This is a genomic window from Paraburkholderia polaris, assembly GCF_012927345.1.
Lineage (GTDB): Bacteria > Pseudomonadota > Gammaproteobacteria > Burkholderiales > Burkholderiaceae > Paraburkholderia > Paraburkholderia polaris.
In genome coordinates this window covers 1-230686 of record NZ_JABBGJ010000003.1, presented here as the reverse complement: position 1 = coordinate 230686, position 230686 = coordinate 1, and the positions used below count along the sequence as shown (strand labels likewise).

General features: G+C 62.4%; 195 protein-coding genes, 8 tRNA genes and 3 pseudogenes (1 of these 206 cut by a window edge). 68 read left to right on the top strand and 138 right to left on the bottom strand.

Annotated elements, in window-relative coordinates:
• Both smc and HHL24_RS03605 read right to left on the bottom strand, forming a co-directional pair.
• Window positions 1–2110 carry the 5' portion of a chromosome segregation protein SMC gene (gene smc / locus HHL24_RS03610; protein ID WP_169484012.1) on the bottom strand. The gene continues 1409 nt to the left of window position 1, outside the view, so the window shows 2110 of its 3519 coding nt (coding positions 1–2110); its start codon is at window positions 2108–2110; its stop codon lies beyond the left edge, outside the window.
• A gap of 149 nt (window positions 2111–2259) precedes the next feature.
• Window positions 2260–3246 (bottom strand): DMT family transporter, encoded by a 987-nt coding sequence (locus HHL24_RS03605; protein WP_169484011.1) that lies wholly within the window; start codon window positions 3244–3246, stop codon window positions 2260–2262.
• A 577-nt stretch (window positions 3247–3823) separates the two neighbouring features.
• Between HHL24_RS03605 and dapC the strand changes: the two genes are divergently transcribed.
• The 6 genes from dapC to cls all read left to right on the top strand — a co-directional run bounded on the left by dapC (window position 3824) and on the right by cls (window position 10338).
• A complete protein-coding gene (gene dapC, locus HHL24_RS03600; protein WP_169484009.1) occupies window positions 3824–5065 on the top strand; it encodes a succinyldiaminopimelate transaminase in 1242 nt (413 codons plus the stop codon).
• A 68-nt stretch (window positions 5066–5133) separates the two neighbouring features.
• Window positions 5134–5961: a 2,3,4,5-tetrahydropyridine-2,6-dicarboxylate N-succinyltransferase gene (gene dapD, locus HHL24_RS03595; protein WP_105507141.1), complete on the top strand. Its 828-nt coding sequence runs from the start codon at window positions 5134–5136 to the stop codon at window positions 5959–5961.
• Window positions 5961–6326 carry an ArsC family reductase gene (locus tag HHL24_RS03590; RefSeq protein ID WP_074283086.1) on the top strand — a complete coding sequence of 122 codons (366 nt, stop codon included), beginning with the start codon at window positions 5961–5963 and terminating at the stop codon, window positions 6324–6326. Before dapD ends, HHL24_RS03590 begins: the two co-directional genes overlap by 1 nt.
• A gap of 231 nt (window positions 6327–6557) precedes the next feature.
• On the top strand, window positions 6558–7697 hold the full coding sequence (gene dapE / locus HHL24_RS03585; protein ID WP_169484007.1) for a succinyl-diaminopimelate desuccinylase: 1140 nt from the start codon (window positions 6558–6560) through the stop codon (window positions 7695–7697).
• A gap of 16 nt (window positions 7698–7713) precedes the next feature.
• Window positions 7714–8598, top strand: a complete 885-nt coding sequence (prmB, locus tag HHL24_RS03580) for a 50S ribosomal protein L3 N(5)-glutamine methyltransferase (RefSeq protein ID WP_169484005.1) — start codon at window positions 7714–7716, stop codon at window positions 8596–8598.
• Window positions 8599–8898: 300 nt separating this feature from the next.
• On the top strand, window positions 8899–10338 hold the full coding sequence (gene cls / locus HHL24_RS03575) for a cardiolipin synthase (RefSeq protein WP_169484003.1): 1440 nt from the start codon (window positions 8899–8901) through the stop codon (window positions 10336–10338).
• A gap of 131 nt (window positions 10339–10469) precedes the next feature.
• Here the strand turns inward: cls and HHL24_RS03570 are convergent, their stop codons facing one another.
• A complete protein-coding gene (locus HHL24_RS03570; RefSeq protein WP_054041016.1) occupies window positions 10470–10949 on the bottom strand; it encodes a glutathione peroxidase in 480 nt (159 codons plus the stop codon).
• 135 nt (window positions 10950–11084) lie between these two features.
• Here HHL24_RS03570 and HHL24_RS03565 point away from each other — a divergent pair, with 135 nt between their 5' ends.
• The gene (locus tag HHL24_RS03565; RefSeq protein ID WP_169484002.1) at window positions 11085–13028 is read left to right on the top strand and encodes an ATP-binding cassette domain-containing protein; all 1944 of its coding nucleotides are present in this window, start codon (window positions 11085–11087) and stop codon (window positions 13026–13028) included.
• A gap of 145 nt (window positions 13029–13173) precedes the next feature.
• Window positions 13174–14244 (top strand): CaiB/BaiF CoA transferase family protein, encoded by a 1071-nt coding sequence (locus tag HHL24_RS03560; protein ID WP_169484094.1) that lies wholly within the window; start codon window positions 13174–13176, stop codon window positions 14242–14244.
• 59 nt (window positions 14245–14303) lie between these two features.
• Here the strand turns inward: HHL24_RS03560 and HHL24_RS03555 are convergent, their stop codons facing one another.
• From HHL24_RS03555 to alr, 3 genes are all read right to left on the bottom strand, one after another.
• Window positions 14304–14582: a DUF2866 domain-containing protein gene (locus tag HHL24_RS03555; RefSeq protein WP_169484000.1), complete on the bottom strand. Its 279-nt coding sequence runs from the start codon at window positions 14580–14582 to the stop codon at window positions 14304–14306.
• 143 nt (window positions 14583–14725) lie between these two features.
• Complete coding sequence (gene radA / locus HHL24_RS03550; RefSeq protein WP_169483999.1) at window positions 14726–16102, bottom strand: DNA repair protein RadA; 1377 nt, start codon at window positions 16100–16102, stop codon at window positions 14726–14728.
• A gap of 151 nt (window positions 16103–16253) precedes the next feature.
• Entirely contained in the window at window positions 16254–17324 is a 1071-nt protein-coding gene (gene alr / locus HHL24_RS03545; RefSeq protein ID WP_169483997.1) for an alanine racemase, read from the bottom strand.
• Window positions 17325–17542: 218 nt separating this feature from the next.
• Here alr and lplT (HHL24_RS03540) point away from each other — a divergent pair, with 218 nt between their 5' ends.
• On the top strand, window positions 17543–18850 hold the full coding sequence (gene lplT, locus HHL24_RS03540) for a lysophospholipid transporter LplT (RefSeq protein WP_169483996.1): 1308 nt from the start codon (window positions 17543–17545) through the stop codon (window positions 18848–18850).
• A 55-nt stretch (window positions 18851–18905) separates the two neighbouring features.
• Complete coding sequence (thiD, locus tag HHL24_RS03535) at window positions 18906–19712, top strand: bifunctional hydroxymethylpyrimidine kinase/phosphomethylpyrimidine kinase (protein WP_169483995.1); 807 nt, start codon at window positions 18906–18908, stop codon at window positions 19710–19712.
• Window positions 19713–19858: 146 nt separating this feature from the next.
• Here thiD and HHL24_RS03530 read toward each other — a convergent pair whose 3' ends face one another.
• The 4 genes from HHL24_RS03530 to tsaB are packed head-to-tail and all read right to left on the bottom strand — an operon-like array spanning window position 19859 to window position 23391.
• Complete coding sequence (locus HHL24_RS03530) at window positions 19859–20896, bottom strand: DUF1853 family protein (protein ID WP_169483994.1); 1038 nt, start codon at window positions 20894–20896, stop codon at window positions 19859–19861.
• On the bottom strand, window positions 20893–22101 hold the full coding sequence (locus HHL24_RS03525) for a uracil-DNA glycosylase family protein (protein ID WP_169483993.1): 1209 nt from the start codon (window positions 22099–22101) through the stop codon (window positions 20893–20895). Before HHL24_RS03525 ends, HHL24_RS03530 begins: the two co-directional genes overlap by 4 nt.
• Window positions 22088–22582 (bottom strand): ribosomal protein S18-alanine N-acetyltransferase, encoded by a 495-nt coding sequence (gene rimI, locus HHL24_RS03520; RefSeq protein WP_064266022.1) that lies wholly within the window; start codon window positions 22580–22582, stop codon window positions 22088–22090. Before rimI ends, HHL24_RS03525 begins: the two co-directional genes overlap by 14 nt.
• Window positions 22579–23391: a tRNA (adenosine(37)-N6)-threonylcarbamoyltransferase complex dimerization subunit type 1 TsaB gene (gene tsaB / locus HHL24_RS03515; protein WP_169484092.1), complete on the bottom strand. Its 813-nt coding sequence runs from the start codon at window positions 23389–23391 to the stop codon at window positions 22579–22581. Before tsaB ends, rimI begins: the two co-directional genes overlap by 4 nt.
• A gap of 161 nt (window positions 23392–23552) precedes the next feature.
• On the opposite strand from tsaB, the gene HHL24_RS03510 reads away from it, so the two are divergent.
• The 3 genes from HHL24_RS03510 (at window position 23553) to aceA (ending at window position 27830) form a co-directional block, all read left to right on the top strand.
• Window positions 23553–23822, top strand: coding sequence for an acyl-CoA-binding protein (locus HHL24_RS03510; protein WP_169483992.1), 270 nt, complete (start codon window positions 23553–23555; stop codon window positions 23820–23822).
• 577 nt (window positions 23823–24399) lie between these two features.
• Window positions 24400–26073, top strand: a complete 1674-nt coding sequence (locus HHL24_RS03505) for a DEAD/DEAH box helicase (RefSeq protein ID WP_169483991.1) — start codon at window positions 24400–24402, stop codon at window positions 26071–26073.
• Between the two features lie 452 nt (window positions 26074–26525).
• Entirely contained in the window at window positions 26526–27830 is a 1305-nt protein-coding gene (aceA, locus tag HHL24_RS03500; protein ID WP_054041024.1) for an isocitrate lyase, read from the top strand.
• A gap of 318 nt (window positions 27831–28148) precedes the next feature.
• Here the strand turns inward: aceA and HHL24_RS03495 are convergent, their stop codons facing one another.
• Window positions 28149–28583: a universal stress protein gene (locus HHL24_RS03495; protein WP_169483989.1), complete on the bottom strand. Its 435-nt coding sequence runs from the start codon at window positions 28581–28583 to the stop codon at window positions 28149–28151.
• 245 nt (window positions 28584–28828) lie between these two features.
• A complete protein-coding gene (locus tag HHL24_RS03490; RefSeq protein ID WP_169483988.1) occupies window positions 28829–29731 on the bottom strand; it encodes a LysR family transcriptional regulator in 903 nt (300 codons plus the stop codon).
• 178 nt (window positions 29732–29909) lie between these two features.
• On the opposite strand from HHL24_RS03490, the gene HHL24_RS03485 reads away from it, so the two are divergent.
• Both HHL24_RS03485 and aceB read left to right on the top strand, forming a co-directional pair.
• Window positions 29910–30773: a (S)-2-haloacid dehalogenase gene (locus tag HHL24_RS03485; RefSeq protein WP_169483987.1), complete on the top strand. Its 864-nt coding sequence runs from the start codon at window positions 29910–29912 to the stop codon at window positions 30771–30773.
• A gap of 83 nt (window positions 30774–30856) precedes the next feature.
• The gene (aceB, locus tag HHL24_RS03480; RefSeq protein WP_169483986.1) at window positions 30857–32467 is read left to right on the top strand and encodes a malate synthase A; all 1611 of its coding nucleotides are present in this window, start codon (window positions 30857–30859) and stop codon (window positions 32465–32467) included.
• Between the two features lie 235 nt (window positions 32468–32702).
• Here aceB and HHL24_RS03475 read toward each other — a convergent pair whose 3' ends face one another.
• Both HHL24_RS03475 and rraA read right to left on the bottom strand, forming a co-directional pair.
• Entirely contained in the window at window positions 32703–33104 is a 402-nt protein-coding gene (locus tag HHL24_RS03475; protein WP_169483985.1) for a gamma-glutamylcyclotransferase family protein, read from the bottom strand.
• Between the two features lie 55 nt (window positions 33105–33159).
• Window positions 33160–33654, bottom strand: coding sequence for a ribonuclease E activity regulator RraA (gene rraA, locus HHL24_RS03470; RefSeq protein ID WP_169483984.1), 495 nt, complete (start codon window positions 33652–33654; stop codon window positions 33160–33162).
• Between the two features lie 222 nt (window positions 33655–33876).
• On the opposite strand from rraA, the gene HHL24_RS03465 reads away from it, so the two are divergent.
• On the top strand, window positions 33877–34746 hold the full coding sequence (locus HHL24_RS03465) for an AraC family transcriptional regulator (protein WP_169483983.1): 870 nt from the start codon (window positions 33877–33879) through the stop codon (window positions 34744–34746).
• Between the two features lie 32 nt (window positions 34747–34778).
• Here the strand turns inward: HHL24_RS03465 and HHL24_RS03460 are convergent, their stop codons facing one another.
• The 7 genes from HHL24_RS03460 to gltX all read right to left on the bottom strand — a co-directional run bounded on the left by HHL24_RS03460 (window position 34779) and on the right by gltX (window position 37725).
• On the bottom strand, window positions 34779–35243 hold the full coding sequence (locus HHL24_RS03460; RefSeq protein ID WP_169483982.1) for a GNAT family N-acetyltransferase: 465 nt from the start codon (window positions 35241–35243) through the stop codon (window positions 34779–34781).
• 153 nt (window positions 35244–35396) lie between these two features.
• Window positions 35397–35473 (bottom strand) — tRNA-Asp (locus tag HHL24_RS03455).
• 95 nt (window positions 35474–35568) lie between these two features.
• Window positions 35569–35644: transfer RNA gene (locus HHL24_RS03450), tRNA-Glu, on the bottom strand.
• A gap of 61 nt (window positions 35645–35705) precedes the next feature.
• A tRNA-Asp gene (locus tag HHL24_RS03445) sits at window positions 35706–35782 on the bottom strand.
• A gap of 94 nt (window positions 35783–35876) precedes the next feature.
• Window positions 35877–35952 (bottom strand) — tRNA-Glu (locus tag HHL24_RS03440).
• A gap of 165 nt (window positions 35953–36117) precedes the next feature.
• A tRNA-Ala gene (locus tag HHL24_RS03435) sits at window positions 36118–36193 on the bottom strand.
• Window positions 36194–36315: 122 nt separating this feature from the next.
• The gene (gene gltX / locus HHL24_RS03430; RefSeq protein WP_169483981.1) at window positions 36316–37725 is read right to left on the bottom strand and encodes a glutamate--tRNA ligase; all 1410 of its coding nucleotides are present in this window, start codon (window positions 37723–37725) and stop codon (window positions 36316–36318) included.
• A 389-nt stretch (window positions 37726–38114) separates the two neighbouring features.
• On the opposite strand from gltX, the gene HHL24_RS03425 reads away from it, so the two are divergent.
• Window positions 38115–39107, top strand: coding sequence for a patatin-like phospholipase family protein (locus tag HHL24_RS03425; RefSeq protein ID WP_407947469.1), 993 nt, complete (start codon window positions 38115–38117; stop codon window positions 39105–39107).
• A 301-nt stretch (window positions 39108–39408) separates the two neighbouring features.
• On the opposite strand, the gene HHL24_RS03420 is transcribed toward HHL24_RS03425, so the two are convergent.
• The 5 genes from HHL24_RS03420 to HHL24_RS03400 all read right to left on the bottom strand — a co-directional run bounded on the left by HHL24_RS03420 (window position 39409) and on the right by HHL24_RS03400 (window position 45871).
• Window positions 39409–40074 carry a C40 family peptidase gene (locus HHL24_RS03420; RefSeq protein WP_169483980.1) on the bottom strand — a complete coding sequence of 222 codons (666 nt, stop codon included), beginning with the start codon at window positions 40072–40074 and terminating at the stop codon, window positions 39409–39411.
• A 137-nt stretch (window positions 40075–40211) separates the two neighbouring features.
• Complete coding sequence (locus HHL24_RS03415; protein ID WP_169483979.1) at window positions 40212–41846, bottom strand: ABC transporter ATP-binding protein; 1635 nt, start codon at window positions 41844–41846, stop codon at window positions 40212–40214.
• The gene (locus HHL24_RS03410) at window positions 41843–42949 is read right to left on the bottom strand and encodes an ABC transporter permease (protein WP_169483977.1); all 1107 of its coding nucleotides are present in this window, start codon (window positions 42947–42949) and stop codon (window positions 41843–41845) included. The genes HHL24_RS03415 and HHL24_RS03410 overlap by 4 nt, the downstream gene beginning before the upstream one ends.
• A complete protein-coding gene (locus HHL24_RS03405; protein WP_169483976.1) occupies window positions 42949–43986 on the bottom strand; it encodes a microcin C ABC transporter permease YejB in 1038 nt (345 codons plus the stop codon). Before HHL24_RS03405 ends, HHL24_RS03410 begins: the two co-directional genes overlap by 1 nt.
• A 40-nt stretch (window positions 43987–44026) precedes the next feature.
• Window positions 44027–45871: an extracellular solute-binding protein gene (locus tag HHL24_RS03400; RefSeq protein ID WP_230417322.1), complete on the bottom strand. Its 1845-nt coding sequence runs from the start codon at window positions 45869–45871 to the stop codon at window positions 44027–44029.
• 237 nt (window positions 45872–46108) lie between these two features.
• Between HHL24_RS03400 and HHL24_RS03395 the strand changes: the two are divergent.
• Window positions 46109–46435: pseudogene (locus tag HHL24_RS03395) on the top strand (SDR family oxidoreductase); the annotation flags it as partial.
• Window positions 46436–46562: 127 nt separating this feature from the next.
• Here HHL24_RS03395 and HHL24_RS03390 read toward each other — a convergent pair.
• The 7 genes from HHL24_RS03390 to cysS all read right to left on the bottom strand — a co-directional run bounded on the left by HHL24_RS03390 (window position 46563) and on the right by cysS (window position 54393).
• The gene (locus tag HHL24_RS03390) at window positions 46563–46910 is read right to left on the bottom strand and encodes a hypothetical protein (protein WP_169483973.1); all 348 of its coding nucleotides are present in this window, start codon (window positions 46908–46910) and stop codon (window positions 46563–46565) included.
• 361 nt (window positions 46911–47271) lie between these two features.
• Window positions 47272–47365: transfer RNA gene (locus tag HHL24_RS03385), tRNA-Ser, on the bottom strand.
• 208 nt (window positions 47366–47573) lie between these two features.
• Window positions 47574–48824, bottom strand: coding sequence for an aspartate kinase (locus HHL24_RS03380; protein WP_169483972.1), 1251 nt, complete (start codon window positions 48822–48824; stop codon window positions 47574–47576).
• 384 nt (window positions 48825–49208) lie between these two features.
• The gene (gene tilS, locus HHL24_RS03375) at window positions 49209–50729 is read right to left on the bottom strand and encodes a tRNA lysidine(34) synthetase TilS (RefSeq protein WP_169483971.1); all 1521 of its coding nucleotides are present in this window, start codon (window positions 50727–50729) and stop codon (window positions 49209–49211) included.
• 48 nt (window positions 50730–50777) lie between these two features.
• Window positions 50778–51749 carry an acetyl-CoA carboxylase carboxyltransferase subunit alpha gene (locus HHL24_RS03370; RefSeq protein WP_027799587.1) on the bottom strand — a complete coding sequence of 324 codons (972 nt, stop codon included), beginning with the start codon at window positions 51747–51749 and terminating at the stop codon, window positions 50778–50780.
• A gap of 125 nt (window positions 51750–51874) precedes the next feature.
• Window positions 51875–52948 carry a DNA-3-methyladenine glycosylase family protein gene (locus tag HHL24_RS03365; protein ID WP_169483970.1) on the bottom strand — a complete coding sequence of 358 codons (1074 nt, stop codon included), beginning with the start codon at window positions 52946–52948 and terminating at the stop codon, window positions 51875–51877.
• A 47-nt stretch (window positions 52949–52995) separates the two neighbouring features.
• Window positions 52996–54393, bottom strand: coding sequence for a cysteine--tRNA ligase (gene cysS, locus HHL24_RS03360; RefSeq protein WP_169483969.1), 1398 nt, complete (start codon window positions 54391–54393; stop codon window positions 52996–52998).
• A 269-nt stretch (window positions 54394–54662) separates the two neighbouring features.
• Between cysS and HHL24_RS03355 the strand changes: the two genes are divergently transcribed.
• The 4 genes from HHL24_RS03355 (at window position 54663) to HHL24_RS03340 (ending at window position 57543) form a co-directional block, all read left to right on the top strand.
• Entirely contained in the window at window positions 54663–55394 is a 732-nt protein-coding gene (locus HHL24_RS03355; RefSeq protein WP_169483968.1) for a tetratricopeptide repeat protein, read from the top strand.
• A 49-nt stretch (window positions 55395–55443) separates the two neighbouring features.
• A complete protein-coding gene (locus HHL24_RS03350; protein ID WP_169483967.1) occupies window positions 55444–56025 on the top strand; it encodes a peptidylprolyl isomerase in 582 nt (193 codons plus the stop codon).
• A gap of 178 nt (window positions 56026–56203) precedes the next feature.
• Window positions 56204–56698 carry a peptidylprolyl isomerase gene (locus HHL24_RS03345; RefSeq protein WP_169483965.1) on the top strand — a complete coding sequence of 165 codons (495 nt, stop codon included), beginning with the start codon at window positions 56204–56206 and terminating at the stop codon, window positions 56696–56698.
• 47 nt (window positions 56699–56745) lie between these two features.
• A complete protein-coding gene (locus HHL24_RS03340) occupies window positions 56746–57543 on the top strand; it encodes a UDP-2,3-diacylglucosamine diphosphatase (RefSeq protein ID WP_169483964.1) in 798 nt (265 codons plus the stop codon).
• Window positions 57544–57745: 202 nt separating this feature from the next.
• Here HHL24_RS03340 and cysE read toward each other — a convergent pair whose 3' ends face one another.
• Together cysE and HHL24_RS03330 are read right to left on the bottom strand one after the other, a co-directional pair.
• Window positions 57746–58591, bottom strand: coding sequence for a serine O-acetyltransferase (gene cysE, locus HHL24_RS03335; protein WP_169483963.1), 846 nt, complete (start codon window positions 58589–58591; stop codon window positions 57746–57748).
• Window positions 58592–58898: 307 nt separating this feature from the next.
• Window positions 58899–59735: an RNA methyltransferase gene (locus HHL24_RS03330; RefSeq protein ID WP_169483962.1), complete on the bottom strand. Its 837-nt coding sequence runs from the start codon at window positions 59733–59735 to the stop codon at window positions 58899–58901.
• A gap of 374 nt (window positions 59736–60109) precedes the next feature.
• Between HHL24_RS03330 and HHL24_RS03325 the strand changes: the two genes are divergently transcribed.
• From HHL24_RS03325 to HHL24_RS03310, 4 genes are all read left to right on the top strand, one after another.
• Window positions 60110–60913 (top strand): inositol monophosphatase family protein, encoded by an 804-nt coding sequence (locus HHL24_RS03325; protein WP_169483961.1) that lies wholly within the window; start codon window positions 60110–60112, stop codon window positions 60911–60913.
• 275 nt (window positions 60914–61188) lie between these two features.
• A complete protein-coding gene (lplT, locus tag HHL24_RS03320; RefSeq protein ID WP_169483960.1) occupies window positions 61189–62487 on the top strand; it encodes a lysophospholipid transporter LplT in 1299 nt (432 codons plus the stop codon).
• A 146-nt stretch (window positions 62488–62633) separates the two neighbouring features.
• On the top strand, window positions 62634–65333 hold the full coding sequence (gene mutS, locus HHL24_RS03315) for a DNA mismatch repair protein MutS (protein ID WP_169483959.1): 2700 nt from the start codon (window positions 62634–62636) through the stop codon (window positions 65331–65333).
• Entirely contained in the window at window positions 65320–66708 is a 1389-nt protein-coding gene (locus HHL24_RS03310) for a hypothetical protein (RefSeq protein WP_169483958.1), read from the top strand. The genes mutS and HHL24_RS03310 overlap by 14 nt, the downstream gene beginning before the upstream one ends.
• Here the strand turns inward: HHL24_RS03310 and HHL24_RS03305 are convergent.
• Window positions 66688–67230, bottom strand: a complete 543-nt coding sequence (locus tag HHL24_RS03305) for an FKBP-type peptidyl-prolyl cis-trans isomerase (RefSeq protein ID WP_169483957.1) — start codon at window positions 67228–67230, stop codon at window positions 66688–66690. The genes HHL24_RS03310 and HHL24_RS03305 overlap by 21 nt on opposite strands.
• A 32-nt stretch (window positions 67231–67262) precedes the next feature.
• On the opposite strand from HHL24_RS03305, the gene HHL24_RS03300 reads away from it, so the two are divergent.
• Both HHL24_RS03300 and HHL24_RS03295 read left to right on the top strand, forming a co-directional pair.
• Window positions 67263–68513, top strand: coding sequence for a cupin domain-containing protein (locus tag HHL24_RS03300; RefSeq protein WP_169483956.1), 1251 nt, complete (start codon window positions 67263–67265; stop codon window positions 68511–68513).
• 231 nt (window positions 68514–68744) lie between these two features.
• A complete protein-coding gene (locus HHL24_RS03295; protein WP_093633513.1) occupies window positions 68745–69005 on the top strand; it encodes a hypothetical protein in 261 nt (86 codons plus the stop codon).
• 150 nt (window positions 69006–69155) lie between these two features.
• Here HHL24_RS03295 and HHL24_RS03290 read toward each other — a convergent pair whose 3' ends face one another.
• From HHL24_RS03290 to HHL24_RS03280, 3 genes are all read right to left on the bottom strand, one after another.
• A complete protein-coding gene (locus tag HHL24_RS03290; RefSeq protein ID WP_169483955.1) occupies window positions 69156–71438 on the bottom strand; it encodes an ATP-dependent DNA helicase in 2283 nt (760 codons plus the stop codon).
• Between the two features lie 63 nt (window positions 71439–71501).
• Window positions 71502–71720: a DUF465 domain-containing protein gene (locus tag HHL24_RS03285; protein WP_169483954.1), complete on the bottom strand. Its 219-nt coding sequence runs from the start codon at window positions 71718–71720 to the stop codon at window positions 71502–71504.
• Window positions 71721–71848: 128 nt separating this feature from the next.
• Window positions 71849–72796: a hypothetical protein gene (locus HHL24_RS03280; RefSeq protein WP_169484088.1), complete on the bottom strand. Its 948-nt coding sequence runs from the start codon at window positions 72794–72796 to the stop codon at window positions 71849–71851.
• Between the two features lie 346 nt (window positions 72797–73142).
• Between HHL24_RS03280 and HHL24_RS03275 the strand changes: the two genes are divergently transcribed.
• Window positions 73143–75485, top strand: a complete 2343-nt coding sequence (locus tag HHL24_RS03275; protein ID WP_169483953.1) for a Tex family protein — start codon at window positions 73143–73145, stop codon at window positions 75483–75485.
• Window positions 75486–75636: 151 nt separating this feature from the next.
• On the opposite strand, the gene HHL24_RS03270 is transcribed toward HHL24_RS03275, so the two are convergent.
• From HHL24_RS03270 to ndk, 17 genes are all read right to left on the bottom strand, one after another.
• Entirely contained in the window at window positions 75637–77523 is a 1887-nt protein-coding gene (locus HHL24_RS03270) for a potassium transporter Kup (protein ID WP_169483952.1), read from the bottom strand.
• A 304-nt stretch (window positions 77524–77827) separates the two neighbouring features.
• A complete protein-coding gene (locus HHL24_RS03265) occupies window positions 77828–78418 on the bottom strand; it encodes a phosphoribosyltransferase (protein ID WP_097389666.1) in 591 nt (196 codons plus the stop codon).
• 3 nt (window positions 78419–78421) lie between these two features.
• Window positions 78422–79768, bottom strand: a complete 1347-nt coding sequence (locus HHL24_RS03260; RefSeq protein ID WP_169483951.1) for an adenylosuccinate synthase — start codon at window positions 79766–79768, stop codon at window positions 78422–78424.
• Between the two features lie 203 nt (window positions 79769–79971).
• Window positions 79972–81123, bottom strand: coding sequence for an ATP phosphoribosyltransferase regulatory subunit (locus HHL24_RS03255; protein ID WP_169483950.1), 1152 nt, complete (start codon window positions 81121–81123; stop codon window positions 79972–79974).
• A gap of 211 nt (window positions 81124–81334) precedes the next feature.
• The gene (locus HHL24_RS03250) at window positions 81335–81526 is read right to left on the bottom strand and encodes a DUF2065 domain-containing protein (protein ID WP_054041860.1); all 192 of its coding nucleotides are present in this window, start codon (window positions 81524–81526) and stop codon (window positions 81335–81337) included.
• A gap of 45 nt (window positions 81527–81571) precedes the next feature.
• Window positions 81572–82477 (bottom strand): protease modulator HflC, encoded by a 906-nt coding sequence (hflC, locus tag HHL24_RS03245; protein ID WP_169483949.1) that lies wholly within the window; start codon window positions 82475–82477, stop codon window positions 81572–81574.
• Window positions 82478–82489: 12 nt separating this feature from the next.
• Window positions 82490–83881 (bottom strand): FtsH protease activity modulator HflK, encoded by a 1392-nt coding sequence (hflK, locus tag HHL24_RS03240; protein ID WP_169483948.1) that lies wholly within the window; start codon window positions 83879–83881, stop codon window positions 82490–82492.
• A gap of 49 nt (window positions 83882–83930) precedes the next feature.
• The gene (hflX, locus tag HHL24_RS03235) at window positions 83931–85118 is read right to left on the bottom strand and encodes a GTPase HflX (protein ID WP_169483947.1); all 1188 of its coding nucleotides are present in this window, start codon (window positions 85116–85118) and stop codon (window positions 83931–83933) included.
• Window positions 85119–85175: 57 nt separating this feature from the next.
• The gene (hfq, locus tag HHL24_RS03230) at window positions 85176–85412 is read right to left on the bottom strand and encodes an RNA chaperone Hfq (RefSeq protein ID WP_006051315.1); all 237 of its coding nucleotides are present in this window, start codon (window positions 85410–85412) and stop codon (window positions 85176–85178) included.
• 153 nt (window positions 85413–85565) lie between these two features.
• Window positions 85566–86903 (bottom strand): ribosome biogenesis GTPase Der, encoded by a 1338-nt coding sequence (gene der / locus HHL24_RS03225; protein WP_169483946.1) that lies wholly within the window; start codon window positions 86901–86903, stop codon window positions 85566–85568.
• Window positions 86904–87331: 428 nt separating this feature from the next.
• On the bottom strand, window positions 87332–88477 hold the full coding sequence (bamB, locus tag HHL24_RS03220; RefSeq protein ID WP_169483945.1) for an outer membrane protein assembly factor BamB: 1146 nt from the start codon (window positions 88475–88477) through the stop codon (window positions 87332–87334).
• A 75-nt stretch (window positions 88478–88552) separates the two neighbouring features.
• Complete coding sequence (locus tag HHL24_RS03215) at window positions 88553–89182, bottom strand: YfgM family protein (protein WP_169483944.1); 630 nt, start codon at window positions 89180–89182, stop codon at window positions 88553–88555.
• Window positions 89183–89248: 66 nt separating this feature from the next.
• Window positions 89249–90589, bottom strand: a complete 1341-nt coding sequence (gene hisS, locus HHL24_RS03210) for a histidine--tRNA ligase (protein WP_169483943.1) — start codon at window positions 90587–90589, stop codon at window positions 89249–89251.
• Between the two features lie 20 nt (window positions 90590–90609).
• Complete coding sequence (gene ispG / locus HHL24_RS03205) at window positions 90610–91941, bottom strand: flavodoxin-dependent (E)-4-hydroxy-3-methylbut-2-enyl-diphosphate synthase (RefSeq protein ID WP_169483942.1); 1332 nt, start codon at window positions 91939–91941, stop codon at window positions 90610–90612.
• Between the two features lie 87 nt (window positions 91942–92028).
• Complete coding sequence (locus tag HHL24_RS03200) at window positions 92029–93150, bottom strand: helix-turn-helix domain-containing protein (protein WP_169483941.1); 1122 nt, start codon at window positions 93148–93150, stop codon at window positions 92029–92031.
• A gap of 216 nt (window positions 93151–93366) precedes the next feature.
• Window positions 93367–94518: a 23S rRNA (adenine(2503)-C(2))-methyltransferase RlmN gene (gene rlmN / locus HHL24_RS03195; protein WP_063497997.1), complete on the bottom strand. Its 1152-nt coding sequence runs from the start codon at window positions 94516–94518 to the stop codon at window positions 93367–93369.
• Between the two features lie 206 nt (window positions 94519–94724).
• Window positions 94725–95150: a nucleoside-diphosphate kinase gene (ndk, locus tag HHL24_RS03190; protein ID WP_012433533.1), complete on the bottom strand. Its 426-nt coding sequence runs from the start codon at window positions 95148–95150 to the stop codon at window positions 94725–94727.
• A gap of 298 nt (window positions 95151–95448) precedes the next feature.
• Here ndk and HHL24_RS03185 point away from each other — a divergent pair, with 298 nt between their 5' ends.
• Window positions 95449–96147 carry a Bax inhibitor-1/YccA family protein gene (locus HHL24_RS03185; RefSeq protein ID WP_169483940.1) on the top strand — a complete coding sequence of 233 codons (699 nt, stop codon included), beginning with the start codon at window positions 95449–95451 and terminating at the stop codon, window positions 96145–96147.
• Window positions 96148–96317: 170 nt separating this feature from the next.
• On the opposite strand, the gene HHL24_RS03180 is transcribed toward HHL24_RS03185, so the two are convergent.
• The 10 genes from HHL24_RS03180 to HHL24_RS03135 form a co-directional block, all read right to left on the bottom strand.
• Entirely contained in the window at window positions 96318–97091 is a 774-nt protein-coding gene (locus HHL24_RS03180; protein WP_169483939.1) for an MBL fold metallo-hydrolase, read from the bottom strand.
• 7 nt (window positions 97092–97098) lie between these two features.
• On the bottom strand, window positions 97099–98238 hold the full coding sequence (gene bamC / locus HHL24_RS03175; RefSeq protein ID WP_169483938.1) for an outer membrane protein assembly factor BamC: 1140 nt from the start codon (window positions 98236–98238) through the stop codon (window positions 97099–97101).
• Window positions 98239–98365: 127 nt separating this feature from the next.
• Complete coding sequence (dapA, locus tag HHL24_RS03170; RefSeq protein ID WP_169483937.1) at window positions 98366–99277, bottom strand: 4-hydroxy-tetrahydrodipicolinate synthase; 912 nt, start codon at window positions 99275–99277, stop codon at window positions 98366–98368.
• A 43-nt stretch (window positions 99278–99320) separates the two neighbouring features.
• The gene (locus tag HHL24_RS03165; RefSeq protein WP_169483936.1) at window positions 99321–99932 is read right to left on the bottom strand and encodes a class I SAM-dependent methyltransferase; all 612 of its coding nucleotides are present in this window, start codon (window positions 99930–99932) and stop codon (window positions 99321–99323) included.
• Window positions 99933–99945: 13 nt separating this feature from the next.
• Window positions 99946–101148: a tryptophan--tRNA ligase gene (locus HHL24_RS03160; protein ID WP_169483935.1), complete on the bottom strand. Its 1203-nt coding sequence runs from the start codon at window positions 101146–101148 to the stop codon at window positions 99946–99948.
• Between the two features lie 6 nt (window positions 101149–101154).
• Entirely contained in the window at window positions 101155–101817 is a 663-nt protein-coding gene (locus tag HHL24_RS03155) for a site-2 protease family protein (RefSeq protein WP_169483934.1), read from the bottom strand.
• Between the two features lie 47 nt (window positions 101818–101864).
• Entirely contained in the window at window positions 101865–102500 is a 636-nt protein-coding gene (locus HHL24_RS03150; protein ID WP_169483933.1) for an L-threonylcarbamoyladenylate synthase, read from the bottom strand.
• A 137-nt stretch (window positions 102501–102637) separates the two neighbouring features.
• Window positions 102638–103468 carry a 3',5'-nucleoside bisphosphate phosphatase gene (locus HHL24_RS03145; RefSeq protein ID WP_169483932.1) on the bottom strand — a complete coding sequence of 277 codons (831 nt, stop codon included), beginning with the start codon at window positions 103466–103468 and terminating at the stop codon, window positions 102638–102640.
• 103 nt (window positions 103469–103571) lie between these two features.
• Window positions 103572–104456: an alpha/beta fold hydrolase gene (locus tag HHL24_RS03140; protein WP_169483931.1), complete on the bottom strand. Its 885-nt coding sequence runs from the start codon at window positions 104454–104456 to the stop codon at window positions 103572–103574.
• Window positions 104457–104540: 84 nt separating this feature from the next.
• The gene (locus HHL24_RS03135; RefSeq protein WP_169483930.1) at window positions 104541–105461 is read right to left on the bottom strand and encodes a ferritin-like domain-containing protein; all 921 of its coding nucleotides are present in this window, start codon (window positions 105459–105461) and stop codon (window positions 104541–104543) included.
• A gap of 306 nt (window positions 105462–105767) precedes the next feature.
• On the opposite strand from HHL24_RS03135, the gene HHL24_RS03130 reads away from it, so the two are divergent.
• From HHL24_RS03130 to HHL24_RS03120, 3 genes are all read left to right on the top strand, one after another.
• On the top strand, window positions 105768–106292 hold the full coding sequence (locus HHL24_RS03130; RefSeq protein ID WP_169483929.1) for a gamma carbonic anhydrase family protein: 525 nt from the start codon (window positions 105768–105770) through the stop codon (window positions 106290–106292).
• A 63-nt stretch (window positions 106293–106355) separates the two neighbouring features.
• Window positions 106356–107306, top strand: a complete 951-nt coding sequence (hslO, locus tag HHL24_RS03125; RefSeq protein ID WP_169483928.1) for an Hsp33 family molecular chaperone HslO — start codon at window positions 106356–106358, stop codon at window positions 107304–107306.
• A 166-nt stretch (window positions 107307–107472) separates the two neighbouring features.
• Window positions 107473–107853, top strand: a complete 381-nt coding sequence (locus tag HHL24_RS03120; protein WP_169483927.1) for a hypothetical protein — start codon at window positions 107473–107475, stop codon at window positions 107851–107853.
• A 186-nt stretch (window positions 107854–108039) separates the two neighbouring features.
• On the opposite strand, the gene ftsB is transcribed toward HHL24_RS03120, so the two are convergent.
• The 10 genes from ftsB to HHL24_RS03070 all read right to left on the bottom strand — a co-directional run bounded on the left by ftsB (window position 108040) and on the right by HHL24_RS03070 (window position 120374).
• Window positions 108040–108471 carry a cell division protein FtsB gene (gene ftsB / locus HHL24_RS03115; protein WP_169483926.1) on the bottom strand — a complete coding sequence of 144 codons (432 nt, stop codon included), beginning with the start codon at window positions 108469–108471 and terminating at the stop codon, window positions 108040–108042.
• A 107-nt stretch (window positions 108472–108578) separates the two neighbouring features.
• On the bottom strand, window positions 108579–109862 hold the full coding sequence (eno, locus tag HHL24_RS03110; RefSeq protein ID WP_169483925.1) for a phosphopyruvate hydratase: 1284 nt from the start codon (window positions 109860–109862) through the stop codon (window positions 108579–108581).
• A gap of 273 nt (window positions 109863–110135) precedes the next feature.
• On the bottom strand, window positions 110136–110990 hold the full coding sequence (gene kdsA, locus HHL24_RS03105) for a 3-deoxy-8-phosphooctulonate synthase (RefSeq protein WP_097389693.1): 855 nt from the start codon (window positions 110988–110990) through the stop codon (window positions 110136–110138).
• Window positions 110987–112654 carry a CTP synthase gene (locus HHL24_RS03100; protein WP_169483924.1) on the bottom strand — a complete coding sequence of 556 codons (1668 nt, stop codon included), beginning with the start codon at window positions 112652–112654 and terminating at the stop codon, window positions 110987–110989. The genes kdsA and HHL24_RS03100 overlap by 4 nt, the downstream gene beginning before the upstream one ends.
• Before the next feature lie 255 nt (window positions 112655–112909).
• On the bottom strand, window positions 112910–113713 hold the full coding sequence (locus tag HHL24_RS03095) for an alpha/beta fold hydrolase (RefSeq protein ID WP_169483923.1): 804 nt from the start codon (window positions 113711–113713) through the stop codon (window positions 112910–112912).
• A gap of 109 nt (window positions 113714–113822) precedes the next feature.
• On the bottom strand, window positions 113823–116639 hold the full coding sequence (locus tag HHL24_RS03090) for a DNA internalization-related competence protein ComEC/Rec2 (RefSeq protein WP_169483922.1): 2817 nt from the start codon (window positions 116637–116639) through the stop codon (window positions 113823–113825).
• Window positions 116640–116760: 121 nt separating this feature from the next.
• On the bottom strand, window positions 116761–117549 hold the full coding sequence (locus tag HHL24_RS03085; protein WP_169483921.1) for a TatD family hydrolase: 789 nt from the start codon (window positions 117547–117549) through the stop codon (window positions 116761–116763).
• 47 nt (window positions 117550–117596) lie between these two features.
• On the bottom strand, window positions 117597–118340 hold the full coding sequence (lolD, locus tag HHL24_RS03080) for a lipoprotein-releasing ABC transporter ATP-binding protein LolD (RefSeq protein ID WP_169483920.1): 744 nt from the start codon (window positions 118338–118340) through the stop codon (window positions 117597–117599).
• Entirely contained in the window at window positions 118333–119586 is a 1254-nt protein-coding gene (locus HHL24_RS03075) for a lipoprotein-releasing ABC transporter permease subunit (RefSeq protein ID WP_169483919.1), read from the bottom strand. Before HHL24_RS03075 ends, lolD begins: the two co-directional genes overlap by 8 nt.
• A gap of 491 nt (window positions 119587–120077) precedes the next feature.
• Window positions 120078–120374, bottom strand: coding sequence for a hypothetical protein (locus tag HHL24_RS03070; RefSeq protein WP_169483918.1), 297 nt, complete (start codon window positions 120372–120374; stop codon window positions 120078–120080).
• A gap of 69 nt (window positions 120375–120443) precedes the next feature.
• Between HHL24_RS03070 and HHL24_RS03065 the strand changes: the two genes are divergently transcribed.
• The 5 genes from HHL24_RS03065 to HHL24_RS03045 all read left to right on the top strand — a co-directional run bounded on the left by HHL24_RS03065 (window position 120444) and on the right by HHL24_RS03045 (window position 127399).
• The gene (locus HHL24_RS03065) at window positions 120444–121598 is read left to right on the top strand and encodes a regulator (RefSeq protein ID WP_169483917.1); all 1155 of its coding nucleotides are present in this window, start codon (window positions 120444–120446) and stop codon (window positions 121596–121598) included.
• Between the two features lie 28 nt (window positions 121599–121626).
• Window positions 121627–123333 (top strand): single-stranded-DNA-specific exonuclease RecJ, encoded by a 1707-nt coding sequence (gene recJ / locus HHL24_RS03060; protein ID WP_169483916.1) that lies wholly within the window; start codon window positions 121627–121629, stop codon window positions 123331–123333.
• 225 nt (window positions 123334–123558) lie between these two features.
• Window positions 123559–124663, top strand: a protein-coding gene (prfB, locus tag HHL24_RS03055) for a peptide chain release factor 2 (protein ID WP_169483915.1) whose coding sequence is annotated in 2 segments (ribosomal slippage) — window positions 123559–123639 and window positions 123641–124663 — 1104 coding nt in all. Because the reading frame shifts where the segments join, the coding sequence is not laid out codon by codon here.
• A gap of 123 nt (window positions 124664–124786) precedes the next feature.
• Entirely contained in the window at window positions 124787–126343 is a 1557-nt protein-coding gene (gene lysS / locus HHL24_RS03050; RefSeq protein ID WP_169483914.1) for a lysine--tRNA ligase, read from the top strand.
• 333 nt (window positions 126344–126676) lie between these two features.
• Window positions 126677–127399 carry a glycine zipper 2TM domain-containing protein gene (locus tag HHL24_RS03045; protein WP_169483913.1) on the top strand — a complete coding sequence of 241 codons (723 nt, stop codon included), beginning with the start codon at window positions 126677–126679 and terminating at the stop codon, window positions 127397–127399.
• A 126-nt stretch (window positions 127400–127525) separates the two neighbouring features.
• Here HHL24_RS03045 and iscX read toward each other — a convergent pair whose 3' ends face one another.
• The 10 genes from iscX to HHL24_RS02995 form a co-directional block, all read right to left on the bottom strand.
• Window positions 127526–127723: a Fe-S cluster assembly protein IscX gene (gene iscX, locus HHL24_RS03040; protein WP_169483912.1), complete on the bottom strand. Its 198-nt coding sequence runs from the start codon at window positions 127721–127723 to the stop codon at window positions 127526–127528.
• A 15-nt stretch (window positions 127724–127738) separates the two neighbouring features.
• On the bottom strand, window positions 127739–128080 hold the full coding sequence (fdx, locus tag HHL24_RS03035; protein WP_028199497.1) for an ISC system 2Fe-2S type ferredoxin: 342 nt from the start codon (window positions 128078–128080) through the stop codon (window positions 127739–127741).
• 143 nt (window positions 128081–128223) lie between these two features.
• Complete coding sequence (hscA, locus tag HHL24_RS03030; RefSeq protein ID WP_169483911.1) at window positions 128224–130095, bottom strand: Fe-S protein assembly chaperone HscA; 1872 nt, start codon at window positions 130093–130095, stop codon at window positions 128224–128226.
• Between the two features lie 118 nt (window positions 130096–130213).
• On the bottom strand, window positions 130214–130741 hold the full coding sequence (gene hscB / locus HHL24_RS03025) for a Fe-S protein assembly co-chaperone HscB (RefSeq protein WP_169483910.1): 528 nt from the start codon (window positions 130739–130741) through the stop codon (window positions 130214–130216).
• A gap of 177 nt (window positions 130742–130918) precedes the next feature.
• Window positions 130919–131242 (bottom strand): iron-sulfur cluster assembly protein IscA, encoded by a 324-nt coding sequence (gene iscA / locus HHL24_RS03020; protein ID WP_028199494.1) that lies wholly within the window; start codon window positions 131240–131242, stop codon window positions 130919–130921.
• Window positions 131243–131416: 174 nt separating this feature from the next.
• Window positions 131417–131830, bottom strand: a complete 414-nt coding sequence (gene iscU / locus HHL24_RS03015; RefSeq protein WP_169483909.1) for a Fe-S cluster assembly scaffold IscU — start codon at window positions 131828–131830, stop codon at window positions 131417–131419.
• 64 nt (window positions 131831–131894) lie between these two features.
• Window positions 131895–133118 (bottom strand): IscS subfamily cysteine desulfurase, encoded by a 1224-nt coding sequence (locus HHL24_RS03010; RefSeq protein ID WP_169483908.1) that lies wholly within the window; start codon window positions 133116–133118, stop codon window positions 131895–131897.
• 74 nt (window positions 133119–133192) lie between these two features.
• Window positions 133193–133723: a Fe-S cluster assembly transcriptional regulator IscR gene (gene iscR / locus HHL24_RS03005; RefSeq protein ID WP_028199491.1), complete on the bottom strand. Its 531-nt coding sequence runs from the start codon at window positions 133721–133723 to the stop codon at window positions 133193–133195.
• A 145-nt stretch (window positions 133724–133868) separates the two neighbouring features.
• Window positions 133869–134366: a low molecular weight protein-tyrosine-phosphatase gene (locus tag HHL24_RS03000; protein WP_169483907.1), complete on the bottom strand. Its 498-nt coding sequence runs from the start codon at window positions 134364–134366 to the stop codon at window positions 133869–133871.
• A 324-nt stretch (window positions 134367–134690) separates the two neighbouring features.
• Window positions 134691–134930: a hypothetical protein gene (locus HHL24_RS02995; protein WP_169483906.1), complete on the bottom strand. Its 240-nt coding sequence runs from the start codon at window positions 134928–134930 to the stop codon at window positions 134691–134693.
• A gap of 269 nt (window positions 134931–135199) precedes the next feature.
• Between HHL24_RS02995 and HHL24_RS02990 the strand changes: the two genes are divergently transcribed.
• A complete protein-coding gene (locus HHL24_RS02990; protein WP_169483905.1) occupies window positions 135200–135763 on the top strand; it encodes a hypothetical protein in 564 nt (187 codons plus the stop codon).
• A 307-nt stretch (window positions 135764–136070) separates the two neighbouring features.
• On the opposite strand, the gene HHL24_RS02985 is transcribed toward HHL24_RS02990, so the two are convergent.
• Both HHL24_RS02985 and HHL24_RS02980 read right to left on the bottom strand, forming a co-directional pair.
• Entirely contained in the window at window positions 136071–137486 is a 1416-nt protein-coding gene (locus HHL24_RS02985) for a lactate utilization protein B (RefSeq protein ID WP_169483904.1), read from the bottom strand.
• A 93-nt stretch (window positions 137487–137579) separates the two neighbouring features.
• Window positions 137580–138302, bottom strand: coding sequence for a (Fe-S)-binding protein (locus HHL24_RS02980; RefSeq protein WP_169483903.1), 723 nt, complete (start codon window positions 138300–138302; stop codon window positions 137580–137582).
• A 179-nt stretch (window positions 138303–138481) separates the two neighbouring features.
• On the opposite strand from HHL24_RS02980, the gene HHL24_RS02975 reads away from it, so the two are divergent.
• The gene (locus tag HHL24_RS02975) at window positions 138482–139288 is read left to right on the top strand and encodes an IclR family transcriptional regulator (RefSeq protein WP_169483902.1); all 807 of its coding nucleotides are present in this window, start codon (window positions 138482–138484) and stop codon (window positions 139286–139288) included.
• Between the two features lie 103 nt (window positions 139289–139391).
• On the opposite strand, the gene pbpG is transcribed toward HHL24_RS02975, so the two are convergent.
• Window positions 139392–140579, bottom strand: a complete 1188-nt coding sequence (gene pbpG, locus HHL24_RS02970) for a D-alanyl-D-alanine endopeptidase (RefSeq protein WP_169483901.1) — start codon at window positions 140577–140579, stop codon at window positions 139392–139394.
• Between the two features lie 777 nt (window positions 140580–141356).
• Between pbpG and HHL24_RS02965 the strand changes: the two genes are divergently transcribed.
• Entirely contained in the window at window positions 141357–141929 is a 573-nt protein-coding gene (locus HHL24_RS02965) for a phasin family protein (protein WP_028199484.1), read from the top strand.
• Window positions 141930–142244: 315 nt separating this feature from the next.
• Here the strand turns inward: HHL24_RS02965 and lpdA are convergent, their stop codons facing one another.
• The 3 genes from lpdA to aceE all read right to left on the bottom strand — a co-directional run bounded on the left by lpdA (window position 142245) and on the right by aceE (window position 148769).
• Window positions 142245–144032 carry a dihydrolipoyl dehydrogenase gene (gene lpdA, locus HHL24_RS02960; RefSeq protein ID WP_169483900.1) on the bottom strand — a complete coding sequence of 596 codons (1788 nt, stop codon included), beginning with the start codon at window positions 144030–144032 and terminating at the stop codon, window positions 142245–142247.
• Window positions 144033–144333: 301 nt separating this feature from the next.
• Window positions 144334–145986 (bottom strand): dihydrolipoyllysine-residue acetyltransferase, encoded by a 1653-nt coding sequence (gene aceF, locus HHL24_RS02955; RefSeq protein WP_169483899.1) that lies wholly within the window; start codon window positions 145984–145986, stop codon window positions 144334–144336.
• 86 nt (window positions 145987–146072) lie between these two features.
• Window positions 146073–148769: a pyruvate dehydrogenase (acetyl-transferring), homodimeric type gene (gene aceE / locus HHL24_RS02950; RefSeq protein WP_169483898.1), complete on the bottom strand. Its 2697-nt coding sequence runs from the start codon at window positions 148767–148769 to the stop codon at window positions 146073–146075.
• 275 nt (window positions 148770–149044) lie between these two features.
• Here aceE and fixL point away from each other — a divergent pair, with 275 nt between their 5' ends.
• From fixL to folD, 5 genes are all read left to right on the top strand, one after another.
• Complete coding sequence (gene fixL, locus HHL24_RS02945; protein ID WP_169483897.1) at window positions 149045–151561, top strand: oxygen sensor histidine kinase FixL; 2517 nt, start codon at window positions 149045–149047, stop codon at window positions 151559–151561.
• Window positions 151558–152202, top strand: a complete 645-nt coding sequence (fixJ, locus tag HHL24_RS02940) for an oxygen response regulator transcription factor FixJ (protein WP_011488992.1) — start codon at window positions 151558–151560, stop codon at window positions 152200–152202. Before fixL ends, fixJ begins: the two co-directional genes overlap by 4 nt.
• A 593-nt stretch (window positions 152203–152795) precedes the next feature.
• A complete protein-coding gene (locus HHL24_RS02935) occupies window positions 152796–154115 on the top strand; it encodes a DUF3300 domain-containing protein (RefSeq protein ID WP_169483896.1) in 1320 nt (439 codons plus the stop codon).
• A 20-nt stretch (window positions 154116–154135) separates the two neighbouring features.
• Entirely contained in the window at window positions 154136–155077 is a 942-nt protein-coding gene (locus tag HHL24_RS02930; RefSeq protein WP_169483895.1) for a DUF2950 domain-containing protein, read from the top strand.
• A 260-nt stretch (window positions 155078–155337) separates the two neighbouring features.
• Entirely contained in the window at window positions 155338–156195 is an 858-nt protein-coding gene (folD, locus tag HHL24_RS02925; protein WP_169483894.1) for a bifunctional methylenetetrahydrofolate dehydrogenase/methenyltetrahydrofolate cyclohydrolase FolD, read from the top strand.
• A gap of 74 nt (window positions 156196–156269) precedes the next feature.
• Here the strand turns inward: folD and HHL24_RS02920 are convergent, their stop codons facing one another.
• Window positions 156270–157385 carry an acyltransferase family protein gene (locus HHL24_RS02920; RefSeq protein WP_169483893.1) on the bottom strand — a complete coding sequence of 372 codons (1116 nt, stop codon included), beginning with the start codon at window positions 157383–157385 and terminating at the stop codon, window positions 156270–156272.
• Between the two features lie 344 nt (window positions 157386–157729).
• Between HHL24_RS02920 and HHL24_RS02915 the strand changes: the two genes are divergently transcribed.
• Entirely contained in the window at window positions 157730–159838 is a 2109-nt protein-coding gene (locus HHL24_RS02915; RefSeq protein WP_169483892.1) for a M3 family metallopeptidase, read from the top strand.
• A gap of 164 nt (window positions 159839–160002) precedes the next feature.
• Here the strand turns inward: HHL24_RS02915 and HHL24_RS02910 are convergent, their stop codons facing one another.
• The 3 genes from HHL24_RS02910 to HHL24_RS02900 form a co-directional block, all read right to left on the bottom strand.
• The gene (locus HHL24_RS02910; protein WP_169483891.1) at window positions 160003–160707 is read right to left on the bottom strand and encodes a hypothetical protein; all 705 of its coding nucleotides are present in this window, start codon (window positions 160705–160707) and stop codon (window positions 160003–160005) included.
• A gap of 100 nt (window positions 160708–160807) precedes the next feature.
• Entirely contained in the window at window positions 160808–161503 is a 696-nt protein-coding gene (locus HHL24_RS02905) for a hypothetical protein (protein ID WP_169483890.1), read from the bottom strand.
• 389 nt (window positions 161504–161892) lie between these two features.
• Window positions 161893–163194: an amidohydrolase family protein gene (locus HHL24_RS02900; protein WP_169483889.1), complete on the bottom strand. Its 1302-nt coding sequence runs from the start codon at window positions 163192–163194 to the stop codon at window positions 161893–161895.
• 239 nt (window positions 163195–163433) lie between these two features.
• Between HHL24_RS02900 and HHL24_RS02895 the strand changes: the two genes are divergently transcribed.
• The 4 genes from HHL24_RS02895 to imm45 all read left to right on the top strand — a co-directional run bounded on the left by HHL24_RS02895 (window position 163434) and on the right by imm45 (window position 167115).
• Complete coding sequence (locus tag HHL24_RS02895) at window positions 163434–164132, top strand: aspartate/glutamate racemase family protein (RefSeq protein ID WP_169483888.1); 699 nt, start codon at window positions 163434–163436, stop codon at window positions 164130–164132.
• A 613-nt stretch (window positions 164133–164745) separates the two neighbouring features.
• A complete protein-coding gene (locus HHL24_RS02890) occupies window positions 164746–165174 on the top strand; it encodes a polymorphic toxin type 22 domain-containing protein (RefSeq protein WP_169484087.1) in 429 nt (142 codons plus the stop codon).
• Window positions 165175–165540: 366 nt separating this feature from the next.
• Complete coding sequence (locus HHL24_RS43570) at window positions 165541–166467, top strand: hypothetical protein (protein WP_206002690.1); 927 nt, start codon at window positions 165541–165543, stop codon at window positions 166465–166467.
• 321 nt (window positions 166468–166788) lie between these two features.
• Window positions 166789–167115 carry an Imm45 family immunity protein gene (gene imm45, locus HHL24_RS02880; RefSeq protein ID WP_169483886.1) on the top strand — a complete coding sequence of 109 codons (327 nt, stop codon included), beginning with the start codon at window positions 166789–166791 and terminating at the stop codon, window positions 167113–167115.
• 43 nt (window positions 167116–167158) lie between these two features.
• Here imm45 and HHL24_RS02875 read toward each other — a convergent pair whose 3' ends face one another.
• From HHL24_RS02875 to HHL24_RS02860, 4 genes are all read right to left on the bottom strand, one after another.
• Window positions 167159–167389, bottom strand: a complete 231-nt coding sequence (locus HHL24_RS02875; protein WP_169484086.1) for a SymE family type I addiction module toxin — start codon at window positions 167387–167389, stop codon at window positions 167159–167161.
• Window positions 167390–167484: 95 nt separating this feature from the next.
• Window positions 167485–167871, bottom strand: a complete 387-nt coding sequence (locus HHL24_RS02870; RefSeq protein WP_169483885.1) for a helix-turn-helix domain-containing protein — start codon at window positions 167869–167871, stop codon at window positions 167485–167487.
• A gap of 680 nt (window positions 167872–168551) precedes the next feature.
• Window positions 168552–168628, bottom strand: a tRNA-Met gene (locus HHL24_RS02865).
• A gap of 127 nt (window positions 168629–168755) precedes the next feature.
• Window positions 168756–169043, bottom strand: a complete 288-nt coding sequence (locus HHL24_RS02860; RefSeq protein ID WP_169483884.1) for a hypothetical protein — start codon at window positions 169041–169043, stop codon at window positions 168756–168758.
• A gap of 255 nt (window positions 169044–169298) precedes the next feature.
• On the opposite strand from HHL24_RS02860, the gene xth reads away from it, so the two are divergent.
• Complete coding sequence (xth, locus tag HHL24_RS02855; protein ID WP_169483883.1) at window positions 169299–170075, top strand: exodeoxyribonuclease III; 777 nt, start codon at window positions 169299–169301, stop codon at window positions 170073–170075.
• 18 nt (window positions 170076–170093) lie between these two features.
• On the opposite strand, the gene HHL24_RS02850 is transcribed toward xth, so the two are convergent.
• From HHL24_RS02850 to glnA, 4 genes are all read right to left on the bottom strand, one after another.
• Window positions 170094–172370, bottom strand: coding sequence for a prolyl oligopeptidase family serine peptidase (locus HHL24_RS02850; RefSeq protein ID WP_169483882.1), 2277 nt, complete (start codon window positions 172368–172370; stop codon window positions 170094–170096).
• Between the two features lie 205 nt (window positions 172371–172575).
• Window positions 172576–174093, bottom strand: coding sequence for a nitrogen regulation protein NR(I) (gene ntrC / locus HHL24_RS02845; RefSeq protein WP_169483881.1), 1518 nt, complete (start codon window positions 174091–174093; stop codon window positions 172576–172578).
• A 115-nt stretch (window positions 174094–174208) separates the two neighbouring features.
• Complete coding sequence (gene glnL / locus HHL24_RS02840) at window positions 174209–175351, bottom strand: nitrogen regulation protein NR(II) (RefSeq protein ID WP_169483880.1); 1143 nt, start codon at window positions 175349–175351, stop codon at window positions 174209–174211.
• A 210-nt stretch (window positions 175352–175561) separates the two neighbouring features.
• Window positions 175562–176977: a type I glutamate--ammonia ligase gene (gene glnA / locus HHL24_RS02835; protein ID WP_169483879.1), complete on the bottom strand. Its 1416-nt coding sequence runs from the start codon at window positions 176975–176977 to the stop codon at window positions 175562–175564.
• A gap of 439 nt (window positions 176978–177416) precedes the next feature.
• Between glnA and HHL24_RS02830 the strand changes: the two genes are divergently transcribed.
• Entirely contained in the window at window positions 177417–177881 is a 465-nt protein-coding gene (locus HHL24_RS02830; protein WP_169483878.1) for a rhodanese-like domain-containing protein, read from the top strand.
• Between the two features lie 110 nt (window positions 177882–177991).
• Here HHL24_RS02830 and HHL24_RS02825 read toward each other — a convergent pair whose 3' ends face one another.
• The 4 genes from HHL24_RS02825 to HHL24_RS02810 all read right to left on the bottom strand — a co-directional run bounded on the left by HHL24_RS02825 (window position 177992) and on the right by HHL24_RS02810 (window position 181929).
• Window positions 177992–178822: a competence/damage-inducible protein A gene (locus HHL24_RS02825; protein WP_169483877.1), complete on the bottom strand. Its 831-nt coding sequence runs from the start codon at window positions 178820–178822 to the stop codon at window positions 177992–177994.
• Between the two features lie 31 nt (window positions 178823–178853).
• Entirely contained in the window at window positions 178854–179684 is an 831-nt protein-coding gene (locus HHL24_RS02820; protein WP_169483876.1) for an EI24 domain-containing protein, read from the bottom strand.
• Between the two features lie 195 nt (window positions 179685–179879).
• Window positions 179880–180878 carry a sterol desaturase family protein gene (locus HHL24_RS02815; RefSeq protein WP_169483875.1) on the bottom strand — a complete coding sequence of 333 codons (999 nt, stop codon included), beginning with the start codon at window positions 180876–180878 and terminating at the stop codon, window positions 179880–179882.
• A gap of 31 nt (window positions 180879–180909) precedes the next feature.
• Window positions 180910–181929 carry a YVTN family beta-propeller repeat protein gene (locus HHL24_RS02810; RefSeq protein ID WP_169483874.1) on the bottom strand — a complete coding sequence of 340 codons (1020 nt, stop codon included), beginning with the start codon at window positions 181927–181929 and terminating at the stop codon, window positions 180910–180912.
• Window positions 181930–182535: 606 nt separating this feature from the next.
• Here HHL24_RS02810 and HHL24_RS02805 point away from each other — a divergent pair.
• The gene (locus tag HHL24_RS02805) at window positions 182536–185280 is read left to right on the top strand and encodes a YadA-like family protein (protein ID WP_169483873.1); all 2745 of its coding nucleotides are present in this window, start codon (window positions 182536–182538) and stop codon (window positions 185278–185280) included.
• A 229-nt stretch (window positions 185281–185509) separates the two neighbouring features.
• Here HHL24_RS02805 and hrpA read toward each other — a convergent pair whose 3' ends face one another.
• Entirely contained in the window at window positions 185510–189901 is a 4392-nt protein-coding gene (gene hrpA, locus HHL24_RS02800; protein ID WP_169483872.1) for an ATP-dependent RNA helicase HrpA, read from the bottom strand.
• 23 nt (window positions 189902–189924) lie between these two features.
• On the opposite strand from hrpA, the gene argA reads away from it, so the two are divergent.
• The 3 genes from argA (at window position 189925) to proP (ending at window position 193974) form a co-directional block, all read left to right on the top strand.
• Window positions 189925–191313, top strand: a complete 1389-nt coding sequence (gene argA, locus HHL24_RS02795; protein ID WP_169483871.1) for an amino-acid N-acetyltransferase — start codon at window positions 189925–189927, stop codon at window positions 191311–191313.
• Window positions 191314–191369: 56 nt separating this feature from the next.
• Window positions 191370–191645: an oxidative damage protection protein gene (locus HHL24_RS02790; protein WP_035546551.1), complete on the top strand. Its 276-nt coding sequence runs from the start codon at window positions 191370–191372 to the stop codon at window positions 191643–191645.
• A gap of 826 nt (window positions 191646–192471) precedes the next feature.
• Entirely contained in the window at window positions 192472–193974 is a 1503-nt protein-coding gene (proP, locus tag HHL24_RS02785; protein WP_230417320.1) for a glycine betaine/L-proline transporter ProP, read from the top strand.
• A gap of 225 nt (window positions 193975–194199) precedes the next feature.
• On the opposite strand, the gene HHL24_RS02775 is transcribed toward proP, so the two are convergent.
• The 11 genes from HHL24_RS02775 to HHL24_RS02720 form a co-directional block, all read right to left on the bottom strand.
• Window positions 194200–194688, bottom strand: a complete 489-nt coding sequence (locus tag HHL24_RS02775) for a metallophosphoesterase family protein (RefSeq protein ID WP_169483868.1) — start codon at window positions 194686–194688, stop codon at window positions 194200–194202.
• Window positions 194689–194943: 255 nt separating this feature from the next.
• Complete coding sequence (locus tag HHL24_RS02770) at window positions 194944–195738, bottom strand: hypothetical protein (RefSeq protein ID WP_169483867.1); 795 nt, start codon at window positions 195736–195738, stop codon at window positions 194944–194946.
• Between the two features lie 2 nt (window positions 195739–195740).
• Entirely contained in the window at window positions 195741–196316 is a 576-nt protein-coding gene (locus tag HHL24_RS02765) for a TMEM175 family protein (RefSeq protein ID WP_169483866.1), read from the bottom strand.
• Between the two features lie 175 nt (window positions 196317–196491).
• The gene (locus HHL24_RS02760) at window positions 196492–196878 is read right to left on the bottom strand and encodes a DUF488 domain-containing protein (protein WP_169483865.1); all 387 of its coding nucleotides are present in this window, start codon (window positions 196876–196878) and stop codon (window positions 196492–196494) included.
• An 85-nt stretch (window positions 196879–196963) separates the two neighbouring features.
• The gene (locus HHL24_RS02755) at window positions 196964–197281 is read right to left on the bottom strand and encodes a hypothetical protein (protein WP_169483864.1); all 318 of its coding nucleotides are present in this window, start codon (window positions 197279–197281) and stop codon (window positions 196964–196966) included.
• Window positions 197282–197409: 128 nt separating this feature from the next.
• The gene (locus HHL24_RS02750; protein ID WP_169483863.1) at window positions 197410–197757 is read right to left on the bottom strand and encodes a cupin domain-containing protein; all 348 of its coding nucleotides are present in this window, start codon (window positions 197755–197757) and stop codon (window positions 197410–197412) included.
• Window positions 197758–197848: 91 nt separating this feature from the next.
• The gene (locus HHL24_RS02745; RefSeq protein WP_169483862.1) at window positions 197849–199249 is read right to left on the bottom strand and encodes an FAD-containing oxidoreductase; all 1401 of its coding nucleotides are present in this window, start codon (window positions 199247–199249) and stop codon (window positions 197849–197851) included.
• A gap of 184 nt (window positions 199250–199433) precedes the next feature.
• Window positions 199434–199622 (bottom strand): hypothetical protein, encoded by a 189-nt coding sequence (locus HHL24_RS02740; protein ID WP_169483861.1) that lies wholly within the window; start codon window positions 199620–199622, stop codon window positions 199434–199436.
• Window positions 199623–199902: 280 nt separating this feature from the next.
• Window positions 199903–202212, bottom strand: coding sequence for a putative bifunctional diguanylate cyclase/phosphodiesterase (locus HHL24_RS02730; protein WP_169483860.1), 2310 nt, complete (start codon window positions 202210–202212; stop codon window positions 199903–199905).
• 116 nt (window positions 202213–202328) lie between these two features.
• A complete protein-coding gene (locus HHL24_RS02725; protein WP_169483859.1) occupies window positions 202329–202535 on the bottom strand; it encodes a hypothetical protein in 207 nt (68 codons plus the stop codon).
• The gene (locus HHL24_RS02720) at window positions 202532–203098 is read right to left on the bottom strand and encodes a DUF4865 family protein (protein WP_169483858.1); all 567 of its coding nucleotides are present in this window, start codon (window positions 203096–203098) and stop codon (window positions 202532–202534) included. The genes HHL24_RS02725 and HHL24_RS02720 overlap by 4 nt, the downstream gene beginning before the upstream one ends.
• A 95-nt stretch (window positions 203099–203193) precedes the next feature.
• On the opposite strand from HHL24_RS02720, the gene HHL24_RS02715 reads away from it, so the two are divergent.
• Window positions 203194–204057 (top strand): LysR family transcriptional regulator, encoded by an 864-nt coding sequence (locus HHL24_RS02715; RefSeq protein WP_169483857.1) that lies wholly within the window; start codon window positions 203194–203196, stop codon window positions 204055–204057.
• A 160-nt stretch (window positions 204058–204217) separates the two neighbouring features.
• Here the strand turns inward: HHL24_RS02715 and HHL24_RS02710 are convergent, their stop codons facing one another.
• The 6 genes from HHL24_RS02710 to HHL24_RS02690 all read right to left on the bottom strand — a co-directional run bounded on the left by HHL24_RS02710 (window position 204218) and on the right by HHL24_RS02690 (window position 209860).
• The gene (locus HHL24_RS02710) at window positions 204218–205147 is read right to left on the bottom strand and encodes an SH3 domain-containing protein (protein WP_169483856.1); all 930 of its coding nucleotides are present in this window, start codon (window positions 205145–205147) and stop codon (window positions 204218–204220) included.
• A gap of 268 nt (window positions 205148–205415) precedes the next feature.
• Entirely contained in the window at window positions 205416–205544 is a 129-nt protein-coding gene (locus HHL24_RS44750) for a hypothetical protein (RefSeq protein WP_329606582.1), read from the bottom strand.
• Window positions 205545–206044: 500 nt separating this feature from the next.
• Window positions 206045–206593: a nucleoside deaminase gene (locus HHL24_RS02705; RefSeq protein WP_169483855.1), complete on the bottom strand. Its 549-nt coding sequence runs from the start codon at window positions 206591–206593 to the stop codon at window positions 206045–206047.
• Between the two features lie 50 nt (window positions 206594–206643).
• Window positions 206644–207783, bottom strand: a complete 1140-nt coding sequence (locus tag HHL24_RS02700) for a BMP family ABC transporter substrate-binding protein (RefSeq protein WP_169483854.1) — start codon at window positions 207781–207783, stop codon at window positions 206644–206646.
• Window positions 207784–208065: 282 nt separating this feature from the next.
• The gene (locus tag HHL24_RS02695) at window positions 208066–208374 is read right to left on the bottom strand and encodes a winged helix-turn-helix domain-containing protein (RefSeq protein WP_169483853.1); all 309 of its coding nucleotides are present in this window, start codon (window positions 208372–208374) and stop codon (window positions 208066–208068) included.
• A 49-nt stretch (window positions 208375–208423) separates the two neighbouring features.
• Window positions 208424–209860, bottom strand: coding sequence for an aminotransferase-like domain-containing protein (locus HHL24_RS02690; RefSeq protein ID WP_169483852.1), 1437 nt, complete (start codon window positions 209858–209860; stop codon window positions 208424–208426).
• 170 nt (window positions 209861–210030) lie between these two features.
• Between HHL24_RS02690 and HHL24_RS02685 the strand changes: the two genes are divergently transcribed.
• Window positions 210031–212349, top strand: a complete 2319-nt coding sequence (locus HHL24_RS02685; protein ID WP_169483851.1) for an FdhF/YdeP family oxidoreductase — start codon at window positions 210031–210033, stop codon at window positions 212347–212349.
• A 65-nt stretch (window positions 212350–212414) separates the two neighbouring features.
• Here HHL24_RS02685 and HHL24_RS02680 read toward each other — a convergent pair whose 3' ends face one another.
• The 7 genes from HHL24_RS02680 to HHL24_RS02650 form a co-directional block, all read right to left on the bottom strand.
• On the bottom strand, window positions 212415–212918 hold the full coding sequence (locus tag HHL24_RS02680) for a M48 metallopeptidase family protein (RefSeq protein WP_169484085.1): 504 nt from the start codon (window positions 212916–212918) through the stop codon (window positions 212415–212417).
• 83 nt (window positions 212919–213001) lie between these two features.
• On the bottom strand, window positions 213002–213646 hold the full coding sequence (locus HHL24_RS02675) for a hypothetical protein (protein WP_169483850.1): 645 nt from the start codon (window positions 213644–213646) through the stop codon (window positions 213002–213004).
• 70 nt (window positions 213647–213716) lie between these two features.
• On the bottom strand, window positions 213717–214706 hold the full coding sequence (locus tag HHL24_RS02670; protein WP_169483849.1) for an alpha/beta hydrolase: 990 nt from the start codon (window positions 214704–214706) through the stop codon (window positions 213717–213719).
• Window positions 214703–216043 carry an amidohydrolase family protein gene (locus HHL24_RS02665; protein ID WP_230417319.1) on the bottom strand — a complete coding sequence of 447 codons (1341 nt, stop codon included), beginning with the start codon at window positions 216041–216043 and terminating at the stop codon, window positions 214703–214705. The genes HHL24_RS02670 and HHL24_RS02665 overlap by 4 nt, the downstream gene beginning before the upstream one ends.
• 1 nt (window position 216044) lies before the next feature.
• Window positions 216045–217598: an FAD-dependent monooxygenase gene (locus HHL24_RS02660; protein ID WP_329606584.1), complete on the bottom strand. Its 1554-nt coding sequence runs from the start codon at window positions 217596–217598 to the stop codon at window positions 216045–216047.
• A 68-nt stretch (window positions 217599–217666) separates the two neighbouring features.
• Window positions 217667–218737 (bottom strand): porin, encoded by a 1071-nt coding sequence (locus tag HHL24_RS02655; RefSeq protein WP_329606581.1) that lies wholly within the window; start codon window positions 218735–218737, stop codon window positions 217667–217669.
• A 134-nt stretch (window positions 218738–218871) separates the two neighbouring features.
• Complete coding sequence (locus tag HHL24_RS02650; protein ID WP_230417318.1) at window positions 218872–220218, bottom strand: MFS transporter; 1347 nt, start codon at window positions 220216–220218, stop codon at window positions 218872–218874.
• A 130-nt stretch (window positions 220219–220348) separates the two neighbouring features.
• Here HHL24_RS02650 and HHL24_RS02645 point away from each other — a divergent pair, with 130 nt between their 5' ends.
• Window positions 220349–221329, top strand: coding sequence for a LysR family transcriptional regulator (locus tag HHL24_RS02645; protein ID WP_169483847.1), 981 nt, complete (start codon window positions 220349–220351; stop codon window positions 221327–221329).
• Window positions 221330–221362: 33 nt separating this feature from the next.
• Here the strand turns inward: HHL24_RS02645 and HHL24_RS02640 are convergent, their stop codons facing one another.
• Together HHL24_RS02640 and HHL24_RS43795 are read right to left on the bottom strand one after the other, a co-directional pair.
• Window positions 221363–221635, bottom strand: coding sequence for a DUF1488 family protein (locus HHL24_RS02640; protein WP_169483846.1), 273 nt, complete (start codon window positions 221633–221635; stop codon window positions 221363–221365).
• A 294-nt stretch (window positions 221636–221929) separates the two neighbouring features.
• Window positions 221930–222049 (bottom strand): annotated as a pseudogene (locus HHL24_RS43795) (DDE-type integrase/transposase/recombinase); the annotation flags it as partial.
• Between HHL24_RS43795 and HHL24_RS44975 the strand changes: the two are divergent.
• On the top strand, window positions 221996–222130 hold the full coding sequence (locus tag HHL24_RS44975) for a hypothetical protein (RefSeq protein ID WP_407947468.1): 135 nt from the start codon (window positions 221996–221998) through the stop codon (window positions 222128–222130). The pseudogene HHL24_RS43795 and the gene HHL24_RS44975 sit on opposite strands and share 54 nt — an antisense overlap.
• Window positions 222131–222192: 62 nt before the next feature.
• Here HHL24_RS44975 and HHL24_RS02630 read toward each other — a convergent pair.
• Window positions 222193–222277, bottom strand: a tRNA-Leu gene (locus HHL24_RS02630).
• A 180-nt stretch (window positions 222278–222457) separates the two neighbouring features.
• Here HHL24_RS02630 and HHL24_RS02625 point away from each other — a divergent pair.
• The 6 genes from HHL24_RS02625 to HHL24_RS02600 all read left to right on the top strand — a co-directional run bounded on the left by HHL24_RS02625 (window position 222458) and on the right by HHL24_RS02600 (window position 228343).
• Window positions 222458–223513 carry a substrate-binding domain-containing protein gene (locus HHL24_RS02625; RefSeq protein WP_169483845.1) on the top strand — a complete coding sequence of 352 codons (1056 nt, stop codon included), beginning with the start codon at window positions 222458–222460 and terminating at the stop codon, window positions 223511–223513.
• A gap of 66 nt (window positions 223514–223579) precedes the next feature.
• Complete coding sequence (locus HHL24_RS02620; RefSeq protein ID WP_169483844.1) at window positions 223580–224659, top strand: ABC transporter substrate-binding protein; 1080 nt, start codon at window positions 223580–223582, stop codon at window positions 224657–224659.
• Window positions 224656–225480 (top strand): ABC transporter permease, encoded by an 825-nt coding sequence (locus HHL24_RS02615; RefSeq protein ID WP_169483843.1) that lies wholly within the window; start codon window positions 224656–224658, stop codon window positions 225478–225480. The genes HHL24_RS02620 and HHL24_RS02615 overlap by 4 nt, the downstream gene beginning before the upstream one ends.
• Before the next feature lie 32 nt (window positions 225481–225512).
• Complete coding sequence (locus HHL24_RS02610; protein ID WP_169483842.1) at window positions 225513–226427, top strand: ABC transporter permease; 915 nt, start codon at window positions 225513–225515, stop codon at window positions 226425–226427.
• Entirely contained in the window at window positions 226424–227470 is a 1047-nt protein-coding gene (locus HHL24_RS02605) for an ABC transporter ATP-binding protein (protein WP_169483841.1), read from the top strand. The genes HHL24_RS02610 and HHL24_RS02605 overlap by 4 nt, the downstream gene beginning before the upstream one ends.
• Before the next feature lie 45 nt (window positions 227471–227515).
• Window positions 227516–228343 carry a phosphodiesterase gene (locus HHL24_RS02600; protein ID WP_169483840.1) on the top strand — a complete coding sequence of 276 codons (828 nt, stop codon included), beginning with the start codon at window positions 227516–227518 and terminating at the stop codon, window positions 228341–228343.
• An 18-nt stretch (window positions 228344–228361) separates the two neighbouring features.
• Here the strand turns inward: HHL24_RS02600 and HHL24_RS02595 are convergent, their stop codons facing one another.
• A complete protein-coding gene (locus HHL24_RS02595; protein ID WP_169484080.1) occupies window positions 228362–228847 on the bottom strand; it encodes a DUF2569 domain-containing protein in 486 nt (161 codons plus the stop codon).
• A 176-nt stretch (window positions 228848–229023) separates the two neighbouring features.
• On the opposite strand from HHL24_RS02595, the gene HHL24_RS02590 reads away from it, so the two are divergent.
• Complete coding sequence (locus HHL24_RS02590) at window positions 229024–230223, top strand: MFS transporter (RefSeq protein ID WP_169483839.1); 1200 nt, start codon at window positions 229024–229026, stop codon at window positions 230221–230223.
• Window positions 230224–230462: 239 nt separating this feature from the next.
• Here HHL24_RS02590 and HHL24_RS43560 read toward each other — a convergent pair.
• Window positions 230463–230686, bottom strand: a pseudogene (locus HHL24_RS43560) (IS3 family transposase); the annotation flags it as partial.

Genomic DNA, 230686 nt, shown 5'->3' with positions numbered 1-230686 from the left:
CATCGTTCAAAGCTTGCGCGGCTTGCGTGTGCGCGGCCTCGGCACGGATCGCGGCAGCCTTCGCCTCATCGGCAAGCAAGGCTTGCGCACGCACCTGACGGCCCAGATTTTCGATTTCCTGCTGACGGGCCAGCATGCCGGCCTGTTCGGAATCGGCGGCATACAACTGGACGCCGACACGCGTCACCACGTGGCCAGCCTTGACGACGAACGAACCGCCTTCCGGCAATTGCGCGCGCATGGCGAGCGCCTGTTGCAGATCGTCAGCGACGAAGGCGAGGCCGAGCCAGTCGTTCAGCACGGCACGAATGCCTGCGTCGTCGATACGAACCAGCGACAGCAGCGGACGCAAAGCCGGCGGCGTAGCGACCGGCTGACCGGCTGCCGGCGGTGAGTAGAACGCGAGCTTGGCGGGCGGCGCGTCAGTGGCGAACGCCTTGACCCAGTCGAGGTTCGACACTTCCAGAGCGGCGAGCCGCTCACGCAGCACCGCTTCGAGCGCGGCTTCCCAACCTGCTTCAACGTGCAGTTTCTTCCACAGACGCGGCAAGCCGCTCAGCTCGTGCTTTTCAAGCCACGGCTGGATCTTGCCTTCGGTCTGGACGTTTTCCTGCAATTGCTTGAGCGCGCCAAGGCGTGCGTCGAGCTGATGAATCTGTGCGCTTTCCGACTGCACGCGTTCCTGGGCAGCGCGCCGTTCGCCGTCGAGACGCGGTAGCGTTTCCTGCGCGTCGGTGAGACGGGCCTGCGCGTCGTGCAGGATTTCTTCGTGCTCGGCGAGCTGCATGCGCAGGTCTTCGAGTTGCGCTTCGTCGGGGGCATCGAGACCGCCCGCTTCCGACTTCAGTCGCTCGTGACGCTGCTGCAATTGCTGCAGTTGCTGATCGGCATTGCGCTGATGCGCGGCTTCGAGCTTGAGTGCCTGTTCGGTCTGCGCAATACCGCCGCGCTCGGCATTCAGCTCAGTCTGCGCATCACGCCAGCGCGCTTCGAGCGCCGGCATCGCATCATGCTTGGCGGCGGCTTCGTCTTCGGCCAGCGCGGCTTTTTCTTCAGCAACAGCGAGTTGTTCTTCAGCGTCTTCGAGATCGTCTTGCGCTTTTTGGGCCTGCGACTGCCACTGTTCACGCTGCGCGGTCAAGGCAGCGATCTGCGCCTGCACGCGGTTGCGCGATTCGACGATGAACTTGATCTCGGCCTCGAGACGGCTGACTTCGGCATTCGCCTCGTACAACGCACCTTGCGCACCCTGCATCGCGTCGCTGGCGGAATAGTGCGCGACGCGCAGCGTTTCGAGTTGCGCTTCGACTTCGCGCAGCTTCGCGGTTTGCGCTTCGAGGTCGATCTGCGCCTGTTCGATCGCGCGTTGCTGGCGTTCCTGCTCACCGCCAGCTTCGTTCTTGCGCAACAGCCACAACAGACGCTGCTTCTCTTCGCCGTCAGCCTGCAAATCCTTGTACTTGGTCGCGACGATCGCCTGCGCCTCGAGCTTCTCGAGGTTCGCACTGAGTTCGCGGACGATGTCTTCGACGCGGATCAGATTCTCACGCGTGTCGTGCAGACGGTTCTCGGTTTCGCGGCGGCGTTCCTTGTACTTCGACACGCCCGCGGCCTCTTCGAGGAACACGCGCAGCTCTTCCGGCTTCGCCTCGATCAGGCGCGCGATCATGCCCTGCCCGATGATCGCGTACGCACGCGGCCCGAGGCCGGTGCCGAGGAAGATGTCCTGAATGTCGCGGCGGCGCGCCGGCAGGTTGTTGATGTAGTAGCTCGAGGTGCCGTCGCGCGTGAGCACGCGCTTGACAGCGATTTCGGCATACTGGCCCCACTGCCCGGCGGCGCGGCCGTCGGCGTTGTCGAACACGAGTTCGACGCTGGCGCGGCTACCCGGCTTGCGCGCGGTCGAGCCATTGAAGATCACGTCCTGCATCGACTCGCCGCGCAGCTCGGAAGCGCGCGATTCGCCGAGTACCCAGCGCACGGCGTCGATAATGTTGGACTTGCCGCACCCATTCGGTCCGACCACGCCAACGAGCTGGCCCGGGACCTGAAAATGCGTGGGATCGACGAATGACTTGAAGCCAGCGAGTTTGATCGAGGTCAGACGCACGGCGATTTCGCTGTTTGAAAAGGGAAAATAAAACGTGGCTCGTGAGGGCCGCGCCAGCCGTTCGCCGATGCAGCGAAACGGCCCGCGAAACCCCGCGATACGGGCGCCAACTACACGCGGTGAAGCGTGCGCCAGCTAATGAGGGGCAATCATACCATCGCGCGCGAGCGGTTCTTACCGTCCTTACGGTCTGCGCTACCGTCGGCGTCGGGACCCGCGTCCTGGATGGCCGGATCAGGCGGCAACGCACGGGTCCGGTGTACCCAACTGGATAGTGCCGACGCCAACACGATGCACGCGCCACCGGCCCATTCGCGCGGGCCCGGCGTCTCGCCGGCGAAAAGCCACGCGGACAAGGCCGTGACCACGATCTCGAACAGCATGATGATCGAGGCCCGATTGGCCGGCACCCGCGCGAGTCCGTACTGCACGAGCATATTGTTCGACGCGAGCAGAAAACCGAGGCCGAGCACCAGTAGCGCCGCCGTGCCGAGATGCGCGCCGGTGGGTGGTGCGGGCATCGCCTCGAACAGCGATGCAAAGGCGCTGAAAATCGCCGCGCCGCCGAAGATCGTCGCGGTGCGCATTTCCGGTTTCATTTCCGGCAGCACGCGACTCGTCTTGAGGATCAGCACGTTGCTCATCGCGAAGCCCATGCCGCCCGCAAGCCCTGCCCATTCGGCGAGGTTGCCGGGCACCGGGATGCCCAGTTGCGGCGACCACAGCATGGTCATCGCACCGGCCAGCGATAGTGCGGCGAGGCCTGCGCCCGCCCAGGTCAGCCGTTCGTGCAGGATGAAGTGTGCAAAGAGCGCGGTCCAGGCGGGGGTGAGATAGAACAGCAGCAACACGCGCATCACCTCGCCGTGGATCGAGCCCCACACGAAGCCGAGATTGGTGATGCCCGCTGCCAGCGCCAGGGCCGGCAGCAGCCAGTGCCAGCGCACGGTTCTGAGCGCGCGATAGCGCACCAGCAGGACGAACAGGCAACCGGCGCCGCTCGTCAGCGCGCTTGCCGCTGTGCCGGTCACGCCGAGCGCATTCAGCATGCGCAGCGGGTACCAGATCATCCCCCACACCGAGGCGCCCAGCATGATCGCGAGCGTCGGCCAGCCATTGCGAAGCCAGTTGGTCATGATGCGAGACTCCCGCGACGGCTGCTGCTCCTGCGGGCGGTGTGGCTGACTTTGCCGACGGCGGCGTTCTTGCGCCCTCTTCGTCCGAATCGTCGGGATGTATCCGTTGCTGCTTCGTACATTGCTGCTCCTGCTTCCTTTTTGCGCGAACCGTCTGCGGCTCGCGTCGTTCCCGCTGCGTCGCATTGCCTGCGCTGCCTGGCGGGTTGCGCCGCGTCTTAACACGCCTGGCGCCGCTGCAATGTGCCCCCTGGTGCTTAGGGCGGCGGCACATTGCGTGCGTTCGGGCCATTGCGGCCCTGAGTCGTCCTCGATCCTACCGTCTGTGCTCTCTCTGTTGCATGCGTTCTGGGTGGTTTTCGATGACTTTGGCTTGCTTCGGCCCGCGCCGCCATGGATTTCCTGCCCCCGCCGCCGCGCCACGCTGGCCCGCGAACGGCTGCATGCCACGCTATAATCATCCGCTCGCCGCCGCTGCCACCGTTTTCGCGTCTTTCAGGCGTTTCGCCGTCAGCGCGCGGGCCCGGCATTTCCCTGCATCCGTCTGCGCCCTCTTCGATCAGGCTCGATCCGCCCAGTGAACCCGCTACTCGACTCCCTTCAGCCCTATCCGTTCGAAAAGCTGCGTGCGCTTTTCAAGGACGTCACGCCGCCCGCCGGCCTCGCGCACATCAGCTTCGGCATCGGCGAACCGAAACATCCCACGCCGGCGCTGATTCGCGACGCGGTGATCGCCTCGCTCGGCGGTTTGTCGGCTTATCCGGCCACCATCGGTTCGCCCGCACTGCGCGAGTCGATCGCGAAATGGGTGACGCAGCGCTACAACCTGCCCCCGGTCGATCCGGCTACCCAGGTGCTGCCAGTGGCGGGCTCGCGTGAGGCGCTTTTTGCGCTCGCACAAACGGTCATCGACCCTGAACGGGACAATGCGCGGGACAACGCGCGTAATGCTGACGGCGAACCTGCGATCGTACTCTGTCCGAACCCGTTCTACCAAATCTATGAAGGCGCGGCGATTCTCGCCGGCGCAGAGCCGTACTTCGTCAATAGCGACCCGGCGCGTAACTTCGCCTGCGACTATTCGGCGGTCCCGCCCGACATCTGGGCGCGCACGCAGCTGCTGTACGTATGCTCGCCGGGCAATCCCACCGGCGCGGTGCTCACGCTGGACGACTGGCGCGAACTGTTCGCGTTGTCGGACCGCTACGGTTTCGTGATTGCCTCGGACGAGTGCTACTCCGAAATCTACTTCGACGAAGCCAATCCGCCGCTCGGCGGCCTGGAAGCGGCCCACAAACTCGGCCGCGGCTTCGAGCGCCTCGTGATGCTGTCGAGCCTGTCCAAGCGCTCGAACGTGCCGGGCATGCGCTCGGGCTTCGTGGCGGGCGACGCGGCGATCCTGAAAGACTTCCTGCTATACCGGACATACCACGGCGCGGCCTTGTCGACGGTGTTCCAGAGTGCCAGCATCGCGGCCTGGAATGACGAAACGCACGTGCGCGAGAACCGCGCGAAGTACGTGCAGAAGTTTTCCACCGTGACGCCGATGCTCGCCGCGGTGCTCGACGTGCGCCTGCCGGACGCCGCGTTCTACCTGTGGGCGGACGTCTCGCGCACGGGCCTGTCGGACACCGAGTTCGCCCAGCGCCTCTACGCCGACTATAATGTGACGGTTCTGCCGGGCTCGTTCCTCGCGCGCACTGCGCACGGTGTGAACCCCGGCCGCAATTTCGTGCGCATGGCGCTCGTCGCCGATGTCGACGAATGCACGCAAGGCGCACAACGGATCGTCGATTTTTGCCGCGCGCTCGCGGGCTGAGTTTTTCATATTCGGCAACCCCGCGCACCGCATCCCTTCTTCAGACTTCAACTCTTCAGAGCACGCATATGTCGCAACAACTTCAGCAGATCATTGATACCGCCTGGGAAAACCGCGCCGAACTGTCGCCGAAGGCCGCTCCGGCCGACGTGCGCGAAGCCGTCGCCCACGCCATCGAGCAACTGGACAAGGGCGCGCTGCGCGTGGCCGAAAAGAAAGACGGCGACTGGATCGTCAATCAATGGCTGAAGAAAGCCGTGCTGCTGTCGTTCCGCCTGGAAGACAACGCGCCGATGCCGGCCGGTGGTTACTCGCAGTTCTACGACAAGGTGCCGTCGAAGTTCGCCAACTACACCGCTGAAGATTTCGCCGCCGGCGGCTTCCGCGTGGTGCCGCCCGCCATCGCGCGCCGCGGCTCGTTCATCGCGAAGAACGTCGTGCTGATGCCGTCGTACACCAACATCGGTGCGTATGTGGACGAAGGCACGATGGTCGACACGTGGGCGACCGTCGGTTCGTGCGCGCAGATCGGCAAGAACGTCCACCTGTCGGGTGGCGTGGGCATCGGCGGCGTGCTGGAGCCGCTGCAGGCCAACCCGGTCATCATCGAAGACAACTGCTTCATCGGCGCGCGTTCGGAAGTGGTGGAAGGCGTAATCGTCGAAGAAAACTCGGTGATCTCGATGGGCGTGTACCTCGGCCAAAGCACCAAGATTTATGACCGCGAAACCGGCGAAGTCACGTACGGCCGCATTCCGGCGGGCTCGGTGGTGGTGGCGGGCAACCTGCCGTCGAAGGACGGTTCGCACAGCCTGTACTGCGCCGTGATCGTCAAGAAGGTCGACGCCAAGACGCGTGCGAAGGTCGGCCTGAACGAGCTGCTGCGAGGCGACTGATGGCTCGCGGCACCAAGACCGTCGTCTACGGCATCCCCAACTGCGACACCGTGAAGAAGGCCCGTGTGTGGCTCGAAGAGCATGACGTCGAGTTCGAATTCCACGACTTCAAGAAACACGGCGTGACCGAGCCGCTGGTGCAGGACTGGCTGAAGGACGTGAAGCTCGACGCATTGCTGAACCGCCGCGGCACGACCTGGCGCGGCCTGTCCGACGACATGAAGGCGGCGGCGGACACGCAGTCCGGCGCGATCGCGTTGATGATCCACAAGCCGTCGGTGATCAAGCGGCCGGTGCTGGTGGTCAACGGAAAGGTCAAGTCGCTCGGTTTCTCCGCGGACGAATACGCGGCGCTGTTTGCCTGATCGACGGATTTGACGCGCAAGATCGGAAGCAAAGGTCGAGCGCGAAGGTCAAACGCAGCACCAGGCACCAGGCACCAGGCACCAGGCACCAGGCACTAGGTCCGGGTGCGAAGATCGAACGCAACAAGCGGTAAAACGTGGCCTCGCCGCGTTGCTTAAAAGCTGTTGCCGGCTGCGGTGTCCAACCGCCAGCCGGCATTTTTTCATTTCAAAGTGGCTTGTACTGAATCCATGTCCGGCACCCTCGCCCTTACCGAACAACTGATCGCCCGCGCCTCCGTGACGCCCGACGACCAGCATTGCCAGCGCCTCTTAATCGAGCGCCTGTCCGCGCTCGGCTTCGAGCACGAGACGATCGAATCGAACGGCGTGACCAACCTGTGGGCCGTCAAACGCGGCGTCGACGGCACGCGCGGCAAGCTGCTCGCGTTCGCCGGCCACACGGACGTCGTGCCGACCGGTCCGCTCGAACAATGGCACTCGGCGCCGTTCGAGCCGACCCATCGCGACGGCAAGCTCTACGGCCGCGGCGCGGCGGACATGAAGGCATCGATCGCCGGCTTCGTGGTGGCAAGCGAGGAATTCGTCGCGGCGCACCCCGCGCATCGTGGCTCGATCGCATTCCTGATTACGAGCGACGAAGAAGGTCCCGCTACCGACGGCACCGTCAAGGTCGTCGAAGCGCTGCAGGCACGCGGCGAGCGCATGGACTACTGCATCGTCGGCGAACCGACGTCGAGCGCGCAGTTCGGCGACATGGTGAAAAATGGCCGGCGCGGTTCCATGTCGGGCAAGCTGATCGTCAAGGGCGTGCAAGGTCATATCGCCTACCCGCATCTGGCGAAAAATCCGGTGCATCTGCTCGCGCCCGCGTTGGCCGAACTGGTCGCCGAACGCTGGGACGACGGCAACGAATACTTCCCACCCACCACCTGGCAGGTTTCGAACATCCATAGCGGCGCCGGCGCGACGAACGTGATTCCCGGCCATGCGGACGTGATGTTCAATTTCCGCTTCTCGACGGCGAGCACGGTGGAAGGCCTGCAGGCTCGCGTCCATGCAATCCTCGACAAGCACGGTCTCGAATACGACCTGCAATGGACCGTGAGCGGGCTGCCGTTCCTCACGCCGCGCGGCGATCTGTCGACCGCGCTGGCTAAAGCGATCAAGGACGAAACCGGCGTCACGACTGAACTGTCGACCACCGGCGGCACCTCGGATGGCCGCTTCATTGCACGCATCTGCGAGCAGGTGATCGAATTCGGCCCGCTGAACGCCAGCATCCACAAGATCGACGAACATATCGAAGTCGCACACATCGAGCCGCTGAAGAACGTGTATCGCCGCGTGCTCGAACAACTGATCGCCTGACCAAGGAATTTCTGCGATGACGCTCCCGTTTTCCACTGTCCGCGACCTGCTGCGTTTCGCGGTGTCGCGCTTCAACCAGGCCGAGTTGTCGTTCGGCCACGGCTCGGCCAACGCCTACGACGAAGCCGCTTATCTGATACTGCAGACGCTGCATCTGCCGCTCGATCTGCTGGAGCCGTTCCTCGACGCGCGTCTCTCCGCGGCTGAAATCGACGCCGTGCTGAACGTGATCGAGCGCCGCGCCGGCCAGCGCGTGCCGGCGGCCTACATCACGCAGGAAGCGTGGATGCACGGCTTCCGCTTCTACGTGGATGAACGCGTGATCGTGCCGCGCTCGTTCATCGGCGAGTTGCTGCAGGACGGCCTCCAGCCGTACGTGGAAGATCCCGAGCAGGTGGGCGCCGTGCTGGAACTGTGCACCGGCTCCGGCTGCCTTGCGATCCTCGCGGCGCACGCATTCCCGAACGCGGATATCGACGCAGTCGATCTCTCCGCACCTGCTCTCGAAGTCGCCACGCGCAACGTGACGGACTACAAGCTCGATGACCGCGTCGCCCTCTTCGAAGGCGATCTGTACGCGCCGCTCGCCGAGCGCCGCTACGACGTGATCATCAGCAATCCGCCGTATGTGAACGCCGCCTCGATGCAGGAACTGCCCGCCGAATACAAGCACGAGCCCGACATGGCCTTGGCAGGCGGCGCGGACGGCATGGATATCGTGCGCCGGATCATCGCTGAAGCGCGCAACTGGCTGACCGAAGACGGCGTGCTGGTGGTCGAGATCGGCAACGAGCGCGCGAACGTCGAAGCGGCATTCGGCGGCCTCGATCTGGTCTGGCTGTCGACCAGTGCCGGCGACGACAACGTGTTCCTGATTCAGGCCGCAGATCTGCCGGTCTGACGCTGTATTGCCGGACCACCGGATCGCCGGTTCGCCGGTTCGCCGGTTCGCCGGTTCGCTTTATTGCGCGACGCGCGCGGCAGACGTTCATTGCTTGCCGTGCGTGTTGCAGCGCATAGCCGCACACACCGGCAACCTCCGCCTCTCCCCCGCCAGCACACCCCGCATTCGCGGAATCCCCGAAGAAGCTGAACCGTCACACCACCTCAACGCACTCACGTTCGGTAAGATGAGCGCGGTCAGCTGTCCGCTACGCCGTTAGGCAGCCGCGGCGGTGCCTTGCCAACCCTTCGTCCGCCTATGGAATTCGACCTGCTTCATATTGGCACGCTGGTCGCCCTCGCCCATATTCTCGGCGTGGTTGCGGCGTGCCACGCCATTCTGAACACCCGCACATCGCAAGGCGCGATCGCATGGGCCGTGTCGCTGGTCGCCATGCCGTATCTGACGCTGGTGCCGTACCTGTTCCTCGGCCGCAGCAAATTCGAGGGTTACGCGGACGCTCGCCGCATCGAAAACGAATTGCTGCGCTCGCGCGCGCATCCTCAGGAATGGGACACGCGCGCCTCCTCGGCCGGGCTGCCTACCCAGGAGCTTGGCGCGAGGCTTGTGCACTCGCTCACTCGCCTGGGCGGCATGCCGTTCCTGCCGGGCAACTCCGTGCGCACGCTTGTGAACGGAGCAGCGACTTTCGAGGCGATCTTCGAAGCGATCGAAGGCGCACGCAATTACGTAATCGTGCAGTTCTTCATCGTCCGCGACGACGCGCTCGGCGAGATGCTCAAAGACGCGCTGATCGCGAAAGCGCAGCAAGGCGTGCGCGTCTACTTCCTGTACGACAGCATCGGCAGTTTCGATCTGCCCCATCGCTACGTGGCGGCGCTGCGCGCGGGCGGCGTAGAGACGCACCCGTTCGCCACCAATCGCCGCTTCGTCAACCGCCTGCAGTTGAACTTCCGCAATCACCGCAAGATCGTCTCGGTGGACGGTGAGCGCGCATTTGTCGGCGGACACAACGTCGGTGTTGAATATCTCGGTGGCAAGCCCCCACTGTCGCCGTGGCGCGATACGCATATCGAAGTGCGCGGCCCGGCCGTCGCCAGCATCCAGTTCGTGTTCACCGAGGACTGGCACTGGGCGACCCAGCAGCTGCCCGAGTTCGTCATGCCGGCTTTCCAGCCAACCGACGAGGGCATGCACTGCCTCGTCGTGCCGAGTGGTCCAGCCGACAAGCAGGAGACCTGCTCGCTCTTCTTTGTCGAGGCGATCAACGCGGCACGCGAGCGGATCTGGATCACCACGCCTTATCTCATACCCGACGAAGCCGTGTTCTCCGCGTTGCGACTGGCGGCGCTCCGTGGCGTGGATGTGCGCATCCTGATTCCGTGCCGGCGCGATCACCGCGTGGTGTTCACCGCCTCGAAACTGTATGCGTACGACTCGCTGCGCGCGGGCATCCGGATCTTCCGCTACCAGCCGGGCTTCCTGCACCAGAAGGTCGTGCTGATCGACAGCGTGGCGGCGGCAATCGGCAGCGCCAATCTCGACAACCGCTCGTTCCGGCTGAACTTCGAGATCATGGTGCTCACCGTGGACCGCGGCTTTGCCAAAGATGTCGAAGCGATGCTGCTCAAAGACTTCGCGGAGTCGCTCGAAATCGACCGCAACGAGTACCGCGAGGCGAGCGCGCTGCGGCGCGTGCTGATGCACGTGGCGCGGTTGTTCTCGCCGATCCTGTAGCGCTCCTGCTGCCGCGCCACCGCGACCGGCAGGGGCTTCAACATCAGCTCGGGTTCGAGCACTGGCTCGTGCCCGGTCTCCCACTCCAGCACCCGCCCCAGCCCGTGCCGAACCTCCGGCTGCGCGACGCGTTACAACTGCTTTTCGATGTCCTCGACAATCGCCTCGGGCTTGGTCAGCGGCGCATAGCGTTTCACCACATTGCCGTCGCGACCGATCAGGAACTTGGTGAAGTTCCATTTGATCGCTTCGAGCCCTAGCAAGCCCGGCGCCTCGCCCGTCAGATAGCGGAACAACGGATGCGCATTGGCGCCGTTCACATCGATCTTGTCGAACATCGGGAAGGTCACGCCGTAATTCTTTTCGCAGAAACTCCCGATCTGGGTGGCGTCACCCGGTTCCTGCTTGCCGAACTGGTTGCACGGAAAACCGAGCACCGCGAGTCCACGCGCCGCGTAAGTGTCATAGACCTTTTGCAGGCCCGCGTACTGCGGCGTGAACCCGCATTCGCTCGCCGTATTGACGATCAGCAAGACCTTGCCTTGATAGCGCTCGAGGCTCACTTCCTCGCCGCCGAGCGTACGTGCAGAAAACGAATAAATTGATGTCATATGCTCTCCCCGTGAAAGCCGTCAGTCTATGCCAAAAGCTGCGCCGGTACAGTCGGCCGAATGGCCGATCCTGGCTGAGCGCCCGGTGTCAGCCCCGGCAGTCTAAAATAGCGTTTTTCTTCGACCGGCCTCTTCGTGATCCGCTTTAACCAGTTCAGCCTCGCGCGCGGCACCAAGCCGCTCTTCGAAAACACCACGTTCACCCTCAACCCCGGCGAGAAGGCCGGCCTGGTGGGGGCGAACGGCGCGGGCAAGTCGACGCTGTTTGCCGTGCTGCTCGGCGAACTGCACGCCGACGGCGGCGATTTCTCTATCCCGCCAAACTGGCAGATCGCCCATGTCGCGCAGGAAACGCCAGCGGCGGACAAAACCGCCCTCGCTTATACGCTCGACGGCGACGCCGCGTTGCGCGCGATCGAAAGGTGCATCGCCGAAGCGTCGGCCGCACATGACGGCGCCGCCGAAGGCGAAGCGCACGCCGCGTTCGCCGACGCCGACGGCTATACCGCGCCCGCTCGCGCCGAGGCATTGCTGCTCGGCCTCGGCTTCACGCTCGATCAGACCCGCGAGCCGGTCAGCAGCTTCTCGGGCGGCTGGCGCATGCGGCTGAATCTGGCGCAGGCGCTGATGTGCCGCTCCGACCTGCTGCTGCTCGACGAACCGACCAACCACCTAGATCTCGACGCGATCGTCTGGCTCGAAGACTGGTTGAACCGATATCCCGGCACGCTGATCGTGATCTCCCACGACCGCGAGTTTCTCGATTCGGTCTGCAACGTCACGCTGCATCTGGAGCATCAGCAGATCAAGCGTTACGGCGGCAACTACTCGCAGTTCGAAATCCTGCGCGCGCAGCAGATCGCGTTGCAGCAAAGCGCGTACGAGAAGCAGCAACGCACGGTCGAGCATCTGCAGAGCTACATCAACCGTTTCAAGGCGCAGGCCACCAAGGCGCGTCAGGCGCAGAGCCGCGTGAAGGCGCTCGAAAAGATGGAATTGATCGCGCCGGCGCATGCGTCCTCACCGTTCACGTTCGAATTCCGCACGCCCGATTCCGCACCGAACCCGATGATGGTGATGGAAGACGTGCGCTGCGGATATCGCAGTGAAGATGGCGAAATTCCAATCGTCGACCATGTGATGCTGTCGATCCAGAACGGTCAGCGCATCGGCCTGCTCGGCGCGAACGGTCAGGGCAAATCGACGCTGATCAAAACACTCGCCGGCACGCTCGAAGCCCTCGGCGGGCATGTACGCGAGGGCAAGGGGCTGCGCATCGGCTACTTCGCGCAGCATCAGCTCGAAACCCTGCGTCCGGACGACACACCGCTGCAGCATCTCGCGCGTCTTGCACCGGATACGCGTGAGCAGGAATTGCGCGACTTCCTCGGCAGTTTCAACTTTTCCGGCGAGATGGCGACCGCGAAAATCGCGCCCTTCTCGGGCGGCGAAAAAGCACGTTTGGCACTCGCACTGATCATCTGGCAAAAGCCGAATCTGCTGCTGCTCGACGAGCCGACCAACCACCTGGATCTCGAAACGCGTCACGCGCTGACCATGGCGCTCGCGCAATTCGAGGGCACGCTGATTCTGGTGTCGCACGACCGGCATCTGCTGCGCGCCACCACCGACGTGTTCATGCTCGTCGCGAAGCACCGTCTGCAGGAGTTCGACGGCGATCTCGACGACTACCGCGACTGGCTGCTCCAACATGCCGCGGAACAACGCGCGGCGCTGAAAGCAGGCGCGGCGTCGAACGCCGCGGATAGCGCGAATGGCGCAGACAGCGGCGTCAATCGCAAGGAGCAACGCCGCCTCGAGGCAGAAACGCGGCAGAAGCTCGCGCACCTTAAAAAGCCGCTGCAAAGCCGCATCACGAAGATCGAAAAGGAAATGGACGCGCTCAACGCGGAAAAGGCAACGCTCGATGCGTTTGTCGTCGATCCGGCCAGTTACGAGCCTGAGCAGAAGAGCAAACTGACGGAGGCAATCCGCCGTCAGGCAGATGTAAACGCGCGCCTCGAAACACTCGAAGCCCAATGGCTCGAGACTCACGAGGAACTCGAACAAATCGGCTAGCGGCAGGCTGTTCCTCGTCCGCGCCGGCATCGATCGGAGGTAGCCCTTGTCACCCGTGAGCTCGTCTGCGTCTTCACCGGAATCTTTATCTGAGTCTTCAACCACGCCGTCAGCTGCGTCGTCATCAGTGGCAGTGCCTGCTCCGCTGCAAGGCCTGCGCGTGCTGGACCTGACGCGCCTGCTGCCCGGTCCGGTGGCCGCCTTGCGGCTTGCAGAACTCGGCGCCGACGTGCTGAAGATCGAAGCGCCCGGTGCGGGCGACCCCACCCGCACGATGATGCAATCGTCGAGCGACCGCGTAGCCGGCCGCCCCGGCGCGTTTTACCGGCTGGTGAATCGCGGCAAGCGTGAAACGCGGCTCGACCTCAAATCGGAAGCGGGACGCAATGTATTGCGCGCACTCGCGGCCGAAGCGGATGTGCTGATCGAGAGTTTCCGGCCCGGCGTGATGGAGCGCCTCGGCATCGGCTACGAAACCCTGCGTGCGGTCAATCCGAGGTTGGTCTACTGCGCGATCAGCGGTTACGGTGCGAGCGGTCCGTTTGTCGACCATGCCGGTCACGATCTGAACTACATCGGCTACGCGGGCGTGCTCGACCAGCTGGCGGGCCGCGACGGCGCGCCGATTCTGCCAAATTTCCAGATTGCCGACCTGCTCGGCGGCGCGTTAAGTGCGGTGACGCAAATTCTCGCCGCGCTATGGCACGTGTCGCGCGGCGGCATTGGCCGCTTCGTCGACGTCTCTATGACGCACGTCACCCACGCGCACAACGTCGTCGCGCAAGTGGCGCTCGCCAATGAGGGCGCCGCGCCGGCCGCCGGCGCCGGTCTGCTGAACGGCGGCGTGCCCTGCTACAACCTGTATCGGACGCTCGACAATCGCTGGCTCGCGGTCGGCGCGCTCGAGCTGAAGTTCTGGGAAACGCTGTGCATGGCGCTGGACCGCCCCGAATGGGCGACGCGGCACTGGAGCCTCGGCCAGGCGATCGGCGGCCCGGACGCCGCCGCGTTGACGCAGGAGTTGGCTGACCTGATCGTCAAGCGTCCGCTGGAAGAATGGGTATTGCTGCTGGAGTCGCTGGACTGCTGCGTCTCGCCGGTGCTGACCCCGGCGGAAGCTGCGCAGCACCCACTGTTCAACCGTGAGGCGTACGCGGCGATGAACCACGATAAAGACGGAAACGATGCCAGCGACGACGAGCGTCTGATCGGCTAAACCGCCGCCGGGCCGCGAGGTTAAGCCGGTGTTGAACCAAGCCCTGGCGCGCCCCAGCCTCAGCGCCGCGCGGCCGTCTGTCGCGGCAATACCTGGCGCGGCGTTTTTTCGTCGTCGTACAGGAAATGCTTGCGGCCTTCCACGTGACGGTTGATCGTCGCGCGTACTTCGGCGGCAGTGACATCTTCGGCCACCACCCGGCGCGAAATCTGCCCGGTCGTGTCGATCCACTCGACAATCCGGCAAGCGCCGCCCCAAGGCTGGCGAATGGGCTCGGAGACGCGGCAGCCGCGCACCTGCATCGGCCGCTCGGCCACGGTTTCATATGACTGTTTCAAGGCGCGATCCTTTTTTCGGCATCAGAAGGGATGCAATACTTCCGCAGCTTAGAAAAAAGGAACGTCGGGTAGGTTACAGCCAATATGGAGATATTTACCGCCCATTACGGCGCCGACAGCGCTCGCGGACGGCAAAACCCCGTCTATTCAAGCATGCGGACCTGATCGATGGCCTGCTCGATCCTTTCGACTGCAACAACCTGTAAGCCTTCAATCGGCTGTTTCGGTGCATTGGCCTTCGGAATGACCGCGACCGAGAAGCCCAGTTTGGCCGCCTCCTTAAGACGGTCCTGACCGCGGGGCGACGGCCGGATTTCGCCGGCGAGGCCCACTTCGCCGAATACGACCAGCCCCTTGGGCAGCGGCTTGTTGCGCATAGAAGAGTGGATCGCGAGCAGCACGGCGAGGTCGGCCGCGGGCTCGGTGATCTTCACGCCGCCCACCGCGTTCAGGAACACGTCCTGGTCGAAACAGGCGATGCCGGCGTGCCGATGCAGCACCGCCAGCAGCATCGCCAGACGATTCTGTTCCAGCCCCACGGCAAGGCGCCGTGGATTCGGCGCGTTGGCCGCATCGACTAGCGCCTGCACTTCGACCAGCAGCGGCCGCGTGCCTTCCTGCGTCACGAGCACGCAAGACCCCGGAACGGATTGCTCGTGCTGCGACAGAAATAGCGCCGACGGATTGGCGACACCGCGCAGACCGCGCTCGGTCATCGCGAACACGCCGAGTTCGTTGACCGCGCCGAAGCGGTTCTTGATCGCGCGCACCAACCGGTACGACGAATGCGTGTCGCCCTCGAAGTACAACACGGTGTCGACGATGTGCTCGAGCACGCGCGGCCCGGCGAGCGCACCTTCCTTGGTGACGTGGCCGACCATGATGATCGTGGTGCCCGACTGTTTGGCGATACGCGTCAATTGCGCAGCGCACTCGCGCACCTGTGCGACCGAACCGGGTGCGGAGGTGAGCGCGTCGGAATAAACGGTTTGAATCGAGTCGATCACCGCGACGTCTGGCCGCTGCTCGGCGATCGTCGCCTGGATCTTCTCGAGCTGAATTTCCGCCAGCAGTTGCAGCTCGCTGGCCTTCGAGCCAGGTTCGAGCAACGAAAGTCGTTGCGCACGCAACGCAATCTGCGCAGCCGATTCTTCGCCGCTGATATAAAGCGCGCGCTTGTCCGCGGCAATTTCCGCGAGCGATTGCAGCAGCAGCGTCGATTTGCCGATACCCGGGTCCCCGCCGATCAGCACCACGCCGCCCGGCACAAGACCGCCGCCCAGCACACGGTCGAACTCGCTGACGCCGGTCGAAAAGCGCGGCACGTCGGACGCGTCAATATCGGCGAGACGCCGCACCGGCGCGCTCTTCGCAAGCGACTGGAAGCGATGCGTGGACGGCGCCTCCGCGACCGATTCCACCAGCGTATTCCACGCATTGCATGACGGGCATTGCCCGGCCCACTTCGGCGATTGGCCGCCGCATTCACTGCAGATGTACAACGTCTTCTGTTTAGCCACGCGCCCTTGCCTGTGTTGCTGTTCTTTGGATTGATACGTTCGCTGGGCGCTTCTTATCGAGGCGCTCACTGCAACCGTCATTGGGACCCTCTTCGCGACGGCCATCGAGGCCGCCATCGGCGGCTCTCACCCGGCCTGTCGGCGCGGCGCCTTACTCGGCACGCATCGGCACGCGTGGCGCTACCGCGCACATCAGCTCGTAGCCGATTGTGCCGCACGCTTGCGCGACGTCGTCGATCGGTAACGACGTACCCCATAGCTCGACACGCGAGCCGACGTTGGCCGTCGGGATCGGCGTCAGGTCGACGGTCAGCATGTCCATCGACACCCGCCCGACGATCCGCGTACGCACGCCGTCGACGATCACTGGCGTGCCTTCCGGCGCAACGCGCGGATAACCGTCCGCGTAACCGCAGGCCACCACGCCGATGCGCATCGCCCCGCGCGCCTTGAACGCCGAACCGTAGCCGACCGTATTGCCTTCGGTGAGCGTCTGCACGGCGATCAGTTCGGAGGCGAGCGTCATGGCCGGTTGCAGGCCGGTGCCCTGGATCGCGGCCGTCACGCCCGAGGGCGACGCGCCGTACAGCATGATGCCCGGGCGCACCCAGTCGAAGTGCGCTGCGGGATGCCACAGCGTCGCCGCCGAGTTCGAGAGGCTGCGCGCGCCGGCAATGCCTTGCGCGCCGCGCTCGAACGCTTCCATCTGATGAGCGACGCCGCGTTCGCCGTCGGCATCCGAGAAATGGGTCATCAACGTGATCTGGCCGACGCCCTGGCAAGCCCGCGCACGCTCCCACGCGGAGCGGAATTTTTCCACCGTGTAACCGAGGCGGTTCATGCCGGTGTTCATCTTCAGCTGGATATTGACGGGCTTGGACAGGCGCGCCATTTCCAGCATGCGCAGCTGTTCGTCCGAGTGCAGCGCCGTGGTCAGGCTGTAGCGGTCGATCACGTCGATATCGGTCGGACGAAAGAAGCCTTCGAGCAACAGAATCGGGCCGGCCCAGCCCAATTCACGCAACTTCACGGCTTCTTCGAGGTCCAGCAGACCGAAGCCGTCGGTTGCGCGCAAGCCGGGAAAAACGCGCGCGAGGCCGTGTCCGTAGGCGTTCGCCTTGACGACGGCCCAGATCTTGGATTTTGGTGCGTAACGCCGGGCGACGGCAAGATTATTGGCGAGTGCGGCAGTATGAATCGTGGCTGAGAGCGGGCGCGGCATAGGTAATTTTCGTAAAGACGCTTGCGAATCAGGAGCTTACAGGGCGTTTTCAGTGCTCGGCAGCCCGCTGGGCGGTGCGATCAAGGATTTTGCTAGTCCGAATCCAGCTATTTTCGTGATATAAAGCCGTGCGCACAACCCATTTCGAACGGCATAAGCCCGGACGCTTTGCACACGGCCGGGGCGGATAGACCGCAGCGAGGACAGCATCGCATCAGATGAAAAAAGGTTTTTACACCATCATGGCCGCGCAGTTTTTTTCGTCGCTGGCCGACAATGCGCTTCTGATCGCTGCTATCGCACTGCTGAAAGATCTTCACGCCCCAAACTGGATGACGCCGCTGCTCAAGTTGTTCTTTGTGCTGTCGTACGTCGTTCTCGCTGCTTTCGTGGGCGCCTTCGCCGACTCCCGGCCGAAGGGACACGTGATGTTCGTCACCAATACCATCAAGGTAGTCGGCTGCATCACGATGCTGGTCGGCGCGCACCCGTTGATCGCCTATGGCATCGTGGGCTTCGGCGCGGCGGCCTACTCGCCCGCCAAATACGGCATTCTCACCGAGCTGCTGCCGCCTGACCGGTTGGTCGCGGCGAACGGCTGGATCGAAGGCACCACGGTCGGCTCGATCATTCTCGGCACCGTGCTCGGCGGCGCGCTCATCAGCCCACACATTGCCGCACCGATCCTCAGGCACCACATCCCCACGGTCAACACGCCCGCTGAAGCGGCGATGCTGGTGATCATGGCAATCTACGTGATCGCGGCGCTGTTCAATCTGCGCATACCGGACACCGGCGCGCGCTATCCGAAACAGGAACGCGGGCCGATCAAACTGGTCACCGATTTCGCCGACTGCTTTCTCGTGCTGTGGCGCGACAAGCTTGGCCAGATCTCGCTCGCCGTCACCACGCTTTTTTGGGGCGCCGGCGCGACGCTGCAATTCATCGTGCTGAAGTGGGCCGAGGTGTCGCTGAGCATGTCGCTTTCGGAAGCCGCGATTCTGCAAGCGGTGGTTGCAGTGGGCGTGGCGGCCGGCGCGATTTTCGCAGCCTCGCGCGTGCCGTTGAAGAAGTCGCTGACGGTACTTCCGGTCGGCATCATGATGGGCATCGCCGTGATGTTGATGGCCTTCTACACACGCGACCTGTTCCCCACGCATTGGGGCCTGTACTTCGGCCGCGTGCATGTGCCGGGCTATCTGATCGTCGCGTATATCTTCCTGATGATCGTCGGCGGCCTGTCGGGCTTTTTCGTCGTACCGATGAACGCGCTGCTCCAGCATCGCGGCCACGTGCTGCTGTCGGCGGGTCACTCGATCGCCGTGCAGAACTTCAACGAAAATCTCTCGGTGCTCGTCATGCTGTGCCTGTACGCTGTGCTGGTGTGGCTCGACGTGCCGGTCACGGCGGTGATCGTGCTATTCGGCACCTTCGTCTGCGTGATGATGTGGTTCGTGATGCGGCGCCACCAGGCGAATCAGCGCGCCTTCGACTCGGTCGCGCTGATCGGCGAAGTCAAGCACTGACCCGCAGCGGGCACTGCGCTTGCTGCCCGCGCCTTCCCCCTTTCCTCGCTTTGCCATGACTCAACCCATTCCCAATGTGCTGACGATCGCCGGTTCCGATTCCGGCGGCGGCGCTGGCATTCAGGCCGATCTGAAGGCTTTCTCGGCGCTCGGCGTCTACGGCGCGAGCGTGATCACCGCGCTCACCGCACAGAACACGCGCGGCGTCACGGCGATTCATGCGCCGGAGCCCGCCTTCATTACCGCGCAACTCGATGCGGTGTTCGACGACATCCGTATCGATGCCGTGAAAATCGGCATGCTGGCGAATGCGCAGATCGCGCGCGCGGTCGCCGATGCGCTACGGCGGCATAAGCCGAAGCACATCGTGCTCGACACGGTGATGATTTCGAAGAGCAATCACGCGCTGTTGCTGCCGGATGCGGTTGCTGCCGTGCGTGACGAGTTGCTGCCGCTGGCCGATCTGCTGACGCCCAATCTGCCAGAAGCCGCGGCCTTGCTAGGCGTGCAAGCTGCTACCGATGAAGCCGGCATGGTCGAACAAGGCGAAGCGCTGCGCGCGCTTGGCGCGCGGGCGGTGCTGATGAAGGGCGGCCATCTGAGCGCGGCGGACAGTCCCGACTGGCTCGTACAGGACAGCGGCACGTTGCGCCTGGGTGGCCCGCGCGTGCCGGTGAAGAATACGCACGGGACGGGCTGCACGCTGTCGTCGGCGATTGCGGCACTGATTCCGCAGCGCGCCGATCTGGCGAGTGCGGTCGCCGACGCCAAGCTGTATCTAACCGGTGCGTTGCAGGCGAGCGATCGGCTCGACGTCGGCAGCGGCGTGGGACCGGTGCATCATTTTTATCGGTGGTGGTGAGAGGCTGAACGGGGCATCTCATGGCTATGCCGGGCGATGCCCTAGGCCATTCGACCCGGATGCCGGGTTCAACGGTGACTTGGGTCGAAAGTCGGCGGCCGCGCGTTGGGACAGCCCCACGCCGATGTCACCCACCACGAATCCTGCTAGTGCCGCGCGTAGGTCTGCGCCAGCTCCGGCCAATCGTCCGGCACGATGAAGCCGCGCGAACGTTCTATCAGGTTGCCGGCGCCATCGGCAGCGAACGCCGCGACCATCGTCGGTCCATGCTGATGTGAGGTTTGTTCGGCAAGCGTCTGCTGATCGACGAAGGCCAACCCCAGGGCCTGCGCTTCCCCCTTTTCATGACGCCGCGGTGCAAGCCATTCCAACCGCGGCAGCACGCGCCACGTCTGCGCATGCGCCGCAGCAAAGTCCGGCCAGTTGTTGCGCGTGACCCACCAGCCACGTCCGTGCGACGGATCGAGCTCGGCAGGATCGACAGGCGTTTCGCCCGCACGATAGAACAGCCAGCCCTTGATGAACATCTGCGGCGTCCACGGCCCTGCATAGCCGACCGAGGCGAATTCTGCGCGCGCACTCAACGGCAACTGATGATTCAGCACATGCGCGAGCTTCAGATCGAAGCGGTCTTTCAGATTCGGACCAACGTACTCGGCTAATCGCGCCGCCGGCTGCGTGGCCAACTGCGTGGCCGACTGCACTCGCCCTTCGCCCGCATGCAGATAGCACTTCACTGCCAACTCCCAATGCAGGCGCGCGCCCTGCTGCGTCTGCACCAGAAAATCGCATTCACCAAGCGTAACGCCCGAGCGCCGCAACGGCACACCGGCCGCGACCAACCGCGCCGCCGGTCCGTGTTGCAGGAACCATCCGAGCAGCCGTTCGGCGTAGCGGCCGAGACGCGTGATACGCGTCTCGGCGAAATCGCGCTGCAAGTCGGCCGGATCGGCATCCAGTGCGCGCAACCAGTCGACGGTTGCATCAAATTCCTGCGGCGAGTCGAAAGGACTGGCGAGCACACCCACCGGTGGTTGCGCGCGCAACAAATCGGCGCTCAGCAGCAACCACGCGAGATCGCGCACTACCGGTTCACGCAATGTGTCGAGCAGTTTCCCGAGGATCGCAGCGGATGTGCCGGGCGCAACGGCGAGGCGCGCCGCCGGCCCGCTCGCGTCCGTCACTTTGCCGCGCTGGACGGCACGCCGCCCGCCGCGAGCCACGTGTCGCGCGCGAGACACAGGTCCGCCCAGGCCTTCGCCTTGTCGGGCAGGCTGCGCAGCAGATACGCCGGGTGATAGGTGACGATGACCGGCACCCCTTCATATTCGTGCACACGGCCGCGCAGCGACGAAATGCTCGCCTCGGTCTTGAGCAGACTTTGCGCGGCGAAGCGGCCCAGCGCGACGATCAGCTTCGGCTTGACCAGCGCAACCTGCCGTTGCAAGTAGGGTTCGCAACGCGCGACTTCGTCCGGCTCGGGATTGCGGTTGCCCGGTGGGCGGCACTTGATCACGTTGGCGATGTAAACGTTGGTGTCGCGCGCAAGCGTCAGCGAACGCAGCATATTGTCGAGCAGCTTGCCGGCCTGGCCGACGAACGGCTCGCCCAGGCGGTCTTCGTTCTCACCCGGTGCTTCGCCGATCAGCATCCAGTCGGCATTGCGATCGCCGACGCCGAATACCGTGTTCGTGCGTTTCTCGCACAGACGGCAACGTTGGCAGGTGGCGACCTGCTCGCTCAGCGCGTCCCAGTCGAGCGTCTGAATCGATGACGGCTCGGGTGTCTCGCGGCGCGCTTCAGCGGGAGTGTGGGCCGGCTGATCGTCGAACCACGCGAAGTCGTCGTCGGGTGGAGCGTCGAACGCCGGGGGCTCAGGTGCTCGCGACTGCTGCGATGGCTGTTTGACTGGCTGCCGTGCATCGACCGGCGCTTGCAACCGCCCTTGCGACGGTTCCTCTGCTGATGGCCCTGCCCCACGCTCACTTTCCTGCATGGACCGCGGCGAATCGCTTGCACGTGTTGGGGCCCCGCGATCGAACCGGGCGCGTGCTTCAGCCACCGGCGGCGTTTGATCTACCGCGCGAACCGGCGCGCGCCGCTCGGCCGGCGCTTGGGCGGCATCAGCTTGCTGCGCTTCGCCCGCACGCATCGCGGGGCGCGCTGCGTCGTTCGCGGACACCGCCTGCCGACCATCCTGCGCAAGCGCCGCCGACGACGCCTCACGCGCCGCCATACGGGGATCGTCGCGACGCGCTACCGGAGCCGACAACGCAGCGGTATCCTGCTCGACGCCGGCTTCAACGACGGGCTCACGCGCCGCCATCCCGCGACGCACCCACAGCGGCGCAAGTCCGAACTCTTCCAGTACCGATTCATGCAGCGCCATCTGCGCCCTCCGTGGCAAACGAGAAACGCATCACGATGGCGTCCTCCCGGCTGCGATGCCGCGCCGGATAATAGTTTTTGCGCCGGCCAATCGACGCAAAGCCGAAGCGCTCGTAAAGCCGGATAGCCCGATGATTCGACGGCCGCACTTCGAGCAGCAGGCCTTCGAGTTTTTCGGCGCGCGTAATGCGCACCGCTTCGCGCAGCAGCGCGAGCCCGGCACCTGCGCCTTGCGCGGCGGGCGTCACGCACAAATTGAGCAGATGCATTTCATCGACCACCGGCATCAGCACGCAATAACCAATCAGCGTGCCTGTTACGTGGCGCAGACAGATGCCGAAATAGCCGTTGCGCAGCGAGTCGCCGAAATTGCCGCGACTCCAGGGGAATTCGTAGGCGATCTTCTCGATGGCCGCGACCTCGTCCAGATCGCCTTCGGTCATCGGCGACATATAGCGGTCCGCCAGCAACACGCCGCTCATTGCCGGCCCTCGCCTTGCTGCGCGTTATGCGCCAGTCTGGCGGCCTGCTCGGCCTTGGCGGCTTTTTCGGCGACACGCTCCGCCGTGGTCTGGGCGACCTTGTCGCGAATGTATTCCGGCGCGGCCTGGTCGGCGGGTACGGTGCGGCCGGCTCGAAACGCGCGCAGCGCCGCGTGCGCGAGCGGCACCGCATGCGGCAGCGCTTCGCCGTCAACGGTTCGCGCCGCCGCTACGGCGGGCAGCCGCGTGCCGAAGGCGGCAGCAGCATTGCCTGCCAGGGTGAAGGGGACGTCGGGCAAAACGAGCCGTTCTGGCGCGTCGAGCGAGGCCGCGTGAAGCGTGCGCCATTCGCCAAGGGCGGCGTCCCATGCGTAGTCGGCCCAATAGATTTCGTCCATCCGGGCGTCAAGCGCGGCAAGCACGCGGGTCGCCGACGGATCGCGCAGCCGCGCGCTTTCCGCGCAGGCCAGCAGCGTGCTGACCGGCACGACCGGCAGGTTCAGGCCGAACGCGAGGCCTTGAGCGACGCCCGTTGCGGTGCGAAGACCGGTGAATGAGCCGGGGCCGGAGCCGAACGCGATGGCATGGCAGTCCATCAGCTTCAGGCCGGCTTCGTCGAAAAGTTCGCGAATGGCGGGCAAGAGGCGCGTGCTGGAGACTGCGCCGGTTTGCTCGTGGCGCACCCAGATTTGGGATTCGGCGCGGCCTTGGTCCGCGGTCTCGCTCGCGGCGCCGCCAGCGGCGGACAGGAGCGCTACCGAGCAGAATTCGGTCGAGGTATCGAGGGCAAGAAGCACAGTTTGAGTCATGGACCGTATTGTAATCGGCACGGCGCGTGCGGATGCGGTTTTGGGTTTGCCCGACGGGCGGGAATGGATGTTTGGAATAAGCCCTCGGCCCCGCCGCAGCATGCAGTTGTTATGATCGTCAGCCCAGCCAATACCAATCCCGCCAGCCGGGCAAAAAGATCATGACAGACATCAACGCGCAGTTCGTCCAAGCCCAGGAAGATGCCAAGCAACTGCCAGAGCGTCCGGGTAATCTCACACTTCTGCGCCTTTATGCCCTCTATAAGCAGGCCATCGATGGCGACGTCCACGGCGACAAACCCGGCTTCACCGATATCGTCGGCAAATACAAGTACGACGCGTGGGCCGCGCTCAAAGGCACCGCGCAGGACGCGGCAAAGCAGCAATACGTCGAATTGATCGAAGCCCTCAAGAGCGGCGCCGCCGCCTGAATCTCGCCCCCGTGGCGAAATTCGCTGTCGAAACGGCAGACCGGGACGTCGTCCCGGAATGGCGGCGACAAGGCAAGTCGTCCAGGTCGCTCCCAAACGGTCCGCGGGCAGCCCCTTTAGCCAGCCATGTGGGGCAGGTGCTTCGACAGCCCCATGGGCCGGCTCCTTAAGCCCTTTCAGCGGCCAAACGAAAGATTTCCGCCAGGAAACGTCTTAACGGTGGCGCAGTGCAACAAAACTCTATACAATACTGCCTGCGCTTCACTGCTTTGCCCGGCTTTCCTCTAGCGGCCTTTGCGGCGCAGCGCCTCGTAGCGTTTAGCTCCAATCCAGTTTAGAACCTGTCCCCTCCTGCCTAGCCCCCTACGGGCGATCATGTCCCAGGCTGGCGGCACGCCGTGTTGGCATGTCGCATCCGATACAGCTTCTAACGAAAAGCTCGCCTTCATTGTCGCGAGCTGCCCCCGTTTTTCGATTTGCTCGCTGCTTCTTTGCTCGCTGAATCCGACGACTTGGGTATGCCGATTGGCGCCGACGTTTTAATTCCGTGTGTACCAAGGATTTACCAAGGATTCTCATGACTTCGAGCAATACCCCCAGCAGCCCGTTGAACGCCATCGCCGACCAAGCCCTCGGTCTCGCCGACGCTCCCGCACAAGCCGCAGCTGTTGCTGCCGCGCCGGAAGCTGTCGCCGCAGAAGCCGCAGCGCCGGCCGGCCCGTCGTTCGCGTCGCTCGGTCTCTCCGCGGATGTCGTCTCCGCGCTGACCGCCGCTGGCTATCAAAACCCGACTCCGGTTCAGCAACGCGCGATCCCCGCTGGCATCGCCGGCCGCGATCTGATGGTCTCGAGCCCGACCGGTTCGGGCAAGACCGCCGCGTTCATGCTGCCCGCTATCGAGCGTTTCTCGCAACTGCAAAAAGCACAAGCCAGCCAGCCGCGTGAGCCGCGCCCGGCTGACGGTGCCCGCACGCGCCGTCCGCAACCGGTTGCACGTCCGACCATGCTGGTTCTGACGCCGACCCGCGAACTCGCGATGCAGGTCACCACCGCCGCTGCCACGTATGGCAAGCACCTCAAGCGTCTGCGCACCGTCAGCATTCTGGGCGGCGTCGCTTACGGCCAACAATTGATGCTGCTGGCAAAGAACCCGGAAATCCTGGTTGCTACGCCGGGCCGTCTGATCGACCACCTGGAACGCGGCCGTATCGATCTGTCGCAACTGCAGATCCTCGTGCTCGACGAAGCCGACCGCATGCTCGACATGGGCTTCATCGAAGACATCGAAACGATCGTCGCCGCTACGCCGGCTACGCGTCAAACGATGTTGTTCTCGGCTACGCTCGACGGCAAGATCAGCTCGCTGACCGGCCGCCTGCTGAAGGATCCGGAACGGATCGAAATCGTTCAACGCCTCGAACAACGCACCAACATCGCGCAAACCGTCCATTATGTTGACGACCGCGATCACAAGGATCGTCTGCTCGACCATCTGCTGCGTGCCGAAGGCCTCGACCAGGCTATCGTCTTCACAGCAACCAAGATGGACGCGGACCAACTGGCTGGCCGTCTGGCCGACGCCGGTTTCGAATCGGCAGCTCTTCATGGCGATCTGCCGCAAGGCGCACGTAACCGCACGATCAAGGCCCTGCGCGAGCGCCGTGTGCGCGTGCTGGTCGCAACGGACGTCGCTGCTCGCGGTATCGACATCCCGGGCATTACGCACGTGTTCAACTATGACCTGCCGAAGTTTGCTGAAGACTACGTGCACCGTATCGGCCGTACCGGCCGTGCTGGCCGCTCGGGTATCGCAGTGAGCCTCGTGCACCACGCGGAACAAGGCGCGCTCAAGCGCATCGAGCGCTTCGTGCGCACCCCGCTGCCGGTCAACGTCGTTGCAGGCTTCGAGCCGCGCAAGTCGGCTCCGTCGGGCGGTGGTGGCCGTCCTGGTTTTGGCGGCCGTGGCCGTCCGGGCGGTGGCAACGGCGGTGGCCGTCGCTTCGGTGGCGGCAGCGGCGCAGGCAAGCCGGCCGGTAGCGGCGGTGGTTCGCGCAGCGGTAGCAGCAATGGTGGCGGCTGGGCCGGCAAGTCGGCTGGCGGCGGTTCGCGCGAAGGTGGCTTCGGCGGCGGTTCGCGTGACGGTGGCTTCGGCGGCGGTTCGCGTGACGGTGGCTTCGGTGGCGGTTCGCGTGACGGTGGCTACGGCGCACGCCGCAGCGACGGTCCGCGCACGGCGCGTCGCGGCAGCTAAGTAGGCAGCGACTCAGTAATCATCAGGCAAAGCGCTATTTACGTGGCTCGTTCAGTGCGTAAGGCGGCCTGAAAAGACCCGGACGGCGTTGCCGTCCGTTAGTCGAAAGAAACCGGTGCTCAGGCACCGGTTTTTTTTCGTCCGTGCTTGGGCAATCGCCGAATTTCACGATGTGGAAAATTTTTTTGCGTCGTAAAAAATCGTGTTGCACGGCACAAGATACCCTGTTGCAAGATGGAAAAAGACGTTTCTTAATGCGGAACGAATGATATAAGCAATTGATTTTTAACAAAAATAAATATTAAAAAAACACTGCTCGGCCGCTATTGCGCGACGGTCGCTTTGCCTAGACTCTTATATAAGACTTGAGGAAACGAAACGCCTCAGACGGCCACCCGCTTCGACGAAGACAGAGTCACCTATATCCATTACAGGCAGCCAAGGAGCACACCATGTCGCGCGAACAACAAGCCAAGCAACTCCAACAGCAATGGGAAACCGATCCGCGCTGGAAAGGCGTGAAGCGTACGTACACCGCTGAAGACGTGATCCGTCTGCGCGGCTCGCTGCAAGTGGAGCACACGCTTGCCAAGCGCGGCGCAGAAAAGCTGTGGGAAAGCGTCAACAACGAGCCGTTCGTGAACTCTCTCGGCGCGTTGACCGGCAACCAGGCAATGCAGCAGGTGAAGGCCGGCCTGAAGGCAATCTACCTGTCGGGCTGGCAAGTGGCGGGCGATGCGAACGTGGCCGGCGAAATGTACCCAGACCAGTCGCTGTATCCGGCGAACTCGGTGCCGCTCGTCGTGAAGCGCATCAACAATACGCTGACGCGCGCCGACCAGATCCAATGGTCGGAAGGCAAGAATCCGGGCGACGAAGGCTATATCGACTACTTCGCACCGATCGTGGCCGACGCGGAAGCCGGTTTCGGCGGCGTGCTGAACGCGTTCGAACTGATGAAGGCAATGATCGAAGCCGGCGCTGCGGGCGTCCACTTCGAAGACCAGCTTGCTTCGGTGAAGAAGTGCGGCCACATGGGCGGCAAGGTGCTCGTGCCGACCCGTGAAAATATCGCCAAGCTGACCGCCGCGCGTCTGGCCGCCGACGTCTCCGGCACGTCGACCGTGCTGCTGGCTCGCACCGACGCTGAAGCCGCCGACCTGATCACGTCGGACGTGGACGACAACGACAAGCCGTTCCTGACGGGTGAACGCACGGTGGAGGGTTTCTATCGGACGAAGCCGGGTCTGGAGCAAGCGATTTCGCGTGGCCTCGCCTACGCGCCGTACGCCGATATGATCTGGTGCGAAACCGGCAAGCCGGACCTCGAATTCGCGAAGAAATTCGCCGATGCGATCCACAAGGAATTCCCGGACCAATTGCTGTCGTACAACTGCTCGCCGTCGTTCAACTGGAAGAAGAACCTGGACGACGCAACCATCGCCAAGTTCCAGCGCGAACTCGGCGCAATGGGCTACAAGTTCCAGTTCATCACGCTGGCCGGCTTCCACGCGCTGAACTACTCGATGTTCAACCTGGCGCACGGCTATGCCCGCAACCAGATGACCGCGTTCGTCGAAATGCAGCAGGCTGAATTCGCAGCGGCCGAAAAGGGCTTCACCGCGGTCAAGCACCAGCGCGAAGTCGGCACCGGCTACTTCGACGCCGTGACGCAAACGGTCGAGCGCGACGCGTCGACGACCGCGCTGCACGGTTCGACGGAAGACGAACAGTTCTTCGACAAGAAGGTCGCGTAAGCAGGTCAACGCGGTCTGATCGCGAGAACGGCAAGGCAGACGAAAAGCGGCCCCGGTAGAGGGCCGCCGTCAGGGAGGAGTAGCCATCAGGGCTGGAGTACGCCGCCTGCCCTGATGGCTGGAAGCTGGGAGTGACGGCAGCAGCAACCATCTTGCTTGGGACCAGAGTAACGCGCCAAAGCGCGAACTCTGGTCGACAGCGGAGACAAAGCCAGCACTACGCATTGTGCGGCGAGCATAGGACGCGCCGGCCTCATCGCCGGCGCGTTTTTTTTGCTATGCCGTACCTGCCCGCGACACGAATGGCGGGCAGGTACGTCAGCGGTACACGATCACTGGAATCTTCGTATGCGTCAGGACCCGCTGCGTCTCGCTGCCGATCAGCAGGCTGCCGAGACCTCGCCGCCCATGCGAAGCCATGAAAATCACGTCGCAGGCGCCCTGCTCCGCGGCTTCGATGATGCCGAGATACGGCGCCGGATGCACGCTGGTGCGGCTGTCGAACGCGACACCGACACGGCGCGCGGCCAGCTCCACTTCCCGCAGATGGACGCGCGCCTCACGCTCGCTGCGCTGCAGAAACTCGACCGGCGGCTCGATCACCACGTCGGAGAAAGGGGAGTACGGATATTGCGGCAGACACGCGTAAGCGGTGACGCGCGCGCCGACGGCCTGCGCGAGATCGATGGCGCCGTCTATCGCCTTGCGTGACAGGTCTGAACCATCGGTCGGAACCAGGATGTGCCTGAACATGATGCCCTCCGTCGCCGGCTGTGCGCAGCGCGGCGTCAGCGTCCCACGAGGCTCGGCTTCGAAGCCGCTTCAATCGATTGTAGTTCGCAGAAATGCGGTCAAGGCCATCGTGCGGGTCTGTCCGCATATCGGAAACCCGCTGCACGGCGATTATGCAAGGCGGCATTGCACCAGATCGCCGGACGTCAGTTGCACCTGAGTTGTACCTGAGTTGCATCTGCACCTCAGCCGCACCTCAGCCGGCGTCAGCGCCAGTAATCAGGATGACCGTACGTATGCTTGAGAAAGTCCAGAAACAGTCGAACCCGCAGCGGCAAATGCCGGCGCTGCGGAAAAACCGCGTGGATGCCGATAGGCGGCGCGGCGAACTCGTCGAGCACGCTGACCAGCCGGCCAGCCGCGATATCCGTGCCGACTTCCCACCACGAGCGCCATGCGAGCCCATAGCCCTCCAGGCACCACTCGTGCAGCACGGCACCGTCCGAGCACTCCATCGTACCGGACACCTTGATCGACACGACCTTGTCGCCCTGCTGGAACATCCAGCCGCGCTGCTGATTGGCGCTCGCGCCGAGCGCAAGGCAGTTGTGGTGCGCGAGATCGGCCAGTGTGTGCGGCGATCCGCGCCGGCTCAGATACGACGGCGAAGCCACGCACACGCGGCGGTTCTCACCGAGCTTGAGCGACACCAGCGACGAATCCGGCAGCTCGCCCAGGCGCACCGCGCAGTCGAACCCCTCGTTGACGAGATCGACCAGCCGGTCGGACAGGTCCAGCGTAATCGACACATCCGGATGCGCGACGGTGAAGGCCGGCACCAGCGGCGCAACATGCCTGCGCCCAAACCCGGCCGGCGCCGACAGCCGCAAATGGCCGCTCGCCTTCACGCCGCCCGCCGACACGCTGGCCTCGGCGTTCTGCATGTCGTGGATGACGCGCTGGCAATCCTCGAGAAACGCCGAGCCTTCGAAGGTCAGCGTGATCTTGCGTGTAGTGCGCACCAGCAATTTGACGCCAAGGCGCTCTTCGAGTGCATCGATGCGGCGGCCGATGATCGCGGGTGCGACGCCTTCGGCGAGCGCCGCGGCGGACAGACTGCCCTTGGCAGCGACGGTAACGAAAGTCTCGATCTGCTTGAAACGGTCCATGGTTGGCGGAGCCGCAATGCCCCGGAGGGAAGTCCCCTTGGGAGGCTGTACGGGAATGTGGTCGGTGCGCGTCAGATTAGGTGCATGAAAGTAAAAGATCAAGTGATCTTTAGCCTCTTTTTGAGCATATAGCATCACTAATACAATCCGTCCTGACCTCTGATAGGAGTGCACGGCAATGTCGGCCACAACGACACCCTTCCCTAAAGCAGTGATTTTCGACGCATACGGCACGCTTTTCGACGTGCATTCGGTGATCGCTGCCGCGGAGCAGATGTTCCCGAGCCACGGCGACGCGCTCTCGCAGTTGTGGCGCCAAAAACAGATCGAATACACACAACTGCGCACGCTCGCCGATCCGGCCGGCGCATCCGGCGCGCACTACCGGCCGTTCTGGGACATCACGCTCGACGCCTTGCGCTTCGCCGCCAAGAAACTGCATCTCACGCTGGGCCGCGCGGCAGAGAAGCGTCTGATGGACGAATATGCGTGCCTGTCCGCTTTTCCCGATGCTGTGCCCGCGCTGCGCCAATTGCGCGACGCGCCTTCGGCGTCGGCCGGGTCCGCGCCTGCGCCTGCGGGTGGCAAAGCCGGGGCAGGGGCAGGGGCAACGTCAAGGCCCGGTCTCGCGATCCTCTCGAACGGCAATCCGCAAATGCTCGACGTCGCCGTGAAGAGCGCCGGCATGACGGGCCTGTTCGACCATGTTCTGTCCGTCGACGCTGTACGCGCCTACAAACCCTCGCCCGCGGCCTACGCGCTCGGCACACGAGCCTTCGGCGCGCAACCGCGCGAGATCGTCTTCGTATCGTCGAACGGCTGGGACGTGGCAGGCGCGAGCTGGTTCGGCTTCACGACTTTCTGGCTTAACCGGCAAAACGCACCAGCCGAAGAACTGGGCGTCACGCCGCATGGCGCGGGCGGAGGCATGAACGATCTGCTCGCGTTTCTGAAGTCCCTCGCGTCGCCCGACCGCAATAGCGGCCCTGGCAGCACCGGCAATCCCGGTGGCAGCCGCACGCGCCACAGCCCTGGCGCATGAGAGCTACCACCTGGATCCCACGACGCCTTTTAACCCCATCTCAACATTTGCACCTTTGCAATCTGACCGACCAAGGAGAAGTCATGGCGAATTCGCTGTCATCGCAATCATCGCTGCAGCTGCCGCAGGGCATGGAAATCACGGCTGAGATCAAGCCGGGCTATGAAGCGATCCTCACCCGCGAAGCGCTCGAGCTCGTCGCCGCGCTGCATCGCACGTTCGAACCGCGCCGTCAGCAGCTGTTGCAGGCGCGTATCGAGCGCACCAAACGGCTCGATGCCGGCGAGCGTCCCGACTTCCTCGCCGAAACGAAAAGCGTGCGCGAAGGCGACTGGAAGATCGCGCCGCTGCCGCAAGATCTGCAATGCCGCCGCGTCGAAATCACCGGTCCGGTCGAGCGCAAGATGATCATCAACGCGCTGAATTCGGGCGCGGATTCGTACATGACCGACTTCGAAGATTCGAATGCGCCGAGCTGGGATAACCAGATTACCGGCCACATCAATCTGAAGGACGCGGTGCGCCGTACGATCTCGCTCGAACAGAACGGCAAGTCATACCAGTTGAACGACAAGATCGCCACGCTGATCGTGCGTCCGCGCGGCTGGCACCTGGACGAAAAGCATGTGACGGTGGACGGCAAGCGTGTTTCCGGCGGCATCTTCGATTTCGCGCTCTTCATGGTTCACAACGCAAAGGAACAGGTCGCGCGCGGCACGGCGCCCTACTTCTATCTGCCGAAGATGGAGAGCCATCTGGAAGCGCGCCTGTGGAACGACATTTTCCTCGCCGCACAGGAAGCCGTCGGCGTGCCGCGCGGCACGATTCGCGCGACCGTGTTGATCGAAACGATCGTCGCCGCGTTCGAAATGGACGAAATCCTGTACGAGTTGCGTGAACACAGCTCGGGGCTGAACGCCGGCCGTTGGGACTACATCTTCTCGGCGATCAAGAAGTTCAAGAACGACCGCGATTTCTGTCTCGCCGACCGCTCGCAGATCACGATGACCTCGCCGTTCATGCGTGCATACGCGCTGCTGCTGCTGAAGACGTGCCATCGCCGCAACGCACCGGCAATCGGCGGCATGAGCGCGCTGATCCCGATCAAGAACGATCCGGCAGCGAACGATAAGGCAATGGGCGGTGTCCGCTCCGACAAGGCACGCGATGCGGGCGATGGTTACGACGGTGGCTGGGTCGCGCATCCGGGGCTCGTGCCGATCGCGATGGAAGAATTCGTCAAGGTGCTCGGCGACAAACCGAATCAGATCGGCAAGCAACGCGACGACGTGCTGGTCACGGCGACCGACCTGATGGACTTCCGCCCGGAAGCGCCGATCACCGAAGGCGGTCTGCGCAACAACATTAACGTCGGCATTCACTATCTGGGTTCGTGGCTCGCGGGCAATGGCTGCGTGCCGATTCACAACCTGATGGAGGACGCCGCCACCGCGGAAATCTCGCGCTCACAAGTGTGGCAATGGATTCGCTCGCCGAAGGGCAAGCTCGAAGACGGCCGCAAGGTCACCGCCGAGCTGGTGCGCGAGTTGTCGGCGCAAGAACTCGACAAGGTGAAGCAGGCAGTCGGCGGCGATACGAAGCCGTACGACCGCGCTGCACAAATCTTTGAAGACATGTCGACGTCGGAGCAGTTCACCGACTTCCTGACGCTGCCGTTGTACGAGGAAATCTGAGGCATCTGAATGGCCTCATGCATCAGCCTCATTTACCAGTAGTAACGACGTCGCACCAGGCCCGCTTTCACCAGCCACGCAAGATGAAAGAGCGGCCTGGGTCGCAAGGCTGACCGACCGGACGGCCCGACAGGCGCATGCCTGCCGGGCCGCTTTTTTATGCGCTCGCGATGCCCTCGTTATGCTTGCGTTACGTACTCGCGGTGCGCTCGCCGTGGGCCAGCTATGCCGCCCCTCAGCGCGTGCTGCGGTACTGGACCCAATCGCCCGACCTGATTTCCGGGAGACCCTTCACCGCATTGGGCGCGACTGGATAGAAGCGGCAATTCACGACGTTACCGTCCACTTTCACCATCACTTCTCGCGCGAGGAAACGGTCTTCGACTCCGGGATAGACCGCTTCGATCTCGTCGAGCACCGCAACCAGTTCATCGTCGATTTCGTAGACGTCGCCCGTGACGTCGACGCCCGCTTCGTCGACCACCAGCCCCGGATACAAGCCGAAGTCGAATAGATGACCGCGCACCGTGGCCGTGCCGAGCAGATTCGGCGCGGCGATCTCGTTGCGCGCCGCAGCATCTCTAAGGTCGTTCACTTCACCGGCACGCAACGTGCCGTATACAAAGACGGTCTGCATCGTCGTTTGCTCTCCTTGATGGTGGGTTCGGCTTACCTCGGCGGTTGCCGGGGGTTCAGTTTAGCGACGCGCTGGCCACCAGCACGCCGTCGATGTCCGCATAGATCCATTCGCCCGGACGTACCAGCGCGCCCGGCAATTGCACCGGCACGTCGCGCTCGCCCGTGCCGAGCTTCTGACCGCGCCTCGGGCAGGTCGCCAACGCCGCCACGCCGACATTGACTTCATTGAGCTCCAGCGTATCGCGCACGCAGCCGTTCAGCACGATGCCCGCCCAGCCGTTCTGCTCGGCGATTTGGGCGAGGTTGCCGCCGACCAGCGCGCAACGCAGACTGCCACCGCCGTCGACCACCAGCACCCGGCCGTCGCCCTTCTCCTCGAGCGTGGCGCGTACGAGCGCGTTGTCTTCGAACACCCGTAGCGTCACCGCCTCGCCGCTGAAACACTCGGCGCGACTGAAGAGGTGAAAGACCGGCTCGAGCACACGCAGCGTGCCAAGCGCCAGTTGGTCCTCGTGCGCGTCGCACAAGTCAGCGGTTGCAAAGCTCATGGGGTTCTCCTCGGGATCCGTGCAATCGGGACATTATGCAACGTTGACTTCGATGTAACACCTACAATGAGAAGCCCGCGGTGGTTTTGGGTCCGCGCCTTCGGGTCCGCGCCTTCGGGGGTCCACAGGGGAAGGCGCGGTACTTAAGCGCCCCTTGCCCATGGATTCCGTGTTTTACAGGCGCTGCTTTTTTGAGTTCCATCCATTGGATCGATCTTCAACATGAATTCGTCCGCTGACTCAGACCAGTCGAGCCAGATCCGCTTCGCCGACATTCCGCCCGAATTCCAGCCGACGCAATCGCACCCGATCCGCGTGCGCTCGCGGCAGATGCCGTCGGGCTGGCGGATCGCGCGACACACACACGCGTGGGCACAGGTGGCGTATGCGTCACGCGGCGTGCTGCGGGTCGCGACGACCGGCACGACATGGATGGTGCCGCCATCCCGGGCGATCTGGGTGCCACCGCATGTGACACACGAAGTCGTCGCAGTCGAAGATGCATTTCTGCGCACGCTCTACATTACCGAAAGCACCGTTCCGGCCGGACTGGATACGCCGCGCGTGGTCGAAGTATCGGATCTGCTACGCGAAGTCATCGCCGCGCTCGATACGCCTGGCATTTCAGCGACACGCGAACAACTGCTAGGCGCGCTCGCGCTCGACGAACTGACGCGCTCGGAGCCACTACCGCTGTCCGTGCCGATGCCCAACGAGAAGCGCTTGCGCGCGTTGTGCGAGGCCGTGATCGCGGACCCGACGCACGGCGACTCGCTCGAACAATGGGCATCGAGCGTCGGTGCGAGTACGCGCACGATTGCGCGGCTGTTTCGTCAGGAGTTGGGCGTGAGCTTTTCGCAATGGCGTCAGCAGGCCATTCTCGCGCGCGCCATTCCGTTATTGAGTCAGGGGCGGCCGCTTTCACATGTCGCGCAAGAACTGGGTTATCAGAGCCAGAGTGCGTTCTCGGCGATGTTCCGGCGGGCATTCGGCGAAAGTCCGCGCGCGTTCATCGAGCGTGGCTCTGAACATCGTGTGGCGAGCGGAGATCGTGGTGATACAGAGGCGGACGAAGAGACCGCGCAAAAGTGACGGCGCAAAGCGTAACCGCTAGCCGTAGTCTGTCAGACGCGCCTCGCCAGATGACGGATCGCCCCGAGTTGCGCCAGACGCGGCCCGGTCAGCTTGTACCCCTTGCGCTGATATAGCCGCGCGGCAGGATTATCGACGAACACGCGTAACTGCAACTCGCGCAGCCCGCGCTCGCGCGCCCACTGATGCGAGATGTCGAGCAGATACGTGCCGGCGCCGAGCCGCCGATGCCCTTCAGCAATCTGCACGTCGCGGATATGCAGCGAATCGCCTTCTTGCGTGATGCGCAACACGCCGATCGGCTCGCCGTCCACTTCAAGAATGAAATTTTCCGACTCGCGCCAGCTACCGAGAAACAGATCGCCACGCCAGACCAGATGGTGCCGGCGATAGTAGCCACCCATGTTGTTGCGAGTCAGCGCCTCGGCGAACTCGAAATCATCCATGCTGGCGCGGCGCAGATGAAACGGTGACGGAGCTTCGGTTGGATCGAACATGGTGGAACGACGAAGATGGGTCGGGTCAACGGTAAAACAGGCCGCGCGCGCTGGCAATGGCTGTTTGTCCCGAGCATACCCGGACGATACCCAGGCAGGCCGGCTGCGAAAATAAAAAAAGCCCACTTCTTTCGAAGTGGGCTTCTTAAAATCTGGCGGAGCGGACGGGACTCGAACCCGCGACCCCCGGCGTGACAGGCCGGTATTCTAACCAACTGAACTACCGCTCCAGATTTTTGCACCGTGGCTTGTGAGCTTTGCTCATTCACCAACTGCACCGCTCATCGTGCTAACTCATACTACCAACTGAGCGACGCCGATGTCTTGGCGTCCCCTAGGGGATTCGAACCCCTGTACTCACCGTGAAAGGGTGATGTCCTAGGCCTCTAGACGAAGGGGACAACGTACTGCTTACACCTTTAATGAAAAAGCCCGTTCAGGTTTGTATGAACGGGCTTTGTCTGGCGGAGTGGACGGGACTCGAACCCGCGACCCCCGGCGTGACAGGCCGGTATTCTAACCAACTGAACTACCACTCCAGTTTGCCTATCATGACTTGCGAGCGTTGGTTTTTTCTCTGCAAGCTGCGCTGCTTTACTATTTCTTATCGAATACTAAAGCGACGCTGATATTTGGCGTCCCCTAGGGGATTCGAACCCCTGTACTCACCGTGAAAGGGTGATGTCCTAGGCCTCTAGACGAAGGGGACATAATCTTTTCAGATCTGTCTTTATCTTGCTGCTAACTTGCCTCAACTTCAGGCTAACTTCGTTTCGTCAGCAGCAAAGACCGATATTCTAACTACGTTACAGCCGTTTGTGAAGTCTTTTTTGCTACAAGCTCCAGACTTCGGAACCACTTCACTCTGCTCTGATGGTGGAGGTAAGCGGGATCGAACCGCTGACCTCTTGCATGCCATGCAAGCGCTCTCCCAGCTGAGCTATACCCCCCTTGCAGAACAGAAACGAGATTCTAGAGGCCAATTTGCGCTTTGTAAATACCCTTTGAGCAATTGCATGCGACTTTTTTCGCAAGTCGCATGCAAACCCTCTCAACGCAGGTGCGAACGCGCTCAAGCCAACGCTTTTTCGATACGGCTCACGACGACATCGCGACCAAACAGCATCAGCACGCTGTCGATCGACGGCGTATGCGTGGTGCCCGCCACCAGCAGACGAACCGGCATGGCCAGCTGCGGCATCTTCAGCTTGTGCGCGCCGAGCGTTGCCTTCAATGCGGCGGCGATCGCCTCCTTGGTCCACTCCACCGTCTTGAGTGTTGCAGCCAGATCGGCAAGCGCTGGACGCACGATATCCGTGACGTGCTGCGCGAGCGCCTCGGCTTCAGGTGCCGGTACGCGATAGAACATCGCGGCGTTTTCGGCGATTTCCTTCACCGTCGACGCGCGGTCCTTCAGCAAGCCCACCACCGATGCCAGATCAGCGCCTTGCGCAATGGCGGCTTCGTCGATACCCAGTTCAGCGAAGAAAGGCTTTGCCAGCTCCGCGAGGCGCGCGTTGTCCGCTTCCTTGATGTAGTGCGCGTTGAGCCAGTTCAGCTTGTCGTGGTCGTACTGAGCCGGCGACTTGCCCAGATGCTCCAGATCGAACCATTCGACGAACTGCTCACGCGTGAAGATTTCCGCGTCGCCATGCGACCAGCCCAGACGCGCCAGATAGTTGACCACCGCCTCCGGCAGAAAGCCGGCATCGCGATAACCCATCACGCTCATCGCGCCGTGACGCTTGCTCATCTTCTCGCCCTGCTCGTTCAGCACAGTCGGCAAGTGCGCGTAGACCGGAGGTTCAGCGCCGAGCGCACGCAAAATGTTGATCTGACGCGGCGTGTTGTTCACGTGATCATCGCCGCGAATCACGTGCGTGATGCGCATGTCCAGATCGTCGACCACCACGCAGAAGTTGTACATCGGCGTGCCGTCCGGGCGAGCGACCACGAGGTCGTCGAGTTCTTCATTCGATATCTCGATACGGCCTTTCACTGCGTCGTCCCATGCCACGACACCGGTCAACGGGTTACGGAAGCGCAGCACGGGTTGCACGCCCGCCGGCGGCTCCGGCAGGACCTTGCCGGGTTCCGGGCGCCATGTACCGTCGTAACGCGGTTTTTCGCCCGCTTCGCGCTGGCGCTCGCGCAACGCATCGAGTTCTTCCGTCGACATGTAGCACGGGTACACCAGGCCAGCATCCAGCATCTGCTTGAGCACTTCGCGATAACGGTCCATGTTCTGCATCTGGTAGAACGGGCCTTCGTCGAAATCGAGGCCCAGCCAATCCATGCCTTCGAGAATGGCGTCGACCGCTTCGGTACTGGAACGCTCGACGTCGGTGTCCTCGATCCGCAGCACGAAGGTCCCTTTCATCTTGCGCGCGAACGCCCACGGATAAAGCGCGGAGCGAATGTTGCCGAGGTGGATGAAGCCGGTGGGACTCGGTGCGAAACGGGTACGGACGGAGGTGGTCATTAGCGGTTACTCGGAAGACAGGCGCCGGCGCTGTGGCAGACATTGCCAGTGAAGCGCGGCAGCGGAGCGCGCCCATGCAGCAGAAAACGCCTTGCACGGACACGAAGGAAATAATTGCGAGAGCCGAATTATACCTTCCGAACCCGCGTTGCCTGCCCTCGTCCGAATGGCCAATGACAGCGCACAGGACGCGCGAGAAGCATGCTTCAAGGCGTCCGAGGGCTTCCTCTGCAACGTTTCATTACCGGGCCGACGCGCGCCCAGAGCTTTGCTTTATGATGTGCGCGCGCTGCGGGTGGGATAGAACCACAGCGCATGGAATCGCCGCCGGCGGTCCTGTCCGTTTGACTATCCGCCTGATCGCGGCACAGGTTGCGCCGATTGCACCGATTGCACCGATTGCGCCGCCCGTGCCGTTGCTGGAGAACCCGTTGAAACCGTCATCCCCTCGCCTCGCCCGTCGCAACTTCTCATTGGCGGCCGCCTCCGCGGTGCTGGCCGCCTGCACCACGACCGGCGGCAGCAAGACCGATAGCACGCCGGTTGCCGCCACGCCCACCACCAATCCGCCTCCGCTCGACAAACCGCAGAAGTCAATCCGCGTCGGGCTCGCGCTGGGCGGCGGCGCCGCGCGCGGCTTCGCGCACATCGGCGTGATCAAGGCGCTGGAGGCACGTAATATCCAGGTCGACCTGGTAGCCGGTACCAGTGCGGGTTCGGTAGTCGGCGCGCTGTACGCATCGGGGATGAACGGCTTTGCACTGAACAAGCTCGCGCTGACCATGGACGAAGCGTCGATCAGCGACTGGGCCATGCCGTTTCGCACGCGCGGCTTTTTGCAAGGCATCGCGCTGCAGAACTACCTGAATACGACCCTCAACAACCGTCCGATCGAGAAAATGGTCAAGCCGCTCGGCGTGGTCGCCACCGATCTGAAGACCGGCCAGCCAATCCTGTTCCAGCGCGGCAACACCGGCATTGCGGTGCGCGCATCATGCAGCGTGCCGTCGATTTTCGAGCCGGTGAAGATCGGCGGGCACGAATATGTGGACGGTGGTCTGGTGAGCCCGGTGCCCGCTTCGTTTGCGCGCAAGATGGGCGCGGATTTCGTGATTGCCGTGGATATCTCGCAGCGCCCGGAAAGCGGCCTCACCGCCAGTTCGTTCGACGTGCTGATGCAGACTTTCACGATCATGGGCCAGACAATCAAGGCCTATGAACTCGACAAGTACGCCGACATTGTGATCCGGCCAAATCTTGCGGCCATGAGCGGCAGCGATTTCTCGCAGCGCAACGCAGCGATCCTGGCCGGAGAGGAAGCGGTGGCGAAGATGATGCCGGAGTTGCAACGCAAGCTGGCCGCAAGCCGCGCCTCGGTTTAACCCGCCGGAGTAACGCTGGTTACACCGACCGGCGCACTCCTGCTGTCGTCACGCTCGTTACACCGACTGGAGCACTCCTGCTGTCGTCACGCTCGCTACACCGACTGGAGCACTCCTGCTGTCGTCACGCTCGCTACACCGACTGGAGCACTCCTGCTGTCGTCACGCACGCAGTGCCGACACAGGCCGGGGTACAGCACGGAAAATTCGCCGGCGCATCAGCAAGCGCCCAAACGCAAAAAGCCCGCTTCAAAGGAAGCGGGCTTTTTTACACCAAAACTACCGGTGTGCGCTGGATTAGTTACTGATTACCACCGATCGAAGCATTCACGCGCTTGCGCAGATCTTCACCGTCCTGATAGGACGTCTCGATCCGGCGAGCACCCGTGAAACGCTTTTCCCAATAGCCGCTATCCAGATCGTCGACACGGATCGTGCTGCCCGTGGAGGGCGAATGCACGAACTTGTTGTCGCCGATGTAGATGCCGACGTGCGAGAACGTACGGCGCATCGTGTTGAAGAACACCAGATCGCCCGGCTTCAGGTCGCTGACGCGAACCTTTTCGCCGACGCGGCTCATTTCCTCAGCGCGGCGCGGAAGCGCCATGCCGAGCGTGTCCTGGAACACATAGCGAACGAAGCCGCTGCAATCGAGCCCCGAATCGGGCGTATTACCGCCCCAACGATAGCGAACGCCGATCATGTTCAGCGCGCCGACCACCACGTCGCCCGCTTTACCGGCCATGCCGGAGAGGAACGATTTGGCGCCGCCGTCGCTGTCGGGAGCGGCCGATTGCGAATTGAGGGGAGACAAAGAATTCGACCCGCTGGGGGTCGAATATGAGGCATTCTGATTAAAACTGCTGACTTCGTCGGCGAACGCGCCGGGAGCTGCTGCCATCAAGACGCCAATGAACATCCCGGCGACGACGCGCGTGCAAGCCTGGGTTAGGTTTCTGTGCTGCATTGGTCGGTATTTTTTGCCTAAAAATCAGTGGGCTACGGAAAAAAGTCTGGTCGATACTAGCCAGTAAGTATTCACATGTCAAAACAAATAGAAAAATACAATCGAGACACGCACCCAATTGGTGAAAGAGTGCAAAATCAATGATCAAGCGACGCTTTCAGCAGCTTTCGAGTGTAAGGGTGCGCCGGTGTCGCAAAAATCTGCTCAACGTCCCCGCTTTCGACGATTGAACCGTTTTGCATGACCGCGACACGATGCGCCATCGCCCCGATCACGGCCAGATCGTGGCTGATGAAAACGAAGCCGAGGTTGTACTTCTGTTGCAACCCGGCGAGCAGTTTCAGCACCTGCTGCTGGATCGACACGTCGAGCGCGCTGGTCGGTTCGTCGAGGATCAGGATGCGTGGCTCCAGCACCAGAGCGCGCGCGATCGCAATACGCTGACGCTGGCCGCCGGAGAACTCATGCGGATAGCGGTACAACACCGTGCGGTCCAAACCGACTTCGCGCAGGACCGACACCACCTTGTCGCGCCGCGCCTCCTGGCTCATCTGCGGCCGATGCAGCGCAAGCCCTTCACCGACGATCCGCTCGATGGTCTGGCGCGGCGAAAGCGAACTGAACGGATCCTGAAAGACAACTTGCATATTCGAGCGTAAGGCGGTCTGTTCGGCGCCGCGATAGCTGCCGAGCGCCCTGCCCTGAAACTCGATCTCGCCGTGCGCGGTGCGTTGCAGACCGAGCAGGGCCATCGCGAGCGTCGATTTGCCCGAACCCGATTCGCCGACGATCCCCAACGTCTCGCCCTGACGCACCGACACGTTCGCATCAGCGACCGCGCGGAAGCGCCCCGAGCGGAACCAGCCGCTCCAGCCCGGCAGTTTCGTTTTGAAATCGACCGAGACATCGCGCGCTTCGAGCAGCACGGGTGAAATCGGCAGCACAGGGACCACCGTGCGCTGCGGCCGGCTCGCCAGCAAACGTTGCGTGTACGGATGTTGCGGCGACTCGAAGACCTGCTCGACCGGCCCGCTTTCCACCAGTACGCCCTTCTCCATCACCGCGATGCGTTGCGCGAAATGGCGCACCAGATTCAGGTCGTGCGTGATCAGCAACACGGCCATGCCGCGTTTCTCGGCTTCGTCGCGTTGCAGCTCCTGCAGCAGGTCGACGATCTGCGCGCGGATCGTCACGTCGAGCGCCGTCGTCGGCTCATCGGCCAGCAATAGGCGTGGGCGGCACGCGAGCGCCATCGCGATCATCGCGCGCTGCCGCTGACCGCCCGAGAGCTGATGCGGATAGCTATTCACGCGCTTGCCAGGCTCGGCGATGCCCGTGCGTCCCAGCAGCGCCACGGCGCGCTTACGCGCTTCGTTCGCCGTTACGCCGTCGTGCACGACGATCGTCTCCGCAATCTGGTCACCGACCGTATAGAGCGGATTGAGCGCCGTCATCGGCTCCTGGAAGATCATCGCGATGTCCGAGCCGCGCATGCCGCGCATCTCACGCTCGCTTTTGGCGAGCAGATCCTGGCCGTCGAAACGGATCGACCCGCTGACCTGCGCGTCGCTCAACAGACGCAAGATCGACAGCGCGGTCACGCTCTTGCCCGAGCCCGACTCGCCGACCAGCGCGACCCGCTCGCCGCGTTGGATGGCGAGCGTCACGTCGTTCACTGCGACGGTGTCGCCAAAGGTCACATGCAAATGATCGAGTTCAAGCAGCGGCGGCGTCACGGTTTGTTTTGCATTGCCCTCCACTGTGGCGTTCACTGGTTGCCTCCAGCGCGCATGGCATCGGAGATGCGAGTGTCCAGCGCGTTGCGCAGGGCATCGCCCATGAACGTCAGCAGCAACAGCATCGCGACCAGCACGCCGAAGGTGGACAACGAGATCCACCATGCGTCGAGATTCGCTTTGCCTTGCGCAAGCAGCTCGCCCAGGCTTGGCGTCGGCGATGGCACGCCGAGGCCGAGAAAGTCGAGGCTGGTGAGCGCGAGAATCGCGCCGCTCATGCGAAACGGCAGAAACGTGATCACAGGCGTCAAACTGTTGGGCAAGACGTGCCGCCACATGATCTGCCAGTTCGAGAGCCCCATCGCTCGCGCCGCACGCACATAGTCCTGGTGACGGTTGCGCAGAAATTCCGCGCGCACGTAATCGGACAAGCCGATCCAGCCGAACAACGACAGCAGCACGATCAGCAGAATGAACCCCGGCTCGAAGATCGACGAGAAAATGATCAACAGGTAAAGCTCCGGCATGGCACTCCAGATTTCTATCAGCCGCTGCCCGATGATATCGGTACGTCCTCCGAAGTAACCCTGCACGGCGCCCGCGGCAATTCCGAGTACGGTGCCAATCAAGGTCAGCACCAACCCGAACTCCACCGACACGCGAAAACCGTACAGAAGACGCGCGAACAGATCGCGACCACGGTCGTCGGTACCGAGCCAGTTATCGCGCGACGGCGGCGCCGGGTTCGGCGCCTTCGAGAAATAATTCAGCGTGTCGTAGTAGTACCGGTTCGGCGGATATACAGCGAAGTTACCCGGCGTATCGAAACGGTGTTTGATATACGGGTCGAGATAATCGGCAGGCGTCGGAAAGTCGCCGCCGAAGGTGGTCTCCGCGTAGGTCTTGAACATCGGAAAATACAACTGCCCTTCGTAGCGCACCACGAGTGGCTTGTCGTTCGACCACAACGGCCCGGCGAGGCTCGCCGCAAACGCGACGACGAATATGATCAGACTCCAGTAGCCAAGGCGCTGCCGGCGAAAACGCTGCCAGACGCGCCGCGCCGGCGTTGGCGAGACGAACGCGCGAACCGGTTCGGTGCGCGCCGCCGCATCGGCGGAAAGGCGGGCTCGATTCATCAGCGCTCCAGTTGTTCGAATTGGATGCGGGGATCGACCCACACATAGCAAAGATCGGAGATCAGCTTGGTCGCAAGACCGATCAGCGTGAACAGATACAGCGTGCCGAGCACGACCGGATAGTCGCGCCGCACCACCGATTCGTACGACAGCAGGCCGAGTCCGTCGAGCGAAAACAGCGTCTCGATCAGCAGACTGCCGGTGAAGAACGCACCGATAAACGCCGCCGGAAAACCGACGATCAAGGGCAGCAACGCATTGCGAAACACGTGCTTCCACAGCACGCGTTTTTCCGACAAACCTTTGGCGCGCGCGGTCAGCACGTATTGCTTGCGGATTTCGTCGAGGAAGGCGTTTTTCGTCAGCATGGTGACGACGGCGAAACTGCCCACCACCGAAGCCGTGATCGGCAACGTGATATGCCACAGGTAGTCAACGATCTTGCCGCCAAAACTCAACTGCGCCCAGTTGTCCGAGGTGAGATTGCGCAGCGGAAACAGCTGCAGGAAGCTGCCGCCGCCGAACAGCACCAGCAGCAGCACGCCCAATACAAAGCCCGGAATCGCGTAACCGACCAGCACGACGAGGCTCGTCGCAATATCGAAGCGCGAGCCGTTGCGCACCGCCTTGGCTATCCCTAAGGGTACCGATATCAGGTACGTCAGGAAGAAGGTCCATAAGCCGATGCTGATCGACACCGGCAACTTCGAAACGATCAGCGACCACACGCTTTGGTGCCGAAAATAGCTCTGGCCAAGATCGAACGTCGAGAAGCGTTTTAGCATCAGGACGTAGCGTTCGAGCGGCGGTTTGTCGAAGCCATACAGCGCTTTCAATTGCGCGATCTGCTGCGCGTCGACACCGGTGTGCGCGCGCAGACCGAACGGCGCGCCGTTCTCCGCGCCTTTGCGCAGCTCATGCTGCATCTGTTCGACCGGGCCGCCCGGGACGAACTGGATCACGACGAAGGTCAGCGTCAGCACGCCGAGCAAGGTCGGGATCATCAACAGCAGGCGTTTGAGGATGTAGCTCCACATGGCGTCGTTTCCGGTGCGAAGGCGGTGAATGAATGACGCTTTAGCGCGCCTGAGCTTGTGGCGGCGGCTGTTGCGGCGGCTGCTGTGCATACCACCACATCGACGTGATCCAGCCTTCCGCCCCATAGTACAGAGGCAACGTCTTGGGCCACGCAAGCCCGCGCTTGAACGCCACCCGGTGCGACGCGCTGTACCACTGCGGAATCACATAGTAGCCATGCATCAGCACGCGGTCGAGCGCGTGCGTCGCGTCGATCAGTTGCTCCCGCGTCTGCGCATGCACGAGCGCGCTCAGGATCGCGTCGACGGCCGCCGACTTCAACCCGATCACGTTGTCCGAGCCGGGGGTGTCCGCAGCCTTACTGCCGAACCGGTCGATCTGCTCCGAACCGGGCACCTGCACGTCCGCCATACGGATCGTGGTCGTGTCGAAGTCGAACGCGTCGAGTCGCTTCTGATAGACCGCGAAGTCGGATACGCGAAACGTCGCGGTAATGCCGAGCTTCTGCAGATTACGAATGAAGGTCGCAACGATCGGCTCAAACTGGGCGGACGAGCCGGAATCGTCGAGAATCTCGAACTGGAATGGCTCGCCTTTGGCGTTACGCAATGCGCCGTCGCGATAGGTCCACCCCGCCTGCTGCAGCAACGCCCGCGCTTGCAGCAGATTGGCGCGCAGCGAGCCTGGCGGATCGGTGTCCGGCTGCTTCGGCGGCAGACCGAACACGGCCGGATCGAGCTTGGCGCGCCACGGTTCGAGCAGCGCCAACTCGCCAGGCGTTGGCATACCCTTCGCCTGCAAATCCGTATTGGCGAAGAAGCTGTCGATGCGCGTGTACTGATTGAAGAACAGTTGCCGGTTCAGCCACTGAAAGTCGAGCGCGAGATCGAGCGCCTCGCGCACACGCACGTCCTGGAACAATGGCCGCCGCGTGTTGAGCACGAAGCCCTGCATGCCGGTGCCGTTATGCTGCGGAAATTCGTGCTTGATCAACTCGCCGCTATCGAACTTCTTGCCGACGTCGCGCCGCACCCAATTGCGCGCAACATATTCGACCAGTGCGTCGTACTCGCCCGCCTTGAACGCCTCGAGCCGCGCCGTGTTATCCGAATACAGCTTGTAGACGATCCGATCGAAATTGTTCATTCCGACCCGCACCGGCAACGTCGCGCCCCAATAATTCGGATCGCGTCGATAGGTAATTGTGCGACCGTTCTCGTACTGATCGATCAGATAAGGCCCGCTGGCGATCGGCTTCTCGAACGCCAGTTGGTCGAACGCGATGCGGCTGCCGTCTGGCTTCATCCCCCACTTGTGCGAGAACACCGGCATGCTGCCCACGAGCAGCGGCAACTCGCGATTGCGTTGATGAAACTCGAAGCGGATCGTGTGCGGATCGACCACCACCGCGCGCGTAATCTCGCCGAAGATCGACGCGAATTGCGGCGCGGCCTGCGGGCTCTTCAGCGTGTCGAGCGAAAACTTGACGTCGTCCGCGGTGACCGGATCGCCGTTCGAAAAGCGTGCGCGCGAGTTGATGTGGAAGGTGGTCGACAGCCCATCCGGGGCGATATTGATGTCGTCGGCAAGCAACCCGTAGGCGGAGGCTACTTCGTCGCTGCTGCCGATGGTCAGGCTTTCGAACATCAGATCGATGCCCGGTGCGGGGTTACCGCGCAGTGTGAACGGATTGAATTTATCGAAGCTGGTGAGCCGGCTCGGATTGGCCAGCACCAGCGTACCGCCTTTTGGCGCATCCGGATTGACGTAGTCGAAGTGCTTGAAATCCGCGGGATACTTCGGCTCGCCATATTGCGCGATCGCATAGACCGCCTGGGCCTCGGGCGCCACGAGCAAACCGGCGAGAGCCGACACTCCGCACATTACGACAGCGCACGCTGAGCGCCAGGAGCGCGGCACAACCGGTAGACCGACACGCGATAGCCTGTGAATCACGCTGCACCGCAGTGCACGAGGCGTTTGAACCCATCGCGAGCCTGTTGTCATAGGGGCCTTATTGGTCAGTGGGCAATTGCAATGTGAAAGAATTCTACCCAATAAACCCGCGCAATCCGCACATCTCATCTGCGCGAGGCTCACGTGCGTGGTGTGCAGACCTCATTGGGAGAATTCACGGGCTTCCTCGCTGGTAAGCGCAGCCTGCTGACCGGTCTGCTGTCGCACCGTTCGATTGCGTACGGCATCGCGCAAGCCTGCCAGCGCGAAGGCGCCGAACTGGCGTTCACGTATGCCGGCGAGCGCTTCAAGGACCGCATCACGGAGTTCGCCACCGAGTTCGGAAGCGACAGGATGTTCCCATGCGACGTTGCTGCCGACGCGCAGATCGACTCCCTCTTCGTCTCGCTGAAGGCGCGTTGGGACGGGCTCGACGGCCTGGTCCATTCGATCGGCTTTGCGCCGCGCGAAGCGATTGCCGGCGACTTCCTCTGCTTGCAACGTTGACTCGCAGCTTTCAAATCAGTCTGCAGGTTTCGCGGGCGCAATAAAAAACCGCCCGTTCATCCGGGCGGTTTTTTTCGACGCGGCGACTGCGTCAACTACGGCGTTTGATGGCTCAATGCCAGCCACGATGATTGTCGTAGTGGTCGTGGCCGTAATCGTAGCGGCCCGGGGGATGATGGCGATACCAGTCGTCACGCGCCCAGTAGCGGTGACCGTCCCAGTAGCGGTCGCCGTGCCAGCCGATCACGATCGCCGGGCCGCCGTAGTAGACGGGAGCCGGTTGGTACACGACGGGCGGCGGAGGCGGCGGCGGCGGTGCATAAACCGGAGCCGGCGCGACATAAACCGGCGCGGGGATGCCGATGTTCACACCAACGCTGAGGCCGCCGGCCATTGCAGCACCCGACGCAGCCAACCCGAGAACCCCGATCAGAAGTGGAACAAGACGTGCGGACTTCATGGATTCACCCTTTTGAAGAATGTGTGTTGTTGGCCGAAATATAGCGCAAGGCAATCATCCGCGTATTTCAACTTTGTAATAACTGATGCATAAGATCGCATTGTGGACCTCTGCGTTACGTCTGGTTACATGCACCCATATTTTGGTGAAAAACCGGGCGATCTGTAACAAAGGAACCGTCTGATCGTCGCGTCGAGCCAAAGGGAAATACGCCCCACCAATTTAATTGGGTATCCGAAGCATGTCGAAAATTTTACTTTGAGGGTATCGGCGGCGAATCGCCTTGCAGAAGCGGAAAAGCGGCCCGCAAAAAACAAAACCCCGCAGAGCCTAGACTCTGCGGGGTTCTCTCTACCACTTCTGGCGGAGACGGAGGGATTCGAACCCTCGATCCAGGTTTTGGCCCAGATGCTCCCTTAGCAGGGGAGTGCCTTCGACCTCTCGGCCACGTCTCCCAAACTTTCGGTTGCGCAGGGAGTCAGCGCAACGAAGCCAAGATAATAGCGGGCCGAACCGCGAAGGTCAATGTCTACCGCACATTTTTTGTGCCAGTTTTGTCATCGACGACGCAATCAATCCACATTGGCCGCGTCACATTGCCCGCGCATGCAGCCATGCATTCAGAGATGAGGCGCTCGTGTACGCCCCACCCCGTGCAGCAAATTACGCTTGATCCAGTTCGAACGCCTTATGCAGCGCGCGCACGGCGAGCTCCATATACTTCTCGTCGATCAACACCGAAATCTTGATTTCGGAGGTCGAGATCATCTGGATATTAATGCCCTCTTCCGACAGCGTGCGGAACATCGTGCTCGCGATACCCACATGCGAACGCATGCCGACGCCGACCACCGACACCTTCGACACCTTCGGATCGCCCAGCACCTGCTCAGCCTGCACGTGACCCTTCACCTGGCCCGTGAGAATGTCCATGGCGCGCTGATAGTCGCCGCGGCCGACCGTAAACGTGAAGGCAGTTTTACCTTCGACGCTCTGGTTCTGGATGATCATGTCGACGTCGATATTCGCGTCCGCCACCGGGCCGAGAATCTGATAAGCGATGCCCGGCTTGTCGGGCACGCCCATCACGGCAATACGAGCTTCGTCGCGCTGGAACGCGATACCCGAGATGACTGCTTTTTCCATGGTCTCGTCTTCTTCAAAAGTAATCAGGGTGCCCGACTTCATTTCAGCGTCGAGCGGGATGAGCGGATCGGTCAGGCTCGAGAGCACGCGCGTCTTCACCTGATATTTGCCGGCGAATTCCACCGAGCGGATCTGCAGCACCTTGGAACCCAGGCTTGCCATTTCCAGCATTTCTTCGAACGTCACGCGATCGAGCCGGCGCGCTTCTTCCACCACGCGCGGGTCGGTCGTGTAGACGCCGTCGACGTCCGTGTAAATCAGGCACTCGTCGGCTTTCAATGCGGCAGCGACGGCGACAGCGGACGTATCCGAACCGCCACGGCCGAGCGTAGTGATGTGGCCGTCAGGATCGATGCCCTGGAAGCCCGTGATCACCACCACTTTGCCTGCGTCGAGATCGCGCAGCACGCGCTCGCCGTCGATTTCGCTAATGCGTGCTTTCGTGAACGCGCTATCCGTTTTGACCGGCACTTGCCAGCCGGCATAGCTGACCGCGTCGACGCCGGCTTCCTGCAGCGCGATGGCCAGCAGTCCCGAGCTGACCTGCTCGCCGGTGGCGGCGATCATGTCGAGTTCGCGCGGGCTCGGCTGGCTCGTGATTTCTTTCGCGAGACCGAGCAAGCGGTTGGTTTCGCCGGACATCGCCGACGGCACGACGACCATCTTGTGGCCGGCCTTGTGCCATTTCGCGACGCGCTTGGCGACGTTCTTGATGCGCTCGACCGAGCCCATCGAGGTGCCGCCGTATTTATGTACGATGAGTGCCATTGTCGTTCTGAACTGGAGGATAAACCGCGCTGGCGCGCTGGAGACGACCGCACAAAAACACAGGAGCGCAACGTCTTGTGAACGACGGCAAAGTGTGTGGCGGCGTAGATGCAGCACGCGTGTAACACGCGCGGATTTGCCCGGGAATGATCGCTAGTGGCTTACCGGAAACGACGGATCACGCGCGGAAACCGAAAAATTGACAAAAGCGACGGCGAAATCGGGTCGGGCAAACGAGCTAAATTACCCGATCGAGCGCAAAAAGACAAGCCAAAATGCCCGTCGAATGCTCCATATTACCGGCTGAAAAGGCGTGTCCGGCGCGGCTTTGCGCCCTATTTCGGCGATTCACCGGATAGACAACCTATCTGTCCGACTGGTCGGTCAGGCGATCAGCAAATCGTCGCGCCAGTTGATTCTGACGCGTTGTTCGGCCGCATTGACCGGCTCGGGCACCACTGCACGGTTCAGGCCGAGCAAGGGCACGAACAGCAGGTCGTCGCCTACGTAAAGCAGCGGCACGTCGCGCTTCCATGCGGGAATGCCACGCTCCTGGAACAGGTTTTTCAACGTACGGCTCGGGCTGCCTGGTGCAGCGCTCGTGCGCATCCGTTCGCCGCCACTGCGCGAGCGCGCGCTCAACAACGCCCGGTGTAAAACGCTGACGGGAAGCGTATCGGGATCGCCCGACGCTGCATCGGTATTGCCGTGAGCATCGCCGTCACCGTCACCGTCACCGTCGCCGTCGCACACGGCGCCGGCATCTCCGCCCAGATTCTCGTCGATAGCGACAAACACAAAAGTACCCCGCCATTGCGGCAAACGCCAGATCGCTTCACCCTGCCATGCGAGTTCGCTCACTGCGCGTTCAGCGGGCGCGGTTTCGTCGGCGGGTTCGCTGCTATCGCCCGCTTCCCAGTAGACGAGTCCGCGATAACTGCGCAATGCCTGCCCCGCATGATCGATGCGCAGGCTATGACCCTCGCCGGCTTCCCCGACTTCGCGCAGCTGACGCAAAGCGTCGGTAAGACGCGCGGTCGATGCCGCAACCAGCCCCAACGTGCGCATCCAGTAACGCAGCAGGTTGAGCGCACGATCGTCGTTGAGGGTGAGCAGCGCGTCATGCGATAGCGCACGACCTTCATCGCGCACTGCTGCGTCCAGATCGATGCGCGCGAGATCGTCGAGCAGACGTTGCGCCGATGCCGCATGCGCCGCCGTGCGCGCTAGTGCGTCGCGAAAACCAGGAAAGTGGACGGCCAGCGCCCGGGTCACCTCGTGACGCAATGCGTTGCGCGCATAACGTGTGTCCGCGTTCGATTCGTCGTCGATCCAGCGCAGATCGCGGGCGCTCGCATACTGCTCGAGTTGCGCACGCAGCAGGTGCAGCAAAGGTCTTACGCGCACCGCGGAGGCACCCGCCGGCAAGTACTCGGGCGCCATCGCAGCAAGACCCGCGAGGCCCGCGCCGCGCAGCAGTTGCAACAGCACCGTCTCCGCCTGGTCGTCGGCGTGCTGCGCGAGCCATAGTGTGTGAACGGCGCGTGTTGCGCACATTGCGTCCAGCGCGCGATAACGCGCATCGCGCGCCGCGGCCTCGATACTCACGCCCACGTCACGCGGCACCTCGACGCGCTGCGCCGCGAATTCGACACCACGTTCCCGCGCGAACGTTTCGCAGTGCGCGAGCCACTCGTCGGCGTGAGCGCTGAGGCCGTGATGCACATGCAACGCAACACAACGCGACGCACCCGCGACACGCACCGCCGCATCGAGCAGCACACTCGAATCGACGCCGCCACTGAACGCCACCGCTATACGCACGCTCGCAGGCAACGCGGACAGCGCCACGCCGACCGCCTCGAGAACGAGGCGGTCGGCGGGCGAATCAGCGGTGGGAGTCACGTCGCTAGCGCGTCAAGCGCCGAAGGACGAAAGAGAACGCGCGCGGGCTTAAGCACCCGGCGTCGTTTCCTTGAACTTGCCGTACGACATCAACCGTTCGAAACGGCGTTGACGCAGGTCGTTGATGCTCATGCCCTGGAACTGGCGCAGCGAATCGGCGAGCGCACGGCGCAGCATGGCGGCCATACCCTTCGGATCGCGATGCGCGCCGCCGAGCGGCTCATTGACGATCTTGTCGATCAGGCCGAGCGCCTTCAGGCGATGCGCGGTCAGGCCGAGCGCTTCCGCGGCTTCCGGCGCTTTCGCAGCGCTCTTCCACAGGATCGACGCGCAACCTTCCGGCGAAATCACCGAATAGGTCGAGAACTGCAGCATCAGCACGCTGTCACCGACGGCAATCGCGAGCGCGCCGCCCGAGCCGCCTTCACCGATGATCGTGGCGATCAACGGCGTCTTCAACTCGGCCATCACATACAGATTGCGGCCGATCGCTTCCGACTGGCCACGCTCTTCCGCGCCGATGCCCGGGTATGCGCCCGGCGTATCGATGAACGTGAAGATCGGCAAGCTGAACTTCTCGGCAAGACGCATCAGGCGTTCGGCCTTGCGATAGCCTTCCGGACGCGGCATGCCGAAGTTGCGCAGCGCGCGCTCCTTGGTATCGCGACCCTTCTGATGGCCGATCACCATGCAGGCCTGGCCGTTGAAACGCGCGAGGCCGCCGACGATCGACAGGTCGTCCGCATAGTTGCGGTCGCCGTGCAGCTCGTGGAAATCAGTGAATAGCTCGTTCACGTAATCGAACGTGTACGGGCGCTGGGGGTGTCGGGCAATTTGCGAAACCTGCCACGGAGTGAGGTTCGCGTACAGATCTTTGGTGAGCTGTTGACTCTTCTTGGACAGCCGCTCGATCTCTTCCGAAATATCGACGGCCGAATCGTCCTGCACGAAGCGCAATTCTTCGATCTTCGCTTCAAGTTCCGCGATCGGCTGTTCGAAATCCAGAAAGGTGGTCTTCATTGGTTGTAATCCTTGGACTTACCGGCAGCGCGTATTCTAACCGCGCTCGCCGATGTCAAAACCATCTCGCAACTATCAATGCCAAACAATCGATAGTTTTTTGAAACGGTATCGCTTCTTGTTTTTCAGTAGTCGACCGGCAACGGATCGAGACTACGCCACATGTACCAGGTTGCAACCGTGCGCCACGGCTCCCAGTTTGCCGCAACCTCACGCGCTTCGCTGCGCGTAACCGGCTCGCCGCTAAAGTAATTGACGCTGATCGCGCGGATCAGGCCGAGGTCGTCGAGTGGCAGCACGTCCGGGCGCGACAGATTGAAGATCAGGAACATTTCCGCTGTCCAGCGGCCGATGCCGCGGATCTGCGTGAGTTCGGCGATCACCGCCTCGTCGTCCATCGACGTCCACTTGCCGACGTGCAATGCGCCCGATACGAAGTGCTCCGCGAGATCGAGCACATATTCGGCCTTGCGCTTGGACAGCCCACATGCGGTCAGCTTGTCCTGACCGAGCTTGATGAACTGCTGGGGCACGAGCTTCGGACACGCCGCCTCGACTTTCGCCCAGACGGCTTGCGCGGACGCCACCGAAATCTGCTGCCCGACCACCGAACGCGCGAGCGTTACGAACGGATCGCCACGGCTCAGCAGATGCACCGGGCCGAACTTCGGAATCAGCTTCTTCAGAATACGGTCGCGCTTGACGAGGTCCGCGCACGCCTTGTCCCAATACGCCGGACGGGTGACTTCAGGCGTGAGGCCGCCGATCTGCACCGGCACCGCGAGTTCAGCAGCACCCGCTGCTTCGCCGCCCACACTAGATGACGCGCGCGTCTTGCGCACGACTTCGCCTTCGTGCCCTTCGTGCGTAATGCGCGCGAGTTCCTGCACGTCGCCGGCGAGTTCGGCAGGCAACGCGCCATTGCTTTTTGCACGCGGTGCTTTGGCGCGCTTCGATGCGGGCGCGTGCGCCGACACGCCGTTCAGCGCGCGCTTGACCACGGCCTTCTTCGCTGCACCCGCCGCTGCGCCGGCCGTTACACGCGTGCCTGTCTTCGCCGCCACCCCGGCGGCTTTCGACGATGCTTTCTTTACCGCGCCGCTGTCCGCGCGAGCCGACGTTCGTGTCGACTTTGCTGCGGCTGCCGCGTTTGTTTGAGACGTGGCTCGTTTAGCCGGCGTCTTCGTGGCCGTTGCCATCCTGCCTCCTGCCTGGCGAGTCGATCAAAGGGACGTACGAGGTGCGCTCACACGCGCCGCCACTCGGTCAACCCGCCGGGTTTGTCTTCAAGTGCAACGCCGGCCTCGAGCAATTCGGCCCGGATCCGGTCTGCTGCTGCATAGTCTTTCGCCTGCTTGGCGGCCACGCGCGCGGCGATCTTCGCTTCGATCGCGGCGGCATCGAGCGCGCCTTCTGCGGCAGCGCCCGCAGCCTGCTGCAGGTATGCACGCGGCTCTCGGCCGAGCAACCCGAGCACTTGCGCGAGCGAGCGCAATTGACGGGCCAGCGCGGGGTCGCGCGTGCGGTTCACTTCAGTTGCCAACTCGAACAACACCGACACTGCAACCGGCGTATTGAAGTCGTCATTCATTGCTGCCTGGAAACGCTGTGCATGCGCTTCGCTCCAGTCGAGCTGCGCGCCGTCCGGCGTGACATCCTTCAACGACGTGTACAAACGCGCGAGCGCGTTGCGGGCGTCGTCGATATGGACGTCGCTGTAATTCAACGGCGAACGGTAATGCGCGCGCGCGATAAAAAACCGCACGACCTCAGCATCGTACTGCGCCAATACTTCGCGGATCGTAAAGAAGTTGTTCAACGACTTCGACATCTTCTCATTGTCGATCTGTACGTAGCCGTTGTGCATCCAGTAATTGACGAAGGTTTGTCCGGTCGCAGCTTCGCTCTGCGCAATTTCGTTCTCGTGGTGCGGAAACTGCAGGTCCTGACCGCCACCATGAATGTCGAAATGTTCGCCGAGCAACGTGCAGCCCATGGCCGAGCATTCGATATGCCAGCCCGGACGGCCACGCCCGTACTTCGACTCCCAGCCGGTGTCCGCCGGCTCCTCCGGCTTCGCCTGCTTCCACAGCACGAAGTCGAGCGGGTCCTGCTTCGCGTCGTTCGCGGCGACGCGTTCGCCGGCGCGCAGATCTTCGAGCGATTTGCCCGACAGCTTGCCGTAGCCCGCGAACTTGCGCACCGCGTAATTGACGTCGCCGTCGCCCGCCTGATACGCGTAACCGTTCGCCTCGAGCTTCTCGATCATGCCGAGCATCTGCGGGATGAAATCGGTGGCGCGCGGCTCCAGATCGGGCCGCTCGATGCCGAGCGCGTCCGCATCTTCATGCAACGCCTTAATGAAGCGATCGGTCAGCGATTTGATCGTTTCGCCGTTCTCGACTGCGCGCCGGATGATCTTGTCATCAATATCAGTGATGTTGCGCACGTAGGTCACGTCGTAACCGAGCGTGCGCAACCACCGCTGCACGATGTCGAACACGACCATCACGCGCGCATGACCGACGTGACAATAGTCGTATACGGTCATCCCGCAGACGTACATCCGCACGACGCCATCTTGCAGCGGCACGAAAGTTTGCTTGTCACGCGCGAGCGTGTTGTAGATGCGCAGTGATTCCATAGAGAACGGTGCGTGGGCCGAAAGAAATCCGCAATGTGTTTCGTGCTGTTTCGTGCATGAGGCGCCCCGCGAGAAGACGGCGGGTGCGTTCTGTACTGCCGCTCTGTACTTACAGCACGCACAGCAGCAAACCGGTGCACCTGGTGCGGCGGTCAGGCTGCGATCAAGGCGGAGACGACCACGAGTGGCGAAAAGACAGTTTGCGGTTCGACGGAACGCGCAGACCTTTTGTTAGAATGGGTCGGAGTATAACATCCAGACCTGAGCCTATGAAACCTTCCAGCGGCCGCGCGCGCAGCGCTGCGACCCTCGCCGCGACGGCATTCTGCGCTGTCGCCCTCACGGTCTTGCCGGGTGCTGCCGCGTACGCGCAGAAAGCCGCCACGATGCCGCAGGGGCCCGCCGTGCGTGACAACACGCCGGAGATCGACGCGTCGATTGCGCAGAAAAACTGGCAAGCCTCGCTCACCCAACTCGACGCGCGCATCGCCTCGAATCCGCGCGACGCGCAGGCAAAGTTCAAGCGCGGCACGGTGCTGGCCCATCTGAATCGCGACGACGAGGCGATCACCGCGTTCACCGAACTCACGCAAATGTACCCCGAGCTGCCCGAGCCGTATAACAACCTCGCGGCGCTCTACGCGAAGCAAGGCCGTTATGCCGAAGCACGCGCCGCGCTCGAAACGGCGACCAAGGTGAATCCGGGCTACGGTCTCGCGTACGAGAATCTCGGCGATCTATATCTGCGCATGGCCAATGAAGCGTACCGTCGTGCGCAGGGCCTCGGCAAAGCAAGCGCCACCACCACGCAACGCCTCGCCGACATCCAGAAGATCGTCTCGCCGCCCAAGGGCACCGCCGCGCCGGCGAAAAAAGCCGCCGCGCCTACCGAGGCCAGTGCTCCGCGCTCTACCGCCGACATGACGCAGACGCCAAGCTTCCAGTTCGGCGGCGCGAACGGCTCGCTCGCCATGCCACCCTATATGGCGCCGTCGAAGTAAGGCCGCCACAATTTTCGCCAATACGTTTTTTCCAACCCTGAGGATTTTCATGAAATGGTTGATGTTGGCGCTCGGCAGCGCCGCCCTGATCGCAAATGCCCCCGCCTTTGCCCAGAACGGTTCGCAGGCCGCGCATCCGTCCGTCCTCTTCAAGACAACGGAAGGTGACATCCGCGTCGAGTTGTATCCTGAGAAGGCGCCGAAAACCGTCGCCAACTTCCTCGACTACGTGAAGTCCGGCCAGTACAGCGGCACGATTTTCCATCGCGTGATTCGCGGCTTCATGATTCAGGGCGGCGGCTATACCCAGAGCTTCGCGGAGAAGCCCACGCGCGCGCCGATTCCGCTCGAAAGCCGTAACGGTCTAAAGAACGCCGCCGGCACGCTCGCCATGGCGCGCACCAGCGATCCGAATTCGGCCACCGCGCAGTTCTTCATCAATACGGTGGACAACGCCGGGCTCGACTATCCGAATCCGGACGGCAACGGCTACGCGGTGTTCGGCAAGGTCACGAGCGGCATGGACGTCGTGAAGAAAATCGAAGGTACGCCCACCACCACGCGCGGCCCGATGGGCGACGTACCGCAAAAGCCGATCGTGATCGAATCGGCCACAGTTGTCGGCAAGTAACAGAACGAAGCAGAACAAAAAGCGGCACAGAAACAGCACGAACAGCACTTGGCACGCTGCACCGGAAGTCAACGCTAAAAAATCTACGTCTACGCACCCGGCGTGGGGCGCCGTCATCGCATCTCACATGACGGGCGGCCACGCCTTTTACCCACCCCGTTCATCAAAGGATTCCATCATGGTTGAACTGCATACGAACCACGGCGTCATCAAACTCGAACTGGACGCTGAAAAGGCGCCGAAGTCGGTTGAGAACTTCCTCAACTACGTGAAGGCCGGTCACTACGACAACACGGTGTTCCACCGCGTGATCGACGGCTTCATGATCCAGGGCGGCGGCTTCGAACCCGGCATGAAGCAGAAGCCGACGGCTGAGCCGATCATCAACGAAGCGAACAACGGTCTGAAGAACGTCAACGGCTCGGTCGCGATGGCGCGTACGAACGACCCGCATTCGGCGACCGCACAATTCTTCATCAACGTGAACGACAACGACTTCCTGAATCACTCGTCGCCGACGCCGCAGGGCTGGGGCTACGCCGTGTTCGGCAAGGTCGTCGAAGGCCTGGACATCGTCGAGAAGATCAAGAAGGTCAAGACGGGTTCGAAAGGCTTCCATCAGGACGTGCCGGCCGACGACGTCGTGATCGAAAAAGCGGTGATCGTCGACTAAGCGTCCGACAAGGGCCAACCCGTTTGAACTGAAATCAGGCACCTTCAATGCTGCAAGAAACGCCGCTGCGAAGCGTCGCCGCGGGCGTGCCTGGCGAGGGCAAACGCCCGCACGCCGCACGCCCGTTTTTTTTCCTCTCCGATATTCATCTGAGCGAGGCGATTCCGCGCACGGTCGCCGCGTTCGAGCACTTCATCCGCGTCACGGCCGAGCAGGCGGATTCGGTCTTCATTCTCGGCGATCTGTTCGAGTACTGGGTCGGCGACGACATGCTCATCGAGCCGTTCGTCGCGCGGATGGCGGCATTGCTGCACACGTTGTCGGAGCGCGGCATCGCGCTCTACATCATGCACGGCAATCGCGATTTTCTGCTCGGCAAGCGCTTCATGAAAGCGGCCGGTGCGATCTGGTTGCCCGATCCATTCGTGATCACCGCATTCGGCACACGTATCACCCTCGCGCATGGCGACGGCCTCTGTACCGCGGATCGCGGCTATCAACATTTCCGGCGCTTTGCACGCAGCCGTATTGCGCAGATGCTGTTTCTCGCGTGGCCGTTTCGCTGGCGTCAGGCGCTTGCGGAGAACATGCGCTCGAAAAGCGAGCTAGGCCGCTCGCGCCCGGTTTCGCCAAAGTATGACGTGACGAAGAAGGCCGTGGCTGCGTTATTCAAGTCGTCGAAAACGGCGACGATCATTCACGGGCATACGCATCGGCCAGCGCGGCATCGCGAGCCGGACGGCATCCGCTGGGTGTTGCCGGATTGGGATCTCGACCACGGCGAGCGCCGCGGCGGTTATCTGCGGATCGATGCGGAAGGGATTCGGGCGTTGCCGCTGGATTGATCAGCGCGCGGCATTATCGGCGATCACACTCAGGCCCGAAACAGCGTTGTTCTGAGGCGCCAACTCCTGCGGTTGCGTGATGCTTGCAGGCAGAGTGCGCGGCGCGGCATGCCTGCCGCGCAGAGCGGATGCCTTGATCGGACAGCACGCGCGCCAACGCGCGCGCGTCGACGCCCCTCCTTCGCATCGTCTCCGCGAAGCATTAGCGCTCTGCCACCACCCCTTCCACCTTTCCGGCAATCGCGGCCGACAGACGCCGCAAATCGAGTAGCGCCGCATCGGCGCCTTGCAGCCCTTCCAGACTTGTTCCGAGCCGCTCCAGCGCGTCGACGATTTCGTCGATACGCTGCGATTGCGTGGCGGCGTGATCGATCAAGCCGTGAATCGCCAGCGAGACCGGATCGTCCGCATTCGGTGTGATGCCGTACGCGCAGAATGCGCTGCTTTCGGACGCGGCTTTCGACTCCCGCGCCGCGCCGTTTGCCGATGCGCTCACCGAGCCCGCTGCCGCCGAAGCCGCCACGGCTGACGCCGCCGGGACGATAATCCGCGCCGGATTGCCCACCGCCGTGCCGCGTGCCGGCACCGGCTTCGTGACCACCGCATTCGAGCCGATCTTCGCCTCCGCGCCAATCGTGAAGCCGCCGAGCACCTTCGCCCCCGCCCCGACGATCACGCCGCGTTCAAGCGTGGGATGGCGCTTCGCACCCCGTGTGAGCGACGTGCCGCCAAGCGTCACCCCCTGGTAGATCGTGCAGTCGTCGCCGATTTGCGCCGTCTCGCCAATCACGACGCCCATGCCGTGATCGATGAACACGCGGCGGCCTAGCGTCGCGCCGGGATGGATTTCGATACCGGTCATGAAGCGCGCCATCTGCGAGATGAAACGCGCAAGCCAGCGGCGTTTAGCCCGCCAGCACGCGTGCGCGAGCCGGTGCAGCACGAGTGCGTGCAGACCCGGGTAACACGTGAGGACTTCCCAGGCGCTGCGGGCGGCGGGATCGCGCTCGCGGATCGTGGCAATGTCTTCGCGAATTCTCGTGAACATGGCAGGGATTGTGTCGTGGGGGAAAAGACCGCATGCGTGAAACACCACGCACGGCGGATGCTTGCCGCATAGCAGATCGGCAGCTTTGCTTAGAACGTTTCGAGCGATTGTAGGACGAATGCGCGAAACCTGCCGGAAGCCCACGCTGCCGGCAGGGACGTCGATTGCGGTGCGATTGCAGCGCCGAACAGGGTGCAGTTGAAGAGGCGAAGCCTCGACGCCCGGCCCGGGTTCGGCCATAGCCCGCGATGGCTCGGCCCCAGCCCAGCCGTAATGCCCCCCCGATCGCCATTAAGGCGCCCTGTGCTTAAGAAGCGTCGTCGGCCGGCGGTTTGGTCTTCAGCAGAATATGCTTGGCGATGCCGCGCACGATATTCACTTCCTCGCGCTCCAGACCGGAACGCGCGAACAGGCGGCGCAAACGCGACATCAGCTTTTTCGGATTGGCCGGATCGAGAAACTCGAGCGCAACCAGCGCGCTTTCCAGATGCGCATACATGCTTTCGATTTCGTCGCTCGCCGCGCGTGCGCCGACCGGCTCGCCCTGCCCTGCGCGCGCTTGAGTCGCTGCAGGTGCCACGGGCGTTGCCTCGCCGTCTGACAAATACGCCGTGCGCAATTCATACGCCAACACCTGCACCGCCTGCGCAAGATTGAGCGAACTGTAGGCCGGATTGGCCGGAATATGCGCAAGCGCGCTACAACGCTCCACGTCCTCATTCGACAAACCCGTGCGCTCATTGCCGAACACCAGCGCGATCTCGCCATGCGCCGCCTGCTCACGCGCGGCACCGGCCGCGGCACGCGGCGTCCATTGCGGCGGCCCGTATTCACGCAGCCGCGCAGTCAGCGCGATCGACCAATGCACGCCGTTCAACGCGTCGGCAAGCGTCGGCACGACGTGCGCGGATGCCAGCACGTCGTCGGCGCCGCTCGCCATGGCGATGGCTTCCGGATCGGTTTGCACGTGCGGCACGCGTGGCGACACCAGCACGAGGCGCGAGAAACCCATGGTTTTCAGCGCGCGCGCCGCGGCGCCAACATTGCCGGGATGGCTGGGCTCGACGAGCACGAAGCGCGTCGACGTAAAACCGCCGCGCAGGTCCGCCACGGCGGGATCGGAAGAATGGTGGGTGTGGTCCACGATGAAACTCGGCAGGCTAAAGAACGCGTATGGTAGCGCCAACCCCGCATCGGCTCCGAATTGCGCATGAATTGCGTGCGACAGCCGCACAGAACGCCCGCCAATCGACCGTCATACCGCGAGCCAGACAGCAACCGCTGCCGCGGCGCCCGGACTCAGGTAAAATACTGATATTCGCGCCCGGCATTCGCCTACGAAAAGTCCGGCGCCTCGTTCTTATTCAATTCGTCTCCGTCGGCGGAATGCGCACCGGTCTTTCATCGGACGTGCGTTCCGTGCTGTTTCCGCGCCCCTTGATGGCGCTCAATTAGCGCTCATCCCGCGCTCATTTACCGGTAAGCAGCCGTGCTGCCCCGGCACAAGGATCCAGTCTCATGCATCCCATGCTCAATATCGCTGTGAAGGCCGCGCGCCGCGCAGCCCAGATCATCAACCGCGCGTCGCTCGACCTCGATCTCCTCCAGGTCAGCAAGAAACAGCACAACGATTTCGTCACGGAGGTCGACAAAGCGTCTGAAGCGGCGATCATCGATACGCTCAAGACAGCCTACCCCGATCACGCCATCCTCGCCGAAGAATCCGGCAAGTCGGACAACGAGTCCGAATACCAGTGGATCATCGATCCGCTCGACGGCACCACCAATTTCATCCACGGTTTCCCGTATTACTGCGTGTCGATCGCGCTCGCCCACAAGGGCCTCGTGACCCAGTCCGTGGTCTACGATCCGACGCGCAACGACCTGTTCACCGCCTCGCGCGGCCGCGGCGCGTTCCTGAACGACCGCCGCATCCGTGTAGCCAAGCGCGACCGCCTCGCTGACGGCCTGATCGGCACAGGTTTCCCGTTCCGCGAAAAGGATGGTCTCGAAGCGTACGGCCGCCAGTTCGCAGAAATGACCGAAGCCTGCGCCGGCCTGCGCCGTCCGGGCGCCGCCGCGCTCGACCTGGCCAACGTCGCTGCAGGCCGGTTGGACGGCTTCTTCGAGCAAGGCCTGAATCCGTGGGACGTCGCCGCAGGCAGCCTGCTGATCACGGAAGCCGGCGGTCTGGTCGGCAATTACACGGGCGACTCGGACTTCCTGCACGTCGGCGAAATTGTCGCGGGCAATCCGAAGGTCTACGCGCAGATGATCCCGATCCTGTCGCGCTACAGCCGCACGCGTCAGCAATCGGCTTAAGGTCTCGGGTCTCGGGTCTCGGGTCTCGGGTCTCGGGTCTCGGGTCTCGGGTCTCCAGCTTGGAGCCTAAGTCCGTTATCCGGTCGGCTCTGCGCCGGCATCGACAACACGAAAGCGGCTTCGGCCGCTTTTTCGTTGGCGCGCCTGCATCCCGCAGGCGTTCGTGCTACAAAGCGGGAGGCCGCGCCGGCACGCTCGATCGCCGGCTGCGTTTCGCGCGTTTTTTGCAGCGCCCTGCTTCGCGCCAGACTTCCGCGTCGCTTCCGATCCGCTTCATGAAAAAAGGCTTCTACACAATCATCGCGGCGCAGTTCATTTCGTCGCTCGCGGACAATGCACTGCTGATCGCCGCCATCGCCTTGCTGTCGGTGATCCGTTCGGCCGCCTGGGTCACGCCGCTGCTGCAGATTTTCTTCACCGTCTCCTACGTGCTGCTCGCTCCCTTTGTCGGCGCGTTCGCCGACGCGATGCAAAAGCGGCACGTCATGTTCGTCTCCAACGCGCTCAAGGCGAGCGGTTGCCTGATGATGATCGTCGGCGTTCATCCGATGATCGCGTACGGCGTGGTGGGCTTTGGCGCGGCCGCGTATTCACCGGCCAAATACGGCATTCTCACCGAGCTGCTGCCCGCGGAAAAACTCGTCAAGGCGAACGCGTGGCTCGAATCGGCCACCGTCCTGTCGACCATTGTCGGCACGATGGTCGGTGGCGCACTGATCAGCACCCTTGCCGATAAGTTCGTCGCGCATGCCCATCTGCCGCTGATCCGCTCCTCCGCCGATCTGGCCATGTTCGCGGTGATGATCACGTATGCGATCGCGGCCGGAATCAACATCTTCATTCCCGACACCGGCGCGCGCTATCCGAACCGTTTGACCGAGCCGAAAAAACTGGTCGGCGACTTCTATCATTGCTTCAACGTGCTGTGGGCCGACAAGCTCGCGCAGATCGCGCTGTGGGTCACAACGCTGATGTGGGGTGGCGCAGTCACGCTGCAATTGCTGGTGCTCAAATGGGCGAATGTGAACCTCGGCTTGTCGCTGTCGAAGGCGGCGGTGATGCAAGGCGTCACGGGTCTCGGAATCGCGGTAGGCGCATCTGCCGCGGCCGCGCTGATTCCGTTGCGCAGTTCGCTGCGCGTGCTGCCGATCGGCATCCTCACCGGCGCGGTAGCGATCGCCGTGGCCTTTTACAACAAGGACCTGTTTCCGGCGGGCGCCGGCATACGTATCGGCTCGTATGTCCTGCCGATCTATATCCTGCTCGCCTATCCTTTGATGATTCTGCTCGGCGCGCTGTCCGGCTTTTTTATCGTGCCGATGAACGCAATACTCCAGCATCGCGGCGCGATACTGCTCTCCGCGGGCCATTCGATCGCGGTGCAGAATTTCAATCAGAATCTGGCCGTGCTGCTGATGCTCGGCGCTTACGCACTGCTGCTCACCGCAAAGATGCCGGCGCAATGGATCATTGTCGTGTTCGGCAGCTTCATCACGTTCATGATGTGGCTCGCAAAACGGCGCAGTGCCGTGAATGAGCGCACGGTGGATATGCGAGCGCTGGTGGAAGAATGATGGCATGGCGAGCGTCGCCCGGCTCGCGCGAGAATCCGCATGGCGGCCTGCGCTGCTTTGTGGATTAGCCGTCCGGCCAGGGTCCGCTCGCCGCGCCGGCGGGTTAAACTCACGCCCTGAACAGCTAACGCAAAAAGACACCAAGGATGGGCATTCAAACCGCAGCGGCCAATGACGTCGCACAACACACGCCAATGATGCAGCAGTACCTGCGCATCAAGGCGGATCATCCGGGCACGCTGGTGTTCTACCGGATGGGCGACTTCTACGAGCTCTTTTTCGAAGATGCGGAAAAAGCCGCGCGCCTGCTCGATTTAACACTTACGCAGCGCGGCGCGTCAGCGGGCAATCCGATCAAGATGGCGGGTGTGCCGCATCACGCGGTTGAACAGTATCTGGCCAAGCTGGTGAAGCTCGGCGAATCCGTCGCGATTTGCGAACAGATTGGCGATCCGGCTACCTCGAAAGGACCGGTCGAGCGCAAAGTCATGCGCGTGGTCACGCCGGGCACACTGACAGACGCAGCACTTCTATCCGACAAGAACGACGTCTATCTGATGGCGCTGTGCGTCGCGCATAACCGCCGCGGCGTCGCAACGAGCGTCGGGCTCGCGTGGCTGAATCTGGCGAGCGGCGCCTTGCGCCTCGCCGAAGTTGCGCCCGACCAAGTGGCCGCCGCGCTGGAACGGATTCGTCCCGCGGAAATTCTGGTGGCCGATGCGGCCGGCGAGTCCGCGAGCTGGACGCCGCCTGTCAACGCCGGCGCCCTCACCCGCGTGCCGGTCTGGCACTTCGATATCGCCTCGGGCACGCAGCGTCTGTGCGATCAACTGGAAGTGGCCGGCCTCGACGGCTTCGGCGCGCATTCGCTAACAGCGGCGTGCGGCGCGGCGGGTGCGCTGCTGCTATATGCGGCGGCCACGCAAGGCCAGCAATTGCGTCACGTGCGCAGCCTGAAGGTCGAATACGAGTCCGAATATATCGGGCTCGACCCCGCTACGCGCCGCAACCTTGAACTCACTGAAACGCTGCGCGGCACCGAATCGCCCACGCTGTGCTCGCTGCTCGACACCTGCTGCACGACAATGGGCAGCCGTCTGCTGCGCCACTGGCTGCACCATCCCCCGCGCGAAGCCGCTGTAGCGCAAGCACGTCAGCAGGCTATCGGCGCATTGCTCGACGCGCCGCTGGGCTCAGGTGTCGAAACGCTCCGCGGCGCGTTGCGGCAGATCTCCGACATTGAGCGTATTACCGGGCGTCTCGCGCTGCTGTCGGCGCGGCCTCGCGATCTGTCGAGCCTGCGCGATACGTTTATCGCCTTGCCCGAGTTGCGCACGCAACTCGCGGCCGTTGCGTCCAATGCGGACTCGCTGGCGCGTATCGACGCGTCGCTGGAACCGCCGCAAGCCTGCGTCGAACTGCTCAAGCGCGCGGTCGCGCAAGAGCCCTCAGCCATGGTTCGTGACGGCGGCGTGATCGCCCGCGGTTACGATGCGGAACTCGATGAGTTGCGAGATATTTCGGAGAACTGCGGGCAGTTCCTGATCGACCTCGAAACGCGCGAACGGGCGCGCACCGGCATTGGCAATCTGCGCGTCGAATACAACAAGGTGCACGGCTTCTATATCGAAGTCACGCGCGGCCAGACTGACAAGGTGCCGGACGATTACCGCCGCCGTCAGACGCTGAAAAACGCCGAGCGTTACATCACGCCGGAACTGAAAACTTTCGAAGACAAGGCGCTGTCCGCGCAGGAGCGCGCGCTGGCTCGCGAACGCTCGCTTTACGATGCGTTGCTGCAGGTGCTGCTGCCTTTTATCCCGGACTGCCAGCGGGTCGCCGCGGCACTCGCGGAACTCGATCTGCTGGCTGCCTTCGCCGAACGCGCCCGCGCGCTCGATTGGGTCGCCCCGACGTTTTCGCCGGACACCGGTATCGAAATCGAACAGGGCCGGCATCCGGTTGTCGAGGCGCAGGTCGAGCAATTCATCGCCAACGACTGCACGCTCACACCGGAGCGCAAACTGCTGCTGATCACCGGCCCGAACATGGGCGGTAAGTCGACCTTCATGCGGCAGACCGCGCTGATCGCGTTGCTGGCGTACGTCGGCAGCTATGTGCCGGCACGGCGCGCGGCATTCGGTCCGATCGATCGCATCTTCACGCGAATCGGCGCTGCGGACGATCTGGCCGGCGGCCGTTCGACCTTCATGGTGGAGATGACGGAAGCGGCGGCGATCCTGAACGACGCGACACCGCAAAGTCTCGTGCTGATGGACGAGATCGGGCGTGGCACGTCGACATTCGACGGCTTGGCGTTGGCTTGGGCCATCGCGCGGCACCTGCTGTCGCACAACGGCTGTCATACGCTGTTCGCCACGCATTACTTCGAATTGACGCAGTTGCCCGCCGAGTTTCCACACGCGGCCAATGTGCACCTGTCGGCAGTCGAGCATGGGCACGGCATCGTGTTCCTGCATGCGGTCAGTGAAGGTCCGGCGAATCAGAGCTACGGTTTGCAGGTCGCGCAACTGGCCGGTGTGCCGAACGCAGTGATTCGCGCGGCCCGCAAGCATCTCGCGCATCTCGAACAGCAATCGGCGGCGCAACCCGCACCGCAACTCGACCTGTTCGCGGTACCCATGCCTATGCTGGTCGAAGACGCCGACGACGACCGTGGCGACAAGCGCGACGCCAAGCAGGAATCAGCGGGGGCATCGCCGGCCATGCAGGCGCTTATCGAGCGTCTGCGCGCAATCGATCCGAACGATCTGCGCCCGCGCGAAGCGCTCGATCTGCTCTACGAACTGCACGAGCTGGCCGCCGCGCCGGATGCAGATCATTGACGCACACAGGCATCCGCCGCGCCCGCGCAAACTTTGCGCGGCGCTGACCGTCGCCCCCACGCTCACGGGCGGCCTTGCGGCGCTTGTGTCCTTGGTGGCGTTGGTGGCATTTGTCCCGCTCGCGCACGCCGAAACGCCGCGCTATGCCTTCGCGGTCATCGCCAACGCGATGCAAAGCCCCGCCGACGAAGCGCCCACGCAACGCCTGATCGAGGCGATCAGCCGCGAGCGCGACGTATCGTTCATCGTCTACGACGGCAATCTGAAGGGCGCGAAAGAAGCCTGCCGCGATGCGTTATACGAACGGCGCCACGCGCTGCTCGAAACGTCACGGCCCGCCCTCTTCTTCATCCCCGGCCAGCACGACTGGGCCGACTGCGGTACGACTGAGGCCGGCGGCTTCGACCCGGTCGAGCGGCTCGACCAACTACGCCAGACCCTGTTCACCAACTCCACGTCGATGGGTCAGAACCCGATCGCATTGACGCGCGAGAGCGAAGTCTCACGCTTTCGTCCGTTCCGGGAGAATGTGCGCTGGCAAGTCGGCGATACCGTGTTTGTCGGTCTGAACGCACCGGGGCCGAACAATCACTACCTGACTGCGGGCGGCCGCAACGGCGAGTTCGAAGATCGCGTGATCGCCAATGCATTCTGGCTCGAGCACGCAGCGGAATACGCCAAACGCCGTGACGCGCGCGCGATTGTCATCTTCATTCAGGGCGACCCCGATCCGGAGCGCTACGAACGACCCGACCGTTTTGCGTGGCTGCGCTTTACGCGCAATACGCGCCGCGACGGTTTTCTGGAATTCAAACGCAGCCTCGTCAAACTCGCGCAGATTTTTCGCGGCCCCGTGCTAGTGATTCATTGCGACGATGAACGCGCGAGCGCCGGCTTCGTGATCGATCAGCCGCTACGCAATGACAAGGGGATGCTGGTGACGAATCTCACACGTGTCGCGTTTGCGCCGCATGATCGTCTTAACCAGTGGATTCAGATTGAAGCGGATCTCGGCAAGAAACCGCCGTTCCGCGTGAGTGTGCGCGACGTGCCGAGGCAAATGCCGTTACCCACGGCAGCGCCGGCGCCGCAGCGCGAAGACCCGTCAGCTTCGATGCCGGCTGTGCCTGCGTTAGGCCCCGCTTCCGAGTTGCCGCCGTTGTTGCAGACGCCGGGACAGCCACAACCGGTCCAGCAGCAACCCGATCAGCCGCAACGCAGACCAGCGGAAGACGGCAACGGCGACTACGGGCCGCCTATGTCCGCTCCGCCCGCCTCGACCGCTTCGACCATTTTACCGCACGCACCGGGAGCGCCGGGTTTGCCTTCAGGCGCTCCCGGCACGCCCGCAAGCTCAGTGCAGCGTGGGCCCTGACTTGTCTTCTTCCGCTTCGTCGTCATCGTCATCGAGGACTTCGAGTCCGTCGGCGCCATGCGCGTGTTCGTGCTGGATTTCGTCTTCCGTAGCCGGACGCACGTCCTTGACGGTCAGCGCGAAACGCAGCGCCATGCCAGCGAGCGGATGGTTGCCGTCGAGCACGACTTTGTCTTCTGCGACGTCGGTCACCACGTAGACGAGCGAATCGAGATCCTCATCGCCTTCTTCCGGCGTGCCTTCGAATTGCATGCCGACTTCGAGCGGTTCCGGGAAGCGATCGCGCGGCTCGATCTTCACGAGATCAGGGTCGTACTCGCCGAACGCGTCTTGCGGCTCAAGCTGGATCTGGGTCTCGAAGCCGGCCTCGTGGCCGTCGAGCTCTTCCTCGATCTTGGGGAACGTGCCATCATAGCCGCCGTGCAGATAGACCATCGGCTCGTCGCTTTCTTCAATCAGATTGCCCTGCGCATCCGATAGCTTGTAAGCGACCGACACGACGGTGTTCTTTGCGATTTTCATTCGATTCTCCAGAATACAACTCACATTATACGATGCCCAAGCGGCCCACTGACCACCCGGCCGATGCAGCTTCGGCACGGAAATCTTCGCCGGCTTCGAAGCCAGCGCTCCCTGGCCTCCCGCCCTCGCCCGACACGCCCACGCCGCTGCTCGGCAATCTGACTCCGTCGCAATTCATGCGCCGGTACTGGCAGAAAAAGCCGCTGCTGATCCGCCAGGCGATCCCGAACGTGGAGGCGCCGCTGTCGCGCGATGAGTTTTTCGAGCTCGCGGATCAGGACGAAGTCGAAGCGCGTCTGATCACGCACTTTCGCAACAAATGGCAACTGGAGCACGGCCCGTTCGCGCCTGATGAACTGCCGTCGGTGAAGCAGCGTGCGTGGACGTTGCTCGTGCAAGGCGTGGACCTCTACGACGATCGTGCGCGTGCATTGCTCGACCGCTTCCGCTTTGTGCCGGACGCGCGTCTGGACGACCTGATGATTTCGTATGCGAGCGATGGCGGCGGCGTCGGCCCCCATTTCGATTCCTACGATGTGTTTCTTTTGCAAGTAAAAGGCAAGCGCCGGTGGCGGATCAGTGCGCAGAAAGATCTGACACTCCAACCGGGTTTGCCGTTGAAAGTTTTACAGCATTTCGAAGCGGAACAGGAATGGCTGCTCGAGCCGGGTGACATGCTGTACCTGCCGCCGCATATCGCGCATGACGGTGTCGCCGAAGGCGAATGCATGACCTGCTCGATCGGTTTTCGCGCCCCGTCAGCGGGCGAGTTGACCGCGCAGTTCCTCTACCATCTGGCCGAGCGCGGCGAGTCGGCTGCGCGCCCCAATGCGCTCTATCGCGACCCGCAGCAACCCGCTGTCGACCGTCCGGCTGAGCTGCCCACCGCATTGATCGAACGAGTTGGCGCGATCCTTGCGGGAGTCAAATGGAACGAGCAGGACATCGCGTCGTTCCTTGGCACGTACCTCAGTGAACCGAAGCCGAGCGTCGTCTTTGATCCGCCGCAACGACCGCTCAATGAAGCCCGTTTCATCAGTCAGGCGTCGAAGTCCGGCATTCGGCTGGACCGCAAGACTAATTTGTTGTACAACCGCCGTTTTTTCTTCGTAAATGGAGAGGAAACGCCGTTTGAAGGCGCAAAAAAGTGGTTGTTTGACCTCGCTGATCACCGGTGTATGAGTGCGAAACGCTTTGTAACACTCTCGCACGATTCGTCGGTGACAGCACTGCTTCACGAGTGGTATTGTGCGGGCTGGATACAAGTGGGCGAGCTTGCGTAACTCTGCCCGCCTGTTATACCGTACTGTGAAATTTTGTATGAGAAAGACAACGTATTGACCCCGGATTTATGGATTGTCAGTACGAAAGTGCATATAATTTCCGCCCAAGCCGTAGGGAAGATTCTAGCTCGTCAAAAGAGCGTCTCCACCAGCGGCCCAGGTCGGTGTTGGAGCACATTACCGGTATTATTTTGCGCTGTTGCTTACCTTTAACCATAAAAGGACGTGATCATGAAGAAATCCCTCCTCGTAGCATCCCTGTTGGCAGCTGTGGCACTGGCTGCATGCAACAAGAGCAACGATCAAGCCGCTGCCCCGGCTAGCGACGCAGCTGCTGCTTCGGCACCGGCTGCAGCAGCTTCGGATTCGGCTGCTGCTGCTTCGGGTGCGGCTGCTGCTGCGAGCGACGCTGCTGCTTCGGCTACGACCGCTGCTTCGGACGCAGGCGCTGCTGCTTCGGCTGCTGCTCCGGCTTCGGGCGCAAGCCAGTAAGCTGTCGCGTAGGGTTCGCCTCTGGGCGAAAACTGCTTCAGGAAATCACCTCGATTTCCTGGGCAGTAAAGCAAAACGCCACGGATTCACATCCGTGGCGTTTTGTCATTTAAGAGCCGCTTTTTACAACGGCATTCACTTAATCAGCTATTAAGTCGGTTTTGCATTCTCTTCGAAGAACTCGCGCACGACTTCGATCTCACGTGTGCGCTTGAAGGGGGGCAGGCTCTGCCATATACGGCGCCCATACGGTTTGTCGACGAGACGTGTGTCGCAGATCATCAGCACGCCGCGATCGGTCTCAGCGCGAATCAGACGCCCTGCGCCCTGCTTGAGCGTAATCACAGCCTGCGGCAACTGATGGACCGCAAACGGGCTCAACCCCTTCTTCGTCAGCGCGTCCAGACGTGCCGACAAAACCGGGTCATCGGGCGGTGCAAACGGCAGCTTGTCGATCACGACCAGCGAGAGCGCATCGCCACGCACGTCCACGCCTTCCCAGAAACTCTGACTTCCCACCAGAATCGCATTGCCATACGCACGGAAGCGGTCGAGCAACTCGGTGCGGCTTGCGTCACCCTGTACGAGCAGCGGATAGTCCCAGCCGCGCGCTTCGATGGTGTCGCGCAACTTGTTCGAGATGCGGTCGACAGCGCGCAGCGTCGTGCACAGCATGAATACGCCGCCGCCTGATGCTTCGATCGCCGGCAATGCAGCATCGAACACAGCGTCGGTAAACATCGGCGACGAAGGCTGCGGCAAATTGCGCGGCACGTACAGAAGCCCTTGCGTCGGATAGTCGAAGGGGCTCGGCAGCGTCATCGAACGTTTTGCGTTCAGGCCCATCTGCGCCGCATAGTGCGTGAAGTCGCCTCGCACCGACAATGTCGCCGATGTGAAGATCCACGCGCGCGGCACGCCGGCGCGCTGCTTCGCGAAGATCGGCGCGACCGACAGCGGCGTTTCATGCAACTGCACCGTATGCGCGAAGACTTCGATCCAGCGCACCTTTTCATTCGGATCGGCGCGTTCGGCCTTGGCGTCCGCCGAGGCGGCGTCAGCGGCCGCGCGTTCGGTCTCGGTGGGCGGTGTCGTCCAGCCCGCGAGCACGCCTTGCAACTCGCGTGCGCGACGCAAACACGCGCCGATCGATTCAGCGCGCTCGGCCTGACCCGCCAACGCTGAAGCCAATGCGTCCAGCTCGGCCTCAAGCGTTTCGAGCGCGGGGAATAACGGATGATCGTCGGGCAACTGACCGATCGACAAGCGCACCGAGTCTTCCTTGAAAGCGAGCCGCACGTCACGCGCCGCGCGTTCGAGCGTTGAGCCGAGCGTCACCCAGTCAACCGACTCGCGCGCATGACCCAGGCCCTCCGCCACGGAATCGCGCGCGAGCTCGAGAAATTGCGTGGTCGAAAGCGTCTCGCCGAAAAACAGCGTCGCGGTTTCCGGCAGTTGGTGCGCTTCGTCGAAGATGACGGTGTTCGCCGTAGGCAGCAATTCAGCCATGCCTGTATCGCGTAGCATGATGTCGGCGAAAAACAGATGGTGATTGACCACCACGATGTCGGCCTGCTGCGCCTCGCGGCGCGCCTGCATCACAAAGCACTCCTTGTAGTGCGGGCACTCCTGGCCAAGACAGTTTTCACGCGTGGACGTGACCATCGACCACACCGCCGCCGTTTCCGGCACGCTCGCGAGTTCGGCCTTGTCGCCGGTGCGTGTGATCTTGGCGAAGCGAATGATGTCCTGCAGATACGAGGTTTCCTGGCGCGACGGCAGACGGCCGTTATCCGCTGTGCGCTGCAGATAGTAATGGCACAGGTAGTTCGCGCGGCCCTTGAGCATCGCCACCGAGACCGGCACGGCGAGCGCATCGCGCACAGTCGGAATGTCGCGCTGAAAGAGCTGATCCTGCAAATGCTTGGTGCCGGTGGAGACGATCACCTTGCCGCCCCACAACATGGCCGGTACGAGATACGCATAGGTCTTGCCGGTGCCTGTACCCGCTTCGACGATCAGCGTGTTTTCGCTGCCGTCGAGACCGTTCGACTCGTTGGTTTCGGGGGCTTCCGCCGCCGCATCCGCAGCTTGCGATTGGAGACGTCGCGCCGGACGCTTTTGCGCTTCGAACATTGCCGGCTCGGGCATTGCACGGCCCGACGCTTCCATGGCCGCCGCGACGGCGCGAGACATCTCGATCTGCGACGCGCGCGAGCGATAGCCGTCGATCTGACGGGCGAGCAGGCCGTTGTCGGCGAAGATATCGTCCAGTTCGGCGCCGCGGCGTGGATTCAATGATGCGGAGAGCGCAGACGCGGGAGCACGCGGCGCCGGAGCGCCGGCCGCCGGATCGCCGGCCGCCGGATCGCCGGCCGCCGGAGCGTCGTCGCCCGCTGTGGCGCGTGGTGAAGTTTCAAGCGGTGAATTCAAGGCAAGCGTTTCCTGCAAAGTCCGGCGCGCGCGGCGCGACCCGGCACCTGCCAGGCCACGAACTCAGGCGCGTGCGTCCGGTTCGAGCTGCAATTGCAGCAAGATGATGGTGTCCTTAACTTTGAGTTTGCGCTTTTTCAGGCGCTGCAACTCGAAGTCATCGATGCCGGGCTCATCCGACATTCGGTCGATCAAACGATCGAGCCCACTATGCTCCGATTCCAGCTGCAGAATACGGTCGCGAAGGGTGTCTGTGGTGATGACGTGATGGTGATCGCGCATGCTCGCCTCCTCTCGTAAGCGGCACAGGCTGCGCGGTGCAGCCTGTGCCGGAGGTTGCTGTCCGGCTTAAAACGCGTTACGGCGACTACTAACTCGCTCCTACCCTACCAGAACCTGCTACAGCACACCTACTGTTGTTCCTGTTGCTGCTTTTGCTGCTCTTCAAGTTCCTGCTGCTGCTTCAACTGGTCCTGACGTTTCTGCTCGGCTTTCTCGGCCGCCTGCTTCTGGCGCGCTTCGACGTCAGCTTTATGCTGCGCCGCATCGGCCTGCTTCTTCTCGAAGGTCTGCTGTTTCTCGACGCGCTCCTGAGCCTTCTGGGCGCCCTGCTGACGCGCCTCCTCGAGCTTGCGCTGGAAGTCGCCCTGCTTCTGATCGTAAGCCTGCTGGTTAGCCGCGGCCTGCGACGGGCTGACGCCGCGCTGCGCCTGATCCAGCGCGTGCTGTTGCAGCTTCTGCTGATAGGCTTGCGCGTTGGCGTCGCGTTGCGGCGCTTCGGCTGCGCGCTGCGCCTGATCGAGCTGGTGTTGGCGCTGCTTGTCTTCGTAGGCTTGCGCGTTACGTGCGTCGTCGGCGGCGCGTTGCGGCGCGCTCGCTTCGTCTTGTGCGCGTTTGAGCGCCGCCTGCTCGTCACGCTCGCGGGCGCGCTGGACACGCTGTTCGCCGTCGAGCGCGAGCTGTTCCTTGCGAATGTCGGCCTGCACCGAGCGCATGCTGTCGCGCGCCTTGTCCAGGCAGTGGTTGACGAAGAACTTGCTGTAGCAATCGTGCTCGGCAACTGCGTAACGGTAGTTGTTTTCCTCAGTGCGCTGATCCAGGACTTTCTGGCGCGCATCGAATGCGCTGTCAGGCGATGCCGGGTTGTCAGCATTCTCAGCGTTGTCGGCATTACCCGCGTTCCCGGCGCCGTTCGTCGTGCTTGTTGCGCCCGCCGCGCTCGCTGCCCGCGCGCCCGAAGCGGCCAGCGGCGCGACACTACTGGCGGCCGTGAGCGCCGCTGCGGATTGCGCCGCGGCCGGCGCGGACATGGCTAGCGTTGCGGCCATGACGCACGAGGCGCACGAAGCGAACAACATCCCATTGGACGGGAGCGCTGACTTGAACACGGACCGCGACGCCAACCTGAGCGATGTAAGCGGCGATCGCGACACATTCAGCGACAGAAGAGACGACAATTGTGACAAGCGAGAGACCAAGCGGGAGCCCAGGCGGTTGAGGGACAAAGAGATTGGCAACGTCGTAAATGGTCAACGGAACATGCCCGAAATTCTATCACCCTGCGGTTGAGCCCTTTTGCATTTATGGCAAAATGCCCCGCTCCAGCAACCTGGTCGTAGCGCGCACGCCCAGCGTGCACCAACGTGCCCGACGTGTGCCGTTACCGCGCGACCTTTGATTGAGTAGCAGGAACACCAAGACCTTATGACGGAAACCGTAGCACTCAAGATCGTACAGCGCATCGCCGCCGAACTGTCCGTCCAGCCGCGCCAGGTCGCGGCCGCGGTGCAACTTCTCGACGAAGGAGCGACTGTTCCGTTCATCGCCCGCTACCGGAAGGAAGTGACCGACAATCTCGACGACACGCAACTGCGTAATCTCGAGGAGCGTCTGCTGTATCTGCGCGAGCTGGAAGACCGGCGCGCCGCGATCATCACGAGCATCGACGAACAGGGCAAGCTCACCGACGAGCTGCGCACCGCCATCGAAGGCGCCGACAGCAAGCAGGTGCTGGAAGACCTGTATCTCCCGTATAAACCCAAGCGCCGCACGCGCGCGCAGATCGCCCGCGAAGCCGGCCTGCAGCCGCTCGCCGACGCGCTGCTGGGCAACCCCCTGCTCGACCCGCAAACCGAAGCCGCCGCCTACGTGGACGCCGAGAAAGGCGTCGCCGACGTGAAAGCCGCGCTCGACGGCGCGCGCGATATCCTCTCCGAACAGTTCGGCGAAACCGCGGATCTGCTCGGCAAGCTGCGCGATTACATGTTCAACCAGGGCGTGGTGTCGTCGAAAGTGGTCGAGGGCAAGGAAAACGCGGAAGAAGAGAAATTCCGCGACTACTACGACTACGCGGAAACCATCAAGACCGTGCCGTCGCATCGCGCGCTGGCCCTGTTCCGCGGCCGCAATGCGGGTGTGCTGATGGTCAAGCTGGGGCTGGGTGAAGAACTCGACGCGCAGGTGCCGCATCCGAGTGAAGCGCTGATCGCCCGCCACTTCGGCATCGCCAACCAGAACCGCCCGGCCGACAAGTGGCTCTCCGACGTGTGCCGCTGGTGCTGGCGCGTGAAGGTGCAGCCGCACATCGAAAACGAGCTGCTGACCAATCTGCGCGACGAGGCCGAACACGAAGCGATTCGCGTGTTTGCTCGCAACCTGAAGGACCTGCTGCTGGCGGCGCCGGCGGGCCCGAAGGCTGTGATCGGCCTCGATCCGGGTATGCGCACCGGCGTGAAAGTCGCGGTGGTCGATCGGACTGGCAAGGTGCTCGCCACCGACGTGATTTATCCGCACGAGCCGCGCCGCGACTGGGACGGCTCGATCGCGAAGCTGGCGCGCATCTGCGCGCAAACGCAGGCTGAGTTGATCAGTATCGGCAACGGTACGGCGTCGCGTGAGACGGACAAGCTCGCGAGCGAACTGATCGCGCGTCATCCGGAGTTCAAGCTGCAGAAGATCGTCGTCTCGGAAGCCGGTGCGTCGGTGTACTCGGCCTCCGAACTCGCGGCGAAGGAATTCCCGGATATGGACGTGTCGCTGCGCGGCGCTGTGTCGATTGCACGCCGTCTGCAGGATCCGCTCGCGGAACTGGTGAAGATCGAACCCAAGGCGATCGGCGTCGGTCAATACCAGCACGACGTGAATCAGCGCGAACTGGCCCGCTCGCTCGACGCGGTGGTCGAGGACTGTGTGAACGCGGTCGGCGTGGATGCCAATACGGCGTCGGTTGCTTTGCTGGCGCGCGTGTCGGGTCTGAACGCAACGCTGGCTCGCAACATCGTCGACTATCGCGACGCAAACGGCCCGTTCCCGTCGCGCGAACATCTGCGCAAGGTGCCGCGTCTGGGCGACAAGACCTTCGAGCAGGCCGCCGGGTTCCTGCGCATCAACAACGGCGAGAATCCGCTCGACCGCTCCTCGGTTCACCCGGAAGCCTATCCGGTCGTGGAACGCATGCTCGCGAAGATCAGCAAGCATGTCGGCGAAGTGCTCGGCAATCGCGACGCGCTGCGTGGCCTGTCGCCGGCGGAATTCGTCGACGAACGTTTCGGCCTGCCGACTGTGCGCGACATTCTGCTGGAACTCGAAAAGCCGGGCCGCGACCCGCGCCCCGAGTTCAAGACCGCGACCTTCCGCGAAGGCGTCGAGAAGGTCAGCGACCTGACGCCGGGCATGGTGCTCGAAGGCGTCGTGACGAACGTGGCGGCCTTCGGTGCGTTCATCGACATCGGCGTGCATCAGGACGGTCTCGTACACGTGTCGGCCATGTCGACGAAGTTCATCAAAGACCCGCACGAAGTGGTCAAGGCCGGCCAGATCGTCAAGGTGAAGGTGCTGGAAGTCGATGTGAAGCGCCAGCGGATCGCGCTGACCATGCGTCTCGACGACGACTTCGGTGCGGCAGCAGCGCCGCGCAGCGGTGGCGGCGCCCAGCAGGATCGCGGCCGCCCCGGCGGCGGTGCACGCGGTGCGCAGCAGCAGCGCTCGCGTGAGCCGGAAGCAGGCGGCGCAATGGCCGCCGCCTTCGCCAAGCTCAAGCAGAAGTAATCGGGTTCGTCAGTGCGTGACTGAATCACGCGCTGACGTTCACGAGACTGAGCGGCACAAAAAAGCCCACGCAAAATTGCGTGGGCTTTTTTTATCGCTTGCCGCTTGCCGCGCCTCGGCATGCAAGGCGTTTGCGAATCTGGCTTCGCGCTCAGATCTCGATCTTCGTCCCCAACTCCACCACCCGATTGGCCGGAATGCTGAAGAAGTCGGTCGGCTTGGCCGCGTTCTGATGCATCCATGCGAACACACGTTCGCGCCACACCGACATGCCCGGCAACTGCGTCGGCACCACCGTTTCGCGGGCGAGGAAGAACGACGTGTCCATCAACTCGAACGTCATGTCGTGCGTGCGGCCGACCTCGAGCAACACTGCCTTCACGTCAGGCGTTTCGTTGAAACCGTAGGCCGCCTTGACGAGGTACAAGCCGCCGTCGAGATCCTTTACCGTCACGCGTTCCGCATCGTTCACATACGGGATATCGAGCGTCACGAAGGTCAGGAAAATGGTGCGCTCGTGCAGCACCTTGTTGTGCTTCAGGTTGTGCAGCAAGCTCACCGGCACGAGCGAATCGCTGCCCGTCAGATAGATCGCGGTACCCGACACGCGATGCGGCGGATGCGCAAGCAAGCCTTGCAGGAACGGCATAAGCGGAATACCGTCAGCCGCCGTGCGCTCCTTGACGATCATCCTGCCCTTGAACCAGGTCATCAGCAAAAAGAACAGGAGCGCGCCGATGCCAAGCGGCAGCCAGCCACCTTCTGCAACCTTGAGCAGATTGGCGCCGAAAAAGCCCAGGTCGACCACCATGAACACGCCGATGATCATCGCGACGAGGAACTTGTTCCAGTTCCACACCTTCACCATGACGACGCAGGCAAGAATCGTGGTGATCACCATGGTCGCCGTCACCGCGATACCGTACGCGGCGGCGAGATTATCCGAGGTCTTGAACGCAATCACGATGCACAGAATGATGAACAGCAGCATCCAGTTCACCACCGGCACATAGATCTGACCGATCGCCAGTTCCGACGTGTGCAGGATCTTCATACGCGGCACGTAACCAAGCTGGATCGCCTGGCTCGTCAGCGAATAGGCACCGGAAATCACCGCCTGCGACGCGATCACGGTCGCCACCGTTGACAGCACCACGAGCGGCAGCAGCGCCCAATCCGGTGCGAGCAGGAAGAACGGGTTTTCGATCGCCTTCGGGTCGTGCATGAGCAGCGCGCCCTGGCCGAAATAGTTCAGCACCAGCGAAGGCATCACGAGGAAGTACCAGGCCATGCGGATCGGCTTTGCGCCGAAGTGGCCCATGTCGGCGTACAGCGCTTCGGCGCCGGTCAGCACCAGCACGACCGAGCCGAGCACCACGTAGGCCTGCAACACGTGCGCCGCCATAAAGGTGTAGGCGTAGTACGGATTCAGCGCGCGGATCACGTTCGGCGACTGCAGGATGTGCCACAGGCCCAGCGCGGCGAGCACGAGGAACCACAGCACCATGATCGGACCGAACAGGCGGCCGACGGTGGCCGTTCCGTGCCGCTGAATCCAGAACAGCAGCACGAGGATCACCATCGTGAGCGGCAACACCAGATGAGACAGATTGGGCGCCGCGATTTCCAGCCCCTCGACCGCGGAGATCACCGAAATGGCGGGCGTAATCACCGCGTCGCCATAGAACATGCAGGCGCCGAAGATGCCGAGCATCATCAACAAGCCGGTCATTTTCGACTTCTGATCGAGTGAGCGCAGCGCCAGCGCCATCAGCGCGAGGACGCCGCCTTCGCCGTTGTTGTCGGCGCGCATCACGAACAATACGTACTTGATGCTGACCACGATCACGATCGCCCAGAACAGCAGCGAGATCACGCCCAGAATCGATTGATCGGTCAGTGGAATGCCATGTGCCGGGCTGAAGGCCTCTTTCAGCGAGTACAACGGGCTCGTGCCGATATCGCCGAACACCACTCCGATCGCGGCAATCGCGAGGGAAGGCAGAGGCTGTTTGTGCACGTGATTGTTATCTGTCATAGACGCGAGGAAATCCGTTCCCTGAGCGGAAAAAACGACCGCTATTCTAAACTGCCCGCCTAGCGCCGCCCGGCTTGTTGTGGATACACCACGTGGATGGTCCGCGAAGTGTAGCACTGCGATTTGGGCAAGTCTGCTGCGCCAGATGTTTCGCCGGCGCAGGCGTACGCGTTTCGCAAGGCGCCGTTCGCGGGACGCGCTACGACGCGCACACGACGCACATAAAAAAACGGAGCCCAATCGGACTCCGTTTTGCAGGCACTGCACTGGATACGACGCGACAGGTACAGCGTCGTAGCGCGCATCACGTGCCCGACGACTCCTGCTCCTGCTGCATACCGCGCTTGATCCACGCACCGAGGTTATGCGGACGAACCGTATCCCATTCCTCGAACGGCTGGTGAATCCACGGATTGGTGGGCAGATACTGCACGTGGTAGTCAGGCTTCACTTTCGAGCAGCCCTTATACCAGAGCACCGCCGAACGCACCGCTGTGATCGCCGGATAGCGTTCTTTCAGATGCTGCTGCACGCGTGCCAGCGTCACACCCGAATCGACCAGATCGTCGACCAGCAACACGTTGCCGTGCAACTCGCCGCGCGTCATCGTGATGTATTGCGCGATGTCGAGTTCGCCCTGCTCCGTGCCGGCCGCTTCGCGGTACGAACTGGTGGCGAGAATCGCCAGCGGCAGATCGTAAATACGCGAGAGCTGATCGCCAACGCGCAAACCGCCGCGCGCGAGACACAGGATCTTGTCGAACTTCCAGCCCGACTCGTGCACCTGCAACGCCAGCAGTTCGATCAGCCGGTGATACTCGTCCCAGCCGACCCAAAGGTTCTTGTCGTCGTTGCGCGGATCTTTCATCGCAATCATGGGTACACCTTGCACCATGGCTTAAACCTTGAACGGATGACGAAGCAGAATCGTTTCGTCGCGATCCGGACCGGTCGACACCATGTCGATCGGAATGCCCGCGACTTCCTGCACACGCGTCAGATACGCACGCGCGCTAGCCGGCAGCTTGTCCCATTCCGTAATGCCGACGGTGCTTTCCTTCCAGCCCGCGAAAGTTTCGTACACCGGCACGCAACGCGCCACTTCCGATGCGCCACGCGGCAGCAGATCGACATGCTTGCCGTCGACCGTGTAGCCGATGCACAGCTTCACTTCGTCAAGACCGTCGAGCACGTCGAGCTTGGTCATGCACAGACCCGACACGCCGTTGATCTGGATCGAGCGGCGCAGCGCGGCGGCGTCGAGCCAGCCAGTGCGGCGCGGACGGCCGGTAACCGAGCCGAATTCCTTGCCGACCTTGGCGAGTTCGAGACCGATCGGGTCCTGACGCGCGGCGTTATCCGCGTCGTACAGTTCGCTCGGGAACGGGCCCGAACCGACACGCGTGCAATACGCCTTCGTGATGCCGAGAATGTAGTTCAGCTTTTGCGGACCGACGCCGGCGCCCGCGGTAGCCGCACCGGCCACGCAGTTGCTCGACGTGACGTACGGATAGGTGCCGTGGTCGATGTCGAGCAGCGTGCCTTGCGCGCCTTCGAACAGCAGGTTGTTGCCGGCTGCGTTTTCGTCGTACAGACGGCGCGACACGTCGGTCACCATCGGCTTCAGACGGTCGGCGTAGCTCAGCATCGTGTCGAGCGTTTGCTGGAAGTCGACCGCGGCGACGCCCAGGTATTGCGTCAGCACGAAGTTGTGATAATCGAGGTTCTCACGCAGACGTTCGGCGAAGCTTTCCGGCTCGAACAGGTCTTGCACGCGCAAACCGCGGCGCGCCACCTTGTCTTCGTAGGCCGGGCCGATGCCACGGCCGGTGGTGCCGATCTTGCTCGCGCCACGGCGCGCTTCGCGGCCTTGGTCGATGGCAATGTGGTACGGCAGGATCAGGGTGGTGGCTTCGGAAATGAAGAGGCGATTCTGAACATCGACCCCGGCGGCTTCGAGCTCGCCAATTTCCTTGAACAGCGCTTCCGGCGACAACACGACGCCATTGCCGATGTAGCACGCGACGCCGGGATGCATGATGCCCGACGGAATCAGACGCAAGATGGTTTTCTTGCCGCCGATGATAAGCGTGTGACCGGCATTGTGACCGCCCTGGAAGCGAACGACGCCTTGAGCGTGGTCCGTCAGCCAGTCGACGATCTTGCCCTTGCCTTCATCACCCCATTGGGTCCCGACGACGACGACGTTGCGCCCGGGGTTCACATTCACTGCGCTGGCAGACATGTTGTTTCGTAAGCTGGTTAAAAACGTATTCTACCTATGTTCGCGGAACCTTCCGAATTTTTCCGTTTCCGCTCAACGGTATGCACGTTATGGTGGGTATATCGAAAATAGCACGGCGAGTCGCCGCGCCGGGTCCGGCGACGCTTTGGACGCCTTCTGAAATGCCTTTGGGATGGCCCCTCAGGCGGTCTCTCGTCGCGCGCTCAGGAACGGGGTTCGACGACCCACGCGCCGTTGCGCTCGACCAACACGCGGTCGCAGGCGAATTCGTCCAGATCGTGCTCGTGGCCAGGCAGCGCCTGGATCACGACTTCACCTGCGTTACGCAGCGCGGCGACGCTGGTGCGCAACGCTTCGTCGTGCTGCCACGGCGCGAGAATCGCGCTGCTGCGGGCCTCGACGGGCGAAATGCGAGCGACTTCGCGCAGATCGAGCGAGAAGCCGGTTGCCGCGCGCGCGCGGCCGTAGGCCTGGCCGACGTGGTCATATCGGCCGCCGCGCGCAACCGCATTCGGCACGCCGTCCACATACGCCGAGAACATCACGCCGCTGTGGTACGCGTAGCCGCGCAAATCGGCCAGGTCGATCATCACTTCGGCGCCTTCCACCTGGCTCGCGAGGAACGCCAGGTCGTCGAGCGCGCGGGCGATAGCCGGTGCGTTCGGCAAGCGTGCGCGGGCTTCGTCGAGCACCGAGGCGTCGCCGTAGAGCGTGGGAAGCGAGCGCAATGCGTCGCGCGTGACCGGTGTGAGATTGGCGGTCAGCTCGACGAGGCGCGGCACATCCTTACCGGCCAATGCGTCGTAGAGCGACTGACCCAGTTCGGCAGCAGCGGGTTCTGCTTCGATCAACGCGGCGAGCACGCCTGCATGACACAAATCGAGCCGCACTTTCGCGAGGCCGGCCAGACGCAGCGCGTCAAGCATCAACTGCTGGATTTCCAGATCCGCTTCGAGACCGGCGTGACCGTAGATTTCCGCGCCGATCTGGATCTGCTCACGCGTGGCGTGCAGGCCGCGCGGACGCGTATGCGCCACATTGCCTGCATAGCAAAGCCGCGTCACGCCCTGACGATTCAGCAGGTGTGCGTCGATACGCGCGACCTGCGGCGTGATGTCGGCGCGCAGACCGAGCGTGCGCCCGGACATCTGATCGACGAGCTTGAACGTGCGCAGATTCAGATCGTGCCCGCCACCGGTGAGCAGCGACTCGATGTACTCGAGCAGCGGCGGCATCACCATCTCGTAGCCGTACGAGCGGAAACGGTCCAGCAAATGGCGCCGCAACTCTTCGATCTTGCGGGCTTCCGACGGCAGCACGTCGGCGATATTCTCGGGAAGTAACCAGGTCGACATCGATACAGTCCTACGACGTTGAACACGGCGACTGGGGGCGCCGGTAAGTGAGTGTGAATGGCGGGCGACGGCTCTATTTTGGCGGCTGTCGCGGGCGTCGGGACTGCCTTTCGCAGTCCTCAGACGACCTTGGCTCGCGCCAGAGCGCTCGCTGATACACGCATATCGCCCACGCAACAGTGCGCAGCGAAGGGCGCTATGCAGCACCCCTTCAGGTCACGATAAACAGCAGGATCAGCCCGAGCACCATCACGACCAACCCGCCGACGCGAATCTGATGCGGGGGCCGTTCCGCTATTTTACGGAACGTGTCGCGCCAGGCGCTCGGAAAAACGAAGGGAAACATCCCTTCGATAATCAGCATCAATGCGATCGCGAGCAGTAACGAGCCGGCTATGTCCATGCGAATGAAGGGGCCGCGATGCGGATGCCGCGGCGTTTCCGGTTATCAGTGTTTGCGCGGTGCCGCGGCTGGAGCGTCCGGGGCAGCGCCGCCGGTCGGGCTACGCATGAAGCGGAAGAACTCGCTGCTCGGGTCGACCACGATCAGGTCGCCCGGCTTGAAGGTGTTCTTGTACGCCTGCATGCTTTGATAAAACTGGTAGAACTGTGGGTCGCTGCCGTATGCCTCAGCTGCGATTTCCGCAGCCTTGGCATCGCCCTCGCCCCTGATGGTCTGCGCCTGCTTATAGCCGTCCGCGAGAATCGCCTGTTGCTGGGCGACGGCATCCGCCTTGATCTGGTCCGCCTCGGCCGTACCCTTCGCACGTTCGTCGGCCGCGGCCTGCTCGCGTGCGGCGATCATCCGCTTGTAGACCGAGTCGGCCATCGCCGCCGGGAAGTCGACGCGCGTGAGTTGCACGTCGAGCACCGAAACGCCCAGCGATGCTGCGGCTTTGTCCATCGCGCCGCGTGCTTCGTCAGCAACGGCTTGTTGCTTCGCCAGCGCATCGGTCAGCGTGACCTTGCCGAACGCGTCGCCGAGCGCACTGCGCGACAGCAGCGCCAGGCGATCCGACAGGCCTTGCACGTCGCCCTTGGTTTCGGCGAGCAGCTTCAGCGGATCGGTCACACGGTATTTGATGACCGGGTTGGCCAGCAGATCGGTTTTGTCCGACGTGACATAGCGATCTTCATCCGGCGCGTCGAGCGACTGGATGCGGTTATCGACCAGCGTGACCGTTTGCAACGGCGGCGGCAGCTTCACGTGCAGGCCAGGGCCAAGCAATACGGGTGCGGTGTCGCCATGCGAGGACAGCACAGCCATATGCCGCTGGTCGACCACGAATACCATCGACGACGCAGCAAACAGCACGATGACCAGGGCAACGACGAGCGCAATGATCTTGTTCATGGTGTGCGCTCCTTATTGAACGTCGTCTTCACGCATACGGCTGCGGAAGGAGTCGCGCGAACGGAGTGCGTCGCTGCTGGCTGCAGCCTGGCTGGCAGGCGTCGCGACCGCGGCGGGTGCGGCGGAAGCAGCGGCAGAAGGCGCGGTTGCAGACGGTGCGGCGGCGCTGCTCGCGGCCTGCGGCACGGCCGCACCCGATGCAACGGCAGCGCCGGAAGCGGCCGCAGCAGCGTCGGCAACGCGCTGGCGAGTCTGCTCGACCAGCTTGTCGAGCGGCAGATACAGCACGTTGTTGCCGCTCTTGCTGTCCACAAACACCTTGGTCGTATTCGAATAGATCTGCTGCATGGTTTCCAGGTACATGCGCTCCCGAATCACAGCGGGCGCTTTCGAGTACTGCGCGTAGACCTGCTTGAAGCGCTCAGCGTCGCCTTGCGCCTGGGTCACGGTCTTGTCGCCATACGTTTTTGCTTCGTCGATCTGGCGCGCGACGTCGGCTTGCGCGCGCGGCAGCAATTCGGCGGCATAGGCCTGCGCTTCACGCTTGGCGCGCTCGTTGTCCTGACGCACTTTGGCGGCATCGTCGAAAGCGGCTTGCACCTGGTCGGGCACCTGCACGCCCTGGATCGTTACACCGGTCACGGCGAGGCCGGACTGGTATTCATCCAGGGATTGCTGAATCGATGCCATCAGTTGCTGGCGAATTGCTTCGCGATCCTGATAGAGGATGTCGTTGGTGCTGCGCGCGCCGACGATGCTGCGCACCGCCGCCTGCGCGGCCTGCATGACGCTCTGGTCGGGATCGACGCTGCGGAAGAGATAATCGGTCGGCTTGCTCACCTGGTACTGCACGGCAAAGCGCACGTCGACGATATCGGCGTCGTGCGTGAGCATCGACGCGTCCTTCACATTGGCGAGACGCACCACGTTGTTACGGCCGATCTCCACCTGGCGGATCTGGCCGACATTGACGAGCTCATGCGCTTCGAACGGATACGGCAGGCGCCAATGCACACCCTGCCCCGCTGTGTAGCGATACTTGCCGAACTGCATCACGACGCCGGCCTGGCCATCCTGCACCACGAACACGCCGCTGCCGAGATAGATCGCGATCAACACGCCGATCACAATGCCCACGCCGATGCGCGCGCCGCGACCGTTGTCCGGACGACCGCCGCCCGCACCGCCGCCCTTGCGGCCGAATACCCGGCTCAAACGGCGGTTGAAATCGCGCCACATCTCATCGAGATCGGGCGGCCCTTCACCATCCTTGGTGGGCGGACGCTTGGGTTCGTTGGGTCGTTGGCGGTCGCCATTGCCGTCGCCCCGGCCCCAACCCGGATCGTTCAGTGACAGCATGGCGCGCATGCGCAGCCAGATACTCCGCTCGTTGTAATCGTTCACCTGTGTTCGTTCACCAGAGTAGACAGCGGGTCAGTGCAATTGGAGCGGGTCAGTGCCCGAGTTCTGAGACCTTGCGGTCCTCGCGCGGTGCTGCCGACCGGTCTTCTTCCGACAGATCCACCAGCGTATCGGAGAGAGGTTCGGCAGTAGCGATTTCAGCGATGGCAGCGCGCAATGTATCCAGCCCTTGTCCCGTGCGCGCGCTCAAAAAGACGCGCGAAATATTACCATACTCATCTCGCTCGACCGCGTCGCCACGGGCCGCCAACTCCGGCACGGCGTCGATCTTGTTGAACACCAGCACCTGGCGAATCGTGTCCGCACCGATTGCGTGCAACACCTCGTTCACCTGATCGATCTGATCGAGGCGTACGGCGCTCGACGCGTCGACCACATGCAGCAGCAGGTCGGCGTGAATGGTTTCCTCGAGCGTGGCGCGGAAAGCCGCCACCAGCTGGTGAGGCAATTCGCGGATGAAACCGACCGTGTCGGACACCACCACCTGGCCAGCTTCGTCACCGAGATAGACACGGCGGGACGTGGTATCCAGCGTGGCGAACAGCTGATCGGCGGCGTACGCCTGAGCCTTCGTCAACGCGTTGAAAAGTGTGGATTTGCCCGCGTTCGTATAGCCGACGAGCGACACGGACATGGTCTGGTTACGGCTGCGCGCGCGGCGCTGTGTGCCGTGCTGACGACGCAGCTTTTCGAGCTTGGTCTTGAGCGCCTTGATGCGCTCGCCGATCAAACGGCGGTCGGTTTCGAGCTGCGTTTCACCAGGGCCGCGCAAACCGATACCGCCTTTCTGGCGTTCAAGGTGGGTCCATGCGCGGATTAGCCGCGTCGATAGGTACTGCAACTGCGCGAGCTCCACCTGCAGCTTGCCTTCGTGGCTGCGGGCGCGTTGCGCAAAAATATCGAGAATCAGACTGGTGCGATCAATCACCCGGCGGTTAAGCGCCTGCTCCAGATTGCGCTGCTGCGCAGGGGCCAGAGCGTGATTGAAAATGACGAGTTCGATGTCGTTCGCCTCACAGGCAAGACGCAGTTCTTCGGCCTTGCCGCTGCCGACGAACATCTTGGCATCGGGACTGGACCGGCGCCCCGTGAGGGTGACTAAGGGATTCGCGCCCGCGCTTTGCGCGAGCAGGCTGAGTTCTTCTAGGCTGGCTTCGAAATCGATTTTTCCGAAGTCGACGCCGACAAGCGCTGCATTGATCAAATTGGACGGTATCAAAATGAGGCGGCCGGGAGTAATCGCCAACGGGCGACGCTACGCCGGCCGCGACGGGGGTTAGGACTGTTCGGAATCCGGGTGGAAATTCACCGGGCGGGCAGGCACGACAGTAGAAATTGCGTGCTTGTAGACCATCTGGGTGACCGTATTCCGGAGCAACACGACGTACTGGTCGAACGATTCGATGTTCCCTTGAAGCTTGATGCCGTTGACCAAGTAGATCGACACCGGCACATGCTCTTTACGCAGTGCGTTCAAAAACGGGTCTTGTAACAATTGCCCTTTGTTGCTCATAGCAAACTCCGTATTTTTTTGCAGGTTGACTGAATTGACGACGAAGAAAAAGAGATCCGCCGTCAACCGCTACACTATAGCCGATTTTCATTTTTGCGCGAGAGGGCGGCCCTGGCGGCCAAACCCAGCACACACGCGGGTTTCAGCCTGGGTTTAGCCTTTATCCGCGTAAGGGTTCGTCGATGATCTGAACTCTATGCGCAATGGAGTCCCGATCAGCTTGAAAGTTTCCCTGAAGCGGTTTTCGAGGTAGCGTTTGTACGTTTCGGTGATCGCATCGAGCGCATTACCGTGAATCACGATGATCGGCGGATTCTGTCCACCCTGGTGCGCGTAACGCAGTTTCGGGCGCACCGGACCACGGCGGCGCGGTTGCTGGAATTCCACCGCATCGATCAGCGCACGCGTCAACTTCGGCGTCGGCAGCTTGGCCATGGCGGCGGCGTAGGCGTCGTCGACCGAGCGCATCAGCGGGCCAATGCCCGTCTTTTCCGCGGCGGAAATGAAGTGGAATTTGGCGAAATCGAGAAATTTCAGTTTTCGCTCGATGTCGGCCTTGGTGCGGTCGCGCACATGCGGATCGAGACCGTCCCATTTGTTTACGCCCACCACCAGCGCGCGGCCCTGCTCCACCACGAAGCCGGCGATGTGCGCGTCCTGCTCCGAGATGTCCTGGCGCGCGTCGAGCAGCAGGATCACCACGTTCGCGTCCGAAATCGCCTGCAGCGTTTTCACCACCGAGAATTTCTCGATCGCTTCGAACACCTTGCCGCGGCGGCGCAATCCGGCTGTGTCGATCAGCGTGTACGGTTTGCCCTGACGTTCGAAGTCGACGTAGATCGAATCGCGCGTGGTGCCAGGCATGTCGAACGCGATCACGCGCTCCTCGCCCACCAGCGCGTTGATCAAGGTCGACTTGCCGACGTTCGGCCGGCCGACGATCGCGATCTTCACGCCGTGCGCCTGTTTTTCTTCGTCACTCTCTTCCGGCTGCCCGGCGTACGCGACGCCGAGTGCCTCGTTGATCATTTCGGTGACACCGTCACCGTGCGCAGCCGAAATCGCGCGCGGGTCGCCTAGACCGAGTTCGTAGAAATCGGCGGCCACCGTGGTGTACTTCATCCCCTCCGCCTTGTTGACGACGAGGAAGATCGGCCGGCCGACCTTGCGCAGGTAGTCGGCAATCGTCTTGTCCTGCGGTGCGAGACCGTTGCGGCCGTCGACGATGAACACGACGATGTCCGATTCCTCGACCGCCTGGCGGGTTTGACGCGCCATCTCATGGAGGATGCCGTCTTTCGCGACCGGCTCGAAGCCGCCGGTATCGACGACCAGATACGGCCGGTCGCCGGCGCGCCCCTCGCCGTAATGGCGATCGCGGGTGAGACCGGGCAGGTCGGCAACCAGTGCATCACGCGTGCGCGTGAGACGGTTGAATAGCGTGGATTTCCCCACATTGGGGCGCCCAACCAGGGCAATAACGGGTTTCATCAGATGTTGTTCACGGTGAAACGCGGGATCGAAATCGACCGCCCGCGTAGCGACGCCATGCGGCCGCTACACGGCAGCGTTTGACGAAAATTATCACGAATTCGACCAGCCCCGGATGTGCTGTCAATATGCGCACCCGAGCGGACGAGAGTTTGGCTGTATGGGGCGGCGCCAATGGGCCGCCAGGTTCAGTCTTTCTTGCTCAACGGCTCGCACGCCAGTTCGGTACGATTCTCTACGGTATCTCTACCAAGATGCCATCGAAGGTGGCGCCGCAAGCAGCCACCAATGGCCACATGGGCCGTTTCTGATCCGACTTGCCGGACCAGCCAGTCCGGCGGAATTCTTCTAGTTACTCTGCTGCATAACAAAAACGCGTGCGGCCGGCAAAGCCGGCCTGCACGTCTGACTACCCATGGCCTGCGCGATTAGCGCGGGCGGTAGCCGTACAGGGCGCCGTCGTGAGTCAGCACGACCAGCGTCTCGCCGGCCAGCACCGGCGCGGCGGTAATCGGGCTGCCGTCGGTCTTCACACGAGCCACGAGCGTGCCGTCGTCGCGCGACAGGAAGTGCACGAAACCCTGATAGTCGCCCAGCACGGCGGCGTGACCCAGGATGAATGGGACGCTGAGGTCGCGGTTCTTCAGCTTGTCATTCTTCCACAGCGGTGCGCCACTGCTGACGTCGAACGCCGAGACCACCGACCAGTCGTCGGCCGCCACCACGGCGCGGTCATCCTGCGCCAGACCGCTCGTGCTCGAGAACGCCTTTTCCCACACTGCGCGACCCGAGTTCGCATCGAAGCAGCCAATCTGGCCCTGGAACGTCACCGCGCAGGTTTCCGAACCGACCAGCGTGGGCGGTCCCGTCACGTCGTTGATGCGCTCCACTTCCGTCACGCCCTTCGGATACGACACCGGCGTCTGCCAGTAGTTGTCGCCGGTCTGCAGGTTGATCGCGGCGAACGCGCCACCCGGGAAGCCTGCCAGCACAGCCGCGTCACCCGCGAACGTCATGCCCGACGAGACACGCAGATTGAGCGGCACCGCGCGGTTGCGATAGTTCCACTTCTGCTCGCCCGTTTGCGCATTGAACGCGACGATCTGACCGTCGACCGTGCGCACCACCACGAGGCCGTTGCCGACCAGCGGCGGCGAGATGATTTCGCCGGGCGCCTTGGCGGTCCACAATTGCTTGCCGTCCGCGCCGAGCACGTAGACGTCGCCCTTCAGCCCGCCGACCGCCGTGAGCGTGCCGTCGCTGCCGACACCTGCCGACAGATCGTCATGCAACTTGACGCGCCAGATGTCCTTGCCGGTTTGCGCATCGATCTTCGCAACCGAGCCGTTCGCGCCGGCGGCGTACACCGCGTTGCCGACCGCAACCGGCGAGAACAGGTAACGGCCTGCCTTGCCCACGCTCGTCGTCCACGCTTGCTGCACGTCGAGCACGGGTTTGAACTCGGTGAGCGGCGTCGGCACGCGGCGCTCGTCTTTCGTGGATGAGCAAGCCGCCATGGTGAGGACGGTCATCGCACAGGCAACGGGCACAGCGTAACGTTTCAGCAGATTCATCGGTGGACGAAGCATTCAGGAAATTAATTAAAGGAGACCGGTTGGTCGTTACATGCGGCGCGCTGCATGCGGCGATTAGCCGCCCAGCGCGTCCAGCTTGAACTGAATCAACTGGCGAGCCGAGCTATCGTTTTTCGACAGCGAGTCGAGCGCGAGCTTGTAGGCCGCGCGCGCATCGTCACGCTTGCCTTCTGCAGCGAGCAGGTCACCGCGGCCGTTCGCCACAATGCCCTTGAACGCATCGGACTGTGGTTCGGCGAGCAGTGCGAGACCCTGATCGTAGGCCTTGTCGTCGAGCAGCAGCGAAGCCAGACGCAGCTTGGCGATCTGCTTGAACTCGTCGTCTTTTGCGTGATCGATGGTCCATTGCAACTGGGCCTTCGCGGCGGCTTCGTCACCTGCGGCGTACAGCGCCTTGGCAGCGCCCAGCGCGGTCATCTGCGCATACGCGGTGCTGCTGAACTTGTCTTCCATATCGGTGGCGACGCGCGTGATCTTCGCCTTGTCGCCCGATGCCACGGCTTGCTGCACCTGGTCATACAGCACTGCGGCTTCCGCCGCCTGACGCCGCTGCCAGAAATTCCAGCCGTTCCAGCCGGCTGCTGCAACCAATGCCACCAGCACGATCCACGTGGTTGCATTGCCCCACTGCGTCCACCATGCCTTCAGACTTTCAATCGATTCTTGTTCGTCGTGGTAACTCATCGCCCGGCGATTTCCTCTTTTTTGATACGTGTGCGTGTCGAGCCAAGGGGCTCGACGATATCGCGATCAGTCGTCGCCGTCTTCGGCGGTTGCAACCATCGCATTGATTAGAAATTCGGTCAAGTCTTCGGCGGGCACGTTATGTTGCTCGTTTTTACCGCCGTTAGAACTTGTATCACGGAGCGGTTTGACGCCGACGGTGCCGTTCGCAATCTCGTCTTCGCCGAGCACCACCGCGAAGGCCGCGCCGCTCGCATCAGCACGCTTCATCTGCGACTTGAAGCTCGCCGTCTGACCGTCCGCGCTGCAATGCAGGATCACGTCGAGGCCCGTATCGCGCAACCGCTCCGCGATGATAAAGGCCTGTTCACGTGCCGCGTCGCCCTGATGGACCACGTACACGTCGCAACCTTCGTCTTCCGGTACGAGCTGCTCTTCTTTCAGCAACTCGAGGATCCGTTCGACGCCCATTGCCCAGCCGCAAGCGCCTGTCGGCTTACCGCCAAGCTGTTCGATCAGTGGATCGTAACGGCCGCCGGCCGCGACAGTGCCTTGCGCGCCAAGCTTGTCGGTCACCCATTCGAACACGGTGAGATTGTAATAATCGAGACCGCGCACGAGCCGCGGATTGATCGTGAACGGAATGTTGTTCGCCTTCAGAATGCGTTGCAGGCCTTCGAAGTGCGCGCGCGATTCTTCGCCGAGAAAATCGATCAGCTTGGGCGCGTTCTGTGCGACTTCCTGCATCGCCGGATTTTTCGTGTCGAGCACGCGCAGCGGGTTCGTGTACAGACGGCGCTTCGCCTCTTCGTCGAGCACGTCCATGTGCTTTTCGAGGTACGCAATCAACTCGACGCGATGTGCCGCGCGTTCTTCCGCGAGACCCAGCGAATTGAGTTCGAGCTTGATGCCCATCAAGCCGAGGTCGTCCCACAGACGCTGGCACATCATGATGATTTCAGCGTCGGCATCCGGGCCAGCGAAGCCCAGGGCTTCCACACCGACCTGATGGAACTGCCGGTAGCGGCCGCGCTGCGGACGCTCGTGACGGAACATCGGCCCGATGTACCACAGACGCTTCGGACCGTCGTACAGCATGTTGTGCTCGATCACCGAGCGCACAACAGCCGCCGTGTTTTCCGGGCGCATCGTCAGATTTTCACCGTTCAACGCGTCGGTAAAGCTGTACATCTCTTTCTCGACGATGTCGGTCACCTCACCGATACCGCGCTTGAACAACTGCGTATGCTCGATGATCGGCGTACGAATATTCTGGTATCCATACGAACGCAGCATCGACTTGACGGTCGCTTCAAAAAACTCCCACAGCCCGGCTTCCTGCGGGAGGATGTCGTTCATGCCCTTCACGCCGGACAATTTTTCGAGCTTTTTCTTCTGTTCAGTCATCTGTCTTCGATTGACGGTATTTAGTTGAGTGCTTCGGCGCGGCCGGCTTCGGCGCGGCCATAGCGGCGCTCGACGTAGTCACTCACGATTTGCTGGAATTCTTGCGCGATGTTCTCGCCGCGCAGTGTCTTGACCTTCTCGCCGTCGATGAACACCGGCGCAGCCGGATTTTCACCCGAACCCGGCAAGCTGATGCCAATGTTCGCCTGCTTCGATTCGCCCGGACCGTTGACGATGCAGCCCATCACCGCGACGTGCATCTTCTCGACGCCAGGATATTGATCGCGCCACACCGGCATCTGCGTGCGCAGATAGGTCTGGATTTGCGACGCCAGTTCCTGGAACAGCGTGCTGGTCGTGCGGCCGCAACCCGGGCACGCAATCACCATCGGCGTGAACGAACGCAGACCCATGGTCTGCAGAATTTCCTGACCGACGATCACTTCGCCCGTTCGCGGGCCACCCGGTTCCGGCGTCAACGAAATACGGATCGTGTCGCCGATGCCTTGCTGCAGCAATACCGACAACGCAGCGGTCGACGCCACGATGCCCTTCGAACCCATGCCCGCTTCGGTCAAACCGAGATGCAACGCGAAGTCGCAACGGCGCGCGAGCTCACGATACACCGCGATCAGATCCTGCACGCCACTGACCTTGCACGACAGAATGATCTTATTACGCGGCAGGCCGATTTCGACCGCACGCTCCGCTGAGCCGATCGCCGACTGGATCAGCGCTTCGTACATGACGCTTTGCGCTTCCCACGGTGTGGAACGCGCGGCGTTTTCGTCCATCATCTTCGCGAGCAGGTCCTGGTCGAGACTGCCCCAGTTGACGCCGATCCGCACCGGCTTGTCGTACTTCACTGCCGCTTCGATCATTTGCGCGAACTGCGTGTCGCGCTTCGCGCCGTGGCCGACATTGCCCGGATTGATCCGGTACTTCGACAGCGACTCCGCGCACGCGGGGTAATCGCGCAGCAGCAAATGGCCGTTGTAATGAAAATCGCCGACCAGCGGCACCGACACGCCCATGCGGTCGAGCTGCTCGCGCACAGCCGGCACGGCCGCCGCCGCTTCCGGCGTGTTGACCGTGATACGCACCAGTTCCGAACCGGCTTGCGCCAGCTCCTTGATCTGGATCGCCGTGCCGATCGCGTCCGCGGTGTCGGTGTTGGTCATCGACTGGACGCGCACGGGGGCATCGCCACCGATAGTGACGAGTTGGCCGCCCCAACGGACATCGACCGCGTGCGACTTGCGCCGCGCAGCGTGGCCGCCAAACACCGGTTCGTTTGAAACGATCTTGCTACTGAATTGGGATTGAGCTTCGGATTGCATCGAAAAACCCATTTACGCCGCATGCGCCACATAAAAGACGTAGCGCCTGAATTGAAAAAGCGTCGCGACCCGGTTGGCCGCGACGCATACCGTATCTAATCAGGGCAACGCGAAGCGCGCCACATTACCCTTGGCTGCCGAATATTTCGACGGATCGACCGGTTGGCCATCGAGCGTAAGCGACTCGAGACCCGCCCTGTTGCCGACCGTGACCTTGAACGGCGCTGCGCCCGTCACTTCCTTCGTATCGCCCGCGTGCACGAGGCCAGAGAACAGCTCCTTGCCATCCTTGCCACGCACGCTGAACCAACTGTCTTGCGTTACGCGCAACGCGACGATCGCCTCACCCGCAGCCGGCGTCGCCGTTGCCGTCTCCGGTGCGCCTATCGCGGCGACCACCGGCGCGCTCGCGCCTTGCGCCGCAGCCTGGGCCTGCGAACCGGCCTTCGGCGCGACCGCTGCTGCCGTAACAGCCGGCGCGGAAGACGGCGCCGTACCGGTGGCCAGCGGCGCGGGCATCGGCGTAGCCGACGCTGCGTTATCCGCTGCGGCCGGTGTTTCCGGCGCGGAAGCAGCCTCTTCCGCTGTTGCCTCGGAACCTGCCGCCTGGCCTTGCGCCACCGCGCCCGATGCTCCGGTCGCGCCACCCGCGGCGCCGTTAGCGCTCGCCTTCAACCGTGCGAGCCACGCCGACGAATCACCGCCATTGGTATGCCACATGCCGAGCGCGATCACCGCGACGATCACCGCCGCAATGCCCCATAGCCACGAGCGGCTCTTTTGCCCGCTGCCGCCGAGCGACAGCGATACGCGGCCGCGCGGCAAATCCTTGCCGGACGAAGCCGGCATCGACAGATCCGGCGCGGGCACGCCCTTCTCGCGACGCAAAGCCTGCGTGAACGGCGTGGGATCGGCGCCAAGCATCTTCGCGTAGCTGCGCACCACGCCGAGCGCGAAGGTCGTGTCCGGCAAATGGCTGATGTCACCCGATTCGAGCGCACGCAATTTGGTGACGGATACCTTCAGGCGCGCCGACACGTCTTCGATCGTCCAGCCCTTCGATTCGCGCAATTGGGTCAAGCGAGCGCCAACCGCTGCCAGGGAATCCAAACTTGCCAGGCCCGGCTGCACAACAGGCTGCACCACCGCCCGGGCGACCGGCGCCGGATGGCCTTCGTTTGCGTCTGTGTCCTGCGGCTGCGGGTGCTGCGGCTCACTCATCCCAAATCCTTTCGCATCGATTCTTTTTCACTTGTGCAACCCGGACGGGCCAAAGCCTCACGCCCGAATCGCAGACCGTTTATAACAAAATGCGCGGCCTTGTGTGCCGCTTCCGATCGCTTCTGCAAACTTTCTTTTCAATCGCGGATGGTGTGGAGGGTTTTTGCACGCCCGGATAGCTTTCCACGGAACGCCGCGCCCTGCCGCCTCGCGCGATTACACGGCGCGAACCTCGATCACCTTCGCCGCCTTCCCGGTGCGCTCAGCGAGGCGCGTGCGGTCTTTCACCGCACCGGCCAACTGACCGCAGGCAGCGTCGATATCATCGCCGCGTGTTTTGCGCACGGTGGTGACGACGCCCGCGTCCATCAACACCTGTGCAAACCGCTTGATCTGCTCCGGCTTCGAGCGGATGAGCCCCGACTCGGGAAACGGATTGAACGGAATCAGGTTGAACTTGCACGGCACGTCGCGCGTAACGGCCAGCAATTCGCGCGCTTGCGCTTCGCTGTCGTTTACGCCGTCGAGCATGCAATATTCGAACGTAATGAAATCGCGCGGCGCGACCTTCAGATAGCGCTGACAAGCGGCCATCAATTCGCGCAGCGGATACTTCTTGTTCAGCGGCACCAGCATGTCGCGCAACGGGTCGCTCGGCGCATGCAACGATACCGCGAGCGCCACCGGCAGATCGGCACCGAGCCGGTCCATCATTGGCACCACGCCCGAGGTGGACAGCGTGACGCGCCGGCGCGACAGGCCGTACGCGTTGTCGTCCAGCATCAGGCGCATGGCGGGCACCACCGCGTCGTAATTGAGCAGCGGCTCGCCCATGCCCATCATCACCACGTTCGTGACGACGCGCTCGCCTTTTCCGTCACCCCCTGTGGCGCGCCCGCCGTCCGTGCCGCGCGTCGCGCGCAGCGCGAACTCAGCCATGCGCAGCTGGCCGATGATTTCACCGGTGGTGAGATTACGGGAGAAACCCTGTTTGCCGGTCGAACAGAAACGGCAGTTGACCGCGCACCCGGCCTGCGACGACACGCACAGCGTGCCACGCGTTTCTTCGGGAATATAAACGGTTTCAACCGCGTTGCTGTTGCCGACGTCGATCAGCCACTTGCGTGTGCCGTCGGTCGAAATATTGTCGCTGACGATGCCTGGCATCGTGATCGTTGCGCGCCCTTTGAGCTTTTCGCGCAAGGACTTCGCCAGATCGGTCATGCCATCGAAGTCGGCAGCGTTGTACTGGTGGATCCAGCGCTGCAATTGCTTGGCGCGAAACGGCTTCTCGCCCAGACTGTCGCAGTAGGCGACAAGCCCTTGGGCGTCGAGGTCGAGAAGGTTGACGGTGGGACTGCTCGTCATATCGAATCCTGCCATTTCAGTGCGAGACTACGTTCATGCAACAAGCTGCATGAACGCAATGCCGTTCGCGCCCATTCCTGCTGCTTTACCTTACTACTTTGCCGGGCTGTTCGTGCGGATTCGTGCGACAAATCCATCGGCTCCGCACGAATCGCGCGGATAGCACCGCGCGACAATTCAAACCCGCTCAAACAGCCCAAACCCGCTTAACGCGAGTAGACGTTCACTTGCGGGAAGAAGAACGCGATTTCAACTGCAGCCGTTTCAGCGGCGTCCGAACCGTGCACCGCGTTTGCGTCGATGCTGTCAGCGAAGTCGGCGCGGATCGTGCCCTTTTCTGCCTTCTTCGGGTCCGTTGCGCCCATCAGGTCGCGGTGCTTCAGGATCGCGTTTTCGCCTTCCAACGCTTGCACGACCACCGGGCCCGAGATCATGAAATCGACCAGGTCCTTGAAGAACGGGCGCGCAGCGTGCACAGCGTAGAACTTCTCTGCGTCAGCGCGCGACAGATGGACCATGCGCGAAGCCACGATCTTCAGGCCAGCGTTTTCGAAACGGCTGTAGATCTGACCGATCACGTTCTTGGCCACTGCGTCCGGCTTGATAATCGACAGGGTGCGTTCGATCGCCATAAAAACTCCAAAAAATTAAGAGGTTACAGATTCAAATGAATCCGCTATTGTAGCATGTTCCCGTGTATGATTGCGATTGAACCCTTACAGCATTGAAAGACTCCAAGCAGGAGTTGGTGAATACTGGTAGCGTAGGCCGTATGAACATTTTCTGGGTATTGAAACTCCCTGCCACCGCGCCAATCTTAGGGATGAACACCCTGCGACTGGCGGCAAGAATCCCGGCCGGCGCTGCACCACCTGACACACAACCCGCTACACAACCATTCGCAACACGCTTCTGAGGTAAGGAGAGACCATGAACGATCATCCGTATAGCTTTGGCCGCAATGGCGCGGTCAGCACGGTCGAAACGCGCAACCGCGTACTACGGAACACCTATTGGCTGCTAGCGCTGTCCATGATCCCGACCGTGCTCGGCGCGTGGGTGGGCGTGGCAACCGGTTTCTCGTTGTTCGCCGCTACCAGCCCCGGCATGAGCATGCTGGCGTTCTTCGCGATCGCATTCGGCTTCATGTTCGCCATCCAGAAAACTAAAGACAGCGCCATCGGCGTGTTCGTGCTGCTCGGCTTCACGTTCTTTATGGGCTTGATGCTGTCGCGCATTCTGAGTTTCGTGCTCGGGTTTTCGAACGGACCGTCGCTGATCATGCTCGCCTTCGGTGGCACTGGTGTGATCTTCGCGTCCATGGCAACGATCGCCACGGTTAGCAAGCGTGACTTCTCGGGTCTCGGCAAGTGGCTGTTCATGGGCGTGGTCGTGCTGCTGCTTGCTTCGGTCGCGAACGTGTTCCTGCACCTGCCGGCGTTGATGCTGACAGTGTCGGTGCTGGCGATCGTGATCTTCTCGGCTTACATGCTGTTCGACGTCCAGCGCGTCGTGAATGGCGGTGAAACGAATTACATCACCGCCACCCTCGCGATCTATCTGGACCTGTACAACGTGTTTGTTAATCTGCTCGCGCTGCTCGGCATCTTCGGCGGCAACCGCAACTAAGTCTGACGCAAGGCGCGGCCGGCAGTTAACACAGAAACACCCGCCTCAAAGGAAAAGCCCATGACGATTGCTCGTCATGGGCTTTTTTCATTGCGCTGCCGTGTCGTCGCGTCAGCGCGCGTCAGCGGTGAGTCACCTCACCCTGGCGACGCCAAGTAATCAAAGACGGATCACAAGCTCAACCACGCGAAACCTTCATCCTGAGAGGCGACCACCACTTCGGTCGGCGCGGCGCCCAGCACACCCGCCATGGCGGCCTGCGCCAGTTCCGGCGTGTTGTTCTGCTGGCTCAGATGGGCAGCCACCAGATGGCGCAAGCGCGAACGGTCGAGCGAGGCCAGGATTTCAGCCGCCGCTTCGTTGTTCAGATGCCCATGATTGCCGCCGATACGCGCCTTTAGCGATTGCGGATACCGGCTGCCCGCCAGCATTCGCACATCGTGATTGCATTCGAGCACCAACGCGTCGCAGCCGCTCAGCACCGCGCTGATGTGCGGCGTGGAGGTGCCGACGTCGGTTAGCACGCCAAGCCGGCTCGCACCATCGGAGAGCACGTATTGCAGCGGCTCGCGGGCGTCGTGAGGAACGGTGTAAGGGAGGATGCTGAGGTCGCCGATCGCCACCGCTTCGTCGCCCCACAGCACCTGCAGGTCGACGTCGGCTTCGTCGGCACCCACCGCGCGGGCGGTGCCCCAGCTCATGTATAACGGAATCGACCACTTGCGCGCCAGCGTCAGCGCGCTGCCAATGTGGTCGCTGTGTTCATGCGTAATCAGAATGGCGTCGAGACCTTCGACGCCCGCGCCGAGCCGCGTCAAACGCCGCTCGACTTCCTTGGCCGAAAAGCCGCAATCGAGCAGAACGCGCGTGGTGGTCGCGCCGCTTTGCGCTTCCACCAGCAAGGCATTGCCTTCGCTGCCGCTGCCGAGACTGGCGAAGCGCACAGCCCGCTTAGTTCAGTTGTGCGTGCAGCAACGTCACGATGCGCTGCGCATCGGACGAGTTATCCACCTGCCCGTTCGCGTCCACCACCGCCACCTGTGTCACGGTGTCGCCCTTCGAGCGCACATTGACGAGGAATTCCTGACCCGGCTTCTTCGACGAATTGCCGCTGTAGAACAGCTTGCCGAACAGCCCTTCCTTCTTCAGCTCCTGCATCGAGTCAGCGTAACGCACGTAATAGATGCCTTTCGCGCGGTCACGGTTGTCGACGGTAAAGTTGGTGCGGTCGAGCGCCAGACCCACGCGCAGCCATGCGCGGTCGAACGACTCCTGCAGGTCGAGCGTCGATGCACCGGCGCTCTGGTCGATCGTGGCCGGCGCGGTGGCCGGGCGGGCATCGGTCAGCAATTGCTTCGATTGCGCGTCGGTCAGGCCGAACTTCTGCATCAGCTTGGCCAGGAACATGGCTTCCAGCGCCGGATCACGCGGACGCTCTTCCCAGCGCGACGACGTCTTGTCCTGGCCCGTCAGCATTTCTTCCATCGCGCTATGCGTGATCGAGATGTCCGTGGTGTCAGCCGGACCGCGCGACACGAGCGTGCGAAAGCTGTCACGGGTGCCAGACGAGTAGGCGAAGTCGATCACCTTGCCGACGGTGCGACGGAACCAGTCGTCAGGAATATTGGCGCGGTTTTCAGCCCAGTCGGTGGTCATGATGCCGGTGGCGGGCGCATCGGTTTTCAATGCGAAGCCATTCTCCTGCCAGAACTCCTGCAACTGCGGCCACAGTTGTTCCGGCGTGCGGCCGTCGACTACCAGCCAGCGACGATCGCCGTCACGCTCGATATGCATGCCCAGCGGGTCTTGCGCATTCGGTTGGCCTTCGGTGGCATTGCCCGCTGCCGTGACAGCACGTTGCGGCGAGCCGCCCAGCGCCAGACTCGTGGGAGGCGCGACATAGCGCTGATCGGTCGTCGTGGTCGAAAGGTCGCCCGGAACGGCGAGCGGCGGTGCGCTGCCCGCGCCCTTGTAGTTGACGCGGTCGGAGGCGAACCAGTCGTTCAGCGTGTCACAGCCGGCGAGCGTTACCAGGGCAAGCGCCAGCGCCGCCATGCGGGTTGCGTGGAGGGAAAGTGCGGAACGTTTCATGAGGTCCTTCGTGATGCTGGAACGCGGTGCCTGGTTCTGTGTGCCGGGAACGTGGGCTGGATCGACGTCGGTTAAGGGAGTGCCGGTGGCAGGCTTTCTTGAGCGCTGGGGGCTGGGCCGAGCCCGCTTAACCCAGCAGACCCGCTTCGCGCAGCGCGCCGCGCACCACTTCGTGGTATTGCGCGTCTAGCGGCGTGAGCGGCAGGCGGATTCCGCCCTGCACACGACCCAGTTGCTGCAACGCCCATTTCGCGGGAATCGGATTCGACTCGATGAACAGGTTCTTATGCAGCGACAGGAGTTTCAAATGAATCTCACGGGCGGTCTTCGCGTCCGCGGCGAGCGCGGCTTTGCACAGATCGCTCATCGCGCGCGGCGCGACGTTTGCGGTGACCGAAATATTACCGTGGCCGCCAAGGAGCATCAGCGCGATCGCCGTGGGATCGTCACCGCTGTAAATGCCGAAATGTGCAGGCGCCGACTTGATCAGGTGCGCGGCGCGATCGATGTTGCCCGTCGCTTCCTTCACACCGATGATGCCCGGCACCTGCGCGCAACGCAGAATCGTTTCGTTGCTCATGTCCGCGACCGTGCGGCCCGGCACGTTGTACAGGATCACCGGCAGATCGACGGTTTCGGCGATCTTCGCGAAGTGGCGATAGATGCCTTCCTGGGTCGGCTTGTTGTAATACGGCACGACCTGCAAGGTGGCGTCCGCGCCGACTTCCTTGGCCTGCTGCGTGAGCTCGATGGCTTCCGTGGTGGAGTTGCCGCCCGAGCCTGCGATCACCGGAATCCGGCCCGCCGTGTGCTCGACTGCGGTTTTGACCATCAGCACGTGTTCCTCGACCGACAGCGTGGCCGACTCGCCGCTCGTGCCGACCACGACCAGTGCGTTCGTGCCCTCTGCGATATGCCAGTCGATCAGTTTGCGAAATGCCGGCAGATCGAGGCTGCCGTCTTCGAGCATCGGGGTGATGATGGCAGGGATGCTGCCGCGAATCTGAACGCCGTCAGTGCTTTGATTGCCGTTAGTCATGAAACGCCATGAATTTGATCAGGTAAACCGCGATTGTAGCGGATTAGCCAGCCAGCTCGTAACAAGGCGGGGGAGCCGCCTCTGCGCGCTCGGCTGAGCGATCCGCCTCCATAATTGCGCAGATCCGCTGGACGTAAGCCGGGCGCGGCTGCGCGAGAAATCCGTCTTGAAATGCGATCACACGGAGGTGGCCTCGCACCACGTCGAGCAACTCGCCGGGCGCGAGCAAAAACGCCGGGTTAGACGGCTTGCCGACGCTTTCGTTGCCTTGCGCGAAGGTCTCGTAAACCAGTACGCCGCCGGGTGCGAGCGAGCGCAAAAGCTGCGGGAACAGCGGCCGGTGCAGGTAGTTCGTGACCACGACCGCCGCGAATTTCGCGTCATCAGGCAAGGGCCACGCGGCACCTTCAATATCAGCCACGAGCGTGGTGATGAGCGGCTCGTCGCGCATGGCGTCCAGCGCGGCCGCATTGCGGTCGAGCGCGGTCACCGGATGGCCCAGCGACGCAAAAAACCGCGCATGCCGCCCTGCCCCTGACGCCACGTCGAGCACCGCGCCGCCCGCCGCGATCAGATGCGCCCAGTGGCGCACCCAGCGCGACGGTTCGCCGTTTCCGTGCGGGGAAGCATGCGGTGCGGCGACGGGAGTACTCATCACTTCAGCCGGATCAGTTGTAAGACAGACCCATTGCCTCACGCACGTCGCGCATCGTTTCCGTGGCGTACTTGCGGGCTTTGTCACAGCCGTCGGCAACGATCGCGCGCAACAGCGACGGATCGTCCATGTACTTCTGCGCGCGCTCGAGCATTGGTTGCTGTTCGCGCAGAATGCCTTCGATCACCGGCTGCTTGCACTCGAGGCACCCAATTCCAGCCGTTCGGCAGCCCTTCTGCGCCCACTCGTGCGTGGCTTCGTCCGTGTAGACCTGGTGCAGTTGCCACACCGGGCACTTGTCCGGATCGCCCGGATCGGTGCGGCGCACGCGGGCCGGATCGGTCGGCATGGTGCGGACTTTCTTCGTGATCGTTTCCGCGTCTTCGCGCAGGCCGATCGTGTTGCCGTACGACTTCGACATCTTCTGGCCGTCCAGACCCGGCATACGCGACGCCTCGGTCAGCATGGCCTGCGGCTCGACCAGAATGATCTTGCGCGAACCTTCGAGGTAGCCGAACAGACGCTCGCGATCGCTCATCGACAGGCTCTGCGATTCCTGCAACATCGCGCGAGCCTGTTCGAGCGCTTCGTCGTCGCCTTCCTGCTGATAGGCGTTGCGCAGCTCGTGATAAAGCTTGGCGCGCTTGCCGCCCAGCTTCTTCGCGGCTTCGTTGGCCTTCTCTTCGAAGCCCGGTTCGCGGCCGTACAGGTAGTTGAAGCGGCGCGCGATTTCGCGCGTCATTTCGACGTGCGGCACCTGGTCTTCGCCGACCGGCACGAGCGAGCCGCGGTACAGCAGAATGTCTGCCGCCATCAGCACCGGATAGCCGAGGAAGCCGTAGGTGGACAGGTCCTTGTCCTTCAGCTTCTCCTGCTGCTCCTTGTAGGTCGGCACGCGTTCGAGCCAGCCGAGCGGCGTGCTCATACCGAGCAGCAACGCCAGTTCCGCATGCTCGGGCACCTTGCTCTGGATGAAGAGCGTAGCCTGCGCCGGATCGATGCCCGAGGCGAGCCAGTCGATCAGCACGTCCCACACGTTCTTTTCGATCACTTCGGGCGTTTCGTAGTGCGTCGTCAGCGCGTGCCAATCGACCACACAGAAGAAACACGGGTATTCGGACTGCAGCCGCACCCAGTTTTTCAGCACGCCGTGATAGTGGCCGAGGTGCAGCGACCCGGTGGGCCGCATGCCGGAGAAGATACGGTCTGGGAACATGGTTATTTAGAAAAGCGAAACAAGTGGAGTCAGAATTGCGGTAATCGCACCGTAGCCGAGCGTCACGAGCGGGCTAAGCCAGTAACGCGTGAGCGTGCCCGTCATCACCAGCGCCATCACGATGAAAAAGCCATACGGTTCGAGGCGCGACATCGCGATCGATTGCCGCGGCGGCAACAGCGCCATCAGCACACGGCCGCCGTCGAGCGGGGGCAGCGGAAACAGGTTGAGCACGCCGAGCACGAGGTTCACGCCGACGCCGGCTGCCGCCATGCGCGTGAAGAACGGTTCGTCAACACCCCCCACGGCAAGTGCAACGCCGATCAGGCCCCACACCAACGCCTGCACGAAATTGCAGGCCGGCCCGGCGAGCGCAACCCACAGGCTACCCCAACGCGGATTGCGCAGATTGCCGAAGGCGACCGGCACGGGCTTCGCGTAACCAAACATGAACGCGCCGCTGGTGGCGAAGTACAAGAGCAAAGGAATCGCGATCGTGCCGAGCGGATCGATATGCCGCATCGGATTGATGGAGACGCGGCCGAGCACGTACGCGGTATTGTCGCCGAGCCAGCGCGCGACGTAGCCATGCGCGGCTTCATGCAGCGTGATTGCGAAAATCACCGGCAACGCGTAAACCGCAATGGTCTGTATCAGGGAAGAATCCATAACTCGCTATTGTAACAACGCGATTGCGTGCGTTTGTCCGCTTTCGCTCATGCTGTCTCTTCGAGACCGAACGGCGCGAGAGAACCGCGCCCTGCCCGCACCAGCACCGGCTCGGCGCCGGTCAAATCGATCACAGTCGACGGTTCGCACACGCACGGGCCGCTGTCGATCACCAGATCCAGTTGCTTCTCCAGTCGAGCGCGGATTTCTTCCGGGTCGTTCAGCGGCTGGGTTTCACCCGGCATGATCAGCGTGGAGCCGAGCAGCGGCTGGCCGAGCTCTTCGAGAATCGCCAGCGTGATCACGTGATCCGGCACCCGCAGGCCGATGGTCTTGCGCGACGGGTGCGACAGGCGCCGCGGCACTTCCTTGGTGGCCTGCAACACGAAAACGTAAGGGCCCGGCGTGACCGACTTGATCAGGCGGTACTGCCGGTTGTCGACCATCGCGAAGTTCGACAGTTCCGACAGATCGCGCACCAGCAGCGACAGCAGGGCCTTCTCGTCGAGCCCGCGAATCCGCCGCAAACGCTCGACCGCGTCCTTATCGTCGAGATGACAGGCCAGCGCGTAGCTGGAATCCGTCGGCAACGCGACGACGCCGCCATCATTGATGATCTGCACGGCCTGTTTGACGAGGCGCGGCTGCGGGTTATCCGGATGAAGCCGAAAGTATTGGGACATTTTGTCTAACGGTGGCTACGGGTGACAGTGACAGTGCACGAAAACCCGGATGGAAAGTCGGCCGGAAGATCGGGCGAGCGCACGCCCTTCGGACAAGGACCTTCGCGCATATCGTGCCGCCTTGGCACGGCGCGTGATCACAACCAGCGTTCCCAGACGGGCTTGAGATCGGAAGGTAGCGGCGGCAGCGTGCCGAGCTCGATGCGGCCCTCGCCGGGTGCATGGAAATCGGAACCACGTGAGGCTTCGAAACCGAAGCGGCGCGCGACGTCCGCGTATTCGCGGTACTGATCCGGCGTGTGGCTACCCGTCACCACTTCAATCGCCTTGCCGCCGAGGTCGATGAATTCAGCGAAAAACGCATCGAATTCAACCGGCGAGTACGCATAGCGACCCGGGTGCGCGACGATTGCCTCGCCGCCGGCCGCCTGAATCCAGCCGACCGCATCCGCCAGTTTCGCCCAGCGATGCGACACGTAGCCGGGCTTGCCGTCGCCGAGGAAGCGATTGAACACATCTTGCGTCGAGCTGGCGTAGCCGCTTTCGACCATGAAGCGCGCAAAGTGCGTGCGCGAAATCATGTCCGGGTTCGAGACGTATTTCAGGGCACCTTGATAAGCATCGGGGATGCCAAGCGTGGCCAACTGTTCGCCGATTGCTTCGGCGCGCGCCGCGCGGCCGTTGCGGGTGCGCGCGAGGCCGTCGATCAGCGTCGTGCTCGTTGGGTCAATGCCGAGCCCGACGATGTGCACCGTGCGCGAAGCCCATGTCACCGAGATCTCCACGCCGCTCAGGTAGCCCATGCCGAGCGCCTCAGCTGCGCTGCGCGCTTCGTGCTGGCCGCTCACTTCGTCGTGGTCGGTCAACGCCCACAGCGTCACGCCGCCCGCGTGCGCGCGGCGCGCAACATCGGCCGGCGCGAACTGGCCGTCGGAAACGGTGGAGTGACAGTGGAGGTCGGCGTTCATCTTTGTCTTGAGAAGGTTCTGCACTCATTTTACTGCAACGCAGTAAATGCCCGCAGCGCTATCTCGCGATCGCGGACCTCGCGCCGAAACCCTTTTGCAAGCTTCAAGCGCAGAAGCCCTTGATCAGCGCGGCCACCTGCTCCGGCTGGTCGTGGTGCACCATGTGCCCCGCTCCGTCGATGATCTTCTCGCGCCAATTTGGGAAAGCCTGGAAACGCGCCTTGAATTCGTCGAGCGGAATCTCGCCGGCGATCTGTGCAAGCGTGGGCGAGTTAGCGGCCTCGACATGCAGCACTTTGGCACTCACCTTGCGCCACACGGCCATCACTTCGTCGAGGCGGTACAGCGACGGCCCGCGCAGTTTGTGCGCCGGATCGGCGAGCAGCATAAAGCGCCCTTCTCCGTCCGGCTTGGACCAATGCTGTGCGAGGAACTGCGCGCGCTGCGGAGCGAGGCGCGGATTGGTCTTGATCAGACGCCCGGCGACGTCGTCCAGCGACGCGTAGCGCTTCAACTGCGGCGGATCGCGCAACTCGTCGAGCCAGTTAAGCAAGCGCTTGGGCGCTTGCGCCGAGTGCGACGGCGCGAGACCGAAGCCTTCCAGATCGACCACGCGACGCACCCGCTCCGGCCGCACGCCCGCATACAGGCAGACGATGTTCGCGCCCATGCTGTGGCCGATCAGATTGACTTCGCCGGTCGGTGCATAGTGGTCAAGCAGCGCGTCGAGATCGCCGAGATAGTCCTGAATCCAGTAGTTGCCGCCGCCGCGCTCGGCGACCGGCCAGTCCGACAGGCCGAAGCCGCGCATATCGGGCGCAATCACCTGCCAGTCGCCGCCCAATGCGTCGACGACAAACTGGAAAGACGCCGCCACGTCCATCCAGCCGTGCAGCATGAACAGCATCGGCGCATCCGGATTGCCCCAGCGCCGCACGTGCAGACGGATGCCGCGCACGGCGACGAATTCAGACCTGGATGTATTCATGAACGGCGCGCCCGAAAAAAGAATGGTCGTTCGATTATAACGAGATAGCCGAGCGATGCGTGCGGCCGGGCTATGGAAAAGGCTTCAGTCGCCCAAGCCCTGCGTGGCCGGTGGGACCGGCTGCTCAGCGTCGAGGCCAGCCAGGGCGACCAGCGCGGCCAGTTCGGTTTCGTCGAAACCGGCGTCGCGGCGCGCCTCGAAATTGAACGGACCGCGTAATTTCGGTGCGTGATACTGATCGGCGAGGCGAGTGTAGGCGGTGTGCGGATCGAGACCGCTTTCGTCGCACAGATGGCGAAACCAGCGGTTGCCGATCAGCACATGGCCGATTTCGTCGCGCAGGATCACGTCAAGAATCGCTGCGGATGCCTGGTCGCCCGCCTGCTGCAGGCGCGCGCGGATCGGCGGCGAGGCGTCAAGGCCGCGCGCTTCGAGGGTGCGCGGCACCAGCGCCATGCGCGCCAGCACGTCGGCACGGGTTCGCTCGCACATGTCCCAGAGGCCGTCATGTGCGGGAAAATCGCCGTAGGCATGGCCGAATTCCGCAAGGCGCGCGACCAGCAACGAGAAGTGATGTGCCTCTTCGGCGGCAACTTTGAGCCAGTCGGTGTAGAACTCGGCGGGCATGCCGGCAAAACGCCAGACGGCGTCGAGCGCGAGATTGATGGCGTTGAATTCGATGTGCGCAAGCGCGTGCAGCAGGACGGCTCGCCCTTCGGGCGACTGCATGCTGCGGCGTTTCAGTTTGCGCGGATCGACCAGTTCGGGGCGTGCGGGACGGCCCGGCAGGTCTGCCGGCTCGGCGAGTTCGAGGTCTGCGGTGCATGCGAGGCTGCCGTCGAGCACCGCGGCGTATAACGCGCGGGCCGCGACCGCCTTGATTGCCGGGTCGACTTCGCGCAATGTGGCCAGCGCCGCGGTACGCGCGCAATTCGCGCGATTCGAGCAATCCTCGGGATTCGATATCGACGGAGCGGGCGAAATAGACGGAGCAGCGGAATTCATGGCAAACAGGTTGGCAAAGGGCAAGGCAAGAGGCAAGACGGAAGGCGCGGCGTTCGCCAAGGCTGGGCGCCGGACGGCTTGGCTTGCGGCACGGCCAAGCGGCCTAACCACACAACCGTTTACAATACTCGATTCGACCATCTCGCGTGCCTATTGCGCAGGGTCGGCAGGACAACCGGGTCCATCAGTGCGTTTGCGGGTGTTTTCAGCCCGTTTTGCAGCCCCGTTTTGCAGCGTATTTTCGACCCATTTCGCCACCCCCGGCCGGCCCGCACAGCGCGTCGCGACCGATCAAGAGGAGACACCGTGACAATTTATAAGCTTGGCGAAGCAGCCCCGACCATCCATGAAAGCGTGTTCGTCGCGGATTCGGCGAACATTATCGGCAACGTGACGCTCGAGGAAAATTCGAGCGTCTGGTTCGGCGCGACGCTTCGCGGCGACAACGAGCCGATCACCCTCGGCGCCGGCAGCAACGTGCAGGAAAACGCGGTGCTGCATACCGACCCGGGCTTTCCGCTGACAATCGAGCCGAATGTGACGATCGGCCACCAGGTCATGCTGCACGGCTGCACGATCAAGGAAGGCGCGCTGATCGGAATTCAGGCCGTGGTCTTGAATGGTGCGGTAATCGGCCGCAACTGTCTGGTCGGAGCGGGTGCCATCGTCACTGAAGGCAAGGTTTTTCCCGACAATTCGCTGATTCTCGGCGCGCCCGCCAAAGTGGTGCGCGAACTGACCGAGACGGATATCGCCAATATGCAGCGCGGCACGGCAAGCTATGCCGAGCGCCGCGAATATTTCAAGGCGCAGCTCGTGCGCATCGGCTAACCAGCCGGAGCGCGCGGCGCGCACGGCGCAGCTCAGGCTGCGTCATTCGACCGAGGAAAAGTTGTGAGCGACCAGTTGCAAAAATTCATGTTCAGCGCGGCGCCGGTGCGCGGCGAGATCGTTTCGTTGCGCAATACGTGGCAGGAAGTGCTGACGCGCCGGGACTATCCGGCGCCCGTCCGGACGATTCTCGGCGAGATGATGGCCGCGTGCGCGCTGCTTTCGGCGAACCTCAAGTTCGACGGCACGCTCGTCATGCAGATTTTCGGCGACGGACCGGCCAAGATGCTGGTGGTGCAGTGCAGCTCCGACCTGTCGATGCGCGCGACCGCCAAGCTCTCCGGCGAAACGGGCAATACGATCGACGACACCACTTCCATGATCGAACTGGTCAATGCGAGTGGTCATGGCCGTTGCGTAATCACGCTCGACCCGCGCGACAAGCAGCCCGGCCAGCAACCGTATCAAAGTATCGTGCCGCTGTCGGGCGTGGACGGCCCGCTCAAGTCGATGTCCGAAGTGCTCGAGCACTACATGCATCACTCGGAGCAACTCGACACGCGCCTGTGGCTCGCGGCGAACACCGAACGGGCAGTCGGCATGCTGCTGCAAAAGCTGCCGGGAGACGGTGGCATCGTCCCGCATCCGAGCGATCTGGATGCGGATACGTGGGAGCGCGTCTGCACGCTCGGTGGCACGATGTCGCAAGACGAGTTGCTGAAGGAAGAACCGGCAACGATTTTCCGCCGTCTGTTCTGGCAGGAAAATGTGCAGCATTTCGAGCCGGCCACGACGCGCTTCGAATGCAGTTGCTCGCGCGAAAAAGTCGGCGCGATGCTGAAGATGCTGGGCCGCGAGGAAGTGGACGGCGTGATCGAAGAGCGCGGTCACGTCGAGATTCATTGCGAATTCTGTAATCAACGGTACGAATTCGATCCGGTCGACGTGGCGCAACTTTTTGTCGCCAATGCGCTCTCACAAGGCGTGACGCCGGCTGCTGATCAGCGGCACTGAAGCGGCTAGGCGGCAGCCTATTGGGCCTGTGCTAAGGCAGTAAAATGACGCGTCGCCTGCTGCCTTTTCGGGGTTCGGCGGCGCGTTATCGTCGATCGTTGCGTTGGATCGTGAGCGGTGCGCGCTGCGCATGTTTTGCTTAGGTATCCGACCGATGGAGATAAAAATGAACATCCCTACTTCGCTAAAGCATTGCATGCGCTCGTTCACCATGCTGGCAGTCATCGTCGGCAGCGCTGCGCTTACGGGCTGCGTGATGGACCCGCCGGGCCCATCGCCGATTTACAGCCGCCTGCCGGCCGACCAGTCGGGCATGGCCAACACCGCCCGCCCGCTCACACCTGAAGAACGTGAACGCTATGACGCGATCGACCGTCAGGTGCTGTCCGATCAGAATCAGGCCATTGCCGCCGAGAACGCGGCTCAGGCGTATTCACGCTATTACTCGCCGCCTGTCAGCGTGTACGGCAGTTATTACGGCGGCGGTTGGGGGCACGGCTGGGGTACGGGTGTCGGCGTCGGCTACTCACCGTACTGGGGCTGGTAAGCCGAAACAGGCACTCCCGGATATTAAGCACACCGATACGGCGACCCGGCGGACAACCCGGCATCGCAAGCCCAAAGAAAAAGGCGCGGTTTTCACCGCGCCTTTTTTCGTCTTCCTGAGAGCCTTTACCTTCGTTCCTGCGGTTGGTGTCGCGGTCGTCTGCGAGTTCAACCTGCCTGCTCAAACTCAGTGCGTAGCCTTTTTGTCTTTCGCCACCTTCCCACCATGCTTGCGATCCGGCTTCGCACGCGACTCCGGATTCGGCACCACATGGAGCGGCGCCGCCGACACCTCACCGCGCGTAGACGTGGTGACCGAAGGCGTGTTCGCGTTCGGCAACGGCGCATTCGGCGCGACGAACTGCACGAACACTTCGCTGTCTTTCACCATGCCCATTTCGTAACGCGCCCGCTCTTCCACCGCGGCCGTACCGTTCTGCAAATCCTGGACCTCGCCTTGGATCCGCTCGTTGCGCAGCTTCGAATCAGCGTTCTTCTGCAGTTGCTGCGCCAGTTGCTGCTGCAACTCATGCACGCGTAACCAGCCGCCATGCCCCCACCAGAGCGGGTACTGGATCAGCGCCAGTAGAACGATCAGGACAGCAGTGACAAGCCGCATGAAGTAAGCACAATAAATACACGCCGCCCTGCGCTATACGCAGGGCGGCGGGGTCAATCAGAAACGAAGGATAACCGGCTCATCGGTCGGCGCCATCAAACAGGCCATTAGCGCAGATTGTAGAACGCCGACTTGCCCGGGTAGCTGGCGATATCACCGAGGTCTTCTTCGATGCGCAGCAACTGGTTGTACTTCGCGATGCGGTCCGAACGCGACAGCGAACCCGTCTTGATCTGACCGGCGTTCAAGCCGACCGCGATATCCGCAATCGTCGAATCTTCGGTTTCGCCCGAGCGGTGCGAGATCACTGCCGTGTAGCCTGCGCGCTTCGCCATTTCGATCGCCGCGAAGGTTTCCGTCAGCGTACCGATCTGGTTGATCTTGATCAGGATCGAGTTGGCGATGCCCTTCTCGATGCCTTCCTTCAGGATGCGCGTGTTGGTGACGAACAGATCGTCGCCCACGAGTTGCACCTTCTTGCCGAGCTTGTCGGTCAGAATCTTCCAGCCGGCCCAATCGCTTTCGTGCATGCCGTCTTCGATCGAAACGATCGGGAACTTGTCGGCCAGGTTTGCCAGATAGTCGGCAAATTCCGTCGACGACAGTTGCAGGCCTTCGCCAGCCAGTTGGTACTTGCCGTCGTGGTAGAACTCGCTTGCTGCGCAGTCGAGTGCGAGCAGCACGTCTTCACCGGCGCGGTAGCCGGCCTTTTCAATCGCTTGCAGGATGGTCGACAGGCATTCGTCGTTGCTGCCGAAGTTCGGCGCGAAGCCGCCTTCGTCGCCCACTGCCGTGCTCATGCCACGGTCAGACAGAATCTTCTTCAGCGCGTGGAACACTTCAGCGCCGCAGCGCAGCGCTTCACGGAAGGTCGGCTGGCTGACCGGCACAATCATGAATTCCTGGATGTCCAGGCTGTTGTTCGCGTGCGCGCCGCCATTGACGATGTTCATCATCGGCACCGGCAGTTGCATGGCGCCCGAGCCACCGAAGTAGCGGTACAGCGGCAAGCCGGCTTCTTCAGCAGCAGCCTTCGCGACAGCCATCGAAACGGCCAGCATCGCGTTCGCGCCGAGACGCGACTTGTTGTCGGTGCCGTCGAGTTCCAACAGGGTCTTGTCGAGGAAAGCCTGCTCGGAAGCGTCGAGGCCCATGATCGCTTCGGAGATTTCGGTGTTGATGTGCTCGACGGCCTTCAGCACGCCCTTGCCGCCGTAACGGCCAGCTTCGCCGTCGCGCAGTTCGATCGCTTCGCGCGAACCCGTCGATGCACCCGACGGGACCGCAGCGCGGCCCATCGTGCCCGACTCGAGCAGCACGTCGCATTCGACGGTGGGGTTGCCTCGCGAATCGAGAATCTCTCGACCGATGATATCTACGATAGCACTCATGGTTTCCTCAAGAAATGACGTTGAATTCTTTACTGTGAAACTGCACCGGGCGTGTGGATCCGGAGTTAGCGCTTATGTCGATCCGAAGTTAGTGCTTTTGCACTTACCCCGGTTCCACGCAGCGCGCTCCGGTCCCATGCAGCGCACTGGTCTCCCCAGCACACTACGCGCGCCCTGATGCTTTCGACGACCATTACGTGCATTCGCCGTGTGCCGATGATGCCGACCGAGCCCATTATGCGGACCGATCGTGACACGCCGCGAATGCCTGAATCAGTTGAAATCGCTTTCGAGGAACGGCGCGCGCTTGACGGCCTGGTCGAGCGTAACAAGCGTTTCGAGCAAATCAGCCATGCGATGCAACGGTACCGCGTTCGGGCCGTCCGACTTGGCTTCCGAAGGCTTCGGATGGGTCTCCATGAAGAGACCCGCCACGCCCGTTGCCACCGCAGCACGTGCCAGCACCGGCACGAATTCGCGCTGACCGCCCGAGCTCGTGCCCTGCCCGCCCGGCAACTGCACCGAGTGGGTGGCGTCGAACACGACCGGCGCGTTGGTTTCGCGCATGATCGCAAGCGACCGCATGTCCGACACGAGGTTGTTATAGCCGAACGACACGCCGCGCTCGCACGCCATGAAGCGGTCTTCCGAGAGACCGGCTTCACGCGCCGCATCACGCGCCTTGTCAATCACGTTCTTCATGTCGTGCGGTGCGAGAAACTGGCCTTTCTTGATGTTGACCGGTTTGCCCGAACGCGCGCAAGCATGAATGAAATCGGTTTGACGGCACAGGAAAGCAGGCGTTTGCAGGACGTCGACCACCGACGCTACCTGCTCGATCTCGTGCTCGGCGTGCACGTCGGTTAGCACCGGCAGACCGAGCTGACGCTTCACTTCCGACAGGATGCGCAAACCTTCGTCCATGCCCAGACCGCGGAACGACTTGCCGCTGCTGCGGTTGGCCTTGTCGTACGACGATTTGTAGATGAACGGAATATTCAGCTTCGCGCAGATTTCCTTCAGCCGGCCTGCTGTGTCGATCGTCATCTGTTCCGATTCGACGACACAGGTGCCCGCGATCAGGAAAAACGGCTTGTCGAGCCCGATTTCGAAATCGCCCAGTTTCATGCTTTCTCCTCGACGCCCGACATCTGAAGATGATGGGCGAGCGCCGCTTCGACGAACGACGTGAACAGCGGATGGCCGTCACGCGGCGTGGACGTGAATTCCGGGTGGAACTGCACGCCGACGAACCACGGGTGCATGCTGCGCGGCAATTCCATCATTTCCGGCAGATCTTCACTCGGGGTACGGGCGCTGATGATAAGCCCACCGGCTTCGAGCTGGGGCACGAAGCGGTTATTGACTTCATAACGGTGGCGATGGCGTTCGTTCACATCCTTGCCATAGATCTCTTCGGCCATCGTGCCGGGTTTGATCGGGCAACGTTGCGAACCGAGGCGCATCGTACCGCCCAGATCCGATTCTTCGGTGCGCTTCTCGACCTTCCCTTCGCGGTCGTACCACTCGGTGATCAGCGCGACCACGCGGTTTTCGGTTTCCTGATCGAACTCGGTGCTGTTCGCATCTTTCAGGCCGACCACGTCGCGGGCGAATTCGATTACGGCGAGTTGCATGCCGAGGCAGATGCCGAGATACGGCACCTTCGCTTCGCGTGCATAGCGGATCGCGGCGATCTTGCCTTCAGTACCGCGACGGCCGAAGCCACCCGGCACGAGCACGGCATCCAGATGCTTGAGGCTCTCGACGCCTTGCGTCTCGATCTCTTCCGAATCGATGTACTCAATGTTGACCTTGGTCGACGTGTGCATCGACGCATGGCGCAGCGCTTCGATCAGCGACTTGTACGACTCGGTCAGATCGACATACTTGCCGACCATGCCGATCGTGACTTCATGCTTCGGATGCTCGAGTTTTTCGACCAGATTCGACCACATGGACAGATCGGCAGGCTTCGGCGTGAGCTTGAGCTCTTCGCAGATGATCGCGTCCAGACCCTGGTCGTGCAGCATCTGCGGAATCTTGTAGATGCTGTCGGCGTCCCACACGGAAATCACCGCGTCTTCGGGCACGTTCGAGAACATCGAAATCTTTGCGCGCTCGTCGTCCGGAATACGGCGGTCGGCGCGGCACAGCAGCACGTGCGGCGAGATACCGATTTCACGCAGCTTCTGCACGCTGTGTTGGGTAGGCTTGGTTTTCAGCTCGCCTGCGGTGGCGACCCAAGGTACCAACGTAAGGTGCACGAAGCACGCGCTGTTGCGGCCCATGCGCAGGCTCATCTGACGTGCGGCTTCAAGGAACGGCAGCGATTCGATATCGCCCACCGTACCGCCCACTTCGACGATTGCGACGTCCGGCTCACCGCACGTCGCGGAAGCCGCGCCGCGTTCGATGAACGCCTGGATTTCGTTGGTGATGTGCGGGATGACCTGCACCGTCTTGCCGAGATAATCGCCGCGGCGTTCCTTGCGGATCACCGATTCGTAAATCTGGCCCGTGGTGAAGTTGTTGGCCTTGCGCATCTTCGTGCTGATGAAGCGCTCATAGTGGCCGAGGTCGAGGTCAGTCTCCGCTCCATCTTCCGTCACGAACACTTCGCCGTGTTGAAACGGACTCATCGTGCCGGGGTCGACGTTGATGTAGGGATCGAGCTTGAGGAGGGTGACTTTAAGACCGCGCGATTCGAGGATCGCGGCGAGGGAAGCGGCGGCAATACCCTTGCCGAGGGAAGATACTACGCCGCCGGTGACGAAAACATATTTGGTCATCGCTGGATGCTCGCGGGAAAAACGGATTATACCGTAAAGCAGGGTCTCAACCCAGCAAAATCCTGGCGACATCTGTACGAAAGTGTGCCACGGCGATGGCAATCGCCGCGCGCCGATCATGCACCGTTTTTCGCGGCGGTAGCCAACCGCATTAGCGGACCGCGCCACCACCACGGCCGCCGCGGCGCCTCTTATCAGCAGGCTGCCGCGCCGGTGAACGCGTGCGCCGCGTCGCGCGCCGCGCCACGCATGGCCTTAAGCCGGCCGCTCCAGTTCGCGCAACATCCGCTGCACCGCGCGCGCCGTTTCGAGCGGTTTTTCCATCGGATACAGATGGCTGCCTTCGATCCATTCCACATGACCGCCTGTCGCGCGGCGGGTAGCGTCCAGCCCCGCCTGACGCACCTCCTTCGAACGCGTGCCGGCGATGAACCCCACCGGCACCGGGGCGCCGCGCGCGAGGCGCGGCCCAAGCGTATGCGGCAAAGTCTTATAGATCTGATACTCGGTGCGCCGGTCGAAAGCGAGCGAGCGGCCGCCGTCAGGCGAACTCTGCGGGATGCCGAAGTCGATGTAGTCGGACAGCATGCGTTCGTCCCAACGCGCGAACGCCGGTTTCGAATGAAAATGCCGCCACGCCTCGTCGCGGCTCGCCCACTGCGTGCGGCGCGAGCGGGTGGCGGCCGCGGGCGACAGCCGCTCGTCGAGTCCGGTCCATTGCGACACCCGCAGCATGCTGCTGCGCCAACCGGCGATCACAGGCGAATCGAGCATCACCACGCCCCTCACCCACTGCGGCTTTTTCAGCGCAGCCATCAACGACAGATAGCCGCCAAGCGAATGGCCGACCAGCCACACCGGCTGCTCGTACGACCGGCCCACATCGTCGAGCAACTGCTCGACCAGATGCGGCCAGTCCTGCGTGACCGGATAACGCGCGTCGTGACCGATGCGCTCGATGGAGCGCAGTTCATAGTCGTCTGAGAGTTCGGCGAAGATCGTCCGGTAGGTCGACGCCGGGAACCCGTTCGCATGCGAGAAGTGGATGATGTTTTTCAACTGCGGCTATCTCCGTTCTGTTTTTGCGCGTGGGCCTCAGGCCTGATTTTTCGTGCAGGCGCCGAGCCCTGCGGCGCATTTGTTCTATCCGTGTGCGGCCGGCAATTCATCAGCGATCCATCCAGTAGCGGCGCTGTGTGTCGCGATAGCGCTCGAGCGTCAGTGCGGCGCCGTTCAGGTCCGGGCCGCTTCCCGACCTGTTTCCCGGAGCGACTCCCGCATTGCCTTCCACACTGCCCTCGGGCCCGATGCCCGGGTCGAGGCCCGGGTTGAGACCCGGGATAAGACCCGGGCTGAAATCCGGGTTGACGTCGACCCGCACCGCACCGTCCGCATCACTGCGCGCAAGCTCGATGTGCCGCGCCTTGTACCGCTCGAACACACCCGCGTTCGGATGACGAAATCGGTTGCGATAGCCTACCTGAAATAGCGCGACGAGCGGGTCGATAGAGTCGAGGAACGGCTCGGTCGACGAGGTCTTGCTCCCATGATGCGGCACGACCAGCACCTGGGCGCGCAACGCTTCCCGATCGCGCGCGAGCAGGATGCGTTCGACCGGCGCTTCGATGTCCGCCGCCAACAAGGCTGCCACGCGTAGGGGCGCCGGTTGAACACTTCCGGTCGACGTACTCTCTGCAACCGCCCCGTTCTCCGCAAGCGACATGCTCCCCGCGGCCGGCGTGCTCGCCGTGGCAGGCGGCCTCACCGCCGCAGGCAACGTGCTCACCCGCAACACGCAGCAATGCGCATTAGGCTTGCCTTGCAGCGGACCGGCATCCGGCCAGAGCATCGCAAACTCGACGCCGTCCCACTGCCAGCGCTGCCCCGCCGCACAGGGCAGCGTATCCGCGCCGCGTTGCTTTGCGTTCGACCACAGCGGATTCGCGGGCGCCAATGCCGCCACCATTTGACGCACCTCGATCGCGTCCAGCACAGCCGGCGCACCGCCCGAGTGGTCAGAATCGGCGTGGCTGATGATCAGCGTATCGAGCGCGGTGACGCCGTGCGCCTGCAAAAACGGCACGACAACCCGTTCGCCGGCATGCGTCGACTCCGGCCCCGGCCCGGTATCGAACAGCAGCGCGTGATGCGCCGTTTCGACCAGTACCGAGGTGCCTTGACCAATATCCAGCGCCGTCAGACGGAAGCTGCCATGCGGCGGACCGGGCGCCGCCGGCATCAGCAGCGGCAGCCACGTGAGCGGTGCGGCCCAGCGCAGCGGCCAGCCCCGTGGCGCCAGACACCAGAGAACGCCGACCGCCGCCGCGGCGAGCGTCCATGCGTCCGGTTGCGGCAGCCGCCAGAGCGCCCATACCGGACCGGACAGCATCTGCAAGCCCGCGGCCAGCAGGTCGAGCAAGGTGTGCGCGGCGTGAAAGGCGTAGGCATCGAATGGCGCTGGCAACGCGACGCCCGCCAATACCGCCGGCGTCACCAGCAGACTCACCCACGGAATCGCAAAGGCATTCGCGAGCGGGCCAACCAAAGGAATCTGCGCGAACCAGTAGACGGTGAGCGGCGCAAGCGCGACGGTCACCGCGAACTGCACATGCGCGGCGCTGCGCAGGCGTTCAACGAAAGCGCGAGCGCGACGGCACAGGCCAGACCACAGGCGCGAGAGCCTTGTCGGCGTCACGCCGCCCTCACTCTCTTCGTCGCGGCGCTGCTCATGATCCTGTACACGGGGCCGTCCCGACATCGCGAACAGAATCGCCGCCACCGCGCAAAACGACAGCCAGAATCCCGCCGCCACGACCGCCCACGGATCGATCAGGAGCACCAATCCCAACGCCCACGCCAGCACCACCGATCGCGCGACATTACGCCCGCTGATAAACGCGAGCGCCAGCACGCCCGCCATCCATAGCGCGCGCTGCGCCGGCACGTTGAAACCGGCCAACGCCGCATGCAGCCCCGCGAACAACGCGCCGGCCGTCACTGCGACGACCTGTGCGGGCAACAGCAACGGCCAGTTGCGGCCGATGAACCCCGAACGCCGCCACACCGCACCGGCGAGCCACGCCGCCAGTCCCGCGACGAAGCCAATATGCAAGCCCGAAATTGCCACCAGATGACTTGTGCCCGTGCCACGCATCAGCAACCAGTCGGCCGCGCTGACTTCGTCCTGCGCGCCGATGGCGAGCGCCACCACGATCCCGCGGTGCGGCGCATCGGCGAGCACCGAGTCGATGCGCGCGCGCAGCGCGGCACGCCAGCGATCGACCGTCACGCTTACGCCACGCGCGTTGCCGGGCAGACGCAATGCGTGAGCCGGTGCACTCACATAGCCGGTGGCGCGCACATTGCGCGCCAGCAAACTGGCTTCGGCATCGCGCACACCGAAGTTCGCATTGCCATGCGGGCGTTTGAGCCGCACGCTCAGACGCCAGCGTGCGCCCGGTACGAGCAACGGCGCAGGCGCATCTTCGGCAATCCACGAGAGCTGGATCACGCGTGGAAAAGCGGCGACCGGCGCATCCGCCGACTCGACTTCAAAAAGGAAGCGCGCGCCCTTGTCGTCGCGTGACGGCAGACCCTTGATACTGCCGACGACATCGACATCGCGGCCTTCCAAGGCGCTCGGCAAGCTCACCGCGAGGCGGGTTTCCGCGCGCCACGCGGCGTAGCCAAAGCCCGTACATAAGGCCGCAATCCACACCGCGCCCCAGCCGACGCGCGAGCTCAAGCGTGCACTGAACAAGGCGCGGCACATGCGCGAATTTGCAACTGCCGACTGCGCGTTCGCGACTACTGAAGTACCGCAGCACAACTCGCCCGAAGAACCGCGGCGCAACCCCCACACCGCCATCAGAATCGCACCGCACCCGAGCAGCACCAGCGCGCACCATCCACGCCAATCCGGCAACGCCGCCTGCCGCTGCAGCCAGATCACGCCCAACGCAAACCCGCACCACCATGCCCGCATCCGCCCTCCGCCCCGTCCGCCCAGCCATCGCCGGACGGCGCAACGCTCAGCGAGCAGGCGTCAGCAAGCCCGCCGGGCGCGTGTTCCGCCCGGCGCGAACCACTCAAACCATCGCGTTCAATTATGCAGAGGAAAGTGCGAGCCGCGGCAACGCGGCGAGCGCGTTAGCCGTTGTGCCTAGGGCGGCTTCGTCGGCGGTCATGCCGCGCAGTTGCGCGAGACCCGCACCGATGGCCGGGATCTGCTCCGGCGAATTGCGCTGCTTGTATATCCAGGAAGGGGCGATGTCCGGCGCGTCGGTCTCGACGACCAGCGCGTCGAACGGCAATTGCTCGGCAAGGCGGCGGATTTGCCGCGCGCGCTCGAAGGTCAGATTACCGCCGAAACCGAGATGCATGCCCTGGTCGATATACGCCTGAGCCTGCTGGAAACTGCCGTTGAATGCATGGGCGATGCCGCGATGAATCTGATGCCGCCGTAGCCCTTTGATCACTTGATCCTGCGATTTGCGCACGTGGCAAATCACCGGCAGGTCGAATTCGCGCGCCAGTTGAAGTTGACCGTTGTAGAAGAACTGCTGGCGCGCATCGTCGAGACCTTCGACGAAATAGTCGAGGCCGATCTCGCCGATACCGACGAACAGCGGATCGTCGAGACTCGCCTCGATTTCCATGCGCAGCAGTTCGAGATCGCGCTCCTGCGCACCTGGCGTGAAGAGCGGATGGATGCCGAGCGCATACGCGCCGCCGTCGATGCGGTGCGCGAGTTCGCGCACCGTCGTGAAGTTCTCGCGGCCGATCGCGGGAATCACGATACGTCCTACGCCGGCTTGACGCGCCGCGTCGGCGACTTCATCGCGGTCGGCGTTGAATTCGGAAGCGTCGAGATGGCAGTGCGTATCGATCCACATGGCGCGCCTCGTTAGCGGTAGAGCATCGCTTACGTTCCGCGCGGTGATTAAACCGGCACCGGCGGCTCTTCGTGCAATATGCCGTCGCGCAGCCGCATGATCCGGTCGCACCGTCCGGCCAGCTCCGGGTCGTGCGTGACGATCACGAAGCTGGTGTCGAGCGTTTGCGACAGTTCGAGCATCAGGTTGAACACCGTGTCGGCGGTGCCGCCGTCCAGATTGCCGGTGGGTTCGTCGGCGAGCACGCAAGCGGGCTTCGTCACCAACGCCCGCGCGATTGCCACACGCTGACGCTCACCGCCCGACAGTTCACCCGGACGATGCTTCGCCCGATGCCCCATGCCGACGCGCTCCAGCACCGCGAGCGCATCGCGCCGCGCGGCTTCGGTTGTCATGCGGCGAATCCGCAGCGGCATCGCGACATTGTCGAGCGCGGTGAATTCCGGCAGCAGATGGTGGAACTGGTACACGAAACCGAGTGCGCGATTGCGCAGGTCGTTACGTTCGCGCTCGGAGAGCTTCGTGAAAGGCTTGCCCAGCACCGAGACATGGCCAGCGCTCGGATCGTCGAGGCCGCCGAGCACATGCAGCAGCGTGCTCTTGCCGGACCCCGACGCGCCGACGATCGCCAGCTTTTCGCCGCGCCGCACGTTCAGTTGCGCGTTGTTGAGCACCTGCACATTGAGGCCGCCCTGCACGAACGACTTCGAAATGCCGGTTGCTTCCAGCACATAGGGATGCAGCGCGGTGTTTTCAGAGGCCATGGAGAGGCTAGCGGAACGGTCATTCATAGCGCAGTGCCTCCGCAGGACGGACTTTCGCACCACGCCAGCTCGGATAAAGGGTCGCCAGCGCCGACATCAGGAACGCGATGATGCCGATCCGCGCCACGTCGGCAGGAATCAGTTCGGACGGCAGTTCACTGATGAAATACACGGACGGCGGCAGGAACTGCACGCCGAGCAGATGCTCGATCATCGGCACGAGCCACGGAATGCTCCACGCAATCAGGCAGCCGAGCGCGACGCCGGTCGCCGTGCCGATAAAGCCGATCGTCACGCCCTGCACCACGAAAATCTTCATGATCGAGCCGGGCTGCGCGCCGAGCGTGCGCAGAATCGCGATGTCAGCCTGCTTATTGGTCACCGTCATCACCAGCGACGACACCAGATTGAACGCCGCCACCGCGATGATCAGCGTGAGGATGATGAACATCATGCGTTTTTCGATCTGCACCGCCGAGAACCAGGTCTTGTTCTGCTGGGTCCAGTCGCGGATGTACAAATCGCCGGACAAGCTGCGCGCCAGCTGATGCGCGACCTCCGGCGCCCGCTGCATGTCGGTCAGACGCAGCCGCACGCCGGTCGGCGCGGGTAGCCGGAACAGCGCCTGCGCGTCCTTGATGTTGATCAGCGCGAGCGTGCTGTCGTATTCGTAATGGCCCGACTCGAAGATCCCCACCACCGTGAACTGTTTCAGCCGTGGCAGCATGCCGGCGGGCGTGATGGTGCCTTCGGGCGCGACCAGCGTGATCTTGTCATTGACCGTCACGCCGAGATTGGTGGCGAGGTCCGCGCCCAGTACGATGCCGAAGTCGCCCGGCACGAGATCGGTCAGCTTGCCGCCCTTCATTTCCTTACTGATATCGGACACTTCAGGCTCGAGCGACGGTTCGACGCCGCGCAGCGCCACGCCACTCACGGCATCCTGGCGCGTGAGCAGCGCCTGCGCTTCGACATACGGCGCCGCGCCGATCACTTCCTTGTTCTGACGGGCTTCCTGCGCGGTCAGTTGCCAGTTGGGCATCGAACCGGTCGGCGAAAAGATTTCGACGTGCGCCAGCACCGACAGCATCCGGTCGCGCACCTCTTTCTGAAAACCGTTCATCACGGACAACACGACGATCAGCGCCGCGACGCCGAGCGCGATGCCCGACATCGACACGAGCGCGATGAAGGAAATGAAGCCGTTACCGGTCGTGCGTTTGCCGGCGCGGGTGTAGCGCCAGCCAATCTGCCATTCGTAGGGAAATTTCAAGCGAATCCTTTTCTGCGTTCTTCGTCTGCGCCCGGCTTTGGCTTTGGTCCTGGCCTCAGCTTTGGCCTTTTACTACGCACAACGGCTGCAACTTGCTGCAGCCGGCGCGCCTGTCAGGCGGCCCGAGCGTCGTGATCATTGGTGTCGTGGCGTCCCGGATGGTTCCGGTATGACGTTCCGCTGCCCCCGGGTGCCTTACGGCGTTGTTAGCAAACCCCGCGCCACCGAAGCAACCGCCGCTGCCGCTGCCGCCGTCAATCCAGCGCGAAGTTTGCCATACAATGCCGCGCCCCCGCGCAAACGCCTTGTACGCGGGGTGACACGCAGCGCGGCCGGCCGCTGCAAGCCCTGCCCGGCAGACCCGCGGTACAAGTCGGGCCGCCTGCTAGCTGCCCGGCAGACCCCGCGGCACAAGTCGGGCCGCCTGCTAGTTGTCCAGCGGACCCGCGCGCAGGTCGGGCTGCCTGCTATCACCTTGAACGGCCAAGCCGTTAACGCAGGTTGTAATGGCGGCGCAGATCGTTAATGATCCCGGCCGCCTCGCTGCTCGCAACTTCACGCATATCGGCGTCTTTACGGTCGCGATGCAGGTGGGTGATATCCCAGTTGCAGCCCTCCTCGTCGTCGACTGTTTCGTGGAATCCGGTCGGAATCCAGCCGGCCGTGGCCGGGTTGGCGTTGAGCGCTTTCACGACCAATCCAAGCAGTTCCTGTTCGGTTTTCAGTTCACGCGACATGTCGGTCTCCCTCCTCATGGGCGCGGTGCCGCCGCGCTCGGCTGGTGCCATCGGAATAGCCCGGTGCGGTGCCCGAGAATCCGCCGATATGGTCTGAATACTCGCACTCTTTGCCCTACAATGCGCAGCATCATGCACGCCAACCGTCTTCATCTTCTCCTGCCCTTTGCGCTGCCCGCCGCAGCGGACGCCTCCACCGCCCTGCACGATATCCAGAGTCCGGCCCTCGACCGGCTGATCGCCCGCGCGACGCTGGTCGAACGGGTGGTCGGCGAGGATTTTCAGCGCACGCTGCCGCACGAGCGCTGGGTGGCGCGCCAGTTCGGCGCGCTGCCGAGCGGCGCGGCGGCCGCCGACGAAGCGCCGCTTGCCCCGTACATGCTGCGCGCTGACGGCGGCGACCCCGGCAGCGCCACGTGGGCCTGCGTGCAACCGGTGCACGTGCGCATCGCGCACGACCATCTGGTGCTGATCGATCCGGCCTCGCTCGAACTGTCCGATGACGAAGCCAGCGTGCTGCTGGCAGTCGCCCGGCCGTTGATCGAGGAACTTGGCGTGCGTATCGAAGCGCCGAAGCCCACACGCTGGTATTTGTCGGGCGACGGCTTCGGCACGCTGGCCGGGGCGTCGCCGTTGCGCGCGAGCGGCCGCAACATCGAAATCTGGCTGCCGCACGAGGCGCATTCCGGCGAACGTTCGCGCACCTGGATGAAGCTGCAGAACGAAGTGCAGATGGCGTGGTTCGAGCATCCGGTCAATGAAGCGCGCGAGGCGCGTGGCATGCCCGCCGTCAATTCGATCTGGTTTCACGCACAGGGCACGGCGCAACCGGTCAAGAGCCCGTTCGCTCGCGTATTCTCCGACGCGGCGGCCACGCGCGGCCTCGCCATCACTGCGGGCGTCGCGGCCGCTGCGCCGCCGGCGTCGTTTGCGGCGTTCCGGGCCGCTATCGCGGCGGGCGGCGCCTCGGGCAACACGTCGAGTGGCGCGTCTGCCACCGCCGCCGTCGCAAATGCAAATGGCGCCACGCTGGTCGAACTCGATCCCTTCTCCGCACCCTACATCGAGCAGGACTGGGCGCGCTGGAACGACGCCTTCGCCGCGCTGCAAACCGACTGGTTCGAACCGGCGCTGGAAGCGCTGCAGTCGGGTCAACTCGACGAACTCGGCCTGACGCTGTGCGGCGACACCGGCTCGGTGACGCTCACGGTGACGCGCGGCGACCTGCGCAAATTCTGGCGGCGGCGCGTGCTCGCCTCGCTCTTCATCGAATGACTTATCGAATGATCCACGGCCTTTCCGAATGACTCGAATCGTTACGCGCGCCGGCTCCCCGGTCGACGCCGAAATCCTCACCCGCCACGGCCTGCATCCGGTGCTGGCGCGCCTGTATGCCGCACGCGGTGTGTGCATGCCCGATGAAATCGAAACCGGTCTCGCGCGGCTCGTGCCGCCTGTTGCGCTCAAGGGCTGCGAAGAGGCCGCGGCGCTGCTCGCCGATGCGATCCAGAACAAGCGCCGCATGCTGGTGGTCGCCGACTACGACTGCGACGGCGCCACCGCCTGCGCGGTCGCCGTGCGCGGCCTGCGCATGTTCGGCGGCCAGATCGAGTATCTGGTCCCGAACCGCTTTGAGTACGGTTATGGCCTGACGCCCGAGATCGTCGCGCTGGCCGCCCGCAGTGCGTCGGGCAAGCCGGAACTGCTGATTACAGTCGATAACGGCATCGCCAGCGTCGACGGCGTGGAAGCGGCCAATGCGCTCGGCATTGACGTGCTGGTCACCGACCATCACCTCCCCGGCGACGAACTGCCGGCTGCACGCGCCATCGTCAATCCGAACCAGCCGGGCTGCACGTTCCCGAGCAAGTGCATCGCCGGTGTCGGCGTGATGTTTTATGTGCTGCTGGCATTGCGCGCGGAATTGCGCCGCCGCGGCGCCTTCAACGACGATTTCCCCGAGCCGCGTCTGGACGGCCTGCTCGATCTGGTCGCGCTCGGCACGGTGGCCGACGTGGTCAAGCTCGACGGCAATAACCGCGTGCTGGTCGCGCAAGGCCTGCAGCGGATTCGCAAAGGCAAGATGCAGCCGGGCATCGCCGCCCTCTTTCGCGCCGCCGCGCGCGACGCCCGCAGCGCGTCGGGTTTCGACCTCGGTTTCGCGCTCGGCCCGCGCCTGAACGCGGCCGGCCGCCTGTCGGACATGTCGCTCGGCATCGAGTGCCTGACCACCGACGACATCGGCCGCGCATGGGATCTCGCGCAGCAGCTCGACACGATGAACCGCGAGCGCCGCGAAATCGAAGCCGGCATGCAGCAGCAGGCGCTCGAAGACCTCTCGGCAATCAATCCCGACGGCACGACCACCATCACGCTGTTCAATCCGAGCTGGCACCAGGGCGTGATCGGTATCGTCGCCGGACGGTTGAAAGAGAAATTCCACCGGCCGTCGTTCACGTTCGCGCTCGCCGATGACAGCGGCCAGCTCGTCAAAGGCTCGGGCCGCTCGATCTCGGGGTTCCATCTGCGTGATGCGCTCGATCTGATTTCGAAGCGCGAACCGGGTCTGATCGTCAAATTCGGCGGCCACGCGATGGCCGCGGGCCTGACGATCGCCGCCGCCGACGTGCAGCGCTTTACTGCAGCGTTCGAGGCGGTAGGCCGCGAATGGCTGTCCGAAGAGGCGCTTTCGCGCACGGTCGAAACCGACGGCGAACTCGAAGACGCCTATTTCACGCCGCAATTCGTCGAAATGCTCGACGCCGCCGTATGGGGCCAGGGCTTCCCGGCGCCGGTGTTTTCCGGCGAATTCGACATCGCCTCGCAGGCGCTGGTCAAAGACAAACATCTGAAATTGCAACTGGTGCGCGGCCGCCAGCGTTTCAACGCGATCTGGTTCAATCACACCGACACGCTGCCCTCGCGCACCACCGTCGCATACCGGTTGGCCAGCGACACGTGGAATGGCGTGTCGCGCGTGCAATTGATCGTCGAGCACGCGGCGAGCTGAAACGCGCACGGCCCTTCGCTACCCTGCGTCCGCGCCGGGAGGTCTGCGCCTGGCGCGTGCGCCGGCTACCCATGGCTGGGTGTACCGTATGCCCGGCGCCGCTCGAAAGCGCCAAAAATCATCGCAAAATCAACCCCAAACCCGCGCCGGGTCGCTCGAGAGCCTCCGGCGCGGGGCGCCGATCGGCTATAATTTCTCCTTTTTACGAAGCTATAAAAGATCGACATGGAAGCGGAACGTCTCAACGCGATCGAAGCCTCTCTGGCGGACCTGCGCACTCGCGCAGACTCGCTACGGGGGTATCTTTGACTACGACGACAAAGCACTGCGTCTAATCGAAGTCAACCGGGAACTCGAAGACCCGGACGTCTGGAACGACTCGAAGCACGCCCAGGCCCTCGGCCGGGAAAAGAAACTGCTCGACGACGTCGTCGGCAAGCTCACGTCGCTCGATAACGACCTGCGCGACGCGCAGGACCTGTTCGACATGGCCCGCGAAGAAGCCGACGAGGAAACCCTCCTCGCCTGCGAATCCGACGCGCAAGGCATCGAGCAACGCGTCGCCGACATGGAATTCCGCCGGATGTTCGCGAATCCGGCCGACCCGAACAACGCATTCCTCGACATTCAAGCCGGCGCCGGCGGCACCGAAGCGTGCGACTGGGCGTCCATGCTGCTGCGCCAATACCTGCGCTACTGCGAGCGCAAGGGCTTCAAGACCGAAATACTGGAACAGACCGAAGGCGACGTCGCGGGCATCAAGAACGCCACGATCAAGATCGAAGGCGACTACGCGTACGGCTTTTTGCGCACCGAAACCGGCGTGCACCGCCTCGTGCGCAAATCGCCGTTCGACTCATCGGGCGGCCGCCATACGTCGTTCTCGTCGGTGTTCGTGTACCCGGAAATCGACGATTCGATCGAAGTCGACGTCAATCCGGCCGATCTGCGCATCGACACGTACCGCGCGTCCGGCGCGGGCGGTCAGCACATCAACAAGACCGATTCGGCCGTGCGGATTACGCACATGCCGTCGGGCATCGTCGTGCAGTGCCAGAACGACCGTTCGCAGCACCGCAACCGGGCTGAAGCGATGGCCATGCTGAAATCGCGCCTGTACGAAGCGGAAATCCGCAAGCGGCAGGAAGAGCAGGACAAGCTCGAGGCCGGCAAGACCGATGTGGGCTGGGGTCATCAGATCCGCTCGTACGTGCTGGACAACAGCCGTATCAAGGATCTGCGCACCAACGTCGAAATCAGCAATACCAAGAGCGTGCTCGACGGCGACCTCGATCCGTTCATCAGCGCCAGCCTGAAACAGGGCGTCTAAGCGCAACCGGCGCGGCATGCATCGCATCGCTGCGCCGCATCTTTTTACCGCCTGAGGTTTTTTCACTGACTGGCCACCCGCATGTGGGGCACCCCGATGCGGGCCACCGAATACCAAATCATCATGACCGAACCGACCCAGCCGAATGCGGCCCAGCCAAATGCGGCCCAGCCAAATGTCGTGCCCGAGGTAGACGACAACAAGATCATGGCCGAGCGCCGTGAAAAGCTGCGCGAACTGCGTGAGCAAGGCGTCGCCTACCCGAACGATTTCCGTCCCACGCACCATGCTGCGGATCTGCAAACGCAGTATGTCGAAACCGACAAGGAAACACTCGAAGCCAATCCGCTCGAAGTCGCGATTGCCGGGCGCATGATGCTCAAGCGCGTGATGGGCAAGGCGAGCTTTGCGACCGTGCGCGACGGTTCGGGTCAGATCCAGTTCTTCATCACGCCGGCAGACGTCGGCCAGGAAACGTACGACGCCTTCAAGAAGTGGGACATGGGCGACATCGTCGCGGCGCGCGGCGTGCTGTTCCGCACCAATAAGGGCGAACTGTCGGTGCGCTGTACCGAACTGCGACTGCTGTCGAAGTCGTTGCGCCCGCTGCCGGACAAGTTCCACGGTCTGTCGGACCAGGAAATGAAGTACCGCCAGCGCTACGTCGACCTGATCGTCACGCCGGAAACGCGCAAGACCTTCGTCGCGCGCACCAAGGCGATCTCGTCGATCCGCAAGTTCATGGCAGATGCCGATTTCATGGAAGTCGAAACGCCGATGCTGCACCCGATTCCGGGCGGCGCGGCGGCCAAGCCGTTCAAAACGCACCACAACGCGCTCGATATGCAGATGTTCCTGCGCATCGCGCCGGAACTGTATCTGAAGCGCCTCGTCGTCGGCGGCTTCGAGCGTGTGTTCGAGATCAACCGGAATTTCCGCAATGAGGGCGTGTCGGTACGCCACAATCCGGAATTCACGATGATCGAGTTCTATGCGGCGTACACCGATTATCAGTGGCTGATGGACTTCACCGAGCAGTTGATCCGCCAGGCGGCGATCGACGCGCTGGGCACCGCCACGATCACTTATCAGGGCCGTGAACTCGATCTCGCGAAGCCGTTCCATCGCCTGACGATCACGCAGGCGATCCAGAAGTACGCGCCGCAATACACGAGCGAACAACTGGCCGACAGCGCATTCCTGCGCACGGAACTGAAGAAGTTCGGCGTGGACGCGTCGCAGCCGCAGTTCCTGAACGCGGGCGTGGGCGCGCTGCAACTGGCGCTGTTCGAAGAGACCGCCGAGTCGCAGTTGTGGGAGCCGACCTACATCATCGACTACCCGATCGAAGTGTCGCCTTTGGCGCGCGCGTCGGACAAGGTCGCCGGCATCACCGAGCGTTTCGAGCTGTTCATCACGGGCCGTGAAATCGCCAACGGTTTCTCGGAACTGAACGATCCGGAAGACCAGGCCGCCCGCTTCAAGAAGCAGGTCGACCAGAAAGACGCCGGCGACGAAGAAGCGATGTTCTACGACGCCGACTACATCCGTGCGCTGGAATACGGCATGCCGCCGGCCGGCGGTTGCGGCATCGGTATCGACCGTCTGGTGATGATGCTGACCGACAGCCCGAGCATTCGCGACGTGATTCTGTTCCCGCATCTGCGCCGCGAAGACTGATTGTTGCGTCGCTCGCGTCAATGGCTCGCAAAAAGAACAACGCCCGGCACGATGCCGGGCGTTTTTTCTTGCGGCACCCGAAAAACACCGGCTGCTGTAACCTGACGGTTTGTAACCATCGGTAAAAGGTGCGCATCGGCAGACAGGCTGCGGTTTTCTCAACCTGCTCCGGACCCGCAAGAAATCAAGGCACCCCGCCGCGCTTCGCGCCGTTTGACGCGAACGAGCCGCGATGATTGCCCGGAAATGGTTACAAATTGAAACCCTCCCGGGATCGATTTGCCCGACACTCAGTCTTAATAACAGTCGACTCTGCTCCAGACGGAGGCCAAAATGGATAATCCAGATACCAAACCCACGCAACAACGTCGTCTTCACCCGCTCGTCGCTACTGCCGCGGGTGCAGTGATCATCGCCAGTCTCGCCGCGACAGCGGCCGTCACGGGGCTGTTCCCGAAGGCGTCGAGCAGCGGCGCGCAAACCGATCAGACCCAGGCTGCGCAAGTGGCCACCCAACCGGGCGTGGTCGATTCGGCAGCGCCGGCAAATCCGGCCGCTCAACAGGCTGCCCAGGCTGCTGCGCAAACCGAAGCGCAACAGGCAGCGCAGCAACAGCCACCTCAACGCGCCCCGGCGCCGACGCAGCAACAACAGTATGCCCAGCAGCAACAGGCCCAACCGGCACCGCAGTACGCTCAGCAACAGCCGTCGCAACCGGCTTACTGCTCGACCTGCGGTACGGTCGAAGGCATCTCGGCGGTACGTCAGGAAGGCCATGGCACGGGTATCGGCGCGGTCGGCGGCGCAGTGGCCGGCGGCGTAGTAGGCAACCAGTTCGGCAGCGGCAACGGCCGTACCGCGATGACGGTGCTCGGCGTGCTCGGCGGCGGCCTGGCCGGTAACTCGGTTGAAAAGCACATCCGCAGCACGACGTCCTATTCCGTGCGGGTGCGGATGGAAAGCGGCAAGACGCGCTACTTCACGTATCACGAAGCGCCGCCGTTCCAGCAAGGCCAACGCGTGCGGGTCGAAAACGGCACGCTCGTAGCAAGCTGACCGCTGACAGCCTGAAGATTCTCCAGGCGTTAAAAAAGGCGATTCCAATGGAATCGCCTTTTTCTTTGCCGTAGCCGGAGCGGCATCAATCGCACCCCGCCGCCAGCGGACAAGCCGGCATTGTGCTCAGTAGTCCGCGTCTTCGATCCATGCAGCCTGAATCGCTTCAAGGATCTTTTCGTTCGACCGGTTAGGGTCGTCGTCGAAACCTTCCAGCTCGGTGACCCAGCGGTGCAAATCAGTGAAGCGCACCTGCTGCGGATCGATGGCCTGGTGCTTGTCAGTCAGGGCCATCGCGATGTCTTGCGTATCGGTCCACTTCATGGCTGCATCCTCCGGTTAGTGATTTTCCTTCGCGTGATTGATCGAGTAGCGCGGGATCTCGACGACCAGATCCTGCTCGGCCGGCACCATCGCCTGGCACGACAGACGCGAGGCCGGTTCGAGCCCCCACGCCTTGTCCAGTAGATCGTCCTCGTCTTCCTCGGACGGCGTCAAGGCGGCGAAACCCTCACGCACGATCACGTGGCAGGTTGTGCACGCGCAGGACTTCTCGCACGCGTGCTCGATTTCGATGCCGTTATCGAGCAGATTGTCGCAGATGCTCTTGCCGGGCACAGCATCGATCACCGCGCCTTCCGGGCACAGTTCGACGTGAGGCAGCACAACGATTTGAGGCATACATTTTCCGTTTGGGTCTGCGGCACGGCGGCCGCAAACAGGCTCCGTACCATTTTACTGGCGCCGCACGGACTTAAAAAGTCCGTGCGGCGCGGTTCATTGCCGGCTGACGCGCAGCATGGCGCGGCCACACCGCAAGACGTTCAGATCTCGTCGAGCTTACGGCCGGCCAGCGCGCGGCGAATGCCCTTGTTCATGCGGCGGGCGGCGAATTCGTCGGTCCCTTCGGCGAGCGTTTTGGTCGCGGCTTCGATCGCATCGGCGTCGTCGCTTTGCGCGATATTGCGCAACGCGGTGAGCAGCGTGTCGAGTTCGGCGCGTTCGCTGTCGTCGAGCAATTCGGCGTCGGCGGCGAGCGCCGCGTCGGTCGCTTCCACCAGACGGCGCGCTTCGACTTGCGCTTCACGCAGAGCACGCGCGCGCATGTCGACTTCGGCGGTCGAAAAGCTCTCTTCGAGCATCCTGGCGATGTCGTCGTCGGCGAGACCGTAGGACGGCTTGACCACCACCGACGCTTCCACGCCCGAGCCCTGTTCACGCGCGAACACGGACAACAAGCCGTCCGCGTCGACTTGATACGTGACGCGAATGCGCGCCGCGCCGGCCGCCATCGGCGGAATGCCGCGCAGTTCGAAACGCGCGAGCGAACGGCAATCGTTGACGAGCTCGCGTTCGCCTTGCACGACATGGATCGCCATCGCCGTCTGGCCGTCCTTGAAGGTAGTGAAATCCTGCGCACGGGCGACCGGAATCGTCGAATTACGCGGGATGATCTTCTCGGTCAAACCGCCCATCGTTTCGACGCCGAGCGACAGCGGAATCACGTCGAGCAACAGCCAGTCGTCGCCGTCGGCACCGCGATTGCCCGCGAGCAGATCGGCCTGGATCGCCGCGCCGAGCGCGACAACCTGATCCGGGTCCAGATTAATGAGCGGCGGCTGGCCGAAGAACGACTCGACCGCACGGCGAATCACCGGCATGCGCGTCGCGCCTCCAACCAGCACCACGCCTTTGATATCTTTGGTGGCAACCTTGGCGTCGCGCAGCGCTTTTTTCGTCGGCCCAAGCGTGCGTTGAACCAGCGCCTGAGTGATGGCCTCGAAAGTGGCCTCGTCGACCGTCAGATCGATCTGAGTGCCGTTCGAGAGCTTGGCTTGCACCTTCGCATTCGGCGCGTCTGACAAGGCCTCCTTGGTCACACGTACGCTGTCGAGCAGCAGGCGGACGTCTTCCGGTGCGAGCGTCTGCGGCGCAATGCCTGCCTGCTCCAGCACGTGCCGATACAGGGCATGGTCGAAATCGTCGCCGCCGAGCGCGGAATCACCGCCCGCCGCGAGCACTTCGAACACACCTTTGGTGAGCTTCAGAATCGACAGATCGAAGGTGCCGCCGCCGAGGTCGTAGACCGCGTAGAGGCCTTCGGAGCCGTTATCGAGGCCATAGGCAATCGCGGCCGCAGTCGGCTCGTTCAAGAGACGCAGCACGTTCAGGCCAGCCAGACGCGCGGCGTCTTTGGTCGCCTGGCGCTGCGCTTCGTCGAAATATGCGGGAACGGTAATGACTGCGCCGACCAGTTCGTCGCCGAGCGTATCTTCGGCGCGCTGGCGCAGCGTCGCGAGAATTTCGGCCGACACTTCAACCGGACTCTTCACGCCATCGACGGTACGGATCTGCACCATGCCGGGTGCGTCGACGAAATCGTAGGGCGCGTTTTCTGCGCCTTCCACTTCCGCCTTGCCACGGCCCATGAAACGCTTGACCGACACGATGGTGTTGCGCGGATCGGTCGCAGCCTCAGCCTTGGCCGTGCGGCCGATACGGCGGCCGCCCTTTTCCAGGTAACGCACCACCGACGGCAGCAGCGCATAGCCATCTTCGTCGGGCAGCACATCAGGCACGCCGCTGCGCACGGCGGCAACGAGGGAATTGGTGGTGCCGAGATCGATACCGACCGCCAGACGCCGCTGATGGGGCGCCGGCGCCATGCCGGGTTCGGAGATTTGCAGTAAGGCCATCTGGATCTTCTCGGAGCCGCTTGGCCCCGTCCTGAATTTTCGCGTTGCTGGATATATTGCTACGGCTGCTATGGCTGCATATTCATGCGCAGCGCCGGGACGCCGGAGCGCCGGACCGCTAGTTCTCGAGCCGCTCGATCTGCGTGCCGATTTCCGACGCCACCCGCTCGATGAACATCAACTGCCGCACCGCCTCGCCCGCCGGCTGATTCGCGCCGCTGTCGAGCAGTGCGCAGAGCTTGTCAAAGCGCATGCGTTCTTCGTCGCGCAGTTCCGTCAGCAAGGCGTCGAGCGCGTCGACGTTATTCGCCGCGGCCGCGTCTTCAATACCTTCGCGCCACTCCATCTGCTGCATCAGGAACGCCGGCTCCATCGCCGTGTTGTTCTGCGCGCCGACGTCGATGCCGCGCAGGTGCAGCAGATACGTCGCGCGCTTCAGCGGATCGCGCAGCGTCTGATAGGCCTCGTTGGTGCGCGTTGCCCATTGCATCGCGATGCGCTTCTGCGCGTCGCCGGCCGCCGCGAAGCGGTCCGGATGCACTTGCGCCTGCACCGTGCGGTAGGCGTGATCGAGTGCCGCTGCGTCGAGCGCGAATTGCGCCGGCAGGTCGAACAGGTCGAAGTGGCTGTCGTTCAGCGAGGCCATCGGATAAAAGGAGTCCGTTCAGGAAAGCGCACCGGAGTGCAGGCTAAAAACGCGGATCGAAAGCGCCGCGGAGGTTCAGCGGCAAAGTCAGCCGCACGACGGTGTCCCAAATGCGCGAATAAAACTAAAAAGGCGGCCCGCGCCGCCTTTGATCCGCTGCACGCGGAATGAGCCGATTTACACGCGGAACGATTCGCCGCAACCGCACTCGTCCTTCACGTTCGGGTTGTTGAACTTGAAGCCTTCGTTCAACCCTTCGCGTGCGAAGTCGAGTTCGGTGCCGTCGATATAGGCGAGGCTTTTCGGGTCGACAATGATCTTCACGCCGTTGCAGTCGAACACTTCATCTTCGGGCGCGAGCTCATCCACGTACTCGAGCTTGTAGGCCAAACCCGAGCAACCCGTGGTGCGCACACCTACGCGCAGCCCGACACCCTTGCCGCGGCGAGTCAGATACTTCTGGACGTGCTGTGCTGCCTTTTCGGTCAACGTAATTGCCATAGCGTTTCTCATTGCGCCACGCGGGTTCGGCATTCATATGCCTACTGACGCGCTGCGACCCTGCCTGCATCAAATATCGCTCATGCCGGACCGTGCTTTTCTGCTTGCACTGCCCGCTTCGACTCACCTGAATGAGCACTCAAACAAGCACTCAACCACACGCTCGATTGCCGCTTACGCGTGTTGCTTGTCGCCTTCGACGACCGCTTCACCGTGACGTTGCTTGTAATCGGCGACTGCTGCCTTGATCGCGTCTTCCGCGAGGATCGAGCAGTGGATCTTCACCGGCGGCAGTGCCAGTTCTTCGGCGATCTGCGTGTTCTTGATCGACATTGCCTGATCGAGTGTCTTGCCCTTCACCCATTCGGTGACGAGCGAACTCGACGCGATCGCCGAACCACAGCCATACGTCTTGAACTTTGCGTCTTCGATGATGCCGTCCGCGCCCACGCGGATCTGCAGTTTCATCACGTCGCCGCATGCCGGTGCGCCGACCATGCCGGTGCCGACTGCATCGTCGTCCTTCGCGAAGGAACCGACGTTGCGCGGGTTTTCGTAGTGGTCCAGAACCTTTTCGCTATAAGACATGATTAACTCCTAGTTTCGTTTCAACCTGCATTCGTTGCGATTTCGACGTTGAAGCGTTGGCGCGTCAGTGCGCAGCCCACTTGATCGTCGAAATATCGATCCCGTCCTGGTGCATTTCCCAAAGCGGCGACAGATCACGCAGCTTCGAAATTTTGGTCTTCAACAGGTTGATCACGTAATCGACATCCTGCTCCGTCGTGAAGCGACCGACCGTAAAACGGATCGAGCTGTGCGCGAGTTCGTCGTTACGGCCCAGTGCGCGCAACACGTACGACGGTTCCAGCGAAGCCGACGTACACGCCGAGCCCGACGACACCGCCACATCTTTCACCGCCATGATCAGCGATTCACCTTCGACGAAATTGAAGCTGATGTTCAGGTTGTGCGGCACACGCTTTTCCATGTCGCCGTTCACATACGTTTCTTCCATGTCCTGCAGGCCGCGCAGCAGACGGTCGCGCAGCATGCGGATGCGTTCGTTTTCCGTCGCCATTTCTTCGCGTGCGATACGGAACGCTTCACCCATACCGACGATCTGGTGCGTAGCCAGCGTGCCCGAACGCATGCCGCGCTCGTGACCGCCGCCGTGCATCTGCGCTTCGATACGGATACGCGGCTTGCGGCGCACGTACAGCGCGCCGATGCCCTTCGGGCCGTACGTCTTGTGCGCCGAGAACGACATCAGGTCGACCTTCAGCTTTTGCAGGTCGATCGCAATCTTGCCCGTGGCTTGCGCCGCGTCGACGTGGAAAATGATGCCTTTTTCACGGGTGATCTCGCCGATCGCCTCGATGTCCTGGATCACGCCGATCTCGTTGTTCACCGACATGACCGACACCAGAATCGTGTCCGGGCGGATCGCGGCCTTGAACTTCTCGAGGTCGATCAGGCCGTCGTCCTTCACATCCAGATACGTGACTTCGAAGCCTTCGCGTTCGAGTTCGCGGCAGGTGTCGAGCACAGCCTTGTGCTCGGTCTTCACCGTGATGATGTGCTTGCCACGGCTCTTGTAGAAGTGCGCGGCACCCTTGATTGCGAGGTTGTCCGACTCTGTTGCGCCCGAGGTCCAGATGATTTCGCGCGGATCGGCATTCACCAGCGCCGCGACGTTCTCGCGTGCTTCTTCGACCGCACGTTCCGCATCCCAGCCATACGAGTGACTGCGCGATGCGGGGTTGCCGAACTGCTCACGCAGATACGGAATCATCTTGTCCACCACGCGCGGATCGATCGGCGTCGTCGCGCTGTAGTCCATGTAAATGGGCAGGTGGAGAGTGTCGTTGTTCATCAATTGCTCCGGGGACGTCATTGCTCTGGCTTCTGGGTTCCTGATCAGGCTGCGGTGCGTTCAGATTGCCGCGCCTAGGAACCGGCCATGTTGAAAACAGAATTAGGCCCTTTCGGCACGACGCGGGCGGGTTCGACCGCCGGCGCCTCGTTGCGCCGGTCACGCAACACCGCCGGCGCACCTTCGCGCGAACGCTGCTGATCGACCAGATCTTTCAGGGAGACCGAATCCAGGTACTCGACCATTTTCTGGTTCAGCGTCGACCACAATTCGTGCGTCATGCAGTGGCCGTCGTGCTGTTTGGTGCCCTCGCACGAGCCCTTGCCGCCGCATTGGGTGGCGTCGAGCGGTTCGTCGACCGCGATGATGATGTCGGCGACGGTCACGTCTTCAGCGCGGCGGGCCAGATTGTAGCCGCCGCCCGGTCCGCGCACGGACTCGACGATTTCGTGACGACGCAGCTTGCCAAACAGCTGCTCGAGATAAGACAGGGAGATATGTTGGCGCTGGCTGATACCCGCAAGCGTCACCGGGCCCTGCTCCTGGCGCAGTGCCAGGTCAATCATCGCCGTGACGGCGAAACGGCCTTTCGTGGTGAGTCTCATATGGTGTGGGAACCGCAATTCTCGACAAGTTTGGTCAAGTATAAATACATGAGTGAATTAGTCAAGTATCCCTATCGCGATTTGGGTCATTTGCTTAATTCCAGGATAAGCCAGCCGAGGGTCGCAGACGACCGGCCGGACTTAACTATGCAACCAACTGGGGACGCAACGCGGTAATCAGCCCGCGGCAGGCTGCTTCGCATTGATCCAGTACCTGCTCGAACCCTTGGGCGCCGCCGAAATACGGGTCGACGACTTCTCGGGCGCCGTCCCACCGGCCATCCGCCTCAGGGACGAACTCCATCAGCAGGCGGATTTTGTCGCGCTGCTCCGCCGGACAAACCTGGCGCAGGGCGGCGACGTTTTTGTCGTCCATCGCGATCAGAAGATCGAAGCGCTCGAAGTCGGCTGCCGCGATCTGACGTCCGCGCAAGGCGGCAAGCTCATAACCTCGCCGGCCGGCCGCACGTTGCGCGCGGTCGTCAGGCGGCTGCCCGATGTGCCAGTCGCCCGTGCCAGCGGAATCGATCAGAACGCGCTCCGCAAGCTTCGCCTCGCTGACCAGACGGCGCATCACGCCTTCCGCGGTTGGCGAACGGCAGATGTTCCCTAGGCAGACAAAGCAGATGGATACGGTTTTCATCAGAGGCTTTCGGACGTTAAACGGCCGCGGATCGACGGTTAGGAAACGGTGCCGCGATTATACAAAGTTGCACCAAATCGCGCCGGAGGCTGCGCGCTTCTGCCAAGGCCCGGATCCGGCTATGGGATGCCTCGTCGCGCCGGCAAGGAACAGGTTCGGCGACGGACCCGCGCCATGCGAGCAATGGCCAGGTTCGGCCACGGACGCCGCGCCATGCCAGCAATGGCCAGGTTCGGCCACGGACACCGCGGCGCGCCAACCCGCTCCCGATTCGGCAGCGGCTGAGGCGATGGAATCCCGACGCACTATCCAGTCCCGCCGCGCTTAAGACGCTTCGGCCAGCGGCATTGCCGCCACGGCGCGCATGGGTTTGGCCGGCAACGTCGCAGCGTTGTCGACCATGCCGTACGAGACAGCGCGCGCAAGTTCCGCAGTCAGCTGATCAGCAGCGAGCGGGGCTTGCGAAGAACGCAAAGCGGCGTCGCCGCAAATGTGCAGATAAGCTGCCGCAGCAAGTGGCACAACGATGGCAAAGGGCCAGTACACCGATATTATCTTTTTCATGATGTCGTTTCTTCCGATTAGAGGCTCGTGAGCTCGTGGCCCACTATGCCTAGTCGAAATCCTATAGGAATTCACAATCGGGAAAAACCCACTGGCGCGAGATACAGCGTTGCGCTGGGTGGAACAGTCCATTGACCGTTTTGCCGCCCACGACGTTGACGTACGTCGTGGCATGAAAGAGAAATCCTTACAAACACATACAAAGCTAGCGCGACGGTTAGCGATAATGGCTGTCTTACAGACATGAAATCTTCGCACTGGTCCTCGAAATGAAACGTATTGCTCCACTCGTCGGCCTGACGGTCGCTGCTGCATTGCTAGGCGGCTGCGCAGTCTATCCGGACGGCACGCCGATGGTCGGCAACGGCTACGCAGGCGGCTATAGCGGCTATGACGGTTACGACGGCTATGCCACCGGCGTGCCGGTCGTGCCGCAAACCAGCGTCTACATGGGCTACAGCAATTACTCGGGCCCCGGTTACTACGACGGGCCGGGCCGCTACTACGGGCCCGGGCCGGGCTATCGGGGCTATCCGGGTTATCCGGATCGGGGACGGCCGAGTAACGGCAACTATGGAAACAACGGAAACCGCGGAGATAACGGCGGCTGGCATGGTCAGCCGAACGGCGGAAGCCCGCACGGAGGACCGCCGCCTCAAGGCGCGGTTGGCGGGCCGAGAGGACCGAGTGGGTCTAATGCGCCACGACCGGGGGCAGGCAGCGCGCCGCCCCCTCCGCCACAGCAAGCGGGCAATAACGGTGGGCGCGGCAGCGGAGGCAATGCGCAGGCCAGAGGCAATAGCAACCGCCAGCCAGGAATGACGGACCATTGATCCGGCAAGGAAGGGGCAGACTAGGCAGACTTATGCGCGGTCTTGCGTCGCGGCTCCCCGCACTTTTCGCACATTTCGCACATTTCGCACATTTCGCACTTTTCGCACTTTTCGCACTTTTCGCATTTGGCGCATTTGGCGCATTTGGCGCGCCTGGTATGGCGAACGGATTGCCCTAAGCGATTGGCTCCAGGCACGTGGCTTCAGAAGCGCCAACAATAAAGCGCCAACACAGGTGGCCTGGTAGCCTAGTTCGCACCACATTCCACCAGCCCCCCACAAACTATAACTAGACTGTGCCGCTCGCTCAGCCAATATGGCTGCGTTGCGCGGCGTACAGCTCTCTGAACGTACGGCCAACCGGAGCCGGCATGTCGCGCGTATCGGTCCAGCCTGCGCCGCCCAACGGCAGCCTGGCAATCGAACGATTGCGCCCGCCCATTCGTTCCAGCACACGTACCGCCAGCTTGGTAAAAAGCGCATAAGCATCCGGGTGCAGCGCGAGGAAACCCCACACCGCGAGCCCCACCCGCTCGCGCCACGGCCGCAGGCGCCGCTCGACCTGCTTCTCACGCAGCTTGCGCAACAGATCGGACAAGGGAATTCCCACCGGACATACGCTGTTGCACTCGCCGCACAAAGTTGCCGCCTGAGGCAGATCCAGCGCTTTGTCGATCCCCACGTAGCTCGGCGTCAGCACCGACCCCATCGGCCCCGGATAAACCCAGCCGTAGGCATGACCGCCCACCTTCTGATACACCGGGCAGTGGTTCATGCAAGCGCCGCAACGGATACAGCGCAGCATTTCCTGAAAGTCGCCGCCGATCAGCCCCGTGCGCCCACCGTCGACCAGCACCACATACATATGCTCGGGGCCGTCCTGATCGCCCACGCCGCGCGGCCCCGTCAGCACGGAAAAATAGTTCGACGTCGCCTGGCCGGTTGCCGAGCGCGGCAAAAGACGCATCGCCGTCGCCAGATCTTCCAGTGTAGGCAACACTTTCTCGATGCCGGTCACCGCCACATGCACGCGTGGCATCACCGTGCACATGCCCTCGTTACCCTCGTTCGTGACCAGCACGACCGACCCCGTTTCGGCCACCACGAAATTGCCGCCGGTCACGCCCATATCCGCGGTCATGAAGTGTGGACGCAGCATCTCGCGTGCTTCGCGGGTCATGTCGGTGATTTCGGTCAGACGCGGCCGGTCGTGCGTTTTCGCGAAGAGGTCTGCGATCTCGTCCTTATCTTTGTGAACGACAGGCGCGATGATGTGGCTAGGCGGCTCGTTGTCGTTGATCTGCAGAATGTATTCGCCCAGATCGGTTTCGATCGATTGCACGCCCATCTGCCCGAGCACTTCGTTCAGGCGCATTTCCTCGGTGACCATCGACTTCGTCTTGATCACCTTCTTCACCTCGTGCCGGCGTGCGATATCGCCGACGAGGCGCGCGGCCTCCTGCGTCGTCTCGGCGAACAGGACCGTCACGCCGCGCCGGGTCGCTTCACGTTCGAATGTCTCAAGCCAGACATCGAGATTTTCCAGTGCGCGATTGCGGCGTTCCTTGAGCGCGGCGCGGGTAGCGGGAAAATCGATCGCGGTCATGGCCGCGGCGCGGGCCGACACGAACTTGGTCGACAGCTTGGTAAGGTTCTGTTGCAGACGCTGGTCGGCGAGTTTCTGGCCCGCGCGGGCCTTGAAATGCATCGATTGGACTTGCATGGCGGCCTTGAGCGTATTCGAATGAAATGCGAGTGAAGTGCGCGAAATGGAGTACGCCGGATCGAGTGCCCCGGTTTAGGCGCAGCGGTGACTTTAAGCGTCGCCGGCCAGCACTTGGGCGATATGCAACACACGCGTGGTGGTATCACCGGTGCGCCGCAAGCGGCCTTCGATATTGAGCATGCAGCCAAGGTCGCCGAGCACCACCGTGCCGGCGCCGCTCGCGCCGATATTCGCGCATTTCTCCTCGACGATCGCCGTCGAGATGTCGCCGTACTTGATCGCGAAGGTGCCGCCAAAGCCGCAGCAATGCTCGCAATCCTTCATTTCGGTCAGCGCCACGCCCACTTGCGCCAGTAACGCGCGCGGCTGCGCCTTGACGCCGAGTTCGCGCAACCCCGAACAGGAATCGTGATAAGTCACCTGGCCCGCGAACTCGCCCGGCTGCAACTGCACCTTGGCCACATTGACGAGGAAATCGGTCAACTCGAACACCTTGGCCCGCAATCGGCCGAAGCGGTTCATCAGCTCCGGGTCGTCCGCAAACAGGTCGCCGTAATGCGCACGGATCATGCCGCCGCAGGAACCGGACGGCACCACGACATAGTCGAACTGTTCGAACTCGCGCAAGGTTTTCTCAGCCAGGTCGCGCGCGATGCGCCGCTCGCCCGAGTTATACGCGGGTTGCCCGCAACAGGTTTGCGCGGGCGGTACCACCACCTCGAAACCGGCGCCTTCGATCAGCTTGATAACCGAAAAACCGATCTCCGGACGCATCAGGTCAATCAGGCAGGTGACGAACAATCCGACTCGCATGAGCCCTCCTTCGGGAAAACGTCCCTGATTATCCGCTGTTTACCGCACAATACCAACGGCTGGAAGGCATAGGACGAATGCCACGTTAAATTGGAATAGCGCTTCCAACCGCTTCCCTTCTTTTCACAATACGGGATACAATCAATTTCCGCTGTTTGACGCGTCAACCGATTCCTCCCATGAGCGATACGAACCCGGATCCCAAAACTTCGATCCAGGTGATCGAACGCATGATGCGCTTGCTCGATGCACTCGCTGCGCATAGCGACCCGGTCAGCCTGAAAGAACTCGCCATCCGCACGGAGTTGCACCCGTCCACTGCGCACCGCATCCTGAACGACATGGTGATGTGCCGGCTGGTCGACCGGTCCGATCCCGGCACTTACCGTCTCGGCATGCGTCTGCTCGAACTGGGCAATCTGGTGAAGGCGCGGCTGTCGGTACGCGACGCGGCGCTCACGCCGATGCGCGAATTGCACCGTCAAACCGGGCAGACAGTGAACCTGTCGGTGCGTCAAGGTGACGAGATCGTCTATATAGAACGCGCCTACTCCGAGCGCTCCGGCATGCAAGTGGTGCGAGCGATCGGTGGACGCGCGCCGCTGCATCTGACCTCGGTGGGCAAGCTCTTCCTCGCCGCGGACGAATCGACCCGCGTGCGGGCCTACGCCACGCGTACCGGCCTGTCCGGTCACACGCAGAACAGCATCACCGATCTGACCAAGCTCGAACGCGAGCTTTCGCACGTGCGGCAACAGGCCTGCGCGCGCGATAACGAAGAACTGGAACTGGGCGTGCGCTGCATCGCGGCGGGGATTTACGACGACACCGGCAAGCTGGTTGCGGGCCTGTCACTGTCCGCCCCGGCAGATCGCTTGCAGGACTCGTGGCTGGGGCAGCTCAGCCAAACGGCGCTGCTGATTTCCGAGTCGCTTGGTTATCGCCCGCAGACACCGCAGGAGCATGCGCATCCCCAGCACGCCTAAGCTGGCGGTTACCCCTCCTCCGGCGCAATAAAAAAGCCTCGCATTTGCGAGGCTTTTTTCTGGCCGGTCCGAAAACCGGCCACTAGCGCATGCCAAGGCAACTTCAGGTGCCCGGGCCGCCGGCATCCGCACTGGTGATGCGCGACTGATCGCCGCCGTTGTCGAGCCACGTGCGCAGACGCGTTGCGTCCGCAAAGCGCGAGTACTTACCCGACGAATCGAGCAGCACGATGATCATCGGACGGCCGTGAATGGTCGCCTGCATCACGAGGCATTCGCCCGCTTCGTTGATGAAACCAGTCTTTTGCAGACCGATGTCCCACGTCGGGTTACGCACCAACGCATTCGTGCTGTTGTATGCCAGCGAACGCTTGCCGGTGTACACCTCGTAGCTATGATCGGTCGAGAACTTGCGGATCAGCGGATACTGATACGCGGCGTTGACCATCTTCACGAGGTCACGCGCGCTCGACACGTTCTGGCTCGTCAAACCCGTGGGGTTTTCAAAGTGCGTGTCGGTCATGCCAAGTTGTTTGGCCTTCGCGTTCATTGCCGCGAGGAACGCCGGACGGCCGCCCGGGAAATAACGCGACAGCGCTGCGGCCGCGCGGTTTTCCGAGGCCATCAGTGCGATGTGCAGCATGTCTTCACGCGAGAGTACCGAGCCCACCGACAGACGCGAGCCGGTGTTCTTCTCGTAATCGCGGTCTTCGTCGGTGACTTCGATCTGGTCGGTCATCGGTTCTTTCGAATCGAGCACCACCATCGAGGTCATCAACTTGGTGATCGACGCGATGGGCACCACGGCGCGCGAATTCTTGTCGAACAGCGATTCGCCGGAGTTCTGATCGATCACGTAGGCCACGCTGGAACGCAGCATCAGCGCGTCCGGCGTTTCGTGCAGACCGAAAGCCTGGCCGACGGTAGGCGGACGCGGTTCGTACGCGACACGGCGCACCACCGAGTGGTGGCGACCGTTCGACGTGTACGTCACGCGCTTGCGTTTGACGCTCGCGCGCGGTGCGTCGTCATCTGCGGCGGCAACGGTCTTGGCCGCTGCGCCGTTGACGGCCTTCTTGCCCGACACTTTGTCGGCGGTGGCCGCGACGGGTTTCTTGGCTGCTTTCGCGTGTTTGGAGGTTTTTGCCGTTGTTGTGGCGGGCGTGGCGGCAAAAGTGCTGACAGGCGCGGCGAACGCCGCTGCGATGACCATGGAGGCGGCCACCGACAGAGCGGTGCTGCGGGCCGCGCCGTGGATCACTTTTAGCGACGAAAACATGTCGGTTTTCATGGGTGTTCGGTAGGGAGCGGCAAGAGGTTTCCGCAAGTGTAGTAAAACAACGAAAAATTAGCAATTTGAAGCACTTATACGCGCTCCTTAAACCGGCTTGTAAGCTCCGATCGCAAAAACACCAATAAGTGCCACGCTTCGATCGAAAAAAACGATCGCCAGCGCGCTTCGCCTCGCCTTTGCCGCCGTACGCCGGAATCGAGGTGATTCTTTCAGCATAACGGCAATTTCGAGACAACCTTGATCAGGGGAAACACGGTCAGAGCGCAGGCATGTAATGCTTGCCAGCACCCCAGAACGTCGCGGGGCCTCGCTGCAGGTTGTTAAACGCCTGCTGGAGACCGCCAACGCGCATTCGACCGGCATAGAGCATTAACGTTCCGTGACACTTTCTGGTTTACATCGGGATCGCCAATTGACGGATTTTTTGTCAACCGCCAACGGTCATTTCTCCCCGACGCCGCACCTCACCAAGCGGACGAAACCCTCCTGAAATCGGTAACAAATGCAGATTCCTCCCGCACCAGCATAGTGCGACGGACAAATTGACTTGCGTCACACGAATGTCATGCACACTGCATAACGTATTGTTTTATCAGCAATTTCTTAACATTGTGCGACGCACAAAAAATACTTGACATTCGTTGTGACCATCCTAAAATGGGAACCATTGCTGCGATGCACAAAACATCGCGGTCCGGGGAGGCACTCTTAAAGCGTCTCGCCACTAACCCAATGCGGTCCGCACAGACAGACCGCTATCCAGGAGCGTAAACCATGACTCTGCTGACCCCTGAGCAATTCGCTGCAGCCCAGAAAGCCAACTTTGAAACGTTGTTCGGCCTGACGACCAAAGCATTTGAAGGCGTCGAAAAGCTGGTGGAGCTGAATCTGCAAGTCGTGAAATCGACGCTCGCGGAAAGCCAGGAAAATGCCCAGCGCGCACTGTCGGTGAAGGACGCGCAGGAATTGCTGGCGCTGCAAGCAAGCCTCGCACAGCCGGTGGCTGAAAAAGCGCTGTCGTACGGCCGTCACGTGTACGAAATCGTTTCGGCAACGCAAGGTGAATTCACCCGCGTCGCGGAAGCCCAATTCGAAGAGCAGAACCGCAAGGTCCAGTCGCTCGTCGAAAACGTTGCGAAGAATGCTCCGGCCGGTTCGGAAACCGCTGTCGCCGTGATCAAGTCGGCTATCACCGCCGCCAACACCACGTACGAAACGGTTCACAAGGCGACCAAGCAAGCTGTCGAAATCGCCGAAAGCAACTTCAATGCAGCCGCAACGGCCGCATCGAAGGCAGCATCGCAAGCCGCTGCACAAGCATCGCGCTCGGCAAAGAAGGCAGTCTAAGTTTCAGGCATCACATCACGCTCGCCCGCCTCATGGCGGGGCCGGCGTTACTGCAAGCAACAGCGTCGTGCCGTTGCCGCTCACACGGTTTTATCGGGCCGAACGCTCCGATACGTTGAATAGCGTATCGTTTGCCCGGCGAAAGGCCGGGATTTTTTTACCCGCTGCCTGAGATGCACGGCGCATGTTTCATGCGATGCTTCACGACAAACGCTGCTTGCTGCAAAAGAAAAACGGCGCGCCCTTTGCGGGGCGCGCCGTTTTTTTTGCCTCTGCTGCTTCGGGCCCACCTGCATGCAGGCGAACCCAGCGGCATTACTTCTTTTTCTGCGGCGGCAAGTCGGTGCAGACGCCTTCGTACAACTCGGCGGCCATCCCGATCGATTCGCCGAGCGTCGGATGCGGGTGAATCGTCTTACCGATATCCGTTGCATCCGCCCCCATTTCGATCGCGAGACAGACTTCGCTGATCAGGTCGCCGGCGTTCAGACCGACGATCCCGCCGCCGATCACGCGATGCGTTTCTTCGTCGAACAGCAACTTGGTGAAACCTTCGTCGCGGCCGTTGGCGATTGCGCGGCCCGAAGCGGCCCACGGGAACACCGCTTTGCCGTACTTGATGCCCTCGGCCTTAAGCTGGTCTTCCGTCTTGCCGGCCCACGCCACCTCCGGATCGGTGTAGGCCACCGACGGAATTTGCAGCGCGTCGAAGTACGCCTTTTCGCCGTGTGCGACTTCGGCGGCGACGTGCGCTTCATGCACGGCTTTATGCGCAAGCATCGGCTGACCGACGATATCGCCGATCGCGAAGATATGCGGCACGTTGGTGCGCATCTGCTTGTCGACGTCGATGAAGCCGCGATCCGTTACCGCGACGCCGGCCTTGTCCGCGCCGATCTTCTTGCCATTCGGCGTGCGGCCGACGGCGACCAGCACGAGGTCATAGCGTTGCGCTTCGGCCGGGGCCTTTTCGCCTTCGAACGACACGTAGATGCCGTCGTCTTTCGCTTCCGCCGCGGTGGTTTTGGTCTTCAGCATGACGTTGGCAAAACGCTTGCTGTTGTACTTCTCCCAGACCTTGACCAGATCGCGATCCGCGCCGGCCATCAGACCGTCGAGCATTTCGACTACGTCGATTTGCGCACCGAGCGTCGCATACACCGTCGCCATTTCGAGGCCGATGATGCCGCCGCCGATCACCAGCATACGTTGCGGAATCTGACGCAATTCGAGCGCGCCGGTCGAATCGACCACACGCGGATCCTCCGGAATGAACGGCAGCTTCACCGCTTCCGAGCCTGCGGCAATGATTGCCTGCTTGAACTTGACGACCTTCTTCCCAGCTTCGGTCTGCACTTCCATGTGATGCGGATCGACGAACGAACCGGTGCCCGTCACGACTTCGACCTTGCGCATCTTGGCCATGCCGGCGAGGCCGCCCGTGAGCTTCTTGACGACGCCCGACTTGAAGTCGCGCAGCTTGTCCAGATCGATTTGCGGCTTGCCGAACGTAATGCCGTGCGCGCCGAGCGCTTCGGCTTCGTCGATGACGAGCGCGGTATGCAGCAACGCCTTCGACGGGATACAACCGACATTCAGACAGACGCCGCCGAGCGTTGAATAACGTTCGACGAGCACCGTCTTCATGCCGAGGTCGGCCGAGCGGAACGCAGCAGAGTAACCGCCGGGGCCCGAACCGAGCACGAGCATGTCGCACTCGATATCCGCGTTACCGGAGAAGCTACCGGCTTGCGGTGCGGGCGCGGCTGCCTTCGGTGCAGCAGCGGCTTGCGCCGCTTGAGCCGGCGCTTTCTCAGGTTCTTTGGCCGGGGCCTTCGGTGCATCCTTAGCGGGCGCCGCATCTGCCGACGACTCGACTAGCGCGATGACTGTGCCTTGCGAGACTTTGTCGCCGGCTTTGACACGCACTTCCTTGACTGTGCCGGCGGTATCGCTCGGCACTTCGATAGAGGCCTTATCGGACTCGAGCGTCATCAGCGCCTGTTCGTTCTCGATGACATCGCCCGGTTTGATATTGACTTCGATGACATCGACGTCCTTGAAGTCACCGATATCCGGCACTTTTACTTCGACGAGACTCATAGTGTCCCCTTCTCTTATTGATCGTGATGAGGGAAGAACCCGCTCCAAAGCAGCCTAAAAAACAGCGCAAAAACGGGCAGCGTGCTGGACAGAAACAACCTTTGCCGTCCGCCCAAGGACGCCCCTTTCTTTTGCCTACTTTTCTTTGGAAGACGCCCCGCAGGAAGTACCCTTGGGGTGCAAAGAAAAGTAGGTGCCGCCCCGCACAGGGGCGACACTAATAGACCAATAAGAAAGCAAGTTCAGCGAGAAGCGCGGATAACCACCAAAACCGCGCTGCGAGCAAAACCTCAAACCACGATCAAAGAATTACACGCCGAAAATCGGCAAGAATCGCACCCAGATACGCATTGAACCGCGCCGCCGCAGCACCATCAATCACCCGATGGTCATACGACAACGACAGCGGCAGAATCAGACGCGGCACAAACTGCTTGCCATCCCAAACCGGCTTCGTCGCGCCACGCGACAGCCCGAGAATGGCGACTTCAGGCGCGTTGATAATCGGCGTGAAGTTAGTACCACCAATGCCACCCAGGGAAGAAATCGAGAAGCAACCACCCTGCATCTGATCCGGCTTCAGCTTGCCATCACGCGCGGCCTTCGACAGCTCGGCCATTTCCTTCGCGATATCGATCAAACCCTTCTTGTCCGCATCGCGAATCACCGGAACGACCAGACCATTCGGCGTATCGGCAGCAAAACCGATATGGAAGTACTGCTTGAACACCAGGTTGTCGCCGTCGAGGCTGGCATTGAACGTCGGGAACTGCTTCAAAGCGGAAACGACCGCCTTGATCACGAACGCCAGCATCGTGATCTTCACGCCGGACTTTTCGTTTTCCTTGTTCAACTGCACGCGCAGCGCTTCGAGATCCGTGATGTCCGCTTCGTCGTTGTTCGTGACGTGCGGAATCATGACCCAGTTGCGATGCAGATTCGCGCCCGAGATCTTCTTGATGCGCGACAGCGGCTTCGGATCGACCGGACCGAACTTGGTGAAGTCGACCTTCGGCCACGGCAGCAGGTTCAACTCGCCGCCGCCCGCAGCAGCCGGTGCGGCAGCGCCTGCCGGCGCGGTACGCTGACCGGTCATCACGCCCTTGATGAAGCCGGTCACATCCGCTTGCGTAATACGGCCCTTCGGACCCGTGCCCTGCACTTGCGCCACATCGACGCCGAGTTCGCGAGCGAACTTGCGCACCGACGGCGACGCATGGCTCGCCTGCCGCGCACCACCCTCGCCGGCCGGAATCACCGGCGCCTGCGCGAGCGCTGACGGCGAGGCCGGAGCGGGCGACGGTGCAGCCGGCGCATCCGACGGCTTCTCGAGCGCAGCCTGCTTCGGTGCCGGTGCGGCAGCCGGTGCAGCAGCGCCATCCGCTTCCAGCACGACGATGACCGAGCCTTCCGACACGTTATCGCCGACCTTGACCTTCACTTCCTTGACGACGCCGGCGGCCGAGCTCGGCACGTCCATCGTCGCCTTGTCGGATTCGAGCGTGACCAGCGACTGCTCTTTCTCGACGCGATCGCCGACCTTCACCGCGACTTCGATCACGGGAATGTCTTTGTAGTCGCCGATATCCGGCACTTTGACTTCTTGCAGACCACCACCGGCGGCAGCAGGCGCCGGCGCAGCAGCGGGCGCAGGCGACGGCGCGGGGGCCGGTGCAGCAGCAGGCGCCGGAGCCGGCGCGGCAGCAGCAGCGCCCGCGCCTTCCAGCACGACGATCAGCGAGCCTTCCGACACGTTGTCGCCAACCTTGACCTTCACTTCCTTGACGACGCCGGCAGCCGAGCTCGGCACGTCCATCGTCGCCTTGTCGGATTCCAGCGTAACGAGCGATTGCTCTTTCTCGACGGTATCACCCGCCTTCACCAGCACCTCGATCACAGGAATGTCCTTGTAATCGCCGATGTCCGGCACTTTGACTTCGATCGCTTGACTCATTGTTAGTGTCTCCTGGGCCGCGCACGCCACCCGCTCCTGTCGATCAGGAACGGGCGCGCACGCCGTGGCACACGGGGAATGATGCCTTAGACGGTCATCGGGTTGGGTTTGGCGGGATCAAGGTTGTACTTCTTGAGCGCCTCGGCGACGACCTTGCGTTCGATCGTGCCTTCGTCGGCCAGCGCGTTCAGCGCGGCAACCGTGACCCAGTAACGATCGACTTCGAAGAAGTGACGCAGCTTTTCACGCGTGTCCGAACGGCCATAGCCATCCGTACCCAGCACAACGAACTTCTGCGGCACGAACGCGCGGATCTGCTCGGTCAGCGCGCGCACGTAGTCGGTCGATGCGATGACCGGACCTTGTGCGTCCTTCAACAGCTTCTCGACGTGCGAGAGCTTCTTCTCTTCGGTCGGGTGCAGCAGGTTCCAGCGCTGCACTTCGTGACCTTCGCGAGCCAGTTCGGTGAAGCTCGGCACGCTCCAGAGGTCGGCAGCGACGCCCCAGTCGTTCTTCAGAAGATCAGCAGCGGCGATCACTTCGTTGAAGATCGTGCCCGCGCCCATCAGCTGAACGCGCGGCGCCTTCTTGTCGGCGTCGGCCTTCTTGAACGAGTACATACCCTTGATGATGTCTGCCGCTACAGCATCGCTCTGCGGAATCGCCGGGTGCTCGTAGTTCTCGTTCATCACCGTGATGTAGTAGTACACGTCTTCCTGATCGGCGACCATGCGGCGCAGACCGTCCTGCATGATGACCGCGAGTTCATAGCCGAACGTCGGGTCGTAGCTGATGCAGTTCGGCACCGACGCCGCCCACAAAAGCGAGTGACCGTCTTCGTGTTGCAGACCTTCGCCGTTCAGCGTGGTGCGGCCAGCGGTGCCGCCCAGCAGGAAGCCGCGCGAACGCATGTCGCCCGCCGCCCATGCCAGATCGCCGATACGCTGGAAGCCGAACATCGAGTAGAAGATGTAGAACGGGATCATGATCTCGCCGTGCGTCGAGTACGACGTCGCGGCTGCGATCCAGTCACACATACCGCCGGCTTCGTTGATCCCTTCCTGCAGGATCTGGCCGGATTCCGATTCGCGGTAGAACATCAGTTGGTCGGAATCTTCCGGCACGTACTTCTGGCCTTCCTGATTCCAGATACCGATCTGGCGGAACAGGCCTTCCATACCGAAGGTACGCGACTCGTCCGGGACGATCGGCACGATGCGCTTGCCGAGCGCCTTGTCCTTCAGCAGGATGTTCAGGATCCGCACGAACGCCATCGTCGTGGAGATCTCGCGGCCTTCGCCCGTGCCCTTGAGCAGCGGCTCGAATACGTCGAGCGCCGGCACCGGCAGCGACTCCGCCTTCTGGCGACGCGCCGGCAGATAGCCGCCGAGGTCCTGACGGCGAGCGCGCATGTACTCGAGTTCCTTCGAACCTTCTTCGAACTTGAGGTACGGCACGTTGACGAGGTCTTCGTCGGGGATCGGCAGACGGAACTGGTCGCGGAATTTCTTCAGCTGATCGACGTGCAGCTTCTTCTGCTGGTGGGTGATGTTCATCGCCTGGCCGGCTTCGCCCATGCCGTAGCCCTTGATCGTCTTCGCGAGGATGACGGTCGGCTGGCCCTGCGAGTTCGATGCTTCCGTGAACGCTGCGTAGATCTTGTGCGGATCGTGGCCGCCGCGATTCAGATTCCAGATTTCCTCGTCGGACCATTCGGCGACCAGCGCCTTCAGTTCCGGCGTGTTGAAGAAGTGCTCGCGCACATACGCGCCCGACTCCGACTTGTACGTCTGATATTCACCGTCGACGACTTCCATCATCCGGCGCATCAGCGCGCCCGACTTGTCGCGTTGGAACAGCGCATCCCAGCGGCTGCCCCAGACGACCTTGATGACATTCCAGCCGGCGCCGCGGAATTCGCTTTCGAGTTCCTGGATGATCTTGCCGTTACCGCGCACCGGACCGTCGAGGCGCTGCAGGTTACAGTTGATCACGAACACGAGATTGTCGAGGCGTTCGCGACCGGCCATGCCGATTGCGCCGAGCGATTCCGGTTCGTCCGTTTCGCCGTCGCCGAGGAAAGCCCACACCTTGCGGCCTTCGGTCTTCGCAATGCCGCGCGCCTGCAGGTACTTCATGAAGCGCGCCTGATAGATCGCCATGATCGGGCCGAGGCCCATCGAGACGGTCGGGAATTGCCAGAAGTCCGGCATCAGCCACGGGTGCGGGTACGACGAGATGCCCTCGCCGCCCACTTCCTGACGGAAGTTGTCGAGCTGGTTTTCGGTCAGACGGCCGAGCAGGAACGCGCGCGAGTAAACACCCGGCGACGAATGGCCCTGCACGAACACGAGGTCACCGCCATGTTCGGCCGATGGTGCGTGCCAGAAATGGTTATAGCCAACGTCGTACAGCGTGGCGGCCGACGCGAACGAAGCGATATGGCCGCCGACGTTCGTGTCCTTGCCCGCGCGCAGCACCATGGCGATGGCGTTCCAGCGCGTGTACGAGCGGATCCGGTGTTCGAGGTCCTGGTCGCCGGGAATCGGCGCCTGACGCGACACAGGAATCGTATTGATGTAGGGGGTGTTTGCAGAGAACGGCAGATGTTCGCCGTGTACACGGGCGAATTCGATCTGTTTCTCGATGAGGTAGTGAGCGCGATCGGGGCCCACAGCAGAAATCACGCCATCCAGCGCTTCCAGCCATTCGCCGGTTTCCTGGGGATCGTCGTCTTTTTCAGCGGCGACATATTTCATGACTTCGTCGGGTACAGCGGACATGCTCGTCTCCTGGATATAGAGGAACGCTCTTTGAACAGACGACGCGGACGAAGCACGACCGCGGCAGCTTCGGCCGATTGTAAAAGGGGTCCCGACGTCTGCGCAACAAAATTTTCAAATTACGAGATCGATTCTCATAATGCGGAAAATTGTTGCGGCGCAACCTGATTTGACTGCCGATCGACGGATACGTCGGCTAGTTTGCGCCGATTAACGATACTTTCAGCGCTTTTTTGCGCCATTTGCTAGCGACTCGCTGCGCTACAATGCCACGCATGTTGACCGAACGGCTTTTCGCTCGATCGGCGCGCACCGCTGGTTCGCCGGCGGATTCGACGCCGTCCTCCCGCTGGCACCACGGACCGTGGTGGTCGAACTCCTATTTGCTCACGCCGCTGCTGTCGATCCTGGTTTTCCTGGTCGTCATGAGCCTGATTCTGTGGAGCCTGAACCGGCGCGAACAGCAGCAGCAGGAAGACACGCTCTACCGCAATGTCGCGTGGGCGCAGCAGCAGATCCGCCTGTCCATGACCGGCGCGCAGGAACAGATTCAGGCGCTCGCCCGCGATCTCGTCGCCGGCCACGCCGATCCGCATTCATTCCAGGTGTCCACCACGGACATCATGCAGGGGCATCCCGAGATCCTCTACATGAACTGGTACACGAGCCAGCAGCAGCCGCGCTGGCCCAATACCGCACTCCCCGTGTTTGGCCAGCGCCTTGCCAAGCCGAACGATGCGCAGATGGACGAAGCCGTCAAAGCCGCCTTCAACGAGGCGCGCAATACGCGCCGCCAGGTGTACTCACCGCTGATCTACGACGACCTCGGCAACGGCTACATCACGCTGCAGACGCCGGTCTATCGCGACCGCGACTTCCTCGGCACGATTGCTGCCGTGTTCTCGGTAGAAGGGATCCTGAAGCACGACATTCCGCCTGAGTTGTCGGCGAAATACAAAATCTCAATCATCGACGTGAACAACCGCGAGTTGACCACCACGTCGACTCGCCCGCGCCTGCCGCGCGACATGTTCTACGATCTGCCGCTCGACCCACCGGGCCAGGGTGTCTCGGTACGCGTCTACGCGTTCCCGCAGATGACCAACTTCACCAACAACACGCTGGTCTGGCTGGTGGCCGGCCTGTCGTGCTTCGTGCTGTGGAGTCTGTGGAGCTTGTGGAAACACACGCGGCAACGCTTCGAAGCGCAGCAGGCGTTGTACGCCGAAGCCTTCTTCCGCCGCGCGATGGAAAACTCGGTGTTGATCGGTATGCGCGTGCTCGACATGCACGGCCGCATCACCCACGTCAATCCGGCCTTTTGCCGCATGACCGGTTGGGACGAAAGCGACCTGGTCGGCAAGAACGCGCCGTTCGCTTACTGGCCGCGCGACGCCTACCCTGAGATGCAACGCCAGCTCGACATGACGCTGCGCGGCAAGGCGCCCTCGTCGGGCTTCGAATTGCGGGTACGCCGCAAGGACGGTTCGCTGTTCCATGCGCGGCTCTATGTGTCGCCGCTGATCGACAGCTCGGGCCGCCAGACCGGCTGGATGTCGTCGATGACCGACATCACCGAGCCGAAACGCGCGCGCGAAGAGCTCGCCGCCGCGCACGAACGCTTCACGACCGTGCTCGAAAGTCTCGACGCCGCCGTCTCCGTGCTGGCCGCCGACGAGGCCGAACTGCTGTTCGCCAACCGCTACTACCGTCACCTGTTCGGCATTCGCCCGGACGGCCATCTGGAATTGGCGGGCGGCGGGTTCGATAGCGCACAGGCGTCGTCCGATTCGATCGATATGGTGGATACCTACGCGGGCCTGCCCGCCGCCGCGTTGACCGAAAGCACTGCCGATGCGCAGGAAATCTACGTGCAAAGCATCCAGAAATGGTTCGAAGTGCGCCGCCAGTACATCCAATGGGTGGACGGCCACCTCGCGCAGATGCAGATCGCGACCGATATCACCACCCGCAAGCAGGCTCAGGAACTCTCACGTCAGCAGGACGAGAAGCTGCAGTTCACCAGCCGCCTGATGACGATGGGCGAAATGGCCTCGTCGCTCGCGCACGAACTGAACCAGCCGCTCGCCGCGATCAATAACTATTGCTCAGGAACCGTGGCGCTGGTTAAATCCGGTCGGACGACGCCTGACAATCTCTTGCCCGTGCTCGAGAAAACCGCCCAACAGGCGGTGCGGGCCGGCATGATCATCAAGCGCATTCGCGAGTTCGTGAAACGCAGCGAGCCGAAACGTCAGGCCTCGCGCGTGGCCGATATCGTCGCCGACGCCGTGGGTCTCGCCGAACTCGAAGCGCGCAAGCGCAAGATTCGCATCGTCACCGATCTGCGCTCGCGCCTGCCGGTGATCTACGTCGACCCGGTTCTGATCGAGCAGGTGCTGGTGAACCTGCTGAAGAACGGCGTCGAAGCCATGCACGATGCGCGCCCGAATGCGGTCGACCCCGTGATTCGCGTGGTCGTACGGCTGGAAGGCGGGTTTGTCTGCATCAGCGTCGTCGACCAGGGACCGGGCGTCGACGAAGCGACCGCCGAGCGTCTCTTTGAACCGTTTTACAGCACCAAGTCCGATGGTATGGGCATGGGGCTGAACATTTGCCGTTCGATTATCGAATCGCACCGCGGCCGTCTGTGGGTGGTCAACAACGTCGAATCTGACGGCCACATCACAGGCGCCACGTTCCATTGCAGTCTGCCTATTGGAGAGCCTGACGGCCCGAGCAACGGCGGGTCAGAGGCGCCGACACCACAAACCGTTACGGGAGAGCTATGAACAGCCCAGTCACCACACAGGAAACTGTCTTTGTCGTCGACGACGACGAGGCCGTGCGAGATTCGCTGCGCTGGCTGCTGGAGGCGAACGGCTACCGCGTGCAATGCTTCTCCAGCGCCGAGCAGTTCATCGACGCATGGCAGCCGCATACGCATCCGGGCCAGATCGCTTGTCTGATTCTCGATGTGCGGATGTCCGGCATGAGCGGGCTCGAGTTGCAGGAACGCCTGATCGCCGACAACGCGTCGCTGCCGATCATCTTCGTGACGGGCCACGGCGATGTGCCGATGGCCGTGTCGACGATGAAAAAAGGCGCCATGGACTTCATCGAAAAGCCGTTCGACGAAGCCGAGCTGCGCAAGCTGGTCGAGCGCATGCTCGACAAGGCGCGCAGCGAAAGCACCAGCGTGCAGCAACAGCGCGCCGCCGCCGAACGTCTGGGCAAACTGACCGCGCGTGAGCACCAGGTGCTCGAACGCATCATCGCCGGCCGCCTGAACAAGCAGATCGCCGACGACCTCGGCATCAGCATCAAGACGGTGGAAGCGCACCGCGCGAACATCATGGAAAAGCTCAACGTCAACACGGTCGCCGATCTTCTGCGACTGGCGCTGTCGAACAAGCCGCAACCGGCGCAATAAACATAACGACCGCGGCACACTCCGCGGGTCGCGACTGCGTTTCAACGGCCGGACTGTCGAAAAGTCCGGTCTGTTCCATCCTCCCCCTCCCCCTTCCCCTTCCCCTCTTCGCGACAACGACGCACGGCTTGGCTCGGCGCGTGCGCATCGACATCTGCATCTGCATCTGCATCGGCATCGGCATCGGCATCGGCATCGGCATCGGTATCGGTATCGGTATCGGTATCGACATCCGTTAGTCATTACGCATTACTCAGCATGCGCTTACGCCGCATGGCAATAACTTCTTTCCTCTGACAAGATTGACAAGCTTCGCTGCGCCCCTTAATTTACGCAGACCTCCTCAGCAGGGATCGTTGATGCCCGATGACCGCAGGACAAGTGTGCTGCGGTTGTCGCGTGCGGTGCCGCCATGCGATGCAAAGCAGTTAAGGCGGTTCGGCCGGGTTGCTGAGGTCTCTGTCTTATCGAACGGCTCAAACGAAATTGAGCCTGCCTTTACTCGCTTCCTTCTCCATTCCATCGCGCCGAAGCAACGCAGCATGCGCTGCGCATTGACCTCGCGCGTCTAACGCAGCCGGGAGGATTTCATCGTGAAACGATCCGGAACACACCGTTCGCGTGTGTTGCTTGTTTGCGCCGCACTTGCGGGCGCACCACTCTTCGTCGGTCTGGCCACGCCGGGCGCGGTGTATGCGCAAAGCGCCGCGAAGATATCGAACCAGCAACTCGATTCGCTGACCGCGCCCATCGCGCTCTATCCCGACGCCCTGCTCGCGCAGGTGCTGATGGCCGCTACGTTCCCGCAAGACGTGCAGGCCGCGGCCGCATGGTCGAAAGCGCACTCGAAGCTGCAAGGCGACGACGCCGTCAAGGCGGTCGCGTCCGAGCCGTGGGACCCGAGCGTGCAGTCACTGGTCGCCTTCCCGCAAGTCCTCGCGACAATGGCGTCGAAACCCGACTGGGTCGAGCAACTCGGCAACGCCTTTCTGGCCCAGCCGAACGACGTGATGGACTCCGTGCAACACTTGCGCAAACAGGCGCAAGCCGCCGGCAATCTGAACACGAGTTCACAACAGAAGGTCGTGGTCGAGCAAAGCACGATTCAGATCGTACCGGCCAATCCGCAAGTGGTGTACGTGCCGACGTATAACCCGACCGTCGTCTACGGTACATGGCCCTATCCCGCGTATCCGCCCGTGTATGTCCCGCCGCCACCCGGATATGCAATCGCGAGCGGCCTCGCCGCCGGACTTGCGTTCGGCGCCGGCGTTGCCGTTGCCAATTCGCTGTGGGGTGGCTTCAACTGGAACACGCATGACGTCAACATCAACGTGAACCGGTACAACAACATCAATGTGAACAACCGGCTCAACGTGAACAGCAGCACGACGAACTGGAACCGCAATACCAACGTCAATCGCAACGTCAACAACGCGAATCTCAACCGTAACGTCAACAACAACCTCGGGAGCGCGCAGCGCGATGCCTACCGCGGCCGTGACGACGCTGCCCGTGCCCAGGCGCAGCAGACCTTGCAGAACCGTACCGGCCAGAACCTGAGTGGCAGCGCGAGCCAGCGCGTGCAGGGGATTCACCAGGGCGGTACCGCGAACACCGATCTGCAGAACCGCGCGCAGAACGTCAATCGCGATAACGCGTTGCGCGGCGCCGGCGACGGCAACACCGCGCGGCAGGACACGCAGCGTGGCGAGGCGAGCCGCAACGCAGCCGCGAACCGCTCCGGCAGCGGCGGCTTCGGCGCCAACGGCGGGGGCCAGCAACGCACCGGAGGCGGTCTCGGTGCTAACGGCGGGGGCGTCCAGCGCGGCGGCGGTGGCAACTTCGGCGGTGGTGGCGGCAGACTGGGCGGTGGCGGCGGCGGTGAGCGCCACCTCGGCCGCAACCGTTGAACGATCAAGAGGAGTCTCTAATGATTCGCTTATTCCCACGCGGCGCCTTGCGCGCCCACGTTCTGACACTCGCCGCCGCCCTCGGCACGACCGGTACCCTGCTGGTGGCGCCGGTACTGCTGCTCGGCACAACCGCCGCACACGCGCAAGCGGTCTATCCCACTGCCGACGCCGCCGCCAATGCATTCGTCGACGCCTTGGCCCGCAACGACGAAGATGCGCTCAAACACGTGCTCGGCAACGATTTTCATCGCTTCATTCCTTCCGAAGGAATCGGCGAGGACGACATCGACCAGTTCCTCGGCGCATGGTCGAAAGGGCATCAGATTGTCGAGGACCCTGTGAAGAGCAAGGGACGCGCGACCGCGCATCTGGCGGTCGGCGACAGTGGCTGGACGTTGCCGATTCCGCTCGTGCAGGCCGCGCACGGCTGGCGCTTCGATCCGCCCGCCGCGCAGGACGAGATGCTGACACGCCGCATCGGCCGCAACGAACGCGCAGCGATCCTGACCTCGCTCGCCTACCTCGACGCGCAAAACGACTATCACAACCTGACCCAGCACTACGCACAGCGCTTCGTCAGCACGCAGGGCCAGCATGACGGCCTGTATTGGGCGGCGGCGCCCGGCGAAACGGAAAGCCCGCTCGGCCCGCTCGCCGCCACCATGCCCAACGGCACCCTGCCGAAAGAGGCCTATCACGGCTATCACTACCGGATCCTGACGGCGCAAGGTCCTCACGCGAAGGGTGGCGCGCAGAACTACGTGGAGAACGGCGTGCTGAGCAAAGGGTTCGGTCTGATCGCCTCGCCGGCCGAGTATGGCAAGACTGGCGTGATGAGCTTTATCGTCAATCAGGACGGTCAGGTCTATCAGAAGAACCTGGGCCCGCAGACCACGCGTGCCGCGGCCGCCGTTAAATCGTTCGACCCGGACGATAGCTGGCAGCCGGTGCAACAGTAGAGAGATAAGTCCCTCGACGGCCGCGGCGGCGCGCAAGCCGTCCGCGGCTGATCCACGTTGGAATCGGCGCGGTATCCATGCGCACGTGGCGCGCCATGCCGGGCCGGTATAATGTCGGACTTTGCAGCGCTGCTTATCTCTGATTCGCGCCGCGCGCTTTTCATGTGCCGACCCGTTTCCGGTGAAAAGCGCCATCGCACGTGCCGCACATGCGCGCCTGCGCCCTGCTCCGCTTTCCAAACTGCCCATCTCGACCGACCATGACTGCCAAACTGATCGACGGCCTAGCCCTTTCCAAGACCCTGCGCGCCGAAGTCGCCACGCGTGCCGCTGCCCTCACCGCTCGCGGCCATCAGCCGGGCCTCGCCGTGGTGCTGGTCGGCGACAATCCGGCCAGCGAAGTCTATGTGCGCAACAAGGTCAAGGCGTGCCATGACAACGGCCTCGGTTCGTCGTTCGACCGCTATCCGGCCGATCTGCCGGAAGCTGACCTTCTGGCGCGCATCGACGAACTGAATCGCGACCCGCGTATCCACGGCATTCTGGTGCAACTGCCGCTGCCGCCGCATATCGACAGCCACAAGGTGATCGAGGCGATCGCCCCGGAAAAAGACGTCGACGGTTTTCACGTCGCCAATGCCGGCGCATTGATGACCGGCCGGCCGCTGTTCCGCCCGTGCACGCCGTACGGCGTGATGAAGATGCTGGCGGCCTACGAGATTCCGCTGCAAGGTGCGAACGCGGTGGTGATCGGCCGCTCGAACATCGTCGGCAAGCCGATGGCACTACTGCTGCTCGAAGCCGGCGCAACCGTCACGATCTGCCATAGCAAGACGCGCGATCTGGCCGCCCATACACATAACGCCGACGTGGTGGTTGCCGCCACCGGCCTGCGTAACATTCTCACGGCGGACATGGTGAAGCCGGGCGCAGCCGTGATCGACGTCGGCATGAATCGCGACGAAGCCGGCAAGCTGTGCGGCGATGTCGATTTCGCGGGTGTCAAGGAAGTGGCCGGCTACATCACGCCGGTGCCGGGCGGCGTCGGTCCGATGACCATCACCATGCTGCTCGTCAACACGATCGAAGCCGCCGAGCGCGAAGCGGCGAACGCCTGATAAAAGGCTTCTGGAAATGAAACCGGCGCCCTGGCGCGCCGGTTTTGCTTTGCAGTCTCCTCCAACTCCAGGACTCAATGGGCCGCCGAATCGCCCGTCGCGATGCCCGCGGCGAGCGCCGTCTGTGGCCGCGCCAGACGCCGGCGGCATAGCGTCAGCACCGGCCGCTCCACGAAGTGCCACGACAGCGCCGCGCACAGCAGGATGAACGGCGCGGCGATCAGCACCGCCGTCGCATGGCTCAACTGCGGCGCGATATTCGCGACGCATTGCTGAACCATGAACCCGTACAGATAAATCCCATACGAGTAATCGTGGCGCGGCACGAAGCGCCGCAACAGCGGCGTCGTGCCCACCCACAGCACGCCGTAAACAAAAGCCAGATAGAACAACGGCTGAGCGCCAGCCGTGTCGCGGAACACCAGAAACACCATCACTAGCGCGAGAGCCGTCAGGCCGCCGATGTCGATCCGTTCGCGCCAGCCGTACAGCAGCATCCCCAGCATGAAAAACGGCACCGGCCAGAACGAAAAGCCGGTGGGCGTTTCGCTGAAGTCGCGCAGGCCGATCTGCAGTTGCGGCAAATGCACGCGAAAGACGAACACGGCGCAACCGAGCACTGCCGCCAGTAAGACGCCGCGCGCGCTGGACAGCAGTCCAAGCATGCCGGTCACGAGCACGACCAGATAGCAGCGCACTTCGACCGGCAGCGTCCACAGCGGCGCGCAGACATCGACGGGAAAGCGGTTGTGCTCGAACACGCCGGGCAGCACCCAGCGGGTTTTCAGCACGATGGTGGAGAAGTTGTCGAGGTTGGCCCACGTCATGCCGGAGGCGAAATAATCGCGCAGGGGCAACGTGGTAAACAGCGGCCCGAGGATGAACACCGTCACCAGCGAAGCGCCCGCCACCGCCGGCCACAGGCGTGCAATGCGCAACGCAGCAAAACGCGGCACCGAGCGTTGCCGGTCAAAACTGGCGGTCACCAACATGCCGCTCAACAGAAAAAACGCGTAGACGCCGAGCGCGCCGAAACCGTCGAAGCCGAGCGCGTTCCGGACCCAATCCATTGTGCCGTCCGGCGCTTGCAGCAGATATGAGTGGCCATACACGACGGCAACGGCGGCGAGCAGGCGCACAAGGTCGAAGTTGTTGCCGTTGCGCGATAGAGCGTGCGAAAGCGGGGTCATCCATACCTCTTGCAGAAAGCGTCGCTGACGGGTAGCGACGCCCCAGAATGCGGCATGGCAGCAATTCCCACCGTTCGTTTTCGCACAGAGTGCCGCGGCGCAGCGGGTGCGGCGAGTCGGGAGCAACCCAGTGGCGCATTCCCGCCGACCGAACTCTGCCTGAGCCGCGTGCTCCATTCGCTCCCCCGCGCACAGTCGCGCGACATCTGATAATTTGTCTGCCGACGGATTGGAATCGGCGCGCCCTGCCCCAATAATGTCCATATGGAGTGTTATCGGGCCGTTATCGCGCGCGCCCGTCGATGCACCGATTACCCGTTCACCCGCGTCAGACAGGAAGCCTTATGTCCAATACCCCCTCGAAGCACGACAATCCGCTCCTCGATTTCTCCGACCTGCCGCGCTTTGGCGAAATCCGCCCCGAACACGTCACGCCCGCCCTCGATGTCCTGCTCGCCGATGCGGCCGCCGCTGTCGAGCGCGCCGCCCAGCCCATTACACCCGCTTCGTGGGCCGACGTGGTCGAGCCGGTCGAGCGCGCCACCGAACCGCTGTCGCGCGCCTGGAGCGTGGTCGGCCATCTGAACGCCGTGGCCGACACGCCGGAATTGCGCGCCGTGTATGGCGAAAATCTGCCGCGTGTCACCGAATTCTGGGCGAGCGTTGGACAGAACCTCGCGCTGTACGAGAAGTACAAGGCCCTGAACGCCAGCGACGATTTCGCTTCGCTCACGGGCGAGCGCAAGAAGATCCTCGGTAATGCGCTGCGCGATTTCCGCCTGTCGGGCGCGGAATTGCCGGAAGACCAGAAGCCGCATTTCGCCGAATTGCAGGAACGCCAGGCGGGCTTGTCGAAAGCGTTTTCGGATCACGTGCTCGATGCGACCAACGCGTATTCCTATATCGTCGAAGCCGGCGATGAGGCGCAACTGGCCGGCCTGCCCGAAGACGTGATCGAAGCAGCGAAGGAAGCGGCCGAACGCGAAGGCAAGACGGGCTACAAATTCACGCTGCACTTCCCGTCGTATTTCCCGGTGATGCAGTACTCGGAAAATCGCGCGATGCGCGAAGCGATGTACCGCGCGTATGTGACGCGCGCGTCAGAACTCGGTCCGCAATACGGCAACGGCAAGCCGGAATGGGACAACACGGCGGTACTCGCCGAACAACTGAAACTGCGCGCGGAAGAAGCGCGCATGCTCGGCTACAACAACTTCGCCGAAGTCTCGCTCGCGCCGAAGATGGCCGAGTCGCCGGCGCAAGTGATGGCCTTCCTCGAAGACCTCGCCACGCACGCGCGTCCGCACGCGGAACAGGACTGGAAAGAACTGCGCGAATTCGCAGCGAACGAACTCGGCATGACCGACCTGCAGCCGTGGGACATGACGTTCGCCGCTGAACGTCTGCGCCAGAAGCGCTATTCGTTCTCCGAGAACGAAGTCAAACAGTACTTCCCGGAAGACGTCGTATTCAAGGGCCTCTTCAAGGTCACCGAAACGCTGTTCGGCGTGCGCATCCGCCGCGACGAAGCGGCCGTCTGGCATCCAGACGTGCGCTTTTTCCGCGTCGAGAATCAGGACGGCGGCCTCGTCGCCCAGTTCTATCTCGATCTGTATGCACGCGAAGGCAAACGCGGCGGCGCATGGATGGACGATGCGCGTGGCCGTCACAAGCACACGCATGGCAGCGTGCAAACGCCGGTGGCGTATCTGACCTGCAACTTCTCGGCACCGGTCGGCGGCAAACCCGCCTGCTTCACGCATGATGAAGTGATCACGCTGTTCCACGAGTTCGGTCACGGACTGCATCACATGCTCACGCGTGTCGATGAACTGGGCGTGTCGGGCATCAACGGCGTCGAGTGGGACGCGGTTGAATTGCCGTCGCAATTCATGGAGAACTTCTGCTGGGAGTGGGACGTGTTGAGCGACATGACTTCGCACGTCGACACCGCCAAGCCGCTGCCGCGCGATCTGTTCGACAAGATGCTCGCCGCGAAGAATTTCCAGAGCGGTCTCGGCACGTTGCGCCAGATCGTGTTCTCGATGTTCGACATGCAACTGCACACCGGTTTCGATGCATCCGGTACGAAGAACGCGACCGAACTCGCGAGCGAGATCAACGAGCGTTTCCACGTGGTTCCGCAAGCTTCGTTCTCGCGTTGGCCGAACACGTTCAGCCATATTTTCGCGGGCGGTTATGCGGCGGGCTACTACAGCTACAAATGGGCTGAAGTGCTGTCCGCCGATGCGTATGCCGCGTTCGAAGAAGCCGCACAAGCCGCGAGCGGCAGCGTGCTCGATCAGGCGACCGGCATGCGTTATCGCAAGGAGATCCTGGAAGTGGGCGGCAGCCGTCCCGCGATGGAATCGTTCAAGGCGTTCCGCGGCCGCGAGCCGAATATCGATGCCTTATTGCGGCACAACGGTATGACACCTGCCGCGGCGCATTGAGCTTAAGTTGAAGCAGTCGGCGGCGGTGTGGATAGCGCCGACGCCGATAGAAAAGCCGGTGACTTGCGTGAGCAAGCACCGGCTTTTTGTCATTCGCGGGCGTAGCGCGTGTTTCGCGCGTCGCGCCGCGGCTAACCGCGACCCGGCAGCGAATTCAGGCGGAGCTATAAGCCCCCTTCGTTGTTCCACATCGTATAAACGGGAGAAATTTGCATCAGGACGATCCCATAGGCCCTCGCGTTGCTGTCAGGTACGAAATAGAGATAGGAAAAACCCCATTTCGACTGCGGATTTTCACCTGGCTCGCTGCGGCCATCGGCGAGATCGTAGAACATGGTGTTGGTCACCATGCTGTAAGGGACGGGCTGATCCAGAATGAGCGTACCCGGAATCAACGCCGTTTTCCCATTGAACCTCACTTCTTGAACCGCCTTCCCGACCGCACCGCATTTATCCCAGGACTCCCAATCGATCTGCTTGAATGCGCCATTCGCCAGCGGAGTGGATATAGTGCCGGGTTTGATCTGTTTTGCCGTCCGCACTTGCCCTTCGCTTGGTAAAAACGTCCCAAAGGTCGGCACTTCATCGGTTGAGGGCCAATTAACAAGGCTGCGTCCCATAACCAACTGGGTTGTCGCCCCCTTGTCTACCTGCACGGATGACCACCCATAATAAGAAGCCCCCACGTCGCAAACCGGTCTGGCGCTCGTACGGTTGATGTCGCCTTTTAAATTGAAGCGCCCGGTGATACGGGTGCCAGGCGTAAGGTTGCTATAAACAGGACTTGTGCTCGACTGCGCCTGTGCGCCTTCCGGAATCGGAGAAGCCGCCACCATGGCAGCCAGCATTGCACTATACAATTTAGACATGAGACACCTTGACTAGAGTTTAATTCAGAGTCAGTGCTTTGGATAAATCAGGTGACGGCAAGCGTCATTGAATGTACTTTTCGATTGATTCAGGCCTTCGCTAATCCAGGTCGCGATCTATCCATGATGCAGTTCGTGGTGCGATTTTCATCAATATCGCACTGGAGGGCACGCCTCCTAAGTCCGGGAAAAATATCATTCGAGAATATCCCCAAGTGGAACTGGGTTTCTCGTGCGCATCGCCACTTGGAACGGCGTTGACGACATTGACATAGGGATTTGAATTAACCATCCAATAGGGCACGGGCGATTCGAGAATCATCGTCCCGGATACCTGAACGGTTTTTCCACCCACGACCCTTTCGCGAATGCCCTTTGCCACCGCCCCACATTCTCCCCATGAACTCCATGCCAGATTGATGAAATTCTCGTGCAACGGCGGAATGAACATTTTATCCGGTTCGACCAGTTTGACTGCGGCAACCTCGCCGGCGACGACTCTCACATCCGCATAGGTGACAGTCTCCGAAGGCGGAACTCCCCCGATAAAATTCACTCCACGAGAAATTATATTTGGGCCGGTGGGATTAAGACGGACATCAACCCAACCCGAACGGCAATTCGCTGCTTGCGAGTTAACCGGCCAATCGCCTGCACGCAAGGATAACCGGCCGACAGCGTTGTTCGATTTCGGGTAAACCAAAGTTGGCGAAATGGGGATTTCAGTCTGCGCGAAACAGGGAATCTGCAAAACGGCTGTCAGAACCGCAGCGCAATGGCGTATTTTGAGAGGCATGGCTATTCCTTTTCATTTCATTCACCCAGATTTCCAGCAGAGCAAACTTAATCTCGCCGGATAGATTAGTAGTATCACCAACCGGTTTGAAATGAAAAAATAACAAAGCGCGCTTTGATATTCGACAATTAAATCGAGAGGCTCTTTTAAGACAACGGAGAGCTAAATTGCCATAACTTTCCCGCATCCGCGGCACGACCGATCTGGTTCTGGCGTAATGCGCCTCGTCACACACGACTCATTCGAGGCAGTTCCCAAGACGCCGCCCGCAATTGCCAGCAATCGCCTCGTTGCGGCATGACGGCATGATGCCTACCGCGACGCATTGATCGTGCATTGAAGCATTCGGCGACGTTGTAGATAACGCCGCCGCGTGTGCCGCGCGGCGGCTAACCGCGATGCAGTTTGAAATTCACCTGCGCGGGACGCCCTCCGAGCGACAATGCCGCGCGCGCAGCAGGCGCACGGCTCACCACTTTGCCCCGGCTCACCACCGCGAGCCGCGCGGCGCGCAGACGGATCGCTTCGACCGGATCGCGTGCGTCGAGCAGCACGAGATTGGCAGCACAACCCGGCGCGATGCCATAACCTTCCAGACCGAGAATACGCGCGGCATTCACCGTGACCGCGTCGAAGCACGCATGCATGCCGTCGACGCCCGTCATCTGCGCAACATGCAAGCCCATGTGCGCGACTTCGAGCATGTCGCCCGAGCCGAGGCTGTACCACGGGTCCATCACGCAATCGTGACCGAACGCGACGTTGATGCCCGCCGCCATCATCTCCGGGACGCGTGTCATGCCACGCCGTTTCGGATACGTGTCGCTGCGGCCCTGCAGCGTGATGTTGATCAACGGATTGGCGATCGCCGCGACGCCCGACTCGCGCATCAGCGGCAGGAGCTTGCTGACGTAGTAGTTGTCCATCGAATGCATCGAGGTCAGGTGCGAGCCGGTGACGCGTCCATGCAAGCCGAGCCGGTGCGTTTCGGCTGCGAGCGTTTCGATATGGCGAGACATCGGATCGTCCGATTCGTCGCAATGCATGTCGACGCGCAAGCCCTGCTCCGCCGCGAAATCGCACAACATGCGCACAGATTGCGCGCCGTCAGCCATCGTGCGTTCGAAATGCGGAATCCCGCCGACCACGTCGACGCCCATCGCAATCGCACGCTTGAGATTCTCGAATGCGCCGGCGCTGCGCAAGACGCCGTCCTGGGGAAACGCAACCAGTTGCAAGTCGAGATACGGTGCGACACGGCGCTTCACTTCGACCAGCGCCTCGACCGCGAGCAAGCGCGGATCACATACATCCACGTGACTGCGAATCGCCAGTAGACCGCGCGCGACAGCCCAATCGCAGTACTGCAGCGCGCGCTCGATCAAGACCTCCTGCGTGAGCTCCGGCTTCAGTTCGCCCCACAGCGCGATGCCTTCCAGCAAGGTGCCCGACGCGTTCACGCGCGGCAGACCGTACGACAGCGTCGCGTCCATGTGGAAATGCGGATCGACGAATGGCGGCGTGACGAGCGAACCGGCGGCGTCGATTTCTTCGCGCGCGCTGGTGGCCAGATTCGGCTCGACAGCCACGATGCGGCCCGCTTCGATGCCGATGTCGACCGGCTGCTTCTGCTGCATTTGCTGCGGCGCGGCGCTCGGCGGCAGCATCGCGCGGCGGATGATCAGATCCATGAATCGCTCCCTGTTGACCGCTCTTTGACTGATGTCGATTCTAGCGGCGCCAGAAAGTGCGTGCGGGCGTTTTAACAAGACGCCGTACCGGCGAGCAGACGGGAATCCGTACCGGCTGCGAGCACTGACGCCCGCCTATACTCGACTTTCGAAAGTTCGATGCCTGAGCGTTCTGCGTTGGCTTCTGCATTCTCCTGCGGCGCATAGCATGCAGCATCGTCCACCACCGGAGAAAAACCATGAAAACCATCGGCGTAATTGGCGGAATGAGTTGGGAATCATCCACCGAGTACTACAAACTCCTGAACCGCCACGCCAAGGCGCGTCTCGGCGGCCATCACAACGCCCGCAGCCTGATGCTGACGCTCGACTTCGCTCAGATCGAGGCCAACCAGCGCGCCGGCGACTGGACCGCGCTTGGCAAACAGTTGGCCGACGCCGCCCGTCAACTCGAACGAGGCGGCGCTGACATAGTGATACTGGCGACCAACACGATGCATCGCGTGTATGAATCAATCGAACAGGCGATCGACGTGCCGTTCCTGCACATCGCCGATCCGACCGGCAACGCGTTGCGCGCCGCGGGAATCACGCGGGTGGGCTTGCTAGGTACACGCTATACGATGGAGCAGACGTTTTACACGGGGCGCTTACGTGAGCGCTACGGCCTCGAGACACTGACTCCCGATGAAGCCGAACGCGCGGATGTGCACCGCATCATCTACGACGAGCTGTGCCACGGCAAAGTGAATGACGCCTCGCGTGCGGTGTATCAGCGTGTGATCGAAGGACTCGCTGCGCGTGGAGCGCAGGCGGTGATTCTCGGCTGCACGGAAATCACCTTGCTGATCAAGCCGGAAGATTCAGTGCTACCCGTGTTCGACACGACCGCGTTGCATGCACAAGCGGCGGTGGAATGGGCGATCGAATCGGACTGAATGCAAGCGCGCCAGGCACATGCATGAGAGATGAGAAGACACGCCAGGAGTCAAAAAGCCCGCGTAGCCTACGCTAGCGGCGCTTCAACAAGGCATGCGCAAGCGCATTGCCAATGGTATTTCCAACAAACGTAAAGCCTTTAACCCGTTTATATCTCCACCGGCGCTTGGGTTCCTTGCCCCATCCCGTGCGCGGGTCTCTTTTTGCCTATTTGAGCTACTTTATATCCCAATAACACTCGATAGGACGAGTCTTATTTGATGATAAACGTTGCTTCTGTCGATATTTTCACAATTTTTGACTGATTTTTTGCAAGTGTTCGATATTTTACGGAGCGTTACCAATCCGTAAAATGAAGCAAAAGAATGAATCGGAAAACATACAGGCTGGCGTATAGCCGACTGAGAGGAATGCTGGTTTGCGGGGGCGAACGAGGATCTGTACAACCGTAGTACTTCGTGCAACGGCGCTCACTGCGATGACAGCAATGCGATCGGCAAACGGAGCGATGCAGCCGATGCGTTCAGAATCAATCTGGTGAGCAGGTATTGTGGTGCGGGCAATTCATGTACCGATGCCCAGCTTAAGCAGGTCATACAAGCTCAAGCCGATATGGCGAAAGCGGTGAGCGAGACGCCGTTTGTAGCAACTCTATCGCCAAATTATGCGACCGTCAGTGCGGGTGCTCTATCTGCGAATGGAACTGGATCGATGAATCTCTACGATGGCACAAAATATTTATCGGGTGGTGTCACGCAAACCAATCCATCTGCCATATCGTGGGCGCCAGGTTTCAGTGCAACAGTTGGCTGGATTTGGGGGGCACGTGATGCACAAGCTACCAATCAGTTCTTAAACGGGGATGGCAATCAATTCTTTGCGTCTATCCCAACACCCTTTAGAGTTAATGTAGTTGGTGCGATAACTCATGCATATGGTGGTGGAACAGCACTTGAATTTGGTATCGGTACACCCGGAGGAAAGACGTTTGGGGTTATGCCTTGGGGACATTCCGTTCCTGTGGGAAGCGCAAGCAAGTAGGAGGGAGTGATGGCAGCTGGCGGAGGTCCGAGTCCTGATCAATGGAAGCGCATGAGTCCATCGGAACGGCGCACCTACTGGATATTTGCGGGGATAGTGCTGGCTATCCTGGGTGGCTTGATTATCGAGAAGTTATTAAGTTGATGATAAACAGCAAACCCGGCATTGGCCGGGTTTGCTGTTATAGGTGTCATTCATTTCCGTCTGCTGAGTCTTTGCCGCGTGGCTTCGGCTTCTGGTCCGGTCACGTATCTGCCGGCGATCCTGTAGTCATAGTCCGGGGTAATGGTGATGTGTGGGCGTTGGCGTGACCGGCAAAGCGACCGGCCCCGGCGCTCGGTCAGCGGTCAGCCCGGCGTATCGCCGATGATTTCGCAGAACGACAACGGCGAGCAGAGTGCGACCACGCGCAGCGCCGTCAGCGCGGGCACGATCAACATCACGGACGGCGCGCACCAGACTCAGGACGTAGCGAGCCTGAGCCGCGACACGACGAACGCAAACGGCACGGTTACGAAAACGCCGGACGTGAACGATATCCTCAACAGGCAGGCTGACACGATGCAGGCCGCCCAGGCGGCGGGCCAGACGGTGTCGCAAGGCATCGGTGCGTATGCGGATAGAAAACGCGACGACGCGGTTACTGCGCTCCAGGCTGCGAAGGATCGGGGCGATACCGAAGGCATGGCCGCCGCGCTGGTTGACTACAACAACTGGCGTGAGGGTGGGACTTACCGGATCGGGATGCACATTGCGGGAGGCGCGCTTACAGCGGGTCTGGGTGGTGGAGGCATCGGAAGTGCGGCGCAAGGCGCGGCGGGTGCGGGTATTGCAGCGTGGGCGGCGGGCGATCTGAACCGGCTGGCCAACGGCACGCGCGACGCGCTGGGTGGTGGCGATGCGGCGCAGATGGCAGGTAACGTGCTGTCCAATGTCGTGGCCGGTGCGGGCGGGTTCCTGATCGGCGGCACGACGGGCGCATTCACGGCGAGCAATGCGGACCTCTACAATCGAAGCACGGGCAACGGTGATGGCCAGGGAAGCACGGCTAAATTCGGCTGTGGATACTGTCAGCAATTCCGCTGCCGGGGTTTGGAACGGTCTCGTTTCGATAGGCGAGATGATCGCAAATGCGCCGAACGGCGGCCCGTTTGCTTCGCCCGGCGATCCGGGGTATATCTCGGCGGATGGGTTGCGTCTGCCCTGTACGGCGGGCGATCAGGTTGGGCCGGGCGTGGAGTTCCTTGCTGCGGCGCTGGCTACCAGGGGTGCAGGAAAGGGAGCGGCTGCTGAGGCAAAAGCGCTCTCGGAAGCGGAAGCGTTTGAAAGGTCTCTGGTTAATCTGCCGCCCGGAGAGCGAGTCGCACAGGTAAAACAGACTGCGCAAATTGTTGCTACTGACAATGGCTGGACCAAGGACTCGCAGCTCAGTCGCATAAATGGCCGGGATGTGTATCGGGCAGACGATGGAACCTTATATGCTGTTGATTCGCAGCATGGGCGCCTCGAGCAAGTCAACGGAAAAACCGGCGCACATATGGGAGAAGTGAGTATGCTTGATTTGCAACCCACCAAACCCGCGGATACGTCGGGACGACACGACCTTAAATTGAAATGATGACCTGGAAAAAGCTGATTGAGAGCGCCGACCCGGAAATGAAGCGAGGCACATTGCTTCGTTTCGCTGCGGGGCAGCCATTCGAAAGTCACGTAGTAATGATGGTCTGCGAGGCCCCTGATAAGTCAGATCGACTCGGCCTAATAACGATCAGTGGTTATAAGGCTGGGATCAACTGCTATGTTGTGTTTCCAAAGGAAACCTTACCCTATCATGTGTCGACTCGATGGCTAATCGACAACTGGCAGCTTTGGGTTTGGCCAGATGGTGATGTCCACGAAGTTGAAGTTCACGAGCCACTAAATGCGTTAGAGATCGAATAACAATAGACCCGGCCGCGGCCGGGTCTATTGTTTGTGGAGTGGTTCAATCTGACGTGATGACGAGTCTGCCGTGCTCGACCTGGATCCTCACGCGCTGTCCGGGTGGAAAGCCGGCCTGTTCAAGCCAGATGCCGGCGATGCGCAGCCACGGAAAAAACCGTGGTGTTCGCCAGGGCCTTCCCTCTTTGGGGCTGGGTCGCCAGCGCATGAGTTGCTGGACGGTAGCGTGACGCTCGGGATGAGCGTGCAATGCATTAAGATTGGCGTCAGCCATGGTCAGTTCTCCAAGTGAACTGGTTGTGGTCAGCGGGCCGCATGGGTTGCCGCCCATGCGGCCCGCGCTTCTTCTACTGCTTCAAATCTCCTTCCTTACTGCTGGGTCTTTGCCAGCACCGTATCAAGCATCTCGGACACGAAGCGCTGCCGCGCCTTCGGCAACTGACTAATCGCCTCGATCTGCTGTTGCAACTTCGAGGACGCGCCGCGTTTGCCATGGGGGGTGACGTTCTGCCCGAGCAGCTCATCGCATGAGAGCCCAAACGTTCTAGTCAATTCCGGTAGCAGTGAGACGGGCAGTCGCAGTCGCCCGCCTTCATAGTGCGCGAGGGTTTGCTGGGCAATGCCAAGCTGCTCGGCGAGTTGCTGCTGAGTGAGTTCGTGAGACCTGCGAGCGCCGGCGATACGCGCGCCCAACGCCTTGAAAAACTGTTCGTCCTTCGGGTTCATGGCTGAGTTAAGCGGTGAAAATCCAGCCATAATGATACTCCTGATCACGAGTTCAATGGATATTTTTTCTCTATTTCAGAGTACTCTGAAAATGAGCTATTTGATGAAAATCCACTTGACAGGTTTTTAGTCGAAGGACGATTCATGCCCCGCATTCCGGAAGCCGAACTGAACAGACTGAAGCGCGAAGTGTCTCGGCGGAACCACCCGCGCGGTCACGGCGGACAGTGCGGATCTCTCAAACCCGGCCGCGACTGGGCTTGTCGTTTGTAGGTGTCGTTCGTTTCCGTTTGCTGCGTCTTTGCAGCGAGGCCGCTACCTCGGGCTTAGCCATGTATTTGCCGGCGATCCTGTAGTCGTACTCCGGCGTAACGGTGAGCGCGTCGTGCTCGACAATCACCCGGATGGGATGCTCTCCTTCGGTGCCAATACGAACTTTCGTCGCGTGACTTTCTTTTGAGTTGAAGTTACTGCCGCGGTGTTGCCTCAGACGGTCCAACGGGTCGTCTTCACCCTGATTCCCGATGACACCGAACGCGCGCGGACCTGCACCGCATCAACACGACCGCGCTGCACACTCAAGCGGCGGTGGAATGGGCGATCGATTCGAAGTGAATGCAAGCGCGCTTGGCGCATGCATGAGAGATAAGAAGACACGCCAGAAGTCAAAAAGCCCGCGTAGCTTGCGCTAGCGGGCTTTTAACAATGCTTGGTTGCGGGGGTAGGATTTGAACCTACGACCTTCGGGTTATGAGCCCGACGAGCTGCCAGACTGCTCCACCCCGCGTCAGAGAAAAAAATTATATCCGGTTGTCAGCAAGACGTCAAACAATCGGATGAAATAGTTTTCAGATTAGGCGCGCAGCGTGTGTTCGCACTCATGCCGCAAGTGAAGCAGCAAATGAGCAGGCAACTCAGAGATCCTCGACCGTCGCGCCTTGCACTTTGCCGTCGATGATGTCCGCGCCGTACTGACTCGCGCTGCGTTTCGCGACGCCAAAATCGGAAAACGTGGATGGCAGCACGAGACGAAATACGCGGCTTGCCTTCGAGCCGCTGATGGCGCCCGGCCGGCAGACGCGCACCGCAACGTCGTAACCTTCGGCATGCCGCTTGTGGCCGTCGAACTTGTCGAACTGCCGCGAGAACACCAGCGGATGCACTTCGAAGTCCTTATAAAGGGCTGGATAAAGCTGAGCCATGATGCATTCCCGATGCGCGTAAATGTGATCCCACTATACGCCGGGGCATGACGGGATCGCGCTTTTATTTTTCTCCGCCGCCGAGGCAATTTTCACCGTCGCTCGTCTCGCGCGATAAGATGCGGGACTAACGGAATCAACCTGATCCTGCCGACCCGAATCCGGGTTGCCAGACGGGTATTCGCTGAAGCAGAAAAGCAACAACGCGGGGCTAGCACCCCACAAAGCCTTGCCCAGCAAGAATGTGAGAATTTCATGAAAATCGCCACCTGGAACGTCAATTCCCTCAAAGTCCGCCTGCAACACGTCATCGACTGGCTCGAAACCAGCCAGACAGATGTGCTGTGCCTGCAGGAATTGAAGCTGACCGACGACAAATTCCCCCGCGCCGAACTCGAAGCGAAAGGCTACCGGAGCTGGTTCGCAGGCCAGAAGACCTATAACGGCGTCGGCATCCTGGTGCGCGAAGGCCTGAACGTCGACGAAAGCAGCGTCGTGCGCAATATCCCCGGTTATGAAGACCTTCAGCAACGCGTGATCGCCGCGACCGTCGAGGGTGTGCGCATCATCTCCGCGTACTTCCCGAACGGCCAGGCGCCGGGCACCGATAAATTCGCCTACAAGCTGCGCTGGCTCGCCGAACTGCACGACTGGATCGCGCGCGAAATGGCGCTATATCCCAAGCTCGCGCTGCTCGGCGACTACAACATCGCGCCGGAAGATCGCGACGTGCACGATCCGAAAGCATGGGAAGGCCAGAATCTGGTGTCGCCCGAAGAGCGCGCCGAATTCGTGCGGCTGATTGAACTCGGTCTCGTCGATGCGTTCCGTCAGTTTGAGCAGCCGGAGAAGATTTACTCATGGTGGGACTACCGGATGATGGCGTTCCGCCGCAATGCGGGGCTGCGTATCGATCACATTCTGCTGTCAAAAACGCTCGCTGAAGCATGCACCTCTTGTGACGTGGACAAGGTGCCGCGCAAATGGGAGCAGCCGTCGGACCACGCACCGGTCGTCGCACAGATCGGCTGAACGCGCGACGAGCGAGGCCTATGCCGGCCCGTTCAAACAGCGCCACAAGAACTCGTACACCATCGCATCATGCTCGGCCTGCTCCAACTCATCGGAGCCGCCGTGGCCCCCTTCTGTGTTCTCCCGATACCAGACCCTTTCTGCACCCAGCGCCTGCATGCGCGCGGCCATCTTGCGCGCGTGTCCGGGGTGCACGCGGTCGTCCGCAGTCGACGTGGTGAACAGCACGGGCGGATACGCCACGTCCGCACTTACGCGGTGATAGGGCGAGTAAGCCGCCAGCACACGCGCTTCGTCGAGCTCGTCCGGATCGCCGTATTCATCGATCCATGACGCGCCAGCGTGCAGCAGGTGATAGCGGCTCATGTCGAGCAGCGGCACCTCGCACACCACTGCGCCGAACAACTCGGGCCGCTGCACCATGCACGCCGCGACCAGCAGGCCGCCATTGCTGCCGCCCTGAATGCCGAGTTGCGCGGCGCTGGTCACGCCTGTGCTGATGAGCGCCTCGGCCACCGCGATGAAATCGTCGAACGCGCGCTGCCGATGCTCGCCCTGCGCCGCCGTATGCCACTGCGTGCCGAACTCGCCACCGCCGCGAATATGCGCCACCACATACACGCCGCCCCGCTCCAACCAGCCGATGCCCTGCCCGGTCAGATAACCCGGCAGCAGCGGAATCGCGAAACCGCCGTAACCGTTGAGCAGGCATGGGCGCGTTTGCTCGTGCGTTTGCTCGTGCGTTTGCTCGTGCGTTTGCTCGTGCGTTTGCTCGTGCGTTTGCTCGTGCGCTTGCTCGTGCGTTTGCGCGTGCGCTTGACCATGCGTCTGCCGCGCGGTCTGCGCCGTCTGCCCTTGCGCAGCTTGTTGCGCAACCCGCGGTCCAATCACGGTGTACGGCACCCGCGTGCCGTCCGCAGACACCGCGTGCCCACGGGTCACCGCGAACGGCGCCGCATCGAATTGAGTCGGCCAGCGGTCGAGCAACGCCCAATCGGTCAGGTCGTCCTGGGCAAGATCGGTGAGCCAGTACGCAGGCGGCTGCAAATAATCGTCAGTATCGACGAACACTTCGTCGTTCAGCGTCGGCTCGACGGGTGAGACGTCGGCTTGCACGTCGTCACGCGACGGAAAGAGGCGTTGATGCCAGTGCCAGGCTTGATCGGCAGCTTGCGACGGGATCCACAGCGAGGCCCTGCTCTGCACATCCTCCAGGTACGACACGATCAGGTGATTGCGCGTGTGCGTCCACTCGCAGGCGGAGGTTTGCGCTGTCGGCGTGAAAAGCGGCACCACGTCACGCTCGCCACGCAAGAACGCGGCTTCGCGGATCGCCAGCAACGCGCCGCCCGGATAGCGCACGCCGTTGCAGTCCCAATCGAGGCGCGGCTCGAGCAGCAGCCAGCCCTGCCAGCCGCCGACCGCGACGTGCGACGGCACGTCGTACTGCTGCCAGGCATGGGCATTGTTGACGGCATGGGTCACATCGGCGGCATGGGCGCCGTCTGCGGTGCCATCGGCGCTATCGAGGTAATACGTATGCGAATCGAAGAAATCGACGCTGCTCACCACCGTATGGCGCTGCTCGACCGGATCATAGTGCGCCTCCACGCCGATGTCGCCGAACGCGCCCTTGAAGACCACCGGCGCGTCGGCCAGCGCACTGCCCCGCGTCCAGCGCCGCACTTCGCGCGGATAGCCGGAGCGCGTCAGTGTCTTGCGACCGTTGTCCCAGCCGACATACAGCGTATCCCGATCGATCCACGAAGCCGTGTGCTTGCCGGCCTTCGCAAGCACGAAACCGTCGTCGACAAAACGTTGCGCGTCGATGTCGAACTCGCGCACAACCAGCGCATCCGAGCCACCCGGCGACAACGTGATCAGCGCGCGATCGCCGTCCGGATAAAGAATGTCGAGTTCCGCGCAGACCCATGGCGTGCCTTCGGCCGCACCGAGCGCGTCGAAATCGAGCAGGTTCTGCCAGACGGGCGCGCCACTGCGCCAGGCCGCCCAGGTCGTACGCCGCCAGATGCCCTTGGGATTGCGTTCGTCCTGCCACAGGTCGTAGGCCCAGTCCTTCCAACGATCGGGGATGACCGGACGCTCGCGCGGCAGATAAGCGTCGGCAAGCCGCTGCTTGAGCGACTCGAATTCTGCGCTGCTGCACCATGCGGCGCGCGTGCGGGCGTTCTGCGCTTCGACCCACGCGAGCGCGTCGGGGTCGTCGAGCGCCTCGAGCGACACAAAGGGATCGGGGGAAAGCGGCCAGGAGAAAGGAGCGGGAGAAGCGGGCATCGTCAGCGGTCGAATGAAAACAGCGTCGATTATGCCTTGCGTGAGCCCGAGAGCCTTTGACGCTACGTGCCCGAGCGGTTGAAGGTGCGCAGATGGGGCGACTTATGGGGCTGCCCGGGAGGCGGCCTGACGCGCGGCCGGATAAGTACCCTACGTGACAACTGCCGGGGCGGCTGGCAAGCCGCCCCGGCTGACACTGCAAACCTCAGGGCTCGAGATTGAGTTCCTGAATCTTGCGCGTAATCGTATTGCGGCCAATGCCGAGGCGCTCCGCCGCCTCCACCTTGCGTCCGCGCGTGAAATCCAGCGCCTCGCGAATCACCGCCGCTTCGAAACGGCGCGCGAGTTCGTCCATCACATCAGCTGCATTCTCGCGCAGCATCCGCGCGACTTCGGTGCGCAAGCCGCCTTCCCAGGCGCTCACGGTGGTCGCTGCCGGCATGCCGGCAGCGGTAGCCGGATGCTGGGCCGCGCTGGTGCCGTTGATCGGCGCGCCGCCGGCAAGGCCTGCTTCACCCGTGCCGATCACGCCACTGCCACCGCCCGCGAGATCGGTCACGCCTGCTTGCGCGGGACCCAGATCGGGCGGCAAGTCCTTGATCTCGATGGTCTGCGCCGGCGCCATCACCGTGAGCCAGTTGGCGAGGTTCTCCAGCTGACGCACATTGCCCGGAAACGGCAGCGATGCCAGATGAGCGAGTGCCTCTTCGGACACGCGTTTCGGCTCCACGCCCAGATCGCGCGCACTCTTCTGCAGGAAGTGGCGCGTGAGCAGCGGAATGTCTTCGCTGCGCTCGCGCAACGCCGGCAGGCGCAAGCGGATCACATTGAGCCGGTGATACAAGTCCTCGCGGAACAGGCCCTGACGCACACGCGATTCGAGGTTCTGGTGGGTCGCCGCGATCACGCGCACGTTGGCCCGCAACGGATTGTGGCCACCGACGCGATAGAACTGCCCGTCCGAGAGCACACGCAACAGACGTGTCTGCAAATCGAACGGCATGTCGCCGATTTCATCGAGAAACAGCGTGCCGTTCTCGGCCTGCTCGAAGCGCCCCTGGCGCATGGCCTGCGCGCCGGTGAACGCACCGCGCTCGTGACCGAACAATTCGGATTCCAGCAGATCCTTCGGAATTGCCGCTGTATTCAGCGCGATGAAGGGACCGTTCGCGCGTGGGCTATGTCGGTGCAACGCACGCGCGACCAGTTCCTTCCCGGTGCCTGATTCGCCGGTAATGAGCACGGTGGCCGAGGAATGCGACAGCCGGCCGATCGCGCGAAACATGTCCTGCATCGCCGGCGCCTGGCCGAGCATTTCCGGTGCATCGGCGACGCGGTCGTCCCACGTCTGTTCGCCGCGCATGCTTTCGTCGACCGCGCGGCGGATCAACTCGACCGCCTTGTCGACGTCGAACGGTTTGGCGAGGTATTCGAACGCACCGCCCTGGAATGCGGCGACCGCGCTGTCCAGGTCAGAGAACGCCGTCATGATGATGACGGGCAAGCCCGGCACCTTGTCACGAACGGTTTGCAGCAATTCGAGGCCAGAGCCGCCAGGCATCCTGATGTCGGACACCAGCACCTGAGGGCTGTCGTGATCGAGCGCCGCGGAAGCCTCGCGTACGTTCGCGAAGCTGCGTGTCGCGAAGTTTTCGCGGGCGAGCGCTTTCTCGAGCACCCAGCGAATCGATTGATCGTCGTCTACTATCCAGATCGGCTTCATATAGGTCGGTCAGAAGTCTTAAGAGCGCCCCCAAACCTGTCGCTTCGCGCCAGGCCCCCCGAGGGGGGTGAGAAAACTTGGGGCGGCCCGGCGTTTTCTCATGAGACGTTTGGTGTTAGCAGTCGAGCGGCAGCAGAATCTGAAACTCGGTATGGCCCGGCCGGCTTTCCACTTCGATCAGCCCGTCGTGCTGTTGCACGAAAGTCTGCGCGAGCGTCAGGCCGAGACCGCTGCCGTCCTCGCGCCCCGACACGAGCGGATAGAAAATGCGGTCACGGATTTCCTCGGGAATGCCTGGGCCGTTGTCAGTGATATGCAAGTCCAGTGCCAGCTTACATAAGCGTTTCGACACAGTAATTTTGCGCGCAATGCGAGTGCGCAATTCGATGCGCGCGTCGCCTTGCGAAATGCGTTCACGCAATGCTTCGGCAGCATTACGCACGATGTTCAGCAGCGCCTGGATCAGCTGCTCCTTGTCGCCGCGCAGATCCGGCACGCTCACGTCGTAATCGCGCTCGATCGTGAGTCCGCGCGGAAACTCCGCGAGAATCACCTGGCGCACACGCTCGCATACTTCGTGAATATTCACGTCGCCGACGATATGCGGATGACGGTGCGGCTCCAGCAAGCGATCGACCAGCGTTTGCAGCCGGTCCGATTCCTTGATGATGACCTGCGTGTACTCGCGCAACTCGTCGCGCTGACGCTCGCCGAGTTCGAACTCGAGCAGTTGCGCCGCGCCGCGAATCCCGCCGAGCGGGTTCTTGATCTCGTGAGCGAGATTGCGGATCAGTTGTTTGTTGACCGCCGTGAGGTCGTTGATGCGCTCCTCGCGGTCGCTGCGTAAATGCCGCTCGTTCTCGAACAGTTCGAGCAGCACATAGTCTTGCGCGCTTTCCAGAAAACCGACGATCGCATGCACATGCAGCGGCTCGTGGCCCGGGCGCTCGAGTACGGCGTCCAGATGCGTCGCGTGAAAACGGTGAGCAGCGATCGCGGAGATGGTCGCGACCAGTTCGTCGGCATTCGAGAAAATGTCCTGCCACGCCATCTGCGTCAGTTGCTTTCGCGAAAGCTCCAGCATCGATTCCGCCGACGGGTTCGCAAACACGACGCGCAGCGTGCGCTTTTCGAGCACCAGCACGACCGTCGGGAGTGCCTCGAAGCCCGGCAGCAAACCGGAACTCACCAGCTGAGCGTCGTCCGACAGCGTCTGCTCGTGCCCTTTCCTTGCCTTCATCAGATTCTTCAGAACCATCTTGCAGTCTGGCCGATAGGAGATGGTGATAAATCAGGTGTACCGCTTATTGCCCTGCCTGGTGTCCTGCCTACTGTCCTGCTTCATTGCCCTACGCCGCAAACGAATTCGGGTCCAACAAAAAAGGGACGGCGCCGCCGTCCCTTCGTGACCGATCGCGAGCGTCGGGCAAAGCGCTTCGCCGTTTAAAGGGCGAAGCGCCATTGCCGCTTACAGCGAGTAGTACATTTCGAATTCGATCGGGTGCACCGACTGACGATAGCGTTGCAGCTCGCCCGTCTTCAGTTCGATGTACGCGTCGAGCATCGAATCCGTGAACACGCCACCGCGCGTCAGGAACTCACGATCTGCGTCGAGTGCGTCCAGTGCCTGGTCGAGGCCGGCACACACGGTCGGGATCTTTGCATCCTCTTCCGGCGGCAGGTCGTACAGGTTCTTGTCGGCAGCTTCGCCCGGATGAATCTTGTTCTGCACGCCGTCCAGACCCGCCATCATCAGCGCGGAGAAGCACAGGTACGGATTCGCCATCGGATCCGGGAAACGCGTTTCGATACGGCGGCCCTTCGGGTTCGACACGTGCGGAATGCGGATCGATGCCGAACGGTTGCGAGCCGAGTAAGCCAGCTTCACCGGTGCTTCGAAGTGCGGCACGAGGCGCTTGTACGAGTTCGTCGACGGGTTCGTGATCGCGTTCAGCGCGCGAGCATGCTTGATGATGCCGCCGATGTAGAACAACGCGAATTCCGACAGACCTGCGTAACCGTTGCCTGCGAACAGGTTCGCGCCGTCTTTCCAGATCGACTGGTGAACGTGCATGCCCGAACCGTTATCGCCAACCACCGGCTTCGGCATGAACGTAGCGGTCTTGCCGTACGTGTGCGCGACGTTGTGGATGATGTACTTCATTTGCTGCAGCCAGTCGGCGCGTTGCACCAGCGTCGAGAACTTGGTGCCGATTTCGTTCTGGCCCTGGCCCGCGACTTCGTGGTGATGCACTTCGACCGGGATGCCGATCTGTTCGAGCAACAGGCACATTTCCGAACGGATGTCCTGGAACGTGTCGACCGGAGCGACCGGGAAGTAGCCGCCCTTCGTGCCCGGACGGTGACCGGTGTTGCCGCCTTCGAAGTCCATGGCCGACGACCAAGGCGCTTCTTCCGAACCGATCTTGACGAACGTGCCCGATTGGTCGGTGCCGAACTTGATCGAGTCGAAAATGAAGAATTCCGGTTCCGGACCGAAGAATGCCGTGTCGCCCAGACCCGTGCTCTTCAGGTACGCCTCAGCGCGCTTGGCCAGCGAGCGCGGGTCGCGCTCGTAGCCCTTGCCGTCAGCCGGTTCGACGACGTCGCAGGTTAAGACGAGGGTCGACTCTTCGTAGAACGGGTCGATGAAGGCGGTGTTCGCGTCCGGGATCAGCAGCATGTCCGATGCTTCGATGCCCTTCCAGCCGGCAATCGACGAACCGTCAAACGCATGGCCGCTTTCGAACTTGTCTTCATCGAATGCCGACACCGGCACCGAAACGTGTTGCTCTTTGCCGCGCGTGTCGGTGAAACGAAAGTCGACAAACTTGACGTCTTCGTCTTTGACGAGTTGAACGACGTCGGCCACGGATTTACTCATAACCTATCTCCTGATTAACGAATTCGGCGGATTCAGCCGCCGCCCAATCTAGCTGACCCGTCCCGGCGCGTCCACCCCTCTATCGTTGAGGATGAACATAAAAGCCTGCTGGAACAAATCGATCGGCACCAATAAAGCAGCTTCTGTGCCATGTATGCGCCAACCCGGCGCAAAACCGCCCTGCACGCGCGTTTGCGGGGAATGGGCGCACCGAACAGCATGCGGCCCCGAAATCTCTGCGCGACATAACGCACCGGGTTAGTGCATCCATAAAATAAGCAACGAGCGACATGTCTATTTTGGTGCATTTGCAGAAATATGCACCAAAATAGAGCCACGATCGTCTTGCTTCGTGCGGACGAGATGCCGCCTCCGAACCGCATGCGCACCGCACGCCGCGCGCTAGAATAATCATTTGGTCCGAAGGAGGTTTGCGCTCATGAGCACGCTCGAACAGTTGTACGCCCAGGCGGACAAACGCCGCACCGAGAGTCAGTTGCCCTATGCGGGCGCGATATCGCCCGCCGAGGCGTTCGAACTGCTGCAACTCGATCCGCGCACGCGTCTCGTCGACGTGCGCACCCGTGCCGAACTCGATTGGGTTGGCCGGCCGGTTATCGGCGACGGGCAATACGCGCATGTGGAATGGACGCGCTATCCGGGCGCCGTGCCGAACCAGGAATTCCTTCAGCAACTGAGCCAGGCGGCCTCGCCCGATACGCCGGTGCTGTTTTTGTGCCGCAGCGCCGCACGCTCGAAGCTCGCCGCGATCGCCGCCACCCAGGCGGGCTATACCAAGGCGTACGACCTGCTGGAAGGCTTCGAAGGCGACAAGGACGGCCAGGGGCATCGGAAGACGGTGTCGGGCTGGTGCTTTCGCGGGTTGCCGTGGATCGGCGCCTGATTGTTGACCGGTTCGTCGAGTCTTAAGTCAGGCACGGGCGCAAGCGCGCCCGCAGGAAGGGTGGCGTGGGCTGCGGCTAAACCGCGGCTCAAGCGCGACTCGACCGCGACTCAACCGCGCGGTTTAGCCGCAGCCGCCTCAGGCTCGACAATATCGCCGCCCAACAGATGCACGCCTTCGCGCAGCTTCACGAAGGCCGCCGCCACCGCTTCCGGTTCGCCCTTCACACCGAGATCGATGTGATGCCGCGCATACACGCCGCCGCGCTCAGAATCGCCCACGCTCGGCAGGCTGAACACTCGCACGCCCGGAAAATCGTGTTCGATCTTTTCCATCAACGGCGTCAGGCGCGATTCCGGCAGCTCGAAGACCAGCAATGACTTTTCCGCGTGCGGCATCGCGTGATGCAGATGCGCGTACTGCGTATCCAGCACCCACTCGATCATCGGCCACGCCATGACCGGGAACCCCGGCACGAAGTGGTGCTGATTGATCGAGAAGCCCGGAATCTTGTTGTAGCCGTTGGGAATGATCGATGCGCCCTGCGGATACGTGCCCATATTCAGACGATGCCGGTTCTCAGGCGTTTCCAGATCGAGCGGCGTAGCCGAGTTCGCCGGATGCATGTCACGGATGCGCTCCTGAATCAGCTTCGCGGCCTCCGGATGCAGTTCGAGCGGCACGCCGAGCGCGGCTGCCGCGCACTGGCGGGTGTGGTCGTCCGGCGTGGCGCCGATGCCACCCGTGGAAAACACGATGTCGCCCGACGCGAACGTGCGTCGCAGCGTTGCTGTGATGCGCTCCGGCTCGTCGCCGATATATTCCGCCCAGCTGAGCGACAGCCCGCGCGCGCCCAGCAATTCGATGACCTTCGGCAGATGCTTGTCGATACGTCTGCCCGACAGGATTTCGTCGCCGATGATGATGACGCCAAATGCCATTGCCGCCTCTTTCGCTTAATTTAGTAATTCATCAGTAAGGAACCGGCGCCGCATGCCGCGGGCCGCGCTCTTCCGCGCGCATGCGTTGCAGCGCGCGCAGACAGTAGTAGCCGAACCACAGCGCCGAGAACACGAGGATGAACGCGTAGATCCAGATGGTCACCGCAGTGATCACCGGGAACAGCACGATCAGCCAGACCGACGACGCCCATAGCAGCGTAGGCAGCGAACCCAGCAGTCCGCTCGCGATACCGATCAACAACAGCGGCAGCCGGAAACGCCGCACCAACGCGCGCCGCTCGTCACGCGTGGCATGCAGCGCGAGCGCGTCGTAACTCATCACGCGATACGTCAGCCATCCCCACAGCAGCGGCGGAATCAACGCGAAGAACGGCGGCACCAGCCAGAGCGGCAACGTGACGATCAGCAGCACGAGACAGACCAGCGTGGTCCACAACGCCTGACCGAGACTACCGTACCACGTTCCGCCGTGGCGCATTTCAAGGCCGGCAAATTGCCGTGCCGACAGAAAGCGGATCACAGCCGGCATCGACAGCGTGGCGATCAACAGCAACACCGTGACGACGATCAACGGAATCGCCATCGCAATCACGATGAACGGCGCGACCGCCGCGTGCAGCGCCGAAAAGCCGAGCCAGTCGAACAGATGGTAAAGCGTGACGGTGAACGACCAGCTTTCGAGCCACGTGCGGGTGGCGCCGATCAGCGTCTGCCAGGAATACCACAGGATCACGCCCCACCCGACCGTTGCCGCCAGAAACGGCAGGAAGGTCAGCCAGAGCATGCGCGGGTGGAGCGCGCTTGCGAGCGCACGCCCGAACGAGCGCAACAGATCATTCATGCGAGCCAGTGCCGGTGAGCAAAACAATGGAATAAGGAGAACAGCGCGACGAACCGGCGGCGGGTCCGGCAAACGGATCTGAACGCGGACCGGAATGCAGACCAGAAAACGAACCAGGAACGTGCGCGCAAACGTGGACAGGATAAACCACGTGACGCGCCGCCGGGAAAACCGGCGGCGTGAGAGGAAGAATGCTCAAACCGGCGCGGCGTCGCTGCCCTCGGTGCGACGCTTTGACGAAAGCCGTCCGGCGATGCGCACGAAGGCAAGCCAGTGCTGCGCCCAGAAACCGTCACCGTAGCGCCGGCCTTCAAGTTGGTCACTGATACCGGTCGGCTCCATCTCCCGATTCCACGAGACGCTACGAAACAGCATGTCCCACCAGGGGAACAGCACACCGAAATTGCAACCGTACTTCAGGCCTTCATGGCCGTAGCCGATCGCGTGATGACGGCGGTGGAAAGTCGGACTGACCAGCAGGCGCTCGCCGAGCCAGCCGAAGTACAGACGAATGTTCGCGTGCTGCACGCTCTGCGCCAGGTTCGTGATCGCCACCAACACCACGAATTGCGACGGCGGCACGCCGATCACCAGTGCGATCACCGCGAAGAACGACGCTTGCAGCAGATCGTCGAGCAGATGGTTACGGTCGTCGGACCACAGCGACATCTGCTGCTGGCTGTGATGCACCGCGTGCAATTCCCACCACACGCCGATCCGATGCTCCCAGCGGTGGTACCAGTAACCGGCGAAATCGAGCACGAGCATATACATCACGAACGTGACGAGCGGCCGCGTCGTGACGCCCGGCCACAGATTGTCGAATTCGATATTCGCGATGTTGTGCAGCCGCAGCCAAGCCTGCACGGTGTCGAAAAACGGCTGTAGCGCGAAAAAGAAGAACAGGTTGAGGATGCCGAGCTTGGCGATCCACGTGTAAATCACGTCGACGCGCACTGCCTTGCGGTTTTCCCACTGCTCCACCGGGCGGAGCGCCTCGAGCGGGCGCAGGACCGCGTACATCGCCACCACCTCGAAGACGCCGACGATCACCCAATACAGGCTGTCGTAGGTATCTTCGTCATAGCCCATCAGATCGAAGCGGAACAGCAACGGCTGCACCACGTCGATGTACAGCAGCGTCTGCACCGCCGAGACGAAGCTGTCGAGAGAAGAAAAAATCAGATGGAACATGGTGCCGGCCTGTTACTTCCTTATTACAGCATCAAGCGCCGTTCGGCGCCGTGACCGGCGCGCGATTGAAGAAATAGATACCGTGCGGCGAACGGCCGACGGCAATCGTCTGGATCAGCTTACGCGTGTTCAGGTCGATGATGCCGATATGCTTCGCAAAGCGGAAGGTAACCCACAGATAGCGTTTGTCGGCGGAAAGCTCCATGTCGTCCGGCCCCGGCATCAGGCCGGTGATGTCGCCGACGTTGGTGAGCGTGTCTTCGTCAATGATGCTGATCGTGCTCGCGACACGGTTCGACACCGCCACATGCTTACCGTCAGCCAGCGAACGGAAATTGTGCGCACCCTTACCTGTCTGGATCGTTTTGACGATTTTCTGGTTGCGCCAGTCGACCACGGCGACGTAATCCGCGCCGGTCATGCCGATCAGCAGGTACTTCTCGCCCGGTGTCATCCACAGGCCGGCCGGCACCTTGCCGACTTTCATCTTCCACTTGACGGTTTGCGTGGCCAGATCGATCGCGGCCAGCTCACCCGACACCTGCAGCGTGACGAAAACCGTCTTGCTGTCATTGGTGAACGCCATGTGGCTCGGCATCACCGCGAGCGGCAGACGCGAGGCCAGCGCCATCTGGTTTTTCTGGCTGTCGTAATGATAGATGTCGAGGCGGTCCAGACGCAGCCCGGTGGTGACGAGCCACTTACGGTCGGGCGAAAAGCCGATCTGGTAAGGATCCTCAATGTTCTCGACCCAGCGCTGGACCTGGCCCGTCTTCGGGTCGACGAACATCAGGTTGTTGGATACCGAGTTGGCGACGATCAGCGACGAATTGTCCGGCGTGGCCATCAGGTGATGCGGTTCCTTGCCCGTCGGCACCGTGCCGACGACCTGGCGGGTGGTCTCGTCGATCAGGCTCAGCGTGGCTTCGCCGGAATTGAGCACGATCACGTTGTTGGCGTGGGCCGCCGGAGAAAAAAAGCCTGCGGCGGCGACCAGTGCCACACCTGCGGCGAACGCGGCAGTCAAGCCGGGAAGAAAAAATTTACGCATGAAAACTCACTTCGGAGAACAACCGTCATTGTAGAACGTTTGCCGGGGCCGGCGGTTGATGTAGATACCGGTTTGACGCGTCGAGAAACAGGAGCGCGGCCGGACCCAGACACGATTCTGTCAGCGATTTCCGACGCCTTGATGACACGCAGTCGGATTTGCGTAAGAAAGTCGGCAACTAATCCGCATCGGATCAAATAAATTTTAAAAACGATAAATTATTACATTCTTATGTTGTTGATTTTTTCATAAGACAAAACAAGACTATTCTTTATTTTTAACAACTAAAAAACATTTACTCAAATTTAAATACAACGAGTTATTTATTTTCACCCATTTAGGAATTTGCTTATTCCGCCCTCCCCCGCCAGGTCTGACAATCCCGCCGATCATCGCCCATGCACTTAATCCAGTGGACTTAAGAGCGTGACGCAGGCGATTCGGACGCGCGAATAATTCAGCAGGACACGGAAAACGGACGACGGAAATAACCGCGGTCGATATGTTCTATTTGTGCGCGAAAAATCAGGGCGATGACGCCTTTTTCGAATCAGCATGCTTTCACGTGCCGTCCATGCTCGTAATTCCGCGGAGTTTTCTGAAAGCATGAATAAAATTTACAAATCGGTCTGGTGTGAAGCGACGGGAACGTGGGTGGCCACGTCGGAAACGGCTCGGTCGAAGACGAAACGCGGCACCGCGCGGAAACTGGCGATTGCGCAAGCGGTGTTGGCTGGGGCGGCGTTGATGGGTGGGGTGTCTGTAGCACATGCTCAGAGCACCGCGGCAACCTATTACTTTGCCGCCGATCCGTCGACCGCCGGCTTGACCCAGAATGCGCAAGCCACGGCAGCCGGAACCGTTGCTGCCGGTGGCGGAGCGCTTGCATCGGGGCAGAGCTCGGCAGCAATCGGCGACGGGGCAAAAGCAATGGACGTCGGCGCTGTCGCATTGGGTACCACCGCGCTCGCGTCCCAAAGAGGTGCTACCGCAATCGGCTTTAGCACAGTCGCCAGCGGAGTCAGTTCCACGGCGAACGGATCCGCGGCCTGGGCAACAGCCGACTACAGCACGGCACTCGGAGGCCTCTCCAACGCCTTGGAGCAAGGCGCCACCGCACTAGGTGCGTACAGCACGGCCATGGGAACCAACGCTGTAGCGCTCGGCTACGGCGCGACCGCATCGACTGCCAATAGCGTCGCCTTGGGCGCAAACTCGACCACCACCGCCAATCTGAATGCGGCAGCTGTCGTGCCGACCGGCGCAGGCGCCACACCCGTCGTCGCCACCACCACAACCGGCGAAGTATCGGTCGGCTCCGCCGACAATGAACGCCGTGTGACGAACGTCGCGGCTGGCGCTGCCCCCACCGACGCAGTCAATGTCAGCCAGTTGAGCGCTGTCGACGGCAAGGTCAATACGCTCGCCCAAAGCGGCACCCTGCGCTACTTCAAAGCTGATGGCGCCGGCGATGATTCCGACGATGCAGCCGCAAACGGCACGCACTCAGTCGCAGCCGGCGCAAACGCCAGCGCTACGCAGACCAATTCCGTCGCAGTCGGCTACAACGCCTCCTCGACCGATAGAAGCTCGACTGCGCTCGGTGCCAATTCCGTTGCCGACGCCTCGGTAGCCACCGCAGTAGGCGCAGGTGCAGAAGCAACGGGCGCGGCCGCCACTGCGATTGGAGCCAATTCATCCGCAACGGCATTGGGCAGCGTCGCGCTCGGCAACATGGCTGAAGCCAGCGCCGACGGTTCCGTCGCATTGGGCCAAGGTTCGAGCGCCGCTGCGGCTGGTTCTGTCGCGTTGGGCCAAGGCTCAGTCGCCGATCGCGCCAATACCGTTTCGGTCGGCTCGGCCGGCAGCGAACGCCAGATCACCAACGTCGCAGCCGGCACGGAAGCCACCGACGCCGTCAACGTCAGCCAGCTGGCTGCCGCCACCGCCAGCGCGTCGCGCTATTTCAAGGCGACCGGTATCGACGGCAGCGGTGACGATGCGTCCGCCACCGGCGACCACTCGGTCGCAATCGGCAGCGGCGCCGGCGCGTCGGGCGAGAAATCTTTTGCCGCCGGTACGACCGCGTTGGCGAACGCCTCCGACAGCACCGCAGTCGGCACCCTCGCCACAGCAACCGGCACGATCTCGACGGCGGTCGGCGCCAACTCCGTCGCCAGCGACACGGGCGACACGGCAGTAGGCGGCGGCGCAACAGCAACTGGCCCGCTCGCCACCGCGATCGGCAGCAATTCCTCGGCCACCGCATTCGGCAGCGTCGCGCTCGGCAATATGGCCGCGGCAACGACGGCCGGTTCGGTTGCATTGGGCCAAGGCGCGAGCGCCACAGCCGACAACTCCGTCGCACTCGGCCAAGGCTCGATCGCCGACCGCGCAAACAGCGTCTCGGTCGGCTCGGCAGGCAGCGAACGTCAGATCACCAACGTCGCAGCCGGCACCGCCGACACCGACGCCGTCAACGTCGCGCAGTTGAAGGCGGTCAGCGACCAATCGGCCGCCACTGCCGCCAAGCTCGACGGCGCAGTGATGTACGACCAGAACGCCGACGGCACCGTCAACAAGAACAGCGTGACGCTCGGTGGCGATGCCGGCACCGCGATTCACAACGTCGCGGACGGCGTCGACGCAAGCGATGCGGTCAACCTCGGTCAGTTGAACGCGGCCATCAACGGCGCGGTCAGCAACATCACAGTCAATACCGCCAACCCGTTCTTCAGCGCGGAAGGCGATCGCGATACCGAAGGCGCGGTAGCAACCGGTACGCACTCCGTCGCTTCAGGTGCGAACGCGCAAGCCACCGGAACGAACGCGGTGGCCATCGGCGCGAACTCGATCGCAAGCGGCAATAACGCCACCGCGCTCGGCGCCTCAGCGAACGCGAGCGCCGACAACGCGGTCGCGTTAGGCCAAGGCTCAGTCGCGGATCGCGCGAACACGGTGTCGGTCGGCGCTGCGGGTGCGGAGCGTCAGATCACCAACGTGGCAGCCGGGGTGCAAGGTACGGACGCAGTCAACGTCAATCAGTTGCAGCAGAGCATGAACGGCGCGGTCGGTCAGGCCAACAGCTACACCAACGACCAGATCCGCTCCGCTCGCCGCGATGCCTACCGCGGCACGGCAACGGCACTGGCGGCTGCGGGCTTGCCGCAAGCCGTATTGCCGGGTCACGGCATGGTCGCAATGGCTGCGGGCACCTACGGCGGCCAGTCGGCAATCGCCATCGGCGTGTCGCAACTGTCTGAAACCGGCAAGTGGGTCTACAAGGTGCAAGGCACCTCGGACTCGCGCGGCCAGTTCGGCGCGTCGGTCGGCGCCGGCATGCATTGGTAAGACGCGGGACTGGCTCGACCTGAGCCAGCCACCGTAATGGCTTTAGCGTTGTTGTAAAAGCAGCGAGCGGGCGCGGGTCCGGAAGGGCCCGCGCCCTTTACGCGTGGTGTCATTCTCACAAGGAGTGATGTCACGCGCTTTTTTTGCGCGCGGCAAAGCGTTGCACCTCGCAGCCCGCCGCCGCGCCCAGATGGAACCGTCACGCGCAGCGTCCCACCCCACGCGGCACTCAGCGCTGCATCGATTCCCACACTTTGTAGAGACGCTTCACGGAAACAGGCATCGGCGTACGCAACTCCTGAGCGAACAGCGAAATCCGCAACTCCTCCAGCAGCCAGCGGAATTCCGACAAGCGCGGGTCCAGCACGCCGCCGCGCTGCGCGACCGCGCGCTGGTAGTTCTGCAAGAGCGGCTGGAATTCAGCGAACTGCCGTGCATCGCGCGCGGAGTCCGCCTTCAGCTTGTCGATGCGCATCGCAATCCCTTTCAGATAACGCGGAAAGTGCGCCAACTGCGGGTACGGCGTGTCGACCACAAAGCGCTTTCCGATCAGTCCATCGAGCTGGTTCTGCATATCCGCATACGCCGCCGTGAAAGACTTTGCCTGCACCAACTTCTTCGTCACGGTCGCGTATTCGCTCAGAATCTGCCCCACCAGCCGCGAGATTTCCTGAGCCAGCAAAGTCAGACGGCTGCGGCCTTCGTCGCGGCGCGTATGAAAACTGACGTCATCGGCCGGCAGCGGATCTTGCAGACAGGCACGGTCGAGCGCGGTGTCGATCAGTTGATCCCGCAGCTCCTCCTGGGTGCCGCGCGGCATGAACTGCATCGCCATTTCGCGCAAACCCGGGAGATTCTTCTCCAGGTACTTGATCGGCTCTTTCAGTTGCAACGCGAACAATCGCCGCAACCCTGCGCGATGGATGCGCGCGGCCTCGTCCGGTGAATCGAATACTTCGACGTCACAGTGCGTGCCGCGATCCACTAGCGCCGGATAGCCGAACAAAGTCTGGCCGCCACGGCGAATTTCGAGCAACTCGGGGAGCTTGCCGAAATTCCACGTCGTCAGCTTTTCGTACAGCGCGGTGCCTTGCGCGCCGTCTCGCGGCGCAGTTTGCGGACCGGCCGCAGCGGCACCCTTGCCTCGCGACGCCGCTCCGCCTATCGCGCCGGCTGCTCCACTCGCTTGCGCGCCAGCGGCCACGCCGCCACCGCCGCCCGCATCCGCCAACGCCGCCCCAGCCGCGCCCGACGCAATCTTCTGAAAATGCTGCTGCGCCTGGCCGCCGAGCTCGGCGCGCAGTTGCGACATATTCCGGCCCATCGCGAGCTGCCGCCCGTGCTCGTCGACGACCTTGAAGTTCATGAACAGATGCGGCGTCAGCGTCTCGAGCTTGAAGTCCGATTGCTTCATCGCGACCTGGGTCTGCTCGCGAATGTCCGCGATCAGCGACTCGAGGAACCCGCCCGCGCCGAAGCGTGGACCGCTATGCCGTTCGACGAAACCCGCCGCATACTCAGGCAGCGGCACGCAATGACGACGCAGCTTCTGCGGCAACGATTTCAGCAACAGTTGCGCCTTCTCTTTCAGCATGCCCGGGACGAGCCACTCGCAACGCCGCGCGTCGACCTGATTCAGCGCATACAGCGGCACCGCGAGCGTTACGCCGTCGCGCGGGGAACCCGGTTCGAAGTGATAGGTGAGCGCCATCTCGACGCCCGCCATCGTCATGCGCTTCGGGAACAGGTCGGTCGTGACGCCGGCAGCTTCGTGCCGCATCAGATCGTCGCGCGACAGATACAGCAGACGCAATTTGTCTTCCGGCTGACCGCTCTTTTTCACCTCGTCGCGATACCAGCGTTCGAACGATGCGCCCGTGTAAATGCCTTGTGGCAACGCCTGATCGTAGAAGCCAAAAATCAGTTCGTCGTCGACCAGCACGTCCTGGCGGCGCGACTTGTGTTCGAGTTGCTCGATATCGGCGAGCAGCTTGCGGTTGTGCGCGAAGAACGCGAGCTTCGTATCGAACTCGCCTTCGACCAGCGCGCCGCGAATGAACAGCTCGCGCGCACGCGCCGGGTCCTGCTTGCCGAAGCTCACGCGCCGCCGGTGGTAGATCGGCAGACCGTACAGCATGGCGCGCTCGAACGCCGACACCTGCGCCGCGCGTTTTTCCCAATGCGGCTCGGACAACGATTTCTTCAGCAAATGCTCGCCGATCTTTTCGATCCATTCCGGCTCGATCTTCGCGATGCAGCGTGCGTACAGACGGCTCGTCTCGACCAGTTCCGCGGCCATCACCCACTTGCCGGCCTTCTTCACCAGCGCCGAGCCCGGCCAGAGGTAGAACTTGATGCTGCGCGCGCCGAGGAAATACGGTTCGTCGTCGGCTTTCAGACCGATGTTGCCGAGCAGGCCGGTCAACAACGCGAGGTGAATCTGCTCGAAGGTCGCTTCGGCCTCGTTCAGACGCCAGCCGTGCTCGCGCACCACCGTCAGCAGTTGCGAATGCACATCACGCCATTCACGCAGCCGCAGTTGCGACAGGAAGTTCTTGCGGCACTCGTCCTGCAATTGCCGATTCGACTTCTTGTGCGCGATCGCTTCTTCGAACCAGTTCCAGATCTTCAGCCATTGCAGGAACTCGGAACGCTCATCGGCGAACCGGCGATGCGCCTGGTCAGCCTGCTCCTGCGCTTCGATCGGCCGGTCGCGCGGGTCCTGCACCGACAATGCGCTGGCGATGATCAGCACTTCCTTCAATGCCTGCTGATCGCGCGCGGCGAGAATCATCCGGCCGACGCGCGGATCGAGCGGCAAGCGCGCGAGTTCGCGGCCGAGCGGTGTGAGCTGGTTGTCGTCGTCGACAGCGCCGAGTTCATTGAGCAGTTGATAACCGTCGGCGATCGCGCGACCCGGCGGCGGTTCGATGAACGGGAAGGTTTCGATGGCCGTCAGATGCAGCGACTTCATCCGCAGAATCACCGACGCCAGCGACGAACGCAAAATCTCCGGATCGGTGAAACGCACGCGGCCCTGGTAGTCGCTTTCCTCGTACAGACGAATACAGATGCCATCTGCGACGCGCCCGCAGCGCCCCGCCCGCTGATTCGCGGCGGCCTGCGAGATCGACTCGACCTGAAGCTGTTCGACCTTGTTGCGATACGAGTAGCGCTTCACGCGCGCAAGCCCGGTATCGACCACATAGCGAATGCCCGGCACCGTCAACGAGGTTTCGGCAACGTTGGTTGCCAAAACGATGCGACGCGCGTTCGAGGTTCGGAACACGCGTTCCTGTTCGGCCGCGGACAAACGTGCAAAGAGCGGCAGAATTTCCGTATGCGGCGGATGATGCTTGCGCAGCGCCTCGGCTGCATCGCGAATTTCGCGCTCGCCGGGGAGGAATACCAGCACGTCGCCGGGACCTTCACGGCACAACTCGTCAACCGCATCGACGATCGCTTCCATCAGATCGCGATCAGTCTCGCGCTGGGTTTTCGGCCGCTCGCGCTCACGGGAAGAAGGAGAAGAGCCTTCCGCCGCCTTCACCGCCGGACTGTCCTCCGCGACCGGCCGATAGCGCACCTCGACCGGATACAGGCGCCCGCTCACTTCGATCACCGGCGCGGGCTTTTCTTCGCTGCCGAAATGGCGTGCGAAGCGGTCCGCGTCGATCGTCGCCGAGGTCACGATCAGCTTCAGATCGGGACGTTTGACGAGGATTTCCTTCAAATAGCCGAGCAGAAAATCGATGTTCAGGCTGCGCTCGTGCGCTTCGTCGATGATCAGCGTGTCGTAGGCTTTGAGCAGCGGATCGGTCTGCGTTTCGGCGAGCAGAATGCCGTCGGTCATGAGTTTGACCGACGCTCCCGGCGACAGATTGTCGGTAAAACGCACCTTGTAGCCGACCACTTCGCCGAACGGCGTGCCGAGTTCTTCGGCGATGCGGCGGCCCGTCGCCGATGCCGCGATCCGGCGCGGCTGCGTGTGGCCGATCAGACCGGTGCCGCCCGCGCCGAGACCGCGCCCGAGTTCGAGGCAGATTTTCGGCAACTGCGTCGTCTTGCCGGAGCCGGTCTCGCCGCAGACGATCACGACCTGATTCTGCGCGATCGCCTTAGCGATCTCGTCGCGGCGGCCGGATACCGGCAGCGCTTCGGGGAATGTAATCGGCGGAATCGGGTTCGGTTCGACGACACGCTGGGCGCGTGGCGGCCGCGGCTCGCGACGGGGCTGGCCGTTTTGCGCATCGCCTGCTTGCGGCGATTTCTGCGCGGGCGCACCGCCTTGCTGATTGGCACGTCCGTCGCCACGCTTCGGCTGATTGGGATCTCGCGTGCTTTCGGACTGTGCGCGCCGTTCAGCGCCCTGCTGCTGGCGTTGGCCGCGAGGCGCGTTCTGCGCGCGCCCATCGTCGCGGCGCGCGCCCTGTGGCTGGTTTTTTTTCTGTGCGGACACGCGCGCGTCATCCGCGGCGCGCAGGGACTCACGTGCGCCTGGTGGCGTGTTGCGGGTAGCGTCCTGCGCATCGCGGCGCTTCGCGTCGCCGGCATTCACCTGATCGGCGGCCGGCGTCACATTCTCGTTCGCCGTAGCGGGACTTTTGGGTACATTCGACATGGGGGCGCATTATAATCCCCGGCATGAATTCCCAAACCGACCTCGTCCCCGCGCCTGCGAGCGCTCCGGCCCCCACCGGAGCAACGGAAAATCTCGCCCAGCACGCGCAATTCGTCGACTGGATGCGCTCAGTCGCCCCTTACATCCATGCGTTCCGTAACAAGACGTTCGTCGTCGGTTTCGGCGGCGAGGTGGTGCATCAGGGGCTCCTGAATGCGCTCGTGTCCGATATCGCGCTGCTGCAAGCCATGGGCATCCAGATCGTTCTGGTGCACGGCTCCCGACCGCAGGTCGAAGAGCAGATGAGCCTGCACGGCGTGGAATCCGAGTTTTCGCACGGCATGCGCATTACCGACGCGCGTGCGTTGGAGTCCGCGAAAGAAGCGGCCGGCGAAGTGCGTCTGGATATCGAGGCGGCGATCAGCCAGGGTCTGCCGAACACGCCAATGGCGCACGCGCATATCAGCGTGGTGTCCGGCAACTTCGTGACGGCACGCCCGGTCGGCATTCTGGACGGCGTCGATTTCGCCCACACCGGCGTGGTGCGCAAGATCGACGCGGATTCGATCCGCCATTCGCTAGCGAGCCGCAAGCTGGTGCTGCTGTCGCCGCTCGGTTTCTCGCCCACCGGCGAGGCATTCAATCTGTCGATGGAAGATGTCGCCTCGGCGGCGGCCATCGCGCTGCGCGCCGACAAGATCGTGTTCCTGACCGAAACCCCGGGCCTGATGGAAACCGGCGAAGACGGGCCCGAACTGGTTCGCGAACTGTCGCTCGACGACGCCTACAAGCTGCATGAAAGCGGCGAAGTCACCGGCGACGCGGGCTTCTACCTGAAGCATTCGATCCGCGCCTGCCGCGGCGGCGTGGCACGGGCGCACATCATCCCCTACGCGCTCGACGGCAGCCTGCTGCTCGAACTGTTCCTGCACGACGGCGTGGGCACGATGATCTCGTACGAGAACCTCGAAAGCCTGCGCGAAGCCACGCCGGACGACGTCGGCGGCATTCTGTCGCTGATCGAGCCGCTCGAATCCGACGGCACGCTGGTGCGGCGCGGCCGCCACCAGATCGAACGCGACATCGACCATTTCTCGGTGATCGAGCACGATGGCGTGCTGTTCGGCTGCGCGGCGCTGTATCCGTACCCGCAGGAGCGCATCGGGGAAATGGCGTGTCTGACCGTCGCGCCTGAAGCGCAAGGCACCGGCGACGGCGAGCGCCTGTTGAAGCGCATCGAGCAACGCGCCCGCGCACGCGGTCTCACACGGATTTTCGTGCTCACTACGCGCACCGAACACTGGTTCCTGAAACGCGGCTTCGTCAAGGTCACGGTCGACGACCTGCCGGAAGACCGTCGCCGGCTCTATAACTGGCAGCGCAAGTCGCTCGTGCTGATGAAACAGCTCTGAGCGTCCCCATATAAAGCGACTGCCCGCCCCACATCTGATTAACGGAGAAGCACAGCATGACTCGTATGGTTCAATGCGCGAAGCTCGGCAAGGAAGCCGAAGGCCTCGATTTCCCGCCGCTGCCGGGCGAACTCGGCAAGCGGATCTACGAAAGCATTTCGAAGGAAGCCTGGCAGGCCTGGTTGAAGCAGCAAACCATGCTGATCAACGAAAACCGCCTGAACATGGCCGACCCGCGTGCACGTCAATACCTGATGAAGCAGACGGAAAAGTTCTTCTTCGGCGAAGGCGCGGATACGGCGCAGGGCTACGTGCCGCCGACAGCCGAGTAAGCACTTTCGGTTGCCCCCCAGCATTGGCGACCAATGCCAGACGAAAAATCCGCGCCGCGAGCGCGGATTTTTTTCGCCTGTTTTTTCGCCTGTTTGCCCGCGTTTCGCTGCTAGATACGCCAGATTTTTTATCGCCCCGTTCGCCACTCGATGCAGCACATTTTCGTCGAGCCTTTCGCCGCTACTTTCGTCGGCTTCCCATTGCGCCATGCGCCGTTTTTGGGCCTCGCCAAAATTCACTAACCGGACCATTTTCGGCCACTTTTAAGCCGCCTTTCCATACCGTCGCAATCCGCTGAATCCCCCACCACACGCGGGATTGAGCGCCCTCCGCCGACTTGCGGCCAGATCCCGGGTTTGCACGATCATCTGTCATCGTGCTATCATGTTCACCGTTCCAACAGCATTTCACCCTCAGTCGCGTTCTTTTCAAGCTGGCTCACCGTGCCGTTTTCCCTGCACGCCGCCGCGCTGAATTGAATAGTTTTTATACAAGAAGGCTCGTCGGTCGTTTCACCGCTTCAGCCCGCATCATAAGCGGCGATCCAGCACCGGCCTTTTTCGTTTCAAGCCTTCCAGCGGCGCATGGGCCAGCTTTCAGCCACCCCAGCGTCCTCATGCATCTGCCCCCCTTCCACGGCCACGCAGATGCAACAGTCAGCACAATCTAGACGAGTGTTTTTTCGCGAATAATTCGCGAGGCACGGGCGTTTTATTTTCTTTTTCACGCCCTCTTCTATCGCCTCCGGGCGAAAGAGACGCCATCGCTCTACTCGCGAAACTGCACTTCCCCAGCACCCGTGGCGGAACGTTCATGCGCGTTTTCATGAGTTTCGTCGCAGTCATTGGAGTTTTCACCTTGACCGCTTCCAGCAACGGCTTCTGGCGACACCACAAAGAAGAACAACGCCTCTCCCTCGACGACATCACCGTCGTCGACAAATCTCTCCTGAAGCGAGCCGTCGGCGCCATGGCGCTCGGCAACGCAATGGAATGGTTCGATTTCGGCGTGTACAGCTACATTGCTGTCACGCTCGGCAAAGTGTTCTTCCCGTCGTCGAGCCCGTCCGCCCAGTTGATCGCCACCTTCGGCACGTTTGCCGCGGCGTTCCTCGTACGGCCGGTCGGCGGCATGGTGTTCGGGCCGCTGGGCGACCGCATCGGCCGTCAGCGCGTGCTGGCCATGACGATGATCATGATGGCAATCGGCACCTTCGCGATCGGCCTGATTCCGAGCTACGCAACAATCGGCATTTTCGCGCCGGCGTTGCTGTTGGTCGCGCGGCTGGTGCAAGGCTTCTCGACGGGTGGCGAATACGGCGGGGCCGCCACCTTCATCGCTGAATTCTCGACGGACAAACGCCGTGGCTTCATGGGCAGCTTCCTCGAGTTCGGTACGCTGATCGGCTATGTGCTCGGCGCCGGTACGGTCGCGGTCTTGACGGCGACGCTGTCGCACGACGCACTGCTCTCGTGGGGCTGGCGTGTGCCGTTCCTGATCGCGGGCCCGTTGGGCTTGGTCGGCCTCTACATCCGGATGAAGCTCGAAGAAACGCCCGCGTTCAAGAAGCAGGCCGAGCAACGCGAAGCCGAAGACAAAGCGCTCCCGAAGCAATCGTTCCGCGAGCTGCTCATGCAGCAATGGAAGCCGCTTCTGCTGTGCGTCGGCCTCGTGCTGATCTTCAACGTCACCGATTACATGGCGCTCTCGTATCTGCCGAGCTATCTGTCGGCCACGCTGCACTTCAACGAAACGCACGGTCTCTTCCTCGTGCTGCTCGTCATGGTGCTGATGATGCCGATGACGCTGGCAGCCGGCCACCTATCCGACACGATTGGCCGCAAGCCCGTGATGCTGTTCGGTTGCGTGGGTCTGTTCGCGCTGTCGATTCCCGCGCTGCTGCTGATCCGCATGGGCACGGTGCTGCCGGTGTTCGGCGGCCTGATGATTCTCGGCGTGCTGCTGTCGTGCTTCACCGGCGTGATGCCGTCGGCACTGCCGGCGCTGTTCCCGACCAGGATCCGCTACGGTGCGCTCGCGATCGGCTTCAATATTTCGGTGTCGCTGTTTGGCGGGACAACGCCGCTCGTGACGGCATGGCTGGTCGACAGCACCGGCAATCTGATGATGCCCGCGTACTACCTGATGGGCGCGTCGCTGATCGGTATCGTGTCGGTGTTTGCGCTGCGTGAAACGGCCCGCAAGCCGTTGCTCGGTTCGGGCCCGTGTGTCGCAACGCGTGCAGAAGCGCATGCCGTGCTGCGCGGCGAACGTGAAGCGGCGGAGATGGAGGAAGGCTACGCTGCCACCGCTACGGCGCGTGCCTGATCCTGGATTGCGCGGTAGCTAGCCGCCGCTGAAGTAGTACGCGTATCGCCTACGTGTCACGTGCAGTAGCGAGCGCCGGGCAGCCGCGTCCCGCCGGCGCCGCCCAGATACTGCTTCACCACTTTCAGCTTTAACCGCTCACTGTACTTCGCCATGAAAAACACCCCAAAGGTTGGATCGGTGTCCAATTTTTGGGGTGCAGTTCAAATTTGCCGGCCCGTTTTTTTACGTCACCAAAGAATCGAACGTCGCGCTTGCGTGCGCGCCTTCAATGATCAGCAGCCCAGCGGAAATCGGCAACTTGAAACGCCTCGGTCCGGCGCTGCCTGGATTGACGAACAGCACCCCGTCGCGCTCGCTGATCGCGGGCTTATGCGAGTGCCCCGTCACGACCACGTCGATGCCTTCACGACGCGGATCGTCGACCACGTCGGCGATGTCATGCACGACTAGGATCGTTACCTGTTGCACGGTCAGCTTGACGTGTGTCGACAGCAACGCGACCGGTTCGTCGATGTCGTTATTGCCGCGCACGGCGGTGACCGGCGCGATCTGCGCGAGTGCATCGAGCACTGCCTGTTTGCAGATATCGCCCGCGTGGATGATCGCATCGCACCCTGCGAGGTACTGCAGGACTTCAGGACGCACGAGGTTGTGCGTGTCGGAGATCAGGCCGATTCGGGTGGCGGGGGAGTTGTGAGTGCGCGAAGTCATGATGCCAGTATCGGGCAAACGGCCTCAGTCTGCTTGCAGCGGTTCGGCGGGTTCACGCGTTCAATCCGTCTGCGACCGCCCGACGAGTTCACACGTTCAACCCGTCTGCGACCGCCCGACGAGTTCACGCGTTCAACCCGTCTGCGGCCGTCTAGCGAGTTCACGCGTTCAATCAGCCGGCAGCCGTTCAACAAACCCACACGATCAAATCTGCTGCGGCTGTTCGCTGAGTTCAAACGCTCAATCCGCCGACTGCTACTCGGCAAGCTCGCGAGTCAAGGCCTGCACCGGCCGCCTCGTGCCAAGCATCCGCTTGGTCGCGCCCTGCACCGCCACCGACACCATCGACGCACACGCAAAGCTCAACCACACGCCATAGTGCGGCAGCATCATCGCGGTCACGGCAAAAAACGCCGCGAACGAGCCGCGCCCGATCACCATGCCGCGCATCAACAATGCGACAAAGTCCGCGCCATGCGCGCGCTGCGCCGACACCGCGAGCACGATGCCGAGCAACGGAAACACGGACAGCAGCCCACTCCACGTCGCACCCATCGACGCAGACAGTGTGGTCACCGCAACCGTCAGCAGCGCGCCGGCGAGCATGCGCACTGCGAGGTCGCCGAGCCCGAGGCGCGCTGCCGGCACGTGGCCCATGACACGCGGCAAGCCGTTTTGCGAAATGGCCACAGCGACACAGCCCGCGGCCACCGCCCACATCAGTCCACCCGGCAAATGCGTGAGCAGCATCGCAACGCCGACCCACCCGAGCATGCCGGTCGTCAGCGCCAACGGCCACGCTGAACGCCGGCAAGTCCACGCATACGCAAAATTGAACGCCTCGGATGCAGCAATCGCCGCGATCGACGCCGCCGACGCCTGCGCTGCGAACGCCGGCCCACGCTCCAGCGCGAGCAGCAAAACGATCGGGCCGGCCACCACCGGCAGCCCCGCTAGCCATCCCGCCACCGACGGTCCCCACACACGCCCCGCCACAGTCAGCGCGGCGAGAAACGCGGGCACTAGCGCGAGCTTGAGCGCAAGCAACATGCTTATGCTTCCATCAGGTGTTCGATGCGCCGGTCGGGCACCAGCCACCACGCCGCGGCCAAAGTGTAGAGCCCAGCCGAAAGCCACGGCTGAACAAATGCCAGCGCAATGCCCGCCAGATAGATAACGACCGAGACCTTGCCCTTGAAGTCGTTGCCGACCGCCTTCGCGATCGTCGACTCCGTGCCGTGCTCGCGGATCAGCACGCGGGTCAGAATGAAATAGGCAATCGCCGACATGAACAGCACAGCGCCGTACGTCGCGGTCGGCCACGAAGCCAGATGGCTTTCGCCGATCCAATGGGTGACGGCCGGCAGCAACGACAACCAGAACAGCAGATGGAGATTGGCCCACAGCACCGAGCCGTTGACCTTCTGCACGGCATGGAACATGTGGTGATGATTGTTCCAGTAGATGCCGACGTAGATGAAGCTCAGCACGTAGGCGCAGAATACGGGAATCACGGGGCGCAGCGCGGCGAGATCGAAGCCTTCCGGCACCTTCAACTCGAGCACCATGATCGTGATGATGATGGCGATTACACCATCGCTGAAGGCTTCGACGCGTCCCTTGCCCATCGGTCGGTTTCCTGATTGTGTAGTCGCGATTGTGAAGACGTGCGCTTGCGGGCATGGCGCACCGCAATTGCCGGCCGGACACGCAGTATGCGGGCCGCCCAGGCAGGCGCGCGCTGCCGATTATCGGCGATCGCAACGGGACTTGTCGAATGCCGGTCGAATGCGTACGCACGCATCACCTTATCAGCGCACCCCGCTCGTCCAACAACTGACGAAGAATGCTGCGATGGCACCGGCTTTCGTCCTCGCAGTAGCAGCCGATGGCAAAGTGCGTCGTTTTTGACAATGCGGCAAGCAGGTCCAACACCTTACCGGCATCGCTGCCATTCATCTCCGCCCGGAATTTTTTCGCAAACGCGGCCCACTCTGCGTCGCTGGCGACCGCCTTTGCTTCTTTCACCAACTCCGCATCAGGCGACAGATTCGGCAGCCACACATCGTAGTAGTCGCGGGTGCTGAATTCCGTCCGCGGTACTCCGCGTGGCGGTCGCCGAACGGTACCGATACGCAGCCCTTCGTCGGCTGTCCTCGGAGACCCAAGCTGGACGATGCTGATGCTCATGTTTTTTCCCTGACTCGTGGTGGATGCGCGACCGTTCCCCGCGGGGTCGACAAGCGCCGTCCGTCAGTGGTTCTGGGATGCAGGCTCAACGTCTCGTGCCCTTCATGGCCTCGATTTCCATGGCCGCGTGCAGTTCCTCGCTGGCTTCAATCGGGTCCATCGACTCGTCGATCGAAGCCGCCGCACGCTCCGCGACTGCTTTCGTTTCGTCGAAAATGGGATCAAATTCCGCGTCGTCATCGCCCGGGGGCTCCAGCATGTCCCGAAGCATGGCCGCCAGATCTGGCGTGTCCCACTCCGCGCCCTGTTGCTTCTGTCTCTTGATGTAGTGCCTGACTTCCGCGTCCTGTTCCGGGGTCAACGGAAGACCGCGAAAAGTGCTTTTGGGGTCGGCATCATTCATGATTTTGCTCCCGGATACGTGCCAGTTTGAGTGTAATCCCGTTACGGTGAGGTGATCTCAGCTATCGGCCATTACCCATCACCTCGTTTGACGCTGTCGGGCGCCATCTGGCGCTGTCCAGCGCTCAATCAGCGGCCAACGCCAGGGTAATAAACCGCCAGCCACACGCTCGGCTCGGTGTCGCTCGTCCATGCCACCCGATGCCGGCAATGCGCTTCAATCAGCACGTGGTCGCCGGGTTTCATCGGATGCGGCTCACGCTCGCCTTCGAATTCGAGCGTCGCCGCGCCGCTCAGCAGGACGACCCACTCGGCGCGCGGACTGTCGTACCAGAAGCCCGGCGGGCTGGCGTGCCCCCTCGAGACGATCCGCTCGATGCTCACGCCGGCTTCTTCCACGAGCGCCTCGACTTGCTCGTCAGGGCTCGCCGGCGCGCTGAGATCGAAGAGATTGCCGCTATCGATTACGCGTTTCATCGCTTGTGCTCCGGCTATGCTCGTCACCTGCATTCGCTGCGCGTTTTTGCCCATCGCGCTCGTCACCCGGTTTGCCACGGGAACGCACCGTTCATTTCATCGGCTTGAGTCCATCGAGCAAGGTCGGCACCAGTTCGCTGATGGTCGGATGAATGTGCAAGGCGTACTGCAAGGTCGGATACGGCGCGCCGGCCGTCATGATGTCGATGAACGTGTGCACCGCTTCGTCGCCCTCGATGCCGTGAATCGCCGCGCCAAGAATCTGCTTGCTCTCTGCGTCCACCAGCACCTTCATGAAGCCGTCGGTCTCGCCGCGTTCGCGGGCGCGGCCTACCCGCGTCATCGGCATGGTGGCGATCAGCGCGTCACGGCCGGCCTTGCGCACGTCGGCCTCCGAGAGCCCGACGCGCGCGAGCGGCGGGTCGACGAACACCGCATACGCCATGATCCGCGTGTCGACGCTGCGCGCGCCGCCGGCGAGCAGATTGGCCGCGACGATCTGAAAGTCGTCGTACGAAGTGTGGGTAAAAGCGCCGCGCCCGTTGATGTCGCCGATCGCCCAGACGCCCGGCACGTTGGTGCGCAACTGGCCGTCGACGGGAATCGTGCCGTGCCGGTCCGTCGCGATGCCGGCGGCGTCGAGGCCGAGGTCGTCGGTATTGGGTTCACGGCCGGTGGCGAACAGCAGGTGCGAGGCTTCGAGCGCGGGAATGTTCTGCTCAAAGCCGATGCACACCTCGTTGTCTCGATGCGGATGCGGCTCGACCCGCGAGGGCTGCACGCCGAAGACAAACTCGACCCCTTCGCGCGCCAGCACCTTCTGCACGGAGTCGGCGAAGTCGGCATCCTCGCGCGTCAGCACCCGCTCGCCGCGCACCAGCACCGTCACCCGGCTGCCGAAGCGGCGAAAAATCTGCGCGAATTCGAGCGCGATATAGCTGCCGCCGACAATCGCCAGATGGCCCGGCAATTCCGTCAGTTCGAGGAGGTTGGAGTTGGTGTAGTAGCGAATTCGCTCGAGCCCTTCGAGCGGCGGCACGACTGCGCGCGTGCCGGTATTGATGAAGATTTCGTCGGCGCTGAGCTCCTCAAACACCGCGCCGTCCGAGCCGCTGATGGCGAGCGTATGCGCGCCGGTGAAGCGCGCGTGGCCGGTGAAGACGGTGACGTTAACCGCGCCGCGCAGCCATTTCTCGACGCCGTCGCGCGATTGGCCGATGATCCTGTCCTTGCGCGCCTTGACCGCTGCCAGATCGACGCTGACCGCCCCGCTCACCTGCACGCCCAGCTCCGCGGCATGGCGGGCCACGTGGGCCGCCCGGGCGCTGGCCACATAAGACTTGGTCGGCGTGCAGCCGACATTCACGCAGGTCCCGCCGAAGGCCGCACGTTCGATGACTGCGGTTTTACGGCCACTTTCACCGAGACGCACAGCGAGCGGCGCACCGCCTTGTCCCGTACCGATCACGACTGCGTCGAAGTGCTGTGGCATGGCAGATCTCCCGAGGCTGGGGGGCAGGTCGTAGCATCTTACCCTCAGCGCCTCGCGTTGCCGTGATCGCCCTTTCTGATTGTTTCTGTTGCGCTGCGCAAGGCGGCATATCGGTTTGCGATCCGTGTTCGCCCCGCCGAGGGGTCGGCGCCGGCCGACTGGTGGGGATTGCGCCTGGTTGTGTTCAGGCGTGGCAGTGCACGGCGCAGATCAATTCGCGCGAGCGTTGCAGCGCGGCCTGTGCGCCGCGCGTCGCGACGACCCAGCCGACCTGCCCAAGGTTGAAATCCTGCGACACCATCACCTGCATGAGGGCGACCATCGGCAGGACCACCGATGGCCGATAAAGCTGGTTTGTAATTAAGGCTGGCATAACGGCTCCCATCGCGCTGGGCCGCTTCGGCACGGCGCGGAATTTACATTCGATGGGAGGATTTTAGGGAGATGGGGGGCGCGGATAAATACCGGGAACGCGAAGGCACTTGTTCGTCAGACTGAACAATCGGGTCTGGGCGCCCCCGGCAGCCGGGTCCGGCTGCGGTATTAACCCGCCCGGTGAAGTGGGTTTGCGGCACCCGTGGCGGTGGCGGTGGCGGTGGCGGTGGCGGTGGCGGTGGCGGTGGCGGTGGCGGTGGCCGGAAGCGCCAGGACAATCAGGACGCGTCGGCCAGCCCCACCTGCGCGTCACACAAACTACGCGCATAAGCACTCGCTCCCACGGGCCGGCTATAAAAATACCCCTGCTGCTTGTCGCACGCGATCCCGCGCAAAAACGCCGCCTGTTCGGCGGTCTCCACGCCTTCCGCCGTGACATTCATGCCAAGCGAATGCGCCATCGCCACCACCGCCTGCGTGATCGCAATCGAATCGCGATGATCCGGCAATCCCGCGACGAAGGAGCGATCGATCTTCAGGTTATGCAGCGGAAACCGCTTCAAATACGACAGTGACGAATAACCGGTGCCGAAATCGTCGACGGAAATCCGCACGCCCATCGCGCTCAATGCGCTCAGCATCGGCAAGACAGCGTCGCTGTCGCTCATCAACAGCCGTTCGGTGATCTCCAGTTCCAGTGCCTCCGGCTCGAGTCCGGACTGCTCGAGACAGTGCTCGATCCGCTGCACCAGGCCGCCTTTGAACTGGCGCGGCGACAGATTCACCGCAACGATCAGATCCGGCGCCAGCGTTCGCCGCCATTGCGCGACCTGCTCGCAGGCCCGCGCCAGCACCCAGGCGCCGATCTCGACGATCAGGCCGGCATCTTCGGCCACGGGGATGAATTCCACCGGCGAGACATTGCCCAACTCGCTGTTGTACCAGCGCAGCAGCGCTTCGGCACCGATCGTGCGGCCGCACTGGCTGTCGACGATCGGCTGATACACGAGGCTCAGTTCGTTGGTGGCCAGCGCGCGCCGCAACGCCTGCTCGATCAGGAAGCGGCGTTGCAGATGCTGATTCAACTCGGCCGTGAAGAACTGAAAATTGTTGCGGCCGCATTGTTTCGCGTGGTACATCGCCGAGTCGGCGTTGCGCATCAGCGTGGGCACGTCCTGGCCGTCTTCGGGAAACAGACTGATGCCGATCGACGCGCCCATGTAGTACTCGATGTCCGCCACCGCGATCGGCACCGCGATCGTGTCGAGAATGCGCTGGGCGAGCGCGATCAGATGACCCGTGTTTTCGTAAGCGCTGACCACGATCACGAACTCGTCGCCGCCCACGCGCGCGAGCGTGTCGTCCAGCGCGACACATGCCGACAGCCGCTCTGCCACGCTGCACAGAAGCGCATCCCCCGCCTCGTGACCGGCGGTGTCGTTGACCTTCTTGAACCCGTCCAGATCGACGAACAGCACGGCGACCCGCGCCAGCTCGCCCACCCCGGCCACCCCACCCGGCTCGAACAGATCGCGCATTCGCTCGGCCAGGTAGGCGCGGTTGTAGAGGCCGGTGAGTGGATCGCGGGTGGCCAGAAACTTGAGCTGCCGGTGCGCCTCGCGCACGGGCCCGATGTCGGTAAACGAGATCAGCACCGAGCTGGGTTCGCTGTCGCCCGGCTTGATGATCGGCACGACATTTTCAGTAATCCAGATGACATCGCCGTCGGTCAGCTCCAGACCGATCGTGACGCCGAGCAGGGGTTTGCCGGTCGCCAGCACTCGAGTGGTCGGGCGATCGGTCTCGGTGACGATGGAACCGTCCTCGTGATACGCACGCACCATCACCGTCAGAATGTCGTGGCCGATCAGGTCGGCACCCGCCCGCAGAATGCGCTGCGCGCTCGGATTGCAGGCCAGCACCACGCCGTCGCGCGACTGCACGATGATGCCTTCGTTCAGATGGTTCACAACCAGCCGGTGATGCTCCTCGCTGTGCGCGAGGCGTTGCGCCATGGCGTCCTGATGGACCGCGAGACCGACGCTGTGGCCGATGTCGTAGAGCATCGCCGCTTCTTCGGCGCTCGGTCGGCGCGATGTGCGGTGATAGACCGCGAACGCGCCCAGCACCGTGCCGGCATCGTTTTCAAATGGCACCGACCAGCACGCTCGCAAGCCGAGCGGCAACGCGAGGTGCCGAAAATCGGCCCACAGGGGATCGGTTTCGATATCTTCGACAGCGACCATGCGCCGCTCGTACATCGCGGTGCCGCAGGATCCGACCCGTGGGCCGATCGCGACACCGTCGATCGCGGCACTGAAGTGCGCCGGCAGCGATGGTGCGCCGCCCACGCGCGCGCGTACGCCGTCCGCGTCGAGCAGCAGGATCGAACAGGTCGCACCATCGCCCAGCAGCGCTTCCGCGCGGCGGCATACTTCATCGAGCAATTCCGGCAGCGGGGTGTTGCGGGTAATCAGCCGCAACACCGTACGCTCCGACGCCAACACCCCTTCGGCCCGGTCCGGCCCGTAGCGGGTGCCCTCAGGCGTTGCTCCCATCGTGCAATCTGATGTCGCTTCGCGTGTCATTTGTGCGCCCCCTAACCCCACATCGGCAAGTTAGTGTACGCGGCGCACCGGGGTTTACGCGAGACCGGCGCACTTTAATCGCGATGCATAGCGCGCGAAGTGCATGGTCCGGCCGCCTACCCGGTCAGCCAATGAAGCGACAACACCATTAACACAGCGAATCCGACGATCGCACCCGCCGTCAGCGCCAGCCCTGCCAGGTGTGCGGCCAGCGCGACGCGGGCATCGAGCGGCGCTGGCCGCGCGGGTTGAGAAGGGATCGCCGACGCGGCTGTCAGACCCGTTTCACCCGCCCTACTGCCGGAAGCGCCGCTGCCGCTCACTTCAGGCTCGCGACGCCCGGCCGCGCGAGATGCAGCACCTCGTAGACCGTGCGACCCGCCGTGGCGACCGGTGCCGCCGCCGAGAGCGTGAGACGGATCAGCTTCCAGTTGGCGACATCGAGCGCGCAGACCACGGCGACCGTATCGTCCTGCTCCGCGATGTGACGGTTCTGCTGCGTATGCGCGGCGCGCAACTCGGCGCGGTTGTCCTGCTCGCCGATCGGCTGTTCGTCGCGATACAACGCGAGCGCCCGTTGCGCCGGACCTTTGCGGGCATCGAGCGGCAGCCACGTTTCGACATCGGGACGGCCGAAGTCGTCGATCACGTTCTGAAAGCGCGAGCCCATGAAGAAGTCGGCGGTCTGCTCGGCGTCAAGCCAGAGATACACCGCGGAATACACGTTCGCGGTGGCGCCATAGCGGCCCCGCTCACGGAGTACAAAAGCCTTGAATCCCAGCCCCTCGGTCGCGTCCCACAACGGGCCACGCCGCGTCGCGCGCTCGCGGATGATCCCCATGTCGTAGGTGGACGGCAGACGGTGCGAATACTGTTTGGCAAGCATGGCGAACTCCTTGTGGTATCGACTGGTGGTGAGCTTGCGCCGGCGCGATCATTACAGCAAGATATGGTGATTTATATCTGCGATAAAGTTTCGATATGTCAGCACTCTCCCGTCCTCTCGATCTGGATGCGATCCAGGCCTTTGTGCTGGTTGCGGATCTCGGCAGCTTCACGCGCGCTGCCGAAGTCATGGATACGTCACAGGCCGCGATGAGCCTCAAGCTCAAACGGCTCGAAGCGCGCCTGGGCTACCGCTTGCTGGAGCGCACGCCGCGGGCGGTGAGGCTCTCGCCGCGCGGCGATGCCTTCATCAGCGCCGCCCGGCAATTGCTGCTCGCCCACGAGCGGGCCCTGGCGGGGACCGCCGACGCGCCGGAACGCCGGCTCAAACTGGGCATCAGCGACCACGTGGCGGGGCCTAATCTGCCGGCGTTGCTGGGACGGCTCGCGGCTTACGATCCGCTGCTCGTGATCGAGGTGCGCATTGCCGCGTCACGCGACGTGCTGGCATGGTTCGAGCGCGGTGAAGTCGATGCGGCAATCGGCCGTCGCGAGGGCGATCGCCGCGATGGGCAACTGCTGGCTGAGGAGCGGCTTGGATGGTTCGCGGCGCCGGGCTGGCAACATCGCGCGGGGCAGCCGCTCAAGCTGGCGACGCTCGCCGCGCCGTGCGGGATTCGCGCGATTGCCACGGACGCGCTCGATGCGGCCGGGATTGCGTGGACCGAAGTGTTCGTCGGCGGCGGCGTGATGGCCGTCGGCGCGGCCGTCAGCGCAGGGCTCGCCGTGGCCGCGCTGGCGCAGCGCGTAGCGCCGGCGGGAGCGGTCGAGGTCGGCGAGCAACTCGGCTTGCCGCCGCTGCCGACCTCAAAGGTGGTATTGCATACGCGGCTGAGCGACCCGCGCTCGCAGGAAACCTTGCGCGCGGTCAGTTCGGCGTTTCTGAACGCGGCGTACTGAAGAGAAGCGCCGGCTCGCCGTGTGGCCAACGCGCGGACAGCGATGGCGCTACAGCGAACGCTCTCAGACGGGTTCCGCTCGCGCTTCGCGGCGATGCGGAACCCGAATCAGGCTCACACGAGTCGAGGCGACTTCCCAGCCGCCGGTACGGTTACCCCGATCAATGCTGATCCGGTGGCCGGCCGCCTCCACCTCCCTCTTTTCCTCCACCCGAGGGTCTGCCGCCGCCCTGCGGAGACCCGCCTTGAGGCCGATTATTCCCGCCGCCTTGCTGACCGCCCGGTGGACGGCCACCGGCATTACCCGGCTGCTGGCCGCCCGGTGGCCGTCCACCCGCATTACCCGGTGGCTGACCTCCCGGTGGACGCCCGCCGGCATTCCCCGACTGCTGACCGCCCGGCGGCCGGCCACCCGCATTGCCCGACTGCTGGCCGCCCGGAGGACGCCCGCCCGCATTCCCCGGTGACTGACCTCCTGGCGGCCGACCACCTGCATTACCCGGTGACTGACCTCCCGGTGGCCGTCCACCCGCATTCCCCGGCGGCGGACCACCCGGCGGCCGTCCACCCGCATTCCCTGGCGGCGGACCTCCCGGCGGCCGTCCACCCGCATTCCCCGGCGGCGGACCGCCTGGCGGACGGCCCCCTGGTGGCCGTCCGGCACCGGGTCGCGGCGGTGGCGGGGGCGGATGATGCGCCCAGCGGGATTGCTGGCCGTACCACGGCCGGCCCCGATAATAATTTCCCCAATAAGTGCCGATCGAGAACGTCACGATCGGCAGCCCGATCACCGTCCCGTAGCTCATCACCGGCACGTTGCTGCCCTGATAGGGATAGCTGAGCCGCCCCGCGTACACCCATCCGCGCAGGTTCGGAGCGGCGACGTCACACCATTGATAGCTGCTGATGCAACCCATCACGCTAACCGGGACGCCGCCCGGCAACTGCGTCACGACCGGGTAATCCGAAGCGGGCCCGGCGCGCACGTTGACCGTGCTGTTCGTATAAGCCTGCGATTGTGCGGACGCCACTGCTGGCAGCGCCAGCAAGCCGGCCGCCGCGTACATACATCGAACGAGGTGTCGTTTCATTTTTTTTCCCGTTTTTACGTCCCGCGTTTGCGTGCGTGCCGCTACGGCCCGCATGCGTGCCTACCTGAACGCACGTGTAAATGCGTCGGGCCTGGCCGTCGGCTTAAGCGGTGTGGCGGCCAAGGTTCCTCCTCATCTGCATCTGCATCTGCAATACACATGCCTGAAACCACCCGGCAAATGCTTACGGGCTTGCCCTACCCGTTCCAGTGCGCCCCCTTGCGAAGCCAATTTTTGTCACCGCACTGATGCTCTCGCATCTGCCCGCTCACGCTACCAGCTTCGACTGCAACAGGGGACGCTCGCTCACCGAACGGATGATCTGCAACGACCCTGCGCTTTCGAAGCTCGATGACACGCCGGGACAACTGTACTGGAAAGCGTGGCGGCGGGTCATCAACGGCCGCGCCTTCCTCACCGACAGTGACAGCAAGTGGGCGAGGGAAGCGAATTGCCGCGATCGGCGTGTCGAGGACGTGGGATGCGATGCGGCGTGTCGGGGACGTGGTATGCGACGCGGATCGGGGAACTGCAACGGCTGATCGAAAGTGTGCGAACGGGAACCTTGACGGGCCCGATGTGCCGGCCGAACCGGGCACTCAGCGCAAGGCAGTGATGCCCGCGCGACAACAACCCGAAACCGCGATGCTTCGATACACCGCGGCGAATCCCGGGATCGTCGTGAATGACCAGCGTTCCATTGTGATCAATGGAGAACACCGGCCGGTGGAAATATCAGCCACTCGGCGGCGACTGTTTTTGCGGACTGGCGATGCTCGTGCCGGCTCGGCACAGTGAGATTGGCCTGTTAGTGTCTGCCTGCGGTATTGGACCTTACGTTTTAATTCTTTGCCCACCGCAGGTAAACAGACTTCGGCGAAGCGTAGGCAAGAAACCCTACCTGCCGCTCCAGAACCTCCGCTGAACATCCATCACCTCGCCCTCCACGTCGACCACCGGGCCAATCACTTCGACGGGCTTCTGGCAATGATCGAACACATACCGGCAATCCACGCTCATGGTTGGATTCTCGGAATGATCCCCGGTTGCCTCCAGCAACCTCTTCTCGGTCATACCAAACACGACGCGGCCGATATTGGCCCAATACATCGTGCCGGCGCACATGCAGCAAGGCTCGACCGACGTGTACAACGTACAACTCCACAAGTACTCCGGCGTGAAGTTCAACGCCGCCACGCGAGCCAGCACCGACTCGGCGTGATTCACCGTGTCGACGTTGCCCTGCTCCATCAACACGGTCTCCTGGTCCGGGCCGACCAGCACCGCGCCGAACGGATGATGCCCCAGCAGCGTCGCCCGCTCGGCCACCCGGCTCGAATGCCGCAGATGCCGCACGATCTGCTCGTGAGTCGGCGTTAAACCCTGCGGCGGATAGGTCGCCGCCACTCCTGCGGCACCGGCATCGTTCGGAACGGTCAGACTCACGGGCGATCTCCTTTAATCTTTAATAATATTTAGGCAAACCAGGCAATTTCTTACTTCGGCAACGAACCGTCCACGCCCTGCACGAACCAGTTCAAACGCAGCAGTTCAGCATCGCTCAACGACTTGCCCGCAGCGACTTTCACCACGCCGGACTGATCCGCGATCGGGCCGGCAAACGGATTGAACTTGCCGGCGATGATGTCGTCACGCTTCTGGCTCAACGCTTTTTGCGCCGTCGGCGACACCGCGTCCGTATTGATGTCGGCCAGGTCGATCGCCTTCTCTTTCAAACCCCACCACACCGGCGAGTTGTTCCACGTGCCCGACATGACCTGCTCCACCAGATGCGAGTAGTACACGCCCCAGTTGCTCACGCATGCGCCCAGCTGCGCGTTCGGTCCGAACTTTTTCATGTCGGAGTCCCAGCCGAATGCGTGCACTTTCTTCTGTTCGGCGGTCTGCATCGTCGCCGTCGAATCGGTGTTCTGGATCAGCACGTCGGCGCCTTGGCCGATCAACGTCTCGGCGGCCTGCTTTTCGCGGCCCGGGTCGAACCAGCTGTTGATCCACACAACCTTCACGCGCGCATTCGGGTTGACCGAGCGCGCACCCATCGTGAACGCGTTGATGTTGCGCACCACCTCCGGCACCGGCACCGAACCGACAAAGCCGAGCGTGTTGGACTTGGTCGTATAACCGGCGACCAGCCCGGCCAGGTAGGCGCTCTGGTAGGTGCGCACGTCATAGGTGGCGAAGTTGGCGGCCTTCTTGTAGCCGGTCGCATGTTCGAACACGGCGTCCGGGAAATCCTTGGCGACCTTCAACTCGAAATCCTGGAAGCCGAAGCTCGAGCCAACCACGATCTTGTTGCCCTTGGACGCCAGATCGCGAAACACGCGCTCCGAATCCGCCGACTCCGGCACGTTCTCGACGCGCGTCACTTTGATCTTGTCGCCGAATTTCGCCTCGACCTCTTTCACGCCCTGCTCATGCGCATAGGTCCAACCGGCGTCACCCGGATTGCCGAGGTATACGAAGGCGATGCCGAGCGGCTGCGCGGTTGCAGCTGCTGCCGCCCCGGCACTGAACGCGAGGGACGCGCCGAACGCTGCCGCAAGAACAGTGCGAACGGTCCGGACGGTTTTGATGCGCAATGAGTGATGCAGCACTCGCGCCAGCTTTGTTTTCATGAATTCTCCGAAGATGGTTTCCAGGGGCCTGCCACAGCGCTCGGGATCGTCCCGGGCAAGGCTCCAGCATAGGGGGTCATATTCGAAGGCCAATTTCAGCGGAAAATTATTATTCGTTATCTCGCCCATAACGGGATCTGTATTTTGGTACGCCATCGTCGATGGCGGCATGAGCCAGCTACAAGGCAGGGTGCAGAAGAATCGCTGCGAGCGCACGGAGGGCCCGTAACGCTCGCACGCTGAGGGCACATCCGTCGCCCTCGCGCCGAATTCATTTGCAACTCAGTGAACCTGTGGCGGCGGGTCTGCCTGGTCATCGTCAGGCGGACCGCCCTCACCGAACAGCTCCGCACACAAGCCTTGGCCGATCTCGCTCAAGCGCGCCGTCCCCGTGCCTTCCTCGTTGAAGGTGGTGTCCACCAACCCACCGTCGACCAGCGCCGTCAACTGCCGCCGCAAACCGCTCATCGGCACGTCCGCCTGCTTGGAAAGCTTGGCGAGCGACCACGCGCCGCCTGGCGTTTCCTGATACGCGCGCCACAACTGCGTCAGTATGGCGACCAGCACCGGATCGAGTTCGTCGTCTTCCATCGTGAATGTCTCCTCGCTTTTCTCATGCCCTACCATGCCCCACCAGGCCCTATCGAGCCATCTGCGCTACCAGTTCACCCAGCGTCTTCAATGCCGCCTCGGTCTGCGCCGTCCACGGATAGCTGTAGTTGAGCCGGATGAAGTGGCGAAAATCATTGCGCATCGAAAACATCATGCCGGGCCCGATCGTGATGCTGCGCGCGAGCGCCGCCTGATAGAGCCGCATCGAATCGACACGTTCGGGCAATTCCACCCACAGCACGTACCCGCCTTGCGGCGTCGACATGTGTGTGCCCGCCGGAAAAAACCGCTGGACCATCGCCATCATGATGCTCGCCTGCTGCCGGTAGACCTTGCGCACGTGCCGCAGATGCCGGTCGTAGCCGTCCTGCCGGAGGTAATCGGCGACGGCGACTTGCGGCACCGAAGGCGTCGTCAGCGTGTTGAGAAACTTCAGCTTCTCGACCTGCGCGCGATAGCGCCCCGGCATTGCCCAACCGATCCGGTACGACGCGGTCAGACTCTTCGAAAACGACGCGCAATGCAGCACCAGCCCCTTGGTATCGAAGTTCTTCAAGGTCGACGGCCGCGACTCGCCGAAGTACAGCTCCTGATAGACATCGTTCTCAATGGCCGGAATCTCGTGCGCGGCGAGCAGTTCAACCAGTTGCTGCTTGCGCGCGTCCGGCATCTGGAAACCGAGCGGATTCTGGAAGTTCGGCATCACCATGCACGCGGCGATCTTCTGCCGGGCGATGACCTGGGCCAACGCCTCGATATCGATGCCATGGACCGGATGCGTCGTCACTTCGATTGCGCGCATGCCGAGCCGCTCGATGGCGTGCAGCATCGCGTAGTAGGTCGGCGATTCGACGGCAACCGTATCGCCCGGCTTGGCGACCGCCTGCAAGCTGAGGTTGATCGCCTCCGTCGCGCCAAGCGTGATGATGATTTCATCCGGATCGACCGGCACGCCGTTCTCGGCATAACGCCGCGCGATCTGGCGGATCAGTTCGGGATTGCCGGGCGGCAAGTCGTCGATCAGATTCCAGCTCGCATGGCGCCGGGCGATCGCATTCGCGTACTGGTTGATGCGCCGCCACGGGAACAGCGACGGATCGGGATACGGCGAGCCGAGCGGCACAGCGTCGTGCGCGCGGATGCTGCGCAGGGTCGACAGCACGAGGCGGCTCACGTCGACTGCGGCAGCCACCGGTGGCGTTTGGGCTGCCGGCTGGCGGCTCAGACGCGGCTCATCGAGCGCTGCCGCCGTCGCCACCGCGTCGCGCACGAAATAGCCCGACTGCGGCCGGGTCTCGACAATCCCCCTGCTTTCCAGCAACGCGTACGCGTGCAGCACGGTCTTGATGCTGACGCCGTGCTGCTGGCTCGCCTGCCGCACCGACGGAATCCGCTCGCCCGCCGCGAAGACGCCGCGGCGCACGGCTTCGGTCATTTCATCAGCGAGTTTTTCGTACAGTTTCAAGGACCTGGCTCAAACAAACGCGTGGGTGAGAACGCCAGTCTATGACAAATATCGAGCAACTGTATCCCTCCGCTTTCCGTTTTTCTGTATGCTGCGCCGTTTTTGGAACACAGTAGGCTTCTATGCATCGGCATAAAAGCCTCGTCCAAGCCTCACCCGGCGGCAAGATCATGAAGAAACCCGAAGCTCGCATCGAACCGTATACGCACCCCGCCGCTGGCTGGGGCGCGCTCAAATACGTCGCCATCAACCTGATCAAGGAAAAGGTGACGGGCGGCGACTACCGCATGCTGTTCAAACAGAACCAGCCGGACGGCTTCGACTGCCCGGGTTGCGCATGGCCGGATCGCGAGCATGCGTCGACCTTTGAGTTCTGCGAAAACGGCGTCAAGGCCGTGGCCGCCGAGGCGACCAGCAAGCGCGTGACGCCGGCTTTTTTCGAGGAGCACACAGTCGAAGAACTGATGGCGCAGTCGGATTTCGAGTTGGAACAACACGGCCGTCTGACCGACCCGCTCGTCTACGACGCGATGCGCGACCGTTATGTGCCGATCGGCTGGGACGAAGCCTTCGACCTGATCGCCGATCACCTGAAGCGCCTCGACAATCCCGACCGTGCCGCCTTCTACACGTCGGGCCGCGCCAGCAACGAAGCCGCATTCCTGTACCAGTTGTTCGTGCGCATGTACGGCACCAACAACTTCCCCGACTGCTCGAACATGTGCCACGAAGCGACCAGCCGTGGCTTGCCGCACACGGTCGGCATCGGCAAGGGCACGGTCACGCTCGACGACTTCGAACACGCCGATACGCTCCTGATCTTCGGCCAGAATCCGGCGACCAACCATCCGCGTATGCTCGGCGAGCTGCGCGAATGTGCGAAGCGCGGCGCGACCATTGTGTCGATCAATCCGCTGAAGGAACGAGGCCTCGAGCGCTTTGCAAGCCCGCAACATCCGGTAGAGATGATCACGATGGGCAGCACGAAGATCAGCTCCGTGTTCATCCGGCCGAAGGTTGGCGGCGATTTCGCGCTGATCAAGGGCGTCGCCAAACGCGTGATCGAACTCGACGACGAAGCCTTGGCCTCAGGCCTCGAACGTGTGCTCGACGTCGCGTTCATCGCCGAACACACCGTCGGCTTCGATACGTTCGCCGACGATTTGCGTGCGGAAAGCTGGGACACCATCGTCGCCGAATCGGGCGTGCCGTTTGAAGACGTGCTGAAGCTCGCTGACATCTACGTGAAGGGCCGCGCGGTGATATCGACGTGGGGTATGGGCCTCACGCAGCACAAGAACTCCGTGCCGACGGTGCAAATTCTGTCAAACCTGATGATGATGCGCGGCAATATCGGCCGCCGCGGCGCGGGTTTGTGCCCGGTGCGCGGGCACTCGAATGTGCAGGGCGACCGTACGGTCGGCATCGAAGAAAGGCCGACTCAAGCGTTCCTGGACCGGCTCGGCGAAGTCTACGATTTCGAGCCGCCGCGCGAGCATGGCCTCGACGTCGTCAACACGATTCAGGCGATGCTCGACGGCAAGGTGAAGGTGTTCATCGGCCTCGGCGGCAACTTCTCGATCGCGACGCCGGACACGCCGCGCACATGGGAAGCAATGCGCTCGTGCGACCTGACCGTGCACATCACGACCAAGCTGAACCGCAGCCACCTCGTGCACGGCCGCGATGCGCTCATTCTGCCGACGCTGGGGCGCACCGAAATCGATCTGCAAAATGGTGTGGCGCAAGGCGTGAGCGTCGAGGATTCGATGAGCATGGTGCACATCTCGTACGGCATGAATAAGCCAGCCTCGGGGAATCTGTTGTCGGAGATTGCAATCGTTGCGCGCATGGCGCACGCCATGCTCGGCAGTGGCAAGGTCGACTGGCTTGCTCAGGCGGCCGACTATGCGTTGATTCGCGACGGCATCGCGCAGGTGATCGAAGGCTTCCAGGACTACAACGAGCGCCTGAAGAAGCCAGGCGGTTTTCATCTGGGCGTGGCGTCACGCGAGCGGATCTGGAAAACGCCAAGCGGCAAAGCGCAATTCCTGGTGCATGCGATTGACGTCGACACGCCGATTCATCAAGCGCGCGCAGAGCACGGCGAGCGTCTGATGACCTTGATGACGACGCGTTCACACGACCAGTACAACACGACGATCTACGGCCTCGACGACCGCTATCGCGGCGTGTATGGGCAGCGGCGCGTGCTGTTCGCCAACAAGGACGATCTGGCGATGCTCGGTTTCGTTGCGGGCCAGCGCGTGGATATCACGAGCGTGTGGGCAGATGGGATCGAGCGTCATGCGGCCGGCTTCTTGCTGGTGGAGTACGACATTCCACGTGGGTGTCTCGGCGCTTACTACCCGGAGACGAATCCGCTGGTGCCGCTGTCTTCGGTGGCCGATGGCGCAGGGACGCCGACTTCGAAGTCGATTCCGGTGTTGTTGACGGCGTCGGCGGTGGTTGAAGCGGTTGCTGCTTGATGTAGTGCCGCTCCGGGTGGCGGGTAGTGGGCGCCGCCCGAAGCTCTGCACCTGAAGCTTGACGCTCAGGTCTGTTTTTTCGTCAGATCGCGGTGCGTGAGATACAAGCGCAGATCGAATTCGATCTGGTGGTAACCCGGTTGCATGAACTCGCAGAGGCGATAGAACGCCTTGTTATGGTCGCTTTCTTTCAGATGAGCAAGTTCATGCACGACGATCATTTTCAGGAATTCCGGCGCGGCGTCCCTGAATAGCGACGCGATGCGAATTTCTTTTTTTGCCTTCAGCTTGCCGCCCTGCACGCGCGAGATGCTCGTGTGAAGACCGAGAGCATGGCGCACGACGTCGAGCTTGCTGTCGTAGGTGACTTTGTCGATTTGCGCACCGTTGCGAAGATGCTCGCGCTTGAGCTCCGCGCAGTATTCGTATAGCGCCCGATCTGTTTGCACTTTGTGCGTGCCGGGGTACCGCGCGGTGAGGTAGTGGCCGAGTTGGTCATCCACTATCAGCTTTTTGACTTTTTCCTGTAGCGCGGGCGGATAGCCTGTCAGGTATTTCAGGTGTTGCATGATGGTGTTTTGGCGAATGGCGACGGCACGGGTGCATGCGTCGCGGCAGAGACGGTGGGGCGCGGACTTTCGTTGAGCCGAATTCAACTGAGATTGGCTTCGCAATCCGTCCAGAACCGCAGCGGATCCCTGTGAAGCGGATACTGCTTGTCGAGCCACGCCGACAGTCGGGTCCAATCGGGGTGGTTGGTCCCGGTCTGAGCAGACCATGTCGACGACCGCTCAAGAATCTGTCCGTTCTCACGATCACGGACAACCAGACTGCCGAGACCGCTCGAACTGTTCTCCTGCGATTCGACCCGATACCGTGGCAGAAGCCTCACTTCAGCATCCCCTGCCCAGCCGTATACGGCGCGGACCACGCCGGTCGCGTCCTTTAACTCCACTGCTCCGCTTGTCGGCCGAACGGCCGTCCAGCCTTCGGGAAATTCCGCGACGACCTCATTGCCGCTTTCCCGGACCCATTTCATGCGCCATGCCCGCTCCATCGCGTCGCGCACGTGCGACACTGACTTATAACCCGGAGGCAACTCAATCGCTGCGGGCAGGGTAACGAGGTTATCTTTCCAAAGCGACGCCTCGTCACGTTCCCGTCGATCGGTTGTTCTGGATACTTTTTCTCCGAACGGGTTATCAGGCCGGCTAGCGAGATGGGCGCCGCTTTGCTGCAGGTCGGGGAAAAGACCGTCTGCATCCCGACGCGTCAGTTTTGGTTTTCCGTTTTTCATGGGTCGCTCCGCTGAAAGGCACTCTCAAGAACGACCAATTTACATTAATCGTGAGCTTGGGGTATCTCTTTCACTGGCCGACGGGCAACGCATGTTGCTCAAGCCAAGCTGCAAAGTCGTGGCAAATCTCGTCGTTCGCGCGGCGCGCCGCTGCTGACGCGTCGAAGAATGCAAAGAATGGATGGAACATATCTTCGAACCGGTGCAACTGCACGGGAACGCCAGCCGCGGCAAGACGTTCCGCATAGGCAAGTCCTTCCTCACACAGCGGGTCCTGCCCGGCAACGGCGATCACCGCGGGTGGCAACCCAGTGAAATCCGCGGCGTGCAAGGGCGACGGCGGAAACATCCCCGCCCGCGCCGGGTTCAACCCCATGTAAAGCCGCGAGATATCGCGCAGATCCGAAGGCGACAGCATCGGGAAGTCGCTCCGTTTCGCTTCGATCCGCAAGGTGTCCCGAGCCAGGTCGACTCCAGGCACCACGAGCAGTTGTGCCGCGAGCCGTTGTCCCCGGTCGCGCAGCGTCAGGGCGGCCGAAGCAGCGAGGTTGCCGCCGGCGCTCTCCCCCGCCACCGCAACGCGCGACGCATCGCCCCCCAGGGCCGTGACGTTGCGAATGGCCCATAACGTGGCCGTCAGCGCGTCGTCATGGGCGGCAGGAAACGGATGCTCCGGCGCCAGCCGGTACTCGACTGATACAACGACCGCGCTCATGTCTCGACACAGCTTGCGTGCAATGTCGTCCATCAATTCGACGCTGCCGAGCACGAATCCCCCGCCGTGGAAGAACACGACCGTCGCCAGCCCAGGTTGCGCATCTTGCGGACGATAGACGCGCACCGGCACGTGGGCACGGTCGAACTCAGCGAGTGCATCTTCAACCGTGCCGACGATGGGCAGCGGAAAGCGTTCGCGCGCCGCCATGATGGCGCGCCGCATCCGCTCGCGAGCTTGCTCAGGCGTGCCGGAAAACGGCGGCGGGGCGTTAGCGGCTCGCATGGCTGACACAATAGCGGCCAACTCAGGATCGAGCGGCACAGGCATGGTGGTATGTCTCATTGCAATCCGAGAATGTACTGCTGGGAGGCAACCGCGCGTTGCCGTAGCGCGTCGAGGTCGACATCCAGCATGTGGCCGTGCCGCTTCACCGCCCGTCCCGCGACGAAAACCGTGTCCACATTGCCCGGATGGGCGGCCAGCACAACGGCGCCCACTGCGTCGGAAACCGGCGTGAGATTGAGGTCGTCGCCGCGAATCATGATGATGTCGGCCTGTTTGCCTGGCGTGAGCGAACCGACTTTGTGAGCAAGGCCGTTCGCGCGTGCGCCCGCGACCGTGGCGAATTCGAGGACGTCGCGCATCGACAGCGTGGCCGGTGCGTTCGCCACGTTCGAGTGGTTGCCGCCCATCCACGAACGGTAATAGGCGAACGCGTGCCGCATCTGCGTGAACATGTCGCCCGAGCATTTCGTTTCGGTGTCGCCGCTCAGACTGGGCCGGATGCCAACTGCCAACAGTCGATCGAGCGGAATGTCGCCGATGCCTTGCGCATTCAATTCGCAATGCACGCCGAGCGAGGCGCTGACCCCAGCATCGGCCATCATCGCAATCTCGTCCGCACCGCAAAAACAGCAATGCACGAACGTCAGGTCGTCGCTCAATACGCCGGCGTCGTGCATCTGTGCAATGGCCCTCACGGACGCGTTGCGTGCGTAGGCGCCCATATGGATGGTCGAGCGGATGTCGAGTTCGCGAGCGAGTCGCAGATCATCAAGCCAGACGTCGCGACGCGCCATTTCGGGGCCGCGCGCCGCCATCGCCAGCGTGAGCAGTTGATCGTCTGACGAAAAGAATCGTTCGCGCAGGCGCCGGATGTCATCGGGATGGCCGCGCTGGCTGTCGAACATCCACGAAGCACCGTCGACCAACGGCCAGCCGTGAGCAAACACGCCGCGAATGTTTGCGTCGCGCAAGCCCAGAATAGCCGCATCCGCATGCTCGGGCGTGTTCTGCACATGCGACCAGTCGAGCATCGTGGTGATACCGCCGTCCAGCGCGGAAACGGCGCCGAGCATCGTGCCGATGTAGACATCCTCAGGCCGGAACGCAGCGCCTTTGGCGCCCAGCATCTCGGCGAAGTAAATCTGCGGATCGATATCCGCATAGCGATGGCGCACGCAGGTTTGCCATGTATGGCGATGCGTATCGACAAATCCAGGCAGCACGATCATGCCGCGCGCGTCGACATGCACGGCATCGGGCGCGTCGATATGAGGCTCGACGGCAATGATGTCCGTCCCCTCGATGAGAATGTCGCCTTTACGCAGGTCGCCGATTGCCGGGTCCATACTCAGGATCCAGCCACCTGTCAGCAGAATTCGTTGCTCATTCATCATGTCACCGCTTCAGCCATTTGCCGATTTGCGCTTCGGCTTCGGCGGCACACCCCACCTCTGTGCTGGCCCACGCCACGTAACCATCCGGGCGCACCAGCAGTGCCTTCACGCCGTCCATCGACGCGGGACTCTGTGCGGCGCGTGCCTGCAACACCGTGACCGGCAACCCGGACACATCGAGTGTTTCGAACTGGCGGCTGAATCCCTCGAGATCGAGCAACACGAAGTGCCGGCTTCGCAACGTCTGCGTCACCGCGACAGAACGTCCGTCAAGCAACACGAGATCGAAGTCGGGACACCGCAGGCCCGTTAGCGGATGGCAATCTGCGTCGCGCGGATAAGGCGCTTCCAGACCGCATAATTCCAGCACCAGCTTGCGTTGCACATCAGGCAGCGGAACAATGTGCTCCTGCATGCGACGCTTGAGGGCCACCGCCTCCGGATCGAAATTGAACTGAAGCACGCACTGCGCCTTCACGCTATCGAGGAGCGCATGCATGACGGGAAGACGTTCCGTGTCGTAAGTGTCGAGCGTGGTCACATCCGCCACACCGTTGATTACGTTCGCGAGTTTCCAGCCGAGATTGAAAGCGTCCTGCAGACAGAAATTCATGCCCACACCGCTTGCCGGGTAATGAATACGCGCGGATTCGCCAACCAGGAACGTACGTCCCTGACGCAAGCTCGGCACCGCACGCATCTGGTCATCGAACCGCGATGCCCAGCGATACTTCTCGATGCCGTAATCGGTACCATGCACATCACGAATGCACTGCAACGCTTCCTCGAGCGTAACGGGCTCGTCTTTCGGCGCATGGCGGCGGTCACGGTGAACGATATTGAAGCGGGTAATCCCTTCGCCAAAGGTGTAGCCGCGCACCCAGCCCATTTCGTTGTCGACATTGATCCGGCCGCCGGGCCACGGCGCCTTCAATTCGGCATCGAGCACGATGCCGCGGAACGTACCGGAGCGGCCTTCGAACGGCAGGCCGACTTTCGAACGGACGGTGCTGCGGCCGCCGTCGGCACCGATCAGATACTGCGCGCGCAGCGTCGAGATGACACCGGAGGCGTCGGCCACATCGGCCACGTCGACCTCGACACCGTCGGCATGCTGGCGGACGTCCCGCACTTCAGCGCCTCGCTGCACATTCACGCCACTTTCCACCGCCCAGTCCCACAGAACTTCTTCGGTCAGGTTCTGTGGCAATCCCAACGTGAAACCAAAGCGCGTTTCCAGATACTTCCATTCGATCGGATGGAAGCCTGCCCAGATGTGGGACGGACGGAACGGGTAATCGGCGATCTTGCGTGTTTTCTCGATGAACCTGTCCGCGATACCTCGCGCGTGGAACAACTCCAGCACGCGCGGTAGGATCGTCCCGGCGCGTGACTGGACACCCTCAGTACGCCGCTCCAGCACCAGCGTCTTGACGCCCGCTCCCGCCAGTTCCGCGGCAACAGTAAGGCCCGACGGACCGCCGCCGACCACAATGACATCCCACTGCATCGTATTTCTCCATCTACTTTGTGGATAGGGACCCTGTACCGCGATCCCGTCACTCCGAACGCGACCAAACCGTTATGACCAGGACGCCATACCGGCTAAGACAGCCGCCTTACTTAAAAAAGATGCGTCATCCCGACTTCAAGCTCCAGTTGTCGGGACGTTGACGCTGGCGCCTGATTACGAAGCACCGCCAGTTGTCCACTACCGGCTAGTTGCAGCACGCTAAGCACGTAGAGGCTCGTGCGCTTCGAAAGCGCGTAGTCGAGATGCGCGTGAAGCTGGTTCCATTTGTAGGTATCCAGCTTCGTGTATGAATAGCCGCCGCCGATGCGCGTTTGCGTCGTGATGTACTTGTAGCCGCCGACATCGATGGTCTGCGCCGTTTCCGATTGGCCGGCGGCTGTCAGGTGCGTATAGCTGTAGTTGCCCATGACACGCACCGTGTCGCCGGCGTAGGCCACGCCGAGCGTTGTCGTGTTCTGGTTCTGGCTAACGGTCCGCGAGGGATTGGCGGCGAAATTGATGCCATACAACTCGCTCACGCCTAGCCGGGTGTACGGCGCATACGGGACGCCATCTACTGATTCCCAAACGAGCACGGACTGGAACGGGCCGCTTGTGAAGCTGGCCTCGGCGCCAACCGTGCGACCGGTGTTGGTCGTTGAACCCTGCTGTCCGAATCCATACTGAGCGCCAAACTGGAGCGCGCCGCCGAACACAGGCGACTTGTACTTGATCAGGTTGTTGAGCGAGTTGCCGACAGTCCGGTCCAGATTGCCAGGATGGGTCGCCAGAAAAGAGGTGAAACGTTCAGACGTGAAGGGAACGAGATCGGCAAGAAGGTCGTACATGGACCCCAGCGTGACCGTACCCACCCGGTTGGATTTCAGACCAAGGTAGCTTTCGAAAGGCGAACTCGTGCCATTGTTAATAAAAGCATATTGGCTAAGGCGAAAGAACGCGGATGAATCCGTGTCCAGTTCCTCCCTGCCCGATATTGCCCAGAACGGCACCGCATGGGTCCCCGTCATCTGATACAGGCTACTGCCCTTGCCAGCGTTGTTGCTGTACGCAATGCCCGTGCCGAGCAAACCGGAAAGGGTCACGCTCGACTGGGCGCAAGCACTGCCTGAAATAGCCATATACATCGTTATACTAATCAATAATTTTATTTTCACTTCCACGTCTCCTCACATCCTCTATAAGCCCGATTCAGATACGACCGCTATCGCTGCGATTCGCGACTCGAACCGGGATCAAACCAATCGCTCTTTAGCGACGGCATCTTCCACACTTCATTTGACCGAAGGTTCAGTTTTCACCGAGCGTCGCCGATTTGAACTCTCAACGCCACAGGATCGATGACTCGATCCCGACGAAGAAAGTTGCGGTAAAGCACCACCGCAGCCCAGAGCGCGACGGCGCCCGCCACGGCGAATACCGAAGCCATCGCACGAGGCAACGCATCGGGGCCTCCGCCAAATACATGCTGGCTGACCAGTGCGATCAACGTGGGCGAGCCGCCTTGTCCGATCAGCCCGTTCAGCACGAGGACGATCGCCATGACGGCGCCGACTATCGATGCAGGCGCGGTTTTCGCAACCACCGTCGATGTGACGGCCATAAATGTCCATGAGAACAGCACCACCGTGGCATCGACCATCCAGAACGCAGTCACCGATCCGATCAGGCACATCACGACTGTCAGCGTCGTCACAGCAATGGTCACGAGCATGCCGACAAGCGCAACGCCCGCCAGGCTCCTGCCCCCTTTCCGGTCCATCGCCATACCGGCGAGCCACAAACCGAGCGGCCCCATCGTCAGTAACAGGCCGCCCTGCATCAGGCCGATGTCCCGCAGACCGAGATGAAAGCGGCGTGCGGTCATGGTTGGCATCCAGCTTCCAAGACCGAAGGTAATCATCGCGTGCGAGACAGCGAACAGGATCAGCGGCAGAAATATGGCCCGATTGATGACGAGATAGCGGCCGACACCCGCCAGACTGCGGCTCGCATTCGAGGACGCGTCTTGTTGCCGCCCCGGCTCCTTCGCAAGAAAAATGAGCAGACTCATGGGCAGCCCGACGACGCCGATCAGAAACAACGTGACCTGCCACGGCGAGACCGTCCCGATGAAGGGAATCGAGCGGATACCCGCGGACTGGACTGCACCTAGCAACGGGCCGCCCAGTACGAGCGACAATCCGGTTCCGAGCATCAGCGACATCGTGTACACCGACAACGCGCGCGCTCGACGTTGTTCGTCGACCCCGTCGCGAATCAACGAGTAGGAAGAAGGCGGAATCAATGCCTCCGCACCGCCCACGATGATGCGCGCCACGAGAAGCGCCGCGAACCCCGATGCGACTGCGTTGGACGCCACGGCAAACGACCAGATCGCGACGCCCACGGCAATGACAACGCGCCGGTTGAATCGATCCGCCAACCAGCCAGACGGCAGCCCGACCACAATGTTGGCAACGGCAAATGCCGCGCCGATAAGCAGGCTGATCTGGACGTCGCTCGCGCCGAAGTCCCGTTGAATCGGCCCCACCATCAGCACGAGGATGTTCTTGTCGATCTGAGCCAGCATGCTCACGACGGTGAGGCAGGCAACCAGCCCCCACTGCCGCAGAATCGACTTGCGGTTACGACGGTCCTCCATATTCTCTGTCTCCGAAGGTTTTGTGCGCGCCACAGAGGGCCGCTATTTGCAGCAAGTATAGATTTCAGGAGACATTTACAAAATTTATTGTTTAAATGCAGAGCATTGATTCCGTAAAGGTCAGACGAAGATGCGCTTCAATAAACTGGACCTCAACCAGCTGGTCGTGCTCGATGCGATCCTGTCCACTCGCAGCGTCGGCCGCGCGGCCGAACAACTGTTTCTCAGCCAGCCCGCAACGAGTTGCTCCCTCGCCCGCCTGCGCGAATACTTCGAAGATGAGCTTCTGGTGCCCGTGGGAAAGACTCAGGTTCTGACGCCACTTGCGACTGAACTGGTCAAGCCGGTCAGGGAAGTTCTGCTGCAAATCCAGACGATCACGCGGGCCCGACCCACGTTCGATCCGGCGACTTCGACACGACGCTTCACGATAGAGTCGTCCGACTACGTGATCAGCGTGTTTCTTTCCGAAGTCGTGAGAAAGGCGGCAACGCTCGCGCCATTGATGCAATTCGACTTGAGAGCGATCAGCCCACAGTCGCCGGAACATCTTGAGAGAGGCGAAGTGGAGTTGCTGATCGCACCGGTATTCAACACGGTTGCGGGGCATCCAGCTGAGATATTGTTTGAAGACACGTTTTCGTGCCTGGTCTGCGCGGACCATCCGGTGAAAGGCCGCACGATCACCGCCGATCAGTACTTTGAACTAGCGCATGTGGGTGTCGAATGGGGAGGCGGCAGGCGGGTGACCTACGATGCACGGATGATTTCCGCAGGCGAACGCGCTCGCCGGCAGGACGTGATTTCGCCGACCTTCACACTTGTCCCGGAACTCCTCCTCGGCACATCGAGAATCGCCACGCTTCCGACACGCTTAGCCTTGCAGATGGCACAGCGATTTCCTCTGCGAATCCTGCAATGTCCGGTCGAAATTCCTGCGTTTGCGGAGAAGGTTCAGTGGCACAAATATCAGGAACGCGACCCCGCGATCTCATGGTTGCGCACCCTGCTGAGGGAGACGGCACAGGGTTTGCCAGCGGTTGAACTGGCTAGCGCCGCGGAAAAGAAGACTTCAGGCAAACTATCGCGCCGGCGGAGTGCAGCGCGATAGCTTGAGCGTTCCGCCCTCGCGCAAGCCGATTGTCTAGCGTTTTGTCATGAAGTCATTGCCGGTGAGCCGAACGGGCTGGTCCGGGCGCGCCAGCATTTTCCTTTCCGCGACCGCGACAATCCGATTTCGACCGTCGGCGAACGTCCTGAGCATGCGGCTAGTATCGGCACCCACTGGCAGCCAGAAATGCACTTCAAGTGCCTCGCGCGTAATTGCACACTCGGCGCCGCCAATCCGGCCGGGCAACCGGAAAGCGATTTCGCTTCCGTCTGACGACACGCCTGCGGCGAAATCAACAACGTCCATCACACACCTCGTGGATTCATCTGAGAACTATTGCTGTCCCTCGCCTCTAAATTTACCAGAATACGGATGACGGCAGACTGCGACTGCCAACACAGACTGCGAATTTGGGCGCGCGCACGTGGGCACCCCTCAATCTATTTGGCTGCGCCGCGTCGCGTCGCTAGCCGATAGGAATCTATGACACTGCGCGTCAGTCCCGACCGAGTTTCGATTAATTGCTCTCGCCTTCGATGCGAGTCACGCCGCCCACAGCAATAGGGTCGCTCGCGGGAAAAGTTTCTTCGAGCGCCTCATCAAGAGAAGCATTCGACAAAAAGTTTTGAACCCCAGCATGGGCCGCATTCGTCGCTTGATCGCCCGATGGTCCTGCTCGATCAGGTTGTTGAGATATTTGAACTGGCGGATCTTGATGGGCGTTCCGCCGTTAGCCTTGATGGCTTCGCGGTGCCGCAGGCTCAGCGTGCGGCAGAACCCGCTGCGCGCCTTACCTTATAAGGCTTCGAGCCGCAAAGCACGCGATTGCCTGACTTTCGGGGAGAGTAATGCGGATGGTGGACTGGTGCCGGGGACCGGACTCGAACCGGCAAGCTGTGAAGCGGCGGATTTTAAGTCCGCTATGTTTACCAATTTCATCACCCCGGCAGGGGTAGAACCGCGTGTGGACGCGAATTCTACCATTGCCCGGCGAGCGCGCCAAACCGGGGCAATCCAGCCGCTGTCCATCCCCACCCCGCCCGCCAAGGACAAAATTGAAGTCATCCGGAAGTCATAAACCTTCCCGATAATCCGCTCACGAAAACGTTTACAACCTGAGCGGAAACCATGATCCCAACGATCAAAGACGTCGCCGCCCACGCGGGCTTCTCCATCGCCACGGTCTCGCGCGCGATCAACGCGCCGCACACCGTAAACCCGGTCACGCTCGACAAAGTGCGTCACTCCATCGACGCCCTTAACTTCCGCCCCAGCCCGCTAGGCCGACAGCTGCGCGGCGAGCGCACGCGCCTCATCGGCGTGATCCTGCCGACCCTCGCCAACCCCGTGTTCGCCGAATCCCTGCAAGGCATCGACGAGCTCGCCGCGGCGCAAGGCTACCGGCTCATGCTGATGACCACCCAGTACGATGCCGACCGCGAGCGCCACGCCATCGAAACGCTGCGCGAACATCGCGTGGAAGGCCTGATCCTGACCGTCGCCGATGCCGATACCCACCCGCTGCTTGACGAGCTCGACCGCGCCGGCCTGCTCTACGTGCTAATGCATAACGACACCGTGCGGCGTCCGTCGGTCTCGGTCGACAACCGCCTCGCCGCCTTCGACGGCGTACGCATGCTGATCGCGCAGGGCCATCGCCGCATCCTGATGCTCGCAGGCACGCTGGCCGCCTCGGACCGCGCGCGCCAGCGGCACCTCGGCTACGCGCAGGCGATGCAGCAGGCCGGCCTCATCCCTGCGCCCGCGCTCGAAGTCGATTTCAACGCCGACGAACTGTCGCCGTCCGTGCTCGCTCATCTGACCAGCGGCCCGAACCGGCCCACCGCCCTTTTCTGCAGTAACGACCTGCTCGCGATGGTCGTGATGCGCGGCCTGCGCCGTGCGCGTCTGCAGATTCCGCGCGACATGTCGATTCTCGGCTTCGACGGACTCGCGATGGGCGAATTGCTGTCGCCGCCGTTGGCAAGCGTCTGCGCGCCGAATCGCGAGATCGGCTGCGCGGCCTGGCGGCGTTTGCTGGCCCGCGTAACCGGTACTTACGAAACATCAGGGGAAACGTCGCTCACGTTGACGTTGCCGCACAGCTTGCGCGAAGGCGCCACCATCGCGGCGATTTCGAACCACGACGAAACTTCGGCGGCTGCCGAGAGGCCGTTTGCATAGTCGCTTGCGTAGTCATCCAATTCGAATCCCGAACCACCCGCTCCCTTCCTCTCCAGGAGATCCGCAGTGATCCGTTCTTCAACACGCTTTGCTTCATCGATCAAGCCGCTCTGGCGCCGCCTCGGCCGCACCACGGCCACCGCGCTGTCGACCGGCATGATCGTCACCGCCGCGCTCGCAGCCGTCGCGCCGCAAGCGGCCCATGCCGACGAAACCGCAATCTGCTACAACTGCCCGCCCGAGTGGGCCGACTGGGCGAGTCAGATCAAGGCAATCCAGCAAAAGACCGGCATCCGCGTACCGTTCGACAACAAGAACTCCGGTCAATCGATAGCGCAACTGATGGCCGAGCAGAAGAGCCCGGTCGCCGACGTGGTGTATCTCGGCGTATCGTCGGCGTTCCAGGCGAAAGACAAAGGCGTGATCCAGCCGTACAAGCCCGCGCACTGGGACGACATTCCGGCGAACATGAAGGACCCGCAAGGCTACTGGTTCACGATCCACTCGGGCACGCTGGGCTTTTTCGTCAACAAGGACGCGCTTGAAGGCAAGCCGGTCCCGCGTTCGTGGGCCGACCTTCTGAAGCCCGAGTACAAAGGCATGATCGGCTACCTCGATCCGTCGAGCGCGTTTGTCGGCTATGCAGGCGCGGTCGCGGTGAATCAGGCGCTCGGCGGCACACTCGATAACTTCGAGCCGGGCCTCGACTGGTTCCGCAAGCTGAAGGCCAACGCGCCGATCGTGCCGAAGCAAACCGCTTATGCGCGCGTGATGTCCGGCGAAATCCCGATCCTGCTCGACTACGACTTCGACGCCTACCGCGCGAAGTACAAGGATCACGCCAACGTCGAATTCGTGATTCCGAAGGAAGGCACGATCTCGGTGCCATATGTGATGAGTCTCGTGAAGGGCGCGCCGCATGAAGCGAACGGCAAGAAGGTGCTCGATTTCGTGCTGTCGGACGAAGGCCAGAAATTGTGGGCCGAAGCCTATCTGCGTCCGGTGCGCGCGAATGCAATGAGCCCTGAAACCGCCGCCAAATTTCTGCCCGCAAGCGACTATGCCCGCGCCAAGCCGGTCGACTTCGGCAAAATGGCCGAGAAACAGTCGAGTTTCGGTGAGCGTTATCTGCAGGTGATGCATTGAACGACGTCACGTTCCCGCTGCGCTGGCGCATCGCGTTGATTGCGCCGGCGCTGGCGGTTTTCATCGCTTTCTGGCTGCTGCCGATGGGTGCGCTCGCGCAAATCAGCGGCGACGGCCACGCGTTCGCGACCTATCGCGCGATGCTAACGAATCCGCGCTACATGTCGAGCCTTGGCGCGACCGTGGTGTTATCCGCAGCGGTCACGGCGGCGACGCTGGTGCTCTCGGTGATCGCCGGCCTGCTGCTGGCGCGTCGTGAGTTTCCACTCAAGCGTACGCTGCTCGCGTTGCTGACGTTTCCGTTGGCATTCCCAGGCGTCGTTGTCGGTTTCATGGTGATCATGCTGGCAGGACGCCAGGGTTTGATCGGTGCGTTGTCGTTGAAACTCACCGGCGACCGTTGGGTGTTCGCTTACTCGATGAGCGGCCTCTTTCTCGGCTACCTGTACTTCTCGATTCCCCGCGTGATCGTCACCGTGATGGCATCGGCAACCAAGCTCGATGCCTCGCTCGAAGAAGCCGCACGTTCGCTCGGCGCATCGCCATGGCGTATCACGCGCGACATCGTGTTGCCCGCGTTGTCGCCGGGCTTGATCGCGGCAGGCGCGGTATGTTTCGCGACCGCGATGGGCGCCTTCGGCACCGCCTTCACACTGGCCACCGACATCGACGTGTTGCCGATGACCATCTACACCGAGTTCACGCTGAACGCGAACATGGTGACGGCGGCGGGCCTCTCGATCGTGCTCGGCATCGTTACATGGGCCGTGCTGGCGTTCGCTCGCAGTGTGAGCGGCTCGGCTGTCGCGGCAAGCGCGTGAGCGGTGTGTCCAAACCCGATGACAAGACTTCGATGAATTCCATCAGTTCTCCCCTTCAGCCGACTGCAAAGCGGCGCGCGCGGCGGCTCAGGCTACCCACGTCACGCACCTGGCTGGCAGCAGGTCAGTGGTTCGTTACGCTGCTGCTGTGCGCGTTTCTGATCGTGCCGATCGTGATGTCGATCATGGCCGGCCTCACAGTCAACTATTTCAAAGGCGTATCGAGCGGACTCACGCTGCGCTGGCTCAGCGAAGTGTGGACGCAGTATCACGGCTCGGTATTTCTCTCGCTCGAAGTGGCCGCGGCGACCTTGCTGATCACGCTGCTGACTGGCGTGCCCGCCGGCTACGTGCTTGCGCGCAGCAAAACGCGACTCTCCCGCATCATCGAAGAGTTTCTGGTGCTGCCGATCGCCCTGCCCGGCCTCGCTTCGGCGCTGGCGCTGCTGGTGGTCTACGGCGGCTTCACGATGTTTCGCATGAGCGTCGCGTTTATCGTCGTCGGACACGTGGTTTTCACGCTGCCGTTCATGGTGCGCGCGGTCGCTGCAGTGTGCGCGAGCAGCGATCTGCGCACGCTCGAAGAAGGCGCGGCGAGCCTCGGCGCGAGCTTCTTTCAACGCTTCATAACGATCGTGCTGCCGAATGCGCGGCCAGGGATCGTCGCCGGTGCGCTGGCAGTACTGACGCTCTCGATCGGCGAATTCAACCTGACGTGGATGCTGCACACGCCCGACACCAAGACGCTGCCGGTCGGTCTCGCCGACACCTATGCGTCGTTACGCATCGAAATCGGCAGCGCCTACACGATTCTGTTTTTCATCATGACGATGCCGCTGCTCGTCGCGATGCAATGGCTCGGCGTCGATGCGACCGGCCAGCGCAACGCGGGGAAAAAGCGCATCGCTGCCTCCCGTTCGAAGCCTACACCGACGCCCACGCCATGAAACTCGACTCCGTTCCCATCACGCTCACGCAATGCGCGAAAACGTTTCGCGGCACGCGCGTGCTCGACCCGCTCGATCTGCACATCGGCGCCGGTGAGACACTGGTGCTGCTCGGCCCGTCCGGTTGCGGCAAGACCACCACGCTGCGCATGATCGCAGGTCTCGAAACACCCGACGCCGGCGGCTCCATCGCTTTCGGCGATGAAGACGTCACCGCGTTGCCAATCGAAAAACGCCAGGTCGGCATGGTGTTTCAGAACTATGCGCTGTTTCCGAACCTGACCGTGCGCGGCAACATCGCCTACGGACTGAAGATCAAACGGGTGCCGGCTGAAACCGCACGGCAACGCGTCGACGAATTGCTCACGATGATGCGTCTCACTGCCCACGCGGACAAACCGATCGATCAGCTTTCGGGTGGCCAGCGTCAGCGCGTTGCTTTGGCGCGCGCGCTCGCCGTGCAACCTCGCGTACTACTGCTCGACGAACCGCTCACCGCACTCGACGCGCGTTTGCGCGACACCTTACGCAGCGAGATGAATACGCTGCTGCGCGAGTTGGGCATCACGACCGTCTACGTGACCCACGATCAGGCCGAAGCGATGGAACTCGGCGACCGCATCGTCGTGATGAGCGCCGGGCGCATCGAGCAGATCGGTTCGCCGCGCGACATTTACTACCGTCCAGCGAATCGCACGGTCGCGCAATTCGTCGGCACGATCAACCGACTGGCGGGCGAGCGGCGCGATGGCCTGCTAACGACGACCGGCGGCGCCGTACCGCTGCCCTCAGGCCCCGCGCACACAAGCACAGCTCACGAATTTTTCTTTCGTCCCGAAGACGCGTACCTCGCCGATCCCGCCAACGCCCAATTGCACGGCAATATCGAAGGCACGGCGTTTCTCGGCGAACGCACCCGGCTGACGATTGGCGGCGCCGCACCGGATGCTTTGCTGATCGACGTCGCGGGCCGGGTAGAACTCGCGCGCGGCACGCCGGTCGGGATTTCAATCGCGCAGGACGCGCTGATTGCGCTATCGTAATGACGCTGCGCTGTGCTTTTAGCGCGCCATATAAAGGAATTCCCCATGCTGCTGGCTCAAATTAGCGACCTGCATATCAAACGGCCCGGCGCGCTGGCTTACCGCCGCGTCGACACCAGTGCCTATCTCGCGCGCACTGTCGCCGCGCTCAATGCGCTGGAGCCGCGCCCCGACGCTGTGGTCATGACTGGCGACCTCGTCGATCAGGGCGATCCGGAGCAGTACGAGCACCTCAAAACTCTGCTCGCGCCGCTCAACATTCCCTACTTCCTGATGGTGGGCAATCACGACGAACGCGCTGCGTTGCGCGCGGCGTTTCCCGATCGCGCAGAATTGCACAGTGGTGGCGAGTTCGTGCAATACGCGGTTGATGTCGGACCGCTGCGGATGATCGCGCTCGATTCGATGGTGCCAGGCGAAAGCGCCGGCAATCTGTGCGACGCACGGCTCGCGTGGCTCGAGGCACAACTCGATGCGGCACAAGGCAAGCCGACGGTGGTCGCGCTGCACCATCCGCCGTTCGTTTGCGGCATCGGTCATATGGATGAATTGCGCCTTGACCCCGCAGCCGCCGACAGGCTCGCCGCATTGATCGCGCGTTATCCGAACGTCGAACGGGTGATTTGCGGGCATGTGCATCGGCCGATGTTCGTGCGTTTTGCCGGCACGATTGCGTCGGCGGTGCCGGCGCCCGCGCATCAGGTCGGGCTCGATCTGCGCGAGGATGCGCCCTCCGCGTTCGTGATGGAACCGCCCGCGTATGCGCTGCATCGCTACGACCCGGCGACGGGCATCGTCACGCATCACGCGTATGTCGATACAGCGGATGGGCCGTATCCGTTTTACGAACCTGAAGGCGACTTGATCGATTGACGGTGTCGCCTCGCTGGTTCAGGGAGCGACAAAAGTTTGCTGTACGCGCCGGGACAGCCTGAAATACGGTATCCCCAGCGCGGCAGCGACGACGGCCTGCACGAAGCCATCGAATGGAATGGTGATGTCGACGCCAATGGCGTGGGTCATGTGGTCGCCGAGCAGGTAGGCAACGGTTCGCATGATCACAATGGCTAATAACCACGCCTGCACCTGTACGGGAAAGCGCGCCGATTTTCGCCTTGCGAGCAGCGCAAGCCAGCCTGCGCCGGCAACGATGAACGACCCAATGATCACGTCGCAGCCGACCATCGCGATCACGGTGCGATACCAACCATGAGTTTCAGGGCGCACGAATACTGCCAGCAGCTCCCATTCGAGCATGAGTTTGAGCGGATCGCGCAATGCGACCGCAGTTGAGAACGCCCATGCGGCGAGGCAGATCAGGGCGATGAGCAGCCAGCCGCTGATTTGTCGGGGTTCGGGTTTCGAGGTTGTGTTCATGAAATCGGTCACGTGATGGATCTTATTGCGCGTGCCGATTCTACGAACGAAAACCGAACGACCATCTCATTTTGTCTGCGAGGCGTTCCGCGGCCGTCAGCACGATCCTTCCTGCTCCGGTATGATCGGCACGCTTGAGGACCGTGCATGGGCCGGTCCGTCGATGGTCTCCTCTCATGTCCACATCCGAAGCTTCTACTCCTGCTTCCGCCGACCGGTCGTTGCGCGGCTTGCTGCTTCTGCTCGCGACGATTGCCGGTGTGGCAGTCGCAAATATCTACTACAACCAGCCGCTGCTCGACAATTTGCGGCTGTCGTTTCCGAACAGCGCGTCGTGGGTCGGCGCGGTGCCGGCAGTGACGCAGCTCGGCTACGCAGCCGGGATGCTGCTGTTGGCGCCGCTCGGCGACCGCTTCGATCGCCGCCGCCTGATCCTGTTGCAGATCGCGGGCATGTGCCTCGCGCTGGTACTGGCGTCCGCGGCACCGACGCTGTCGGTGTTGATTGTCGCGAGCCTCGCGATTGGTGTGCTCGCCACGATCGCGCAGCAGGCCGTGCCGTTCGCGGCCGAACTCGCGCCCGCATCCGAACGTGGCCATGCCGTTGGCACCGTGATGAGTGGACTATTGTTGGGGATTTTGCTGGCGCGGACCGCGGCGGGGTTTGTCGCCGAGTATTTCGGCTGGCGTGCCGTGTTCGGCGCTTCGGTTGTCGCGCTGCTGGTGCTGGCGGTGGTGATCATCATGCGTCTGCCGAAGAGTAAGCCGACGTCGACGTTGCCGTACGGCAAGCTGTTGGTCTCGATGTGGCACCTGGTGGTCGAGCATCGCGCGCTGCGTGAAGCCTCATTGACCGGGGCCGCGATGTTCGCGGCGTTCAGCATTTTCTGGTCGGTGCTGGCGTTATTGCTGGCGGGCGCACCGTTTCATCTTGGGCCGCAGGCGGCTGGGTTATTCGGGATCGTCGGTGCCGCGGGGGCGATGGCCGCGCCGCTCGCGGGCAAGTTTTCCGACCGACGCGGACCGCACGCGATTATCACGGTGTCGATTGTGCTGGTGGCGATTTCGTTTGTTGTTTTCGCCTTGTCGGCGAAGAGCATTGCTGGATTGGTGATCGGCGTGATCATCCTCGATGTTGGTGTGCAGGCTGCGCAGATTTCCAATCAATCGCGGATTTATGCGTTGAAGCCGGAAGCGCGGAGTCGGGTGAATACGGTTTATATGGTGGCGTATTTTATTGGCGGTGCCGTGGGGTCGGGGGTCGGTGCTGTGGTTTGGCCGACCTTTGGGTGGATTGGGGTTAGTGTTGCTGGGGTTGGTTTTGCCGGGCTGGCGGCTTGGAATCATTTGGGGCTTCCTGCCAGGGTTAGAAGTTAGGGGTTTTTGCCTGTGCGGCGCTTACTTTCTGTTTGCATGCGGCGTTGGGTTTTTCTTGATTTGTTTGCCTGCGCGGCGCTTGTTTCGTTTGTTGGGCTGCGGCGTTGGGCTTTCCTTGATCCGGATTCTTGGCCTTTCCTTGATTTGTTAGTGGTCTACTAGCGTCGCCCCTGTGCGGGGCAGGCACTTACTTTCTTTGCCGCCGCCGGTGTGTGTCAAGGTAGTTGTCGCGTGAACCGTTACGCTGCGTGCTTATACATTCCGGCCGAGGCGTGGGTTCGCTCCGGGTTCAGATAGACCGCGTCTGTCAGGTGCCAGTTGCGGATGGCACCTGACCAGCGTGCGGGGTTCTGCAGGCGCGCGTCTTCGTACAGCGCACGCCGTCGGGCCAGAAGCTCGTCGGCTTCGCCGCGGTGCCGCTGCCCCGGACTCACATACTTCAGGCCGCTGTGGCAGTGCTCTT

Bases quoted from the DNA above. Each gene is read 5' to 3' on its own strand.
- HHL24_RS03605 (WP_169484011.1), bottom strand. From the start codon at position 3,246: ATGACCAACTGGCTTCGCAATGGCTGGCCGACGCTCGCGATCATGCTG.
- dapD (WP_105507141.1), top strand. From the start codon at position 5,134: ATGTCGCAACAACTTCAGCAGATCATTGATACCGCCTGGGAAAACCGC.
- HHL24_RS03590 (WP_074283086.1), top strand. From the start codon at position 5,961: ATGGCTCGCGGCACCAAGACCGTCGTCTACGGCATCCCCAACTGCGAC.
- dapE (WP_169484007.1), top strand. From the start codon at position 6,558: ATGTCCGGCACCCTCGCCCTTACCGAACAACTGATCGCCCGCGCCTCC.
- prmB (WP_169484005.1), top strand. From the start codon at position 7,714: ATGACGCTCCCGTTTTCCACTGTCCGCGACCTGCTGCGTTTCGCGGTG.
- cls (WP_169484003.1), top strand. From the start codon at position 8,899: ATGGAATTCGACCTGCTTCATATTGGCACGCTGGTCGCCCTCGCCCAT.
- HHL24_RS03570 (WP_054041016.1), bottom strand. From the start codon at position 10,949: ATGACATCAATTTATTCGTTTTCTGCACGTACGCTCGGCGGCGAGGAA.
- alr (WP_169483997.1), bottom strand. From the start codon at position 17,324: ATGCCGCGCCCGCTCTCAGCCACGATTCATACTGCCGCACTCGCCAAT.
- lplT (WP_169483996.1), top strand. From the start codon at position 17,543: ATGAAAAAAGGTTTTTACACCATCATGGCCGCGCAGTTTTTTTCGTCG.
- thiD (WP_169483995.1), top strand. From the start codon at position 18,906: ATGACTCAACCCATTCCCAATGTGCTGACGATCGCCGGTTCCGATTCC.
- HHL24_RS03525 (WP_169483993.1), bottom strand. From the start codon at position 22,101: ATGGCGCTGCATGAATCGGTACTGGAAGAGTTCGGACTTGCGCCGCTG.
- rimI (WP_064266022.1), bottom strand. From the start codon at position 22,582: ATGAGCGGCGTGTTGCTGGCGGACCGCTATATGTCGCCGATGACCGAA.
- tsaB (WP_169484092.1), bottom strand. From the start codon at position 23,391: ATGACTCAAACTGTGCTTCTTGCCCTCGATACCTCGACCGAATTCTGC.
- HHL24_RS03510 (WP_169483992.1), top strand. From the start codon at position 23,553: ATGACAGACATCAACGCGCAGTTCGTCCAAGCCCAGGAAGATGCCAAG.
- HHL24_RS03505 (WP_169483991.1), top strand. From the start codon at position 24,400: ATGACTTCGAGCAATACCCCCAGCAGCCCGTTGAACGCCATCGCCGAC.
- aceA (WP_054041024.1), top strand. From the start codon at position 26,526: ATGTCGCGCGAACAACAAGCCAAGCAACTCCAACAGCAATGGGAAACC.
- HHL24_RS03495 (WP_169483989.1), bottom strand. From the start codon at position 28,583: ATGTTCAGGCACATCCTGGTTCCGACCGATGGTTCAGACCTGTCACGC.
- HHL24_RS03490 (WP_169483988.1), bottom strand. From the start codon at position 29,731: ATGGACCGTTTCAAGCAGATCGAGACTTTCGTTACCGTCGCTGCCAAG.
- HHL24_RS03485 (WP_169483987.1), top strand. From the start codon at position 29,910: ATGTCGGCCACAACGACACCCTTCCCTAAAGCAGTGATTTTCGACGCA.
- aceB (WP_169483986.1), top strand. From the start codon at position 30,857: ATGGCGAATTCGCTGTCATCGCAATCATCGCTGCAGCTGCCGCAGGGC.
- HHL24_RS03475 (WP_169483985.1), bottom strand. From the start codon at position 33,104: ATGCAGACCGTCTTTGTATACGGCACGTTGCGTGCCGGTGAAGTGAAC.
- rraA (WP_169483984.1), bottom strand. From the start codon at position 33,654: ATGAGCTTTGCAACCGCTGACTTGTGCGACGCGCACGAGGACCAACTG.
- HHL24_RS03465 (WP_169483983.1), top strand. From the start codon at position 33,877: ATGAATTCGTCCGCTGACTCAGACCAGTCGAGCCAGATCCGCTTCGCC.
- HHL24_RS03460 (WP_169483982.1), bottom strand. From the start codon at position 35,243: ATGTTCGATCCAACCGAAGCTCCGTCACCGTTTCATCTGCGCCGCGCC.
- gltX (WP_169483981.1), bottom strand. From the start codon at position 37,725: ATGACCACCTCCGTCCGTACCCGTTTCGCACCGAGTCCCACCGGCTTC.
- HHL24_RS03420 (WP_169483980.1), bottom strand. From the start codon at position 40,074: ATGCAGCACAGAAACCTAACCCAGGCTTGCACGCGCGTCGTCGCCGGG.
- HHL24_RS03410 (WP_169483977.1), bottom strand. From the start codon at position 42,949: ATGAATCGAGCCCGCCTTTCCGCCGATGCGGCGGCGCGCACCGAACCG.
- HHL24_RS03405 (WP_169483976.1), bottom strand. From the start codon at position 43,986: ATGTGGAGCTACATCCTCAAACGCCTGCTGTTGATGATCCCGACCTTG.
- HHL24_RS03400 (WP_230417322.1), bottom strand. From the start codon at position 45,871: ATGTGCGGAGTGTCGGCTCTCGCCGGTTTGCTCGTGGCGCCCGAGGCC.
- HHL24_RS03390 (WP_169483973.1), bottom strand. From the start codon at position 46,910: ATGAAGTCCGCACGTCTTGTTCCACTTCTGATCGGGGTTCTCGGGTTG.
- HHL24_RS03380 (WP_169483972.1), bottom strand. From the start codon at position 48,824: ATGGCACTCATCGTACATAAATACGGCGGCACCTCGATGGGCTCGGTC.
- HHL24_RS03370 (WP_027799587.1), bottom strand. From the start codon at position 51,749: ATGAAGACCACCTTTCTGGATTTCGAACAGCCGATCGCGGAACTTGAA.
- HHL24_RS03365 (WP_169483970.1), bottom strand. From the start codon at position 52,948: ATGGCAACGGCCACGAAGACGCCGGCTAAACGAGCCACGTCTCAAACA.
- cysS (WP_169483969.1), bottom strand. From the start codon at position 54,393: ATGGAATCACTGCGCATCTACAACACGCTCGCGCGTGACAAGCAAACT.
- HHL24_RS03355 (WP_169483968.1), top strand. From the start codon at position 54,663: ATGAAACCTTCCAGCGGCCGCGCGCGCAGCGCTGCGACCCTCGCCGCG.
- HHL24_RS03350 (WP_169483967.1), top strand. From the start codon at position 55,444: ATGAAATGGTTGATGTTGGCGCTCGGCAGCGCCGCCCTGATCGCAAAT.
- HHL24_RS03345 (WP_169483965.1), top strand. From the start codon at position 56,204: ATGGTTGAACTGCATACGAACCACGGCGTCATCAAACTCGAACTGGAC.
- HHL24_RS03340 (WP_169483964.1), top strand. From the start codon at position 56,746: ATGCTGCAAGAAACGCCGCTGCGAAGCGTCGCCGCGGGCGTGCCTGGC.
- cysE (WP_169483963.1), bottom strand. From the start codon at position 58,591: ATGTTCACGAGAATTCGCGAAGACATTGCCACGATCCGCGAGCGCGAT.
- HHL24_RS03325 (WP_169483961.1), top strand. From the start codon at position 60,110: ATGCATCCCATGCTCAATATCGCTGTGAAGGCCGCGCGCCGCGCAGCC.
- lplT (WP_169483960.1), top strand. From the start codon at position 61,189: ATGAAAAAAGGCTTCTACACAATCATCGCGGCGCAGTTCATTTCGTCG.
- mutS (WP_169483959.1), top strand. From the start codon at position 62,634: ATGGGCATTCAAACCGCAGCGGCCAATGACGTCGCACAACACACGCCA.
- HHL24_RS03310 (WP_169483958.1), top strand. From the start codon at position 65,320: ATGCAGATCATTGACGCACACAGGCATCCGCCGCGCCCGCGCAAACTT.
- HHL24_RS03305 (WP_169483957.1), bottom strand. From the start codon at position 67,230: ATGAAAATCGCAAAGAACACCGTCGTGTCGGTCGCTTACAAGCTATCG.
- HHL24_RS03300 (WP_169483956.1), top strand. From the start codon at position 67,263: ATGCCCAAGCGGCCCACTGACCACCCGGCCGATGCAGCTTCGGCACGG.
- HHL24_RS03295 (WP_093633513.1), top strand. From the start codon at position 68,745: ATGAAGAAATCCCTCCTCGTAGCATCCCTGTTGGCAGCTGTGGCACTG.
- HHL24_RS03285 (WP_169483954.1), bottom strand. From the start codon at position 71,720: ATGCGCGATCACCATCACGTCATCACCACAGACACCCTTCGCGACCGT.
- HHL24_RS03280 (WP_169484088.1), bottom strand. From the start codon at position 72,796: ATGTTGTTCGCTTCGTGCGCCTCGTGCGTCATGGCCGCAACGCTAGCC.
- HHL24_RS03275 (WP_169483953.1), top strand. From the start codon at position 73,143: ATGACGGAAACCGTAGCACTCAAGATCGTACAGCGCATCGCCGCCGAA.
- HHL24_RS03270 (WP_169483952.1), bottom strand. From the start codon at position 77,523: ATGACAGATAACAATCACGTGCACAAACAGCCTCTGCCTTCCCTCGCG.
- HHL24_RS03265 (WP_097389666.1), bottom strand. From the start codon at position 78,418: ATGGTGCAAGGTGTACCCATGATTGCGATGAAAGATCCGCGCAACGAC.
- HHL24_RS03260 (WP_169483951.1), bottom strand. From the start codon at position 79,768: ATGTCTGCCAGCGCAGTGAATGTGAACCCCGGGCGCAACGTCGTCGTC.
- HHL24_RS03255 (WP_169483950.1), bottom strand. From the start codon at position 81,123: ATGTCGACCTGGTTACTTCCCGAGAATATCGCCGACGTGCTGCCGTCG.
- HHL24_RS03250 (WP_054041860.1), bottom strand. From the start codon at position 81,526: ATGGACATAGCCGGCTCGTTACTGCTCGCGATCGCATTGATGCTGATT.
- hflC (WP_169483949.1), bottom strand. From the start codon at position 82,477: ATGAACAAGATCATTGCGCTCGTCGTTGCCCTGGTCATCGTGCTGTTT.
- hfq (WP_006051315.1), bottom strand. From the start codon at position 85,412: ATGAGCAACAAAGGGCAATTGTTACAAGACCCGTTTTTGAACGCACTG.
- der (WP_169483946.1), bottom strand. From the start codon at position 86,903: ATGAAACCCGTTATTGCCCTGGTTGGGCGCCCCAATGTGGGGAAATCC.
- bamB (WP_169483945.1), bottom strand. From the start codon at position 88,477: ATGAATCTGCTGAAACGTTACGCTGTGCCCGTTGCCTGTGCGATGACC.
- HHL24_RS03215 (WP_169483944.1), bottom strand. From the start codon at position 89,182: ATGAGTTACCACGACGAACAAGAATCGATTGAAAGTCTGAAGGCATGG.
- hisS (WP_169483943.1), bottom strand. From the start codon at position 90,589: ATGACTGAACAGAAGAAAAAGCTCGAAAAATTGTCCGGCGTGAAGGGC.
- ispG (WP_169483942.1), bottom strand. From the start codon at position 91,941: ATGGGTTTTTCGATGCAATCCGAAGCTCAATCCCAATTCAGTAGCAAG.
- HHL24_RS03200 (WP_169483941.1), bottom strand. From the start codon at position 93,150: ATGAGTGAGCCGCAGCACCCGCAGCCGCAGGACACAGACGCAAACGAA.
- rlmN (WP_063497997.1), bottom strand. From the start codon at position 94,518: ATGACGAGCAGTCCCACCGTCAACCTTCTCGACCTCGACGCCCAAGGG.
- ndk (WP_012433533.1), bottom strand. From the start codon at position 95,150: ATGGCGATCGAACGCACCCTGTCGATTATCAAGCCGGACGCAGTGGCC.
- HHL24_RS03185 (WP_169483940.1), top strand. From the start codon at position 95,449: ATGAACGATCATCCGTATAGCTTTGGCCGCAATGGCGCGGTCAGCACG.
- bamC (WP_169483938.1), bottom strand. From the start codon at position 98,238: ATGAAACGTTCCGCACTTTCCCTCCACGCAACCCGCATGGCGGCGCTG.
- dapA (WP_169483937.1), bottom strand. From the start codon at position 99,277: ATGACTAACGGCAATCAAAGCACTGACGGCGTTCAGATTCGCGGCAGC.
- HHL24_RS03165 (WP_169483936.1), bottom strand. From the start codon at position 99,932: ATGAGTACTCCCGTCGCCGCACCGCATGCTTCCCCGCACGGAAACGGC.
- HHL24_RS03160 (WP_169483935.1), bottom strand. From the start codon at position 101,148: ATGTTCCCAGACCGTATCTTCTCCGGCATGCGGCCCACCGGGTCGCTG.
- HHL24_RS03155 (WP_169483934.1), bottom strand. From the start codon at position 101,817: ATGGATTCTTCCCTGATACAGACCATTGCGGTTTACGCGTTGCCGGTG.
- HHL24_RS03150 (WP_169483933.1), bottom strand. From the start codon at position 102,500: ATGTCCCAATACTTTCGGCTTCATCCGGATAACCCGCAGCCGCGCCTC.
- HHL24_RS03145 (WP_169483932.1), bottom strand. From the start codon at position 103,468: ATGAACGCCGACCTCCACTGTCACTCCACCGTTTCCGACGGCCAGTTC.
- HHL24_RS03140 (WP_169483931.1), bottom strand. From the start codon at position 104,456: ATGAATACATCCAGGTCTGAATTCGTCGCCGTGCGCGGCATCCGTCTG.
- HHL24_RS03135 (WP_169483930.1), bottom strand. From the start codon at position 105,461: ATGAATTCCGCTGCTCCGTCTATTTCGCCCGCTCCGTCGATATCGAAT.
- HHL24_RS03120 (WP_169483927.1), top strand. From the start codon at position 107,473: ATGAACATCCCTACTTCGCTAAAGCATTGCATGCGCTCGTTCACCATG.
- ftsB (WP_169483926.1), bottom strand. From the start codon at position 108,471: ATGCGGCTTGTCACTGCTGTCCTGATCGTTCTACTGGCGCTGATCCAG.
- eno (WP_169483925.1), bottom strand. From the start codon at position 109,862: ATGAGTGCTATCGTAGATATCATCGGTCGAGAGATTCTCGATTCGCGA.
- kdsA (WP_097389693.1), bottom strand. From the start codon at position 110,990: ATGAAACTGGGCGATTTCGAAATCGGGCTCGACAAGCCGTTTTTCCTG.
- HHL24_RS03100 (WP_169483924.1), bottom strand. From the start codon at position 112,654: ATGACCAAATATGTTTTCGTCACCGGCGGCGTAGTATCTTCCCTCGGC.
- HHL24_RS03090 (WP_169483922.1), bottom strand. From the start codon at position 116,639: ATGCGGGCATGGTGGTGCGGGTTTGCGTTGGGCGTGATCTGGCTGCAG.
- HHL24_RS03085 (WP_169483921.1), bottom strand. From the start codon at position 117,549: ATGTGGATCGATACGCACTGCCATCTCGACGCTTCCGAATTCAACGCC.
- lolD (WP_169483920.1), bottom strand. From the start codon at position 118,340: ATGAATGACCGTTCCGCTAGCCTCTCCATGGCCTCTGAAAACACCGCG.
- HHL24_RS03070 (WP_169483918.1), bottom strand. From the start codon at position 120,374: ATGGCACCAGCCGAGCGCGGCGGCACCGCGCCCATGAGGAGGGAGACC.
- HHL24_RS03065 (WP_169483917.1), top strand. From the start codon at position 120,444: ATGCGCAGCATCATGCACGCCAACCGTCTTCATCTTCTCCTGCCCTTT.
- recJ (WP_169483916.1), top strand. From the start codon at position 121,627: ATGACTCGAATCGTTACGCGCGCCGGCTCCCCGGTCGACGCCGAAATC.
- lysS (WP_169483914.1), top strand. From the start codon at position 124,787: ATGACCGAACCGACCCAGCCGAATGCGGCCCAGCCAAATGCGGCCCAG.
- HHL24_RS03045 (WP_169483913.1), top strand. From the start codon at position 126,677: ATGGATAATCCAGATACCAAACCCACGCAACAACGTCGTCTTCACCCG.
- iscX (WP_169483912.1), bottom strand. From the start codon at position 127,723: ATGAAGTGGACCGATACGCAAGACATCGCGATGGCCCTGACTGACAAG.
- fdx (WP_028199497.1), bottom strand. From the start codon at position 128,080: ATGCCTCAAATCGTTGTGCTGCCTCACGTCGAACTGTGCCCGGAAGGC.
- hscA (WP_169483911.1), bottom strand. From the start codon at position 130,095: ATGGCCTTACTGCAAATCTCCGAACCCGGCATGGCGCCGGCGCCCCAT.
- hscB (WP_169483910.1), bottom strand. From the start codon at position 130,741: ATGGCCTCGCTGAACGACAGCCACTTCGACCTGTTCGACCTGCCGGCG.
- iscA (WP_028199494.1), bottom strand. From the start codon at position 131,242: ATGGCAATTACGTTGACCGAAAAGGCAGCACAGCACGTCCAGAAGTAT.
- iscU (WP_169483909.1), bottom strand. From the start codon at position 131,830: ATGTCTTATAGCGAAAAGGTTCTGGACCACTACGAAAACCCGCGCAAC.
- HHL24_RS03010 (WP_169483908.1), bottom strand. From the start codon at position 133,118: ATGAACAACGACACTCTCCACCTGCCCATTTACATGGACTACAGCGCG.
- iscR (WP_028199491.1), bottom strand. From the start codon at position 133,723: ATGAGACTCACCACGAAAGGCCGTTTCGCCGTCACGGCGATGATTGAC.
- HHL24_RS03000 (WP_169483907.1), bottom strand. From the start codon at position 134,366: ATGAAAACCGTATCCATCTGCTTTGTCTGCCTAGGGAACATCTGCCGT.
- HHL24_RS02995 (WP_169483906.1), bottom strand. From the start codon at position 134,930: ATGAAAAAGATAATATCGGTGTACTGGCCCTTTGCCATCGTTGTGCCA.
- HHL24_RS02990 (WP_169483905.1), top strand. From the start codon at position 135,200: ATGAAACGTATTGCTCCACTCGTCGGCCTGACGGTCGCTGCTGCATTG.
- HHL24_RS02985 (WP_169483904.1), bottom strand. From the start codon at position 137,486: ATGCAAGTCCAATCGATGCATTTCAAGGCCCGCGCGGGCCAGAAACTC.
- HHL24_RS02980 (WP_169483903.1), bottom strand. From the start codon at position 138,302: ATGCGAGTCGGATTGTTCGTCACCTGCCTGATTGACCTGATGCGTCCG.
- HHL24_RS02975 (WP_169483902.1), top strand. From the start codon at position 138,482: ATGAGCGATACGAACCCGGATCCCAAAACTTCGATCCAGGTGATCGAA.
- pbpG (WP_169483901.1), bottom strand. From the start codon at position 140,579: ATGAAAACCGACATGTTTTCGTCGCTAAAAGTGATCCACGGCGCGGCC.
- HHL24_RS02965 (WP_028199484.1), top strand. From the start codon at position 141,357: ATGACTCTGCTGACCCCTGAGCAATTCGCTGCAGCCCAGAAAGCCAAC.
- lpdA (WP_169483900.1), bottom strand. From the start codon at position 144,032: ATGAGTCTCGTCGAAGTAAAAGTGCCGGATATCGGTGACTTCAAGGAC.
- aceF (WP_169483899.1), bottom strand. From the start codon at position 145,986: ATGAGTCAAGCGATCGAAGTCAAAGTGCCGGACATCGGCGATTACAAG.
- aceE (WP_169483898.1), bottom strand. From the start codon at position 148,769: ATGTCCGCTGTACCCGACGAAGTCATGAAATATGTCGCCGCTGAAAAA.
- fixL (WP_169483897.1), top strand. From the start codon at position 149,045: ATGTTGACCGAACGGCTTTTCGCTCGATCGGCGCGCACCGCTGGTTCG.
- fixJ (WP_011488992.1), top strand. From the start codon at position 151,558: ATGAACAGCCCAGTCACCACACAGGAAACTGTCTTTGTCGTCGACGAC.
- HHL24_RS02930 (WP_169483895.1), top strand. From the start codon at position 154,136: ATGATTCGCTTATTCCCACGCGGCGCCTTGCGCGCCCACGTTCTGACA.
- folD (WP_169483894.1), top strand. From the start codon at position 155,338: ATGACTGCCAAACTGATCGACGGCCTAGCCCTTTCCAAGACCCTGCGC.
- HHL24_RS02920 (WP_169483893.1), bottom strand. From the start codon at position 157,385: ATGACCCCGCTTTCGCACGCTCTATCGCGCAACGGCAACAACTTCGAC.
- HHL24_RS02915 (WP_169483892.1), top strand. From the start codon at position 157,730: ATGTCCAATACCCCCTCGAAGCACGACAATCCGCTCCTCGATTTCTCC.
- HHL24_RS02910 (WP_169483891.1), bottom strand. From the start codon at position 160,707: ATGTCTAAATTGTATAGTGCAATGCTGGCTGCCATGGTGGCGGCTTCT.
- HHL24_RS02905 (WP_169483890.1), bottom strand. From the start codon at position 161,503: ATGCCTCTCAAAATACGCCATTGCGCTGCGGTTCTGACAGCCGTTTTG.
- HHL24_RS02900 (WP_169483889.1), bottom strand. From the start codon at position 163,194: ATGGATCTGATCATCCGCCGCGCGATGCTGCCGCCGAGCGCCGCGCCG.
- HHL24_RS02895 (WP_169483888.1), top strand. From the start codon at position 163,434: ATGAAAACCATCGGCGTAATTGGCGGAATGAGTTGGGAATCATCCACC.
- HHL24_RS02890 (WP_169484087.1), top strand. From the start codon at position 164,746: ATGGCGAAAGCGGTGAGCGAGACGCCGTTTGTAGCAACTCTATCGCCA.
- HHL24_RS43570 (WP_206002690.1), top strand. From the start codon at position 165,541: ATGATTTCGCAGAACGACAACGGCGAGCAGAGTGCGACCACGCGCAGC.
- imm45 (WP_169483886.1), top strand. From the start codon at position 166,789: ATGATGACCTGGAAAAAGCTGATTGAGAGCGCCGACCCGGAAATGAAG.
- HHL24_RS02875 (WP_169484086.1), bottom strand. From the start codon at position 167,389: ATGGCTGACGCCAATCTTAATGCATTGCACGCTCATCCCGAGCGTCAC.
- HHL24_RS02870 (WP_169483885.1), bottom strand. From the start codon at position 167,871: ATGGCTGGATTTTCACCGCTTAACTCAGCCATGAACCCGAAGGACGAA.
- HHL24_RS02860 (WP_169483884.1), bottom strand. From the start codon at position 169,043: ATGGCTCAGCTTTATCCAGCCCTTTATAAGGACTTCGAAGTGCATCCG.
- xth (WP_169483883.1), top strand. From the start codon at position 169,299: ATGAAAATCGCCACCTGGAACGTCAATTCCCTCAAAGTCCGCCTGCAA.
- HHL24_RS02850 (WP_169483882.1), bottom strand. From the start codon at position 172,370: ATGCCCGCTTCTCCCGCTCCTTTCTCCTGGCCGCTTTCCCCCGATCCC.
- ntrC (WP_169483881.1), bottom strand. From the start codon at position 174,093: ATGAAGCCGATCTGGATAGTAGACGACGATCAATCGATTCGCTGGGTG.
- glnL (WP_169483880.1), bottom strand. From the start codon at position 175,351: ATGGTTCTGAAGAATCTGATGAAGGCAAGGAAAGGGCACGAGCAGACG.
- glnA (WP_169483879.1), bottom strand. From the start codon at position 176,977: ATGAGTAAATCCGTGGCCGACGTCGTTCAACTCGTCAAAGACGAAGAC.
- HHL24_RS02830 (WP_169483878.1), top strand. From the start codon at position 177,417: ATGAGCACGCTCGAACAGTTGTACGCCCAGGCGGACAAACGCCGCACC.
- HHL24_RS02825 (WP_169483877.1), bottom strand. From the start codon at position 178,822: ATGGCATTTGGCGTCATCATCATCGGCGACGAAATCCTGTCGGGCAGA.
- HHL24_RS02820 (WP_169483876.1), bottom strand. From the start codon at position 179,684: ATGAATGATCTGTTGCGCTCGTTCGGGCGTGCGCTCGCAAGCGCGCTC.
- HHL24_RS02815 (WP_169483875.1), bottom strand. From the start codon at position 180,878: ATGTTCCATCTGATTTTTTCTTCTCTCGACAGCTTCGTCTCGGCGGTG.
- HHL24_RS02810 (WP_169483874.1), bottom strand. From the start codon at position 181,929: ATGCGTAAATTTTTTCTTCCCGGCTTGACTGCCGCGTTCGCCGCAGGT.
- HHL24_RS02805 (WP_169483873.1), top strand. From the start codon at position 182,536: ATGAATAAAATTTACAAATCGGTCTGGTGTGAAGCGACGGGAACGTGG.
- hrpA (WP_169483872.1), bottom strand. From the start codon at position 189,901: ATGTCGAATGTACCCAAAAGTCCCGCTACGGCGAACGAGAATGTGACG.
- argA (WP_169483871.1), top strand. From the start codon at position 189,925: ATGAATTCCCAAACCGACCTCGTCCCCGCGCCTGCGAGCGCTCCGGCC.
- HHL24_RS02790 (WP_035546551.1), top strand. From the start codon at position 191,370: ATGACTCGTATGGTTCAATGCGCGAAGCTCGGCAAGGAAGCCGAAGGC.
- proP (WP_230417320.1), top strand. From the start codon at position 192,472: ATGAGTTTCGTCGCAGTCATTGGAGTTTTCACCTTGACCGCTTCCAGC.
- HHL24_RS02775 (WP_169483868.1), bottom strand. From the start codon at position 194,688: ATGACTTCGCGCACTCACAACTCCCCCGCCACCCGAATCGGCCTGATC.
- HHL24_RS02770 (WP_169483867.1), bottom strand. From the start codon at position 195,738: ATGTTGCTTGCGCTCAAGCTCGCGCTAGTGCCCGCGTTTCTCGCCGCG.
- HHL24_RS02765 (WP_169483866.1), bottom strand. From the start codon at position 196,316: ATGGGCAAGGGACGCGTCGAAGCCTTCAGCGATGGTGTAATCGCCATC.
- HHL24_RS02760 (WP_169483865.1), bottom strand. From the start codon at position 196,878: ATGAGCATCAGCATCGTCCAGCTTGGGTCTCCGAGGACAGCCGACGAA.
- HHL24_RS02755 (WP_169483864.1), bottom strand. From the start codon at position 197,281: ATGAATGATGCCGACCCCAAAAGCACTTTTCGCGGTCTTCCGTTGACC.
- HHL24_RS02750 (WP_169483863.1), bottom strand. From the start codon at position 197,757: ATGAAACGCGTAATCGATAGCGGCAATCTCTTCGATCTCAGCGCGCCG.
- HHL24_RS02745 (WP_169483862.1), bottom strand. From the start codon at position 199,249: ATGCCACAGCACTTCGACGCAGTCGTGATCGGTACGGGACAAGGCGGT.
- HHL24_RS02740 (WP_169483861.1), bottom strand. From the start codon at position 199,622: ATGCCAGCCTTAATTACAAACCAGCTTTATCGGCCATCGGTGGTCCTG.
- HHL24_RS02730 (WP_169483860.1), bottom strand. From the start codon at position 202,212: ATGACACGCGAAGCGACATCAGATTGCACGATGGGAGCAACGCCTGAG.
- HHL24_RS02720 (WP_169483858.1), bottom strand. From the start codon at position 203,098: ATGCTTGCCAAACAGTATTCGCACCGTCTGCCGTCCACCTACGACATG.
- HHL24_RS02715 (WP_169483857.1), top strand. From the start codon at position 203,194: ATGTCAGCACTCTCCCGTCCTCTCGATCTGGATGCGATCCAGGCCTTT.
- HHL24_RS02710 (WP_169483856.1), bottom strand. From the start codon at position 205,147: ATGAAACGACACCTCGTTCGATGTATGTACGCGGCGGCCGGCTTGCTG.
- HHL24_RS44750 (WP_329606582.1), bottom strand. From the start codon at position 205,544: ATGACCCGCCGCCACGCTTTCCAGTACAGTTGTCCCGGCGTGTCATCG.
- HHL24_RS02700 (WP_169483854.1), bottom strand. From the start codon at position 207,783: ATGAAAACAAAGCTGGCGCGAGTGCTGCATCACTCATTGCGCATCAAA.
- HHL24_RS02695 (WP_169483853.1), bottom strand. From the start codon at position 208,374: ATGGAAGACGACGAACTCGATCCGGTGCTGGTCGCCATACTGACGCAG.
- HHL24_RS02685 (WP_169483851.1), top strand. From the start codon at position 210,031: ATGAAGAAACCCGAAGCTCGCATCGAACCGTATACGCACCCCGCCGCT.
- HHL24_RS02680 (WP_169484085.1), bottom strand. From the start codon at position 212,918: ATGCAACACCTGAAATACCTGACAGGCTATCCGCCCGCGCTACAGGAA.
- HHL24_RS02675 (WP_169483850.1), bottom strand. From the start codon at position 213,646: ATGAAAAACGGAAAACCAAAACTGACGCGTCGGGATGCAGACGGTCTT.
- HHL24_RS02670 (WP_169483849.1), bottom strand. From the start codon at position 214,706: ATGAGACATACCACCATGCCTGTGCCGCTCGATCCTGAGTTGGCCGCT.
- HHL24_RS02665 (WP_230417319.1), bottom strand. From the start codon at position 216,043: ATGATGAATGAGCAACGAATTCTGCTGACAGGTGGCTGGATCCTGAGT.
- HHL24_RS02650 (WP_230417318.1), bottom strand. From the start codon at position 220,218: ATGGAGGACCGTCGTAACCGCAAGTCGATTCTGCGGCAGTGGGGGCTG.
- HHL24_RS02645 (WP_169483847.1), top strand. From the start codon at position 220,349: ATGCGCTTCAATAAACTGGACCTCAACCAGCTGGTCGTGCTCGATGCG.
- HHL24_RS02640 (WP_169483846.1), bottom strand. From the start codon at position 221,635: ATGGACGTTGTTGATTTCGCCGCAGGCGTGTCGTCAGACGGAAGCGAA.
- HHL24_RS44975 (WP_407947468.1), top strand. From the start codon at position 221,996: ATGGTCCTGCTCGATCAGGTTGTTGAGATATTTGAACTGGCGGATCTT.
- HHL24_RS02625 (WP_169483845.1), top strand. From the start codon at position 222,458: ATGATCCCAACGATCAAAGACGTCGCCGCCCACGCGGGCTTCTCCATC.
- HHL24_RS02610 (WP_169483842.1), top strand. From the start codon at position 225,513: ATGAATTCCATCAGTTCTCCCCTTCAGCCGACTGCAAAGCGGCGCGCG.
- HHL24_RS02605 (WP_169483841.1), top strand. From the start codon at position 226,424: ATGAAACTCGACTCCGTTCCCATCACGCTCACGCAATGCGCGAAAACG.
- HHL24_RS02600 (WP_169483840.1), top strand. From the start codon at position 227,516: ATGCTGCTGGCTCAAATTAGCGACCTGCATATCAAACGGCCCGGCGCG.
- HHL24_RS02595 (WP_169484080.1), bottom strand. From the start codon at position 228,847: ATGAACACAACCTCGAAACCCGAACCCCGACAAATCAGCGGCTGGCTG.
- HHL24_RS02590 (WP_169483839.1), top strand. From the start codon at position 229,024: ATGTCCACATCCGAAGCTTCTACTCCTGCTTCCGCCGACCGGTCGTTG.